The sequence below is a fragment of the Paractinoplanes brasiliensis genome (assembly GCF_004362215.1).
Classification (GTDB): Bacteria; Actinomycetota; Actinomycetes; order Mycobacteriales; family Micromonosporaceae; genus Actinoplanes; species Actinoplanes brasiliensis.
Genome location: NZ_SNWR01000002.1, coordinates 2,343,894 through 2,574,579, shown reverse-complemented (window position 1 = coordinate 2,574,579; position 230,686 = coordinate 2,343,894). Strand labels below are relative to the sequence as shown.

Below are 230,686 nucleotides of genomic sequence, written 5' to 3'. Positions count from 1 at the left end.
ACGGCATGACCGCCCCCAACGGCCCGTCCCAGCAGCGGGTCATCCGCCAAGCCCTCGCCAACGCCGGGCTGACCACCGCTGACATCGACGCGGTGGAGGCACACGGCACCGGCACGAGGCTGGGTGACCCGATCGAGGCGCAGGCGTTGCTGGCGACGTACGGCCAGGGCCGGCCCGAGGACCGGCCGCTGTGGCTGGGTGCCATCAAGTCGAACATCGGTCACACGCAGGCGGCGGCCGGTGTCGCGGGCATCATCAAGATGGTGCTCGCGATGCGCAACGGTGTGCTGCCCAGGACGTTGCATGCGGAGACTCCGTCGTCGCACGTGGACTGGTCGGCGGGTGCCGTGCAACTGCTTGCAGAGTCGCGGCCGTGGGAGGCGGCCGAGCGTCCCCGCCGGGCCGGTGTGTCGTCGTTCGGGATCAGCGGTACCAACGCCCACGTCATCCTCGAGGAGGCGCCGGCTGCCCCGGTGACCGAGGATCCGGTCGGGCCGCCGGTGGTGCCGTGGATGCTGTCGGCGCGTAGTGAACGGGCCCTCGAAGAGCAGGTGACCCGGCTGCGGGAGTTCGCCGCCGGGCGGCCGGATCTGGATCCGGTCCGGGTGGCGCGGGCGCTCGCGTTCGGCCGGGCGCACTTGCCGCATCGCGCGGTGCTGCTGGGTTCGGACATGGTGACCGGGGTGGCGGGTGCCGATTCCCGGGTGGCGTTGATGTTCTCGGGCCAGGGCAGTCAGCGCCCGGGGATGGGTGAAGGGCTTTACGAGGCGTTCCCGGTGTACGCGGCGGCGTTCGACGAGGTGTGTGCGGCACTGGATATGCCGTTGCGTGAGGTGATCGTCGGCGATTCGCTGGATCAGACGTCGTTTACGCAGCCGGCGTTGTTCGCGGTGCAGGTGGCTCTCTATCGGCTGTACGAGTCGTGGGGTGTGACGCCGGCGGCACTCGGCGGTCACTCGATCGGCTTGATCGCGGCGGCCCACGTTGCGGGTGTGCTGGACCTGGCCGACGCGGCGCGGCTGGTCAAGACCCGCGGCCGGTTGATGCAGGACCTCCCCGCCAGTGGGGCGATGGTGGCCCTGGACGCCTCGCAGGCCGAGGCGGAAGCGCTGATTGCCGGGCACACCGATCGGGTTGGTGTGGCGGCGGTGAACGGGCCGAAGTCAACGGTCATCTCGGGCGACGAGGTGCTGGTGGAGGAGCTGGCCGCGCGGTGGCCGGGTCGTTCGCGGCGGCTCAGTGTCAGCCACGCGTTCCACTCGCCGTTGATGGAGCCGATGCTCGCCGACTTCGCAGCGGTCCTGTCGGAGCTGACGTGGCACGCGCCTGAGCTGCCGGTGGTTGGCGGGGAGGTGGACCGGCCGGAGTTCTGGGTGCGGCATGCTCGTGAGGCGGTGCCGTTCCACGACATGGTGACGGAACTCGAAGGCCACGTGTTCATCGAGATCGGGCCGGACGCGACGCTGTCGGCGATGGCGGCCGATGCGGGGGTCTGGCTCCCGGCGTTGCGCCGGGATCGCGACGAGGCGCAAACGGCGGTGGTGGCCCTCGGCGGCGTGTGGGCACACGGCGGCCCGGTCGACTGGACCGCGCTCCTGGGAACCGGCCCCGCTCAACGGCTGGACCTCCCGACCTACGCCTTCCAGCGCGAACGGTATTGGCCGCGCATCCGGGAGTTCACCCCCGCGGTGAACTCGGTCGACGCCCAGTTCTGGCAGGCGGTGCAGCAGGGCGACGGCGCGGCGCTGGCGGGCACTTTGGGGGTCGATGAGCAGGGCGTGACCGCTTTGCTGCCGGCGTTGGCGCGGTGGCGGCAGGGCCGCAAGGACCGCGAAGTCCTGGACGGCTGGCGTTATCAGGTCACGTGGTCGCCGATCACTGTTCCGGCTGCTCGTTTGGAGGGCACGTGGCTGGTTCGCGGTGAGGACGTGGATGGTCGTGTGCGGCGGATGCTGGTCGAGGCGGGCGCCTCTGTTGAGGGTGACGACCCGGTCGGTGTGGTGGTGGTGCCCGGTGAGGACCCGATCGGTGAGCTGATCGCCCTGCTTCAAGAGCCTGGTACGGCCAAGGTGTGGGTGTTGAGCCGGGATGCTGCGGTGTGGGGTTTTGGCCGGGTGGCGGCTTTGGAGTATCCGCAGCGGTGGGGTGGTCTGGTCGAGGTTCCGGACGGCCCGCTCAGCAGCGCGGTGGCGGCGGTGCTGGCCGGTGGTGGTGAGGATCAGGTTTCGGTACGTCCTGAGGGTGTGTTCGCCCGGCGTCTGGTGCACGCCCCGGCGAGCGCGTCGCAACAAGTGTGGCAGCCGCGTGGGACGGTGTTGATCACTGGTGGTACGGGTGGTCTGGGTGGTCATGTGGCGCGCTGGGTTACGGCGGAGCATGTCGTGTTGACGTCGCGGCGTGGGGTGACTTCCGGCGCGTTGGTGGCGGAGTTGGCCGAGTCGGGCAAGCGGGTGACGGTGCTGGCGTGTGATGTCGCCGATCGTCAGGCTTTGAAGGCTGCCCTGGCTCCGCTCGGCCCGATCAACGCTGTCGTGCACGCGGCCGGAGTCTCGCAGGTCACGTCGATCGCGGAGACCACGCCCGAGGTGATCTCGGCCGTGTGGGACGGCAAGGTCGAGGGTTTGCGGGCTCTGCACGAGGTGCTGGTCGAGGGCGGGCATCCGTTGGATGCGGTGGTGTTGTTCTCGTCGATCTCGGCGGTGTGGGGTAGTGCGGGTCAGGGTGTGTATGCGGCGGCCAATGCCTATCTGGATGGTTATGCCGCTGTGCATCCGAACACGGTCAGTGTGGCTTGGGGTCCGTGGGCCGGTGACGGGATGGCTGACGCGGAGACGGTGTCCGAGTTGCGTCGTCGTGGCGTACGGGCTTTGGATTCGCGTCTTGCTCTGCAAGCGCTGGCCGACGCGGTGGGTCGGGGTGTGAGTTCGGTGTGCATCGCCGACGTGGACTGGGCGCGGTTTGCTCCGGTGTTCACGGTGGCCCGGCCGAGTGCTTTGCTGTCGGGTCTGCCGGAGGTGCAGGACGCCCTTGTCGTGGTCGATGGACCCGTTGGGGAGCTTTCCGGGTTGGCGGTTCGGGTGCGGCAGGCTGCCGTCGGTGATCGGGCGGCGATGGTGCTGGCCGTGGTTCGTGGGCAGGCGGCGGCTGTTCTTGGGCATGCTGACGCTGCTGCGGTGGAGGCTGGTACGGCGTTCCGGGAGATGGGGTTCGATTCGCTGACCGCGGTCGAGCTGCGTAACCGGTTGGCTGCCGAGACCGGTCTGACCCTGCCGGCGACCCTGGTGTTCGACTACCCGACGCCGGTGGCGCTGGCCGAGTTCCTGCTCGGTGAGCTGACCGGCGTGGCGACCCAGGCGGCCTCGGCCGTGGCGACCGTCGGGATGACCGACGAACCGATCGCCATCGTGGGCATGAGCTGCCGATTCCCCGGCGCGGACGGCCCGCGGGCCCTGTGGGAACTGCTCGCGGCAGGCGGTGACGGGATCGGCGCGTTCCCCGCGGATCGGGGTTGGGACCTGTCGTTCCTGCCGGACGGGCTCAGCATCCCCGACCAGGGCGGCTTCCTGGCCGACGTGGCCGGGTTCGACGCCGCGTTCTTCGGGATCAGTCCGCGTGAGGCCCTCGCGATGGATCCGCAGCAGCGGCTTCTGTTGGAGTCGGCGTGGCAGGCTCTGGAGGATGCCGGGGTGGATCCGGTGGGGTTGCGGGGTTCGGACACCGGTGTGTATGTGGGCACCAACGGTCAGGACTATCCGGTGCTCCTCGGGTTGGCCGGTTCCGATGGCGAGGGTTTCCTCAGTACGGGTAACGCGGCGAGTGTGATGTCGGGCCGGCTTGCGTACACGCTGGGGTTGGAAGGTCCGGCGGTCTCGGTTGACACCGCCTGTTCGTCGTCGCTGGTTGCCCTGCACATGGCGGGGCAGGCGCTGCGGTCCGGTGAGTGTTCGCTGGCTCTTGCTGGTGGTGTGACGGTGATGGCCACGCCGGGCACGTTTGTGGAGTTCGCCCGCCAGGACGGTCTGGCCACCGACGGCCGGTGTAAGGCGTTCGGTGATGGTGCGGACGGTACTGGTTGGGGCGAGGGCGTTGGTGTTCTGGTTCTGGAGCGGCTGTCCGATGCCCGCCGGAAGGGTCATCGGGTGTTGGCGGTGGTTCGGGGTACGGCGGTCAATCAGGACGGTGCTTCGAACGGTATGACGGCTCCGAATGGTCCGTCGCAGCAGCGGGTGATTCGTCAGGCGCTGGCGAATGCGGGTCTGGACCCGGTCGATGTCGATGCGGTGGAGGCGCACGGTACGGGCACGAGGCTGGGTGATCCGATCGAGGCGCAGGCGTTGTTGGCGACCTATGGTCAGGGGCGGTCTGAGGGTCGGCCGTTGTGGTTGGGTGCGATCAAGTCGAACATCGGTCATACGCAGGCGGCTGCGGGTGTTGCGGGGATCATCAAGATGGTCTTGGCGATGCGAAACGGTGTGCTGCCGAGGACGTTGCATGCGGAGACTCCGTCGTCGCATGTGGACTGGTCGGCGGGTGCCGTGCGGCTGCTCTCGCAATCGCGGCCGTGGGAGGCGGCCGAACGTCCCCGGCGGGCGGGTGTGTCGTCGTTCGGGATCAGTGGCACCAACGCGCACGTGATCCTGGAAGAGGCCGAGCCGTCGCCCGTTTCGGAAGGCCCGGCGCTTCCGGTGGTGCCGTGGCTGGTGTCCGCCCGCAGCGAGAGCGCCTTGCGGGAGCAGGCGTTGCGGCTGCGGCGATTCGTCGAGGAGCGGCCCGGTCTGGACCTTGCGCAGGTCGGCCGGGCGCTGCTGAACGGCCGGGCCCGGTTGCCGCACCGCGCGGTGGTGCTGGGCTCCGATCGTGACACGCTGCTCGACGGCTTGGCCGATCTGGACCGTTCGCCGGCGGCGGTGACCGGTGTCGCGGGTGCGGGCGCGCGGGTGGCGTTGATGTTCTCCGGTCAGGGCAGTCAGCGCCGGGGGATGGGTCTCGGCCTTTACGAGGCGTTTCCCGCGTACGCGGCGGCGTTCGACGAGGTGTCAGCCGCGCTGGACCTGCCCTTGCATGAGGTGATCGACGGCGAGGAACTGGACCGTACGGAGTTCACCCAGCCGGCCCTGTTCGCGGTGCAGGTGGCCTTGTTCCGGCTGTACGAGTCGTGGGGTGTGACGCCGGCGGCCCTCGGTGGTCACTCGATCGGTTTGATCGCGGCGGCCCACGTGGCCGGGGTGCTGGATCTGGCGGATGCGGCCCGGTTGGTCAAAGCGCGCGGCCGTCTGATGCAGCAGCTCCCGACCGGTGGGGCGATGGTGGCCCTGGACGCCTCCCAGGCCGAGGCGGAGGCGTTGATCGCTGGTTACACCGATCGGGTTGGTGTGGCGGCGGTGAACGGCCCGTCCTCCACGGTGATCTCGGGTGACGAGGCTGTGGTTGAGGAGTTGGCGGCGCGGTGGCCGGGCAGGTCGCGTCGGTTGAAGGTGAGCCATGCGTTCCATTCGCCGTTGATGGAGCCGATGCTCGCTGATTTCGCCGCTGTCTTGTCCGAGTTGACCTGGCACGCGCCTGAGTTGCCGGTGGTTGGCGGGGAGGTGGACCGGCCGGAGTTCTGGGTGCGGCATGCTCGTGAGGCGGTGCCGTTCCACGACATGGTGACCGAGCTCGAAGGGCACCTGTTTGTGGAGATCGGCCCGGACGCGACGCTGTCGGCGATGGCGGCCGATGCCGGGACCTGGCTTCCGGTGCTGCGCCGCGACCGCGACGAGCCGCTGACGGCGCTGGCCGCCGCGGCCGGGATCCACGCGCACGGCGGCTCGATGGACTGGACCGCACTGCTCGGCGCCGAACCGGCGACGGCCGAACTGCCGACGTACCCCTTCCAGCACGAGCGGTACTGGCCTCGCCTGACCGGCGCCTGGGCCGGTGACGCCGGAGCGTTCGGCCAGAACGCCGCCAACCATCCCCTGGTCGGTGCCGCGGTCTGGCTGGCCGACGGCGACGGCATGCTGCTGACCGGCCGGCTGTCGCTGGCCGCCCAGCCCTGGCTGGCCGATCACGTCGTGCTCGGCTCGGTGCTGCTGCCTGGCACGGCGTTCGTCGAAATGGTGATGTGGGCCGCCGACCAGGTCGGATGTGCCGTGATCGACGAGCTCACCCTGCAGATGCCGCTGGTGGTCCCGGCCCAGGGCGGCATCCAGGTGCAGGTGTGGGCCGGGGACGCCGACGAGAGCGGCCGCCGCCCGGTGAACGTCTACTCCCGCCCGGAGCAGGGCGAAGGCCCCTGGACGCGGCACGCCACCGGTGTGCTCAGCCCGGAGTCCACGGCCAGCGAGGTGGAACCACCGGCCTGGCCGCCGGCCGGCGCGGAACCGGTCGACGTGGAGGGCGCGTACGAGAACCTGGAACGGGCCGGCTACGGCTACGGCCCGCTGTTCCAGGGCCTGCGAGCGGTGTGGCGTTCCGAGTCGGCGGTGTACGCCGAGGTGGCCCTGCCCGACCCGGGTGACGCCGACCGGTTCGGCCTGCACCCGGCCCTGCTGGACGCCGCCACCCACGCGATCGGGGTGGGCGGGTTGCTCGACGGCGGCCGGGCGCTTTTGCCGTTCGGCTGGAACGGGGTACGGCTGCACGCCGGCGGCGCGAGCACCCTGCGGGTGCGGCTGAGCCGCCACGAGGAGACGGCCGACGCGGTCCGGGTGGCCACGTTCGACGCCGCCGGGCAGCCGGTCCTGACGGCGGAGTCGTTGCTGCTGCGGGCGCCGGCCGCCCCGGTTGAGGCGCCCGACGCCGCCCGGTCGCTGTTCGTGGTGGAGCTGTTCCCGCTGCCGCAAGCCGACGTGTCCGACCCCGTGGGGCGGGCGGAAGACGGTGGTCTTGCCGGCGTGGTGGTGTGGAGCCCGGCTGCGCCGGACGTCGAGGTGGCGCTGCGTCGTGTGCAGGACTGGTTGGCTGATCCGGCGTCGGCGGACAAGCGTCTGATGGTGCTGACCCGGGGCGCCTCGGACGGCATGGATCTGGGTGCGGCCGCGGTGTGGGGTCTGGTGCGGTCGGCGCAGTCCGAGCACCCCGACCGGTTCGTGCTCGTCGACACGGATGACCCGGATCAGCCCTCGGACGAGATTCTGCGGCAGATCGTGGCTTCCGGGGAGCCGGAAGTGGTGCTGGCCGACGGCGTCCCGTATGTCCGCCGGTTGGTACGCGCCGCCCGCGGCAGCCTGGCCGTCGGCGCGGGGCAGCGGATGGGCATGTCGGCGCCGGGTGCGCTCGACAACCTGACCACGCTGGCGTACCCGCGTGCCACGGCTCCGCTGGCAGCCGGTGAGGTGCGGGTGGCGGTGCACGCCCAAGGGTTGAACTTCCGGGACGTGCTGATCGGGCTGGGCATGTACCCGGACCCGGCAGCCATGATGGGTGGCGAGCTGGCCGGCGTGGTGCTGGAGACCGCGCCCGACGTGACCGCTCTGCGCCCGGGGGATCGCGTGTTCGGCCAGGGCGCCGGCCTGGGACCGGTGGTCGTCACCGACGCCCGGCTGGTCACCCGGATGCCGGGGGAGTGGTCGATGACGGATGCGGCGGCCGTGCCGGTGGTGTTCCTGACCGCCTTCTACGCGCTGCGCGATCTCGCCGATGTGCGGCCCGGCCGGCGGATCCTCATCCACGCCGGTGCGGGCGGGGTCGGGATGGCGGCGATCCAGCTCGCCCAGGCGTGGGGTCTTGAGGTGTACGCCACCGCGAGCCCCGCCAAGCAGGAGGTCCTGTACGGCCTCGGCATCCCGCCGGAGCGGGTGGCCTCGTCGCGGGATCTCGAGTTCCGGGAGAAGTTCGCCGGCGGGGTCGACGTGGTGCTCAACGCGCTGACCGGGCCGTTCGTGGACGCCTCGCTGGAACTGCTGGCACCCGGTGGCATCTTCCTGGAAATGGGCAAGGCCGACATCCGCGATCCGCACGCGATGCCGGACGTCACGTACCGCGCGTTCGACCTGATGGAGGCTGGTCCCGACCGGCTGACCGGGATGCTGGCCGAGCTGGTCGGGATGTTCGCGGCCGGAGGGCTGCAGCTGCCGCCGGTCACCGTGTTCGAGGCGGCGCGGGCGGTCGAGGCACTGCGTTACCTGCAGGCGGCCCGGCACGTCGGCAAGGTTGTGCTGCGTTACCCGGCTCCGGACCCGGACGGCACGGTGCTCATCACCGGTGGCACCGGCGCGCTGGGTTCGATGCTGGCCCGGCACCTGGGCGGTGACCTGCTGCTGCTCTCGCGCCGTGGCGTGCACGCGGAAGGCGCGGCCCGGCTGGCGGCGGACTTGGCGGAAGCCGGTTCGCGGGTACGCATCACCGCCTGCGACGCGGCCGACCGGGTGGCCCTGGCGGCGGTGATCGCCGACCGGAAGCTGACCGGGGTGGTGCACACGGCAGGTGTGCTCGACGACGCCACGGTGGAGTCGCTGACCCCGGAACGCCTCGCGACCGTCCTGCGGGCCAAGGCCGACGCCGCCTGGAATCTGCACGGGCTCACGCGCGACGCCGACCTGGCGCTGTTCGTGCTGTACTCGTCGGCGTCGGCCACGTTCGGCGCGGCCGGTCAGGGCAACTACGCGGCGGCCAACGCGTACCTCGACGCCCTGGCCCAGCGGCGGCAGTCGCTCGGCCTGCCGGGTCAGTCGCTGGCCTGGGGTCTGTGGGCCGAACGTTCGGCGATGACAGGGACCCTCGGTGACAACGACCTGGCCCGGATGAACCGCGGCGGCGTCCAGGCCCTCTCCCGCGAGCAGGGCATGGCGCTGTTCGACGCGGCGCTCGCCGACGGTCGCCCGGTGCTGGTGCCGATGCGGCTCGACGTGGCCGGGCTGCGGCGGTCAGGTGTGGTGGCGCCGCTGCTGCGGGCCCTGGCCGGCACCTCACGCCGGGTGGCGGCCGGTGCCGACCTGTCCGGGCGGCTCGCCGCCTCGCTGGCCGGGCTCGGCGCGGCCGAGCAGGAAGGCCTGGTGCTGGAGCTGGTGCGTGCCCAGGCCGCGGTGGTGCTGGGGCACAGCGGCAGCCAGGCGGTGGACGCCGACGCGGTGTTCCGGGATCTCGGCTTCGACTCGCTGACCGCGGTCGAGCTGCGTAACCGGCTGGCGGGCGTGAGCGGTCTGCGGCTGCCGGCCACCCTCGTTTTCGACTACCCGACGCCGCGCGCGCTGGCCGGTTACCTGCTGGCCGAGGTCGCCGGGGCCGACGTGCAGGTCGCCTCGGTGAAGGCCACCGTGTCGGCCACCGACGAGCCGATCGCGATCGTGGGCATGAGCTGCCGCTTCCCGGGCGGCGTGGACTCGCCGCAGCAGTTGTGGCAGATGCTGGCGTCCGGCGGTGACGGGATCGGCGCGTTCCCGGCCGACCGCGGCTGGGACCTCGGCGCCCTGGCCGAGGGTGCCAGCAGCACCGCCCGTGGCGGGTTCCTGACCGACGTGGCGGGTTTCGATGCCGCGTTCTTCGGGATCAGCCCGCGTGAGGCGCTGGCCATGGATCCGCAGCAGCGGCTGCTGCTGGAAACGACGTGGCAGGCGCTGGAGGACGCGGGTGTCGACCCGAGCGGTCTGCGTGGCACCGACACCGGCGTCTACGTCGGCGTTTCCAGCTCCGGGTACGGCCTGGGCGCGGACGTCGGCGAGGGCCACCTGCTGACCGGGTCGACGACCAGCGTGGCGTCCGGCCGGGTGGCGTACACCCTGGGGTTGGAAGGCCCGGCGGTCTCGGTCGACACCGCGTGCTCGTCCTCGCTGGTCGCCTTGCATCTCGCGAGCCAGGCGCTGCGCTCCGGCGAGTGCGGGCTGGCCCTGGCCGGCGGCGTGACCGTGATGGCCACGCCGGGCATCTTCACCGAGTTCTCCCGCCAGGGCGGCCTGTCCCCGGACGGCCGGTGCCGGGCGTTCGCGGACGAGGCGAACGGCACCGGTTGGAGTGAGGGCGTCGGCATCATCGTGTTGGAACGGCTGTCCGACGCTCGCCGTAACGGCCACCGGGTGCTGGCCGTGGTCCGGGGCACGGCGGTCAACCAGGACGGCGCGTCGAACGGCTTGAGCGCCCCCAACGGCCCGTCGCAGCAGCGAGTGATCCGGCAGGCCCTGGCGAACGCCGGGCTGAGCGCCGCTGACATCGACGCTGTGGAGGCGCACGGCACCGGCACCACGCTGGGTGATCCGATCGAGGCGCAGGCTCTGCTGGCGACGTACGGTCAGGACCGTCCCGAGGATCGGCCGTTGTGGCTCGGCTCGATCAAGTCGAACATCGGTCACACCCAGTCGGCCGCCGGTGTCGCGGGCATCATCAAGATGGTTCTGGCGATGCGGCATGGCGTGCTGCCGAAGACGCTGCATGTCGACGCGCCGTCGTCGCACGTGGACTGGGCGTCCGGCGATGTCGAGCTGTTGACCGAGGCCCGCCCGTGGGAGGCGGACGGCCGTAAGCGCCGGGCTGGTGTGTCGTCGTTCGGTATCAGTGGCACCAACGCGCACGTGATCCTGGAAGAGGCGGACGCCGCGCCGGTCACCACGAGCGCGACGCCGCAGGTGGTTCCCTGGGTGCTGTCGGCGCGCAGCGAGCAGGCCCTGCGGGAGCAAGCGGCCCGGCTGCGGCGGTTCGTGGCCGAGGAACCGGAGCTGGACCTCGCCCGGGTCGGCCGGGTGCTGCTGAACGGCCGGGCCCGGCTGCCACACCGCGCGGTGGTCCTCGGCGCCGACCGCGGCCAGCTGCTCGCCTCGCTGGCCGACGTCGACGCGGTTCGCGGACCGGCCAAGACGGGTGGCGCCGGAGCCGTGTTCGTGTTCCCGGGCCAGGGTGCGCAATGGACCGGAATGGGGCTCGGCCTGTGGGAGTCGGATCCGGTTTTCGCGGCGGCGATGGAGCGTTGCGAACAGGCGTTGGCGCCGTTCGTGGACTGGTCGCTGCGGGAGGTGCTCGCCGACCGGGCGACGCTGCGCCGGGTGGACGTGGTGCAGCCGGCGTTGTGGGCGGTGATGGTGTCGCTGGCGGAGTTGTGGCGGCATTGGGGTGTCGAGCCGGCGGCGGTGATCGGCCATTCGCAGGGTGAGATCGCGGCGGCGGTGGTGGCCGGTGGGTTGTCGCTGGTTGACGGCGCGCGGGTGGTGGCGTTGCGCAGTCAGGCGATTGCCGCGATCGCGGGTGGTGGCGGGATGGTGTCGGTGCCCGAGCCGCCGGCCGAGGTCGAGCCGCTGCTGGCGCGTTTCGGCCTTGCGGTGGCGGCGGTCAACGGCCCGTCCCAGGTGGTGGTGGCCGGTCCGGCGGACGCCTGCGAGGAGTTCCTGGAAGTCCATCCCGAACTGAACGCGCGGCGGATCCTGGTCGACTACGCCTCCCACTCGGCCGAGGTCGAGCCGGTGCGCGACCAGCTCGCCGCCGACCTGGCCGGGCTGACGCCGGTCGCGGGCGGGGTGCCGTTCTATTCGACGGTCCACGCGGAGCCGATCGAGACCAGCGTGCTGGACGGCGACTACTGGTACACCAACTTGCGGCAGACCGTGCGTTTCGCCGACACCGTGCAGGCGTTGATCGCGGCCGGTCACCGGACCTTTGTCGAGATGAGCCCGCATCCGGTGCTGACGATGGCGGTCGAGCAGGCGGGCGACGGCCTGGTGGTGACCGGCAGCCTGCGCCGCGACGAGGACACCCTGGCCCGGTTCCTGCGGGCGGCGGCCACCCTGCACACGGCCGGCGTCGAGGTCGACTGGACGCGTGCGCTGGGTGAGCGCCCGGCCGTCCCGCTCAGCCTGCCCACCTACCCGTTCCAGCACGAGCGGTTCTGGCCGCGGGTGGCGGCGGTGTCCGGGGCGGGAGCCGAGCTCTGGCAGGCGATCCAGCGCCAGGACGTGGACTCGCTCGCGGCGGCGCTCGACCTGCCGGAGCCGGACCGGGACTCGCTGCAGCAGCTGATGCCGGCGTTGTCGCGGTGGGCCCGGCAGCAACACGGCGGGTCGCCGCTGGCGCAGTGGTGGTACCGGCTGGACTGGACGGCGCTGCGCGGTGAGCCGGCCGCCCGGCTGCACGGCACCTGGCTGGTGATCGCCCCGGCCGGGTACACGGGCCGGGAACCCGAGATCCTGGCCGCGCACGGCGCCGAGGTCCGGCTGGTCGAGGTTGACCAGGCCACGGCCGTACGGCGCGACGAGCTGGCCGGCCTGCTGCGGGCCGCCGCGGGTGACGAGCCGGTCCGGGCCGTGGTGTCGCTGCTCGCACTGGACGAACCGGCCGGCCCGGCCGGCCCGCTCGTCAGTGCCGGCGCGGCCGCCACGCTCGTGCTGACCCAGGCGCTCGGCGACGCGGGCATCGAGGCCCGGCTGTGGCTGCTGACCCGGGGCGCGGTCGGCGCCGGCGGTGGCGTGCCGGACCGTCCGTTGCAGGCAATGGTGTGGGGCCTCGGCCGGGTGACCGCGCTCGAGTGTCCGGACCGGTTCGGCGGCGTCGTCGACCTGCCGGAACACTGGGACACCCGGTCCGAACGGGCCTGGTGCGCGGTGCTGGCCGGCTGGGACGGCGAGGACCAGGTGGCGATCCGCGAGGACGGCGTTTACGCGGCCCGGCTGGCTCGGCACGAACCGGCGCCGGTCCCGGCCGCCGAGCGCTGGCGGCCGTCCGGCACGGTCCTGGTCACCGGAGGTACCGGCGCCCTCGGCGCCCACCTGGTGCGGTGGCTGACCGCCCTCGGCGCCGCGCACATCGTGGTCACCAGCCGGCGCGGGATCGCCGCGCCGGGGGTCGCCCAGCTGCTGGCCGCGGTGGACGGCGGCCCGGCCCGGGTCGAGGTGATCGCGTGCGACGCGGCCGACGGCCCGGCACTGGCCGGGCTGGTGGACCGGCTGGCCGTCCGCGGCACGCCGGTCCGCACAGTGGTGCACGCCGCGGCCCTGATCGAGCTGAACTCCCTGGACCGCCTGGATCCGGCCGCCCTGGCCGACGTCCTGCGGGCCAAGGTGGTGGGCGCCTGGGAGCTGGGCCGGGTGCTGAACCCCGCCGAGCTGGACGCGATGGTGCTGTTCTCGTCGATCGCCGGGCTGTGGGGCAGTGGCCTGCACGGCGCCTACGCTGCCGCCAACGCGTTCCTCGACGCGTACGCCCAAACGGCTCATTCCCAGGGTTTCCCGGTCGTCTGCGTGGACTGGGGCATCTGGGCCGCGGAGACCGTGAACACCGCGCCTGCGGCCGACCGGGTCGAGGTCACCCCGGAGACCGTGATGGGGCAGGGCCTGCGGTTCATGGACCCGGGCACCGCGCTGGAAGGTCTCCGCCAGGCGCTGGACCTGCGGCTGCCGAACATCGCGATCGCCGACATGGACTGGGAACGGTTCGCGCCGGTCTTCACCGCCCGCCGCCCGAGCCCGCTGATCGGTCACCTTCCCCAGGTACGCGAGATCCTGGGCAGCCAGGACACCGCCGACGGGGACAGCGGGCTCGCCCAGCGGGTGGCCCAGGCCGCCCCGGCCGACCGTGACCGGCTGCTGATCGACCTGGTCGCCCAGCATGCGGGCGTCGTCCTCGGGTACGCGGACGGGCAGACGATCGCGGCCGGCACGGCGTTCCGGGAGATCGGGTTCGACTCGATCACCGCCGTCGAGCTGCGCAACCGCCTGGTCACCGCTACCGGGCTGGCGCTGCCGGCCACGTTGGTGTTCGACCACCCGACCCCGCAGGCCCTGGCCGCGCACCTGCTGACCGAGCTGACCGGCGCCAAGGCCGAGCCGGCCCCGGTCGTCGCCACCGCCGCGGCCACCGACGAACCGGTCGCGATCGTCGGCCTCAGCTGCCGGCTGCCGGGCGGGGTGGAGAGCCCCGACCAGCTGTGGCAGTTGCTTACCGACGGCGGCGACGCGATCAGCGGACTGCCCACGGACCGCGGCTGGGACCTGAGCGCGTTCCCGCCCGAGGTGGTCGCCACCGGGCAGGGCGGGTTCCTGGCCGACGCGGCCGGGTTCGACGCCGCGTTCTTCGGGATCAGCCCGCGCGAGGCGCTGGCCATGGACCCGCAGCAGCGGCTGCTGCTGGAAACGGTCTGGCAGGGCCTGGAGGACGCCGGCATCGACCCGGCCGGGCTGCGCGGTTCCAGCACCGGCGTCTACATCGGCAACACCGGCCAGGACTACTCGACGCTGCTCGCGATGGCCGCCGACGACAACGCCGGCCACGCGGTCACCGGCAACGCGGCAAGCGTGCTGTCCGGCCGGGTCGCGTACGCGCTGGGTCTGGAAGGTCCGGCCGTCTCGGTCGACACCGCGTGCTCGTCGTCGCTGGTCGCGCTGCACATGGCGGGCCAGGCGCTGCGGTCCGGGGAGTGCTCGCTGGCGGTGGCCGGCGGCGTCACCGTGATGGCCACCCCGGCCACCCTGGTCGGCTTCGTCCAGCAGCAGGCGGTGGCCTCCGACGGCCGGTGCAAGGCGTTCTCGGACGCGGCCGACGGGATGGGCATGGCCGAGGGGGTGAGCATTCTGGTGCTGGAACGGCTGTCCGACGCCCGCCGCAACGGCCACCAGGTGCTGGCGGTGATCCGGGGGAGCGCGGTCAACCAGGACGGCGCCTCCAACGGCCTCAGCGCCCCGAACGGCCCCTCGCAGCAGCGGGTCATCCGGCAGGCGCTGGCCAACTCCCGCCTGACCGCCGCCGACGTCGACGTGGTGGAGGCGCACGGCACCGGCACCAGACTCGGCGACCCGATCGAGGCCCAGGCCCTGCTGGCGACGTACGGCCAGAACCGCCCCGCCGACCGGCCGCTGTGGCTCGGCTCGGTCAAGTCGAACATCGGCCACACCCAGGGTGCGGCCGGCGCCGCCGGGGTGATCAAGATGGTCCTGGCGATGCGGCACGGCCTGCTGCCGAGGACGCTGCACGTGGACGCGCCCTCCTCGCACGTGGACTGGTCGGCCGGCGCGATCGAGCTGCTGACCGCGCCGCGGCCCTGGGCGGCGGACGGAAGGCCCCGCCGGGCGGGCGTGTCCTCGTTCGGCATCAGCGGCACGAACGCCCACCTGATCCTCGAGGAGGCCGAACCGGTCGCCGAGCCGGCAGCCGCGCCCCCGCTCGCGATGGTGCCGTGGGTGTTGTCCGCGCGCAGCGAGCAGGCGCTGCGGGAACAGGCGGGCAAGCTCCGGCGGTACGTGACGGCCGGCCCCGAGCTCGACGCGGCCCGGATCGCGCGGGCCCTGACCGGCACCCGCACCACCGGCCTGTCACACCGCGCGGTGGTCGTCGGCGCCGACCGGGACGAGCTCGCCGAGGCCCTGGCCGCCCTGCAGGACACCGGCGTGGTGCACTCCACCGCCCGTACAGCGATGGTCTTCACCGGCCAGGGCAGCCAGTACCTGGACATGGGCCGGCGCCTGTACGCGGCCTACCCGGTCTACGCCGAGGCGTTCGACGAGGTCGCCGCCGAGCTCGACCGGCACCTGCGGCGCCCGCTGCGCGACGTCATCACCGACGAGGACCTCGACCGCACCGAGTACACCCAGCCGGCGCTGTTCGCGGTCCAGGTCGCGCTGTACCGGCTGCTGCGTTCGTGGGGCGTCACCCCGGACCGGCTGGCCGGGCACTCGGTCGGCCTGCTGGCGGCCGCCCACGTGGCGGGCGTGCTCGACCTGCCGGACGCGGCCCGGGTGGTCGCCGTCCGCGGCCGGCTGATGTCGGAGCTGTCGGAACCGGGCGCGATGGCCGCCCTGGACGCCTCGCCGGCTCAGGCGCGGGAACTGATCGCCGGCCACACCGACCGGGTCGGTATAGCCGCCGTGAACGGGCCGTCGTCCACGGTCATCTCGGGCGACGAGGGCTTGGTCGAAGAGCTGGCCGCGCGGTGGCCGGGCCGATCCCGGCGGTTGCGGGTGAGCCACGCTTTCCACTCGCCGTTGATGGAGCCCATGCTGGCCTCGTTCGCTGCCGTCCTGGCCGGTGTCGCGTGGCACGAGCCGCGGATCCCGGTGGTCGGCGGCGCGGTGAGCGACCCGGAGTTCTGGGTCCGGCACGCCCGCGAGGCCGTGCCGTTCCACGACGCGGTGACCGAGCTGCGCAACGACGGCATCAGCGTGTTCGTCGAGGTCGGGCCGGGTGGCTCGCTGACCGCGATGGCCGAGCCGGACGCCGGGACCTGGTTGCCGGTGATGCGCCGCGACCGCGACGAGGCCCGGACCGTGCTGACCGCGCTGGCCGGGGTGCACACCCACGGCGGCGCCGTCGACTGGGCGGCCGTGACCGGGACCGGCGGGCCGCGCCTGACCGGGCTGCCGACCTACCCGTTCCAGCACCAGCGGTACTGGCCGACGGCCGACGCCCACCGGTTCACCCCGGCCCGCGCGGCCGGCGACTGGCGGGTCCAGGAGGCCTGGCGGCCGCTGACCGGCGCCCCGGCGGTCGACGTGACCGGGTCCTGGCTGCTGGTGGCCCCGGCCGGCGCCGCCGCGGAGGTCACGGATGGCCTGGCGGGTCACGGAGCCCGGGTCACTCACATCGCCGCGGACCCGGTTGCCGGCCGCGAGGCGCTGGCCGACCGGATCCGGGCAGCCGTCACCGAACCGCCGCGCGGTGTCATCTGGCTGCCGCCCGCCGCCGACCCGGTGGCGTCGCTGCTGGTGACCGCCCAGGCGCTCGGGGACGCCGGGGTCGAGGCGCCGTTGTGGGTTGTCACCCGGGGTGCCGCCGGAACCGGCCCGGCCGACCCGGTCACGGACCCGGACGCCGCCGCCGTGTGGGGCCTGGGCCGGGTGATCGGCCTCGAACACCCGCGGCGCTGGGGTGGCCTGATCGACCTCCCGCCGACCGGCCGCGTCCGGCCCGAGACGTGGTGTGCGGTGCTCACCGGGTGGGACGGGGAGGACCAGGTCGCCGTACGCCCGAACGGTGTCCACGGCCGCCGCCTGACCCCCGGAGGCCCGCTGAACGGCAGCCCGTGGACGCCGCGCGGCACCGTGCTGATCACCGGCGGCACCGGCGGCCTCGGCGCCCACGTGGCCCGCTGGGCGGCGGCCGGCGGCGCCGAGCACCTGGTGCTCGTGTCCCGCTCCGGGCTCGGCGCCCTGGACCCCGGCCTGCGCGACGAACTGGCCGCCACCGGGGTCGAGGTCACCGTGGCCGCCTGCGACGTGGCCGACCGGGACCAGCTGGCTGCCCTGGTCGAGCGGATCGGCGCCGACCGGATCCGGGCCGTCGTGCACACCGCCGGGCTCGGCCAGGCCACCGCCGTCGCGGACACCACCCTCGACGAGGCGGCCCAGATCATGGCGCCCAAGGTGGACGCCACCCGGCACCTCGCCGAGCTGCTGGATCCGTCCCGGCTCGACGCGTTTCTGGTGTTTTCCTCGATCGCGGCGGTGTGGGGTAGTGGAATGCAAGGGGTTTACGCCGCCGCGAACGCTTACCTGGACGCCTTCGCCCGGATCCAGCGCGCCGCCGGACGGCCGGTGACCAGCGTGGCGTGGGGGCTCTGGGACGGTCCGGGGATGGGCGCCGGGGAGGCCGGGGCGCAGCTGCGCCGCCGGGGCATCGCGCCGATGGCGCCGGCCGCTGCGGTCCCGATGCTGGCAGCGGTGGCCGGCGACGCCGTGCCCTCGGTTGCGGTGGCCAACATGGACTGGGCTCGGTTCGCCCCGGTCTTCACCGCGGCCCGGCCCAGCCCGCTGCTGAGCGAACTACCCGCCGTACGGGACGCGCTGACCACCCCGGTGGCGGCGGAGACCGCCCCGGCCGAGCCCGCCCTGCGGAGCCGGGTGGCCGGCATGAACGACGCCGACCGCGAGCGGACGATCCTGGAGGCCGTCCAGGAGCAGGCGGCCGCCGTCCTGGGCCACGCCGACCCGTCCGGCATCGAACCCGACCAGGCGTTCCGGGACCTCGGTTTCGACTCGCTGACCGCGGTCGAGTTCCGTAACCGGCTGGCCGCCGCCACCGGGCTCACCCTGGCCGCCACGGTGGTCTTCGACTACCCGACGCCGCGGGTGCTCACCGAGCACCTGCGCGGCCTGCTCACCTCCGGCCCGGCCGAGGAACTGCCCCTGCTGGCGGCGCTGGACCGGCTCGAGACGCGGCTGACCGCCCTCGACGCCGACAGCGAGCTGCGCACCACATTGACCGCACGGCTCCAGCTCCTGGCGGCCGGCCTCGACGAGGCGGCCCGTAAGGCCAAGTCCGCCACCACGGTGACCGAGAAGCTCAGCGATGCGAGCCGGGACGAGGTCCTCGACTTCATCAACAACGAGCTCGGCCTGTCGTGACCGGCTACTACGACCTCCCACTCCGTTCGAACAGGGGAAATTGACGTGGCGGATGATGACAAGCTTCTCGAGTATCTGCGGCGGCTCGCGGCGGATCTGCACGAGACGCGCCAGCGACTCCGCCAGGCCGAGGCGGGCGAGCAGGAGCCGGTCGCCATCATCGGCATGGGCCTGCGGCTGCCGGGTGGGATCGACACCCCCGAGGACTACTGGCGTCTGCTGTCAGCGGGTGACGACGCCGTCACGCCGTTCCCCTCCGACCGCGGCTGGCAGATGGACGGGCTGCTCGACGACGGTCCCGGCTTCGCCCAGGTGGGCGGATTCCTGGCCGGGGCCGGCGACTTCGACCCGGCGTTCTTCGGCATCAGCCCCCGCGAGGCCCTGGCCATGGACCCCCAGCAGCGGTTGCTGCTGGAGACGTCGTGGGAGACCATCGAGCGGGCCGGCATCGACCCGGCGTCGCTGAGCGGCGGCGACACCGGCGTCTTCATGGGCACCAACAGCCAGGACTACGGGACGCTGCTGGCCCTGTCGGCGCAGAGCGGCGAAGGCCACGCGCTCACCGGCAACGCGGCGAGCGTCATCTCCGGCCGGATCGCCTACACTTTCGGGTTCGAGGGGCCCGCCGTCTCGGTCGACACCGCCTGCTCCTCGTCGCTGGTGGCCCTGCACCTGGCCGCCCACGCGCTGCGCAAGGGCGAGTGCGAGCTGGCCCTGGCCGGCGGTGTCACGGTGATGTCCACCCCCGGCACGTTCGTCGAGTTCGCGAAGCAGGGCGGCCTGGCCGCCGACGGCCGGTGCAAGTCGTTCGCGGACGCCGCCGACGGCACCGGCTGGGGCGAGGGCGCCGCCGTCCTGCTGCTCACCCGGTTGTCCACCGCCGAGCGGCTCGGCCGGCCCGTCCTGGCCGTGCTGCGGGGCAGCGCGGTCAACCAGGACGGCGCCTCCAACGGCCTCACCGCCCCCAACGGTCCGTCCCAGCAGCGGGTCATCCGCCAGGCCTTGGACAACGCCCGGCTGACCAGCGTGCAGATCGACGCCGTGGAGGGCCACGGCACCGGCACCCGGCTCGGTGACCCGATCGAGGCGCAGGCACTGCTCGCCACGTACGGCCAGGACCGCCCGACCGGCCGCCCCCTGTGGCTCGGCTCGGTGAAGTCGAACATCGGCCACACCCAGTCCGCGTCCGGCGTGGCCGGCGTGATCAAGATGATCCTGGCGATGCGGCACGGTGTCCTGCCCCGGACCCTGCACGTGGACGCCGAGACCTCGCACGTGGACTGGGGAGCGGGTGCCGTCCGGCTGCTGACCGAGGCCCGGCCGTGGGAGTCGGACGGGCCGCGCCGGGCCGGTGTGTCGTCGTTCGGGATGAGCGGCACCAACGCGCACGTGATCATCGAGGAGGCGGCGCCGGCCGTCGAAGCGGCCGTTGTCCCGGCGCCCAATGACGTGGCGCTGCCCCCGCTGCTGCTCTCGGCGCGCAGCGAAGGGGCGCTGGCCGACCAGGTGGCCCGGCTGCGGCAGTTCCTGGCCGACCGGCCCGAGCTCGACCCGGTGCTGGTGGCGCGGGCGCTGCAGGCGACCCGGACGCCGAACCTGCCGTACCGCGCGGTGCTGCTCGGCGCCGGCGGTCCGCAGGTGACCGGGGTGGCGACTGCCGATCCCCGGGTGGCGTTGATGTTCTCGGGCCAGGGCAGTCAGCGTCCGGGAATGGGTCTCGGTCTTTACGAGGCGTTCCCGGCGTACGCGGTGGCGTTCGACGAGGTGTGTGCGGCGTTGGACATGCCGTTGCGGGAGGTGATCTCGGAGGCGTCGCAGTTGGATCAGACGTCGTTCACTCAGCCGGCGTTGTTCGCGGTGCAGGTGGCCTTGTTCCGGCTGTACGAGTCGTGGGGTGTGACGCCGGCGGTGTTGGGTGGTCATTCGATCGGTCTGATCGCGGCGGCTCACGTGGCCGGCGTTCTGGATCTGGCCGACGCGGCGCGGCTGGTGAAGGCGCGCGGCCGTCTGATGCAGGACCTGCCCGCGGGTGGGGCGATGGTGGCCCTGGACGCGTCGCGGGCCGAGGCGGAGGCGTTGATCGCTGGTTACACCGATCGGGTTGGTGTGGCGGCGGTGAACGGGCCGAAGTCCACGGTGATCTCCGGTGACGAGGCCGTTGTCGAGGAGTTGGCGGCGCGGTGGCCGGGTCGTTCGCGGCGGTTGAAGGTGAGCCATGCGTTCCATTCGCCGTTGATGGAGCCGATGCTCGCCGAGTTCGCCGTGGTCCTGTCGGAGCTGACCTGGAACCCGCCGCAGATCCCGGTGGTCGGCGGCGAGGTGGACCAGCCGGAGTTCTGGGTGCGGCATGCGCGTGAGGCGGTGCCGTTCCACGACATGGTCACCGAGTTGAGCGGTCACCTGTTTGTCGAGATCGGCCCCGACGGAACCCTGTCGGCGATGGCTTCCGACGCCGGGACCTGGCTGCCGGTGCTGCGCCGCGACCGTGACGAACCCGAGGCCGCGCTGGCCGCCCTCGCCGGGGTGCACGCCCACGGCGGCGGGGTGGACTGGACGGCGCTGCTCGGGGACGCCCCGGCCCAGCCTCTGCCCGGCTTGCCGACCTACCCCTTCCAGCACGAACGGTTCTGGCCCCGGGTGTCCGGTGTCTGGGCGGGTGACCCCGGCGCGCTGGGCCTCAGCACCGCCGATCACCCCCTGGTCGGCGCCGCGGTCGGCCTGGCCGACGGCGACGGCATGCTGCTGACCGGCCGGTTGTCGCTGGCCGCCCAGCCCTGGCTCGCCGACCACGTCATCCTCGGCTCGGCGCTGCTGGCCGGCACGGCGTTCGTCGACGTCGCGATGTGGGCCGCCGACCAGGTCGGGTGCACCACGGTCGACGAGCTGATGCTGCAGACCCCGCTGGTCATCCCGCCCCAGGGCGGCGTGCAGCTGCAGGTGTGGGTGGGCGACGCCGACGACACCGGCCGCCGCCCGGTCAACGTCTACTCCCGCCCCGAGAACGGCGACGGCCCGTGGACCCGGCACGCCACCGGAGTGCTGAGCCCGGAGACCGCTGTCACGCCGCTCCCGGCCCTCACCTGGCCACCGGCCGGCGCCGAGCCGGTCAGCCTGGACGGTGCGTACGAGCGACTCGCCGCCGGCGGCTACCACTACGGCCCGGCGTTCCAGGGCCTCCAAGGCGTCTGGCGGTCCGAGTCGGCGGTGTACGCCGAAGTGGCGGCGCCCGGCCTCGAGGACGCCGACCGGTTCGGCCTGCACCCGGCGTTGCTGGACGCCGCCATCCAGGCGATCGGCGTCGGCGGCCTGCTCGACGGCGGCCGCACAGTGCTGCCGTTCGCGTGGAACGGCGTCCGCCTGCACGCCGGCGCGGCGGCCACCCTGCGGGTGCGGCTGAGCAGGCACGACACCGCCGACGCGGTGCGGGTGGAGGCGTACGACGTGGCCGGGCAGCCGGTCCTGACCGCCGAGTCGCTGCTGCTGCGCGAACTGACGGCCGGTCCCGTGGCGGAGAACGCCGACGCGGCCCGGTCGTTGTTCGTGGTGGAGCTGTTCCCGCTGCCGGGAGCCGCCGGCCCCGTGCGGGGGGCGGGTTCCCTCGGGGTGACGGTGTGGAGCCCGGCTGCGCCGGAGGTCGAGGCGGCGTTGCGCCGTGTGCAGGAATGGCTGGCTGACCCGGGGTCGGCGGACAAGCGTCTGGTGGTGCTGACCCGGGGCGCCTCGGACGGCACCGATTTGGGTGCTGCGGCGGTGTGGGGTTTGGTGCGGTCGGCGCAGTCCGAGCATCCCGATCGGTTCGTGCTTGTCGACACCGATCGGCCGGATCAGCCGTCGGAGGAGTTGCTGCGGCAGATCGTGGCGTCCGGCGAGCCGGAGGTCGTACTGCGGGACGACGTCGCGCACGTACGCCGTCTGGTCCGGGCCACCCGCGGCGGGTTGTCGCCGGTCGCCGGGCAACGCCTCGACGTGTCCACCCCCGGCACCCTCGACAACCTCACCGCGCTCTCGTACCCGCAGGCCACTGGGCCGTTGGCGGCCGGGCAGGTGCGGGTTGCCGTGCACGCGCAGGGGGTGAACTTCCGGGACGTGCTGATCGGCCTCGGGATGTACCCGGGCAACGCCGTGATGGGCGTCGAACTGGCCGGCGTGGTGCTCGAGGCCGCTCCGGACGTGACCGGTCTGCGCGCCGGGGACCGGGTGTTCGGCCTCGGGGTCGGCCTGGCGCCGGTGGTGGTCACCGACGCGCGGCTGCTGGCCCCGGTTCCGGACGGCTGGTCGTTCACCGAGGCGGCCTCGGTGCCGATCGTCTTCCTCACCGCGTACTACGGCCTGCGGGTGCTCGCCGGTGCCCACGGCGGCCAGCGTGTCCTGGTGCACGCCGGTGCGGGCGGGGTCGGCATGGCGGCGATCCAGCTCGCCCAGGCGTGGGGTCTCGAGGTGTACGCCACCGCGAGCCCCGCCAAGTGGGAGGTCCTGCACGGCCTCGGCATCCCGCCGTCACATGTGGCGTCCTCGCGCGACCTGGACTTCCGGGAGAAGTTCGCCGGCGGGGTCGACGTGGTGCTCAACGCGCTGACCGGGCCGTTCGTGGACGCCTCGCTGGAACTGCTGACCCCCGGCGGGCACTTCCTCGAGATGGGCAAGTCCGACCTGCGCGACCCCGAGCAGCTGGGTGACCTGCACTACCAGGCGTTCGACCTGCTGGACGCCGGCCCCGACCGGCTCGGCGCGATGCTCGCCGAGCTGATGGCGATGTTCGCCGGGGGAGAGCTGAAGCCCCTGCCGGTGACCACTTTCGACGCTTCCCAGGCGGTTTCCGCGCTGCGTCACCTGCAGGCCGCCCGGCACGTCGGCAAGGTGGTCCTGCGTTACCCGGCGCTCGACCCGGCCGGCACTGTCCTGATCACCGGGGGGACCGGCGCGCTCGGCTCGATGCTGGCCCGCCACCTGGCCACCAGCCGCCGTCTGGGCGGGATCCTGGCGCTGTCCCGGCAGGGCGCGCACGCGCCCGGGGCGGCCCGGCTCGCCGCCGATCTGGCCGAAGCGGGCGTACGGGCCGAGGTCGTGGCCTGCGATGCCGCCGAACGGGCGGCCTTGGCCGGGGTGATCACCGGCCGAAGACTGACCGGGGTGGTGCACACCGCCGGCGTGCTGGACGACGCCATGACCGAGTCACTGACCCCGGACCGGCTCTCCACCGTCCTGCGGGCCAAGGCCGATGCCGCCTGGAACCTGCACGAGCTGACCCTCGACCTGCCGCTCGCGTGGTTCGTGCTCTACTCCTCGGCGGCCGCCACCCTCGGCGCACCTGGACAGGGCAACTACGCGGCGGCCAACGCGTACCTCGACGCCCTGGCCCAGCACCGCCAGTCGCTCGGTCTGCCCGGCCAGGCGCTGGCCTGGGGTCTGTGGGCCGAACGCTCGGCGATGACCGGGACCCTGGGCGGCACGGACCTGGCCCGGATCGGCCGGGGCGGCATCGGGGCGCTCTCCCGCGAGCAGGGCATGGCGCTGTTCGACGCGGCGGTCGGCGACGGCCGCCCGGCGCTGGTGCCGATCCGGCTCGACGTGGCCGGGCTGCGGCGGGCGGGTGGCGCCGGAGTGCCGCCGCTGCTGCGGTCCCTGGCCGGGCGGTCCCGGCGTTCGGCGGCCGCCGCCGGGCAGGCCGGCGAGCTGGCGGCCGCGCTGGCCGAGCTGTCGCCGGAGGAACGCGACCGGTCGGTCCTGGAGCTGGTGCGTGCGCAGGCGGCCGTGGTGCTGGGCCACAGCGGCAGCCAGGCGGTGGACGCCGACGCGGTGTTCCGGGACCTCGGCTTCGACTCGCTGACCGCGGTCGAGCTGCGTAACCGGCTGGCGGGCGTGAGCGGTCTGCGGCTGCCGGCCACCCTCGTTTTCGACTACCCGACCCCGCGGGTGCTGGCCGACTTCCTGCTGGCCGAGGTGACCGGGGCCGCCGCCGAGGTCGCCTCGGTGAAGGCCACCGTGTCGGCCACCGACGAGCCGATCGCGATCGTGGGCATGAGCTGCCGCTTCCCGGGCGGCGTGGACTCCCCGCAACAGCTGTGGCAGCTGCTCGCCGAGGGCGGCGAGGGCATCGGCCGATTCCCCACCGATCGCGGCTGGGATCTGGCCACTTTGGCGGACGGCGCCAGCAGCACCGCCCGCGGCGGGTTCCTGACCGACGTAGCGGGTTTCGATGCCGCGTTCTTCGGGATCAGCCCCCGTGAGGCGCTGGCCATGGACCCCCAGCAGCGGCTGCTGCTGGAAACGACCTGGCAGGCGCTCGAGGACGCGGGTGTCGACCCGAGCGGCCTGCGCGGCACCGACACCGGCGTCTACGTCGGCGTGGCGTCCTCCGGGTACGGCATCGGTTCCGACGTCGGCGAGGGCCACGCGCTGACCGGCTCGACCACCAGCGTGGCGTCCGGCCGGGTGGCGTACACCCTGGGGTTGGAAGGCCCGGCGGTCTCGGTCGACACCGCGTGCTCGTCCTCGCTGGTCGCCTTGCATCTCGCGAGCCAGGCGCTGCGCTCCGGCGAGTGCGGGCTGGCCCTGGCCGGCGGCGTGACCGTGATGGCCACGCCGGGCATCTTCACCGAGTTCTCCCGGCAACGCGGCCTCGCGCCCGACGGCCGGTGCAAAGCGTTCGCCGACGCGGCCGACGGCACCGGCTGGAGCGAGGGCGTCGGCATCCTGGTGCTCGAGCGACTCTCGGAGGCTCGTCGTAACGGCCACCGGGTGCTGGCGGTGGTGCGCGGCAGCGCGGTCAACCAGGACGGCGCGTCGAACGGCTTGAGCGCCCCCAACGGCCCGTCGCAGCAGCGGGTCATCCGCCAGGCGCTCGCCAACTCGGGCCTGACCGCCGCTGACATCGACGCGGTCGAGGCGCACGGCACCGGCACCACGCTGGGTGACCCGATCGAGGCGCAGGCTCTGCTGGCGACGTACGGCCAGGACCGTCCCGAGGACCGGCCGTTGTGGCTCGGCTCGATCAAGTCGAACATCGGCCACACCCAGTCGGCCGCCGGTGTCGCCGGCATCATCAAGGTCATCCTGGCCATGCGGCACGGCGTGCTGCCGAAGACGCTGCATGTCGACGCGCCGTCGTCGCACGTGGACTGGGCGTCCGGCGATGTCGAGCTGTTGACCGAGGCCCGCCCGTGGGAGGCGGACGGCCGCAAGCGCCGGGCTGGTGTGTCGTCGTTCGGTATCAGCGGCACCAACGCGCACGTCATCCTGGAAGAGGCGGACACCGCCCCCGCGGTCTCGCCGGCAGCGGAGACCCTGGTTCCCTGGATGTTGTCGGCGCGCAACGAGCAGGCCCTGTACGAGCAGGCCGGCCGGATGCGGCAGTTCCTCGCCGACCAGCCGGAGCTCGACCTCGCCCGGGTCGGCCGGGTGCTGCTGAACGGCCGGGCCCGGCTGTCGCACCGCGCAGTGGTCCTCGGCGCCGACCGGGCCGAACTGATGGACGCCCTGGCCGACCTGGACGCCGTGCGCGGCGTGGCCGCCCCGGCGGCCGGCGGTGTGGTGTTCGTCTTTCCGGGGCAAGGCGCCCAGTGGGTCGGGATGGGGCTCGGCCTGTGGGAGTCGGATCCGGTTTTCGCGGCGGCGATGGAGCGTTGCGAGCAGGCGTTGGCGCCGTTCGTGGACTGGTCGCTGCGGGAGGTGCTCGCCGACCCGGCGGCCCTGGATCGGGTCGACGTGGTGCAGCCCGCGTTGTGGGCGGTGATGGTGTCGCTGGCCGACCTGTGGCGGCACTGGGGTGTCGAGCCGGCGGCGGTGATCGGCCATTCGCAGGGTGAGATCGCTGCGGCGGTGGTGGCCGGTGGGTTGTCGCTGGTTGACGGCGCGCGGGTGGTGGCGTTGCGCAGTCAGGCGATTGCCGCGATCGCGGGTGGCGGCGGGATGGTGTCGGTGCCCGTGCCGGTAGGCGATGTTGAGCCGCTGCTGGAACCGTTCGGTTTGGCGGTGGCGGCGGTCAACGGCCCGTCGCAGGTCGTCGTCGCCGGCCCGGCCGACGGTTGTGACCGGTTCGTCGAGACGTACCCGGAGCTGAACGCGCGGCGGATCGCGGTGGATTATGCGTCGCACACGGCCGGGATGGAACCGCTGCGGGAGCGACTGGCACTTGAGGTGACGCCGGTCGCCGGTGGGGTGCCGTTCTATTCGACCGTGCACGCGGAGCCGATCGAGACCAGCGCGCTGGACGGCGAGTACTGGTACACCAACTTGCGGCAGACCGTGCGTTTCGCCGACACCGTGCAGGCGTTGATCGCGGCCGGTCACCGGGCCTTTGTCGAGATGAGCCCGCATCCGGTGCTCACGATGGCGGTCGAGCAGGCGGGTGACGGCCTGGTGGTGACCGGCAGCCTGCGCCGCGAGGACGACACCCGCAAGCGGTGGCTGCGTTCGGTTGCCGTCCTGCACACAGCGGGAGTCACCGTCGACTGGAGCCGGGTCCTGGGCGCCGGCCCGGTGCGGCCGATGTCGCTGCCGACCTACCCGTTCCAGCGCGAGCGGTTCTGGCCGCCGACCTCCGGCGTGTCCGGCGAGGGCGCCGAATTCTGGCAGGCCATCCAGCGCCAGGACGTGGACACCATCGCGGCCGCCCTCGAACTGCAGGAACCCGGCCGGGAGTCGCTGCAGCAGCTGATGCCGGCGCTGTCGCGGTGGATGCGGCAGCGGCACGGCCGGACGGCGCTGTCGCAGTGGTGGTACCAGCTGGACTGGGTGCCGCTGCGGGGCGAACCGGCCGCCCGGCTGCACGGCCGGTGGCTGCTGGTGGTCCCGAGCGGCTACACCGGCGCCGAGCCCGAGATCCTGGCCCGGCACGGCGCCGACGTCCGGGTCGTCGAGGTCGACCCCGCGGCCGTACGGCGTGACGAGCTGGCCGACCTGCTGAGGCACACCGTCGAGCGCGGCGAGCCGGTCCAGGCGGTGGCCTCGCTGCTCGCCGCGGACGACGGGCCGGATCCGGCCGGCACCGGCGTGACCGGCACGCTGGTGCTGGTCCAGGCGCTGGGCGACGCCGCCGTCGATGCTCCCTTGTGGCTGCTCACCCGGGGCGCGGCCGGCGCCGGCGAGGCGCCGGAACGCCCCGCCCAGGCGATGGTGTGGGGGCTCGGCCGGGTGGCCGGCCTCGAGTACCCGGACCGGTTCGGCGGCCTGATCGACCTGCCGCAGCGGTGGGACACCCGCACCGAACGGGCGTGGTGCGCGGTGCTGGCCGGCTGGGACGGCCAGGACCAGGTGGCGATCCGCGAGGACGGCGTGTACGCGGCCCGGCTGTCCGGCTACGACCCGGTCCCGGTCCCGGCCGCCGACCGGTGGCGGCCGACCGGCACCGTGCTGGTCACCGGCGGCACCGGGGCGCTCGGCGCGCACCTGACCCGCTGGCTGGCCGACGCGGGCGCCACTCACATCGTGGTGACGTCCCGGCGCGGCGCGGCTGCCCCCGGCGCCGGGGACCTGCTCGCCGCCGTGGAAGGCACTCCGGCGCGGGTGGACGTGGTGGCGGTCGACGCCGCCGACGGGCCGGCACTGGCCGGGCTGGTCAGCGGACTGGCCGGGCGGGGCACGCCGATCCGTACCGTCATCCATGCCGCCGCCCTCATCGAACTGGCCGCACTCGACCACCTGGACCCGGCGGCCCTGCTCGACGTGCTGCGCGCCAAGACGGTCGGCGCCTGGCAGCTCGGGCAGGTCTTCGAGCCGGAGCAGCTCGACTCCATGGTGCTGTTCTCCTCGATCGCCGGGGTCTGGGGCAGCGGGGTGCACGGCGCCTACGCCGCGGCGAACGCCTACCTCGACGCGTACGCGCTCTGGCTCCGTGCCCGCGGATACCCGGTCACCTGCGTGGACTGGGGCATCTGGGCCGCCCAGGGCCCGGACGCGGCCGAGACCGCCCCCGACTCGGCCAAGGCCGGTGTGACAGCGGAGTCGGTGATGGGCCAGGGCCTGCGGTTCATGGACCCGGGCACCGCGCTGGAAGGGCTGCAGCATGCCCTCGACCTGCGGATCCCGGCGGTGGCCATCGCCGACGTGGACTGGGAACGGTTCGCGCCGGTCTTCACCGCCCGCCGCCCGAGCCCGCTGCTCGGCCAACTGCCGCAGGTCCGCGAGGTGCTCGGCCGGCAGGTCACCGCGGGCGGCGACAGCGGGCTGGCCCAGCGGCTGGCCCAGACCACCCCGGCCGAGCGGGAACCGCTGCTGATCGGCCTGGTCGCCCAGCACGCCGGCGTCGTTCTCGGCCACCCGGACGGGCAGACCATCGCGGCCGGCACGGCGTTCCGGGACATCGGGTTCGACTCGATCACCGCCGTCGAGCTGCGCAACCGCCTGGTCACCGCGACCGGGCTGGCGCTGCCGGCAACGCTGGTGTTCGACTACCCGACCCCGCAGGCCCTGGCCGCGCACCTCCTGGCCGAACTCACCGGCTCGGCCACCGCGGCTGCCCCGGTCACGGCAGCCGTCACCCTGATCGACGAACCGGTCGCGATCGTCGGCATGAGCTGCCGGCTGCCGGGCGGCGTGGACAACCCGGCCCAGCTGTGGCAGCTGCTGACCGACGGTGGTGACGCCATCACCCCGCTGCCCACCGACCGTGGCTGGGACCTCAGTACGCTCCCGGACGACGCCCTCAGCGCCCACCACGGCGGTTTCCTGGCCGACGTGTCCCGGTTCGACGCCGGGTTCTTCGGGATCAGCCCCCGCGAGGCCGTCGCGATGGACCCGCAGCAGCGGCTCCTGCTCGAATCGGTGTGGCAGGCGCTGGAGGACGCCGCGATCGACCCGGGCGGCCTGCACGGGTCCAGCACCGGCGTCTACATCGGCTGCACCGGCCAGGACTACTCGACGCTGCTGGCGATGGCCGCCGACGACAGTCTCGGGCACGCGGTGACCGGCAACGCCACCAGCGTGCTGTCCGGCCGGATCGCGTACAGCCTCGGTCTCGAAGGCCCGGCGGTGACCGTCGACACCGCCTGTTCCTCCTCGCTGGTCGCGCTGCACCTGGCCGCCCAGGCGCTGCGGTCGGGGGAGTGTGGCCTCGCGGTGGCCGGCGGTGTGTCGGTGATGGCCACCCCCGGCACGCTGATCGGTTTCACCAGGCAGCAGGCGCTGGCCTCCGACGGCCGCTGCAAGGCGTTCGCGGACGCCGCCGACGGCATGGGCCTGGCCGAGGGCGCCGGCATCGTGGTGCTGGAACGGCTCTCCGACGCCCGCCGTAACGGCCACGAGGTGCTGGCCGTGGTGCGGGGTAGTGCGATCAATCAGGATGGTGCTTCGAACGGGTTGAGTGCGCCGAACGGGCCGTCGCAGCAGCGGGTGATCCGGCAGGCGTTGGCCAATGCGGGGCTGACGGCGGCGGATATCGATGCGGTGGAGGCGCACGGTACCGGCACGAGGCTGGGTGACCCGATCGAGGCGCAGGCGTTGATGGCCACCTACGGCCAGGAGCGGCCGGAGGACCGGCCGCTGTGGCTGGGGTCGGTGAAGTCGAACGTCGGCCACACCCAGGGCGCCTCCGGCATCGCCGGCGTGATCAAGATGGTGCTCGCCCTGCGCAACGGTGTGCTGCCCAGGACGTTGCACGTGGACGCGCCGTCATCGCATGTGAACTGGTCGGCCGGCGCGGTTGAGCTGCTGACCGAGGCGCGGGCGTGGGAGGCGGAGGGCCGTCCTCGGCGGGCGGGTGTGTCGTCGTTCGGGATCAGTGGGACCAATGCGCACGTGATTCTGGAGGAGGCTGAGCCGGCTCCTGTCCCGGAGAGCCCGGTGGTTGCGGTGGTGCCGTGGGTGTTGTCGGCTCGTAGCGAGCAGGCGCTCCGGGATCAGGCGGCCGGGTTGCGGGAGTTCGTTGCCGAGCGGCCGGGGCTGGATCTGGTTCGGGTGGGGCGGACGTTGGCGTGGGGCCGGGCGGCGTTGCCGCATCGTGCGGTGGTGTTGGGCACCGGCCGCGACGAGCTGCTCGCCGGGCTGGCCGACCTCGACGGCGTGCGTGGTGTGGTGAGTCCGGCCGCTGGTCGGGTGGTGTTCGTGTTTCCGGGTCAGGGGGCGCAGTGGGTTGGGATGGGCCGCGCTCTGTGGGAGTCGGAGCCGGTGTTCGGCGCGGCGATGCAACGCTGCGAGCAGGCGTTGGCGCCGTTTGTGGATTGGTCGTTGCGGGAGGTCCTGGCCGACCCGGCGGCGTTCGAGCGGGTCGATGTGGTGCAGCCGGCGTCGTGGGCTGTCATGGTGTCGCTGGCCGAGTTGTGGCGGCACTGGGGTGTTGAGCCGGGCGCGGTGGTCGGTCATTCCCAGGGTGAGATCGCTGCGGCGGTGGTTTCCGGTGGGTTGTCGCTAGTTGACGGTGCGCGGGTGGTTGCCCTGCGCAGTCAGGCGATCGCGGCGATTGCGGGCAGCGGTGGGATGGTGTCGGTGCCCGTGCCGGTAGGCGATGTTGAGTCGTTGCTGGAACCGTTTGGTTTGGCGGTGGCGGCGGTGAATGGTCCGTCGCAGGTGGTGGTGGCTGGTCCGGCTGAGGGCTGCGACCGGTTCGTCGAGACGTACCCGGAGTTGAATGCGCGGCGGATTGCGGTGGATTATGCGTCGCACACGGCTGGGATGGAGCCGTTGCGGGAGCGTTTGGCGTTGGATGTGGCGCCGGTCGCTGGTGAGGTGCCGTTCTATTCGACGGTGTATGCGGAGCCGATCGACACCAGCAGGTTGGACGGCGATTACTGGTTCACGAACCTGCGGCAGACGGTTCGGTTCGCGGACACGGTCGAGGCGTTGGTCGAGGCTGGGCATCGGGTGTTCGTGGAGTTGAGTCCGCATCCGGTGTTGACGATGGCGGTGGAGCAGGCCGGTGACGGTCTGGTCGTCACGGGCAGCCTGCGCCGCAATGACGACTCCCGGGCGCGGTGGTTGCGTTCGGTGGCGACGTTGCACACGGCGGGGGTCGAGGTGGATTGGAAGCAGGCCCTCGGTGACGGCGTGGTCCAGCCGCTGAGCCTGCCGACCTATCCGTTCCAGCGCGAGCGTTACTGGCCGCGGATGCGGGAGCTCGTGGCGTCACCCGGCGACGGGTTCGACGCCCAGTTCTGGCAGGCGGTCCAGCGCGGCGACGGCGCGGCACTGGCCAACGCGTTGCGGGTGGAGGAGCAGGGCCTGACCGCGCTGCTCCCGGCCCTCGCACAGTGGCGGCGCACGCGCCAGGACCGCCAGACGATCGACGGCTGGCGCTACCAGGTGAGCTGGTCGGCGATCTCCGGCAGCCCGGACCCGCTGCTGAGCGGCGCCTGGCTGATCGCCGGTGACGACCCGGACGGCCGGGTGCGGCGGATGCTGTCGGCGTACGGCGCGGCCGAGGCCGAACCCGGCGACGACGTGGCTGCCATCGTGGTGCTGCCCGGCGCCGACCCGGTGACCGAGGTACTGGCGCTGGTCAAGTCGGCCGAAGCCCGGATCTGGGTGCTCACCGAGGGTGCGGTGGCGGTTCGGCCCGGGGAACGAGTGACCGACCCGCTGGCCGCCGCAGTGTGGGGCTTCGGCCGGGTGGCGGCCCTGGAACACCCGCAGCAGTGGGGTGGCCTGGTCGACATGCCGGCCGGCCCGTGGAACGACGCGGTGGCCCGCCGGTGCGCGGCGGTGCTTGCCGGATGGAACGACGAGGACCAGGTAGCGGTGCGCCCCGGCGGTGTGTTCGCCAGGCGGCTGGTGCACGCGCCCGCCCCGGAGACCCCTCGGGTGTGGCAGCCGCACGGCACCGTCCTGGTCACCGGCGGCACCGGTGGGGTCGGCCGCAACGTCGCCCGGTGGATCGCGGAGAGCGGCGCCGGCCAGGTGGTGCTGACCTCGCGGCGCGGCCCCCAGGCGGCCGGCTTGGCGCGCTCGGCGGCCGAGCTGGCCGGGTTCGGCGCACGGGTCAGCGTCCTGGCCTGTGACATCGCCGACCGGCGGCAGCTCGCGGCCGTGGTGGCCGCAACCGGCCCGGTGCACGCGGTCGTGCACGCGGCAGGGGTCGCCCAGGCCACGCTGATCGCCGAAACCAGCCCCGAAGTGGTCGCCGACGTCTGGTCGGGCAAAGTCAACGGCCTCCACAGCCTGCACGAGGTGCTGGTCGAGGGCGGCCACCCGCTGGACGCCATGGTGCTGTTCTCGTCGAACTCCGGGGTGTGGGGCAGCGCCTGGCAGGGCGTGTACGCCGCCGCGAACGCTTACCTGGACGCCTACGCCGTCGCCCAGCGGGCCGAGGGCCGCCCGGTCACCAGCGTGGCGTGGGGCCTGTGGGGCGGCGACGGCATGGCGGGGGCGGACGGCGCCGAACACCTCGGGCGGCGTGGCCTGCGACCCATGCAGCCCCGCCTCGCTGTGCAGGCAATGGCCGAGGCGGTCGGCCAGGACGAGACCCTCCTCTCGGTGTCCGACATGGATTGGGAGCGGTTCCTCCCCACGTTCACGATGTCCCGGCCCAGCCCGCTGCTCGGCGACCTGCCCGAGGCGCGGGTCCCCGAGTTTTCGCCGGCCGCCGCCGAGCCACTGGTCGAGTCGGCCCTGGCCGCCCGGCTGCGCCCGCTGTCGGACGCCGACCGCCGCCGGGCGCTGCTGGAGCTGGTCCAGGCACTGGCTGCCGCGGTGCTCGGGCACGCCGGCGCGGGGGCAGTCGAGGCCCGTACGGCGTTCCGGGATCTCGGTTTCGACTCGGTCACCGCGGTCGAGCTGCGCAACCGGCTGGCCACCGCCACCGGTCTGTCACTGCCGGCCACCCTCGTCTTCGACTACCCCAGCGCCGAGGTGCTCTCCGGCCAGCTGTTCGGCCTGCTGTTCGGCGCCGCCGACCCGGTCGCGGAGGCGGCCGAGTTCGCCGCCGCCATGATCGACGAGCCGATCGTGATCGTCGGCATGGGCTGCCGCTACCCGGGAGGCGCCGACGACCCCCAGCAGTTCTGGCAGGTGCTGGTCGACGGAGTGGACACGGTCAGCCCGTTCCCGTCCGACCGCGGCTGGGACATCGGCGGCATGGACGCCGTCCCCGAGCTCGCCGAGACCGGTTACGCCCGGCTCGGCGGCTTCCTTGACGACGTGGCCGGCTTCGACGCGGGCTTCTTCGGCATCAGCCCCCGGGAAGCGGTCGCGATGGACCCCCAGCAGCGGCTGCTGCTGGAAACCGCCTGGCAGGCCCTGGAGGACGCCGGGATCGACCCCGGCGGCCTGCGCGGCTCGGACACCGGCGTGTACATCGGCACCGGCGGCCAGGACTACGCCGCGCTGCTGGCAGGCGTGTCCGGGAGCGAGGGGTACGGCCTGACCGGCAACGCCGCGAGCGTCATCTCCGGCCGGGTGGCCTACACCCTCGGCCTTGAGGGCCCGGCCGTCTCGGTCGACACCGCCTGTTCGTCGTCGCTTGTCGCCCTGCACCTGGCCGGTCAGGCGCTGCGCGGCGGGGAGTGTTCGCTGGCGCTGGCCGGTGGCGTCGCGGTGATGGCCACCCCGGGCGCGTTCGTGGAGTTCGGCCGCCAGCGCGGGCTGGCCGCCGACGGACGCTGCAAGGCGTTCGCGGACGCGGCCGACGGCACCGGCTGGGGCGAGGGAGTCGGCGTCCTGGTCCTGGAACGGCTCTCGGACGCCCGTCGCAACGGCCACCAGGTGCTGGCAGTGGTGCGCGGCAGCGCGGTCAACCAGGACGGCGCCTCGAACGGCCTGAGCGCCCCCAACGGCCCCTCGCAGCAGCGGGTCATCCGCCAGGCGCTGGCCGGTGCGGGCCTGTCGGCGACCGAGGTCGACGTGGTCGAGGCGCACGGCACCGGCACCACGCTGGGTGACCCGATCGAGGCGCAGGCACTCCTGGCCACGTACGGTCGGAACCGGCCCGCCGACCAGCCGCTCTGGCTGGGCTCGGTGAAGTCCAACATCGGCCACACCCAGGCCGCCGCCGGCGTCGCCGGAATCATCAAGATGGTCCTGGCGATGCGGCACGGTGTGCTTCCCCGGACCCTGCACGTGGACGCGCCGTCGGGCCAGGTGGACTGGACGGCCGGCTCGATCGAGCTGCTGACCGAGGCCCGCCCGTGGCAGCCGGGTGAACGTCCTCGCCGGGCGGGCGTTTCGGCCTTCGGCGTCAGCGGCACCAACGCGCACGTCATCATCGAGGAACCGGAGCCGATGCCGGCCGCCGAGCCGGTCGTGCGGCCGGCGCCGGGCGGTGTGGTGCCGCTGCTGGTCTCGGCCCGCAGCGAGCGGGCGCTGGCCGAGCAGACGGCCCGGCTGCGCGAGCTTGCCGTCGCGGATGCGATGACGGTGGGCCGGGCGCTGCTTTTCGGCCGGGCGCAGCTGCCGCACCGCGCGGTGATCCTGGGATCCGAGACGGTGACCGGGGTGGCGGCTCCCGGCACTCGGGTGGCGTTCATGTTCTCCGGGCAGGGGTCGCAGCGCCCGGGTATGGGTCTCGGGTTGTACGAGGCGTTCCCGGTGTACGCCGACGCCTTCGACGAGGTGTCCGCGCATCTCGATCTGCCGCTGCACGAGGTGATCAGTGGCGCGGAGTTGGACCGTACGGAGTTCACCCAGCCGGCCCTGTTCGCGGTGCAGGTGGCCTTGTTCCGGCTGTACGAGTCGTGGGGTGTGACGCCGGCGGCGCTGGGTGGTCATTCGATCGGTCTGATCGCGGCGGCTCACGTGGCCGGCGTTCTCGATCTGGCCGACGCGGCGCGGCTGGTCAAGACCCGCGGCCGGTTGATGCAGGACCTCCCCGCCGGTGGGGCGATGGTGGCCCTGGACGCCTCGCGGGCCGAGGCGGAGGCGTTGATCGCCGGTTACACCGATCGGGTCGGTGTGGCGGCGGTGAACGGGCCGAAGTCCACGGTGATCTCCGGTGACGAGGCCGTTGTCGAGGAGTTGGCGGCGCGGTGGCCGGGTCGTTCGCGGCGGTTGCAGGTGAGCCATGCGTTCCATTCGCCGTTGATGGAGCCGATGCTCGCCGAGTTCGCCGTGGTCCTGTCGGAGCTGACCTGGAACCCGCCGCAGATCCCGGTGGTCGGCGGCGAGGTGGACCAGCCCGAGTTCTGGGTGCGGCACGCGCGTGAGGCGGTGCCGTTCCACGACATGGTCACCGAGTTGAGCGGTCACCTGTTTGTCGAGATCGGCCCCGACGCCACCCTGTCGGCGATGGCCGCCGACGCCGGGACCTGGCTTCCGTCGCTGCGCCGCGACCGCGACGAACCACAGGCGGCGCTGACCGCGCTGGCCGGGATCCACGTGCACGGCGGCCCGGTGGACTGGGCCGCGCTGCTGGGCCGGGGCCCGGCCCGGCCGGTGGGCCTGCCGACGTACCCGTTCCAGCGCGAGCGGTTCTGGCCCGAGGTGGCGGCCGGCGCCGGCGTGGACCGGCTGGCCGGGCTGGAAGCCGAGTTCTGGGACGCGGTGCAGCGGCAGGACGCGGCAGTGGTTCTGCCCGCCCTGGCCTCGCTGCGTGAACGGCAGACCCGCTCGCAGATGGCGGCCTGGCGCTACCAGGTGGGCTGGACACGGCTCACGCTGCCGAGCCGTACCGTCCTGTCCGGAACCTGGGCGGTGGTCTGCGACACCCGCAGCGTCCCGGACCGTCCGGACGCGGGCGCCGGCCTGGCCGGGGTGCTCGCGTCGGCGGGCGTCGAGGTCGTGGTCGTGGACCTGGCCGACGTGGCGGCCGGGCTGACGCCGGACGTGGTGCTTGCTGGTGGGCTGGTGCTGCCGGGCACCGGCCCGGAGGCCGCCGCGCGGCTGCTGACCGTTCTGCAGGCGTGGCCGCAAGCGGGCCGGCTGTGGGTGGTGACCCAGGGCGCCGTCGCGTCCGCCGCCGGTGAGCCGGCGGACGCCTGGCAGGGCTCGTTGTGGGGTCTGGCCCGGGTGTTCGGCACCGAGTCGCCGGACCGCTGGGGCGGCCTGATCGACCTGCCCGCCGCGGGCTGGGATGCCTCGCTGGCCGCCGACACGGTCGCGGTGCTGGCCGGTTGGCGGGGCGAGACGCAGGTCGCGGTACGGGTCGGCGGGGCACTCGGGATGCGGCTGCGTCCCGCCGCCGCGCCGTCCGGGCCGGGCTGGCGTCCGTCCGGGACGGTGCTGGTCACCGGCGGCACGGGGGCCTTGGGCGTACGGGTGGCGCAGTGGGTCGCCGAGCGGGGTGCGCAACAGGTCGTCCTGACGTCCCGGCGGGGGATGACGGCGCCCGGCGCGGCCAACGCGGTCCAGCAGCTTGCCGACGCCGGGATCGCGGTGCACGTGGTGGCCGCCGACGCCGCCGACCGTCCGGCGCTGGACGCGCTCGTCGCCCGGATCCCGGACCTCGACGCCGTGGTGCACACCGCGGGCGTTCTCGACGACGGGATCATCGACTCGCTGACACCGGAACGCCTGGACGTGGTGGCCCGGGCGAAGATCGACGCTGTGGTGGCGCTGGACGAGGCGACCGCCGGGCGCAACCTCTCGGCGTTCGTGCTGTTCTCGTCGATGGCCGCTCTGGCCGGTTCGCCGGGGCAGGGCAACTACGCGGCGGCCAACGCGTTCCTGGACACCTACGCCCAGCAGCGCCGGGCGCAAGGCGTGCCGATGGTGTCGATCGGCTGGGGCGCCTGGGCCGGTGCCGGGCTGGCCGACACGGACCTGGTGCGCGGCCGTACGAACCGGTCCGGGCTGGCCGGCATGGACCCCGCCGTGGCGGTGACCGCGCTGGCCCACGCGCTCGACGGCGACGGCTACCTGACGGTGGCGCAGACCGACTGGGCGCAACTGGCCGCCGGGCTCGGCGTGCCGGCCTGGCTGAGCGAGCTGCCGGACATGCCGGAGGCCGCCGGGCGTACCGGGGAAAGGGTTCCCGCGTTGGCGGCCCAGGTGCGCGAGGCGGCAGCAGCGCAGCGGGAAGCACTGGTGCTGGCGGCCGTCCGGGATCACGCGGCGACCGTTCTCGGGCACCGGGACGCGGGCGTCGTCGAGCAGGGCGTCGCATTCCGGGATCTCGGCTTCGACTCGCTGACCGCGGTCGAGCTGCGCAACCTGCTGGCCGCGGTGACCGGGCTGGCGCTGCCGGCGTCGCTGGTGTTCGACTACCCGACCCCCCTGGCGCTTGCCGAGTTCCTGCTCGGCGAGCTGACCGGATCGGCCTCGGCGGCGGGCCCGGTGACGGCGGCCGTCGCGATGCTCGACGAGCCGATCGCGATCGTGGGCATGAGCTGCCGGTTCCCCGGCGGGGTGGGCAACGCCGAGCAGCTGTGGGAGTTGCTGGCGGCCGGCCGCGACGGCGTCGGCGACTTCCCGGCCGACCGCGGCTGGGACCTGAGCGTGCTGTCCGACGGCGCCACCGTCATCGACCAGGGCGGGTTCCTGGCCGACGTGGCCGGGTTCGACGCCGCGTTCTTCGGGATCAGCCCCCGCGAGGCCCTCGCCATGGACCCCCAGCAGCGGATTCTGCTGGAAACTACGTGGCGGGCCCTGGAGGACGCGGGTATCGACCCCGGCGGCCTCCGAGGCTCGGCGACCGGCGTCTACGTCGGGACCAACGGCCAGGACTATCCGGCGCTGCTGAGCCTGGCCGGGTCCGACGGCGACGGGTTCATCGGCACCGGCAACGCCGCCAGCGTCATCTCCGGCCGGCTGGCTTACACGCTTGGCCTCGAAGGTCCGGCCGTCTCGGTCGACACCGCGTGTTCGTCGTCGCTTGTCGCCCTGCACCTGGCCGGTCAGGCGTTGCGGTCGGGGGAGTGCTCGCTGGCGCTGGCCGGGGGCGTCACGGTGATGGCCACGCCGTCGCTGTTCCTGGAATTCTCCAAGCAGGGTGGCCTGGCGGCCGACGGGCGCTGCAAGGCGTTCTCGGATTCCGCGGACGGTACGGGCTGGGGCGAGGGCGCCGGCGTCCTGGTCCTGGAACGGCTGTCGGACGCCCGCCGCAACGGGCACCAGGTGCTGGCGGTGGTCCGGGGCAGCGCGGTGAACCAGGACGGCGCGTCCAACGGGCTCAGCGCCCCGAACGGCCCCTCGCAGCAACGGGTGATCCGGCAGGCGCTGGCCAACGCGGGACTCGCGGCGACCGACATCGACGCGGTGGAGGCGCACGGCACCGGAACCCGGCTCGGTGACCCGATCGAGGCGCAGGCGCTGCTGGCCACGTACGGGCAGGACCGCTCCTCCGAACGGCCGCTGTGGCTCGGCTCGGTGAAGTCCAACCTCGGGCACACCCAGGCCGCCGCCGGTGTGGCCGGCCTGATCAAGATGGTGCTCGCCATGCGCCACGGCGTCCTGCCGCGGACCCTGCACGCGGATACGCGCTCCTCGCAGGTGGACTGGACGGCCGGCGCCATCGAGCTGCTCACCGAGTCCCGGGATTGGGACGTGGACGGGCGGCCGCGCCGGGCCGGCGTGTCGGCGTTCGGCATCAGCGGCACCAACGCGCACGTGATCCTCGAGGAGGCGGCGCCGGAGCCGGCGGTGCAGAGCCCGGCGGTTTCGGTGGTGCCGTGGCTGCTCTCGGCCCGCAGCGAGCAAGCACTCCGCGAGCAGGCGGCTGAACTGCGGGAGTTTGTTCTCGCCCGGCCGGAGCTGGACCTGGCCCGGGTGGGCCGGACGTTGGCGTGGGGCCGGGCGGCGTTGCCGCATCGTGCGGTGGTTGTGGGCACCGGCCGTGACGAGTTGCTGGCTGCTCTGGCCGACGTGGACAGCGTGCGTGGTGTGGCTGGTTCGGGTGCCGGTGGCGCGGTGTTCGTGTTCCCGGGTCAGGGGGCGCAGTGGGTCGGCATGGGCTTGGCCCTGTGGGACTCGGAACCGGCTTTCGCCGAGACGATGTCCCGCTGCGAGGAGGCCCTGGCGCCGTACACGGGTTGGCTCCTGCACGAGGTGCTGTCGGATTCGGAGGCCCTGGATCGGGTCGACGTGGTGCAGCCGGCGCTGTGGGCTGTCATGGTGTCGCTGGCGGAGTTGTGGCGGTATTGGGGTGTTGAGCCGGGCGCGGTGATCGGCCATTCGCAGGGTGAGATCGCGGCGGCGGTCGTTTCTGGTGGGTTGTCGCTGGCCGACGGTGCGCGGGTGGTGGCGTTGCGCAGTCAGGCGATCGCGGCGATCGCGGGTGGCGGTGGGATGGTGTCGGTGCCCGTGCCGGTAGGCGATGTTGAGTCGTTGCTGGAACCGTTCGGTTTGGCGGTGGCGGCGGTCAACGGCCCGTCGCAGGTGGTGGTGGCTGGTCCGGCTGAGGGTTGTGACCGGTTCGTCGAGACGTACCCGGAGTTGAACGCGCGGCGGATCGCGGTGGATTATGCGTCGCACACGGCCGGGATGGAGCCGTTGCGGGATCGTCTTGATCTGGCGGGTCTGACGCCGGTCGCGGGCAGTGTGCCGTTCTTCTCGACGGTGTATGCGGAGCCGATCGACACGAGCAGGTTGGACGGCGATTACTGGTTCACCAACCTGCGGCAGACGGTCCGGTTCGCGGACACGGTCGAGGCGTTGGTCGAGGCTGGGCACAAGGTGTTCGTCGAGCTCAGCCCGCATCCGGTGCTGACGATGGCGGTGGAGCAGGCCGGTGACGGTCTGGTCGTCACGGGCAGCCTGCGCCGCAATGACGACACCCGGGCGCGGTGGTTGCGTTCGGTGGCCACTCTGCACACGGCTGGGGTCGCGGTCGACTGGACCCGGGTGCTCGGTGAGGGGCCGGCCCGGCCGATGTCGCTGCCGGTGTACCCGTTCCAGCGCGAGCGTTACTGGCCGCGGTTGTCGGGTGCGTGGTCTGGTGACGCGGGGGCGCTGGGGCTCAGCGCGGCGAACCATCCGTTGCTGGGTGCGGCGGTCCGGCTCGCGGACGGTGATGGTGTCCTGCTGACCGGTCGGCTCTCGCTCGTGGCCCAGCCGTGGCTGGCCGACCACATGGTGCTCGGCACAGTGCTGCTGGCCGGCACAGCGTTCGTGGAGGTCGCTGTGTGGGCGGCCGACCAGGTCGGCTGCACGGTGGTCGACGAGTTGACGTTGCAGACGCCGTTGTTGATCCCGGAGCAGGGCGCTGTGCAGGTGCAGGTCTGGGTGGGTGACGCGGACGAGTCCGGTCGCCGCCCGGTCAACGTGTACTCGCGCCCCGAGCAGGACGAGAGCCCGTGGACCCGGCACGCCACCGGCGTCCTGAGCGCCCAGCCCGCCGCCGGCCCGGCCGAACGCCTGACCTGGCCACCGTCCGCCGCCGAACCGATCGGCATCGACGGCGTGTACGAGCGGCTGGCCGCCGACGGCTACGGCTACGGTCCCGCGTTCCAGGGACTGCGCGCCGTCTGGCGGTCCGAGTCCGCGGTGTACGCCGAGGTCACACTCCCGGACCCGGCTGACGCCGACCGGTTCGGTCTGCACCCGGCGTTGCTGGACGCCGCCACGCACGCGATTGGCGTCGGCGGCCTGGTCGACGGCGAGCGCGTGCTGCTGCCGTTCGCGTGGAACGGCGTACGGCTGCACGCGACGGGCGCCGTGACGTTGCGGGTGCGCTTGACCCGTCACGAGGACGCCGCGGATGCGGTTCGGGTGGTGGCGTACGACCTGGCCGGTGAGCCGGTGCTGACCGCCGAGGCGCTGCTGCTGCGCGAGCTGGCGGCGACCACCGCGACCGACGCGACCCGGTCGCTGTACGCGGTGGAGTTGCGGCCGGTGGCGGCGGTGGAGGGTTCCGGGCCGTCGGTGGTGGTGTGGAGCCCGCCGGTCGGGGGTGTGACGGAGACGGTGGTTGCGGCGCTGGCCCGGGTCCAGGAGTGGTTGGCGGATCCGGCGTCGGACGATGCTCGTCTGGTGGTGCTGACTCGTGGTGCCGCTGATGGTGAGGATTTGGCTGCGGCGGCGGTGTGGGGTTTGGTGCGGTCGGCGCAGTCGGAGCATCCGGGCCGGTTCGTGTTGCTTGATGCCGATCAGCCGTCAGAGGAGATCCTGGCTCACGCGGCGGCGGCCGACGAGACGGAACTGATTCTGCGTGACGGAGTCCTGCACGCCCGGCGGTTGGTGCGGGCGGGTGTGAGCCTGTCACCGGTGGCTGGTCAGCATCTGGACATCGTCGAGAAGGGCACGTTGGACAATCTGGCGGTTGTGCCGTGTCCGGAGGCGGTTGCGGGGCTTGCGGTTGGTCAGGTGCGGGTGGGGGTGCACGCGCAGGGTCTGAATTTCCGTGATGTGTTGATGGGTCTGGGGATGTATCCGGATCCCGACGCGGTGATGGGTAGTGAGTTCTCTGGTGTGGTGCTCGAGGTCGGTCCCGGTGTGGCGGGGCTGTCGGTCGGGGATCGGGTGTTCGGCCTGAACGTGGGTCTCGGCCCGGTGGTGGTCACCGATCAGCGCCTGGTCACCCGGGTGCCGCAGGGCTGGTCGTTCACCGATGCGGCTTCGGTGCCGGTGGTGTTCCTGACCGCTTTCTACGCTTTGCGGGACCTTGCCGAGGTGCGGCCCGGGGAGCGGATCCTGATCCATGCGGGTGCGGGCGGGGTCGGTATGGCGGCGATCCAGCTCGCCCAGGCGTGGGGTTTGGAGGTGTACGCCACGGCGAGCCCCGCGAAGCAGGAAGTGCTGCACGGCCTGGGCCTCCCGCTCTCCCATGTGGCGTCCTCGCGCGACCTGGAGTTCCGGGACAAGTTCGCCGGCGGGGTCGATGTTGTCCTGAACGCCTTGACGGGTGAGTTCATCGACGCCTCGCTGGAGCTGCTGGCTCCCGGTGGCCGTTTCGTGGAGATGGGCAAGGCCGACATCCGCGACCCCGAGGGTGTGAACTACCGGGCGTTCGATCTCATGGAGGCCGGTCCGGATCGGCTGGGCGAGATGCTTGCCGAGTTGGTGGAGATGTTCGCCGCCGGGTCGATCCGGCTGCTTCCCGTCACCGTGTTCGAGGTGTCGCGGGCGGTTGACGCGCTGCGCTACCTGCAGGCGGCCCGGCACGTCGGCAAGGTCGTGCTGCGGTATCCGGCGGCGGAGCCGGACGGCACGGTGCTGATCACCGGTGGTACGGGTGCGCTGGGTTCGATGCTGGCCCGGCACCTGGCCGAAACTGCTCGAGCCGGCGAGCAGTTGTTGCTGTCGCGGCAGGGGGCTCATGCTTCCGGCGCGCCGCGTCTGGCCGCAGATCTCGCGGAGGCCGGTACGCGGGTGCGTATCACTGTGTGTGACGCGGCGGATCGGGCGGGGCTGGCGGCGGTGGTGGCCGGTTGCAGGGTGACCGGTGTGGTGCATACGGCTGGGGTTTTGGACGATGCCACGGTGGAGTCGTTGACTCCTGATCGGGTGGCGGCGGTGTTGCGGGTCAAGGCGGATGCTGCCTGGAATCTGCATGAGCTGACCCGTGATCTGCCGTTGGCGTTCTTCGTGCTCTACTCGTCGGCTGCTGCCACTTTGGGCGCGGCTGGGCAGGGTAACTATGCGGCGGCGAATGCGTTTTTGGATGCTTTGGCTCAGCGTCGGCAGGCGCTCGGGTTGCCGGGTCAGTCGTTGGCGTGGGGTATGTGGGAGCAGCGTTCGGCGATGACCGGGCATCTCGCTGATGTTGATCTTGCGCGGATGAGTCGTCTTGGTTTCCTGGCGTTGTCGCGTGATGAGGGCATGGCGTTGTTCGACGCCGCGCTTGCCGATGCCCGGCCGGTGCTGGTGCCGATCCGCCTGGACACGACGGGCCTGCGCCGCACGGGTGCGGTCCCGCCGCTGCTGCGGGCGCTGGCCGGCACCTCGCGCCGGGTGGCGGCGTCGGTCGACGGGGCCGGTGAGCTGGCCACCGCCCTGGCCGGCATGCCGGTGGCCGAACGCGAGCGGGCGGTGCTGGACCTCGTACGGTCCCAGGCCGCCGTGGTGCTTGGGCACGCCGACAGCGGCGCGGTGGACGCCGACGTCGCGTTCCGGGACCTCGGCTTCGACTCGCTGACCGCCGTGGAACTGCGCAACCGCCTCTCGAGCGCGGTCGGCGGGCTACGGCTCCCGGCGACGCTGGTGTTCGACTACCCGACCCCGCGGGTGCTCACCTCGTACCTGCTCGACGAACTTGTGGGCGCGGCCGCGCCGACCCGGGACGTGCCGGCGGTCGCGGCCACCGACGAGCCGATCGCCATCGTGGGCATGAGCTGCCGCTTCCCCGGCGGCGTCGACGACCCCCGGCAGCTGTGGCAGATGCTTGTCGACGGCCGCGACGGGATCACCGGGTTCCCCGACGACCGCGGCTGGGATTTGTCGATGCTGCCGCCGGAGGCCACGCTCACCGACCGGGGCGGGTTCCTGGCCGACGTGGCCGGCTTCGACGCCGGGTTCTTCGGGATCAGTCCGCGTGAGGCCCTCGCGATGGACCCGCAGCAGCGGCTCCTGCTCGAATCGGTGTGGCAGGCCCTGGAGGACGCCGGGATCGACCCGACCGGCATCCGGGGCTCGGCCACCGGCGTCTACATCGGCGGCGCCGGCATGGACTACTCGAACCTGCTGGCCCTGGCGGCCGACGACAACGCCGGGCAGGCGCTTACCGGCAACGCGGCGAGCGTGCTGTCCGGCCGGGTGGCGTACACGCTCGGTCTGGAAGGTCCCGCCGTCTCGGTCGACACTGCCTGCTCGTCCTCGCTTGTCGCCCTGCACCTGGCCGGTCAGGCGCTCCGGTCGGGGGAGTGCACGCTCGCGCTGGCCGGCGGCGTGACCGTGATGGCGACCCCGGGTGAGTTCATCGGGTTCGGCCAGCAGCAGGTGCTCGCCGCCGACGGCCGCTGCAAGGCGTTCGGTGAGGGCGCGGACGGGATGGGCCTGGCCGAGGGCGTCGGCATGCTCGTCCTGGAACGGTTGTCCGACGCCCGCCGCAACGGCCATCAGATCCTTGCGGTCGTCCGCGGCAGCGCCATCAACCAGGACGGCGCCTCCAACGGCCTGACCGCTCCCAACGGCCCCTCCCAGCAGCGGGTCATCCGGCAGGCCCTGGCACACGCCGGGTTGCGGCCGGACGAGGTCGACGCGGTGGAGGCGCACGGCACGGGCACGGCGCTGGGCGACCCGATCGAGGCGCAGGCCCTGATGGCCACCTACGGCCAGGACCGGCCGGAGGACCGGCCGCTGTGGCTGGGCTCGGTCAAGTCCAACATCGGGCACACCCAGTCGGCGGCCGGCGTCGCCGGGATCATCAAGATGGTTCTCGCCCTCCGGCACGGCGTGCTGCCCCGCACACTGCACGCCGACGCCCGATCCACCCACGTGGACTGGACGGCCGGCGCCGTCGAACTGCTCACCGCACCCAGGCCGTGGGAGGTTTCCGGGCGGCCGCGGCGGGCGGGTGTGTCGTCGTTCGGGATCAGCGGGACGAACGCGCATGTGATTTTGGAGGAGGCTGAGCCGGCACCTGTTCCGCAGGGCCCGGTGGTTGCGGTGGTGCCGTGGGTGTTGTCGGCTCGTAGCGAGCAGGCGCTCCGGGATCAGGCGGCCGGGTTGCGGGAGTTCGTTGCCGAGCGGCCGGAGCTGGATCTGGCCCGGGTGGGGCGGACGTTGGCGTGGGGCCGGGCGGCGTTGCCGCATCGTGCGGTGGTGTTGGGCACCGGCCGCGACGAGCTGCTCGCCGGGCTGGCCGACCTCGACGGCGTGCGTGGTGTGGTGAGTCCGGCCGCTGGTCGGGTGGTGTTCGTGTTCCCGGGTCAGGGGGCGCAGTGGGTCGGTATGGGCCGCAGCCTGTGGGAGTCGGAGCCGGTGTTCGCGGCGGCGATGGAACGCTGCCAGGAGGCGTTGGCGCCGTTTGTGGATTGGTCGTTGCGGGAGGTGCTGGCCGACCCGGCGGCGTTTGAGCGGGTTGATGTGGTGCAGCCGGCGTCGTGGGCTGTCATGGTGTCGCTGGCGGAGTTGTGGCGGTATTGGGGTGTCGAGCCGGCGGCGGTGATCGGCCATTCGCAGGGTGAGATCGCGGCGGCGGTCGTTTCTGGTGGGTTGTCGCTGGCCGACGGTGCGCGGGTGGTTGCCCTGCGCAGTCAGGCGATCGCGGCGATCGCGGGCAGCGGTGGGATGGTGTCGGTGCCCGTGCCGGTAGGCGATGTTGAGCCGTTGCTGGAACCGTTTGGTTTGGCGGTGGCGGCGGTCAATGGTCCGTCGCAGGTGGTGGTGGCCGGTCCGGCTGAGGGCTGCGACCGGTTCGTTGCGGCGTATCCGGAGTTGAATGCGCGGCGGATTGCGGTGGATTATGCGTCGCATACGGCTGGGATGGAGCCGTTGCGGGAGCGTTTGGCGTTGGATGTGGCGCCGGTCGTTGGTGAGGTGCCGTTCTATTCGACGGTGTATGCGGAGCCGATCGACACCAGCGCGTTGGACGGTGACTACTGGTTCACCAACCTGCGGCAGACGGTCCGGTTCGCGGACACCGTCCAGGCTCTCATCACGGCCGGGCACAAGGTGTTCGTCGAGCTCAGCCCGCACCCGGTGCTGACGATGGCGGTGGAGCAGGCGGCCGACGGTCTGGTCGTCACGGGCAGCCTGCGCCGCGACGACGACTCGCGGGCACGCTGGCTGCGCTCGGTGGCCACCCTGCACAACGCGGGCGTCGCGGTCGACTGGACCCGGGCGCTCGGTGAGGGACCGGCCCGGCCGATGTCGCTGCCGGTGTACCCGTTCCAGCGCGAGCGTTACTGGCCGCGGTTGTCGGGTGCGTGGTCCGGTGACGCGGGGGCGCTGGGGCTCAGCGCGGCGAACCATCCGTTGCTGGGTGCGGCGGTCCGGCTGGCCGATGGTGATGGTGTCCTGCTGACCGGTCGGCTCTCGCTCGCGGCTCAGCCGTGGCTGGCCGACCACATGCTGTCCGGCACGGTGCTGCTGGCGGGCACGGCGTTTGTGGAAGTGGTGGTCTGGGCGGCCGACCAGGTCGGCTGCACGGTGGTCGACGAGTTGACGTTGCAGACGCCGTTGTTGATCCCGGAGCAGGGCGGCGTGCAGGTGCAGGTCTGGGTCGGTGACGCGGACGAGTCCGGTCGCCGCCCGGTCAACGTGTACTCCCGCGCCGAGCAGGACGAGTCCCCGTGGACCCGGCACGCCACCGGTGTGCTGAGCTCGCAGGCCTTGGCCGCGCCGGTCGGCGGGCTCGCGTGGCCGCCGGTCGAGGCGGAACCGGTCGACCTCGACGGCGCCTACGATCGGCTGGCCGCCGGGGGCTACGAGTACGGCCCGGCGTTCCGCGGCATGCGCGCCGTCTGGCGGTCCGAGTCCGCGGTGTATGCCGAGGTCACGCTTCCGGATTCGGCTGACGCCGACCGGTTCGGTCTGCACCCGGCGTTGCTGGACGCCGCGATCCAGGCGATCGGGGCCGGTGGCCTGGTCGACGGCGGCCGGATGTTGCTGCCGTTCGCGTGGAACGGCGTACGGCTGCACGCGACGGGTGCCGTGACGTTGCGGGTGCGCCTGACCCACCACGAACAGACCGCCGATGCGGTTCGGGTCGACGCGTACGACCTGGCCGGTGAGCCGGTGCTGACCGCCGAGGCGCTGCTGCTGCGCGAACCGGCCGGCGCCCCGGCGATCGCCCTGGCGGCCGACGTGAACCGGTCGCTGTACGCGGTCGAGTTGCGGCCCATACCGGTGGTGGAGGGTTCCGGGGCGCCGGTGGTGGTGTGGAGCCCGCCGGCCGTAGGTGTGACGGAGACGGTGGTCGCCGCGCTGGCCCGGGTCCAGGAATGGCTGGCGGACCCGGCGTCGGACGACGCTCGTCTGGTGGTGCTGACCAGTGGCGCCGCCGACGGTGAGGATTTGGCCGCGGCGGCGGTGTGGGGTTTGGTGCGGTCGGCGCAGTCGGAGCATCCGGGCCGGTTCGTGTTGCTTGATGCCGATCAGCCGTCCGACGAGGTTCTTGCTCAGGCGGCGGCGGCTGATGAGACGGAACTGATCCTGCGTGACGGGGTGTTGCATGCCCGGCGGTTGGTGCGGGCGGGTGCAAGCCTGTCGCCGGTGGCCGGTCAGCGACTGGACATCGTCGACAAGGGCGTGCTGGACAACCTGGCGGCTGTGCCCTGCCCGGAGGCCACCGGGCCGCTGGCGGCAGGGCAGGTGCGGGTGGCGGTGCACGCGCAGGGCTTGAACTTCCGTGACGTGTTGATGGGTCTCGGAATGTATCCGGATCCCGACGCGGTGTTGGGTAGTGAGTTCTCTGGTGTGGTGCTCGAGGTCGGTCCCGGTGTGGCGGGGCTGTCGGTCGGGGATCGGGTGTTCGGCCTGAACGCGGGTCTGGGTCCGGTGGTGGTCACCGATGAGCGGCTGCTGACCCGGGTACCTCGCGAGTGGTCGTTCACCGATGCGGCTTCGGCGCCGGTGGTGTTCCTGACCGCCTACTACGCTTTGCGGGATCTTGCCGAGGTGCGGCCCGGGGAGCGGATCCTGATCCATGCGGGTGCGGGCGGGGTCGGTATGGCGGCGATTCAACTCGCTCAGGCCTGGGGTTTGGAGGTGTACGCCACCGCGAGCCCCGCCAAGCAGGCAATCCTGCACGACCTCGGTATTGCGCCGGAGCGGGTGGCGTCGTCGCGTGACCTGGCGTTCCGGGACAAGTTCGCCGGCGGGGTCGACGTCGTCCTGAACGCGTTGACGGGTGAGTTCATCGACGCCTCGCTGGAGCTGCTGGCTCCCGGCGGAACCTTCCTGGAGATGGGCAAGGCCGACATCCGCGACCCGGAAGGCGTCAACTACCGGGCGTTCGACCTGTTCGAGGCCGGCGCCGACCGGCTGCGCGAGATGCTTGCCGAGCTGGTGGAGATGTTCGCCGCCGGGTCGATCCGGCTGCTTCCCGTCACCGTGTTCGAGGTGTCGAGGACGGTCGACGCGCTGCGCTACCTGCAGGCGGCCCGGCACGTCGGCAAGGTCGTGCTGCGGTATCCGGCGGCGGACCCGGACGGCACGGTGCTGATCACCGGTGGTACGGGTGCGCTGGGTTCGATGCTGGCCCGGCACCTGGCCGGGACAGCCCAGGCCCGAGACGTGCTGCTCCTCTCGCGCCAAGGTGTGCACGCCGAGGGCGCGGCTCGGCTTGCGGCGGACTTGTCGGAGGCGGGTACGCGGGTGCGTATCACTGTGTGTGACGCGGCGGATCGGGCAGGCCTGGCGGCGGTGGTGGCCGGTTGCAGGGTGACCGGTGTGGTGCATACGGCTGGGGTTTTGGACGATGCCACGGTGGAGTCGTTGACTCCTGATCGGGTGGCGGCGGTGTTGCGGGTCAAGGCGGATGCTGCCTGGAATCTGCACGAGTTGACCCGTGATCTGCCGTTGGCGTTCTTCGTGCTCTACTCGTCGGCTGCTGCCACGTTGGGTGCGGCTGGGCAGGGTAACTATGCGGCGGCGAATGCGTTTTTGGATGCTTTGGCTCAGCGTCGGCAGGCGCTCGGGTTGCCGGGTCAGTCGTTGGCGTGGGGTATGTGGGAGCAGCGTTCGGCGATGACCGGGCATCTCGCTGATGTTGATCTGGCGCGGATGAGTCGGCATGGTTTCCTGGCGTTGTCGCGTGATGAGGGCATGGCGTTGTTCGACGCCGCGCTTGCCGATGCCCGGCCGGTGCTGGTGCCGATCCGCCTGGACACGACGGGCCTGCGCCGCACGGGTGCGGTCCCGCCGCTGCTGCGGGCGCTGGCCGGCACCTCGCGGCGTTCGGCGGCAAGTTCCCGGCTGACCGGTGAGCTGACGGCTTCGCTGGCCGTCCTGGCCGTGCCGGAACGCGAACGGGTCGTGCTGGACATGGTCCGCACCCACGCGGCTGCCGTTCTCGGCCACGCCGACAGCCGGGCGGTGGACGCCGACGTGGCATTCCGGGACCTCGGCTTCGACTCGCTGACCGCCGTGGAACTGCGCAACCGGCTTGCGACGGCCTCCGGCGGCCTGCGGCTTCCCGCGACGCTGGTGTTCGACTACCCGACCCCGCGGGTGCTCACCTCGTACCTGCTCGACGAGCTTGTCGGCTCCGCCACGCCCGCCAAGGACGTGGTGACAGTCGCGGCCACCGACGAGCCGATCGCCATCGTGGGCATGAGCTGCCGCTTCCCCGGCGGCGTCGACGACCCCCGGCAGCTGTGGCAGATGCTTGTCGACGGCCGCGACGGGATCACCGCGTTCCCGGCCGACCGCGGCTGGGATTTGTCGATGCTGCCGCCCGAGACGACGGCGAACGTCCGGGGTGGCTTCCTGCACGGCGCGGCCGGCTTCGACGCCGGGTTCTTCGGGATCAGTCCGCGTGAGGCCCTCGCGATGGACCCGCAGCAGCGGCTGCTGCTCGAATCGGTGTGGCAGGCCCTGGAGGATGCCGGGATCGACCCGACCGGCATCCGGGGCTCGGCCACCGGCGTCTACATCGGCGGCGCCGGAGTGGACTACGCGGCCCTGCTGGCGCTTGCGGCCGACGACAGCGCCGGCCACGCGGTGACCGGCAACGCGGCGAGCGTGCTGTCCGGCCGGGTGGCGTACACGCTCGGTCTGGAAGGCCCGGCGATCTCGGTCGACACTGCGTGTTCGTCGTCGCTTGTCGCCCTGCACCTGGCCGGTCAGGCGTTGCGGTCGGGGGAGTGCACCCTCGCGCTGGCCGGTGGTGTCGCGGTGATGGCGACCCCGGGTGAGTTCATCGGGTTCGGCCAGCAGCAGGTGCTCGCCGCCGACGGCCGCTGCAAGGCGTTCGGGGAGGGCGCGGACGGGATGGGCCTTGCTGAGGGCGTCGGCATGCTCGTCCTGGAACGGTTGTCCGACGCGCGCCGCAACGGGCACGAGGTGCTGGCGGTGGTCCGCGGCAGCGCCATCAACCAGGACGGCGCCTCCAACGGCCTCAGCGCGCCGAACGGCCCCGCCCAGCAGCGGGTCATCCGCCAGGCCCTGGCAAGCGCCGGCCTGGAGGCGATCGACATCGACGCGGTGGAGGCGCACGGCACAGGTACGGCGCTGGGCGACCCGATCGAGGCGCAGGCCCTGATGGCCACCTACGGCCAGGACCGGCCGGAGGACCGGCCGCTGTGGCTGGGCTCGGTCAAGTCCAACATCGGGCACACCCAGGCTGCCGCCGGCGTCGCCGGGATCATCAAGATGGTGCTGGCCCTGCGCAACGGCGTGCTGCCCCGCACGCTGCACGCGGAGACCCGGTCCACCCACGTGGACTGGTCGGAGGGCGCGGTCGAGCTGCTCACCGAGGCGCGACCGTGGGAGGCGGACGGCCGTCCCCGGCGGGCGGGTGTGTCGTCGTTCGGCATCAGCGGCACCAACGCCCACCTGATCCTGGAGGAGGCTGCGCCGGTTACCGAGCCGGCGCCGGTGACGCCACCGGCCGAGGTGGTTCCGTGGGTGCTGTCCGCCCGGACAGAGCGGGCGCTCGACGCACAGGTGGAGCGGCTGCGGCAGTTCGCGGCCGAGACGCCCGGAGCGGACCCGGTGCGGGTGGGCCGGGTGCTGCTGTCGGGCCGGGCACAGTTGCGGCACCGCGCCGTGTTCCTCGGTTCGGATCGCACCGAGCTGCTCGACGCGCTGGCCGAGGGCTACGGCGTACGTGGTGTTGCCGGCACCGGTACGGACGGCGTGGTGTTCATGTTCCCCGGCCAGGGCGCGCAGTGGGTCGGCATGGGCCGGACCCTGTGGGACTCCGAGCCGGTGTTCGCGGCGGCGATGGAACGCTGCCAGGAGGCGTTGGCGCCGTTTGTGGACTGGTCGTTGCGGGAGGTGCTGGCCGATCCTGCGGCGTTCGAGCGGGTCGACATCGTGCAGCCGGCGTCGTGGGCGGTGATGGTGTCGCTGGCCGAGCTGTGGCGGCATTGGGGTGTCGAGCCGGCGGCGGTGATCGGCCATTCCCAGGGTGAGATCGCGGCGGCCGTCGTTTCCGGTGGGTTGTCGCTGGTTGACGGCGCGCGGGTGGTTGCCCTGCGCAGTCAGGCGATCGCGGCGATTGCGGGCAGCGGCGGGATGGTGTCGGTGCCCGTACCGGCAAGCGATGTTGAGTCGTTGCTGGAACCCTTTGGTTTGGCGGTGGCGGCGGTCAACGGCCCGTCGCAGGTGGTGGTGGCTGGTCCGGCTGAGGGCTGTGACCGGTTCGTCGAGACGTACCCGGAGTTGAACGCGCGGCGGATCGCGGTGGATTATGCGTCGCACACGGCCGGGATGGAGCCGTTGCGGGATCGTCTTGATCTGGCGGGTCTGACGCCGGTCGCGGGCAGGGTGCCGTTCTTCTCGACCGTGCACGCGGAGCCGATCGACACGAGCAGGTTGGACGGCGATTACTGGTTCACCAACCTGCGGCAGACGGTCCGGTTCGCGGACACCGTCCAGGCTCTCATCACGGCCGGGCACAAGGTGTTCGTCGAGCTCAGCCCGCACCCGGTGCTGACGATGGCGGTGGAGCAGGCGGCCGACGGTCTGGTCGTGACCGGCAGCCTCCGCCGCGACGACGACACCCGGCGGCGGTTCATGCGCGCGGTGGCGACGCTGCACGCCGCCGGTGTCGAACTGGACTGGACCCCCGCACTCGGTGCCGGCCCGGTACGCCCGCTGACCCTGCCGACCTATCCGTTCCAGCGCGACCGGTACTGGCCGGAGCTGGCGGCGCGTACGGCAGTGGACGGGCTCTCCGGCCTGGACGCCGGGTTCTGGGACGCCGTACAGCGGCAGGACGCCTCGACCGTGCTGCCGGCCTTGGCAGCTCTGCGCGACCGTCAGTCGCGCTCGCAGGTGGCGGGCTGGCGGTACCGGGTGGGCTGGTCCCGGCTGACGCCCGCCGACACCCGGCTGTCGGGACGCTGGGCGGTCATCGGCGACGACAGCGGCGAGTGGGCTTCCGCCTTGGCGGCGGCCGGCGCCGAGGTCGTGGATTCCCGTTCCGACCTGACCGGGGGCGTGTTCGTCGCCGGCACGCGACCGGACGGCGCGGCCCGGCTGCTGGAAGTCATGCAGGACTGGCCGGAGTCGGGCCGGCTGTGGGTGGCCACCCGGGGTGCGGTCGCGGTGGAGGACGGCGACCCGGTGGACGCCTGGCAGGGACAACTCTGGGGTCTGGGCCGGGTGTTCGGGTCGGAGTCGCCGGACCGCTGGGGCGGCCTGATCGACGTGGCCGATCCCGCGGACGCCGTACCGGTGCTGGCCGGCGGGAACGGCGAGAATCAGGTCGCGATCCGCTCCGGCGGCGTCTACGGGCTGCGGCTGCGCCCGGCATCGGCGCCGTCGGGTGCGGGCTGGCGCCCGACGGGGACGGTCCTGATCACCGGCGGCACGGGTGCGCTGGGCGTACGGGTGGCGTTGTGGGCGGCCGAGCGCGGTGCCCAGCGGGTCGTGCTGGCGTCCCGCCGCGGGATCTCGGCGCCGGGCGCGGTGGACGCCGTACGGCAGGTGGCCGAGTCCGGGGTCGCGGTGGACGTGGTGGCCGTCGACGTCGCGGACCGGCCGGCGGTGGCCGCGCTGGTGGCCCGTACGGCCGGGCTGGACGCGGTGGTGCACACGGCAGGCGTTCTCGACGACGGCGTGATCACCGCGCTGACGCCGGAGCGGCTGGCCACCGTGGCCCGGGCCAAGGTGGACGCGGTGCTGGCCCTCGACGAGGCCACCGCCGGACTGAACCTGTCCGCCTTCGTGGTGTACTCCTCGCTGGCGGCACTCGTGGGTTCGCCGGGGCAGGGCAACTACGCGGCGGCGAACAGCTTCCTGGACGCCTACGCCCAGCACCGGCGGGCGCAGGGCGCGCCGATGGTCTCGATCGGCTGGGGCGTCTGGGCCGGCAGCGGCCTGGCCGACACCGAGCTGGTCCGCGGGCGTACGAGCCGGTCGGGCGTGGCCGGGATGGACCCCGCGGTGGCGGTCACCGCGCTGGCCCACGCGCTGGACGGCGACGGTTACCTGTCGGTGGCCCACGTCGAGTGGGCTCAACTGCTGGAAGCGGCCGGTGGCATCGTCCCGGCCTGGCTGCGTGAACTGCCCGCGGTCCAGGCGGTCGCCGCCCAGGTCGTCGCGCAGGAACCGGTTCTGGTGGCCCAGGTCCGGCGGGCCGACCCGGGGCAGCGCGAGGCGATCGTGCTGGCCGCCGTCCGGGAGCACGCGGCGGTCGTCCTCGGGCACTCGGGTCCCGGCGCGATCGAACCCGGTGCGCCCTTCCGCGACCTGGGGTTCGACTCGCTGACCGCGGTGGAACTGCGCAACCGGTTGTCGGTGGTGACCGAGTTGTCGTTGCCGGCGACGCTGGTGTTCGACTACCCGACCCCGACGGTGCTGTCCGGCTTCCTGCTGGCGGAGCTGACCGGGTCGGTGACCGAGGTGGCACCGGCCACGGCCGCGGTGGCGATGCTTGACGAGCCGGTCGCGATCGTGGGCATGAGCTGCCGTTTTCCGGGCGGGGCGGATTCTCCGCAACAACTGTGGGAACTGCTCGCGGACGGCGGGGACGGCATCGGCGCGTTCCCGTCCGACCGCGGCTGGGATCTCGGCCTGCTGTCGGACGGATCGAGCGCGACCGACCGGGGCGGATTCCTGTCCGACGTGGCCGGCTTCGACGCCGGGTTCTTCGGGATCAGCCCGCGTGAGGCGCTGGCCATGGACCCGCAGCAGCGGCTGTTGCTGGAGACGGCGTGGCAGGCCCTCGAGGACGCCGGGGTCGACCCGGTCGGGCTGCGTGGTTCGGACACCGGCGTGTACGTCGGCACCAACGGCCAGGACTACGGGGCGATGTTCCTGGTGCCGCAGACCGGTGGCGAGGGGCACCTGATGACCGGCAACGCGGCAAGTGTCATCTCGGGCCGCCTGGCGTACGTGCTCGGCCTTGAGGGCCCGGCCGTCTCGGTCGACACCGCGTGCTCGTCCTCGCTGGTGGCCCTGCACCTCGCGAGCCAGGCGCTGCGTTCCGGCGAATGCGGGCTGGCGCTGGCCGGTGGTGTCTCGGTGATGTCCACACCCGGCATCTTCGTGGAGTTCTCCCAGCAGAACGGTCTCGCCTCGGACGGCCGGTGCAAGTCGTTCGCGGACGCGGCCGACGGCACCGGCTGGGGTGAGGGCGTCGGCGTTCTGGTGCTCGAACGGCTCTCCGACGCGCACCGCAACGGCCACCGGGTGCTGGCGGTGGTGCGCGGCAGCGCGGTCAACCAGGACGGCGCGTCGAACGGCCTGACCGCCCCCAACGGCCCCTCGCAGCAGCGGGTCATCCGCCAGGCCCTGGCCAACGCCGGGCTGACCGCGGCTGACGTGGACGCGGTGGAGGCACACGGCACCGGAACCCGGCTCGGTGACCCGATCGAGGCTCAGGCCCTGCTCGCCACCTACGGCCAGAACCGCCCCGAGGACCGCCCGCTCATGCTCGGGTCGGTCAAGTCGAACATCGGCCACACCCAGGCGGCGGCCGGCGTCGCCGGGATCATCAAGATGGCCCTGGCGATGCGGCACCGTGTGCTGCCCAAGACCCTGCACGTGGACACGCCGTCGGCGCAGGTGGACTGGTCGGCCGGGGCGATCGAGCTGCTGACCTCGGCGCAGGCGTGGGAGCCCGACGGCCGTCCCCGCCGGGCCGGTGTGTCGTCGTTCGGGATCAGCGGTACCAACGCGCACGTCATCATCGAGGAGGCGCCGGCTGCCTCGGTGACCGAGGATCCGGTCGGGCCGCCGGTGGTGCCGTGGATGCTGTCGGCGCGTAGTGAACGGGCCCTCGAAGAGCAGGTGACCCGGCTGCGGGAGTTCGCCGCCGGGCGGCCGGATCTGGATCCGGTCCGGGTGGCGCGGGCGCTCGCGTTCGGCCGGGCGCACTTGCCGCATCGCGCGGTGCTGCTGGGTTCGGACATGGTGACCGGGGTGGCGGGTGCCGATTCCCGGGTGGCGTTGATGTTCTCGGGTCAGGGCAGTCAGCGCCCGGGGATGGGTCTCGGTCTTTACGAGGCGTTCCCGGTGTACGCGGTGGCGTTCGACGAGGTGTGTGCGGCGTTGGACATGCCGTTGCGGGAGGTGATCTCGGAGGCGTCGCAGTTGGATCAGACGTCGTTCACGCAGCCGGCGATGTTCGCGGTGCAGGTGGCCCTGTTCCGGCTCTTGGAGTCGTGGGGTGTCACCCCGGCGGCGCTGGGTGGTCATTCGATCGGTCTGATCGCGGCGGCTCACGTGGCCGGGGTGCTGGATCTGGCCGACGCGGCGCGGCTGGTGAAGGCGCGTGGCCGGTTGATGCAGGACCTGCCGGCGGGTGGGGCGATGGTGGCCCTGGACGCCTCCCAAGCCGAAGCGGAAGCGTTGATCGCCGGGCACACCGACCGGGTTGGTGTGGCGGCGGTGAACGGCCCGTCCTCCACGGTGATCTCAGGTGACGAGGCTGTGGTCGAGGAGCTGGCGGCTCGGTGGCCGGGTCGTTCGCGGCGGCTCAATGTCAGCCATGCGTTCCATTCGCCGTTGATGGAGCCGATGCTGGCCGAGTTCGCAGCGGTCCTGTCGGAGCTGGCGTGGCACGCCCCGCAGTTGCCGGTGGTCGGTGGGGAGGTGGACCAGCCGGAGTTCTGGGTGCGGCATGCTCGTGAGGCGGTGCCGTTCCACGACATGGTGACCGAGCTCGACGGGCACCTGTTTGTGGAGATCGGCCCGGACGCGACCCTGTCGGCGATGGCGGCCGACGCCGGGACCTGGCTGCCGGTGCTGCGCCGCGACCGGGACGAGGCGCGGACCGCTCAGGCCGCCCTCGCCGGGGTGCACGCCCACGGCGGCGCGGTGGACTGGAGGGCCCTGCTCGGCGCGGGCCGGAGCCCGCTGCCGGACCTGCCGACCTATCCGTTCCAGCGCGAGCGCTACTGGCCGCGGTTGTCCGGCGCGGTCACCGGCGACGCCGGCTCGCTCGGCCTTACCTCGTCGAACCACCCGCTGGTCGGGGCGGCGGTCTGGCCGGCCGACGGTGACAGCGTGCTGCTGACCGGCCGGCTGTCGCTGGCCGCCCAGCCGTGGCTGGCCGACCATGTCGTGTTCGGCACGGTGCTGCTGCCCGGCACGGCGTACGTCGAAATGGTGGTGTGGGCCGCCGACCAGGTCGGATGCGCGTTCGTCGAAGAGCTCACGCTGCAGACGCCGATGACGCTGCCGGCCCAGGGCGGGACGCACGTGCAGGTGTGGGTCGGCGACGCCGACGAGGCCGGTCGACGCCCGGTCAACGTCTACTCCCGCGCGGAGCAGGCAGACGGCCCGTGGACCCGGCACGCCACCGGCCTGGTGAGCCCGCAGGCCCCGGCCCGGCGGATCGAGCCGCTGGAATGGCCGCCGCACGGCGCCGAACCGGTGGACATCGCCAGCACGTACGACGGCTCCGGTGGTTTCCAGCACGGCCCGGCGTTCCAGGGTCTGCGCGGCGTCTGGCGGTCGGGTGACGTCGTCTACGCCGAGGTGGCCCTGCCCGACCAGGTCGACCCCGACCGGTTCGGGCTCCACCCGGCGCTGCTCGACGCCACCACCCACGCGATCACCGCGGGCGGCCTGATCGGCGACGACCGGGCGCGACTGCCGTTCGCCTGGAACGGGGTGCGCCTGCACGCCACTGGCGCGCTCACCCTGCGGGTCCGGCTCCGCCGGCACGAACAGCTCGCCGACGCGGTCCGGGTGGAGACCTTCGACTCGGCCGGCGCCCCGGTGCTGACCGCCGAGTCGCTGCTGGTGCGGGAGCTCGCCGCCCCACAGGTCACCGACCCGCTCACCGACCTGGCCCGCTCGCTGTACGCGGTCGAGCTGCGGCCGCTCCCGCCGGTCGACGCGGCCGGTCCGGAACTCCCGGCCGTGCTGTGGAGCGTCCCGGCGGCCGAGAACGCCTCCGCCCTGAACGACCAGGTGTCGGGCGCGGTCCTGGCGGCCCTGGCCCGGGTGCAGGAGTGGCTGGCGGACCCGGAGTCCGGCCACGCCCGCCTGGTGGTGGTGACCCGCGGTGCGGACGACGGCACCGACCCGGCCGCGGCGGCGGTGCGGGGCCTGATCCGTTCGGCGCAGTCCGAGCACCCGGACCGGTTCGTCCTGCTCGACACGGACCAGCCCGACGACCCGTCCGCGGAGATCCTGGCCCAGGTCGGGGCGGCCGGCGAGACCGAGCTGCTGCTCCGTGACGGTGCCTTGTTCGTACGCCGGCTCGACCGGGCCGCCCGCAGCGGCGTCTCGCTGGTCGCCGGTCAGCGGCTGGGCATGCGGGCGGCCGGCGCCCTCGACGACCTGACCGCGCTGCCCTACCCGGAGGCCACCGGGCCGCTGGCGGCAGGGCAGGTGCGGGTGGCCGTCCACGCGCAGGGAGTGAACTTCCGCGACCTGCTGGTCGGGCTGGGCATGTACCCGGACCCGTCCGCGGTGATGGGCGGCGAACTGGCCGGCGTGGTGGTGGAGACCGCGCCCGACGTGACCGGCCTGCGGGCCGGGGACCGGGTGTTCGGCCACGCGATCGGCCTCGGGCCGGTGGCGGTCACCGATCAGCGCCTGGTCACCCGGGTGCCGCAGGGCTGGTCGTTCACCGACGCGGCGTCGGTCCCGATCGTGTTCCTGACCGCCTACTACGCGCTGCGGGACCTTGCCGACGTCCGGCCCGGCCAGCGGATCCTCATCCACGCGGGTGCGGGCGGGGTCGGTATGGCGGCGATCCAGCTCGCCCAGGCGTGGGGTCTTGAGGTGTACGCCACGGCGAGCCCCGCCAAGCAAGAGGTCCTGCACGGCCTGGGCCTCCCGTCCTCTCATGTGGCGTCCTCGCGGGACCTGGGGTTCCGGGACAAGTTCGCCGGCGGGGTCGATGTTGTCCTGAACGCGTTGACGGGTGAGTTCATCGACGCCTCGCTGGAGCTGCTGGCTCCCGGCGGAAGCTTCCTGGAGATGGGCAAGGTCGATCTCCGCGATCCGCAGGGCGTCGACTACCGGGCGTTCGACCTGTTCGAGGCCGGCGCCGACCGGCTGGGCGAGATGCTTGCCGAGCTGGTGGCGATGTTCGCCGCCGGGTCGATCCGGCTGCTGCCGGTCACCGTGTTCGAGGTGTCGCGGGCGGTCGACGCGCTGCGCTACCTGCAGGCGGCCCGGCACGTCGGCAAGGTGGTGCTGCGCTATCCAGCCCCCGGTCCGGACGGCACGGTCCTGATCACCGGCGGCACCGGAGTCCTGGGCTCGATGCTGGCCCGCCACGTCGCCGGCACCCGGGACGTGGGCGAGTTGCTGCTGATGTCACGCCGCGGCGTGCACGCGGAGGGCGCGGCCCGCCTCGCGGCCGACCTGGCCGAAGCCGGCAAGCGGGTACGGGTCACGGTCTGCGACGCGGCCGACCGGGCGGCCCTGGCGGCGGTGCTCGCCGGCCAGAAGCTGACCGGCGTGGTGCACACCGCCGGCGTGCTCGACGACACGGTGATCGAATCGTTGACCCCCGAGCGGGTTGCCACGGTGCTGCGGGCCAAGGTGGACGCGGCCTGGAACCTGCACGAGCTGACCCGGGACGCCGACCTCGCGTGGTTCGTGGCGTACTCGTCGGCCTCGGCCACCCTGGGCTCCCCGGGGCAGGGCAACTACGCGGCCGCCAACGCCTTCCTGGACGCCCTCGCCCAGCACCGCCAGTCCCTCGGGCTGCCCGGTCAGTCCCTGGCGTGGGGCCTGTGGGCGGACCGGTCGGCGATGACCGCCCCCCTCGGCGAGACCGACATGGCCCGGATGAGCCGCGGCGGCATCGGCGAGCTCTCCCAGGAGCAGGGCATGGCCCTGTTCGACGCGGCGATCGGCGACGGCCGTCCGGTGCTGGTCCCGATCGAGCTGGACATCCCGGTCCTGCGTCGTACCGGCGGCGTCGGCCTGCCGCCGTTGCTGCGGGGCCTGGCCGGCGCGTCCCGCCGGGCGGCGGCGACCGCCCGCCGGACCGGCGAGCTGGTGGCCTCGCTGGCCGGCATGACGGTGCCGGAGCGCGAACGTACGGTCCTGGAGGTTGTGCAGTCCCAGGCCGCCGTGGTGCTCGGCCACGCCGACAGCCGGGCGGTGGACGCCGACGCGGTGTTCCGGGACCTCGGCTTCGACTCCCTGACCGCGGTCGAACTGCGTAACCGGCTGGCCGCCGCGAGCGGTCTGCGGCTGCCGGCGACCCTGGTGTTCGACTACCCGTCCCCCCGGGCCCTGACCCACTTCCTGCTCGAGGAACTGCTCGGCGACCGCGCCGGGGACGCGCCGGCGGCGGTTGTCGCGGCCCGCGCGGCCACCGACGAGCCGATCGCGATCGTGGGCATGAGCTGCCGGTTCCCCGGCGGCGTGGAGAGCCCCGAGCAGCTCTGGGAGATGCTCGCGGGCGGCCGCGACGGCATCAGCGACTTCCCCACCGACCGCGGCTGGGTGCTGTCGGAGCAGGACAGCGCCACTGTGCGCGGCGGCTTCCTGTCCGACGTGGCGGGCTTCGACGCCGGGTTCTTCGGGATCAGCCCCCGCGAGGCGCTGGCCATGGACCCCCAGCAGCGGCTGCTGCTGGAATCGGCGTGGGAGGCCCTGGAGGATGCGGGCATCGACCCGACCGGGCTGCGGGGCACCAGCACCGGCACGTACATCGGCGTCGCGACCTCGCTGTACGGGATCGGCGCCGACGTCGGCACGGGCCACGGGCTGACCGGCACCACGACCAGTGTCGCCTCCGGCCGGGTCGCGTACACCCTGGGGTTGGAAGGCCCGGCGGTCTCGGTCGACACCGCCTGCTCCTCGTCGCTGGTGGCCTTGCACCTCGCGAGCCAGGCTCTGCGCTCCGGCGAGTGCGGCCTGGCCCTGGTCGGCGGCGTGACGGTGATGGCCAACCCCGGCGTCTTCGTCGAGTTCTCCCAGCAGGGCGGCCTCTCGGTCGACGGGCGGTGCAAGGCGTTCGCGGACGCGGCCGACGGCACCGGCTGGAGCGAGGGCGTCGGCATCCTGGTTCTCGAACGGCTCTCGGAGGCTCGCCGTAACGGCCACCAGATCCTTGCTGTCGTACGGGGGAGCGCGGTCAACCAGGACGGCGCCTCGAACGGCCTGACCGCCCCCAACGGCCCCTCGCAGCAGCGGGTCATCCGCCAGGCGCTCGCCAACGCGGGTCTGCGGCCCGCCGAGGTCGACGCGGTGGAGGCGCACGGCACCGGAACGAAGCTGGGCGACCCGATCGAGGCGCAGGCGCTGCTGGCCACCTATGGCATGGACCGTCCCGAGGACCAGCCGCTGTGGCTGGGCGCCATCAAGTCGAACATCGGGCACACGCAGGCGGCCTCCGGCGTGGCCGGCATCATCAAGATGGTCCTGGCGATGCGTCACGGTGTGTTGCCGCGGACCTTGCATGTGGATGAGCCGTCGTCGCATGTGGATTGGTCGGCTGGGGCGGTTGAGCTGCTCACGTCGCAGCGGCCGTGGGAGGCCGGCGGTCGGCCGCGTCGGGCGGGTGTGTCGTCGTTCGGGATCAGTGGCACGAATGCGCACGTGATTTTGGAGGAGGCGGGGCCTTCGCCGGTTTCGGAGAGCCGGGTGGTTCCGGTGGTGCCGTGGCTGGTGTCGGCGCGTGGTGAGCGGGCTCTCGAGGAGCAGGTGGCTCGGTTGCGGGAGTTCCCGGTGGCTGATCCGGTGGCGGTGGGGCGGGCGTTGGCGTTCGGCCGGGCGTTGTTGCCGCACCGGGCCGTGCTGGTCGGTTCCGAAGTGGTAACCGGGGTGGCGGCTGCCGACACTCGGGTGGCGTTGATGTTCTCCGGTCAGGGTTCGCAACGCCTCGGCATGGGTCTCGGCCTTTACGAGGCCTTCCCGGTGTACGCGGCGGCGTTCGACGAGGTGTGCGCGGCGTTGGACATGCCGTTGCGTGAGGTTATTGTCGGTGACTCTCTGGATGAGACCTCGAATACGCAGCCGGCGTTGTTCGCGGTGCAGGTGGCTCTCTATCGGCTGTACGAGTCGTGGGGTGTCACTCCGGCGGCGTTGGGTGGTCATTCGATCGGTCTGATCGCGGCGGCCCACGTGGCCGGGGTTCTCGATCTGGCGGATGCGGCCCGGCTGGTGAAGGCGCGTGGCCGCCTGATGCAGGACCTGCCGGCCGGTGGGGCGATGGTGGCCCTGGACGCCTCCCAAGCTGAAGCGGAAGCGTTGATCGCCGGGCACACCGATCGGGTTGGTGTGGCGGCGGTGAACGGCCCGAAGTCCACGGTGATCTCCGGTGACGAAGCGCTTGTTGAGGAGTTGGCCGCGCGGTGGCCGGGTCGTTCGCGGCGGCTCAATGTCAGCCATGCGTTCCATTCGCCGTTGATGGAGCCGATGCTCGCCGAGTTCGCCGACGTTCTGGCCGAGCTGACCTGGCATGCGCCGCAGATCCCGGTGGTCGGTGGGGAGGTGGACCAGCCGGAGTTCTGGGTTCGCCACGCGCGTGAGGCGGTGCCGTTCCACGACATGGTGACCGCGCTGGAAGGTCACCTGTTCGTGGAGATCGGTCCGGACGCGACGCTCTCGGTGATGGCCGCCGACGCAGGTGTCTGGCTGCCGACCCTGCGCCGCGACCGGGACGAGGCCGAAACGGTCGTCGCGGCGCTGGCCGGGGTCCACGTGCGCGGCGCCGGGGTGAACTGGGCCGCGCTGCTCGGCAACGGCCCCGCCTTCCCGGTCGGCCTGCCCACCTACCCGTTCCAGCGCGAGCGGTTCTGGCCCCGGGCGTCCGGCGCGTGGCTGGGCGACGCCGGAGCGCTGGGCCAGCGCGCTGTCGACCACCCGCTGGTCGGCGCGGCGGTGTGGCTGGCCGACGGCGACGGCGTCCTGCTGACCGGCAGGCTCTCGCTGGCCGCTCAGCCCTGGCTGGCCGACCACGCCATCCTCGGCTCGGTGCTGCTGGCCGGCACGGCGTTCGTCGACGTCGTGGTGTGGGCCGCCGATCAGGTCGGATACCCGGTCGTGGACGAGCTGACGCTGCAGACTCCGCTGGTGATCCCGCCCCACGGCGGCGTCCAGGTGCAGGTGTGGGTCGGCGACGCGGACGAGTCCGGCCGCCGCCCGGTGAACGTGTACTCCCGTCCCGAGAACGGTGAGGGCCCGTGGGCCCGGCACGCGACCGGTGTGCTGCGCCGGCACCCGGTTCCGGCCGCGGTCGAACCGCTGGCCTGGCCCCCGGTCGACGCCGAGCCGGTGGACATTGCCGGGACGTACGAGAGGATGGCGGCCGGCGGCTACGAGTACGGCCCCGTCTTCCAGGGCCTGCACGCGGTGTGGCGCTCGGAGACGGCGGTCTGGGCCGAGGTGGTCCTTCCCGAGGCGGTCGACGCCGACCGGTTCGGCCTGCACCCGGCCCTGCTGGACGCCGGCATCCAGGGCCTCGGCGCGAGCGGCCTGTTCGGCGACAACCGGACCCTGGTGCCGTTCGGCTGGCACGGCGTCCAGTTGCACGCCACCGGCGCGCGAACCTTGCGGCTGCGGGTGACCCGTTACGAGGACCGGCCCGACACCGTCCGGCTGGCGGCGTTCGACCTGGCCGGGCAGCCGGTGCTGACCGCCGAGGCGTTCTCGCTGCGCGAGATGGAAGCCGGCCGGGCGCTCGGCCCGGCGGCTGACGCGGCCCGCGCGATGTTCGTGGTGGAGCTGTCCCCGGTGCCGGGAGCCGTCGGACCCGACCCCACGAGTGAGGCGGGGAGTGCTGGGTGGGTGGCTTGGCGCCCGCCTGCCGACGGGGTGACCGAGACCGTGGTGGCGGCGCTGGCCCGGGTGCACGAGTGGCTGGCCGATCCGGCCGCCGACGAGAGCCGCCTGGTCGTGCTGACCCGGGGCGCCGCCGACGGCACCGACCTGGCGGCGGCCGCCGTGTGGGGCCTGCTGCGGTCGGCGCAGTCCGAGCACCCCGACCGGTTCATCCTGCTCGACACCGACCAGCCGGACGTTCCCGGCGACGAGGTTTTCCAGCAGGCGGTGGCCAGCGGCGAGCGGGAGCTGCTGCTGCGCGACGGCGTGCTGCTCACCCGGCGGCTTGTCCGGGCCGATCGGAACCCCGCGCCGCGGGAGACAGGCCCCGAGACGGACGGCACGGTGCTGATCACCGGCGGAACCGGCGCCCTGGGTTCGATGCTGGCCCGGCACCTGGCCACCGCCGGCCGCACCGGACTGCTCCTGCTGTCGCGTCAAGGCGCACACGCCCCGGGCGCGGCCCAGCTGGCGGCCGATCTGGCCGAGACTGGTGCGCGTGCCCAGGTGACGGTCTGCGACGCGGCCGACCGCGAGGCCTTGGCAGCGGTGCTCGCCGACCAGAAGCTGACCGGGGTCGTGCACACCGCCGGCGTGCTCGACGACGGCATGGTGGAATCGCTCACCCCGGAACGGGTGGCGACGGTGCTGCGGGCCAAGGTGGACGCCGCGTGGAACCTGCACGAGCTGACCCGCGAGATGCCGCTGACCTCGTTCGTGTCGTACTCCTCCGCCTCGGCCACGTTCGGCGCGCCGGGGCAGGGCAACTATGCGGCCGCCAACGCCTACCTCGACGCCCTCGCCGAGCACCGCCAGTCCCTCGGGCTGCCGGGTCAGGCGCTGGCCTGGGGTATGTGGGCGCAGCGGTCGGCGATGACCGGGCACCTGGACGACACCGACCGGGCCCGGATGACCCGCGGCGGCATCGGGGCGCTGTCGCAGGAACTGGGCCTGGCCCTGTTCGACGCGGCGGCCGCCGACTCCCGGCCGGTGCTGGTGCCGATCCTGCTTGACGTCGCGGAACTGCGGCGCGCCGGCGGGGCCGGGCTGCCGCCGCTGCTGCGAACCCTGGCGGGGACGACCCGCCGGGCGGCGGCGACCACCCGCCGGACCGGCGAGCTGGCGGCGACGCTGGCCGGGCTGGCCGGGCCGGAACGGGAACGGACGATCCTCGACCTGGTACGCGCGCAGGCGGCGGCGGTGCTCGGCCACGCCGACAGCCGGGCGGTCGAGAGCGACGCGGCGTTCCGGGAGCTCGGCTTCGACTCGCTGACCTCGGTCGACCTGCGCAACCGGCTGTCCGCCGCGAGTGGGCTGCGGCTGCCCGCCACGCTGCTCTTCGACCACCCGAACCCGAGGGTCCTGGCCCGGTTCCTGCTCGACGAGGTGACCGGGTCGGGGGCCGGGGCGGCCACCGTCACCCGTGCGGTCGCCCAGGTCGACGAGCCGATCGCGATCGTGGGCATGGGCTGCCGGTTCCCCGGCGGCGCGAACTCTCCGCAGCAGCTGTGGGAGTTGCTGGCCGAGGGCCGGGACGCGATCAGCGAGTTCCCGTCCGACCGCGGCTGGGACCTGGACGCCGTCTACGACCCGACCGGCGAGCGGCCCGGCACCTCGTACTCCAACCACGGCGGCTTCGTGGACGACGTGGCCGGGTTCGACGCCGGGTTCTTCGGGATCAGCCCCCGCGAGGCGCTGGCCATGGACCCCCAGCAGCGGCTGCTGCTGGAAACCGTGTGGGAGGCCCTGGAGGACGCCGGCATCGACCCGGCCGGGCTGCGCGGCTCGGACACCGGCACGTACGTCGGCATCACCATTTCCGGCTACGGGTTCGGCGCCGACGAGAGCCACGCTTTGATGGGCACCACGACCAGCGTCGCGTCCGGCCGGGTGGCCTACACCCTCGGCCTCGAAGGCCCGGCCGTGTCGCTGGACACCGCGTGTTCGTCCTCGCTGGTGACGCTGCACCTGGCCAGCCAGGCGCTGCGCAACGGTGAGTGCAATCTGGCACTGGCCGGTGGCGTGGCGGTCAACGCCCTGCCGGTTCCTTACACCGAGTTCTCCCGGCAGCGTGGCCTCGCTCGGGACGGCCGCTGCAAGACCTTCTCGGACGCCGCCGACGGCACCAGCTGGGGCGAGGGCGCCGGCATGCTGGTGCTGGAACGGCTCTCCGACGCTCGCCGTAACGGGCACCAGGTGCTGGCCGTGGTGCGGGGTAGTGCGATCAATCAGGATGGTGCTTCGAACGGGTTGAGTGCGCCGAACGGGCCGTCGCAGCAGCGGGTGATCCGGCAGGCGTTGGCCAACGCGGGGCTGACGGCGGCGGATATCGATGCGGTGGAGGCGCACGGTACCGGCACGAGGCTGGGTGATCCGATCGAGGCGCAGGCGGTGTTGTCGACGTACGGTCAGGACCGGCCGGAGGACAAGCCGCTGTGGCTGGGCTCGGTCAAGTCCAACATCGGGCACTGCCAGACAGCCGCCGGGGTGGCCGGGGTCATGAAGATGGTGCTGGCGCTGCGCAACGGTGTGCTGCCCAGGACGTTGCACGTGGACGTGCCGTCGTCGCAGGTCGACTGGTCGGCCGGCGCGGTTGAGCTGCTGACCGAGGCGCGGCTGTGGGAGGCCGACGGTCGTCCTCGGCGGGCGGGTGTGTCGTCGTTCGGGATCAGCGGGACCAACGCCCACGTGATTCTGGAGGAGGCCGCCCCGGCCCCGATCACGCAGAGCCCGGTGGTTCCGGTGGTCCCGTGGCTGCTCTCGGCCCGCAGCGAGCAAGCACTCCGCGACCAGGCGACTGAACTGCGGGAGTTTGTTCTCGCCCGGCCGGAGCTGGACCTGGCCCGGGTGGGCCGGACGTTGGCGTGGGGCCGGGCGGCCTTGCCGCACCGCGCGGTGGTTCTGGGCACCGGCCGTGACGAGTTGCTGGCGGCACTGGCCGACGTGGACAGCGTGCGTGGCGTGGCTGGTTCGGGTGCCGGTGGCGCGGTGTTCGTGTTCCCGGGTCAGGGGGCACAGTGGGTCGGGATGGGCCGCACCCTGTGGGACTCCGAGCCGGTGTTCGGCGCGGCGATGGAACGCTGCGAGCAGGCGTTGGCGCCGTTCGTGGACTGGTCGTTGCGCGAGGTGCTCGCCGACCCGGCGGCCCTGGATCGGGTCGACGTGGTGCAGCCCGCGTTGTGGGCGGTGATGGTGTCGCTGGCCGAGCTGTGGCGGCATTGGGGTGTCGAGCCGGCGGCGGTGATCGGTCACTCGCAGGGTGAGATCGCGGCGGCGGTGGTGGCCGGTGGATTGTCGCTGGCCGACGGCGCCCGAGTGGTGGCGTTGCGCAGCCAGGCGATTGCCGCCATCGCGGGTGGCGGCGGGATGGTGTCGGTGCCCGTGCCGGTAGGCGATGTTGAGTCGTTGCTGGAACCGTTCGGTTTGGCGGTGGCGGCGGTCAACGGCCCGTCGCAGGTGGTGGTGGCTGGTCCGGCTGAGGGTTGTGACCGGTTCGTCGAGACGTACCCGGAGTTGAACGCGCGGCGGATCGCGGTGGATTATGCGTCGCACACGGCCGGGATGGAGCCGTTGCGGGATCGTCTTGATCTGGCGGGTCTGACGCCGGTCGCGGGCAGTGTGCCGTTCTTCTCGACGGTGTATGCGGAGCCGATCGACACGAGCAGGTTGGACGGCGATTACTGGTTCACCAACCTGCGGCAGACGGTCCGGTTCGCGGACACCGTCCAGGCTCTCATCACGGCCGGGCACAAGGTGTTCGTCGAGCTCAGCCCGCACCCGGTGCTGACGATGGCGGTGGAGCAGGCCGGTGACGGTCTGGTCGTGACCGGCAGCCTGCGCCGCGACGACGACACCCGGGCGCGGTGGTTGCGTTCGGTGGCGACGTTGCACACGGCGGGGGTCGAGGTGGATTGGAAGCAGGCCCTCGGTGACGGCGTGGTCCAGCCGCTGAGCCTGCCGACGTACCCGTTCCAGCGCGAGCGTTACTGGCCGAAGATGGCCGAGGAGTGGATCGGCGACGCCGGGGCGTTCGGGCTCAGCGCGGCCGACCACCCGCTGGTGGGTGCGGCGGTCCGGCTGGCTGATGGTGATGGTGTCCTGCTGACCGGCCGGCTCTCGCTCAAGTCCCAGCCGTGGCTGGCCGATCACGTGCTGGCGGGCACCGCGCTGCTGGCGGGCACGGCGTTTGTGGAGGTGGTGGTCTGGGCGGCTGACCAGGTCGGTTGCACGGTGGTCGACGAGTTGACGTTGCAGACGCCGTTGTTGATCCCGGAGCAGGGCGCCGTGCAGATGCAGGTCTGGGTGGGTGACGCGGACGAGTCCGGCCGCCGCCCGGTCAACGTGTACTCGCGCCCCGAAGGGCCGGACGAGGTGCCGTGGACGCGGCACGCGACCGGTGTGCTGAGCGCGCAGGCGGCGCCGGCCCCGGCCGGCCCGCTGGTGTGGCCGCCGTCCGGGGCCGAACCGGTGGACCTCGACGGGGTCTACGAGCGCCTGGCCGCCGGCGGCTACGAGTACGGCCCGGTCTTCCAGGGCATGAGGGCGGTGTGGCGGGCCGAGTCGGCCGTGTACGCCGAGGTGACGTTGCCCGAGCCGGGCGTGGCCGACCGGTTCGGAGTGCACCCGGCCCTGCTGGACGCCGCGATCCAGACGATCGGCGTGGGCGGCCTGATCGACGACGGCCGCATGCTGCTGCCGTTCGGGTGGAACGGCGTACGGCTGCACGCCACCGGAGCGAGCACGCTGCGGGTCCGCCTCACCCGCGACGAGTCGGCCCCCGACGCCGTCCGGGTCGAGACGTTCGACCTCGCCGGAGAGCCGGTGCTGACCGCCGGATCGCTGCTGCTGCGAGCACTGACCCCGGCCGCCGCAGCCGAACCGGCGATGGATGTGACGCGGTCGCTGTTCGCGGTGGAGTTGCGGCCGGTGCCGGCGGTGGAGGGTTCCGGGCCGCCGGTGGTGGTGTGGAGTCCGCCGGTCGGGGGTGTGACGGAGACGGTGGTCGCGGCGCTGGCCCGGATCCAGGAATGGCTGGCGGACCCGGCGTCGGACGACGCTCGTCTGGTGGTGCTGACCAGCGGCGCCGCTGACGGTGAGGACCTGGCCGCTGCGGCGGTGTGGGGCCTGGTGCGGTCGGCGCAGTCCGAGCACCCCGACCGGTTCGTGCTGCTCGACGCCGACCAGCAACCCTCCACGGAAATTCTGGAGCGGGCGGTGACCTGCGGCGAGTCCGAACTGCTGCTGCGGGAGGGCGAGCTGTTCACCCGCCGGCTGGCCCGGGCGGCGGCGAATCAGCCGCAGAACCCGGTCGTGCCGCAGCTGGACCCGGCCGGCACGGTCCTGATCACCGGTGGCACCGGCGCGCTGGGCTCTATGCTGGCCCGGCACCTGGCGGCCACCCGTCCGACCGGCGAGCTGCTGCTTCTCTCACGCCGAGGGGCGCACGCCGAGGGCGCGGCTCAGCTGGCGGCGGAACTGGCGGAGACCGGTACGCGGGTGCGGATCACGGCGTGCGACGCCGCCGATCGCGCGGCCCTGGCGGCGGTGCTCGCCGGCCGGGAGCTGACCGGCGTGGTGCACACGGCGGGCCTGCTGGACGACGCCACGGTGGAATCGCTGACCCCGGAACGGGTCGCCACGGTGCTGCGGGCCAAGGCGGACGCCGCCTGGAACCTGCACGAGCTCACCCAGAACCAGCCGCCCGCGATGTTCGTGATGTACTCGTCGGCCGCCGCCACGCTGGGCGCTCCCGGGCAGGGCAACTACGCCGCGGCCAACGCGTTCCTGGACGCCCTGGCCCAGCACCGGCGGGCGACCGGGCTTGCGGGCCAGTCGCTGGCCTGGGGCCTGTGGGCCGAGCGGTCGGCGATGACCGGGCATCTCGGCGACACCGAGCTGGCCCGGATCAGCCGCAGTGGGTTCGGTGCGCTGTCCCAGGAGCAGGGGATGGCCCTGTTCGACGCGGCGGTCGCCGACGGCCGCCCGGTGCTGGTGCCCATCCGGCTCGACGTGGCAGGACTGCGGCGCACGGGTCGGCCGGTGTCGCCGTTGCTGCGCACCCTTGTCGGTTCCGCCCGCCGGGTGGCGGCGTCCACCGGGGGTTCCGGCGAGCTGGCGACCGCGCTGGCCACGCTGCCGGCGCCGGAACGCGAGCAGATGGTGCTGGAACTGGTGCGCTCCCAGGCGGCGACGGTGCTGGGGCACGCCGACAGCGACGCGGTCGACGCCGACGCGGCGTTCCGTGACCTCGGCTTCGACTCGCTGACGGCGGTCGAGCTGCGCAACCGCCTGGCCTCGGCGGCCGGTGGGCTGCGCCTGCCGGCCACCCTGGTCTTCGACTACCCGAACCCGCGGGTGCTTACCGGGTTCCTCCTCGGCGAGCTGCTCGGCGGCACCACCGCCGGCCGCGAGGTGGTGGTGTCCACGGCCACCGACGAGCCGATCGCGATCGTGGGCATGAGCTGCCGCTTCCCCGGCGGCGTCCAGAGCCCGCAGCAGCTGTGGGAGCTGCTGACCGCGGGGGCCGACGGAACCGGCGGGTTCCCCACCGACCGGGGCTGGGACCTGACGATGCTGCCGCCGGACTCGATCGCCACCGACCGGGGCGGGTTCCTGGCCGACGTGGCCGGGTTCGACGCCGGGTTCTTCGGGATCAGCCCGCGCGAGGCCCTCGCGATGGATCCGCAGCAGCGGCTCCTGCTGGAAACGGTGTGGCAGGGACTGGAGGACGCCGGCATCGCTCCCGGCGGGATCCGAGGCTCGGCGACCGGCGTCTACATCGGCGGCATGGGCACCGACTACCCGGCTCTGCTGGCGGTCGCCGACGACGACAGCCTGGGACACTCGTTCACCGGCAACGCCAGCAGCGTGCTGTCCGGCCGGATCGCGTACACCCTGGGTCTTGAGGGCCCGGCGGTGTCGGTCGACACCGCCTGCTCGTCCTCGCTGGTGGCCCTGCACCTGGCCGGTCAGGCACTGCGGTCGGGGGAGTGCACGCTGGCGGTGGCCGGCGGTGTCACGGTGATGGCGACCCCGACCGAGTTCGTCGGCTTCGGCCGCCAGCAGGTGATGTCGGCCGACGGGCGGTGCAAGGCCTTCGCGGAGGCGGCCGACGGGATGGCGCTGTCGGAGGGGGTCGGCATCCTCGTCCTGGAAAGGTTGTCCGACGCGCGCCGCAACGGCCATCAGATCCTCGCGGTCGTCCGCGGTAGCGCCGTCAACCAGGACGGCGCCACCAACGGGCTGAGCGCCCCCAACGGCCCGTCGCAGCAGCGGGTGATCCGGCAGGCGCTCGCCAACGCCGGGCTGCGGGCGGACGAGGTCGACGCGGTCGAGGCGCACGGCACCGGCACCACGCTGGGCGACCCGATCGAGGCGCAGGCGCTGCTGGCGACGTACGGGCAGGGCCGCCCGGAGGACCGGCCGCTGTGGCTCGGCTCGATCAAGTCGAACATCGGCCACACGCAGGCGGCGGCCGGTGTCGCCGGGGTCATCAAGATGGTCCTGGCGATGCGCAACGGTGTGTTGCCCAAGACCCTGCACGTGGACGCGCCGTCGTCGCACGTGGACTGGGCGGCCGGCGACGTCGAGCTGCTCACCGAGGCCCGCCCGTGGGAGACGGACGGCCAACCGCGCCGGGCCGGCGTCTCCTCGTTCGGCATCAGCGGCACCAACGCCCACGTCCTCCTCGAGGAGCCGGAGCCGGTCGCCGAACCGGCGGTCGCCACCCCAGCAGGAGCGGTGCCGTGGGCGCTGTCGGCCCGCACCGAACGGGCTCTGCGCGAGCAGGCGGCCCAGGTACGCGAGTTCCTGATCGAACGGCCGGACGCCGATCTGGCCCGGGTCGGCCGGGTGCTGCTCGACGGCCGTGCCGCCCTTCCGCACCGGGCAGTGGTGCTCGGCGCCGACCGTGGCGAGCTGCTGGACGCCCTGGCAGACATCGACGCGGTGCGCGGTCACACGGTGGCCGGCGCGAGCGGCGTGGTGTTCGTCTTCCCCGGGCAGGGCGGTCAATGGCCGGGGATGGGCCTCGGGTTGTGGGACGCCGAGCCGGTCTTCGCCGAGGCGATGCAGCGGTGCGCGGCGGTTCTCGAACCTCTGGTGGACTGGTCGTTGCGGGACGTCCTGGGCGATCCGGCGATGCTGGAACGGACCGACGTCGTGCAGCCCGCGCTGTGGGCGGTCATGGTGTCGCTGGCGGAACTGTGGCGGCACTGGGGTGTCGAGCCGGCGGCGGTTGTCGGTCACTCGCAGGGTGAGATCGCCGCGGCGGTCGTCTCCGGTGGCCTGTCGCTGGCCGACGGCGCCCGGGTGGTCGCGTTGCGCAGCCAGGCGACGGCCGCCATCGCGGGCAGCGGCGGGATGATCTCGGTGGCCGTGCCGGCAAGCGAACTTCTGCCGCTGCTGGAACCGTTCGGCCTGGCGGTCGCAGCGGTCAACGGCCCGTCGCAGGTCGTCGTGGCCGGCCCGGCCGAGGGCTGTGACCGGTTCCTCGCGGCGCATCCCTCGCTTGACGCCCGGCGTATCGCGGCCGACTACGCATCGCACACGGACGGGGTGGAACCGGTGCGGGAGGCCCTCGTGTCGGCGCTGGCCGAGGTGGCTCCGATCACCGGGCGGGTGCCGTTCTATTCGACGGTGCACGCCGAACCGATCGACACGGCCGGTCTGGATGCCGGCTACTGGTACGCCAACCTGCGGCAGACCGTGCGGTTCGCCGACACCGTTCAGCTTCTGGCCGGGGCCGGGCACAAGGTGTTCGTGGAGCTCAGCCCCCACCCGGTGCTGACGATGGCGGTCGGGCAGGCCGGCGACGGCCTGGTGGTGACCGGCAGCCTGCGGCGGGACGACGACACCCGGTCGCGGTTCATGCGCGCGGTGGCGACCCTGCACACTGCCGGTGCCACGGTCGACTGGTCGCGCGCCCTGGGCACGGCTCCGCTGCGGCCGCTGTCGCTGCCGACCTACCCGTTCCAGCACGAGCGGTACTGGCCGCGGCTGCGCGAGTTCACGACGACCGGCGGCGACGGATTCGACGCGCAGTTCTGGCAGGCGGTCAGCAGCGGCGACGGCGCCGCCCTGGCCGACACGCTGCAGGTCGACGAGCAGGGCCTGACGTCGCTGCTGCCGGCCCTGGAACAGTGGCGGCGCTCGCGGCAGGACCGGCAGGTCATCGACGGCTGGCGTTACCAGGTGCGGTGGTCGGCCGTGCCGGGCAGCCCCGACCCGGCGCTGCGCGGAACGTGGCTGCTTCTCGGCGACGACCCCGAAGGTCAGGTCCGGGAACTGCTCCTCGGACACGGTGCCGCCGAGGTGGTGACGGCACCGGGCGCGACGCCGGTGGCGGGCGTCGTCTTCGTGCCGGGGCCGGACGCCATCTCCGGCCTGAGCGCGCTGGTGCAGGCGCCCGGGCTGGGTGACGCCCGGATCTGGGTGCTGACGCGGGGAGCCGTGGCGGTCGACCGGGACGACCCGGTGACCGATCCACTGGCGGCCGCGGTGTGGGGCTTCGGCCGGGTCGCGGCCCTGGAGTACCCGCAGCGTTGGGGCGGCCTGCTCGACCTGCCGGCCGGGCCCTGGGACGCCGCGACCTCGCGCCGCACGGCCGCGGTGCTGGCCGGATGGGATGGTCTCGACCAGGTGGCCGTACGGCCCGGCGGGGTCTTCGCCCGGCGGCTGGCGCACGCCCCGGCGGCTGCGGCCCCCAAGGCGTGGCGGCCCCGCGGCACGGTGCTGATCTCCGGTGGCACCGGTGGCCTGGGTGCGCATGTGGCCCGGTGGGTCGCCGGAAACGGCGCCGCCCACGTGGTGCTGACCTCCCGCCGGGGCGCGGGTGCCACCGGGGTCGCCCGGCTCGCCGCCGACCTCGGCCACGCCGGGGTGCGGGTGAGCGTGCTGGCCTGCGACATCACCGACCGGCGGCAGCTGGCCGCCGCGCTGGCCCCGATCGGCCGGATCAGCGGCGTGGTCCACGCGGCAGGCGTCGGGCAGGGCACGGTGATCGCGCAGACCGGCCCGGCAATGGCGGCCGACGTGTGGTCGGGCAAGGTCGACGGGCTCGACAGCCTGCACGAGGTGCTGGTCGAGGGCGGTCACCCGCTGGACGCGATGATCCTGTTCTCCTCGAACGCCGGGGTGTGGGGCGGTGGTGGTCAGGGCGTGTACGCCGCGGCCAACGCCTACCTGGACGCGTACGCCGAAATGGCGCGAGCCGAGGGCCGTCCGGTGACCAGCGTGGCATGGGGTCTGTGGGCCGGCGAGGGCATGGGTGGGGCCGAGGGGTCCGAACACTTCGGCCGCCGGGGCCTGCGGGCGATGGAACCGCGGCTCGCCGTGCGGGCGATGGCCGAGGCGGCCGGGCAGGGCGAGACCACAGTGTCGGTGGCCGACATGGATTGGGCGCGGTTCCTCCCGACCTTCACCATTGCCCGGCCGAGCCCGCTTCTCAGCGACCTGCCGGAGGCGCGCAGGCTGGCCTCGGCGCCGACCAGTTCGCCTGCCCCGGGCGCATCGACGCTTGCCAACCGGCTCCGTGCGCTCACCGACGCGGAACGGTTCCAGACCGTGGCGGACCTGGTGCTCGGCAACGCGCGGGCGGTTCTCGGCCACGACCGGACCGACGCGCTGGCGCTCGAGAACTCGCTGCGGGAGGCGGGCCTCGACTCGGTCACCGCCGTGGAGCTGCGCAACCGGCTGGTCAACGCGACCGGGCTGGCCCTGCCGGCCACGCTGGCGTTCGACCACCCGACCATCGGGTCGCTGGTCGGCTACCTGCTGGCGATGCTGCTGGCCGACGGGACGGGCGCGGTCGTGCCGGCCGGTCCGGCCGCCGTCCGGCTGTCCAACCTGGGCGCCATGTGGGTCCAGGCCCAGCGGGACGGCAAGACCGAGCAGTTCCACCTGCTGATGAAGGACCTCGCCCAGATGCGGGCGATGTTCGCCGCGGACGGGGCCGAGGGGCAGGTGCGGGCGCCCCGGCGGATCTCCACCGGCGGCCAGGGCAAGCCACGGCTGTACATGTTCACCTCGTTCTGGCTGCCGGTCGCCATGCAGTACATGCCGCTGGCGGCCGCCTTCCAAGGCACCCGCGACGTCTTCGTGCTCAACCCGCCCGGCTTCCGGGAGGGCGAGCCGCTCGCGCAGGACCTCGAGGCGCTGGTGGCCGCCTACGCCGACGCGATCCTGCGGATCCACCCGGCCGGCGAGGAGTTCGTCCTCGGCGGCGGCTCGGCCGGCGGCCTGATCGCCCACTGGGTGGCGGCCGAACTGGTCCGCCGCGGCACTGCGCCCGCCGGGATCGTGCTGATGGACTCTCCGGCCTGGGAGGACGTGGCGACGATCATGGACAGCCAGACGGAGATGAGCGAGGCGTCGAACCAGCGGCTGGACGCCATCGGCGACGACGGGGACGGCAGTTGGGTGACGGCCGCCGCCCACTACCTCCGGATGCCCTGGTGGACGATGGAGACCCTGGGAGTTCCGACACTGCAGATCCGGGCGACCGTACGGATGGACGGTGGGCCCGAGGACGACGACGACTGGCTGTTCACCTGGGACGGCTCCTCCGCACTGACACTGGCCGACGTCCCCGGCAACCACCTCGAGATCGCCGAGGCGTACGCGCCGGTCTCGGTCCGGGCGATCAACGACTGGCTGGCCCTGCCGCCGGGCGAGCGGCCGTCCTTCATGGACTACCGCAACCCCCGGTAACCGATCCAAGATGCTCTCCGCCGGCTGGGGAGGAGCCCGTTCAGGGCCCTTTCCGGCCGGCGGGGAGCGGCTCCTCGAAGGTGAACGAGGTCAGCCACGGAGGCGACCCGGTGTACGGCAGGTTTATGCCCGGAGGGGAAGGTGCGTCGCCGAAATGGCGAACATTGCCCAGTGTAAATTCTTCGTCACGGGATACCGCAACACGAAGGAAACAATAATTGTTCTTCAGGCCGGCTGGGCGAATGAGTCGAGGCCCTGAAATACCGCATCGGGCTTCACTACGACGAGGATCGCATCGATCTCGCCGTGGCTGTTGCGGGAGGCAACGCCGGTCAATGTCCCGGAAAAGGAGCGGCCGCGGCCGCTCAGCCCGGAGACATGGTCGGTGAAGTGGCTGCGGTCCGAGCTGGCGAGCGCGGCGAAGCGGCGGCGGACGCGCTCGCGGGCACCCGGGTGCACCAGGTCGAGCAGGCTCTTGCCCCGGCGTTCACCAGGGGTTCCGCCGAACTGCTGGAAGAAGTCCATGTTCGCGGTGACAAGCCGGAGCTGGGGGTCGAGGCGCGCCAGGCAGGCCCCGGTCCACTCGAATATCGATCGCGCGGCGTAAGCGTGGGTGTGCGTCGCCGGGCTCGTCTGCGGGCGCATCGTGAACCCCCATTCTGCCCGTTGTTCGGGCCGTCGTCACCGAGAATTCCACGATTTCGTGGTGCGAGGCCTTATCCAGGAAGTCAGCGCCAGGGTTCCCCGATCCGCAATGGAAGACCTCGGGTGAACACGCGAATCAGCGTATGAAGCGAAAGTTTAAGAGTCAACTAGCCGCCCCTGGGAGCGCGGAGAACTGTGGTGCCGGCGGGCGGCCGCGATCAATGGTGCGGTGTCGGTTCGGTCGGTGGTTCGGGGTCCCACCCCGAGACGGGCGGTAGCCGTTTTCCGGAGTCACGGGGCCGGGCCGCATCAGGTTCGGTCAGCCCGGAAGCGGTGGCCGGGTTTTGCGCACCGGTTAGGGTGTGATCCACACGGGACGGAGTCAGTGTGCGCCGACAGGATTGATACCGGTGGTGGATGCTCGGGCTGCAAAGGACGGCGGGACGGTCGTCGTCGGCCGCGATGCCGAGCTGTCCACCCTCGCAGGACTGCTCACCGAGGCACGCGACGGCAACCCCCGGATCGTCCTGCTCCACGGCCCGGCCGGCGTCGGCAAGACGGCGCTGCTCGATGCGTTCCTGACCGGCCGCACCGGTGACGACCTGACCGTGCGCCGAGCCGTCGCCCGGCCCGCCGGCCCGCCGTACGGCCTGGTCTCCGCCCTTCTCGGCGACGACGGAGGCGACGAGAGCGACCACAGCGACCACAGCGACCGGGGCGACCGGAGCGACCGGAGCGAGAGCGACGATGGGGGGAGTGCCACTTATCGGCGGCTGCTCGCCCTCTCCCGCCGCGCCGCCGGCCTCGCGGCAGACCGCCCCCTGATTCTCGCGATCGACGACGCCCAGCACTGTGACGCCGCCTCCCGGCGCTGGCTGGAATTTCTGGGCCGGCGGCTCGTCCACGACCGCATCCTGGTCGTGCTGGCGGCCCGCCCGGCCATCGAGCGAGCAGCCTGGCCCGACCTCGCCGAGCTGCTGCTCGCCGCTCCCCACCGCCGCATCGACCTCGGGGTGCTCGCCGAGGCCGACGTCGCCGACCTGATCCGGCTCACTCTCGGCCGCGAGCCGGTGCCCGCGTTCGGCGCCGCCTGTTCCCGGCTCTGCGGCGGCAACCCGCTGCTGGTCACCCACCTGCTGGCCGCGATGGAGCAGCAAGGGGTGGGCCCGGACGCGGCCGGCTGCGAGTGGGCCGCCACCGCGGGCCCCGAAATCGTCGCCGCGCCGGTCGCCGAGTTTCTGACCGCCGAGTCGCCCGAGGTACGCGCGGCGGCCACCGGCATCGCTGTCCTCGGCGTGGGCGACCGGCAACTGATCCGGGCGCTGACCGGGGCGAGTGACCGGCTCATCGAGGACGTGCTGAACACCCTGCGGGACCTCACCCTGTACGACCCGGCCGAGGGCACGGTCCACGAGGTCGTCCGCCGGGCCGTCCTCGGGGGTCTCGGCGCGCGCGAACGGGACGAACTGCGGGCGGGGGCCGCCCGGCTGCTGAACGACGCCGGGCGCCCGGCCGCGGACGTCGCCGACCAGATCGTGGCGATGTCGGCGACACCCGAGGCCTGGATGCTGGGAGTGCTGTGGGACGCCGCACGGCGGGCCGAACGGCGCGGCGACTCGGTCGGCGCCGCCTGTTACCTGGAACGGGTGCTGCGCGAGACGCCCGCCGACATCACCGGCCGCCTGGCGCTGGCCCGGGCGCTGAGCACGGCCGACCCGTCGACCGCGATGGAGCACCTCGCGAGGCGTTCGACACCGGGCCCTCCGACGCCCGTACCCGTCTGAGCATCGCCCTCGGCTACGGCCTCGTCGCGCTGATGGCCGGCAACTCGCGGCCCGCGTTCGAGGCTCTGCAGGACGCCGTTCCGGCGCTCGACCGGCTGATCGGCGACGCGCCCGGCCCCGACGACCGCAACCTGCTGCTGGCCGGCCGGTTCGTGCTGGTGCTGACCGGCCTCGACGACGCCACCACCTCGGCCACCGCGATCACCCTGGCCCGCGAGATGGAGGTGCCGCCGGGCGACACCATCGCCGAGCGGCAGCTGCTCGGCATCCAGGCGATGGCCGGCGCGCTGGCCGGGAAGTCGGCCGTCACCGTACGGGAACGAGCGCGCCTGGCCCGCCGGATCCGCTCGGACCCGGCCGGCGAGCTGTCCACCCTGGGCGCCGCCTTCGCGCTGCTGCTCACCGACGACCTGGACGAGTCGCTCGCCGCCCTCGACTGGCTGGTCGACGGCAACCAGCATGAGGACACCGGCTGGACGCTGAGCCTGGCGCTCTCGACCCGGGCGGCGGCCATGTGCGTCGCCGGCGACTTCGACCGGGCGTACGCGGACGCCGGCACCGCGGTGACGATCGCCGCGTCGGCGGCCTGGGACGCGCCGATGGTGCTGCCCCGGGTGATGCTGGCCAAGACGCTGTGCCACCGCGGCGAGCTGCACCGGGCGGAGGCGCTGCTCGAAACCGCCCGGCGGCCCCGCCACGACGAGCTGGTCTGGCAGTATCCGGTCTACCTGATGGTCCGGGCGGTCATCCAGCGGCGGCGGCGCGACCTCGACGGGGCGTTGCGGTGGCTGACGCTCTGCGGCGAGCACCTGGCCCGGTCCGGCGTCGAGAACCCGGTGTTCGCGCCGTGGTGGCTGGAGGCGTCGGAGTTGCTGGCGGCGGCCGGCCGAGCCGACGAGGCGGCGCCGTTCGTGGAGCACGGCATGCGTACGGCGCGGGCCTGGGGAACCCGTCGGGCGTCCGGGCTGAGCCTGCTCGCCCGGGGCCTGACCACGCCCGGCCGGCCCGGCATCCTGCTGCTGGAGGAGGCAGTGGCGACGCTGGAGAGCTCGGTGGCCGGCGACGAACACCGCCGGGCCCTTTACTCGCTCGCCCGGGCCTTGATGGTGGACGGCGATCTGCGGGCGGCCCGCGCCCGGCTGGGCCAGCTGACCGACTTGGCCGACCAGGCCGGTGACCCGATTGTGGGTGGGGCCGCCCACCGGCTGCTGACCGCCGCCCGGGGAAAGCAACCCGGTGCGCCGGGGCTGACCGCCGGGGAGCAGCGGGTGGTGCAGCTGGTGGCCGCCGGCCGCACCAACCGGGAGGTCGCCGCCGAGCTGTTCGTCTCGATCCGCACCGTCGAGGCCCGCCTCACCAGCGTCTACCGCAAGCTCGGAGTGGGCGGCCGGGCCGACCTCGTGACGTTGCGGCAGCAGACCGGCGAGCAGCGATGAGGGGGGCGGCGTGGCCGGCCGCCGGCGAGCTGTACGAGCGGGAGGACGAACTGCGGCTGATCACCGGGGCCCTGGCGGCCGCCGGGGCCGGCCGGGGCTCCTCCCTGGTGGTCGGCGGGCCGATCGGGATAGGCAAGTCCGCCCTGCTGGACGCGGCGGCCGCGGCCGCGACCGGGGCGGGCGCGGTGGTCCTGCGGGCCCGGGCGGCGGCAACCGAGCGGACGTTCCCCTACGGCGTCGTACGGCAGCTCCTGGAACCGCCGCCGCGCGAGCTACCGGACGATGCCGCCCACCACACCGTCATGCAGACGCTCACCGGCGTCCTCGACTCGATCGGCGCGGACCGTCCGGTGGTGGTGCTGGTCGACGACCTGCAGTGGGCCGACCAGCCGTCGCTGCGCTGGCTCGGCTATCTGGCGCGGCGGCTCGACCGGCGCCGGGTGCTGCTGGTGAGCACGATCCCGGACGGCGATCCGCGGCCCGAGCCGGGACTCACCTACGACGTCACCGCGGCCGCCGCCGGGACGCTGCGACCGTCGCCGCTGGGGCGCGACGGCATTGGGGCGATGGCCGGGGCGGCGTTCGGCGGGCCGGTCGACGAGCGGTTCGTCCGGGCCTGTCAGGAGGCCACCGCGGGCAACCCGCTGTTCCTCAGCACGATGCTGCAGTGCATGGTGGCCGACGCGCTGCCGCCGGACGCCGCATACCCGGCCGGGGTGGTGACCTCCGGGCCGTCACCGCTGCGCGAACGGCTGGTCGGGCGGCTCCGCGACCGGCTTGTCGCCAGCCTGCGGTGGCAGCCGGAAGCGGTCCGGGACACCGCCCGGGCGCTGGCGATCCTGGCGGATGAGATGGACACCGAGTTGGTGGGCCAGGTGGCACGGCTCGACCGGGCCGGCTGTGCCGCCGCGATCCGTTCGCTGACCGGGCTCGGACTGCTCGTGCGGGGCGGGCCCGGGGTGCTGAACCCGATCGTGCGGGACGCGGTCGAGGGGTCGATGACACCGGCCGAACGGGAGGCCACCCACCTGCGCGCCGCCCGGCTGATGTTCCGGGCCGAGCAGCCGCCGGAACGGGTCGCCGCCCAGTTGCTGGCGGTGATGTCGCCGCTCGACGCGTGGGCGCTTGTTTCTCTGCGGGCGGCCGCCGCCGGGGCGGCCCAGCGCTACGAGCCGGAAACTGCGGCCCGTTACCTGCGCCGGGCGTTGCTGGACTGCCCGTGGGACAGCGAGCTGCGGGCGCACCTGCTGGTGGATCTGGCCGTGGTGGAGAGCGCGCTGGACCAGTCCTCCTCCGTCCGGCATCTGGCCCAGGCCCTGCCGCTGCTGCCGACCGTGCGGGAACGGGCGGCCGCGGTGGCCCGGATCGCGCCCACGGTGGCCGGGCCGGACATGCTCCTGGACGTCCTCCGGCAGGGCGAGACCGAGCTACGGGGTGACGGTGGCCGGGACACCGACCGGGAGCTGGCGCTGCGGATCGAGGCGCGACTGCGTTACCGGCGGATGCAGGACCCGGCCGCCGCCGTCGACGCCGTGACCCGGCTGGCCGGCCTGGGCGCCGACCCGGCCCTCGACACCCCGGCCGAACGCGAGCTGGTGGCTGTCCTGCTGCAGTCGGCGACCGACGGCGTACGGTTGCCGGCCGCCGAGGTCGCGCGGCAGGCGAACCGGATCCTGGCCGCGCAGCCGCCGTTTCCCGAACACGTTCACACAGCGCTCCCGCTGCTGGTCTCGGCGCTCTTCGCGGCAGACTCGGTGGCCGACGCCGAGTCCTGGCTGGAGGCGTGCGTCGAGCGTTCCGGCGACCAGGGCGGCGACGTCAGCCGCGGGTTCCTGCGCATCGAGCAGGCGGTGGTGGCGCTCGGCCGCGGTGACCTGGGCAGGGCCAAGGCGCTCGCGGTCGAGGCGTACGACCTGGCCGACATCGACGCCGACGAGACCAGCGGGATGTACGTCGCTGCGCTGGCGCTGGTCGCCGTCGAGATCCGCTTCCGGCCGCTCACCGATCGGATCCTGCGGCGGTACCGCTGGGAGCGCACCGACCGGTTCGGGATGTCCTCGGTGCTCGGCATGCTGCGGGCCTCGCTGGCGGTGGCCGACGGCGACCTGCCGGCCGCGCTCAGCCAGCTGGTCGAGACCGGACGCCAGTGGGAGGACGCGGGCTGTCTCAACCCGGCCCTGTACGCCTGGCGTACCTCGGTCGCGCAGCTGCAGCACCGGATGGGCGACACCGCCGCCGCCCACGAGCAGGCCGAGGTGGCGCACGCCGTCGCCGTGGCCTGGGGTGCGCCGGCCACGCTGGGCCGGGCGCTGCGGGTCCGCGGGTTGATCACCGAGGGCCGGGCTGCCATCGGGCTGCTGCGCGAGGCACGCGACGTCCTGACCGGCTCCGGCAACCGGTTGGAGCTGGCCCGCACCCGGCTGCTGCTGGGCCGGCGACTGGAGGCGGCCGGCGACCGGGCCGCCGCCGAGGAGCTGCGCGAAGGCCACCTGCTGGCCCGGGCTTCCGGCGCCTGGTGGCTGACCAGCGAGGCCGGGCCGCAGGCGGACAGTCAGCCGTCGTGGCCGCGCCCGGTCGAGAACGCCGCGCTGACCCGGGCCGAGCGCCGGGTCGCGGAGCTCGCGGCGGACGGCCACACCAACCACGAGATCGCGGCGACGCTGGCGGTGACCAGCCGCGCGGTGGAGAAGCATCTGACCAGTTCGTATCGCAAACTCGGAGTACGGGGACGGGCCGGGCTCGTCAAGGCGTTGCGCCCGTCCACCTGACGCTAGAGCCGCCCGTGGTCGCCGCCTACCCGAGTTGTTTCTTCCAAACCCCTGTTCTTGCCGGGGTGGCGATCATGTTCTTGCGGCTGCCGACGCGGCTCCACAATGCTGAGTTCCATGACGAACGACACCGCACAGGACCTGTGGGTCCGCAGGTATCACCCGGGCGCGGCGGCCCGCCCACAACTGGTCTGCCTGCCGCACGCGGGCGGATCGGCGAGTTTCTACTTCCCGCTCTCCCGGGCCTTGGCGGCCGACGTCGAGGTGCTGACCATCCAGTACCCGGGGCGCCAGGAGCGCCGGTCGGAGCCCTGCATCACCCAGCTGCCGGTGCTGGCCGAGCGGATCTATCAGGTGCTGCGGCCGCTGGCCGCCGAGCGGCCGCTCGCGTTCTTCGGCCACAGCATGGGTGCCACCCTGGCGTTCGAGGTCGCCCGCAAGCTCGAGACCGTGGACGGCGTGGTCGCGCCCTGGCTGTTCGCCTCCGGCCGGCGGGCGCCGTCGCGCCACCGTGACGAGCGGGTGTATCAGCAGGACGACAAGGGCATGCTGGCCGAGCTGCGGAGGCTGAACGGGACCGAGAACAACGTCCTCGACGACGACGAGATGGTGGCGCTGATCATGCCCGCGATCCGGGGCGACTACACGGCAGCCGAGACCTACCGCTACCAGCCGGGTCCGCCGCTGTCCTGCCCGGTGACGGCGTTCGTCGGCGACGCCGACCCCAAGGTGACGCTGGACGAGGCACGCGCCTGGCAGGAGCACACCACCGGCGCCTTCGACATGCACACCTACCCGGGCGGCCACTTCTATCTGACCCGGCACCAGGCCGCCGTCCTGAAGGTCATGGCGGCCAAGCTGGCGACCGCCAAGGTCTGACCAAGGCCGCCGCCGGGCCGCCAGGGCAACGAGGGTCCGGGTCGCATCTGTGGCATTCCGGGGGAGACCACACCGGACGATCAGGCGAGGGGGCGGGTATTCGATCGAATGCCGTCGATTTTAGACGGTGGCGTGAGATGTCCAGGTGAACCGGTTTTGGGAGGGCGTCCGGCGGGAGCAATTTCTACCTACTGATTGGTAAGTCCCGCTATTTCCGGCGTTCACGAGAATTCACACGATCGCTCTACCAGTTTCCACCCGAACGTGCCATTGTTACGGCCGTTAGGGGGTTCAGCGTGGAGTTCCGAATCCTCGGTCCGCTGGAGGTGTCGGCCGACGGCGAGCGAGTTGACGTGTCACCACGAGAACAGATCGTTCTCGCGAGCCTGCTGCTGGAAGCCGGTCGCATCGTGCCGGTCACCCGTCTGACCCACGCCATCTACGGCGACGAGGCCCCGCCCACCGGCCGGGTGCAGGCGCAGATCTGCATCTCCGCTCTGCGCCGGCTGCTGGCGGCGCACGGCCGCACGGCCGCCATCGTGACCCGCTCGCAGGGCTACGTGTTGCAGATCGACGCCGAGTCGCTGGACCTGCACGAGCACGACAAGCTGGTGGCCCGCGCCCGGGGGCACCGCGAAGCCCGGCGCCCGGCGGAGGCCGTGCGGCACTACCGCGCGGCCCTCGCGCTGTGGCGGGGCGACGCGCTCGAAGGAGTCCCCAGCCCGCAGGTGCTCTCCGCGGTCAGCCACCTCGACGAGCGCCGGATGACCGTCCGGGAGGAGTGCATCGAGCTCGAGCTGCAACTTGGCCGGCACCGCGACCTGATCCCCGAGCTGACCGCGCTGGTCGCCGCGTATCCCCTGCACGATCGGCTGCGCGGGCAGTTGATGCTGGCCCTGTACCGCTCCGACCGGCAGGCGGAAGCACTCGAGGTGTTCCGCTCCGGCCGCCGCACGATGATCGACGACCTCGGCCTGGAACCCAACGAGTGGCTCCGGGAACTGCAGCACAGCATCCTGACCGCCGACGCCGCGCTGCGGATGCCGCCGCCGGTCACCACCGACTGGTCCGGTGCCGAACGGGTGCCCGCCGGTCCGCCGGACGCCTCCGCCCCGCCGGCGGGCGCTTCGCCGCCCAAGATGCTGCCCACCGACATCGGTGACTTCACCGGGCGGGCCGAGCAGGTACGGCTGATCGAGCAGCGGTTCGCCGACGACCCCGACCGGGTGGCGGTGCCGGTGGTCGTCGTGGTCGGCAAGCCGGGGGTCGGTAAGACCACCCTCGCCGTGCACGTCGCCCACCGGCTGGCCGGCGCGTACACCGACGGGCAGCTCTTCGCCGACCTGCGCGGGCGGGTGGCCGGGCGGGTGGAGCCGGCCGGCGTCCTGGAGCGGTTCCTGCACGCGCTCGGGGTGTCCTTCGCCGCCATGCCTCAGGGCCTGGACGAGCGCGCGGAGCTCTACCGCGGGTTCCTGTCGCAGCGCCGGACGCTGATTGTGCTGGACAACGTGGAGGACGAGGGCCAGGTGCTCCCGCTGCTGCCCGGCCTGGCCGGTTCGGCGGTGCTGGTCACCAGCCAGGCCCGGCTGTCCGGCATCCCGGGAGCCACCCACGTCGCGCTCGAGGTTTTCGACCCCGACCAGTCGCTGGAACTGCTGGCCCGGATCGACGGACAGGACAGGGTGGACGCCGAACCGGCCGCCGCGGTGGCCCTCACCGAGCTGTGCGGGCGGCTGCCGCTGGCCCTGCGGATCGCCGGGGCCCGGCTGGCTGCCCGTCCCCAGTGGGGGATCGGCTACCTGGTCGACCGGCTCCAGGACGAGGTACGCCGGCTCGACGAGCTCCGGCACGGCGGGATGGAGATCCGGGCCAGCCTGTCGCTGTGCTACGAGGCGGTGGACCCGGCCGCCCGGCGGCTCTTCCGCCTGCTCTCTGCGCTCGACTTTCCGACGTTCTCCGGCTGGATGGCCGCCGCCCTGCTCGACATGCCGCCGCACGAGGCCCAGGACCTGCTCGACGTCCTGGCCGACGCCCAGCTGGTGGAGACGACCGGGACCGCCCTCGGCGTGCACGGCCGCTACCGCTTCCACGACCTCATCGGGGTCTTTGCCCGGGAACGTCTGGCCCAGGAGGAGTCGCCGGCCGAACGCGACGCCGCGATCAGCCGGGTGCTCGGCGCGTTGTCGTTCCTGTCGGCCGAGGCGCACCGGCGGGTGTACGGCGACGCCCACCTGCAGGCGGGCTCCACGCCCGGGCGCTGGCCGCTGCCACGCCGGCTGGTCGAGCAGCTGCTGGACCCACCGCTGGTCTGGTTCGAGTGGGAACACGCCTCGATCGTGGCCGGCGTCCGGCAGGCGGCCCAGGTGGGCCTGGTCGACCTGTGCTGGGACATGGCACTGAGCGCGGTGACGCTGTTCGAGTCGCGGGCCTACCTGGACGACTGGCGGGAGACCCACGACATCGCCCTGGACGCCGCCCGGGTGGCCGGCAACCGGCCGGCACTGGCCGCCATGCTCTACTCGGTCGGCGTTCTCTCCATGGTCGAGCAGCGGTTCCCGGACGCCCGGGAGGAACTCGTCGAGTCGGCCGCCATGTTCCGCTCGATCTCCGACGAGCGGGGTGAGGGTCTGGCCGTACGCACGCTGGCGTTCGTCGATCGGATCACCGGCAATCTGGCGGACGCCGAGCGCCGGTACGAACAGGCCCGGGAGTCCGCGCTGCGGCTCGGCGACCCGGCGGCGCTCGCCCACGTCCTGTACGGCCAGGTCCAGGTCCAGGTGGACGGTGGCCACATGGAAAAGGCGATGGCCACCCTCGGCGAGGCGTTGGAGCTGAGCCGCCGGGCCGGCAGCCGGCGGCTGGAGTCGCAGGTGCTGCACCAGATCGGCCTGATCCACCTGGAGGAGGGCCGGGCCGCCGCCGCGATTGCCTGTTTCGACCGGGTGCTGGACGCTGTCCGCGACCTCGGCGACCCGATCGGCGAGGCGTATGCGTTGCACGGCCTCGGGATGGCCACCCTCGGCACCGCCACGCCCGGCCCGCAGGCCATCGAGCGGGACCCGCCGGCCGGTCGGCCGGTTGGCCGGTCCGCCTGACAAGTGTCGATGGATCCTGGATAAGGCATCGATAACGCACCCCTGCCCGGGTCCTCCACGATGGGGGGAGACTCGGGTGGAGGAGCTTGATGCATGACGTTGGTTGAGCGTGCCGAGGCGCTCGCGGTGCTGCGGGAACTGACGGACCGTGCGGTGGGCGGCCGGGGGCGGGCGGCGGTGATGTCCGGTGCGGCCGGTACGGGGAAGACAGCCCTGCTCGGCGTCCTCGCGGGGCTGGCCACCGAGGCCGGCGCCACCGTGTTGATGGCCGGTGGCGCGCGCGCCGAACAGAACGTCTCGCTCGGGCTGCTCAACCAGCTCTTCCACGACGCACCCCGCGCGGCCGGCCTCCGGTCACGGGCCCCCGGCGAGGCGGCCGACCTGGCCGAGCCGTGCGGGGCTCTGCTCGGCCTGGCCGCCCGCCGCCCGCTGGCGCTGCTGGTCGACGACATCCAGTGGAGCGACCAGGCCTCCGCCGACTGCCTGGCCTACCTCGCCCGGCGGATGCGGCAGGCGCCGATCCTGCTGGTGGTGGCGGGCGGGCAGGCCCCGGCCCACGCCACCGGCCTGTGCGCCGAGCTGTCCCGGCCGCCGCACGGCACACGGCTGCGGCTGTCCTCGCTCTCGGCCGACGGTGTGCGGTACGCGGCGGCGGGCCTGGTCGGCCCCGACGCGGCACGGCGCTGGTCGTCCCGGTGGCACGCGTGGAGCGGCGGTAACCCCCTGCTGCTGAACGGGCTGCTGGAGGACCACGCGGCCGCCGGCTTCGACGAGGAGCCGGCCGACGCGATGGCCGGCGGCACGTACGGCCACGCGGTGGTCACCGTGCTGGACAAGGGTGACCCGCCGGTCGCCGAGGTCGGCCGGGCGCTGGCGATCACCGGCGACCCGAAGGACGTCGCCGAGCTGCTGGGCATCGACGCCGGCGCGGTTGCCCGGGCGGTCCACTTCCTGACCGCCGCCGGTGTCCTGGCGCAGGGTCGATTCCGGCACCCGGCGGCCGCCCGCGCGGTGCTCGCCGTCCCGGACGGCGAGACGCTGGAACGGCTGCACCACCGGGCCGCGGTGCTGGCCTTCCGTGGCGGCGCGGCGCCCGAGAGGGTCGCCGACCACCTTGTCCGGGCTGACACCGCCACCGAGCCGTGGGCCGTGCCACTGCTGGAGAACGCGGCCCGGCTGGCGCTGCGCGACGGCAAGGTCGAGCGGGGTATCGCGTACCTGCGGCTGGCCCGCCGGGTCTGCACCGACGAACGGCGGCCGTCCCTCACCACGTTGCAGCTGGTCGCCGAGTGGCAGGTCAACCCGGCCCGCTGCACCGACCTGATCGCCGAGCTGCTGACCGCCGCCCGCGCCGGGCGGTTGCACCACCACGACGCGCTCACGCTCGCCAAGGCGTTGCTGTGGCTCGGCCGGACCGGGCCGGCCGAGGAGGTCCTCGGCCGGTTGCCTTCCGACGCCGTGGCGGCCGGGCAGGAGTTCTTGGTCGAGCTGCTGGCGAGCCGGCCGTGGATCCGGGCCACCTACCCGGCCTTCGAGAAGCTGCTGGGCAAGCCGTCGCGGCGCAACGGGCTGCCGGCCATGACGGTGCCCGGCGTCCGGCGGGTCGACGCGGCGACCTCACTGGTGCGGGCCCTGGAACGCCGCCCGGTCCACGGCGCCGCCCCGGTGGGGGTCGACATCCTGCGCGGCGCCCACGTCGACGAGTCTTCCCTCGAGACCATCGAGAGCGGGCTGCTGGCGCTGGTCTACACCGACCATGCCGAGGACGCCGCACCGTGGTGCGACCGCTTCCTGGCCGAGGTGACCGGCCGGGAGTCGCCCGGCTGGCACGCCGGCCTGCGCGCGATCCGGGCGGAGATCGCCTTCCGTCTCGGCGACCTGACCGCCGCCGCCGACCACGCGCGGGCGGCGCTGACCCTGATGCCGCCCAGCAGCTGGGGCGTGGCGGTCGGCGGCCCGCTGGCAACCGCCGTGCAGGCCTCGGTGGCGATGGGCGACCTCGACGAGGCCGGACGGTGGCTCGACCAGCCCGTACCGGAAGGGCTGCCCGGCACCCGCAGCGCCGTGCTGTACCTGCAGGCGCGCGGCCGGTACAGCCTGGTCGCCGGCCACCACGAACTCGCCCTGCGCGACTTCACCCGCTGTGGGGAGCTGCTGACCGGGTGGTCGTTCGACGGGGCGGGGATGGTCGCGTGGCGGCTCGACCTCGCCGAGACGCACATCGCAACGGGCAGCCTCGACCTGGCGGTCAAGCACATCGAGGACGAGCTGGCGCGGGCGAACGGCCTGCCCCGGGTGCGCGGGATGGCGACCCGGATGCTGGCCGCCACCAGCGCGCCCGGCCATCGCCCTACGTTGCTGCGTGAGGCCGGGAACCTCCTGCAGCACTGCGGCGACCGGTACGAGCTCGCCCGTACCCTGCAGGCCCTGGCCGAGGCGCACGAGGCGCTGGGCGAGTTCCGCCGGATGGCCACCATCGGCGACCGCGCCCGGAGCCTGGCCGATGCGTGCCGGATACCCCTGGGCGGCGCCCTGCTTACCCCGGCCGAGCCGCTTGCCCCGGCCGGCGAGCGGCCCGAGGAACCGGTGAGCCGGCTCAGCGATGCCGAGCGGCGGGTGGCGGCGCTGGCCGCGCTGGGCCACACCAACCGCGAGATCGCCGACAAGCTCTTCGTCACGCTGAGCACTGTCGAGCAGCATCTGACCAAGATCTACCGGAAGCTCAACGTGAGCCGCCGGGCCGACCTGCCGGCCTCCCTGGTGCTGAGCCGGGCGGCCGCGTGAAGCATGCGCAGTTCCCAAGGTACGGGTGTACGAGGCAAGGAGTGGTGTCGTGACGGCGGTCGGAACGGTCATCCGGTTCGATGACTTCCGGGGGTACGGGTTCATCGCCCCCGCGGACGGCGGGGAGGACGTGTTCTTCCACGCGAACGACTTCGGCGGCAAGCGCCACCTGGCCCAGCCCGGTCTGCGGGTGATGTTCGAGACCGCGCAGAGCGACCGCGGGCTGAAGATCTCCTCGCTGACCGTGCTTGACGAAGATCCGGTGGCCGCGCCGGCCGGCGATGTCACCCAGCCGGGCGGGCCGGAGGACGACACCTGCGACGTGCTGACCGCCGCCGCCTACAGCGCCGAGGTGACCGAGCTGCTCCTGAAACACGTGCCGGCGCTCACCGGCCAGCAGATCGTGCTGGTCCGCGAGCGCCTGGTACGCGCCGCGTTCGACCACGGCTGGATCGAGGGTTGACCGCCGGGGTGCCGATGCCGCGGATCCGGTGAGGAACGGGGATTCAAAACTGAATGACATCGCACCGTAACCGCGGCGAAACCGATGCGAATGTTGGTGCTGCCGTTAAATTGAAGAGACGTTTATCGACGTTGCTTGACATCGACGGCACTCGGTTTGTTAATATGGTTCAGCTGTAATGGCGTAGACGCGGGAATCAGTGGTCAGCGGTTTTCGAGGTCGAGCACCTGGCCGGCGGTGAGGGCCAGTGAATCGGCACTTCTGATCCGAATTCGACAGCGCCCTGGATAGCGCGGCGGACAAGCGGGCAACACCCTTCCGTCCATACACATCTGTGCCCGGGCTGTTTCCTGATCCGCATGTGATTCGACAGAACGAATTCACGTGTCGGCACCTGTCGAAAGGGAGTGCAACTTCCGTGACCGTGACGGCGACAGAAAGCGAGACCGACGTCTCCACGCGCGCTCAGGTGGCGCGGACGCTGTTCGAGTGGTCGAACCTCTGCATCGCGTCGCTCGACGCGAAGCAGCACATCGTCGACACCAGCGCCGAGTTCCTCCGCCGGTTCGGCGGGACCCAGCGCAGCCGGGCCGGGCAGGACTTCAACGAGTTGCTGCACCCTGGCACCCGGGACAAGGTGCGCCGCAAGATCCAGCGGGTGATCGCCGAGAACCGGACCACGTTCGACGACTCCATCGTCGGGCTCGGCCCCCGCGACTCGGTGTTCTCCGGTGGCATGAACGGATTCGTCGCGCGGGGCGCCGGCAGCCAGGTCGACGGCATCGTGGTGATGGTGACCCCCGACAAGCTCGGCGACGGCGGCAACCCCGCCCCCGGGGTGTCCGCCCGCCACCAGGTGCTGACCGAGATCGACGCCCGGATTCTGGAGGGCGTGGCGGCCGGGGCGTCGACCGTGCAGCTCGCGTCCCGCCTGCACCTGAGCCGGCAGGGCGTCGAGTACCGGATCGGTTCGATGTTCCGCAAGCTCAACGTGCCCAACCGGGCGGCGCTGGTGTCCCGGGCGTACGCCATCGGCGCGCTCACCGTCGGCACCTGGCCCCCGCGCATCAAAGAGGACTTCGTCCGCCGATGAGGCTGCACCCACGGGTTGCCCCAGTGCCGCGCCACGGCGGCCACCCACGTACTGCGCCAAGAAGGCCCGATCAGTCCGCAGAGTAGCGGTCCTGGTCGATGGAATAGGGGTATGCGCTCGAAGTCCGACCGAGAAGACTCGATCGTAGATCCCGGAATCCGCTGAGCACCGACGGAGATGATCGCATGAGTTCTCTCGCCGAACAGCCTCACCCTCTCGTCGACGACCGTGAAAAGCTCATCGAAGTCGTTCTGGACGGCGGTCCCGCAGGTCTGCCGGCCGAACTCCGCACCCACCGCATCCCAGCCGGCCAGGAAAAGGTGAAGGTGTCGTACTGCGGGGGCTACGAGCATTTCGAGCGTCCGGAAGCCGAGACCCCGGCCGGCCCTGTCACGTACTACTGGACGGGGCGCACACGCGTCGCGGAATAGCCCCCAGTATTCTGCTCACCGCCCTTTCCGTCGCCCTTTTACGGGGTGCGGAAAGGGCGGTTCGCGTGTGGACCGCACCCCGACCGCGATGCGGGAGGGGACAGGGCCGTCAGATGGTCACCGCCACGGCAGTCAGCACCAAGCCGTCCTTGACCAGGAACCGCCCCCGGAAAACGGTGAGCGCCGGCCGGCCGTCGACACGAGTGCCCGGAACCAGCAGCCGCGCCGTGAACGCACCGGCCTCGAAGCTCAACTCCGCCTCGTCGAACCCCAGCATCCGCCGGGCCAGCGGGAACCAGGCCTTGTAGACGGACTCCTTGGCGCTGAACAGAGCCCTGTCCCAGCAGATCTCCGGATTACGTGCGGCCAACCCGGCCAGATGCCGACGCTCGGACGCCGATGTGACCGCCTCGAGGATGCCGTCGGGGAGCGGGGCGTGCGGCTCGGCGTCGATGCCCAGGGACTCCAGAGCGCCCTGCCGGGCAACGGCCGCGCCACGGTATCCGGCGCAGTGGGTGATGCTGCCGATCACGCCCTCCGGCCAGACGGGTTCCCTCTGTGGGCCGGGCAGGATCGGGCCGGGGGCGACGCCGATGCTGATCAGGGCCTCGCGGGCGCAGCGGCGGGCGGTCACGAACTCGCGGCGGCGGGACGGCACCGACCTGACGACCACGTGGGCCTCGCCGGGGTGGACGGGCTCGGCTTCGTCGTCGGCGAACGCCTCGGAGGCCGCAACCCCATGCGGCAGGAGCTCTTCTATCATCGGGCCGGGCGGACCGCGTCGCCGTTGACCACGAACCCGGTGCGGCCGGCGCAGCCTTGTCCGGGCGGCGCCACCGCCCGGGTGACACAGAACGCGATCAGGGTGTCGGGCGGATCGACCGATTCCATCTGCCCGACGGTAGGGGCGGGTGTCCGGAACCGGCAACCCCTAACGATTCTCGCCGCGAGACCCCCGTCCATAGGGGTGCCGGCCGGTGACGGGCTCGGGGGTCCAGCGGCATCATCGGCTGACGGCCGGCTGCTCCAGCACGGCTTTGAGCGTCGGCGGATTCTCGCCGAACCGGCGCCGCCACTCCCGTGGGTAGCCGAGCGAGACCTCCTCGAAGCGCACGCCGTCGCGTTCGGTGCTGCGCCGGATGTGCAGGTGCCCGTACACGGCGACCTTGGCCCGATAACGCAGGTGCCAGCCGGCCGTCCGGTCGGTGCCGCACCACTGGGCGAACTCCGGGTGCCGCAGGACTTCGGTCGGGTGCCGGTGCAGCGGCCAATGGGTGGCCAGCACGGTCGGCAGTCCGGGGTCTGTGCCGGCCAGACGGCGTTCGGTTTCGGTCACCCGGGCGGCGCACCACGCCTCGCGCGACGGGTACGGGTCGGGGTGCAGCAGCAGTTCGTCGGTGCACACGATGCCGGTCCCCTCGGCGTACGCGAGCGACTCGGCCTTGGTCGACGTGCCCGGGGCACGCCAGGTGTAGTCGTACAGCAGGAAAAGCGGCGCCACGGTCACCGGGCCGCCCGCACCCCGCCAGACCTCGAACGGGTCTTCCGGCGTGATGACCCCGAGCTCGCGGCAGGCCTCGACCAGCGCGCGGTACCGGGCGTCGCCGCGCAACTTCACCGGATCCTGCGGGTGCGTCCACAACTCGTGGTTGCCGGGCGCCCAGATGACCTTGGCGAACCGCTTGCTGAGCCCCCTCAGCGTGCCGACCACCTCGTCGAACAACTCGCCGACGTCCCCCGCGACGATCAGCCAGTCCGCATCGGACGACGGCCGCAGCCCTTCGGCGATCTCGCGGTTCTCCCGGTGCGCCACGTGCAGGTCGCTGACGGCGAAAAGGGTTCCGGCGCTCATCCCTCCACGCTAGCGCCCCGAGCATCCCCTTCATGGCGAGGGCCGCGTGCAACGCCGTATCGACCAGCTTGCCGATCACCTGGGGCCCCGGATCGCCCGTTTCGACGCGGCAACGATGTCACCGGCTCGGCTTTCGTACCTGGAGCGTAGTCCCAGCGGGTGGAGGGGATGCGCCAGCCAGCAACGGCGACGACCGGTCGCGCAGAACCTGGTCGAAGAAAGCCAGTGTGTAGGCGTTGACGACGGCGAACCCCCGATGGCCGCCGATCGGCCCGGTCAGGCCGAGCTGTTTCGACGCGGGGAGCCAGTACGGCAGGTCGGTGAAGTTGACGTGGAAAAGGTTCGGTATCTCCACGTAGTACGCGCCCGCGGTCGCCTTCGAGTAAGCGGCGCGCATCGTGCCGAGCGTCATCGCGATGTCGTGCTCGCTCCATCCCCCTGACCTTCGCCGCTCCAGCCGCATCGTCTCGGCGTCGCGTGTGAGGAACATCGTCGGTTCGTGCGGCCCGGCTGCCACGACGTCGGCCGGCGCCGGGTCGTCCATCACCAGGCAGGCCTTCAGGCGGGCGTCGCACAGGCACGACTCGGCGGCGACTCGGCCACCGAGCGAGACGCCGAAGACACCCGCACGGGCGAGGTCCAGGTGTCCGGTAAGGACGCCGTGCGGGTCTGCGGCGTCGATGTCGCGGAGCCGGTCGAGGGCGAAACGCACGTCCTGGGCGAACAGCGGCACCAGCCCGGCCGGCCATGGTGTCCCGTCGAGGACCGGGGTGGCCGGCTGCGGCTCGATGCTCTGGTCGACGAGCGGGTCGATGACATCGAACGGAAGGTTACGGATCTGCCGGCCGCCGGGGAAGCGGACCGTCGCGACGACACCGGGCTGGTCGAGGCCGACCACGACGTACCCGTGCGAGACCAGCTCCTCGATCTGGAAGGTGTTCACCGACCGGAACCCGTACAGACCGGAGAGGAAGACGAGCACCGGGTACTCACCGGTGGCTTCGGCGACCGGTATACCCGCCACCGCGTTCGTGGTGACGTACCGGAAGTGACTGAACAAGAACGACGGCAGGCCGGTCATGGCGGCGAGCGCGGGGGCCACGGCGTCGGCGTCCGCGATGTACGGCGCCCGTGCGGCGCCCGGATTCGGGGCGGCGGGATACCAGAGCTGCGCCATCAGTTCCCGATGGTCGGCCGGATCGGTGGTGAACGGTTCCGGCCGGGTCGGGTCCACCCAGTGATGGATCGTGGTGCCGATGCCGTACGGCCCGGTCGGCGCCGCGAAGTGGAACACCGGCACCGCCGCGGGTAGCACAACCGAGGCGAGGAAGATGAGCGTGCCCGACATCAGGCCGGCGATCCGCGTGATCACGGCGGTCTGTCGGTACCGGCCGAACCACCTCTTCGCGTTCTGCAGCGGTAGCCAGGCGGACACCAATGCGAGGGTGACCACATACGCGGGTGCCAGCTGCCACCGGAAGCCCTCCACAAGCAGCTGCGCCACGGCCACCAGGATCGGGATCAGCGGCAGCCATTTCAGTGATCGCCGCAGTCGCGTCACCGCGAGAACGAGCAACGCTGCCGCGTTGGCCGCCAGCAGTGCCGTCTCGAACGGTCGCACGCGAACGTCCCCTCGTCGATTCGACTCGCTCCTCTCCACCTTGGGTTGGACGGAAAGAGGTCCGGTAGGGCCGCTCGGCCCGGATGAGTGGCGCCGGCCTGGTCTACTTCGCAGCGCGCCAGGTCGCGGGCCCAAGTACACCGGTCATGGCGTCACAGTAACGAGGCCATTACGCTGGTGGGTGAACGGCAGATGACGGCTGGCGTCGCTCTCGGGTCTGGTCACTGTCCCGCGACCGTGACCTTGATGTGACCAAGTGAATTCTTCCTCGCGTCGGTCGACGCGACGCCGAGGCGGTCGTACCTTTACCGTTCGAGGAAACTTGGGTAACAGAGAGGCGACGCGATGAGCGGCGCGACGGTCGACGTTGAGACCAGTCCGGACGGCACCCTGGTCATCCACCCTCGCGGCGTCCTCGACGCCGACGATGCCGTCGAGTTGCGGCGCACGATCGTGCACGCGGTGCGCCGCGTAAGGCCGCTACGCCTGATCGTCGACCTGGGCAATTTGCGAGATCTCGACGCGATCAACCTCGGCACTCTCGTGGCAGCGTGCCACCTGGGCGACGACCACAAGGTCGCGGTCTTCCTCGACCACTGCTGCCCGATGATCGCCGAGCGACTCGCCGCGGCGGGCGTCCCCAGTCACCGCCTCCGGGACAGCTCCCAAGCAGCATGAGCCCCTTGCAGGTCAGGGGTTTCGAGTTCCTTCCGGGGCCCGTTGTGCAAGGGTTGGCGGCCGGCCGGGTTCTTGAACCAACCTGACGCCGAGCAGGTTGATTCAGGCCTGCGGGGGTCTGATCGGGCAGGTGAGGGTGATCGTGGTGCCGGCGTCGTCGACGCGGGTGGTCATCTGGCAGGAGCGGCGGGCGAGCCACAGACCGCGGCCGGTGGTGGCGGTGATGGCCGGCACGGGCCGGCCGGGGGCGGTCGGCATGCCGGGGCCGTGGTCGCTGATGCGGCAGTGAAGGTGCGCGTCGGCACGCCACATTTCCAGCCGGCCCTGGCCGCCGCCGTGCCGGATGGCGTTGACGGCGATCTCGTGGACGGCGATGACGAACCGATAGAGGGCCACATCGGCCAGGCCGTTGTCTTCGGCGAGGCGGGTCACGGCGTGGCGCAGTTCGACGATGTTCTCGATGGTGAAGTCACGCGCCAGCAGGCCCGCCGGCCGGTGGCTGTGCCCGGTGGTGGGGGTGCGGTGCGGTTCAGGCATGGCCATGACCGTCCTGGCGGGGCTGGGCGGGCCCGGGGAACCGGTGGTGGCGTACGGCGAGGATGCAGGTGTCGTCGTCGGCGTTGGCCCGGCGTAGCCGCGCGAGCAGGTTGGCCAGCGGCTCGTGGCTGCCGGAGGTGGAGATGTCGTTGAGGGCGGCGATGACCTCGGCCAGGCCGGCGTCGGCCGGCCCGTGGCGGCGTTCGATGAGCCCGTCGGTGTAGAACAGCAGCAGATCACCGGGGTGCAAGGGGAGCGTTGCGGTGTCGTAGCGGGCGGTGGGCAATGCCCCGAGCAGTACCCCGCGGGGGCGTTGCAGCCGTGCGGTGGTGCCGGCCCGGGTGTGCAGCGGGGCGGGGTGCCCGGCCTGCGCCCAGCGGATCACCCGGGTGTGCGGCTCGTAGCGGGCCACCACGGCGGTGGCGGTCATGCCGACGCGGTAGAGCAACCGGTTGAGGTGGTCGAGCAGTTCGGCGGGGTCGCTGGTGGCGGTCACGGTGAGCCCGGCGAGCAGATGCCGCAGCTGGGCCATCACGGTGGCGGCGTGGATGCCGTGCCCGGCCACGTCGCCAACGGCCAGCACCACGCTGCCGTCGTCGGTGGTGTCGGCGTGGAACCAGTCCCCGCCGACCCGGCTGGCCTCCTCGGCGGGCAGATAGCGCACCGCGACCCGCAGGTGGGGCAGGTCGAACGGCTCGGCCGGCACGGGCAGCACGATCTGCTGCAGCTGGGCGGTCAGGGCGTGTTCGGCGGCCAGTTCCCGCTGGTGTTCGCGCAGCAGCGCTTCGACCTCGGTGAGCCTGGCGCGGTTGGTCTCCTGCGCGGTCAAATCCTGGGTGATGCCGTAGAACTTGATCGGCCGGCCGTGCACGTCGCGCACCGCATCCAGGACGGTGCGCAGGTGTTTGATCCGTCCGCCGATGCGAATGCGGTAGGTCAGGTCCATGGTCTCGCCGCGGCCGAACGCCTCGGCGGCCTGCCGGCGCACCGGCTCATCTTCGGCGAGGAGCAGGGCGTCCTGCTCCTCGCCGGTCAGCGGGCCCAGCGCCGGATCACGTTCATAGATGCGGTACAGCTCCTGCGACCAGGTGTTGTGCCCACTGACCAGGTCGGCCTCGCCCCAGCCGAGGTTGCCCAGCCGCTCGATCTGCGCGATCCGTTCGGCCAGCCGGGTTTGCTCGTCGTGGCGCACCCAGGTAGCCATCAACCCCGGCCCGACCGGCTGGATCCGGGCACTGATCACCACGTCGGCCGGTGACCGGTCGCCTGCCCCGGTGTAGGGCATCGGACCTACCTCGCGAGGCTGCCCGTCGGCTACTGCCCCGCGCCAGGCCTGCCAGAGCTCGTCCGGCAACGCCGGGTAGGACTGGGTCATCGTCAGCCCGACCATCTGCCCGGCCGCGCGTCCGGAGAAATCCACCGTCTCCGGGCTGACCGCTACGATCCGGAAGTCGACGATCTCGCCGCCGTCATCGTTACGGACCGGCAACATGGCCAGGTGATTGCCCGGCAACCCATCGAAGACCTGTTGCATCATCGCGCCCCAGGCCCCGGCGCCGGCCGCCCCGGTCGACCGCCGCGGGCGTCGCCGAGGAGCCGGCTGCGGATGCGGGCGGACCAGCTCGTCCAGCGCCAGGTCCCCGCCGTGCGATCCACCCGCCCGGCTTTCCACTGTGGCCAGCACCTCACCGGCCACCTCGGCCACAGCCCGGCCCTGCTTGGCGGCGCGGCGCAGCAGATAGGCGTGAGTCTCATCGACTCGGCAACCCACCCGGCCTGCCAACAAAGCAGCCGCCCGCTCCACCAGCATCACCGGATCCAGCCGCGCCCGGGCCACCGCCGCGTCGATTTCGGCCAGCCGCTGCCGGTAGTCCTGCTCCACCCCGGTTCGCCCCCAAAAGGGTCCTGCTCGCCGCCGATCACCCTGGTAGCCGCTTCCGCCGGCCGATCAGGAGCAACGACGAATTCATGTGTATATCTGGACAACAGTGCAAAATCGGCGGACTCCCCGGCCAAGATCGGCCCCGCCGCCTGACACCCGGCCCGCGCAACCGTCGCTACCGGTCCTCACCGACCGCGGGTGCTCGATCGACCGGCTCCTCGACCGGCGTGGAAACCTGAGCTCCTGCCAATCCGAACGCCTCGGTCAACCCGACCCCGTTCAACTGATCGAGAATGGCGGCATCGGGACGTTCCACCTGAAACGACGCCGAGGCGTCCGTCGCCGCCCGCATCGCCGACACCAACACCCCGATCCCCGACGAGTCCAAGAACGTCACCTCGGACAGATCAACCCGCACCCGCGCCGGACGTGCCTGCGCCAGCGCCGCCGCGATCGCCTCGGTCACCGATGCCGCGTTCAGGAAGTCGACCTCCCCATGCAGCGACAGGACCAGCGCCTTACCCTCACGATTGATCGACAACGCCTGCATGAGCTCCTCCAAGGCCCGTCATCATTCCCCACCCGGACACTCGCCTCGCCTTCGAGCGCCACTTTCACCCGATGGACGTGGAACGCCTCGCGATTTCGGTGTGCCACGGCTTTCCGGCTAGAGATTGAGGCAGATCCGTACCAGGGTGCCGCCCGGCAGCGTGATGCTGTGGACCGAGTCGCAGATCCGTTCGACGATGGCGAGTCCCCGGCCCCCGGGGGAGCGGGCCGGCGGCATCGCGCGGCCGAATGTCCGCGGGCCACCGGTGTCGAGTACATCGCAGATCAATTGGGTGTTCTCGGCCCATACGCGGATGTGCCCGCCGCTGTCGGTGTGCATCAAGGTGTTGGTGGTCAGTTCGCTGACCGCGAGCAGCAGCAGTTCGATACGGGCGGCCGGCAAGCCCAATTTCTCAGCTCGGGCGGCGACGAAGGCACGGACCGCGCGCAGGTCGCCTTGCTCGGCGTAGTACATGCCGTCGGGGCCCACTGGTGATTCAGGCATGGGGACGCTCGCGAGGCGGATGCGTGACCGGGGCGCGCAGCAACACGTCCAGCCCGGTCAGTTCCAGGATGACGGCGGTCGAGCCGGCGGCGTTGACCGCGTACAGGTGCCCGCCTCGCGCCTGCGCCGCGCGGTGGGCGGTGACGAGGGCGTGCACACCGCTGGAGTCAAGGAAATCGACCGCGGACAAGTCGACGAACACCGTGGTCGCGCCGCTCACCGCGTCCAGCAGAACCGCGGTGAGCTGATCACGGGCGTCCAGGTCGCAGTCGCCGGCGCACGCGACGGTGATCCGATCCGGCTCTGTGCGGGTCTTGACCTCGAAGACTGCCATCGGCCGTCACCTTCTTCCCAGCCCATCATGGCACCGGGTGGTACGGAAACCGTGAACCGGATCAATCTTCGTCGAAGAGGCATTCTTTCGCGCACCTATGAGCGCCAGGTTGCGGCTTCTGTCAGGGGGACGGGGGTGGGGCGTTCCACTGTCGTGGTCAGGTCGATGCGATGGCCCTCGTCGGCGGCGCGAAGCAGAGACGTCATGATGTCGAGGACGTGCAGGGCCACAGCGCCGCCGGCTCGGGGGGTCGGGGCCGTGAGCATGTCGAGCAGGCCGATGCCGCGGCCGGCGTCGACGTAGCCGGCGGACGGCGGCACCGTCTGCCACTCGGTGCCGCCGAGCGGGAAGAGGCCCACGTCTCCGCTGAAGACGTTGGGGTCGGGGACGGACAGGCTGCCCGTCTCGCCGTGCACCTCGATGGGGGCGGCCGTGGTGCGTACGGCGTCGAAGCTTGTCGTGATCGTGGACAGGGCGCCGCCGGCGTGGTGCAGGACCCCGGTGACGTGCGTGTCGACCAGCACGGGGATCTGTTCGCCGGTTCGCGCGCCGATGCCGATGACGCGGGTTGTGCGCCGGCGGGAGGAGGCGCCCGTGACGGCGGTGACCGGGCCGAGCAGGTGGACGAGGGCGGTCACGTAGTAGGGACCCATGTCGAGCAACGGGCCGCCGCCGGGCTGGTAGTAGAAATCGGGGTTGTGGTGCCAGCGCTCGTGACCGGGGGTCGCCATCACGGCCACCGCGGAGATCGGGCGGCCGATGAGCCCGGCGTCGATCGTGGCGCGGGCGGTCTGCACGCCGGTTCCCAGTACGGTGTCCGGGGCGCACCCGACGGTCAGCCCGGCGGCGGCGGCCTTCTCGACCACGGAACGGGCCGCGGTCAGGTCGGCGGCCAGCGGCTTCTCCCCGTACAGGTGCTTGTTGTTCTCGATGGTGGCCTGGGCGATCGCGGCGTGCGCGGCGGGGACGGTGAGATTGAGGACCGTCTCGATCGAGGGGTCGCTCAGCAGTTCCTCGAGCGGCAGGGCGCGGCAACCGGCCACCCCGGCGGCGAACGACGCGGCCCGCGAGGCATCGAGATCCGCCACCGCCGCCAGCGTGACACCGGGATGGTCACGCAGCGTCTCCAGGTACGCGCCGGAGATCCAGCCGGCTCCTACGACTCCGATGCGGTGCGGGTGGCCCACAACATGCTCCTTTCGATCACCGTACGGACGGTGGGGTGCTGCAGGACGTCGAGGCTGTGGCCGGGGGTGGAGACGACGATCCGGCCCTCGCCCCACTGCCTGGCCCAGATGGCGGGGGAGGTGATCGGCCGCTGCCACGGATGCCACGGCCGTACGGGGTGGGTGGTGGTGGCCAGGACGTCGATGAGGTCGTCGTGCAGCACCCAGTACTGCTCGGTGGTCAGCTCGAAGTCGTCGAGGCCGGCCGTGACGGGATGCTCCCGGCCCAGCGGGGTGAAGTTCACCGCGTACGGCAGGAAGTTGTCGGTCTCGTCCCCGCACAGCCGGCCGGGCTCCTTGCTCGGGTGGGTGGCGAACTGGCCCCCGACCAGCTGCAGGTAGTCCGACGAGGCGCGGAACGAGTCGGCGATGCCGCCGTGCCAGCCGGTGAACCCGGTTCCGGCGGCCACCGCTGACCGCAGTCCGGCGAGCGCTTCCGGCTCGATCGACGACATGGTCACGCACTGCACGATGAGGTCGACTCCGGCCATGAGCGCTGCGTCACCGTAGACGGCCGGCGTCCCGCTGATCCGTACGTCGAAATCGTGGCTCTTCAGAAAGGGCACGAACAGTTCCGTGGCCTCGACCGGCCGGTGTCCTTCCCAGCCTCCGCGGACCACCAGGGCGTCAGGCATGTCCCACCTCCACCAGATCGACAGCCTTCACTCCCGGTTACCGAAACTTCCGGTCGTACTGTTCCCAAGTTTCCTAACCGGGTTCCCTCAGTGATCATGCGCCGAGGTGGCCCGGCTGAACAGAGCCTTAAGTTGTTATGCCGAAACTTACGAAAGTTCTCGTAACTTGTTGACACCGCGACGAGTCTCCATCAGAGTCGGCTATGGACGGAACGAAACACCCGTCTGCCCCGTTTACCGGCCGCTGACCCCCGCGGCCGGCTGATCCCCAAATCGCAGTGCATCACCCGGCGCGAGTTGTGGTCGCCACCGGCCACGCCCAGCTCCGGCGGTCGTGATGCGACACTGCCCGGCCTCCGCAGGAGGAAGTCCTCATGGAACAAGAAGTTCGTCCGAGCCGCCGCAGACGCGGCATCAGAGCAGCATTCGGGGCCGCGTGTGCCGCTGCGATCGCGGTCGTCGGCACGGTGGCTGTCACCGACGCCAACGCCGAGGCCAACCGGACGCTCACCAACAACGAGACCGGCTACCACAACGGCTATTTCTTCTCGTACTGGAAGGACAACGGCAACGTCACCATGACCTTGGGTCAGGGTGGCAACTACTCCGTCAACATCCAGAGCGGCACCAACAACTGGGTCGGTGGCAAGGGCTGGAACCCCGGCGCCCGTCGCGTGGTGAACTACTCCGGAACCTGGAGCACCCAGGGCAACGGTTACCTCGCTCTCTACGGCTGGACCAGGAACCCGCTGGTCGAGTACTACGTGGTGGAGAACTACGGCAACTACAACCCGGCCAGCCAGGCCTCCAGGCTGGGTTCGGTGACCACCGACGGCGGCACGTACGACGTGTACCGCACCCAGCGGGTCAACCAGCCCTCGATCGAGGGCACGCGGACGTTCTACCAGTACTGGAGCGTCCGGCAGCAGAAGCGGACCGGCGGCACCATCACCGTCGGCAACCACTTCGACGCCTGGACCAGGTCGGGTCTGCAGCTCGGCTCGCATGACTACCAGATCATGGCGACCGAGGGCTACCAGAGCACGGTCCAGTCGAACATCACGGTCAGCGAGGGTAGCGGCGGCGGCAACCCGACTACGGGCCCGACGACCAACCCGACCAACCCGCCCGGCGGCGGTGGCTGCACGGCGACGCTGTCGGCCGGCGAGAGCTGGTCGGACCGCTACAACCTCAACGTGAGCGTCAGCGGCTCGAGCAACTGGACCGTCACGATGAACATGGTCGCGCCGCAGACCGTCGGGTCGACCTGGAACACCAGCGCCTCGTGGCCGTCGCAGTACCAGATGGTCGCCAGGCCGAACGGTTCCGGCAACAACTTCGGCGTAACCATCATGAGAAACGGCGGCGGCACCACCTGGCCGTCGGTCTCCTGCTCAGGCTGACGTCGAAACAGCGGTCAAAAGGGCGCGGCAGCTGCGGCTGTCGCGCCCTTCGCCGTCCCATCGGATCGGGCCAGATACAACCCCTTTCTCCGTACGCCTCGTCACCTCCCACAACCGCACCAGCGCCGAACCGGGGGCGCCTCGCGACCTGGTCAGTGGTCGCGCTGCGTAGCGCGGGCTCCGGCCGTGGCGGATGGTTGCGCCCGACGCAGCCCCGCCCGAAGCCCGGCGTCACGGCTCCGGGGAGGCATGCGCTGCTGAGCTGAGGGGGAGGCCGCGACGAGTTCCCTCCGCGGTGTCGGATCTGGTGTGGGGTGTTCGTAGAGCCGATGAGGGCGGACGACCATGGAGGGATGGAAGCGTGGGCAAGCTCAGTTACGTGACGAACGTGTCGCTTGACGGGTACATCGAGGACGAGCAGGGCGACATCAGCTGGTTCCCGCTGGGGGATGAGGTCTTCGCGTTCCACACCGAGTTGCTGCGGCCGGTGGGGACGTTTCTCTACGGGCGGCGCCTCTACGAGGCGATGGCCGTGTGGGAGACCGACGCAGGCTTGGCCGCCCGGTCCGATCTGACGGCCGAGTTCGCGAGCACGTGGCAGAAGGCGAGCAAGATCGTGTACTCCACGACTCTCGACGTGGTGTCCACGGCTGATACCCGGATCGAGCGGCAGTTCGACCCTGCGACGGTGCGGGAACTCAAGGCCACAACCGGCAGCGATCTCACCGTTGGGGGCGCTGAGCTTGCGGCGCAGGCCTTCCGTGCCGGGCTGGTCGACGAGTGCCGGCTGGTTGTTCTGCCCGTGGTGCTGGGCGGGGGAAAACCGGGGCTGCCGAGCGGGCTGCGGCTGGACCTGGAGCTTGTCGACGAGCGCCGGTTCCCGAACGGCGTCGTGTATCTCCGCTACCGCATCGAGGGCGGCGGCCGATAACACCGCGATCCGGCCGCGGACGGGCGGCCGGGCGGGGGGATGGGACAGGTGGCGAAACACAACATCCGGGCGGGGCGGGGTGGCTGGAACCCACCAGCCGGGCAGGGGAGGGGACGGGTGGCTGGGACACAACAGCCGGCCGGACCGGCTCGGTCATCGGGGGGACGATGACCAGCCCCGTTAGCGGTCCGGCCGGCGTGCGGCGGGTCAGCCCTTGACGGCGCCCGTGAGGCCGCCGACGATGCGGCGTTCGAAGAGGCTGAAGAAGATCAGCGCGGGGATCATCGACAACGACGTGAAGGCCAGCACCCGCGCCGTGTCCACCGAGTACTGCGACGCGAAGGCCTGCACACCCAGCGGCAGCGTGAAGGTGTCCTGGTCGTTGAGGATGAACAGCGGCAGCAGGTAGCTGTTCCAGCTGCCGACGAATGCCAGGATCCCGACCGTGATCAGGCCGGGCACCGACAACGGCAGCACCATCCGCCAGAAGAAGCCGAGACGGCTGCAGCGGTCGATCGCGGCGGCCTCCTCGATCTCTTTCGGGATGGCCTGCAGGAACGGCACCAGGATGATGATCGTGATGGGCAGGGCGAAGGCGATCTGCGGCAGGATCACGCCGGGCAGGGTGTTCACCAGGCCCAGGTTCTTGATCAGGATGTAGAGCGGCGTGATGGCGACCGTGGCCGGGAACATGAGTCCGGCGGCGAACAGCGCGTACATCGCCCCGCGGCCGCGGAACTTGTAGCGCGCCAGCACGTAACTGGCCATGACGCCCAGCACGACCACGGCGGCGGTGGTGATGACCGCGACGATCGTCGAGTTGCCGACCTGACGCCAGAAGGTCTCGCTGGCCAGGATGTCGGTGTAGTTCTCGGCGACCCACGGGTTGGGCAGGCCGGCCGGGTCGACGGTGATCTGCGAGTTGGTCCGGAACCCGCCGAGGATGATGTAGATGACCGGTCCCAGCATGAGACCGATCAGCATCAGCGCGGCGAGGTACACGAGCAGGTTGCGCCCGGAGCTCTTGGTCGCGGCCATGGCTAGCGTCCTCCGGTCAGCGCGCCGTCGGTGTCGCGGCGCAGAACGAAGCGCTGGTACACCAACGCGATGATCATGGAGATGATGAAGAGCACGACCGCCACCGCGTTGCCGTAGCCGTAGTTGCCGGCGTTGCGGCCCTCGGTGACCATGTAGGTCGCCATCGTGGACGTGCCGGCGGTCGAGGCGACGTACTGGCCCCAGATGATGTAGACGAGATCGAACAGCTGCAGCGATCCGATGATCGACAGGAACGCCCAGATCCGGATCGTCGGCATGAGCAGCGGCAGGGTGATGTGCCGCTGGGTCTGCCAGAAGGACGCGCCGTCGACCGCGGACGCCTCGCTCAGCTCGTCGGGGATGTTCTGCATGCCGGCCAGGAACAGGATCACCGCGAACCCGACGTACTTCCAGGTCAGGATGAACATCAGCGACCAGATGGCCAGTTTCGGGTTGGCCAGCCAGTCCTGGACGAACGCGTCGAGGCCGAGGCCTCTGAGCACGTCGTTGGCCGCGCCGTTGGTCTGCAGCATCAGGGCCCACGCCGTGCCGGCGATGACCTCGGCGATCACGTACGGGACGAAGATGAGGATCCGGATCGCGGACTGCCCGCGCATCCGCCGGTTTAGCAGCAGGGCCAGCAGGACGGCAACCGGGCCCTGCAGGACGAGCGACAGCACGAGGATCTCGGCGTTGTGCCACAGCGCCTCGTGGAACGCGGTGTCCTGCAGGATGGTGACGTAGTTGTCGAGCCCGACGAAGTTGGTCGGCTTCCCGAAACCTTTCCACCGGTAGAAGCCGTAGTACGCGGCCATCACAACCGGGAAGATCACAAAGCCGACGAACACCAGGATCGCGGGGCCGGACAGCGCCACGATCTCGAGCCGCTGGGCCCAGCCGATGCCGCGCCGGCGGGGGCGCAACGGGGGCGGCGCCTGAACGCCGCTCCCGTCACGCACACGATCGCCCGGCGCCTCGTGAGTGAGCGCCACGCTTTATCAGCCCTTCTTGGCCGCGTCGTTGACGGACTTGATGATTCCGGCGACGTCGCCCTTGCCGGCGAGCAGGTTCACCACGCCGATGTTGAGGGCGTTACCCACGTTCTGGCCGTAGACCGTGTCCAGCCACTGCGACACGTACGGGGCCTTGTTGTAGGCGTCGAGAACGGCCTTCAGGTAGTCCTCGGTCACCGCGCCCTGGGCTTCCTTGCTCACCGGCAGCGCGTTGAAGGCCTTGTAGTAGCCCTCCTGCGCCGGCTTGGTGAGGATGTAGTTGAGGAAGTCGGCGCACTCCTTGGGCGCCTGGGCCGAGCAGGAGAAGCCGTCGGCGCCGCCCATGATCGCGGCCGGGTCGCCCTGGCCGCCGGAGACCGCCGGGAACGGGAAGAACCCGAGGTCGGGCAGTGGCTTCTTGTCCTTGGTCAGACCCGCGATGACGCCCGGGTCCCAGGCGCCCATCAGCTCCATGCCTGCCTTGCCGTTGGCGATCAGGCCGGCCGAGCTGCCCGCGCCCTGCTGGGCCGAGGTGGTCAGGAAGCCGTCGTTGAAGGGCTTGGTGTCGGCGAACGCCTTGAGGTCCTCGCCGGCCTTGGTCCAGCAGGGGTCACTGAAGTTCTTGTCCTTGGCCGCCGCGTCCAGGGAGGCCTGGCTGCAGGCGCGCAGGGCGAAGAAGTAGTACCAGTGGGCGGCCGGCCAGGCGTCCTTGCCGCCGAGCGCGATCGGCGTCCCGTTGGCCTTCAGCTTGGCCGCGACGTCGGTGAGCTCCTCCATCGTGGTCGGCGTGGCGGTCACACCGGCCTTCTGGAAGGTGTTCTTGCTGTACCAGAAGCCGCCGGGGAGGATCGAGACCGGCACGGCGTAGGTCTTGCCGTCGACCTCACCCGTGCCCAGCGCGGCGTCGCCGACGGCCGCCTTGGTCTCGGCGCTGACCTGGTCGCTGATGTCCTTGAGCTGGCCCGCCTCGACCATCGCGGCCATCTTGCCGCCGCCGCGCTGCATGAAGATGTCGGGCGCGGAACCCGAGTTCAGCGAGGTCTGCAGCTTGCCGTCCAGGTCCTCGTTCTGGATCGACTGGATCTTGATGGTGACGTTCGGGTTGGCGGTCTGGAAGTCCGCCACCGTTTTTTCCCAGTAGGCCTTGCCGGGACCCGTCGTGGAGTTGTGCCAGAACGACATCTCGACCTTGCCGCCGGAGCTGGAGTCGCCGCCCTCGTCGTCCCCGCCGCCACAGGCAGTCAGGCTCGCGGCGCTCAGCGCCATCGCGGCCGCTACGGCCAAAAATTTCTTAGGTGCCACAGGTTCACCCCTCGGTACCGAAAGTTTCGGAGTGTTTCCGGAATGTGAAAGCCAAGCTATGAAGTGATCAACCTGCATGTCAAGATATTCGTCACCATGAGGTGGAAGTCGTTGTGGACGTGTAACGCTCGGTGTCGCCCCCGAGAAGCGGTGTGAAACGTTTCGGCGAGAAATGGAAGTTGCGAAAGCCCAGCCCACGGCAGGAGACGCAGTGACAACAACCCCGTTCGACCATCGGCTCGCACAGGTCACGTTCACCCTGATCGATGCCGACGGCCGGCCGCTGCCGGATCACGACGTCGTCGTCGAGCAGCGGTCCCACGCCTTCGGGTTCGGCACCATCGGCTTCGACTTCGTCCCGCCCGGCGACGAGCCCGGGGCGCAGGAGATCCCCCGTACGGCGGATCTGTGGCTCGACGTGTTCAACACGGCCACCCTGCCGTTCTACTGGGGCCTGTTCGAACCGCAGCGCGGCCGCCCCCGCACGCGTCAGTTGCGGCAGGCCGCCCAGTGGTTCACCGAGCACGGCTGCCGCGTGAAGGGCCACCCCCTGGTGTGGCACACGCTGACCGCCGACTGGCTGCGGGACCTGCCCACCGACGAGGTCGAGACGGCCGTCCGCGAGCGGATCCGGCGCGAGGTGACCGGCTTCGCCGACGTGATCCAGGCCTGGGACGTGGTCAACGAGGCGGTGATCATGCCCAAGTTCGTCAACGAGCCGCACCGCAACGCGATCACCCGCCTGGCTGCCGAGCGCGGCCGGATCGCCACGGTGCAGTTCGCCTTCGCCGAGGCGCGCGCGGCCGGCCCCACGGCAACGCTGCTGCTCAACGACTTCGACATGTCCGAGGCGTACGAGCGTCTGATCGAGGGGGTGCTCGGAGCCGGGGTCCAGGTCGACGCGATCGGCCTGCAGAGCCACATGCACCAGGGCTACTGGGGCGAGGAGCGGACGCTGGCAACCGTGGACCGTTTCGCCCGGTTCGGCCTGCCGATCCACATGACGGAGACGACACTGGTCTCCGGTGACCTGATGCCGCCGCACATCGAGGACCTCAACGACTACCAGGTGCCGTCGTGGCCCACCACCGCCGAGGGCGAGCAGCGCCAGGCCGGCGAGATGGTGCGCCACTACCGCGCCCTGCTGTCGCACCCGTCGGTTCAGGCCGTCACGTACTGGGGCTGGCTCGACGAGGGGGCGTGGCTGGGCGCCCCGAGCGGGTTCATCCGCACCGACGGCACCCCCAAACCCGCGTACGAGGCCCTGAGGAATCTGGTGAAGGGCGAGTGCTGGCTGGCGCCGACGAGCCTGCGGACAGACCCGTACGGGCGTCTCGAGGTCCGCGGTTTCCCGGGCGACTACCAGCTGAGCTCCGCCGCCGGCGCGACCTCGTTCACCGTCGGCGCGTCCGCGTCCGACGTCCACCTCCGACTGGAAGGCGCCTGACATGGCCGTCCGAGCAGTGATCAATGTCGACGTCGATGGCCCGCGGATCAACCGCCACCTGTACGGGCACTTCGCCGAGCACCTGGGCCGGTGCGTCTACGGCGGTTTCTACGTCGGCGAGGACTCCGAGATCCCGAACGAGGGCGGCATCCGGCTCGACGTGGTGGAGGCCCTGCGTGCGCTCGACATCCCTAACCTGCGCTGGCCGGGCGGGTGCTTCGCCGACGAGTACCACTGGCGCGACGGCATCGGCCCCAAGGACCGGCGTCCCGTCATGGTCAACACGCACTGGGGCGGGGTCGAGGAGAACAACCACTTCGGCACCCACGAGTTCATGGCCCTGTGCGAGCTGCTCGGCGCCGAGCCGTACATCAGCGGCAACGTGGGCTCCGGCACCGTACGGGAAATGAGCGAGTGGGTCGAGTACCTGACCCGCGACGGCGACTCGCCGATGGCCCGGCTGCGCAAGGCGAACGGCCGCGACGAGCCGTGGCGGGTCAAGTTCTGGGGGCTGGGCAACGAGGCGTGGGGCTGCGGCGGCAACATGACCGCCGAGCACTACGCGCAGGAGGCGCGCCGTTTCGGCACCTACTGCCGCGACTACGGCGACAACCAGCTCTACAAGATCGCCGCGGGGGCCAACGGCACCGACTACGCGTGGACCGAGACTCTGATGAAGCAGGTCGGGCATCTGGGCTGCCGGCACATCCGCAGCACCGGCTTCCACGCGCTCTCGGTGCACCACTACACGCTGACCGGGCCGACCTGGGAGGAGAAGGGCTCGGCCACCGCGTTCGACACCGACGAGTACTACACGACGATGGCGGCGGCGGCCAGGATGGACGAGGTGCTGGCCGGGCACGCGGCCGTCATGGACTGCTACGACCCCGGCAAGAGCGTGGGCCTGGTCCTCGACGAGTGGGGCACCTGGTTCGACGTGGAGCCCGGCACCAACCCCGGTTTCCTCTACCAGCAGAACACGCTGCGGGACGCGCTGGTGGCCGGCGTCCACTTCGACATCTTCCACCGGCACGCCGACCGGCTCGTCATGGCCAACATCGCGCAGACGGTGAACGTGCTGCAGGCCATGATCCTCACCGACCCGGACTCCGGCGCCCTGGTGCTGACCCCGACCTACCACGTGTTCCGCATGAACAAGGGCCACCAGGACGCGACGTCGTTGCGTGTCGACTTCCGGGACGCGCTGCCCGGCCGCCCGGTCGGGGAGGCGAAGCTGGACACGCTCTCGGTCTCGGCCAGCCGCAAGGACGGCGCGGTGCTGGTGTCGCTGTCGAATCTCGACGCCGGCGAGCCGGTCGACGTCGAGATCGACGTACGGGGTGGGGCGCTCGACGGGGCCGAAGCGCTGATCCTGACGTCCGGCGCGCTGCAGGACCACAACACGCCGGAATCGCCGTCCGTGGTGGCTCCCCGCCCGTACGACGGTGTGAAGGTGGCCGGGGGCACGCTGCGGGCGCACCTGCCGGCCCACTCGTTCGTGACGGTCAAGGCCTCGCTGTAGGAAGACGTGGGCCGCTCAAGGACGGCGAGCGGCCCACGTCGAGTCACTCCGCGCGGTAGACGGCCCGGTCGAAGTCGGCGTACCCGCCCTCGGCCCCCAGATCCTGCACCCAGAGCCCCACGAAGGCGCCGGTGAAGCCCCACGCCTCGGGCTCACCGGGGACGATCGTGGCGGCGTACTCGTCGGACAGCGTGGTGGCGTCGAAGGTGCGGCCCAGGTCGTACCAGACCGCCATGTCGCCCGGGTTGGTGGTGTAGGCGAAGGTCAGGGCGGGGCCGTCGAAACGCACGCGCAGACCGACCCGCGGCACGCCGTCGAGCACCGTCTGCAGCCCGGGGGCGATGCTGACCCGCCCGCTGTCGCAGCAGAGCAGGTCGAGCACCGGTGTGCCGTCGTCGTCGGCGGTCAGGTGCAGGTAGTACCAGTTGCGCGAGTTGTAGTACGCCGCGACCCCGGCCAGCTGGCGGCTGTTGCGGGGCTGGAACTCGCACACGGCCTCGAAGGTGGACCGCTGGTTCGTCACCCGGCGGGCGACCAGACTGGGCCGGTGCCGCGCCATCGGCGACTGGCCGCCGTGGATCCGCAGGTGTGAGGGGCGGGCGGACAGGTCGACCCAGTCGGGGGTGGCCGGGCGGCGCAGCGTCGACCAGTTGGGCCCGAGCGCCGGCGCGTCGAAGTCGTCGTCCTCGAACTGCTCGGAGGACGGCGGCTGCGGGGTGACCGTGATGCCGGCCGGGGCCGGGACCTGTTCGGCCGGCACGCCGTCGTGGATGCTGGGCCAGGCGTCGGTGGCCCACTCCACCTTCTGCAGGGCGGCCTCGCGCCCGAGGACGCAGCGCCCGCTCGGCGCGTACGGCCGGGCCACCAGGTGCGCCAGGTACCACTCGCCGGCCGGGGTCTGTACGAGGCTGCCGTGGCCGGCCTTCTGCAGGGCGAGCTCGGGGCGGCCGGTCGAGGTCAGCAGCGGGCCGCCGGGGTCCACCTCGTACGGGCCGAACAGCTCACGGGAGCGGGCCACGGTGACCTGGTGCGCCCAGCTGGTGCCGCCCTCGGCGGTGACCAGGTAGTACCAGCCGTCCTTGCGATAGATGTTGGGCGCCTCGGTCAGGCCCGCGTCGGTGCCCTCGAAGATCAGCCGCGCCGGGCCCACCAGGCGGCGCTCGGCCGGGTCGTACCGCTGGATCTCGATGCCCGCGAAACGGTTGCGGCCGGGCCGCCAGTCGGCGCGCATGGACAGCATCCAGGTGGCGCCGTCCTCGTCGTGGAACAGCGACGAGTCGAACCCGCGCCCGTGCAGCACCACCGGGTCGGACCACGGGCCGGTGATCTCGGGCGCGGTGACCAGATAGTTCTGCGGATCCCAGTAGCCGCCGGCGAACGTCGCCACGTCGGTGTAGAGCAGGTGGAACAGCCCATTCGCGTACGTGAGGTTGGGCGCCCAGACGCCGCACGAGTCGGCCGCCCCGCTCAGGTCGAGGAGCCGTCGCTCGGTCAGCGCGCCGCCGAGCGGCTGCCAGTGAACGAGGTCCGTCGAGTGGTGCACCCGTACGCCGGGATACCACTCGAACGTCGACGTGGCGACGTAGTAGTCGGAGCCGACCCGCACGATCGACGGATCCGGGTGGAAGCCGGGCAGGACCGGGTTCCGGATCACTTGATCAGCGGTTCCGTCATCCCCGACGGGGGACAGGCCGGCCTTGGCAATCGTCATGGAAAACCTTCCGCGGGAGGGGGTGCGGCGGCCCATGGGGGGACGAGGCTGCGCTGAGCACAACCCCAGGCACGACAGCCGCTGCGGGAGAGTCGTGGCGGGCCGACGCTGTCGAGGTCCGTCTCCCGGAATGGTCGTCCGCCATCGTCACCATGTCAACAACTTTCGGAGACACAGCGGAAATATCGGCAGCCTTGCTCGGCGGTCGAAATCGGCCTCCAGGACGGCGGAAAGCCCGGCGAACCCTGCCCCCGGGTGGCAACCGTTCCGCAACTTACGAGATCGGACACAAAGAAGCGGTGCGGGGCGTGTCGCCGCCCCGCACCGCATCGGTACGCCAGGTGTCAGCTCAGGCTGAACCGCTGGTTCGCCTGGCCGTGGCAGTCGTAGAGCTGTACCTGCTGGCCGTTGCCGGTGCCCCACACGTCCAGGCAGCGTCCGGACTGGACACCGCTGATCGTGCCGTTGCTGTTGATGTTCCACTGCTGGTTGGCCTGGCCGTTGCAGGCGTAGATCTGCACGGCCGAGCCGTTTCCGGAGCCGGCGGCGTCCAGGCACCGCGAGCCGTACACGGTCAGCTGCCTGCTCGACGTGAGCGTCCACGACTGGTTGCTCGCGCCGTTGCAGTCGTACAACTGGACCCGCGTGCCGTTGTTCTGCGTCGAGCCCGGCACGTCGATGCAGCGGCCCGACTGCGCGCCGAGGATCCGTCCGCTGCCCGAGGGCGGCGGGGTGGTGGCCGGCGGCGGCGTGGTGGTGCCGGGCGGCGGCGTGGTCGGGTTGGTGGGCCCGGCGGCGTTGAGGGCGTTGAGGACTGAGGTGTAGGCGGCTTTCTTGTTGCCGTTGCCGTCGAACAGCAGGGGGTTCTCGTTGGCGCGCCAGGAGTCGCTGTCGCGTACGCCCCAGACCGTGATGCCGATGCAGCGGGGCACGTTCAGGCATGCCTGGGTCAGCCCGGCGTACTGGGTGGTGGAGGAGTTGGTGACGTCGACCTCGGTCAGCGCCACGTCCACGCCCAGGGCGGCGAAGTTGGACAGGGTGGTCTGGAAGTTGCTGGGCAGTGAGCTGCCACCGGTGAAGTGGGTCTGCAACCCGACGCAGTCGATCGGCACGCCCCGGGACTTGAAGTCGCGGATCATGTTGTAGACGCCTTGGGTTTTGCCGTACGACCAGTTCTCGATGTTGTAGTCGTTGTAGCACAGCTTGACCGCCGGGTCGGCGGCCCGGGCCGTGCGGAACGCCACCTCGATCCAGTCGTTGCCGGTGCCCTGCAGGTTCGACGAGCGGCGGCTGCCGTCCTCGTTGAACGCCTCGTTGACCACGTCCCACGCGCGGATCTTGCCTTGGTAGTGGGCCATCACGCCGTTGATGTGATCGATCATCGCCTGGCGCAGGGCGCTGCCGCTCAGGCTTTGCATCCAGCCGGGCTGCTGCGCGTGCCAGGCCAGGGTGTGGCCGCGTACCTGCAGACCGCGTTGGGTGGCCCAGTTGTAGATCTGGTCACCGGAGCTGAAGTTGAACTGCCCGCGGCTGGGCTGCAACGCGTCCGGTTTCATCTCGTTCTCGGCCGTGATCATGTTGAACTCACGCGCCGCGATCGTCGAGTACTGCGAGTTGCTCAACCGCGACGCCGCGATCGCCGTGCCGAAATACCGGCCCGACTGCGCCGCCGCGGCACCCAACGTGCTTTCGGCCGCGTTCGCGCTCGGCATCACCATGGCCACGCCCGCAGCGGTGACGGCCGCGACCGCCCCACTGAGCAACAGCCGCAGACGCAGCGGCCGACCTCGCGCCGCGCCGGCCGGGGGATTGACTGCCATCAGGTCACCTTTCTTTGTTTCGCGTTCCGGGCATGACGCATCCCGCGCGGGACGGATTGACCGTTGCGCGCCAGGGCCATTCGCGAGCCGGATCGGGAGTGACGGGCTTCGATTCGCGTCATGGTGGCACGAGTAACACCGCCGAAACAACAGCTTCCGGAAGATCGCCGAGAGTTGTTGCTCCGGCCACCGCTGCCGTACCGGCCTCCGATGCGCTCTGAGCTGGTGATACGTGCATGCTCGGAGATCTCATGGCGGCTCTCCCGCTTGGCCGGCGTGATCTCGCGGCAGCCAGGCTCCGGAACTTCCGGTGCGATCGGCAAAAGGGGGCCGCCTCGGATATGGCGACAAAATTAACCACTGAAAAAGTGTTATGCCCGCGGAAGGCGCACGTCGGAACGGTTGCCGTATTTACATTCTTGAAACTATGGGAGCGCTCCCGTAACGTGCCGGGCAATCATTCGAACTGTCAGGCGGAATCGAGGAATTGTGATGCCGTTCCGAAGACTCGCCGGAGCCGCCGCGGCGGCGCTGGTGGCCGTGGCCGCGGCGCTCACGGTCACGACAGCGACGCCGGCCGGCGCGGCCACCACGGCCGGTTGCGGCAAGGCGCCCACGCTCACCAGCGGCACCCGCACGATCAACAGTGGCGGCCAGAACCGCACGTACATCCTGCGCGTCCCCGACAACTACGACCGGAACAAGCCGTACAAGCTGATCTTCGGCTTCCACTGGCTGAACGGGTCGGCCCGCAACGTGGCCGACGCGGGCTACTACGGCCTGCAGGGGCTGTCCGGCAACTCGGCCATCTTCGTCGCGCCGCAGGGCATCGACAACGGCTGGGCCAACACCGGCAACCGCGATCTCACGCTCGTCGACAACCTGACCACGCTGATCCAGAACGACCTGTGCGTCGACACCACTCAGGTGTTCGCGACGGGCTGGAGCTACGGCGGCTCGATGAGCTACGCCGTCGCCTGCGCCCGGCCGAACGTGTTCCGGGCGGTCGCGGTCATCTCCGGGGCCAACCTCAGCGGCTGCAGCCCGGGCACGCAGCCGGTGGCTTACCTCGGCATCCACGGCACCTTCGACAGCGTGCTGAACATCTCGATGGGCCGGTCCATCCGGGACACCTTCGTACGCAACAACGGGTGCGCCGCGCAGAACCCGCCCGAGCCGGCCCGCGGCAGCCTGACCCACATCGTCACCGCGTACTCGGGGTGCCGAGCCGGATACCCGGTGGTGTGGGCCGCCTTCGACGGTGACCACACGCCCGAGCCGGTGGACGGTTCCGGCACACCCAACGGCGCCCGCACCTGGGTCGGCGGCGAGATCTGGAAGTTCTTCAACCAGTTCACCGGCACCCCGCCGACCACCGCGCCGCCGACGACCACCCCGCCCACGACGACCCCGCCCACGACGACCCCGCCGACCACGACGCCCCCTGGCGGGTGCACCGCGGTCTACCGGATCACCGGTCAGTGGCAGGGCGGCTTCCAGGGCGAGGTCACAGTGACAGCCGGCGCCGCGGCGCTGACCGGCTGGCGGGTCAGCTGGACCTTCGCCAACGGCCAGACAATCACCCAGCTCTGGGGCGGTCGCCTCACCACCACGGGCGCTTCCCCGACGGTCGCCAACGAAAGCTGGAACGGCAACCTCGGCGCGGGCGCGTCGACCACCTTCGGGTTCCTCGGCTCCGCCACGGGGACCAACACCGCGCCGGCAGCCACCTGCACGCCGGCCTGACAGAAGCCGCCCGGGGCCCGTCTCTCGGATCACGTGGGAGCGAAGCGAGAGACGAGCCCCGGGCCCCGGCCTTTCCGTTGTCAGATCGTGTCGCAGGCCGCGATGCCCAGGTTGCCGCAGCGCCTGGGCATCGCCCCGCGTGCTGAATCAAGAAAGTCCGGGCGGGGCGGCGACGTTTCGGTTTCCAGCCGCGGGAGATAACAGCACCCGTGGATCGAGGGGAACTGATCGCCGGGCGTTACCGGCTCCGCGAGGAACTGGGCCGGGGCGGCATGTCCGTGGTGTGGCGGGCCGACGACGACGTGCTCGGCCGGGAGGTCGCGGTCAAGGTGCTGTCGCCGGTGCTGGCCGACGATCCGCAGCAGCGGCGCCTCATCCGCGACGAAGCTCGCGCGGCTGCCCGGCTGCGGCACACCAACGTTGTCGCCGTCTACGACTACGGCGACTTCACTGAGCAGGGGCGGACACTCTCGTACGTGGTGATGGAGCTGGCCGACGGCCGCACCCTGGCCCAGATGCTCAGCGGCGGCCGGCTCCCGTGGAAGGTCGCGACGCTGGTCGGTGCGCAGGTGGCGGCGGCCCTCGCGGCGGCCCACGCCGACGGCATCGTGCACCGTGACGTCAAACCGGCCAACGTCATGGTGACCAGCGGGGGAGTGAAGCTGGTCGACTTCGGCATCTCGGCCGCGGTCGGCGAGTTCGAGGGCAAGGACCAGGTCGTGGGCACCCCGGCCTACCTCGCCCCGGAACGCATCAAGGGCGGCCCGGTGCGGCCCGCGACCGACGTGTACGCCCTGGGCCTGCTGATGTATCTGTCGCTGGCCGGAAGGATGCCGTGGCAGGCGTCCACGGTCACCGAGATGGTCAGGGCACATGCGTACGCGAAACCGGCGCCCCTGCCGGCCGTTCCCGGCCTGCCGCCCGTGGTGGTCCGCCTCGTGACCCGCTGCCTGGCGAAACGGCCCGCCGACCGGCCCACCGCGATCGAGGTCTCGGAGGTGCTGGGCGAGGTCGCGGGCCTGCCGAGCGCGTCTCTTCTGCGCAGCGCGGCGGCCCCGACCATCACCTTGCCCCCGGTGCGGGCCCGCCGCCCCGGCCGCGCGCTGCTGGTCGCGGCCGGGACGGTCACCGTGGTGCTGGCCGGAGGGGGTTTGTGGTGGGCGGGCGACGGACCGGCCGAGCCGGCTCGCGCCGAAGCGGTCGTCGTGCCGTCCAGCCCGGCGACGACCCGTGCGGGGTCACCGAAGCCGCGAACCACACCCGAGCGGACGGTCCGGTCGGTCGCCGTGGCTCACGAAGCCGCCCCGCCGCCCGAAGCGAAACCCGCGAAAGCGCGAAAGGGCAAGCCGAAGCACGAGAAGGCGCACGAGCCTCCGCGTCCGGGGAAGAGGCCCCACCGCTGACGGGTCAGACCAGACGCCAGTTGTTGTCGGCGCTGCCGTTGTCGGAGTCCTGCACCACCTGCGTGCCCCACGTGCTCGAGCCGTTGAGGATCGCCAGGACCTTGCCGCTGTTGACGTTGCGGATCCGGTACGTGCCGTTGCCGTTGTCGACCAGGGTCCAGCGGTGGTCGGCCGTGCCGGTGTCCGACCACTGCAGCACCCGCGCGTTGTCGGCCGTCGACATGTTCTCGACGCCCAGCACCTTGCCGCTGTTGACGTTGCGGAACCGTACGGCCGAACCGTCGGTCACCCGCACCCACTGGTGGTCGGCGGTTCCGGTGTCGCCCCACACCACGGCCAGCCCGCCGTCGGCGGTCGACATGTCCTTGATGCCGAGCACCAACCCGGTTCCCGCGTTCACCAGCTTCACCGAGGCGCCCGTGTCGCCGCCGGCGTTCCAGTAGACCGTGTAGTTGTAGCCGTGCGCGTCGTGGAACGGCCCGAGGTTGACCGTCGAGCCGTTGGCGGTGGCGGTGAAGGCGAGGCTCGACGAGCTCGTGCGGGTGATCGACGCGACGTTGAGTGACGGCAGCGCGTTCAGGGCCGTGTTGCCGTAGTTGCCGCAGAGCACCGCCGGCCCGTACGTGATGGCCTGAACACCGGGATTGTCGTTGGCGGCCTGCATGATCACGCGCATCGGGAGCTTGACCGTGAGGGTGTCACCGGCGGCCCACGTACGGGTGATGGTTGCGTAGCTGCCCGGGGTGGCGGTGACGTTCTGCGCCGCGCCGTTGACGCTGAGCACGGGGTTCTGCGTCCAGGCGGGGATGCGGACGCGAATGCTCCAGGAACCGCTCATCGAGCCCGACAGTGTCAGGGTGGTCGTGTCACCGGCCGGGTAGGTGGTGGACTGGGTGACCGTGATGCCGCGCTGGGCCCAGGTCAGCGTCGACGGCACGAACAGGTTCACGGTCAGCGTCGTGCCGGAGTAGAAGTAGATCGAGTCCATCAGCTTCGTGTTGGTCTCGAGCCCGGTGCCCTGGCAGCACCAGAACGAGTTGTAGTCGGTCGACCAGGTGCCGCCGCCCCACGCCGGGCCGACCCCACGCCGGCCGCCCGGGCGCAGCGGCGTGAAGTACGTGATGCCGCCGTGGCTGTCGGCCGGGTTCTGCGCGCCGATCAGGTGGTTGAGCAGCGCCCGCTCGTAGTAGTCGAAGTAGCCGGCGTTGCCCGGGTCCAGCAGCCACAGCTCCCGGGTCAGCTTGAGCATGTTGTGGGTGTTGCAGTGCTCGCAGGTGTCGTTGCTCAGGTAACCCGCGATCGCGTTCGGGGGCCGGAAGTGCTCGGCCTGGCTGTTGCCGCCGATCACGTACGTGTGGGCCCGGGTGGTGAAGTTCCAGGCGTTGGTCGCGATGTCGCGATAGCGGGTCGTGCCGGTCGCCTTGTACTCGCGGGCCGCGCCGATCCACTTCGGCACCTGCGTGTTGGCGTGCAGCCCGTTGAGCTGGTCGGAACCGGCTGCGAGGGGGCTGAACACGGCCGCGTGGTCGAACCGTTGCGCCACCGCCAGCCAGCGCGCGTCACCGGTCTGCTGATAGATGTCGGTCAGCACCTCGTTCATCCCGCCGAACTCGGTGCCCAGCATCGCCTGCATCTGGCTCGAGCTCAACCGGCCCGTACGGGTGTCGACCCACCCGGCCAGCGCCAGCAGCACGGTCCGGGCCTGGGTGTTGCCGGTCAGCCGCCACACGTCGAGCAGGCCGGTCAGCGTCTTGTGGATGCAGTAGTACGGCACGTTGCCGTTGCTCAGCGTGCGCGCCTCCAGGGCGGTGAAGTCCGACTCCGGGAAGCCCGACAGGTAACCCGTGCCGAAGCCGGCGGCCGCGTTGTTGGCCTGGCACTTGGCCAGCTCGGCCACCATCAGGTTCGCCTTGTCCCGGCAGGTGGTGTCGCCCAGCACGGCGTACGCCTGGGCCCACGCGGTCAGGAAGTGGCCCTGCATGTGCGAGCGGAACGGGAAGCTCGGCGCGTCCCAGCCCCCGTTCGCGGTGGCGCCGCCGGTGGAGAGCCGGTGGTTGGCGCGGAACACGTAGAGCAGGCGGTTGACGTCGACGAACCGCAGGTAGTTCAGGGTCCGGTTCTGGTTGTCGAGGAACCGGCCGGTGGTCAGGCGCACCTGGCCGGGCTCGAAGGCGAACGCGGCCGCGCCGATGTCGGGCCGGGCCGGCGGCACGACCGCGGCGGCGGCGGGACGCTGATCGAGAACGGTCGCACCGGCGGCAGTGGCGAGTCCCGCGACTCCGGTGGCTTGCAGGAGGCGGCGCCGGCTGAACGAGGGGGTAGGCATGTCGATCTCCCGGGGGATGTGATCGTTAACAAAATGGGGATGTCGCCGATGTTGCCAGAACGTATCGCGCCATTCAACCCACCGATTGGCTCGGATGGGATCGGTACTGTGAGCGTTAACGTCGGTGTGCGGCCCAGGCGCCGTGATGGAGGGCGAGGCGGCCCGCGGCGAAGTCGGCGCGTGCGTCGTTCACCCACTGCCGGATGCCGGCCGCCGACTGGTCGACGGATCGACCGGTCGTGTCGATGACCCGCACGTTCCAGCGAGGATCCCCGGCCGTCCAGCCGCTCCAGCGGTCCCATCTCATCCGCTCGTCGCCGGCCGCGGTGATGGCCTCGGGCAGATGGCGAGGATCGGCGGCGTGCCCGCGATGCCACCGCGCCCACCCGATGAACTTCCGGGTGGCCTCCGCGTCCCACTTCCCGGGGTCACGCCGTTCGAGCCGCTGCCGTCGTACCTGGTCGTCGACATCCAGCAGGCAGGCCGCGATCGCGTCGAGCTCGACCGCCGACGGGCACGCCAGAACCTCGCCCAGCGGCGACTGCCCGGTCAGGAGCATGTCGAGCCCGTCGGCCTGCAGGCGCAGCGCCCGACGGATCCACTCCTGGAGGCTGCGCTGACGCCAGACCACGTCCGCGCCGGACGGTACGCCGATCTCGTCGAAGTCGTGCACGACCAGCCCGTCGATCTGGGCGCACGCCCGGACCGCGGTGGTCTTCCCCGAACAACTGGATCCGGCGATCGTCAGGAACACGTCCGCAGAATGCCAGTTCCCTGTGCGCGCTGCTGCCCGCCGGTGATGGGCGGCGGGCAGCAGCGGGTGGGGGGTCAGCGTTGGCGGGTGAGCAGGCCGGGCCGGTAGGGCAGCAGGCCGTAGTCGCCGCCGGAGCTGGGTGAGCGGCCTTGGTAGAGCAGTTGGAGGTTGCAGGGGTCGATGGTCATGGTTTGGTCGGCGCTGGTGCGCAGGAGTTCGCCGTGGCTGATGTCGTTGGTCCAGGTGGCGCCGCTGTTGGCCTTGCCCGCGAAGGGGTTGCTGTAGGTCGTCGCGTTCGGGGTCCAGGTGCCGCTCAGGCTGGTCGCCGTGAACGAGCGGAAGTAGCGCTCCCAGGAGCTGGTCCGGGCCTCGACGATCATCAGGTACTGGTTCTGGCCCTGCACCTTGTAGACCTGCGGCGCCTCGAACAGATTCTCCGAGGTGTCGCTCATGATCGTCGTGTAGTTGGAGCCGAAGCTGCCCGGGAAGTTCCCGATCGGCATGATCTGGCGGTAGATCTTGCCGTTGTCGCCGGCGAAGAACAGGTACATGTTCTGGTCGTCGCCGATGATCGTCTGGTCGATCACACCGGTGCTGGAGCCGGTGATCGACGCGGTCGACAGGGGCTGCGGGGCCGACCAGCCGTTGGCGTTGGCCGGGTTGGTCGAGGTGCGGTACGAGAAGGATGTCGGACCCCACTGGTGGGCGAGGATCCAGATGTTCTTCGGCGCGAAGTAGAACAGCGACGGCGCGACGGTGCCTTGGCTCATGGTGTTCTGGCTGGCCGAGCCGAGCTGGTTGAGGTTGTCGACCAGGCCGAAGTTCATCGAACCCCAGCCGCCGGTGGCGCTGCTGCTGTGGGTGGTGGCGTACACCAGCTGTTTGCCCTGGTAGGGCGCGATGGTGAAGTCCTTCAGGGACGCCCAGCCGGACTTCGGCTGCGCCAGCGGACCGGTCGACGACCAGCGATACGACGACGGAAGCGTGCACGTGCCGGGATTTCCGGGGTCCGAGCTACCCACCCGGGCCAGCTGCCATTGCTGGTTGGCGCCGCCCCAGTCGTCGTACTGCACGACGTTGGCGCCGTCGGTGGTTGAGGCGCCTTGCACTTCGACGGCTTTGTTGCTGTGCCGGGCGATGAGGCGGACGTAGCCGCCGTCGGAGTCGGCGAGGCGGAACTGCTGGTTGGTGGAGTTGTTGTCGGTCCACTGGTTGATGGCGGCGCCGTTGGTGGTGGAGGCGCCGGCGACGTCGAGGACCTTGCCGGAGAGCTTGGACTTGATGCGGTAGTAGCCGCCGCCGGAGTCGACGAACTGCCATTGCTGCTGGTTGCCGTCGTTGCGGGCCCATTGGGTGATGCGGGCGCCGTCGGTGGTGGCCAGGTTGTAGACGTCGAGGGCCTTGCCGCTGTTCCGGTTGATCAGCACGTACGAGGCGCTGGTGTCGACGGTCGCGGCCGAGGCAGCCGGAACGTTGACGGCCACGGCGAGCGTGGTGGCCGCGGCGAATACCGCCGCGAGCCATCGTCGTCGGGACATGAGGTGCTCCTTCGAGGGAAAGGGGACGGGAACTAGGGGGTGGTCATGGTGAACCGTTTGACGGTCACCGCTCCGCCGAGCGCCTGGGTGGCGTAGTTGAACATCGCGAAGCGGTAGCCCGGGAAGAACTGCCAGGCGCTGTTGAGCGTGAGGCCCGGCCCGAGCCGGGTGAAGTTCACGCCGTCGGTGCTGTACGAGAAGGTGGCCTGCCGTCCGGAGCCGGGCCGGACGTCGGCCTGGGCGCGCAGCCAGATCCGTCCGCCGGAGACCGCGGCGCTCGCCGCCTCCGAGCCGGTTCCGGTGGTGACCCAGTTGGTGCCCATGGTGAGCCCGTTGGTCATCACGACCCGGGTCTGGCCGTTGTCACGCCGCACGCCGACCCAGGCCGACGTGTCGCGCAGCATCGCCAGGCCGGACCGGTCGCCGTCGCGCATGGTGCTGTAGTCGAGCTCGACGGTGGCGGTCGACGAGGGCCCCTGGATCCGGTGGGTGAGCGTGTTGCGGGCGTTGTACAGGTCGTTGGTGACGGTCGCGGTCTGCAACCGCAGCCCGTTGCTCAGCGACCACCGGGAGTTGTCCGGGTTGTGGTTCCACTCCCAGCGCGGCCCGAGCGTGGATCCGCCGAAGGTCTCGTCCGGCAGCATCGACTGCACGGTCTTCGAGGTCGTGATGTTCGGCTTCGGGTAGGTGGCGCCCCACGCGCCGTTGACGGTCTGCAGCACGGGCCAGCCGTCGGAGCTCCAGCTGATCGGCGCCAGCGCGGGCACCCGTCCGCCCGGGTACGCGTCGACGAAGGACATGTAGTACCAGTCGCCGGCCTGCGTCTGCACCAGACCGCCCTGGTGCGGCACCCCGCCACCCGAGATGGGGCCGGGCAGGTTCAGCAGCACCTGACGCATCTCGTACGGGCCGAACGGGCTGGTCGACCGCAGCACGTACTGACCGTTCGCCGGGCGGGTCAGCCAGATGTAGTAGTAGCCGTTGCGCTTGTAGAACCGGGCGCCCTCGAGAGTGCCGACACTGGACGGGGTCTGGAACACCTGCTGGGCGCGGACCTGGCTCAGACCGTCGGCCGACAGCTGGGCGACGCTGATGCTGGTGTTCCCGTACGCCACGTACATGGTGTCGTTGTCGTCGATGAGCAGCCCGGCGTCGTAGTAGCAGTTGTTGATCCGGGAACGCTTCTGCCACGTGCCGTCGACCGCGGACGCTGTGTAGACGTACGTGCGGTTGTACTCGATGCAGCCGATCCAGTAGTACGTGCTGTTGCTGCGGCGATAGTTCAGCGTCGAGGCGAAGACCCCTTTCACGTACGCCCGTGAGCCGCTGAGGTCGTACGCGGAGGAGTCGAAGTCGAGTCGTGGCACCGAGTGCCCGGCGTACTCCCAGTTGACCAGGTCGTACGAGCGCAGGATGGGCGCGCCGGGGGAGTAGTGCATGTTCGACGCCGAGTAGTAGTACGCGTCCCCGACCCGGATGATGTCGCCGTCGGCGAAGTCCTGCCACACCACGGGGTTGCTGAAGGTCCCGGCCGGCGGTGTGGTCGTGCCGCCGCCGACGCGGACGAGCTGCCATTGCTGGTTGGCGCCGCCCCAGTCGTCGTACTGCACGACGTTGGCGCCGTCGGTGGTTGAGGCGCCTTGCACTTCGACGGCTTTGTTGCTGTGCCGGGCGATGAGGCGGACGTAGCCGCCGTCGGAGTCGGCGAGGCGGAACTGCTGGTTGGTGGAGTTGTTGTCGGTCCACTGGTTGATGGCGGCGCCGTTGGTGGTGGAGGCGCCGGCGACGTCGAGGACCTTGCCGGAGAGCTTGGACTTGATGCGGTAGTAGCCGCCGCCGGAGTCGACGAACTGCCATTGCTGCTGGTTGCCGTCGTTGCGGGCCCATTGGGTGATGCGGGCGCCGTCGGTGGTGGCCAGGTTGTAGACGTCCAGGGCCTTGCCGCTGTTCCGGTTGATCAGCACGTACGAGGCGTTCGTGTCCACCGTGGCCGCCTCGGCGCTCGGGGCGCTGAGCAGCACCGCGGCGCCGGTGATGACGGCCGCGACGAGGGCGGGCAGTCGTAGTCGCATGGGGGATGCTCCTTCAGCGTCCGATGTGATCGTTCACAAACTTGGGCCATCGGAAGAGCGTTGCGGAGAGAAACAGGGGGTGCCGCCGATGTTGCCAGAACGTTTCGCGATGCTCAAGATGTTGACGTATCCGGATGTCGGGGCGGTTTGAAATCGATCGCCGTAACAGTTTTTCAGGCGGCTTTTTCTCGTGTTGCGGAAGTTGCCGAGGGGGAGAGATGATGCTGTGAACGTTCACCGACAGGCCCGTGCGGGGCCGAGGCCGGGAACGCCGGCGGCCGCCGCGACCCCACGATCGCGACGGCCGCCGGTTCTCGGCCTTCGTGCTGCCGGCCGTTCGTCCGGTTGTCAGCCCGCCGTGCAGACCGGGGTGGCCGTCGGGCCGGCGCCGGTGCCCTGGAAGCCGAACTCGGTGTTGCCGCCGGCCGGGATCTGCCGGTTGTAGTCCACGTTGCGGAAGTTCACCGTGCCCGAGCTGCCCGACGCGGTGGCACTCCAGGTGCTGGTGACCGCGCTGCCCGACGGCAGGGTCACGCGGATCGTCCAGCCGTTGAGCGCGGACGAGCCGGCGTTGACCCGTACGTTGGCCACGAAGCCGCCGTTCCAGGAGTTGAGCGTCACCGTGGCGCTGCACGAGCCCGACGGCGGAGGGGTGGTGGGCGTGGACGGCGGCGTCGTCGGAGGCGTCGTCGGCGGCGTGGTTGTGCCGCCCGCGTTGAGGGCGTTCAGAACCGCCGTGTACGCGGCCTTCTTGTTGCCGCTGCCGTCGAAGAGCAGCGGGTTCTCGCCGGTGCGCCACGAGTCGGTGTCGCGGATGCCCCACACGGTGATGCCCGTACAACGGGAAACCGCCAGGCAGGCCCGGGTCACGGCGGCGTAGATGTTGGCCTGGTTGCCGCCCTGCGCGACGTCGAGCTCGGTGATCTGCACGTCCACGCCCAGGTCGGCGAAGCGCTGCAGGTTGGCCTGGTAGGTCGAGTCGATCGTGGTGCCCAGGTGCGACTGGAAGCCGACGCAGTCGATCGGGACCCCGCGGGACTTGAAGTCGCGGACCATGTTGTAAATGCCCGTCGACTTCGCGTTGATGCCGTCGGTGTTGTAGTCGTTGTAGCAGAGCTTGGCGCCCGGGTCGGCGTTGCGCGCGGCGCGGAAGGCGGCCTCGATCCAGTCGTTGCCGGTGCGCTGCAGGTTCGAGTCACGCCGGCCACCGCTGCCGCCGTCGGCGAAGGCCTCGTTCACCACGTCCCAGGAATGGATCTTGCCTTTGTAGTGCGTGGCGACCTGGGTGACGTGGTTGATGGCGGCGTTGCGCAGCGCGCTGCCCTCCATCGACCGGGCCCACTGCGGCTCCTGGTTGTGCCACAGCAGGGCGTGCCCGCGCACCTTCGACCCGTTGGACAGGCCCTCGTTGAGGATGCGGTCACCGTTGGTGTAGTTGAACTGGCCCTGCTGCGGCTCGGTGGCGTCCCACTTCATCTCGTTCTCGGCGGTGACCGAGTTGAACTCGGTGCGAAGGATCCGCGTGTAGGTCGAGTCGCCGAGCCGGCCGCCGGCGATGGCGGCGCCGAAGTAGCGGCCCTTCTCGGCAGCCGACGCGCCCAGGGTTGTGCCCGCGTCTGCGGCGCCGGCGAAGACGAGGCCGGACGCGGTCAACGCCGCGGCGCTGAGCGTGGCCAGCAGGGCAGCCCGGCGTGGCCGGGTCAGGGTGAATCTGGACATGGGGTCTCCCTTTGGGGGGTGGGGGGCGGGGTGGGTGGGGGGCGGCGGGGTCCGCGGGCTGACTGGCGGGCCGTGGTGCTCTTCGACGGGATGTGGCACCTGCGGCGCTGGTCATCGGGCGCCCGCTGTGGGCCACTGGCCACCATGTGCTGGGAGCGCTCCCATCGAGATGGGGCAATATTGCCAGAGTGTTACGCGCGATCTCAAGCAAGAGGACGGCGTTTTCCTGTACGGCATTCTCGGTAGCGCCGCCGTAACAGAAATCCGGCATCTTCTTCGTGCTGATCATGCGATTCCGGACGCCCGTAACGGGGGTTTCCGCGGGTATTGTGACGCGTCCGGGAGGCTTCGTGCCGATCGGTTCCGCGGCGGTTGTGATCGGCTGTCCGCCGCGGGGGCTGCAGGCGGGGAGGCGTGGGTGTCGTTGCACGATGGCGAGGCGGGCACGGGAGGGGCACGACACGGCGACGCCATGACCCACATCGCCGAGGCGGACCTGGTCGAGCTGGTCGACGCGGCCCGGTCCGGCGACCGCCGCGCCGCCGAAACCCTCATCTCGGCGCACCTTCCGCTGCTCTACCGGATCGTCGGCCGGGCGCTGGAGGGCCACGCCGATGTGGACGACGTCGTGCAGGAGACCGTGCTCCGCGCGTACCGGGATCTGCCGACCCTGCGCACTCCGGCCAGCTTCCGGTCGTGGCTGGTCGCGATCGCCACCCACCAGATCGGCACCCGCCTGCGGTCGCGGCAGTTGGAGAACGACCGTACGGCATCGCTTGAGGACGCCGCCCGGATCCCCGATCCGGACGCCGAGTTCGCCGACCTCACCGTCACCCGGGTGGGCCTGTCCGAGCAGCGCCGCCAGGTCGTCGAGGCCACCCGCTGGCTCGACCCCGACGACCGCGAACCTGCCGCCCTGTGGTGGCGCGAGGTGGCCGGCGAGCTCACCCGCGCCGAGGTGGTCGCGGCCCTCGGCCTCAGTCAGGCGCACACCCGCGTGCGCCTGCAACGCATGCGCCACCAGCTCGATCTCAGCCGTTCTGTGGTGGCCGCGTTGCAGGCCGACCCCCGATGCCCCGAGCTTGACGAAATCGCCGCCGGATGGGACGGCAATCCGAGTCCGAGATGGCGTAAACGTTTCGCGCGGCACGTGCGGGACTGCCCCGTCTGCGGCGCCACCCGCACCTCGTTCGTCCCGCTCGAACGCCTCCTTCTCGGCGCTTCGCTGGTACCGCTTCCAGTAGCGGCCTTCACCGGCGGAGCCGCCGCGGGCGCGGGCTGGCTGGGCCAGATCGTCGGCGTCAAGGTGGCCGCCGCGGTCCTGGCCGGCGCCACCGTCACCGGCGGCGTCTACCTCGCGCTGCCCGACGAGCCGGCCCGCCCTCCCCGCAGCATCGCCTCGGCCGCACCCACCCCCACACGCGCCGCGCCCACCCCGGCTCGCTCCTCGCGTTCGCAACCCCCTGCCCAGGCGGCGCCGGCTCCCTCGCCCAGCGCCGTTCCCGCCGGTCGTTTCGTTCTTCACCCGGCCGGCTCCGATGCCGTCATCACGCTCGACGGCGAGCAGCTCGTGGAGGCGTACGGGGTGACCGGGCTCGAACTCACGGCCCATCCCGGCATCGTCGATCCGGAGTGCGTCTCCCTGCGCTCCACCGACGGCAAGTACGTCCGGCACGCGTCTTTCCGCGTCGTGCTCCACACCGAAGAGGACAGTGACCTGTACCGCCAGGACGCCACCTTCTGCCCTGAGCCGGGTCGCGAGGCGGGAACCGTACGCCTGCGCTCCCGCAACTACCCGGATCGCCTGGTGCTGATGGTTGACGGGCGGCTGCGGCTCGAGCCGGAGGAGAACACCGCCGCGTACGTCGAGGCGTCCACTTTCCGGCTCACCCCGGCGTAGCGGATCCGAACGCATCGATCGACGTCACCTTGTTCGCCGGCCGGCAAGGTTTACCGTACGAAAGTGAGGCAAGGTTTCCCGTACGAGAGTGAAACGCCGCCGGGGGCGTGACGCAGGCGTGGAACGCGACCGTGACGCAGGCCGGGTCGGCGGTGACGGCCCGTAACGCGAGTTACAACGGCGCGGTGGGGACCGCGGCGACCGTGTCGTTCGGGTTCGACGGCTCGCCGGGCAGCAGCAACCCGGCGCCGACGGCGTTTGCTCTGAACGGCGTCGTGAACGGGTGGCACGACGCTGCGGACATCACAAGTCGTACGGGTCGGGGGTGAAAATCCTTGCCTCGCCGTGGACGGCGCCCGCCGCGTGGAAGACGAACAACAGCCGGACCAACGGCGGGAAACTGAGGACCGACCACTACGACGACTACGCCGGTCACCTCAATCGGGCATCCCGGCCGCCGAGATCGACCGCACCGTGGCGTTCCAGCGCCGGTGGGGCGGCCTGGTCCTGCCACCGGCCCCGCAATACGACGGAGGCCCCAGATACTTCCAGGCCGACACCCCCGACAGCTCACCCACCGAAGCGGCCGACGGTTCCCCTGTTCCGGGATGGTGGTTCGAAGCCGGCCCGCAGAGGACAGCCGTTCCCTACTCGTTCATGATCGGCCCGACCGACGAGTTCGGCATCCACGATGGCCGACGGTGGGTGCCGCTCCACGCCAGTATCGAAGGCTGGATCGAGTCCCTCGCCCTGGCCCATCACGCCGCGAATTGGGCCAAGCAGATCACGAAGGTGACCGGTCACCCGCACCGCGCTTGTCTACTCAGGGCTGGACAACTGGGGCCTGCACGGAGGCGTGAAGCAGGGGCGAAGACTTACTGATGAACCCGACCACTGATGGCATTCTGCGACCACGCTGCACCATCCGCCCGAGCACCTCCTCAGTCAGGACCGAGTGGCGTCACCGTCGACTTCCCACCCCGGCGACGCCAGTAAGCACAAGGGCTCGACAAAGAGGTCACGCAGCAACATCCGGCTGCAGTGGGAACCAGTAGTTGACCGTGGGGCCTTGCGTGGCCGGGCCACCGCCCATCGACTCGTACAGGGCTCGGGCGGCGGCGTTCGCCTCGCCCGTGGTCATGAACATCCGGGTGGCGCCGGCCCGCACACCGGCCGACATGAACGCCCGCAGCAGGGCCCTGCCTGTTCCTCGCCGTCGACGCTCCGGCGTCACCTCGAGTCGATGGAGGTACAGCATCGAGGACGTGTCCGGCCTGACCAGATGGTAGCCCCAGCACCACCCGAGGATCTCGTCGCCGTCGAAGGCCACGAAGGCCACAGTGTTCGGGCTTTCGAGGAACGTTCGGCCCGCCCGGGAACCGTCCCGAAGGTCACCGCGGCTGAATCGAAGAGCCGTAAGTCGGTTGTCGTCAGTCGAGCGATCACGGCCAGAGGTCGCGAATCCGGTGCGCCTCGTGGGCGGCCTGGGCTCGTCCCGCTTCGGCGGCCGGGCGGCGACGGGCCGGGTCGAGCGGGTTGCGGCCGATCGCCGCGCGGGCCGCCACGTCCGGGGAAACCACCGCGCCACGTACGTCGGGGCCGAGTGCTGCGAGCTGACGGGCCGGGTGTCCGGAACGCCGCACCGACTGGGTTGCGGGGGCGAGCACGACCACCCGGCGGCTGCCCGCGGCCAGGTCGACGTTGGCGACCGAGCGGATGCCGCCGTCGATGTAGCGTACGCCGTCGATCGTCACCGGGGGCCAGACCAGCGGCACGGCGCAGCTGGCGGCCACGGCGTCGACCAGCGGCACCCTGTCTGCGGACGAGAAGACGCGTTCCCGGCCGGACGACGCCTCGACCGCGGTGATCAGCAGACGAGTGGCGGGCCAGCCGGCCTCGCCGATGCGACGGGCGATCACGGCGCGGCGCTCCGCCTCGGGCACCGTACGGGCCCGTAGCGCCTGACGGCCGAGCCAGGCGCGGCCGCGGGCCGGGTTGCCGGGCCAGAGCCCGGCGACCACGTACCGGATCAGGGCGCCCGCGCTCAGCCGTGCCGCGACCTCGCCGCTCGAGTCGGCCACCTGGGCCTCGAAGAGGCTCTCGAGCGGCTTGCCGGAGAGGATCTGGGCGGCCACCGAGGAGCCGGCCGAGGTTCCGACGACCAGGGCGGCGTCGGTCAGGTCGACGCCGTGCTCGGTCAGGCCGTGCAGCAGCCCGATCTCCCAGGCGACCCCGGTGAGCCCGCCCCCGCCGAGCACCAGCGCCGTGCCGTCGGAACCCATGCCTACGCTCGTGCCTTCTCCCACATGACCGTGTACGCCTCGGCGCCGCTCAGCAGGTGGCGTCGGAGCTGAGCCGCGTCGCCGCCGGACTGGTTGACGAGGTCGACGATCCAGTCCGCGTACAGGCCGTACTGTGCCACACCGTCGGTGTTGAGGTCGAACGTGCGGGAACCGTAGACCTGCTTGGCCACCTGCGTGCCGTTGGTCGCCGTGAACGGGTACGTCAGCGGCCGCGAACCCGCGTCCAGGCGAGGCGCTGCCTGGGGGCCGAGGCCGTTCACGTCGCTCCCCACGCCGTACCCGGTGATCTTCGAGCCGTTGGCGAGGGACTTGTTGGCGCGCCACTCGTCGAGGAAGGTGCCGGTGTCCTGACCGTCGTCGGTGGCCGAGAACGCGTAGCCGGCCAGGAAGCCGCCGACGCCCAGCAGCCGGTTGATCAGGGCCGGGTCGGACCAGCTGTGCACGGAGGCGACGCCGGGGTAGTTGTCGCGTTCGGCCAGGTCGAGCACGGCCGAAGCGGTCTTCACGCTCATGTGGTCGATGTGAATGATCATGCCGCGGTCCATCATGCGTTCGATCAGGTAGCGGCCGAGGTCGGTCAGACCCCGTACGTTGCAGATCTTGCCGCTCGGATAGACGGGGAGGATCGCTCCGGCGGGCAGCCCGACGCCGAGCTGCAGCAGGCGGGCGAAGTCGTCGCTGACCAGGGGCTGCTCGTTGTCGGAGGGGCCGGTGCAGGAGGTCGCCTGCCACCAGTGCCCGGTGGAGATCAGGTTGCCGACGTTGACGGCGGCGCCGGTGACGCCCTCGTCGAAGCGGGTGCCGCCGAACGCGTTGTCGAACTTGTGCACGGGATAGAGCCCGCTGACGCCCATGGCTTCCAGTTCGTCGAGGCCGGCGTCGATCTGGGCCTTGGTGCACTGCGGCACGTCGTTGATCTCGCGGCAGCCGAAGATCTCGGAGTTCTCGACGCCGATGGTGACGGCCAGTTTGCCCTGGGCGGCGATCTGGCGCACCTGGGCCGGGGTGGTGGCCAGCCGGAACCAGCCCTTGCCGGGACCGCCGCTGCGGGCGTCCACGTAGTCCTGCATCTTGTGCAGATACTGGGCCTGGGCGCGGATCTGGTCCATCTCGTCGCACGACGTGTGCTCCAGGGTCAGCCCGCAGATCACCCGGTTGGCGACCAGCAGCACGTTGAGCACCCGCTGCCCGGACTGCCAGGCGCGTTGCAGGCTGCGGAAGTACGAGGCCTCGTGCAGCATCGTGTCGTGCTGCGGCCAGTCGCCGAAGGTGGGCCAGCCGTCCTCGGCCGAGTTGATCGGGTCGGTGCCGGCGATGATGGCCTCGAGCAGGGCGCCCCAGCCCAGCGTCGCGTGCGAGGCACAGCCCTTGAGCGCGACCGTCACACCCCCGGGCGCGTACGCGTCCCCGCAGTGCAACGATCCCCCGAAGGCCTCGGCCGCGGTGATGTGCGCGTGCGCGTCGATCCAGCCGGCCAGCTTGCCGTTGGCGTCGACGCCGGGCGCCGGTGTTCCGCTGACGCCGGTGGCGATGTCGGGGATGGCGGCGCACCCGGTGGCCGGGGCCAGCGCGACGGTCGAGTTGCTGTTGCCCGCGCCGAGCCCGCCGAGGTAGACGCCCAGCTGCTGGCCGGTCGCGGTGGAGAGGAAGCGGTATTTGCCGTCGGCCTCGCTCACGGTCCAGTCGGCCCGATCCCCGTACGCGTCACCGGCCCACACCCAGCCGACCACGGTCTGGTACGGGGGTTTGCCGGTGGAGTCGCGCAGCAGGTAACGGCCGAGCTGGGTGGCCTCGAACCGGAACGGCTCGGCGCTCGCCGCGTTGCCGGTGAAGCCGTAGCCGACGCTGGCCCGCTGGACGTATCCGCGGGACGTCGTTCCGTCGAAGACCTGCAGGCTGACGCACTTGCCCTCCAGGTCCTGCGCCGGCGCCCAGCTCGGGGCGGCAGTGGCCGGCGCGGCCAGCCCGCCCGTGATGCCGAGCGCCAGCAAACTTGCGACCAGCCCGCGCAGCCTCTTCATGGCACTCCCTCGCTCGATCACCACAGGCGAGGCGAGTGTAAGCAGGGTCACACCATAGATACAGGTCTAAAGATGAAAATTTCTCAAGCCGAAAGTCCCGACTCCCCGGCCTGGCTGTTCCGGGGCATCAAGCGACCGGGGGCAAGTAGTGACGTATAGATGACATTCGGTCTCTGGTGGGGTGCCGGTTGTCGGTAACCTTTGCGGGCCATGGCTTACGATGCGCTGCCCGATCCGGCCGGGGCCGGCGCCGTCGACGACCTCGTCGAACGGCTGCGGCTGCTGAAGGTGTGGGCGGGCGACCCCTCGTACGGGACGATTCTGAGCCGGGTCAACGAGGCGTGGACAGCGGCGGGCCGCCCGGCGAGTGAGCTGACCCGCCGTTCGACGGTCGCGGATTGTTTCCGGCCGGGCCGGCGGCGGCTCAACACCGATCTCATCATGGCCGTGGTGTCGGCGCTGCATCCGGAACCGGACTACGTGGATCGTTGGCGGCAGGCCCTGCGAACGGTCACCGGCGAGTCCGAAGCGGTCGCCCAGGTTCGCGTACGGGATTCCCTGCCGCAGGATCTGCCCGGGTTCACCGGCCGGGAGGTGGAGCTGGAACGGTTGCGCCGCGAGCCGGTGTGCTTGATCGAGGGGATGGCCGGGGTCGGCAAGACGCAGCTGGCCGTGCACGCGGGGCATCTGCTCGGCCCGTTCGAGCGGGTGTTGTTCGTGAACCTGCGCGGGTTCCATCCCGATCCGGCGCAGCCGCCCGCCGGCCCGGCCGCCGTGCTCGACGGGTTCCTGCGGTTGCTGGGCGTGCCGAGTCAGCGCATCCCGCGCACGCCGGCGGGCCGCGCCGAGCTGTTTCGCGAGCTTCTTTCCGGCGTACGGGGTCTGGTGGTTCTCGACAACGCGGACAGCGAGGAGCAGGTTCGTCCGTTGCTGCCCGGCCCGGACTGCCTGACATTGATCACCAGCCGGCGGCGTCTGCCCGTCGGCACGCCGCTCGAAGTGGACGTCTTCACGCCCGGCGAAGCGGCGACGTTCCTCGCCGCGGCGACCGGTGACGCGCCGGCAGCGCCGGACCCCGAGGCCCTGGGCCGGATAGCCGAGCGCTGCGGCCGTCTGCCCCTGGCGCTGAGCCTGCTGGCCGGTCACATCACGAGCCTGCCGGGCTGGACCCTGGCCGATCACGCCGACCGCCTCGACGACCGGCACCGCGACCGGCGGCTGGACACCGGCGTGGAGCTCGCCCTCGATCTGTCCTACCGTCACCTGCCGCCCGAGCAGCAGCGACTGTTGCGTCTGGCCGCGCTGCATCCCGGTCAGGAGTTCGACGCGTACGCGGTGGCGGCGCTCGCGGGCATCGAGCCGCCGGACGCCCGCCGGATGCTGGAGCAGCTGGGCCGCGATCACCTGTTGCAGCCGGCGGCCGCGGGCCGTTACGTGCTGCACGACCTGGTTCGCGCGTACGCCGTCACCCGGACCCGGGACGAGGACCCGCCACGTGCCCGGCGTGCCGCGCTGACCCGCTTGTTCGACTTCTACGTCGCCACCACGACGGCTGCCACGAACGTCGTCTATCCCGACGAGGCGTACCGCCGCAGGGAACGCGCCACCGCGGGCCCGCCCGGCCCGGATCTGCCCAGCCTCGAATCCGCGGTGGCCTGGCTCGAAGCCGAACGTCACAGCATCCTCGCCGTCGCCGCGCACACCGCGACCCAGGGCTGGCCCGGGCACACCGTGACGCTGGCCGAGGAACTGTACCGCTACCTCGCCGGCGGCCACCCGGGTGACGCCCTGACCCTGTTCACCCACGCCGTCAACGCCGCCCGCGAGCGCGGCGACCCCGCCGAGCAGGCCCTCGTCGTGTTGCACCTGGGCTTCACGCATCTGCTGCTCGGCCACCTGGAGGAGGCCGCCGAGCACTTCCGGCAGTCGCTCGGCCTGATGCGGGAAACCGGCGACGTGGGCGGGCAGGCGCGCGTCCTCTACAACCTGAGCATGGTCGACCAGCGTACGGGGAAGAACGCCGCGGCCGCCGAGCAGCTGAGGCAGGCGCTGGAGCTGTATCGGCGGGCCGGCGACCCGGTCGGTGAGGGAAACGGGTTGTGCGCCCTGAGCATCGCCCTCGACCGGATGGGGCAGTTCGCCGAGGCCGCCGACCTGGCCCGGCAGTCTCTCGAGCAGGCGGTGGCGCGGGGCAGCGTGCACGGGCAGGCGTACGCGCTCATCGTGCTGGGCGACATCGAAACCCGTACCGGCTGCCTGGCCGACGCCGGTGAGCACCTGCGTCAGGCGCTGACCCTGTACGGGCAGCTGGGCAACACGGCATCCGAGGCCAACGTGCTGGACAGCCTCGGTCTGCTGCACACCCGCATGGGCAAGCCCGACGAGGCGGCCGGCTTCCACGAGCAGTCGTTGCGTATCAACCATGAGCTCGGGTCCACGATCGGCGAGATGTGGGCCCTCAACGGCCTCGGCGAAGCGGCCCAGGAGGCCCGCCGACCGGAGGAGGCGCTTGCCCACCATACGGCTGCACTTGGCCTGGCCGACGAGGCGAGCGACTACCTGCAGGAGGCGCGCGCCCACGCCGGTCTGGGCCGCGCCCGGCAGGCCCTGGGGGACGTGGCGCAGGCCCGTGACCACTACGAACGGGCCTTGGCCATCTACACCGAGTGCGATGCTCCGGAGGCCGGCGCGATCCACGCGCTCCTGACCACCGCATGATCCACTTTGGTGTGACGAACGCGGTATTGTCCCCTGTCGACGCAGTGGGGCGCGGAAGGAGCGCGATGGCCGTTCTGGGGGTTCTGTCGCCGTTCCTGGGCGGGTGGTATTTCGGCGGGGTGCTCGAGGGAATAGCGCGCACGGCAGCCGACGCCGACGCCACCGTGGTCGCCGTGCAGACGCTCGACGCGGGCACCGACCAGGTGGAGCTGACCGAGCCGCCGCACCCGCCGTACCCGCTGGCCTGGGACCACGCCGCCGGCTTCGTCGTCATCGTGAACGCGGCGAGCGCCAAGTACCTGCACGAGATCCAGGCCACCGGCCGCCCGGTCGTCGCCGTCAGCCACGACTACCCCGAGCTGGAATGCTCCACCGTGTTCCCGGACAACCGGGTCGGGGTGCGGGCCGCGGTCGAGCATCTGATCCGGCACGGCCACCGCCGGATCGGGTTCGCCGGCTTCCTCAACGCGCTCGACCAGCACGAACGGTACGAGACGTACCGGCAGACGCTGCGCTCGTACGGCATCGAACCGGACCCGGATCTGCTTTTCGCGGCCACCGACAACCAGGAGGCCGGTGGCGCCAGGGCGGCCCACGCGATGCTCGCGGCCGGGATGCCGTCGACCGCCGTCGTGACCGGCACCGACCTGAACGCGATGGGTCTGCTCCGGGTGCTGACCGAGGCCGGTTGCCGGCTGCCCGATGACCAGGCCGTGGTGGGCTTCGACGACCTCTCGGACGCGGCGTTCACGGTGCCGCGCCTGACCACCGTGCGGCAGCCCCTGTTCCAGGTCGGCGCCACCGCGGCGGAGGCGCTGCTGGCGGCGGTCGGCGGCAACGGCGGTTCACCCGTACGGCATGAGGTGGCGACGGAGCTGGTGGTGCGCGAGTCCTGCGGCTGCCCGCCCTCGGTCGGCGTGACGGCGCTGCGGGCCGAGGGCCAGTCGCAGTATCGCGAACGGGTCCGGTTGCAGCACGCGGTCAGCAGCCAGTACGACATGAGTCTCGACCTGTTGCGCAGCCACGAGCAGGATCCCCGGCAGCTGGTCTGGTTGCGCCGTACCCCGGCCCGGGCCGGCTGCCTCGGCCTGTGGACCGCCGGCGACCAGAGCCTGGAGATCGCCGGCCACTTCGACCGTTCCGTTCCCGCGCCCCCGCCGCTGCCACCGGTTTCGGCGAGCGGGTTCCCACCGGCCGAGATCCTGGACGCTGCCCGCGGTGAGCCCGGCACGCTGACCTTCGTCGTGCCGGTCCGGGTGGGTCACCGCGACTGGGGGCTGCTGGCCACGGTCGACCGGGTGGACCTGCGGGCGGCCACCGGGCGGGAACCGATCAACCAGTGGGCGGCGCTGCTGACGGTGGCGCTGGACTATCAGGCCGCGCTGCACACGCTGCGCGAGCAGGAGGAGCAGTTGCGGGCGAGCGCGCTGCACGACCACCTCACCGGCCTGCCCAACCGCGCGTATTTCCTGCAGTTGCTGGCGGCCGCCCTCCAGCGCGGTTCGGACGTGGCCGTGCTCTTCGTGGACCTGAACGGCTTCAAGTACATCAACGACACGTACGGGCACGCCGTCGGCGACGGAATCCTGGTCGAGGTGGCCGACCGGCTGCGGGCCGAACTCGGCGGGCACGGCACCGCGGGCCGTTTCGGCGGTGACGAATTTCTGGTCCTGCTGGACGACAGCCGTTCTCCGGAGGCCACCGCCCGGCGTCTGCTGTCCGCGCTGAACCGTCCCCATCGCCGGGACGGCCGGACGTTGGTGGTCTCGGCGAGCATCGGCGTCGCCCGGGCCCACCGCACACCGCTCTCGGACGCCGACGCGCTGGTCCGGGAGGCGGACGCGGCCATGTACCGGGCGAAGTCCCGCCGCACCGGCGTCGAATCCGAATAGGCTGTTTCCAGCCATTCGCGATAAAGGCCGCCCTGAAAGGTGTTACGGCCCGGTGTCGTCGCCGTGAGCTGGTCTTTTCGGAATTCGACCCGCGAAACGTCGTGGGAGCGCTCCCGTAACATTCATCGGCACCAATCCTCTAGGGAGCGTTTGCCGTGAACAGATCCCGTACGACCGGCGTGGGCCTCGCCGCTGCCGGTGTTCTCGCCCTGGGTTCAGCCGTGGTCCTTCCCGCAAGCGCGGCGGCCGCCGGGTGCTCGGTGCGATATGCGATTTCGTCGCAGTGGCAGGGCGGCTTCAACGCCGACGTGGCAGTCACCAACCTGGGTGATCCGGTGACGTCGTGGACGCTGACGTGGTCGTTCGGCGCGGGTCAGAGCGTGACGCAGGCGTGGAACGCTACGGTGACCCAGAGCGGGTCGGCGGTGACGGCTCGTAATGCGAGTTACAACGGTTCGGTGGGGACCGGGGCGACGGTGTCGTTCGGGTTCAACGGCTCGTCGGGCAGCAGCAACCCGGTTCCGACCGCGTTCGCGCTGAACGGGGTGGCGTGTACGGGTGGCACCACGACGCCGCCCACCACTCCGCCCACCACTCCGCCCACGACGCCGCCTACCACTCCGCCCACCTCGCCGCCGGCTTCCTGCTCGTTGCCGTCGTCGTATCGGTGGTCGTCGACCGGCTCGCTGGCCAACCCCCGCTCGGGCTGGGTGTCGCTCAAAGACTTCACCGTCGCCCCCTACAACGGCCGGCAACTCGTCTACGCCACCACCCACGACACCGGAACCCGCTGGGGATCCATGAACTTCGGCCTGTTCACCAACTACTCCGAAATGGCCTCCGCCAGCCAGAACGCCATGAACAACGCCACCGTCGCCCCCTCGCTGTTCTACTTCGCCCCCAAGAGCATCTGGGTGCTTGCGTACCAGTGGGGACCGACGGCGTTCTCGTACCGGACGTCCACGGATCCGACCAACCCCAACGGCTGGTCCGCGGCGCAGACCCTGTTCACCGGCAGCATCACCGGATCCGGCACCGGACCCATCGACCAGGCGCTGATCGGTGACAGCCAGAACATGTACCTGTTCTTCGCCGGCGACAACGGCAAGATCTACCGCGCCAGCATGCCCATCGGCAACTTCCCCGGCAGCTTCGGCTCCAACTACACCACCATCATGAGCGACACCACCAACAACCTGTTCGAAGCACCCCAGGTCTACAAAATCCAAGGCCAGAACCAATACCTCATGATCGTCGAAGCCATCGGCGCCAACGGCCGCTACTTCCGCTCCTTCACCGCCACCAGCCTCAACGGCACCTGGACCCCCAACGCCGCCACCGAGAGCAACCCGTTCGCCGGCAAAGCCAACAGCGGCGCCACCTGGACCAACGACATCAGCCACGGCGAACTCCTGCGCACCAGCGCCGACCAAACCATGACCATCGACCCCTGCAACCTCCAACTGCTCTACCAAGGCCGCTCACCCAGCTCCGGCGGCGACTACGGCCTGCTGCCCTACCGGCCCGGCCTGCTCACCCGCCAACGCTGACCCCCCACCCGCTGCTGCCCGCCGTCTCGCCCACGGCGGGCAGCAGCGTAGGGGTGCGGTCACGGCTGGGAGCGGAAGCTGATGCGCATCAGCCGGCTGCTGGCCCAGTCCTCGAGCCGGGTCGGCCGGATGGTGCCGGGATCGTGGGGCTGATTGAGGTCCGCGACGATCTCCGCCAGCACGGCCTGGCGTTCGGCCGGGTCGGTGACCGGCGTGGCCCGTGCCGGTAGGTCGGCCCGGATCCCGTTCTTCAGGTGGAAGGTGAAGTCGGGATGGGCGAGAAGGTTCGCGTACCAGCCGGTGGCCGCCCCGCCGGCCCCGCTGCACAGGTAGGTGTTGCCCGCGGCCCGGTAGAAGAAGATCTCGATGCGGCGGGGCCGGCCGCTGCGGCGTCCCGTTGTCGTGATGTCGATGATCCGTTCGCTGGTGCCCGCGGCCGGCGTGATCTCGATGGCGCGCCGGATGTCGTCCCGTACGGGGTTGTTCCCCCAAGTCTTGTCCGGAGTGTTCATGCCGCCTCGCTCTGAAGGGCGGGCCCGAGGAGGAGCCCACCGTCGATGACGTACTCCGAGCCCGTGATGAACGACGCCTCCGCCGACGTCAGGAAAAGCAGAAGCCGGGTGACGTCGGCCGGCTCGCCCAGCCGGGGGATGGCGAACGGCTCGGGCGAGTAGAAGTCGGCGATCGCCACGGTGGCGCCCGCTGCCGGCTCCTGGATGAAGGGGGTCGCGATCACGCCGGGGTGGATGGTGTTCACGCGGATGCGGTCGCGGCCGAGCTCGAGCGCCGCGGTCCGGGTGAGACCCCGTACGGCCCACTTGCTGGCGACATACGGCGCGTAGTGCGCCGTGCCGCCCAGCCCCATCGTCGAGGCGATGTTGACGACGGCTCCGCCTGCCGCGCGGCGCAGGGCGGGGGCGGCGGCTCTGATGCCGAGGAAGGTCCCGGTGAGGTTGACGTCGAGGATGCGCGACCAGGTGGCCTGGTCCGTCTTCTCGATCGGGGCCGGCGGGTTCTGGACGCCCGCGTTGTTGACCAGCACGTTCAGGGCGCCGAAGGCGGTTTCGGCGGCCTGAACGGCGGCGGACCACGAGTTCTCGTCGGTGACGTCGAGGTGGGTGAAGCGGCAGCGGGTCCCGAGCTCGCCGGCGAGGGCGGCGCCGCGGCCGGCGTCGATGCCGGCGATCACCACGTTCGCCCCCTCGGCGTGGAAGGCGCGTACGTGGCTCGAGCCCTGGCCACCGGTCCCGCCGGTCACGAGCACGGTCTGGTCGTCGAAGCGGCGCATCGGAGGGTCCTTCGGTCGGTGGTGAGCCGAGTGACTCACCTCTGCCCGAGACTAGGTCGGCCGCAGTGGTGAGTCAAGCCACTCACCTCGTATGCTCGGGCCATGAACACGGTCGTGACGACGTACCACCAGCGCATCGCCCGGGAGAAACGCGCGCTGATCCTGGCCGCCGCGACCGCGCTCTTCCTTGAGCTGGGCTACGACCGGACGTCGCTGGCGCGCATAGCCGAGCGCTCGGGTGTTTCCCGGGCCACCCTGTTCAAGCAGTTCCCGACCAAGGCGGCCCTGTTCGACGCCATGGTCACCGAGTCCTGGTCGACCGCCGGCGAGGAGGACCCACCGCCGGCGGGCAACATCGTCGACGGGCTCAGCACCATCGGCCGCCGCTACGCCGAGTTGTTGAGGCGCCCCCAGATGACCGACCTGTTCCGCATCGTCATCGCCGAGCTGCCACGATTCCCCGAACTCGCCAACGCCCAGTTCTCGCAGGGAAAAATGCCCTACTTCGAGTCCGTACGGGGCTACCTGCTCGCCGAGCACAAGGCGGGAACGGTAAAGGTCGACGACGTGGAACTCGCGGCCACCCAGTTCCTGGGCATGATCTCCAACTACGTGTTCTGGCCGGCCCTGCTGGTGCCGGGCTGGGAGGTGAGCGCCGAACGCGTCGCTCAGGTGGTCGACGAGGCCGTCCGCACCGTCGTCGCCCGGTACGCCACAACCGGACCGTCGGCCACATAGGAGCGCCCAGAGCCGTTACAGCTCCTCGAGAAGCGACGCTCAGTACGGACGGGTGCAGGTCGTCGTGGTGGTGGCCGAGGGGTTGCTCTCCGAGGTGACGGTTACGGGCGTACGGCGGGTGTTCCTGACCAGGACGTCGACCGTTGACGTCTTGCCGGCGGGGACCCCGATCACCGTACGGGGGAGGGAAGCGCCCGCGGCGGTGACGCGGTAGACGTCGGTGGCGCGGCCGGTGTTGCGTACGGGAATGGCGCACCTGGCCCAGCCGGAGCCGTCGGGGTGGGCGACGGCCGGGAACGCCTTGACGCCCCGGGCGGAAGGGCCGGCGCCGTCGAGGGAGCGCACCGCCACGTCGTACGAGAGAATTCCGCGGTTGTCCCGGTGGCGGTCGAGGACGTAGAAATGCAGGCGGTTCGCCGTGTCGATGTGCTCGAAGAGGCTGCCGGAGCCCGTGCCGGCGTGGAACAGGGCGTCGGAGAGCTGGCGGTAGTCGCCGATCGTCATCATCTGCGGGGTGCCGTCGGGGCGGACGAAGTCGACCTTGTCGATGTCCTGCGGGTTGGCGTCGATGGTCCAGATGAACGGGGCCGCGTCCTGGTTCTTCGTCTTGGCCAGCAGCACGCCCGAGTCGGGGGTGAACGAGTCGAAGCCCATGCGGTCGACGACCTCGAGCGTGTAGTTGTCGTAGCCGCCGCCGTCGCAGAGGGGGTCGGTTGCGGTGTCGCAGGCGGGGGAGTGGTCGCCGCCGTCGAGGGTGATGTTGATGCCGGCCAGGCCGTGGTCGACCGCCCGAGCCGTCACGCGGGTCACGACCACGCCCGAGCGGGCCAGCGCGTCGCGGGACAGCCGCAGGACGTCGCCGGCGATGCCGAGCTTCAGCTTGTTGCGCAGCATGTGCTGGGCGCCCATCGAGGAGCCCGCGGTTCCGGGGATCAGCCAGCGGCTGTGCGGGCCGCCGGGGCCGTTGAACGTGCCGCGGCTCAGCATCTCCCACGGTCCACTGTAGTCACGGCGAGCAGGCACCCCGTACGGGTTGTTGTAGTTGTCGCCGACGCCGAGGATGTGGCTGAACTCGTGCGCGTAGGTCGACATCCCGGAGCTCTCGGCCTGCAACGAGCTGCCCTGGGTCGCGTTGGGCCAGATGCTCGCCGACGCCTGCCACGACGTCCAGTCGACGTACCGGGTGGCGTTCCAGTTGGGCAGCGCCTCGTCCGGCGGGCCGAAGTCGTCGGTCACCTCCTCCTTGGTGGTGAACTTCATCTGGCCGAACTCCTGCCACGTGGCGGACTCGTCCTGGCCCGCGGAGAGGAAGAAGACGAAGTCGTACTTGGCTGCCTCGGCCTCGCCGACCGCCGCGATCCAGGCGGCGCGGGCGTCGGCACGCAGGTTGCGGTTGCACGTGTCACCGGCCGGGCAGCCCTGGCCGCGCTGCATCTGCGCCTCGATGCCGTACTCGTGGCTCTCGGCGGGCATCTGATAGACCCCGTACGCGTTCAGCTCGATGCCGAAACGCCCGTTGGAGTCCTCCATCCAGTACTCGTGGATGGTGTGCCCGCGGTTGAGCCGGCCCGGCTTGTTGAGGAAGTCGCGGTAGAACCCGGGCACGTCGGCTCGTTCGAGGTTCTGTACGCCGGACGGGTTGCCGAAGATCGTGGAGTGCGCGGGCTGCGTCACGACGAACGGCTGGTTCGGGTAGTCGACGAGCACGAGGGCGCCGCTGAAATTGCGCTGTGACCCCCGTACGGCGGGGTCGGCCCAGTTGGTGCCCGGCACCGGCCGGTAGTCGGACCACGTCATCGTGTCGGGCAGTTCGTAGCGCTGCGGGTCGATCGGCTGCGGACCGCGGTTCCCGGCGCCGAAGGTCGCGGCCTCGTCGACCTGCCACGGCTGGGTCCGGGGCCAGTGCCGCATGCGCCAGGGCGTGTCGGGGTCGACGGCGCCGGACGGCGCGGCGAGCTCGGACGGCGCGGCGCCGGACGGTGCGGGGAACTCGGGCGGCGCGGCCGTTGCGGGCGAGGTGACCTCGGGCGGCGCGGCCGTGGCCGGCGAGGCGGTGAGGGCGCCGGCCAGGGCCAGCACCACGACGGACGTTGCCGAGACCAGGCGTCGCGCGCTCGTCATGCCGCCCATCCTGACGCACCGATCGACATAGATCAATGCGAAGGGCTCAAGGGCCGTTTGTCGTGGCGGCGTGATCCGGGACACGGTGAAGGGCGAGAGAGAACGTTCGGTCTTGACGTGACGCCGAGGCCCGGTCTAGCGTCATGCAAGACAGAACGATCGTTCTGCTGAAGCGGAAGCCGAAGCGGATACCGAAGGAGCCAGGACATGCCCACCAAGATCACGCTGGTCATCGACAACCCCGGCGACCCGGACGAGTTCGAGAAGGTCTACGCCGAGGTGAAGGCGGCCGCGGCCACCTTCCCGAACGTCCGCCGGGTCGAGTCGGCCAAGGTCTGGCCCAAGGAGGACGGCACCCCCACCCCGGCCTACCGGACGCTCGACCTCTACTTCGACAGCTACTCCGACGCCTCAGCCGCGGTCGCCACCCCCGCCGCGGGCGCGGTCTTCGGCGGCCTCATCGGGACGAACGTGCCGTTCAAGGGCCTGTTCTCCGACATCGAGGACACCCAGGCCTGACCGGCCGCCACCACCTGAACGAGAGGACCACCCCGTGACCACCCTCGCCGCTCCCGGCATCTCCACCACCGCAGCCGCCCTGCGACGGCTCTACTTCGCCCGGGCCGCCTTCGCCCTGGTCTGGGCCGGCGTGACGTTCGCCGTCGCCGACGAGCTCACCGCGCTCACGACCACGCTGCTCGTCATCTATCCGCTGGTCGACGTGGCCGCCGCGATCATCGACGCCCGCTCGACCCGCTCCTCCGGCTCGCCCGTGCTGCTCTACGTCAACGTCGCGATCAGCCTCGCCGCCGCCGCGGGCCTGGCTGTCGCGGGCTCGTCCGGCATACCGGCGGTGCTGCGGGTGTGGGGCGCCTGGGCCATCGTGGCCGGCCTCATCCAGCTCGTGGTGGGGGTGACCCGCCGCAAGATGGGCGGCCAGTGGCCCATGATCATCAGCGGTGGCCTCTCCGTGCTCGCCGGTTCCTCGTTCCTCGCCGCCGCCTCGGCGACCGACCCCGCGGTGACCAACGCGGTCGGTTACGCCATCCCGGGCGCCATCTTCTTCCTCATCGCCGCCATCCGGCTCGGCCGTGCCGCCAAGGGAAACTGACATGGACACCACTACGTACGACGTCATCGTGATCGGCGCCGGCCCGGTCGGCGAGAACGTGGCCGACCGCCTCGTGCGGGGTGGCCTGACCGCCGCGATCGTGGAGCGGGAGCTCGTCGGCGGCGAGTGCTCCTACTGGGCGTGCATGCCGACCAAGGCCCTGCTGCGCAGCGGGAGCGCGCTGCGAGCGGCCCGCCAGGTGGCCGGGGCTCGCGAGGCGGTGTCCGGCGACCTGGACGCGGCGGCCGTGCTGCGCCGCCGGGACTCGTTCGCCTCGAACTGGAAGGACGACGGGCAGGTGTCCTGGCTCGAGTCGGCCGGGATCGCGCTGCACCGCGGTCAGGGGCGGATCAGCGGGGAGCGGACCGTCGAGGTGACCGCCACCGACGGCACGAAGACCTCGCTCACCGCGCGGCACGCCGTGGTCGTCGCGACCGGCAGCAGCGCGCTCGTGCCCGAGATCGAGGGCCTGCGCGAGTCCGGGCTGTGGACCAGCCGCGAGGCGGCCGCCGCGAAGGAGGTTCCGGGCCGGCTCGTCATCATCGGGGGTGGCGTGGTGGCGTCCGAGATGGCCACCGCGTACGCGGGTCTCGGCTCTGCCGTCACGATGCTGGCCCGCGACGGCCTGCTGCACACGGCCGAGCCGTTCGCCGGCGAACGTGTCACCCAGGCGCTGCGCGAGTCGGGCGTGGACGTGCGGATCGGCGCCGAGGCGGCCTCGGTGACCCGCGACGCGACCGGGACGGTGCACGTCAGGCTGACCGGCGGCGAGCGGATCGCGGCCGACGAGATCCTGGTGGCGATCGGCCGTACGCCCAACACGCAGGACATCGGCCTGGACGCGCTCGGCCTCAAGCCCGGCTCGTGGCTGACCGTCGACGAGGCGTTGCGGGTCGAGGGCGCCGGGGACTGGCTGTACGCCGCAGGCGACGTGAACCGGCGGGCGCTGCTCACCCACCAGGGCAAATACCAGGCCCGCGCGCTGGGCGACGCGATCGTGGCCCGCGCCAAGGGCGAAGAGGCCGAGACCGGGCCGTGGGGCCGGCACGCGGCCACGGCCGACGAGCGCGCTGTTCCCCAGGTCGTGTTCACCGATCCCGAGGTCGCGTCGGCCGGGCTGACCGCGGCGGCGGCCGAGGCGGCCGGGCTGCGCACCCGGGTTGTCGACTACGACCTGGGCGCCGTGTCCGGCTCGGTGCTGCACGCCGACGGCTACCAGGGTCACGCCCGCATGGTCGTCGACGAGGACCGCCGGGTGATCGTCGGGTTCACCCTCGTCGGCCCGGACGTGGCCGAGCTGATCCACGCGGCCACCATCGCCATCGCCGGCGAGGTGCCGATCGACCGGCTCTGGCACGCCGTCCCCGCGTTCCCCACGGTCAGCGAGATCTGGCTGCGACTGCTGGAGACGTACGGGCGCTGAGCCCCACTACCATCCATCGTCACCAGCGCCGAACGCCGGACGGACGATCCGACCTCTCAGTCGGGTCGTCCGTCCGGCGTTCGGCGTATGTGCCTGCCGGACGGAACTCAGCCGGCGGCGGGGGCGGATCGGCCCGTCCGCAACCCGCGGCCGGGCGGTGGATCGACCTGTCCTTCAGCTCGGGGCCGGGCGGCGTTCGCCGTGGATACGGACCAGGCCCTCGACGCCGCGCAGGAACGTCTCGATCACCGGCTCGGCGTCGTGCAGGCAGCCGGCCGTCATCGCGCCGTCGCGCAGCATCGCGAAGTGGCGTGCGGCGGCGTCCGACCGTTGCGGGGCGACCTGCGCCATCAGCGGCGTCAGGGTGTCGAGGAACCACTGGCGGTGGGCCACGATCTGCTGGTGCACCGGGTGGCCGGGCGCGGGGAACTCGGCGGCGGCGTTGAGGAAGGCGCACCCCCGGAAACCCGGCGACCGGATCATACCGGCGATGGCGTCGGCCGCGGCCAGCAGCGAGCCGGCCGCCGTCGTGTGCGCGGCGATGGCCGCCGTGATGGCGTCGCGCTCCATCCGGTGCACTTCCCGCAGGTACGCGAGGACGAGGTCGTCCTTGCTGGGGAAGTGCCGATAGAAGGTGGCCCGGGTGACCTTGGCCTCGGCGATGATGCGGTCGACGCCGACCGAGTGGATGCCGTCGGCGTAGAAGATCTGGGTCGCCGTGCTGAGGAGCCGCTGACGGGCCTCGGAGGGACGGGTCTCGGTGGCGCCACGCTTCATGGCCCCATATTAGCGGCAAGAACGTTCGGTCTGCATCTGACGACGGGTCGTGGCCGGGTGCGAGAGGGCGGCGTCGAGGCCGGCAGGCCGACGCCGCCGGTCATCTCGTGTCGTCCTCCTCGGCGGGCAGCGTGTGCCAGATGTCGAAGGCAACCGACGCCGCCCCCTCGGCGTCTCTCGCCGCCATCATCTCGATCAGCCGGTCGTGCAGTTCGACCGACGCGTGCCCGTCCGTGCTGAAGCGCAGCCGCTCGGCCCGGCGTACCAGGGGATCGAACTGGTCGAGCACCATCATCAGGGCGCGATTGCCCGAGGCGTCGACCGGAACCCGATGGATCGCCTCGTCGGCGTCAAGGGCAGCGGCGACGTCACCGCTGGTGACGGCCTCGGCGAAGCGGCGGTTGGCGGCCCGCATGCGGTCGAGCTCGTCGTCGCTGAGCCGGCCCGCGGTCTGGCGGACGGCCAGCTCGTGCATGGCGGCGATGACGTCACGGGCGTCCCGCACCGACTGGGCGTCGACGAGGCTGACCCGGGTCGACTTGCCGGGCGTGGTGACGACGAGCCCGCCGGCCGCGAGGCGCAACAGGGCTTCCCGTACGGGGGTGCGGCTCACCCCGAGCCACTCGGCGAGCTCGCCGTCCTTGAGCTGCTCGCCGGGCAGGAAGGTGCCGTCGACGATGGCGTCCCGCAGGCGCCGGTAGACGTCGTCACGCAGGAGTGATCGGTCGACGGAGGACTCGCCGCGGGGGATGGGCATGCAACATATTGCACACAATGTTCGTCCTCGCACAAATTGACAACGACCTTGTTGGTCCCTGCGATGTGCAATATATTGCATGCCAGTTGGCCGATGAGAGGACAGAACATGAGCGCCATCCACAATGTTGTGCTGGTCCACGGTGCGTTCGCTGACGGCTCGGGCTGGCGCGGCGTGTACGACAACCTCACCGCCCGGGGCTACCGGGTCTCGATCGTGCAGAACCCGCTGACCTCGCTCGAGGACGACGTCGCGGCCACCATGCGGGTGCTCGACCGGCAGGACGGCCCGGCCGTCCTCGTCGGGCACTCCTGGGGCGGCACGGTCATCACCGAGGCCGGCACGCACGAGAAGGTCGCGGGCCTGGTCTACGTGTCGGCGCTCGCCCCCGACGCCGGCGAGAACACCTCCCAGCAGTACGAGGGGTTCGCCGCCACGCCCGACTTCGTCATCGACGTCGCCGAGGACGGTTTCGGCTTCCTCAACCCCGGCACGTTCAAGGCCGGGTTCGCCGCGGACGCCACCGACGCCGAGGCCGCCTTCCTGCGCGACTCCCAGGTGCCCATCAGCATGTCGGCCTTCGCCACCCCGGTGAAGAACGCCGCCTGGCGCGACAAGCCGAGCTGGGCCGCCATCGCGACCGACGACAAGGCCTTCGACCAGGCGATGCTGCAGCACATGGCCCAGCGCATCGGCGCGCGGATCACCAACATCAAGGCCAGCCACGCCCTCTTCCTCACCCAGGCCGACGCCGTCGCCGACGTCATCGACACCGCCGCGCGGAACGCCTGACCGCAGACCCGTCCCCGGCCGGCTCGCACCCCGTGCGTTCGCGGCCACGTCCGGCGCTGCCACGTTCGTCCTGCTGGTGCGGCTGGGGACACCGGTACCCGTCGCGGGTCTCGTCTGCCTGGGCGTGACCGCGGTCGTGCGGCTGGCCGCCGTCCGCTTCAGCTGGACCTTTCCCGAGCAGCGGGCGGTCGGGCCGAGATGACGGTTCAACTTTCGTCGTAGCGCGCGGCCGCCGCGATCGGTCCAACCCCTGACGATTCCCCCGTCGATTTCCGGGAGCCTTTTCAGCAACAGCTTCTGGGCGACAACGGAGGAAACGCCATGCGGAAAGGCCTGATTGTCATCGCTGTCCTGGGTTTCGTGCTCTGCGGGGGCCTCGGCTTCGGCGTCTGGCGGGTGATCGACCTCGGCAAGGAGATCATCGCGGCGGGCGTCACCAAGCAGGAGTTCGACGCGCAGAAGAAGGGCACCCCCGAAGCCGACGTCCGGGCCGCGCTGCCCGAGCCGCTCAGCGACATCTCCGACAAGGACCTCTACGGCGGCCAGCCGGCCAAGTTCGGCGTGCCGGCGGGGGCGTCCTGCATCTACCACACCATCAAGCCGCTGCCCGACCCCGAGGGCCCCGAGCTCTACCGCTTCTGCTTCGTCGACGGCAAGCTCGCCGAGAAGAACACCGTGACGATCCCCGAAGACGTCGGCTAATGGCGGGCCGGGGCAGGGATCGTGTCAGGCGTCAGGCGGGGGGGCCAGTTGCGCAGGGCGGCGCCGGCCACGCGTTCGAGGTCTTGGCGGCCGGCGCCGGCCGACGCCTGCACGGCCAGGCCGTTCGCGATCGTCATCAGGTAACGGGCGATCAGGTCGGGGTCGGCGTCGGCGGGCAGGTCGCCCTCGCGCACGGCCCGGCGGAAGCGGTCGCGCAGGTGCATCTGACCCACGGCGCGCCACTCGGTCAGGATGTCGTGGGCGACCTGACCGGTCTCGCCCACGGCCAGCGCGCCCTGCACCCCCAGGCAGCCGGCGGGGTAGCCCGGCATCGTGTTGGCCCGGATCGAGCCGGTGAGGAACGCGGTCGCCGTCTCGCGGGCGGTCGGCGCGCTCAACGCCTCGGCGATGTAGGCGGCCGGGCCATCGGTGTAGCGCTGCAGCACCTTGCGGAAGAGCTCCTCCTTGTTGCCGTACGCCGCGTACATGCTCTTGCGGGAAATGCCCATGGCCTCGGTCAGGTCGGCCAGGCTGGCCCCCTCGAAACCCTGCCGCCAGAAGACGAGCATGGCTTGGCCGAGCGCCGCGTCGGCGTCGAACGCCCGCGGCCGGCCCAGTTGCGCCTTCTCCATCCCCGCATCCTATCTCTTGTGCACCGATCGGTGCCGAAGTGCTACGGTCGACTTCTGCACCGATCGGTGTGTAAATCATGGGAGGTAGTCATGCGCAGGCTCGAAGGCAAGACGGCGGTCGTCACCGGGGGCGGCACGCGAGGCATCGGACGGGCCACCGCCGCCCGGTTGGTGGCCGAGGGCGCACACGTGTTCATCACCGGCCGGCGGCAGGCCGAGCTCGAGGAGGCGGCGCAGGTGATCGGCGCGGGGGTCACCGCGGTTCCGGGTGACATCACGAACCCCGGCGATCTCGATCGGCTCTATGCGGCCGTCGCGGACCGGGGGAACGGGTTGGACGTGCTGTTCGCCAACTCGGCCACCGCCGTCCTGGCCACCATCGAGACGATCACCGTGGAGGATCTTGACCGAGTCTTCGCCGTCAACGTCAAGGGCACGATGCTGACGATCCAGAGGGCGCTGCCGGTGCTCAACAAGGGCGCCTCGGTCATCGTCAACGCCTCCACCGCGGCCGATCGCGGCACCCCGGGTTTCGGCGCGTACGCCGCGTCGAAGGCTGCTGTGCGCGCCTTCACCCGGTCGTGGGCCAACGAGCTCCAGGGCCGCGGCATCCGGGTCAACGCCATCTCACCCGGCCCGACCGACACCAGCGGGATCACCGAGCTGGTTGGCGAGGAGAACGCGGCGGCGTTCCGCGAGAGCGAGGCCGCCCGGATCGCCATCGGCCGGATGGCGCACGCGGACGAGATCGCGGCCGCGGTGGCTTTCCTGGCCTCGCCGGACAGCAGTTTCATGCTGGGCGCCAACCTCTACGTCGACGGCGGCGAGAACCAGATCTGACCCCGGGCCGGGGTTCAGGCGGGGGCGAGGCCCGCGTCGGCGAAGATGTGGCGGGCCAGGGCTGAGCTCAGGAACGTCACGAAGGCGTCCGCGCCCACGGTGTTGGCGCCGGTGGTGGGGCGGATGGCCGTGTACTGGCCGGCCAGGCGGGTGGTCTCGTCGGCGTTCGGGTTGCGGGCGACCACGACCGGGGCGTCGCGGTCGTGGGCGGCGGTGACCAGGCCGGTGGCGGCCTCGTCGGCGGAGAGGAACACGTCGACCGGCATGCCGTGCAGGATGTGCTGCGCGTGCTCGACGCCGGCGCCGTACTCGACGGTCACGCGTGTGCCGGGGAACGCCTCCTCGAACTTGGGCACGAGCTGGGTCAGGGTGTCGCGCAGCGGGTCGGCGGCGTGCACGACGATCACGCCGGTGGGTGCGCCCGAGGGGACAGGGCCGGCGCTGTGGTGGTGCTCGGGGGTGGGGGAGGGGACGGGAGCGGCGACCGGGGCAGGCGCTTGCGTGGTGCATGCCGACAGGCCGAGCACCACGGCGGTGACGAGGGTGAGGCGGCGATTCATCGGGCTCCGCTCGGGGGTGGCGCCGTCCGGCCCGGTGGGGGCCGGGCCGGACGGCGGGGCGTACGGGAATCAGCAGGCGCCCTTGTCCTGCCAGGCCCCCCACTCCCCGGTGGTGCCGGGCTCCTCGCCCTGGGTCCAGTAGCGAGCGGTCCAGGCCCGGCCGCGGTGCGAGACGTTCATGCCGCCGGTGTAGACCGCCGACGCGCTCCACGCCGGACCGCAGCTGGTCGGCGGGTTCGTCGGCGGGGTGGTGCCGCCGCCCCCGCCGACGTTGACGTCGACGCAGGCGTAGAAGGCCATCGGCGTGTCGTAGATGTTCCAGACGGCGAGAATCTTGTGCCGTCCGCCGGGCAGGTTGGTCAGCTGGTGGCTGAGCACCTGCGGCGGCTGGGCGTTGCCGTTGGTGAACGTCTGGTGCAGACGTCCGTCCACGTAGTACTGCCAGTTCGCCGTGCGGTGCATGGCGGTGTTGCGCCACGTGAACGCGGTCGAGCTGCCGATCGAGGTGACCCGCCAGCCCTTGTTGTCGTCGTTGAGCACCGCGAACGAGCTGCCGCCGCTGCAGCTCAGCGAACCCTTGGCCGCCTCGACGCTCTGGGGTTCGTACTGGATGGCGCCGCAGTTGGCGACCACGCCGGTGGCGCACTGGTCCTGACGGCTCGGGGGACTGGTGATCCAGCCGTGGGCGCTGGCCGGGCTCGCGGGGACGATGACGGCGATCAGCGGAGCGGTGAGGACGGCCGCGGCGAGCAGGGCGAGTCTTCTTCTCAGGGTCATGTCGCTCCCTTCGGGGGGATGGAGCTTCCTCCCATTAGCGAACGTCAATACAGTTAACTTTGTCAACAGTTACTTCACATGATGCGGACCCTCGTGCCCGCGATCGGTGTGTCTCAATGGCGGACCGCCTGAACTGCACATCCGGGACGACGGCGCGAGCCTGGTCATCGAGGAAGACCGTTCCCTCGTGCGGGGTGGTTCGGAGCGGGTCTTGTGTGAGGGCGCGAACGTTCGCTATGGTGCGGCGGCTTTTTCCTGTAGATCACAAGAACGGACCTCGATATGACTGCCACGACCGCCACCGCGACCGGCCAGAAGTCCTGGATCGTCACGCTGCTGCTGAGCTTCTTCCTCGGCGGCTTCGGTGTGCACCGCTTCTACGTCGGCAAGGTCGGCACCGGCATCCTGATGCTGCTCACCGTCGGTGGGCTCGGCGTGTGGGCGCTGATCGACTTCATCATGATCGCGATCGGCAAGTTCTCGGACAAGCAGGGCCTCGCGCTCGCCCGCTGAGCTAGCGTTCCCTGGTCTCCCGCCGCCACACCGCGGGAGACCAGCGGGCCGGGGTCAGGGCCCACTCCGACGGGGCGAACCCGGCCGGCAGGCCCGCGCGGCGCCACGTGCCCGGGGGATGGCCGGCCGGCAGCCACTCGTGGCGCCAGATGCCCAGGGCGGTGTCCAGGTCGGTCAGGGCCGGGGCGAGCTCGTCGGTCACCGGTGTGCGCAGGTGCTCGGCCCACAGCTTGACCCGCAGATCCCGTACGAGGGAACCGGTCGTGACGAACGTCGACGAGATCTCGCTGTCGGTGCCGACCATCGAGCGGCTGAAGAAGTTCGCCGAGCCGATGCTGGCGAACACGTCGTCGACGAGCATCAGCTTGGTGTGCACGGTCAGGTTGTCGACGCGATACATCACCACGTTGCGCCGGGCGGCCGCGGGCAGCCGGGCCAGCACCCGCCACCGCAGATCATGCGTGACCACCGGGTGGACGGTGCTGTCGCCGCCGTCGGCCGGATCCTTGCGACCCGAACCGATCAGGATGATTCTGACGCCGCGCCGGGCCGCCGCGCGCAGCCGGCCGTACAGCTGGAACCGGGGATCGCCGCCCGGGGCCTCGTGGAAATACTGGTCCTCCAGATAGATGTAGCGTTCCGCGGCGCCGATCGCGGTGGTCATCGAGTGGTAGATCTCCTGGATGCCGGCCCGGACGACGTTGGCCCGGCGAAGACGGCGCAGCCCCCGATGCCGATACAGGCTCCACGGCCGGTAGGAGCGCACCACCTGCACGGCTGTGCCGTCGGCCGGGTGCTCCGGCTGCTCGGGCAGCGGCGGCAGGTCGATCGGCGGCTCCAGCGGGTTGAGCACCGCCCGCTCGCCGATCGACAGGTGGAAGTACTCGGGCGGCAGGTTCTTCGCGATGTACCGCGGCGGCAGGGCGGCGGTGTTCTGCCACCGGAACCGGAACGTCTCCCAGACCCGTACGGCGGCCGGGCCGTGCAGCCGGGCAGCGGCGTCGTGCCAGCCCCACCGGTGAGCGCCCAGCTTCAGGCGGCGGTGCGGCGAATGGTCGAACCGGCTCGGGGACAGGTCAAGACCGCCCACGTACGCGGTGAGGACCCCGTCGTGCCGGAAGACGACCAGCTTCTGGTGGTTGGACCCCAGCACCGGCCCCGACCAGTCGAGCAGCACCCGGTTCTCCAGCGGGGGAGAGGACACCTCGACGGTCGACGGCTTCCACGCCCGGATCACGCGCGCGGCCAGAGTGTTCGCGCGGAACGGCCCGACCGGGAGCCACGGGATGCCCCCGGAGAACTCCGCCGCGCTGAGCACGATGCGTACGTCCGTGCCGCCCGCGGCCTTCTCGGCGAGCACGTCGGTGAAGGGACGGTAGCCCGCCTCGCCCGCGACCCGCCCGGTGAGGTCGAGCTGCGGATCGGCCTGATAGCTCGCGATGTAGACGGCATCGCCGGGGCCGAGGGCCTGCATGCGCTCGGCCAGCTCGGTGAAGTAGGTGACGCCGTCGATGATCGGCTCGAACAGCGAATTCTCGGCGAACGTCGGGCACGCCTCGGTGGCCGGCGGAAGATACCGGCCGATCAGATCAGTCAGCGACGATGCGTCCGGCATGCCGAGAAGTTACACCCCCTCTTGACCCCGGCTCCAGCCCCGGCTAGCTTTTCTTTCAACTCATCGGTTGAAAGGCTCCGGATGATCGTCGATGCGCTCTCCCGCACGTTCGCGGCGCTGGCCGATCCCACGCGCCGCGACATCGTGGCCCGGCTGTCGGGCGGCGACGCCACGGTCAATCAGCTGGCCGAGCCGTACGCGATGAGCCTGCAAGCCGTCTACAAGCACCTGAGAGTGCTGGAGGAGGCGGGCGTGGTGAGCCGGCCGCCGGGGCCGCAGCCGCGTTCGGTGCGTCTCGAAGTGGGGTCGCTGGAGCTGATGGACACGTGGATCGAGCGCTACCGGCGCCAGGCCGAGGAGCGGTACCAGCGCCTCGACCGGGTGCTGGCCGAGATGGACGACGAGGAGCCCGGGACATGACACTGATCGAGGCCGACCCGGACCTGCCGATCATCCGGATCACCCGCGAGTTCCGGGCGTCGCGGGAGAAACTGTTGCGGGCCCACACCGACCCCGAGCTGTTCGTCCGCTGGATCGGCCCGGACAGCACGACGACCCGCATCGAGCACTGGGACGCCCGTACGGGGGGAAGTTTCCGGTATTTCTCGGTGCGCGGCGACCGGGATTGGGCTTTCCGCGGGTGCTTCCACGACGTGCGGCCCGACCGGCTGGTGCAGACGTTCACCTACGAGGGCGATCCCGACGGGGTGGCGCTCAACACGCTGTGGTTCGACGACCTCGGCGACGGCCGGACAAGGCTGCGCACGCAGTCGCTGGTGGAGAGCTTCGAAACCCGCGACGGCTGGTTGCGGAGCGGCATGGAGACCGGTGTCCGGGACGGATACCGCATCCTGGAGAGGATGCTGACCGATGACGCTGGCTGACCTGACCGCCGCGGAACGCCACCGCACGATCGCCGGCACGTTCACGCAACGGGTTCGCGCCACCAAGTCGTGGGGCGCCCCCGCGCCCGTGGCCGGCTGGGCGGCCCGTGACGTCGTACGCCACCTCGTGGAGTGGTTCCCGTCGTTCCTGGCCCACGGCGCCGGCATCGAGCTGCCCCGCGGCCCCGGCGCCGACGACGACCCGGTCGCCGCCTGGCAGACGCACACCGACGGCGTACAGGCTCTGCTGGACGACCCGGCGACCCCCGGGCGGTCGTTCTCCGACCCGCACACCGGCGACCTGCCGCTCGACCGGGCGATCGACACCTTCTACACGTCCGACGTCTTCATGCACACGTGGGACCTGGCCCGCGCAACCGGCCAGGACGACCGGCTCGACCCGGACTTCGCGGCCCTGCTGCTGACCGGCATGGAGCCGATCGAGGAGCTGATGCGTTCCTCCGGCCAGTACGGCCCCCGCGTGCCCGTCCCACCCGACGCCGACGCCCCGACCCGGCTGCTCGGTTTCATCGGCCGCGACCCGTTCTGGACCCCCTGAACGCCCAACCGCCTGTCAGCCCCGGCTGTTCATCCACGCCCAGTTCAGCGGCGAGCCGTTCCCGGCCGCGCGGGCGTCCCCAGCAGCCTCCGGCAAGCGCGACCCTCAGCGCGCCGTTCACTCATCGGCGGCAGATGTGCGCGTTGACAGAAGGTTCGCCGGACCCGGTCGCATCGCCATGCCCCGAGACCCCCGTTGCCCGTGCCGTTCCAGGCGGGCGCGTCGTCAGCGCCGAGCGCACAGTCGTATGCCACGGCACGCACTGTTCGCCGCTGGGCCAGGTCGGACGCGTTCCGAGACACCGTCGCCGCTTCGCCGGCCCCGCCGAGGTCGACAGCCCGCGGCGTCAACCGCCCGGCTCGGCTTCTACGGAATCAACTCCGCCACGGGAAGCGCCTCGTGGAGCCGGCCGGCGGCCAGGTCGTCGTGACGGATCACGAAACTCCCGTCACTTCGGTAATAGAACTCGTTGTCCACCGGGAAGCGGGCGAGCGACACCCACTCGCTCGTCAGCCGGTGCGTCTCCTCCTCGACGTGTGAGTGCCATTTCGCGACCGGGACGACGATCTCGCCGGTCTTCTCCCGCCACGCCAGGGTCTGCTCCGCAAAACTCTGGAGCACCTCGGTGTCGGCATACCCGCCGATGCAGGCGCTGGCGTACCCGCTGTCAGGCGGCCAGAGATCGCCGGCCAGAGCACAGAGCTCCTCCATGTGCGGCAGATCCCGCTCGAGGTCACGGGCCAACTGCTGCTGGAACGGCGACAGGTCGTCCTCGTCCACGTCGTCCTCGTCCGCCCCGAACCAGCTCGGGAACTCCGCGCTCAACGTGGCGCTGACGTCGTACTGCTCGCCGGCCGAAGCATGGCCGGTGGATCCCGCCGCCACCTCGGTGACGGTGCCGGCCGGCACAAACACGACTCGTCCGTACCTGCGCTCCCCGGTGGCAGCGGCCTGCTCGTGGTTCAGGAAGAACAACAGCGAGCCCTCTGCCGGCAGGCCGAAGCCGTCGACTCTCGGCAACGCCGCACAGTCGACCGAGAAGATGAACGGCAACGGACTGACCCCGTCGGACGGCCAGTCCATGCCCACCGGCAGCCGGGGCAACCCACCGAACTGCCCGGCCGGAACACCGCCGGATCCCCCGCTCAACCGGATCGACAAACGGAGGTGCTCGATGAACCGGCCGACCTCGTCGTCCGGGATGCCCAACGCCAGCGCTGCATGACGAAACTGCCCCTGATGATCCATGGCGCAACATAGTGGCACGAGGGCGAGCCCGGCGACCGCGAGGTGTGGTCTCTACCGGCCGGTGCGCGCCGCACCTGGTGTCTCGTCGGGCGGCGCGCAGCCGGGTCAGGCCGTGGGGATGGGGAGAACGTGGAGTTCGGCGGGGGTTTCGTAGGTGGAGTTGTCGGCGGCGATCGCGTACAGGCGGCGGCCGTTGGGGGACCAGGACAGGCCACCCGGCTGCAGGATGTCGTACTGGCCGCCCAGCTCGAACTGGGCCACGGCGGCGCCGTCCACGTCGTGCACGTAGATGTCGGGGTCGTATGCGGCGTTGCGGCCGGCGGCGAGACGGGTGCCGTCACGGGTCAGCTCGATCGCGTTGGGGTAGGGGCCGGTTTCGTACATGCGGCCGGCGGTGGTCAGGTCGGCCATCGAGAACGACTGGGCGTTGTACGGAGAACCGCTCGCGGTGTAAACCGTGGCGCCGGTGGGTTCGAGGGCGGCGTCGGCCAGGTCGGAGCCGACCGAGACGTGGTCGGTCTGGCTCACCTGCGTCAGGGCGCCGCGAGAGCCGACGGTGTAGGAGTAGCCCGTCCACGGGCTCACATCCTGCTCGCCGGCGAAGAGGACCTTGTTGTTGCGCAGGGCGGTGGCCAGGCGGGGCGGGCTGTAGAACCTCGTGCCGGCCAGCCGGGTTGCCACGGTGGCGGGCTGGCGGGCCAGGTCGAGCCGGCCGATCTCACCCGACCAGGTCTCGCAGCCGTAACCGAACCAGAGGTAGCGGCCGCCGAAGGCCAGCTTGGACGGGCAGGTGCCGGCGCCCGTGGAGTACAGCGCGGACTGCACGAGCGAGCCGGTGTCGTACGCGGCGATCGCGTCGGCCTTGGGCAGGGCCACGTAGAGCGTGCGCCGGTCGTTGCTGAGCTGCAGGTCGGCGGGGCCGTCGAGCCCGTCGATCGTGCCGGTGATCGTGCCGGCGGCGTCTGTGACGACGATCCGCGTCTCGTCACGACCGCCGCTGACGAAGACGCGGTCGCCGGACGAGACGACATCGGCCGGGTTGCCGAACGGCAGCGCCGTAACGACAGGGGCGGCCGCGGCGAGGGCGGCGGGCGCGGCGGCGACCGGGGCAGGGGCTGCGGCAGCTGCGGCGGGCCCGGAGATCAGGCCGGTCACGCCGGTGACGAGCGCGGTGAGAAGCACGACTGGTCTGGCGGCTGAGCGCATCGGTTGTCCTCCTTGGATCGACGAGCGAAACGATCGACGAGCGAAGCGGAGGAACGGGCACGGGGCAGCACACCGGGACGGCTTCACCCCCGTGCGCCGATCCAGGTCGATACAGGCAACCACAGAAGCCGCCGCCGCGTGGTCCCGGTAGGTGTCAGATCGAGGATGACCTTCGGAACACGACACGGGGCCGCCGGCAGAACTGCTGCCGACGGCCCCGTCCGTTCGTGCTTACGATCCGTGGTGGACTTCCGACCGGGTGCGCTGGGCCGGCACCGCCACCGGGGCCACGGCGTCGGCGTCGTCGTCGACGGTCGGCAGCTCGGTCGGCTCGGAGTCGTCCGCGACCGGGTGCAGTTCCCGCAGCGGCTCGGTCGTGACGACCGGGACCGCGGTGCCGGCGGGCACGGCCGCGGCGGGCTCGCCCAGGAACACCCGGCGCACGACCCGCTCGGAGGCGTGACCGTCGTCGAGGTAGCAGAAGCGCTTACGGAAGAGCTCGCGGGCGCGCGTCGCCGTCGGGCCGGTGACCTCGCCGGAGGCGAACATCTCGGCCAGCTCGTTCTCGTCGTCGGTCGCGACACCGGGTCCCTCGCTGAAGACGTCGAGGTAGGCGCCGCGGGTGGCCCGGTACTTGTCCCAGTCGGCCGCGTAGATCGCGATCGGCCGGTCGAGCACCGCGTAGTCGAACATCACGGACGAGTAGTCGGTGATCAGCATGTCGGCGGCCAGGTAGACGTCCTCGACCCGGGGGTGGTCGCTCAGGTCGATGATGTTCGGGTGGCCGTCCGGGACGTGGGAACGGTCGAAGTGGTGCACCCGGACCAGCAGCACCGTGCCGGCCGGGAGCCGGTCGGCGAAGCTCTCGACGTTCAGCAGGGCGTCGCTGCCGAACTCGTAGTCGCGGTAGGTCGGCAGGTAGGCCACGGAGACCTGCCCCGGCTTCAGGCCGACCCGCTCGCGGGCCGCGGCCACGTCCTCGGCTGTCGCGTTGACCAGCGCGTCGTTACGCGGGTAACCGGTTTCGAGCGTCTCGTAGTTGCACGGGTAGGCCCGCTCCCAGACCTCGCTGGTGTAGGCGTTGGGGCTGACGCTGTAGGTCCAGCGGTCGCTCCGCCTGAGCAGCGCGTCCATGTCCGTGTTGCCGAGGCCGGCCGGGTATTTGAGCTGGTCCACGCCCATCGCCTTGGCGGGGGTGCCGTGGTTGGTCGACAGGTGCACCGCGCCGGCCCGCTTGACCACCCAGCTGCGGTAGTTGACGTTGGTGACCAGGTACCTCGCCCGCGCCAGCGCCCGGTAGTGCGCCTTCGAACCGATCGTCACCGTCTTGACACCGGCCGGCACGTCTGCCTTCGCGCCCGGCTTGATCTCCCACACGCCGCGGATGTCGGGCGCCAGCTCGGTCATCTTCTCGTAGACCGCCCGCGGGTTGCAGGCGTAACCCTTGCCCCAGTACGCGGAGTACACGGCCAGCTTCTCGTCCATCGGCCGGCGCAGCTGGCGACGGTAGTACAGCATGTTGAGCCGGGTCCGCAGCCGGACCTTGTTGCGCACCTGGATCAGGCGGGGCTTGACCGTCTCGGCCAGCCGCACGGCGAGGCGGTGGGCCTGCCAGGCCGTCCAGGACCCGCGCGCGACGATCTTGTGCTCGGCGCCTTCCCGGCCCTTACGGAACTTGTGGCCGCCGGCCGGCAGGTGCCGGCGGTAGGCCTGGACGATTGCGCGGAAGAACTCCTTGCGGTCGCGCCGGGCGATCCGCTCGGGGTTCTCCAGCACCAGCAGCAACTGGTAGAGCATGCGCTCGAAGACCAGGGGGCGGAACGGCTCCGCGCGTTCACCGATGACGTCGAGCCGCCGGTGCAGGTCGTCCCACTGCTCGAGCACCTCGAAGTGCCGGCGGCCGGGGGTGGACGTGATGGCCCCCCGGCGACGCTGCCGGTAGTAGACGCAGACCCGTTCGAGGATGCTGATGCGGTCGGCCAGCATCAGCACCGGATAGCCGACCGGTACGTCCTCGTAGAGGCCGGTCGGGTAGGTGATGTCGTTCTTGAGCAGGAAGTCCCGGTTGTAGATCTTGTTCCAGGCGACGTGGAAGATCCGGATCGCGGCGGGGTGCTCGGCCAGCGTGAACGTACGCGGGAACTGTTCCTTGGCCACCAGGTTGGAGAGCTTGCTGCGCTTGCTCGTGGTGTCCCACCACACCTTGGCGTAGTCGACCACCAGCACGTCGGGCCGGGCCGTGCGCAGCCGCTCGGCGATCGCGCCGAGCGCACCCGGAGCGATCCAGTCATCGCTGTCGATGAACCAGACGTGCTCGCCGATGGCGTGCCCCAGGCCCGCGTTGCGGGCCTCGCCCAGGCCGACGTTCTGTTCGAGGTGCACCACCTGCACCCGGCTGTCGCGGGCGGCGTACTCGTCGAGGATCGCGCCGCTGTGGTCGGGGGAGCAGTCGTCGACCGCGATCACCTCGAAGTCGGTGAACGTCTGCTCGAGGATCGAGTCGAGGCATTCCCGCAGGTAGGCCTGCACTCGATAGACGGGAAGGACAATACTCAGCAGCGGCATTCGTCAGAACCTCGCGACAAGCGGTCGGGGCGGCAGCCCGGGGGGAACGGCGGCGTGACGCTATCAAGACGACAGCCGCGGGACAGAATCGCGTAATGCCTTGTTCATCTGCGGCCGCCAATTTAACCCTCCCGATACGTTCCCGTGGCCGCACGGGGGAGCGAGGGGTCGTCCGAGCGGTCACCGGGGGGCGACTGAGGCCGGATGGCAACTGAGGCCGCGTACTCAGACGCTTTGAGTAATCGTAGGGAAGCGTCGCCACCAGCGTAATCAATAGCGTCTCCCTCGTGATCTCGACCTTCCGGCAATGGGCGCTCCGCCTCGGCAGCTACGCGCTGAGCGGCATCTACCGCCTCTATCGGACGCACCCCGCGGTGTGGCGGTTCATGGCCCGCCACTACCGGCCGCGGATGGCCCGGTTCGCCCGGCTCAACGCGTGGATGACCTGCCAGTTCGCCGCGCTCGACGTCCCCGCGTACGCCGATTTCCTGCGCCGCCGCGACTGGGAGTTCCGCTGGTTCGACCTCGGCAGCTACCCGCCCACCGACAAGGACGGCTACGTGCGGGCCTACCCGGAGCACGAGCGCTGCCGCAACGGGCGGCTCGAGATCGCCGGCAGCGTCGTCGACGAGTCGTCGGGGTCGTCGGGGCAGCCGTTCAACTGGGTCCGCAGCCGCGCCGAGCTGCGGGCCGTGCATCGCAACCTCGCCGCGTACGCCACCATGATCTTCCCCGCGCAACGGCGGTTCGTGATCAACGCCTACTCGATGGGCGCGTGGGCGACCGGCACGAACACCGGCATCGCGATGTCCCGGATCGCCATGGTCAAGAACACCGGGCCGGACATCCGCAAGATCATCGACACGTTGCGGCACTTCGGACCCGATTTCGAGTACGTCGTGACCGCGTACCCGCCGTTCCTCAAGCGCCTGCTCGACGAGCTCGACGCCGAACGGTTCCCGTGGGACGCGTACCGGATCTCGGGGCTGGTCGGCGGCGAGGGCATGACCGAGGCGCTGCGCGACTACCTGGAGCGGCGGTTCCGCAAGGTCCGCTCGGGTTACGGCGCCAGCGACCTGACCATCGGGATGGCCGGTGAGACCGAGCTCAGCGTGTGGGTCCGCCGCCGGCTGCGCACCGACGCCGAGCTGCGGACCCGGCTGCTCGGGCCGGACGAGCAGCGGCTGCCGATGGTGTTCCAGTACAACCCGCTGGAGACGTACCTGGAAACCACCGACGGCAACGAGATCCTCTGCACGATCAACTCGACCGCCGTGGTCAACCCGAAGGTGCGGTACAACATCGGCGACGAGGGCCGGCTGGCCACGCTGCCCGAGGTGCTGGCGGCGATCGGCGACCCCGGGGTGCGGGCCGAGGCCGAGGCGGCGATGCGGGTCGACGGGATGCGGCTGCCGCTGCTGTTCCTGTTCGGCCGCAAGGACAGCACGATCTCGTACATGGGGGCCAACATCTACCCCCAGGACATCGAGTACGGGCTGTACGACGGGAACCCGTACGCGCATCTGATCGAGGGTTTCTGCCTGGAGCTGGTGGAGGACGAACGGCTGGAGAGCCGTCCCACCATCCACCTTCAACTGCGTTCCCCCGTACGCCTCGACGCCGCGCAACAGGCGCTGCTGACCGACTCCTGCCAAGCGGGCGTGCTGGCGCACCTCACCCGGGCGAGCCGGGACTTCGCCGAGTCGCTGGCCGAGGACCCGTCAGCGGCCGACGTCCGGGTGGTTGTCCACGACCACGGAACCGGCCCGTTCGCCGGCGCCGGCCCCAAGCTCAAGAACGTCTACCTGATCAAGGGACAGCCCGCATGAGGACCACCGACTTCTCCGCCGCCCCGCCGCAGGGGCAGGCGACCGCCATGTTCATCGGCGCCACGCGGTACTCCGGGCCGCTCGCCATGCTGCACACGATCCGCACCTGGGGCCCGATGGTGCGGCAGATGAAGCGCATGCCGGGTTACCGCTGGCACACCGTCTACTACCGGTTCCCGTACACGCTCGGCACGATCGCCTTCTTCGCCGACCAGGACGCGATGCTCAAGTTCGCCCGCGGCCGCCACCACCGCGACCTGATGTGCTGGCTGACCGACGAGGGCGCGAACAACGCCACCGCCGGCTTCATCCGCCTGTTCACCGCGCAGCCGCACGGTTACAGCAACGGCTCGTGGCGCGCCGAGGACGGCAGCATGTCGCACATGCCCACGTGGACCCCGCTGTCCACCGAGACGACCGGCCCCGCGGTGCACCGCTCATGAAGGCCTTCCCCGTACGCACCCACGCCGACCTGCGCGATTTCTGCGAGCTGCCGCTTCGGCTGCACCCGCGCGACCGCTACGTCCCGCTGCCGGTGCCCGTGATCAAAAGACACGGCAAAACCGCTTCCCTGTACGTGGTCCGCGACGCTCGCGGCCGAGCGGTCGGGCGGACGAGCACACACCGCGACGCGACGTTCGGATCGTGCCAGCTCTTCGGGCACACGGAGTTCACCGACGACGACGCTGTGTTCGCGGCGCTGACCGGCGTCGTGGCCGGGGCGGCCGAGGGGCGCCCGCTGTTCGGGCCGGTGGCGTTGCTGCCGAACCAGACCGGCGGCGTCATCACCAGCGGCTTCACCGAGCGCGGCTTCGTCGACTCGGCGTGGAACCCCGCGTACTACCCGGCGATGTACGAACGGCACGGCTTCACCCGCCGCTTCGAGGCCGACACGTGGGCGGTGGACGTGCCCGGCTCGGCCGCGGCGTACGACTTCGACGACAGTCGCCTCGGCGCCGAGCAGCTGGTCGTCCGGCACGGATCCCGGCGCGGCCTGCGCCGCCGGCTGCCGATCCTGCGCGCGATGCTCAACGCGAGCTTCGCCGGGCTGGGCTACTACACCGAGATCTCGGCCGGGCAGCTCGCCGAGCAGACCGACGGGCTGGCGTACCTGCTCGACGAGGGCCTGCTGGTGTGGCTGGAGAAGGCGGGGCGGCCGGTCGCGTTCGTGGTCGCCGTCCCCGACATCTCCGAGTTCCTGATGCGTACGGGCGGACGGCTCGGCCCGGTCGAGCAACTGCGGCTGCTGGCCACCCGCTCGCGGTACCGCCGCGACGCCGTGCTGGTCGTCAAGGGCACAGTTCCCGACGAGCAGGGCCGGGGGTACATGACGCTGCTGAGCCGGGAAGTGCACCGGCACCTCGAGGCGAGCGGTTACCGGACGCTGCGCAGCACCTTCGTGGAACGCGAGAACACCGCCTCGGCCGCCTCGTACCGGCGGGCCGGCGGCAAGCCCCTGCACGGGTACACCTTTTATCAGCGAAGTGCGGCATGACCTGGGTCGCCGAGCTGCGGGAACGCGAGTCGCTGTTCCGGCGGGCGCCGAGCGCGCACAACACCCAGCCGTGGACCGTCGACTACCGCGCCGACGAGATCGTCATCGGCGCCGACCCCGCCCGGTCGCTGCCCGGCTCGGACCCGACGGGCCGGGACCTGGCGCTCGGGCTGGGCGCGTTCGCCGAGACCTGCCTGATCGTGGCGGCCGACGCCGGGCTCCCGGTGGCTGCGACCTCAGCGATCCGGGGCGGGTCCGGCTCGTCACGGCGGCACGGCCGTACGAGACCATCTTCCACTCCGCCGACGTCGACGCACGGCGGGTCGCCCGGGCCCCGTACGCGGAAGGTCTTTTGGACCTGGTGATACTGGCGGCCCTGGAGCCGGGGATCGTGCATGTGCGCAGCCGCGCGCTGGCCGGTGACCTGGAGGTGGCCGACCGCTGGATGTTCGGGACCCCGCCGGTGGCCCGTGAGCTGCGCGACTGGCTGCGGCTGCACCCTCGCGACCCGCGTTATCACCGCGACGGGCTGACCGACCGGGCCCTCGAACTGAGCCGGGCCGAGGCGCGGGTGCTCTCCGGCGCCTTGCGCGCCTATCCGTTGACCCGGCGGCTCGGTCTGCCGGCGCTGCTCGCCGCGAGTGGGCGGAACCTGCTGCGGTACGAGGGAAGCGTGCTCGTGCTTACCGGGGAGGACGGGGACGACGTTCGTGAGGCCGGTCGCCGCCTGCTGCGTACGTGGTTGCTGCTCGGACGGTTCGGGCTGGCCGTGCACCCGCTGAGTCAGCTGCTGGACTGCCCTTTCACCGCGGCCCGCCTGCGTGACCGGGTGGGGGCTGCGCCGCTTGCGGTCTTCCGGGTCGGGCACCCGCTGCGCGAACCGGCCCGCTCGGCCCGCCTCCCGGCTCTCACGCCTGCTCGTTCTGCTCGCTTCCCTTCGGATCCACCGGCTCGTTCCGCTCGCTTCCCTTTGGATCTGCCGGCTCGTTCTGCTCGCTTCCCTTTGGATCTGCTGGGTCGGCGGGGACGCCGAGCGCCATGACGGCGGTGTCGTCCTCGAGGCCGGCTCCGAAGTCGTCGAGCAGGCGGACGAACGCGTCGACCACCTCGGCCGCGCCCGCCGGGGCCAGCTCGGCCGCGAACCCCTCGGTGGCGTCCACCCCGAACCGGTCCCCGGCAGGCTCACCGGCCCTGATCCGGGCCTCGGTGACGCCGTCGGTGTAGAGCAGGAGCGTGTCCCCACGGCGTACGGTCAGCTCGGTGTTCGTATAGACCGAGTCGGGGAACACGCCGACGAGGCGGCCCTTGGTGGCGTGGCGTTCCACGGTTCCATCCGCCCGCAGCAGCAGCGGCTCGGGGTGCCCGCCGCTGGCGATCTGCGCGGTGAAGCCGCCGCCACGCACGGTGAGGATGCCGAACACGAGGGTGCAGTACCGGGCGTCGTCCCGATACTCCTGATAGAGCACCCGGTTCAGGTTGTGCAGCACAGCGGCGGGGTCGGGGTCGTAGACGGCCGCCGCCCGCAGCGTGTACCGGGCGAGCGCGGTCACCGCCGCCGCCCCGATGCCCTTGCCGCTGACGTCACCCAGGAAGAAGCCCCACCGGCCGTCGTCGAGCGGGAACAGGTCGTAGAAGTCGCCGCCGACCTGGTCGGCCGAGGCCATCCGGTAGTGCGCCGCGGCCATCAGCCCCGGCGGGGTGGGCAGCACTGACGGGAGCAGGCTGCGCTGCAGGTCGGCGACCAGGTGCCGCAGGCGCTCACCTTCCCGCTCGGCGGCGCGGCGGGCCTGCAGCAACTCCTGCTCGTACGCGCGGCGCTCGCGGCCGTCGAAGACGATCGTGCGGGTCACCGGCGCCCGGCCGTCGCCGCCCGGCCGCACGATCGAGCTGACCAGGGCCGGGATGCTGCTGCCGTCCCTGGCCCGCAGCTCCAGCGCGACGCCGCTGATCTCGCCCTGCATGGTCAGGAGCGGCGCCAGGTGGGTCTCGAAGAACAGCCGGCCGCCCACGGTGAACAGGTCGCTGAGTCGCTTGCGGCCCACGATTTCGTCCCGCCGGTAGCCGAGCCAGCCGAGGAGCGTGGCGTTGACCTTGACGATCGTGCCGTCCGGCGACGAGGAGATGTTGCCGCAGGGGGCGTGCTCGTACAGGTCGTCGGGGTCGTCGTCGAGCACGGCGGGGCCTTCGCGTCCTTTCCGGCGATCGTCCTGGCGGGCCCTGATCATGCTACGTCAGGCCGGTGGCGCCCCCGGGTCCTGACATCGATGCAACCTGGATCCATACCAGCCGTCCTTCGGCTGCCGCCGGCCCGAAGCCGTCACCACGGTTCCGTCACCGCGCAAGAATCGTCAAGTGGTGGCGGCGGCGGAGGGGTACCGTCCTCACGTGTCGCCGGGAATCAGAGAGTTGCTTCAGCTCCTCGCCGCCGTCAACTCCCGGCTGAGCGGCGATGTCTCGCTGCCGGTGCTGGCGGTGTGGGCGCACCGGTCCCGGTTCGATCTGCACCGCCGGTTCCGGCGGCTGGCGGGCGAAACGCCGAAGGCATACACGACGCGGGTCCGGCTGGCCCGTGCCGCAGCCGACCTGGTGACCACCGGCCGTCAGGTGTCGGCGATCGCCGTCGACCACGGATTCGCCAGCCACGAGGTCTTCACCAGGGCCTTCACCCGCCACCTCGGCCGCAGCCCGGTGCGCTACCGCGCCCGGGGGCTGCACCTCGCCGGCCGGCGTGTCGCCGCGGTGCACGCCTCGGCGGTGAACTCGGCCGCGCCCTGCATCAGCCTGTACCACGTCCGCATCACCGAAAGGAAACCCACTGTGCCGCTGCACATCTCGGTGCGTGACACGCCCTCCGTCCACGCCCTCGTGATACGTCGCCGGGTCACCCGCGACGAGATCGCGGCTGCGCTCGCGGAATGCCTGCCCACGGTGTTCGGCTACGCCCAGCGGCACGGCCTTGCCCTGACCGGGCCGCCGTTCGCCCGTTACCCCGAGGTCGGCATGGGCTCACTCGTCATCGAGGGCGGTGTAACGATCGCCGCACCCCCGTCCACGGCCCTCAGCGACGGAATCGAGGCACTCACCATCCCGGCGGGCCGGGCGGTGGTGGCCGTGCATCGAGGACCCTACGAGAGCCTGCCCGAGTCATACCAGGAGATCGAGAAGTGGATGCGTGACCATCAGCTGTCCGCAGCGGGCCCGCCACGGGAGACATACCTGACCGACCCCGGGGAAAATCCCGACCCGGCAACATGGGAAACCGAAATCGTCCAGCCCGTGCGCAGCGCATAGGGCGCCGGTGGGGGCGCGGCTGTCAGCAGGCGCGGGCGGCGATGGCTGCGTACTTGCGGTCCGGGCGCTCGGGGAACTGGTGCTGCCGGCGCTCCAGCTCGGTGAATCCGGCCCTGGTCAGGCGGGCGGCGAACTCGTCGACCGGCCAGCGGTACGCCGGGTGGACCTTGTGGTCGAACTGGGCCACGCCGTCGTCGCTGTCGAAGAAGCCGATCACCAGCGGGCCGTACGGGGTGAGCAGGCGGCGGAAGGCAGCGAGCGTGTGCTCCAACTCCGGCGGGGGCAGGTGGATGGTCGAATACCAGGAGAGGATGCCGGCTGCCGAGTGGTCGGGGACGTCCAGCTCGGTCATGGAGCCCAGCCGGAACCGTGGGCCGGCGAACGTCGTACGGGCATGGTCGATGAACTCGGGAACCAGGTCCACGCCGGTCACGTCGGCGCCCCGCGCGTGGAGAAAGGCTGTCCAGTGGCCGGGGCCGCAGCCGAGGTCGAGGATCGGGCCGTCCAGCCCGAGGAGGTGACCGCCGATCAGGGTGGTGTCGTCGTCGTGGTGGGCCTGGCCGTGGAACAGGGCGATGTACTGCTCGGACATGGTCGAGTAGGCGTCGCGTACGGGCTGGGGGTTCACCGCGAACACTGTAGACCGCGCGGAAATGCTCATGCGTGGTTGAGTACGGCGGCTCACGCGGGCGGCAAGGGGTCGCTCATAGGTTGACGTGCATGGCTTACGACATCGAACTCGAGCGTCCCGTCCGGCCGTCCGACATGCGGCGGCACCGGGCTCTGCACAGCCGCCGGAGCCGCGTCGGGGCCCTGGCCGACGCGATCGTTGCCGCGATCAACGCGCTCTTCGTCTGAGCCGCGCCGGAGCGCCGCCCCGCTTGACGTGAGCGGCCGGGCGGGTCCGAGCGGCGCCGAGTTTGAGGTGAGCGGCCAGCGGGTCCGAGCGGCGCCGGAAGAGCCGGGCGAGCGTCAGGGGGAGCGGGGGAGGCGGACGGTGACGCGCAGGCCGCCGCCGTCGCGGGGGACCGCGGTGATCGTGCCGTCGTGGGCCTGGACGATGGAGCGGGCGATAGCCAGCCCCAGCCCGCTGCCGCCGCTGTGGTCGATGCGGTCGGTGCTCAGGCGGGTGAAGGGTTCGAACAGCCGGGTCACGTCCTCGGCGGCGACGACCGGGCCGGTGTTCTCGACCGTCAGCGCGGCGCCGACGCTCACGATGACAGCTCCGCCCGGGTGGTTGTACTTGGTTGCGTTGTGTACGAGGTTGCGGACCAGGCGCTCCAGCAGGACACCGTCGCCCGGGACCACGTACGGGTGCAGTTCGCTCTTGACGGTGATGCCGGGGGCTGTGTGCGCGTCGATGACCGCGGCGGCGATGATGTCCAGCCGTTGCGGGGTGCGGATGGCCAGACCCTGGTCGGCCTGGCTGAGCACGAGCAGGCCCTCGATGAGGCGTTCGTTGCGGGCGTTCGTCTCCAGCAGCTGACTGGCGAGCAGCGCCGACTGTTCCGGGGTGAGGGGTTCGGCCATGCCGACCTCGATGAGCGTGCGCTGCAGGGCGAGCGGGGTGCGCAGCTCGTGGGAGGCGTTGGCGGCGAATTTGCGCTGTCCCTCGTAGCCGGCGGCGATGCCGTTCATCATCGTGTCGAGCGCCCGGCCCAGCTGCTTGATCTCGTCGCGGCCGCGGCCGGGGCGGATGCGGTGGCCGAGGTTCTGCGGGCCGACCTGCGAGATGGTCGGCAGCATCCGGCGTACGGGCACCAGCACCCACCACACGAGCAGCGGCAGCAGCAGCGTCGACGTGGCCAGCACGATGCCGTACTGCACGAGGTTGTCGATCGGGATCTTGCGGACGATCCGGCAGGGCATGCCGTCGATGTCGGTGTAGCAGGGGTAGTAGTACGGCCACTGCCACGGCAGCTGCGGATAGATGAACTGGGCGGCGAAGACGAAGGTCACCGTGCCGTACGTCGCGATGGCCAGGCGCGCCCGCAGTCCCATCAGGGCAGTCCCACGCGGTAACCGGCGCGGGGCACGGTCTGCACGACCTGCGGCTCGCCGAGTTTGCGGCGCAGCGTCGACACGGTCACCCGCACCACGTTGCTGAACGGGTCGGCGTTCTCGTCCCAGACCTGTTCCAGCAGGTCCTCGGTGGTGACCGCCTGCCCCTGGGCCCGCATCAGCGCGTGCAGGACACCGAACTCCTTGTGGGTCAGCGCCAGCTCGCGGCCGTCCCGGCTGGCCGTACGCCGCGCCACGTCGAGCACCACCCCGTCGCGTTCGAGCACCGGGGGCAGGGCGGGGGCCGTGCGCCGGGCCAGCGCCTGCACCCGGGCGACGAGCTCGGCGAAGGCGAACGGCTTGGTCAGGTAGTCGTCGGCGCCGAGCCCGAGCCCTTCCACCCGGTCGTAGACGCCGCAGGCCGCGGTGAGCAGCAGCACCCGGGTCGCGAGCCGGCGCTCGCCGATCCAGCGGCACACGTCGTCGCCGGTGCCGTCGGGCATGTCCCGGTCGAGCACCGCCACGTCGTACCGGTTGACCTGGATCTTTTCGATCGCCTGAGCGCCGGTGTAGGCCACGTCGACCGCCATCGCCGCCCGGCGCAGACCCAGGGCGATCGTGTCGGCCAGCAGCCGCTCGTCGTCCGCCACCAGGATTCGCACCCGCGCCATGCTGCCATGATCAAGCAAGGGAGCCCTCATGCTACGAGGAAGGTGCCGGCCATGAAGACCACCAGCAGCACGGCCTGCAGCGCGGCCCCGAAAACGAGCACGGCGCGGTCGACCGTCTGGTTGGCGCCGATGCGGGCCAGCACCAGGAAGATCGCCACCGCCTCCATCGCGTACCGGGCGGCCGACTGCATCGAGCGGCCGCCGACCTCGGTCGACATCAGCATGACCAGGGTGATCCCGGCCTGCACGACCAGGTACCGCTGGTCGGGGCGAAACTTGTACGGGCCTTTGACGCACAGGATCAGCAGCACCACCGCGACCAGGATGGTGCCGGCGTCCACGACGGCGCCGAGGGTCGCCTTGTCCAGCGGCCCGTGCCCGGCGATCTGGGCGATCGAGCTGACCCATGCCCCGCCGGGGAAGGTGTAGCGCCGGCCCCATTCGTCCTGGGCGATGCTGAACTGCACGGGGCTGCCCAGCTCGATCAGGCAGTACAGGCTGTACGCGGCCACACCCAGCGGCACCAGGGCCAGGCTGAGCACGTCGGCCCGGACCCGGCTCACCCGCCAGCCGGTCTGGCGCAGGTACTCCACGGCCAGGGGCAGGATGAGCAGCACGCCGAACAGCCGGGTGGCCGACGAGAACGCGCCCAGCGTGCCGGCCACCCACCAGTGCCCGCGCCGCCCGGCGTACAGGGCGCCCACCATCAGCAGCAGGAACAGCGACTCGTTGTAGCCGATGAGCAGAAAGAAGCCCATCGGGAAGGCGGCCAGGTACCAGGCGGCGCGCTGGGCGACCCGCGGCCCGAACTCGTGGTCGGCCAGCCGGTACAGCAGGGCGAGGGCGCCGAACGCGGCGAGGTGGGCGATCACCAGGGCGCTGACCACCCCGCTGCCCGGCAGCACCGGGTCGAGGACGTGGATCAGCACGGGGTAGAGCGGGAAGAACGCAGGGTAGCCGGGGCCGAGGTGGTAGCCGCTCTCGGCGATCGACACGTAGTGGCCGGCGTCCCAGCCGTTCCAGGCCAGCGCGACCGACCACAGATCGGGGGCGGGACCGTTGCCCTTGTAGGTCAGCCACGCCAGCCCGCTGACCATGACCTGCACGACGACCGAGACCGACCAGACGGCGAGCGCGGCCAGGCCCGCCGCACGCCAGGGACGGTAGAGCGGCGTTTCCGGCAGAAGGTCGAGATCCGGTTCCGGTGCGACGGCGAGCGCGGTCACGACGGCACCCCGGCCGTACGGCGGTTCGGGGTCACGGCGGAGTCGAACGTCACCACGTACGGGGGCCGGCCCTGGATCGTGGTGAAGATGCGCGCGACGTACTCGCCGAGCAGGCCCAGGCACAGCAGCTGCAGGGCGCCGAGGAACACCAGCGCGACGAACATCGACGTCCACCCCGGGACGACGGTGCCGCCCAGGTACGTCGCCAGCACAGCCACCCCGGTCACGAAGCACAGGGCGATCCCCGCGCACCCCAGCCAGGTCGCGACCCGCAGCGGGGCGGCCGAGAACCCGGTGACGCTGTCGAGCGCCAGCCGGATCATCTTGCCGAGCGGGTACTTCGAGCGGCCCGCCGCGCGCCTCTCCCGGGCGTACGGGACCTCACCGCTGGGCAGACCCAGCCACGGCACCAGCAGGCGATAGACCGGCTGCAGCTCGGGCAGCTCGGTCAGGGCGTCCACTGCGGTGCGGCTGAGCAGGCGGAAGTCGCCGGCGTTGTGCGGCACGGCGGAACCGGTCACCCGCCGGATCAGCCGGTAGTACAGCCCGGCGGTCCAGCGCTTGAACGGGCTGTCGGTGGAGCGGTCGGTCCGTACGCCGTGAACGACGTCCAGCTGCTCGCCACGGGCGAGGGCCAGCATGTCGGCGATGACCTCGGGCGGGTCCTGCAGGTCGACGTCGATGCTGACCACGTACCGGCCGCGGGCGCGGTGCAGGCCGGCGGTGAGCGCGTTCTGGTGTCCGGCGTTGCGGCGCAACCGGACGACCCGCAGCTGCGGCCAGGCCGAGCGCATGCGGGCGAGCACCGCGGGGGTGGCGTCGCGGCTGCCGTCGTCGACGGTGAGCACCTCGTACGAGTCGCCGAGCCCGTCGAGCACGGGACGCAGCCGCTCGGCGAACAGCGGCAGCACGTCCTGCTCGTTGAAGACCGGAACGACTACTGACAGTTGCGGCATGACATCCACGCTCATCTGTCCTCCCTCATGAACATTCACGGGGATGACGATGATCGGCCGGAGATAAGGCCGGGATAAAGGCCTTGATCAGGGCGTACGGGGTGGCACGAACCCGGGAGTCAAGCTGCCTTGGTGCAACTCGGCCGGTCACTCAGTGTGTCGACGAGGCGGGTGGCTGCCGGTACGTGCCGCTGATACGCCTCGGGGAAGGCCGAGATCTGCACGGCCTGGGCGGCCTCGGTGACCCGCATCTTCTGCCAGCCGTCGACCCGGAGCAGTTTGTCGTAGAACTTGTTGGTCTGGTACTCCGGATCGGACAGTTGCTTCGGCGTTCCCCAGCCCTGGCTGGGGCGCTGCTGGAACAGGCCGATGGAGTCCCGGTCGCCGCCCTTGAGGTTGCGCAGGCTCGACTCCTGGATGGCGGTGGCGACCGCGATGACCCTGGCCGCGCCGGGCACCCGTCGTTCCTCGCCGACGGCGACGATGAGGCGGGCCATCTCGATCTGCTTGTCGTTCCAGCCCGGGGGCGCCGACGCGGCCGGTACGGGGGTGCATTCCGCATCGGCGTGCAGCAACGGACTGATGACGAAGCCGGCCAGCACGGCGACGGCTATCACGAACAACGCGCGCACGAGGGGGAGAGCCTTCCGGGTGGGGGACCGGCGAAGGCTACAGGCAGCGGTCGTCGTCGATTGATCCGAGCGTCCCTCGCCGGAACGTCGACAAGATCGGGACGGATGGTCGATGCCGCCGGATCGAAGATCGGGTTGCGGGGTATCAGTTGCGGCACCTGCCGTGCGGCAGCGGACCGGACGGTGGCGCCCGCCCGGAGACCGGGAAATCGCACGGCGGCAGCCGCCACCCGGACAAGTCGGGCCGGCGTCAGACCGCGGGCACCGACGAGCGAGCCTGAGCCCCCGCCAGCGTGTCGTACGCGTCGGCGAACCGGGCCCGCCGGTCCGCGTAGTAGGCAGCGTGCGCCGGGTTCGGCTCGTACGTCACCCCGGTCGTCCGAGGCGCGCGGTCCACGTCCGGGGCCAGCACGTCGAGCGCGAGCAACGCCGTTCCCCGCTGGGTGGCGCGCCTCCGGGTCACGTGGGTGACCGGTCGTCCGAGGACATCGGCCAGCACCTGCAGCCACTCCGGCTGGTCGTTGCTGACCCGGCCCGACGCCGCGACCTCCACCACCTGCGGCGCGGCGGGACGCAGCTCGTCCGCGACCCGCGCATACGTCAGTGCCACCCCCTCGACCATCCCGCGGAACAGCGCGTCGGGGCCGCCTTCACCTCCGCGGCGCTGCGGGAGTCCGCGTACGTCGAGGACCTGCTCGACCTCGGCGGTCACCTGCTCGGGGTCGATGACCGAGGCGCCGTCGGGAGCGACAGTGAAGGCGTGCGGCACCTTGTGCTGCAGGCCGCGGATCCGGCGGCCGGACCCGTCGTGCACACCGCCGCGGGTGGCCGTCGAGCCGATGTCCAGCGCCAGCACGAGCGGGTCCAGGGCAGCGTCGAGCGAGACGTCATCGGTCATGCGTCACCGTTACCCACGGTGGTCACATACATACCCGTACGGGGGAGTTTGGGGTGGGGGTGGCACGGGGCACAGTCAGCCTCGTCACCGAGGAGAACAGGAGCTCCACCATGACGGTCGCCACCGCAGCCGCCGGCACCGGCCCGGCCGAGAGGGCCGAGACGGACACCGCGAGCGAGCTGATCACGGCGATGGCCGCCCTGCCGGCCGGGCACCCGTCGCGGGCGGCGCTGCGCGACGACGCGATCGAGGCCTGGCTGCCCCTGGCCCGGCACCTGGCGCAGCGCTACGCCGGCCGCGGGGAACCCGCCGACGACCTCTTCCAGGTCGCGACCATCGGGCTGATCAAGGCGGTCGACCGGTTCGAGGCCGACCGCGGCGTCGACTTCGCCGGGTACGCGATCCCGACGATCGTCGGCGAGATCAAGCGGCACTTCCGCGACCGCACCTGGTCGATCCGGGTCCCGCGCCGCCTGCAGGAGATGCGGCTGGCCATCACCTCGGCCAACGCGGCGCTCAGCCACACGCTGGGCCGGGCGGCCACCGTCGCCGACATCGCCGAGCACCTCGGCGTCACCGAGGAAGAAGTGCTGGAGGGCCTGGAGGGTGCCCGCGCCTACAACGCCACCAGCCTGTCCACCCCGGTCAGCGCCGACGGCACCACCGAACTGGGCGAGACCCTCGGCGGCGAGGACCGCGAGTTCGAGGCGGCCGAGTTCCGGATCGCCCTCGGGCCCGCGCTGGCCACTCTGGACGAGCGCGAACGCCGGATCGTGCACCTGCGCTTCTACGGCAACCTGACGCAGAGCCAGATCGCCGAGCAGATCGGTGTGTCCCAGATGCACGTCTCGCGCTTGCTCACCAAGGCGCTGGCCAAGCTCCGGGCGCAGATGCACGACGGCTGACCCGGCTGCGCTGCTGTCCCGGCTGCCCTGCTGTCCCGGCTGCGCTGCTGTCCCGGCTGCGCTGCTGTCCTGGCTGCGCTGCTGTCCTGGCTGCGCTGCTGTTTCCGGCTGCGCTGCGGACCCGGCTTCGCTCAGCCGGCCCGGCGGAGGCGTTCGGCCAGCCGGGTGAAAGCGCCGGTCAGCTCTGGCGGCCCCACCACCGCCATGTCGGCGTCGAAACGGGCGAAGGCGGCGGCGAGGCTGATCCACGACCACGAGCCGAGGGTCAGCCGGCAACGCTCGGGGCCGGCCTCCTCGACGACACCGTCGCGGGTGTAGCGGGCCACAGTGGCGGCGGGCAGGTCGAGCAGCACGGTCCCGCGGCACGGCCAGTTCCCGTCCGCCGAGCCGCGGAACTTCCCGATCACGTACGCGGCCACGTCGCCCCCGGGCAGCTCACGCGGCGTGAATCGAGGGCCGTTGGGGGTCCGTACGGTGATGCGGTCGGCCCGGAAAACGCGCCAGTCCTCGCGGTCGAGGTCCCAGGCGATCAGATACCAACGGCCGTCCCAGGTGATCACGTGGTGGGGCTCGACCCGGCGCGGCGGCCCCTCCGGCTCGCCGGGACCGTAGTCGAAGCGCAGCACCTCGCGGGCGTGGGCGGCCGCGCTGATCGCCAGCAGCACGTCACCGCCGACAGCCGCGGGCGGGCGGGTGGCGGGACGCTCGACCGTCGTCACCCGCAGGGCCGCGACCCGGTTGCGCAGCCGGGCCGGCATGACCTGGCGGATCGTGTTGAGCGCCCGCGCGGCGGCCTCGTTCCCGCCGGTCGCGGCCACCTGCAGGGCGATGGTGAGCGCCACGGCCTGGTCGTCGTCGAACAGCAGCGGCGGCAGGTCGGCGCCCGCGCCGAGCCGGTAACCGCCGTCGGGACCCTTGACCGCGGCGATGGGGTAGCCGAGCTCGCGCAACCGGTCGACGTCGCGGCGCACCGTGCGCAGGCTGATGTCGAGGCGCTCGGCGAGCAGGGTGCCGGGCCAGTCCCGGCGCGCCTGCAACAGGGAGAGCAGGGCCAGGAGCCGCGCGGAGGTTTTCGGCATGCTCCGATTCTGCCCGGAGTAGGTGACACATCCTGGCACCTACTCCTGTCAGCCTTGGGCCATGACGATCACCACCACCACACACCTCAATTTCCGCGGCGACGCCCGGCAGGCGCTGGAGTTCTACCAGTCGGTCTTCGGCGGCGTCCTGACTGCCGTCGCGTACGCCGACTTCGGCATGCCCAAGGAGCTGCCGGACGCCGACAAGGTCGTGTTCGGCCAGGTCACCGCGGACAACGGGTTCCGGATCATGGCGTACGACGTGCCCAGCCAGGCCACCCCGGCGCCCGCGCCGACCGGCGCCACCCGCGAGAACGGCGTGACGCTGACCGGCGAGCGCTTCTTCGTCGCCGTCGCCGGCGAGACCGCCGACGAGGTCAGCCCGCTCTGGGACAAACTGGCCGACGGCGCCGAAATCATCGAGAAGTTCGGCCCGTCGCCGTTCAGCCCCGGCTTCGGCATGCTCACCGACCGGTTCGGCGTCACCTGGATTCTGCAGGTCAACTGACCCGAGCGTGCATGATTCCGGCTGTCGCGGGGCAGTTGTCCGGCGTGCAGATCTCTGATGTCGTCTTCGCCGTCGTCGGCCTCGGAGCTTTGCTCGCGGGCGTGCTGCCCCGCGTGCTGGAACGCCGGCCGCTCTCCATGCCGATCGCCTTCCTGGCCCTCGGCATGCTGGTGTTCGCCCTGCCGATCGGGCTGCCGGACGCCGACCCGCTGGCCCACCCCAAGGTGACCGAACACCTGACCGAGGTCGGCGTCATCGTCGCGCTCATGGGCGCCGGGCTCAAGATCGACCGTCCGTTCAGCCGCCGCGGCTGGATGTCGACCGGGCGGTTGCTGGTCATCGCGATGCCGGTAACGATCGCGGCAATGGCGCTGCTGGGCTGGTGGTGGGCCGGTCTGGTGCCCGCCACCGCCCTTCTGCTGGGGGCCTCGCTCGCGCCGACCGACCCGGTGCTCGCCTCGGACGTGCAGGTGGGCGAACCCACCGACGAGGAGGACTCCGAGGACGAGGTGCGGTTCGCGCTCACCTCGGAGGCCGGCCTGAACGACGGGCTCGCCTTCCCGTTCGTCTACGCGGCGATCGCCATGGCGGGCACGGCCGGGTGGGGCTGGGTGGGGGAGTGGGCCTGGAAGGACCTGCTGTACCGGCTCGTCGTGGGCGTCGTGGCCGGGCTGCTCTCCGGCAAGCTGCTGGGCTGGTTGTTCTTCCGGGCCCGGCGGGCGTCGCTGCGGCTGGCCAAGCATTCCGAGGGCTTCCTCGCTCTGGCGGCAACCTTCCTGGCGTACGGGGTGGCCGAGCTCGCGCAGGGCTACGGGTTCCTGGCCGTGTTCGTGGCGGCCCGCGCGATCCGGGCGGCCGAACGCTCCCACGACTACCACCAGGTGCTCCACGACTTCGCCGAACAGACCGAACGTCTGCTGACCGTCCTCCTGCTGCTGTTGTTCGGCGGCGCGGTGGTCGGCGGGCTGCTGGCCCCGCTCACCTGGCCGGCGGCGCTGGCCGGGCTCGTCCTCATCTTCGTCATCCGCCCGGTCAGCGGTTTCTTGTCGTTGCGCGGCGCGCCCGGGTGCACCTCGGAGCACTGGGTGATCGCGGCATTCGGCATCCGCGGCATCGGGTCGTTCTACTACCTGTCCTACGCGCTCACCCACGCCGAGTTCCCCGGCGCCGACCTGGTCTGGGCGATGATCGCCTTCGTTGTGCTGGTCTCGGTCGTGCTGCACGGAGTCGCGGCGACCCCGGTCATGCGGCGGATGGACCGGGCCAACCGGCGTACGGGCCTCGGCCGCCCGGTCGCCGAGGCGGTCTGACGCGCGGGGTGGCCGGGGCCGGCGACCCTACCGTCCGCCCAAGCCGTCCCCAAGCCGTCTGCCGCCCAGCCGCTCCGCCTGCCGCCCGAGCTGCCCTTCGCCCGAGCCGTCTGCCCCGGGAGCTGCCCGCCGCCGAGCCGCTTACGGCCCCAGCAGTTCACCGCCCAGCAGTCCACCGCCCAGCAGTCCACCGCCCAGCAGTCCACCGCCCAGCAGTTCACCGCCCAGCAGTTCACCGCCCAGCAGTCCACCGCCCGGTGGCCCGGTAGCCCGGCGGCCCGGTAGCCCGGTAGCCCGGCGGCCCACCACCCGGCGGCCCACCGCCCGGCGGCCCACCGCCCGGCGGCCCACCGCCCGGCAGCCCGGCGGCCCAGCAGCAACATCATTGCATGGGTGCACCTATTGGCGTGCCGCCTCCAGCCGCTGCCACCACTGCGAGTCGGGTAGTTCGCCGCTTGCTTCGACGAGGGCGTTGAGGGTGGCGGCCAGGGCCAGCGGCCGGGTCAGGGACAGCTCGGCGATCATCTCGGAGAGGGTGTCGCGGCGCCGGCGCATCACCGCGCCGACCAGCTCACGGCCGCTGTCGGTCAGCGTGATCCAGGCGGCCCGGCGGTCGTCGGGGCGCTCCTGCCGGGCCACGAGGTGCTTGCGTTCCAGGCGGGCGCACAACCGGGTGGCCGTCGACGAGGTGACGTCGAGCTCGTGGGCCAGGTCGACGACGCGCTGCGGGCCGTACGACACCAGGAAGACCAGCGTCCGGTACTGCTGCAGCGTTACGTCCTCGTCGAGGTCGGCCAGCGAGCGGGCGGCCAGGCCGACGAGTGCCCGGCTGAGCGCGAGCAGGGCGCCCACCACTTCGTCCTCGCCGGGCGAGAGGGCGGGGCCCGCGACAGAGGACGAGGGCTGTACCCACGCGGGCGACAGGGCCGGTTTGGCGGCGGGCGGCGCTGCGGCGCGTGGCTGGGCCGGGTCTGCGGCGGGTGGCGGGGGTGGCGCTGCGGCGCGTGGCTGGGCCGGGTCTGCGGCGGGTGGCGGGGGTGGCGCTGCGGCGCGTGACGGGGCCGGGCTCGCGGCGGGTGGCGGGGATGGCGCTGCGGCGCGTGGCTGGGCCGGGTCTGTGCCGAGTGGCGGGGGTGGCGCGGTGGCTGGTGGCTGGGCCGGGTCCGTGGCGGGTGGCGGGGTCGGTTCTGCGGTGGGGGGCAGGGCCGGGTCCGCTGTCACCCGCACACTGTGGCACGCCGGGTCACGTGCGGGCGCGGACCATCCGGATGACGGTGACCGAGGCCACGCCCAGCATCACAACCAGCACGCCGACCAGGACAGTCGTGCTCACCGGCGGGGTGATGCCCGCGTTGGCCTCGGCGATCCCGAGCGACGAGACGTCCTGCGCCGGCGGCAGGGCGGCTGGGGGAAGCCGCTCGTACTGCACCAGGTTGGTGCTCTCCAGCATCTTCATGTGGTTCATCACGAAGATGTTGGCGTCGTCGGCCAGCTTGCGGACCACCGGGTCGCGGGTCGACGCGCGGACCGCGCCGATCACCGGGAAGATCTTGCCGTGTGCGGCCCGCAGCCGGGTCACGAAGATCTGGTCGAACTGCCGCCCCTTGGCGTTCTGCATCTCGCCGAGCCAGCCCTGCTGCTCGGCGGTCGGGGTGGAGGGGATGGTCGCGCCGAGCTCGTTCGCGGCCTTGACGACGAGCTCGTCCAGCCGCACGTGCTGCTCGGCGATCATCGTCCCGACCTGCTGCACCTTGGGGCTGCCGCGCTGGGCGGCCATCTGACCCGCCGGGATCTCCCACAGGCCGGCCTGACGCACGCCGTTGAGCAGCAACATGTCGGCCGCGTTGAGCTGTGTCGGGAATCCCGGGTCGGCGGCGGCCGTGCCCGGCGCCGCGGCCAGCACCGCCACGAACGCGGCCAGGGCCGTCGCGGCGCGACGGGCGAGGGTCGGGCGAAGCATCGGTACCTCCACGGCGTCGACGGGCGTCGACGTGTTGTACGGACCCGTGGAGAAAAAGGTTCACTACAGCACTAATTTTTGAAACGCCCGGTCTCGGTGAACCACGGCTCGGCCGCCTCCAGCCGTGGCGCCGGCACGCCCAGCCGCCGCGCCTCGGCCAGGGTGTCGCGGCAGACCGCCCGCAGCTCCTCCGGGTTGGCGTGGGCCGTCATCACCCGGCGCGTCGGCGGGAATCGGGTGACCAGCAGGGCCAGGGCGGGTGCGGCCAGCCGGACAGGCGCGGTGAAGGGCAGCAGCTCGCCGCGGTGCCGTCGCAGGTCGACGCCGCGGGCCTCGAGCAGGGGGAACAGTTCGCGGGTGGCGAGGATGGCCTCCCGTACGTCCTGGGTGGTCAGCTTGGACATGTCGCCCAGCCGCAGGGTCTGCGTGTGCAGGCCCGCGTTCTGCACGAAGTGGACCAGCAGCCAGCCGCGGAAGTCGGAGCTCTCCCCGATCCGGAACCCGGCCCCGCGGAACACCTCGCGTGCGGCCCGGCCGCGCTCCGTCTGATGGTTGTAGGCGTCGAGGGTGCCGAAGAAGACGACGGGCAGCAGGGACCCGGTCAGCCTGTCGTCCTGGTCGAAGCCGCCGCCGGCCCCGGGGAAGCCCCAGACCACCTGATCGGCGGGCAGCTGCTCGATCGCGGTGAGCGGCATGTGAGGCCACCGTGACCGACGCCAAGCCCTTGCGCGCCGACGCCCGCCGCAACCGCGACGCCCTGATCGCCAAGGCCCGCGAGCTCTTCGCCGGCGGCTGCTTTGACCTGCGCTTCGACGACTTCGCCAAGCTGGCCGGCGTGGGCACCGGCACGCTCTACCGCCACTTCCCGACCCGCCAGGCCCTGGCCGAGGCGGTCTACCACGAGGAACTCGCCGCGATGTGCGCCCGCGGCCGCGAGCTGCAGGCCCGCCTGCCCGCCGACGAGGCGCTGGAGGCGTTCCTGCGCGGGTTCGTCGCCCACCTGCGCTCCAACGAGGGTCTGGCCCGCACCCTGGCGACGCTCATGGCTGCCGGCGCCGGCACGCCGGCCGAGGGCGCCGAGGCCCTGGGCCGGGTCATCGACGACCTGCTGGCCGCCGCCGTCAGCGCCGGAACCGTCCGCGCCGACGTGGGCAGCGGCGCCGTGATGATGGCCCTGCACGGCATCTGCGCGGCCTACGACCACACGGCCGGTTGGGCCGACGCGGACGGCGTCATGACCCTGGTCCTCGCCGGCCTGCGCGTCCAACCGGCGGCATGATCCCGCTGCTCCTCGCCGGCCTGCCCGTCCGTGTGTTCGCTGGTCCTCGCCGGCCCGGGTGTCCGGCCGGCCGGGTGTCCGCTGGTCCTCGCCGGCCCGGCCGTTCAGCCGGCCGCCGCCGGGAGGTCGAGGCGGAAGGTCGCGCCCGGGCCGGCGTCGGCGTAGGTCAGCTGCCCGCCGTGGGCCTCGGCCAGGCCGCGTGCGATCGGCAGGCCCAGCCCGGCGCCGCCGGTGTGCCGCGAGCGGGAGGCGTCGCCGCGGCCGAAGCGCTCGAAGATCAGCGTGCGTTCCTCCGGGGGCACGCCCGGACCGGTGTCGCTGACCTCGAGCCGCACCCGCGGGCCGTGCCGGCGGACGAGCACCGAGACCGTGCCGCCGCGCGGAGTGGCGTGACGGGCGTTGTCCAGCAGGTTGGTGACGATCTGCCCGAGCCGTACGGGGTCGCCGTCCACGAACAGGCCGGGCTCGCCGGCGACGTCGAAGGTCAGCGCGGGCGACAGCGATCGCGCCCGGTCTGCCTCGGTCCCGGCGAGCACGAGCAGATCGACCCGCTCGGCCACCAGCGGCAGCCCCTGCCCGAGCCGGGCCGTCGTGAGCAGGTCGTCGACCAGCCGGGCGGCCCGCCTCGACTCGCGGACCATCGCCACGGCGATCCGTTCCCGCTGCTCGCGGTCCGGGTTCTCGCGCAGCAGCAGCTCGGCGTTGGCCTGCAGGCCGGCCAGCGGGGTGCGCAACTCGTGCGAAGCGTCGCTGAGGAACGAGCGCATCCGCACCTCGCCCGCCTCCAGCTCGTCGAGCATGGCGTCGAACGCCGCGGCCGTACGCCCCAGCTCAGTGTCGGACCGGGGCGGGTCGAGCCGCTGCCCCCGGTCACCCGCCGCGATCTGGCGGGCCAGCGTGGTCATGTCGTCCAGTGGCCGCAGCGCCGCCCGCGAGATCCGCGCCGAGGCGAAACCGGCCAGCACCAGGGCAAGCACGCCCCCGGCGACCTCGAACACGATCAGCCGCTGGACGGCGTCGGTGATCTGCGTGGTGTCGAGGCTCAGGGTCAGCACCTGATCGCCGGCCAGGTTCTGTCGTACGAAGATCACGCTGCCCGCCGTCTCCACCGGCACGGCGGCGGTTCGGGTCATCGCGGGCCGCCCCGGCCGTGACCCCCAGCGACGGCCGGCCCCCGGCGGCGGCGCGTCGGAGGCGGCGGTGGCGCAGGCGGAACCGTCGGCCGTGCACAGGCGTACGACCACGCCGTCGCCCCGCAGCCGGTCGGCCAGCCGCTGCATGCTCAGCGTGCCCTGCAGCTGCTCGGCCAGGGCCATCCGGTCGGTGAGCCGGGTGCGGGCGTCGGCGTGCAGCCGGGACGACAGGGCCACGTCGACCGCGGTGAACAGCCCGGCCAGGATCAGCGCGAGCAGGACGAGCACACCCAGGGTGACCCGTCCCCGCAGCGACGCCGGCCCTCTCGCGGCCGCACGGATCCGCGCCCGCAGTGAAGCCGGCTTCGTGACGGCCGCGGCCCGTGCTGGTGACGGCCCTGTCATGGCCGCAGGACGTAGCCGAGACCGCGGGCGGTGTGGATCAGGCGCGGTCCGTGCTGTTCGAGCTTGCGGCGCAGGGCGCTGACGTGCACCTCGACCAGGTTGGGGTCGTACTCGTCGTACCCCCAGACCTGGGTCAGCAGCTGCGTCTTGGACAGGATCCGGCCGCGGTGCCCGGTCAGATACGCCAGCAGCTTGAACTCGGTGCCGGTCAGGGGCAGGGGGTGCCCGGCCCGGGTGGCGATCCGCGCACCCTCGTCGACGATCAGGTCGGCGACCTGCACCGTGGACGGCACCCGCCCCAGCCGGCGCAGCACGGCCGCGACCCGGGCCAGCACCTCGGCGGTCGCGAACGGCTTGACCACGTAGTCGTCGGCGCCCGCCCCGAACCCGGCTAGCCGGTCGGCGACGGCGTCGCGGGCGGTCACCATCAGCACGGCGCAGTCGCTGCGGCCGCTCAGCACCCGGGCCAGCTCGAAACCGTCCCGGCCGCCGGGCAGGTGCACGTCGAGCAGCGTCAGGTCGGGCCGGAAGGCGTCGACCACCGCCTCGAAGCCGGCCCCGTCGGCGCATGCCCGGACCTCGTGACCGGCCGCCCGCAACGCCGCCGTGAGCGGGTCGCGGATAGCCTCCTCGTCCTCCACCACCAGCACCCGGGCGACCATCGGCTCAGTCTGACGGCGGCGGCTGTGGCTGCGCCGTCACGAGGCTGAAGAACGGCTGAAGAAGCGGTCCGCTTCAGGTCCTCTTCAGACGGGCGGTTCAGCGTGGTGTCAGGCGCCCCGGCCGCGGTGGCGCCCTGATCGAGGAGAAGCTGACGTTGAAACTGCTGCTGCCTGACTCCGTAACCAGAGCCGGCCGGTTCAGCCGGGTCGCGATCGCCGTCGTCGCCGGGGGCGGGCTCGCCCTGGGTGTTGCCGGCCTGGCCCAGGCCGATCCGTCCCCGTCCGCGTCCGCATCCCCCTCGGCCGGCACCCCGCGTCAGGCGCACCTGTGGGGCACGGTCGAATCAGCCGGCGGCGGCCGCATCCTGATCGTCGACTCCCAGGGCTTCACCCGCCAGATCAACATCGCGACCGTGCCGTCCGACGTCAAGGAGGGCGTCCGGGTGCACGCCGAGGGCACGGTGAACCCCGACGGCGTCTCGCTGGACGCCACCTCGGTCACCGTGGCCCCGGACCGTCCCGAGGGCTGGCGCGGCCCTGGTGGTCACGGTCCCGGCGGTCATGGCCACGGCGGCTTCGGTCCCGGCGGTCACGGGCCGGGCAAATACGGCCGGCCCTGGGGCGGAAGCACTCCGGCCCCCTCGGAAAGCGCTGCGCCTTCGCCGACCTCCTGACGGAGCGCACGGTTCCGTCCGTCAGATATCGGTGCGGCACTGAGCCCGCCGTGGCATCGGCCGGCTGATCCTTCCCCGATTCGCGCAGGACGTTCAACGGTCGGGGCGGGGCTGGTACTGGTCGATCAGGGTGCGGACGTCGTCGACCGGTTCGTCGATGGCGGCCCACTTGGAGCGGATGCGGGTCAGGTACGAGCGTACGGTCGGGATCGTGACGCCCATGCGGCGAGCCGTGGCGGCCAGGGTGCTGCCGGTGCCGTACAGGTAAAGGGCTCGGGCCTCCTGCGGCGACAGCTCGGGCGGATCGTCGTTGATGATGGTCATCAGCTCGGCCGTGAGAGCCGGTTGCCCGTCGTGGACGTTGCGGATGGCCTCGGTCAGCTTGACGGCGTCGTCGTCCTTGACCAGGTAGCCGCCGGCGCCGGCCCGGACGGTGGCGCGGACGTGCCGCCTGTCGCCGTGCACCGAGAGGACCAGCACCCGTACGCCCCGGCGCCGCAGAGCCGCGACGTTGGCCGCCGCCTCGGTGCCGTCCTCGAGGCGCAGGTCGAGCAGGACGACGTCGGCCTCGGGCGCGGCCGCGAGATGCTCGGTCAGGCTGGTGGCGGCGTGCACCACCCGGATGTCCCCGGTTCCGGCGAGCAGAGCGCGCAGACCGGCCGGCACCAGCTTGTCGTTGTCGACGACGGCGACCCGGATCATGCCGGCCATCGCAGGTCGACGCGGGTGCCCTGGCCGGGATGGCTGTCGACGCCGGCCGCCCCGCCGACCTCGTGCATGCGCGCGGTGATGGACTGCCGGATGCCGTAGCCGAGCGGCGTCGACTCCGGATCGAAGCCCTTGCCCTGGTCGACGACGGCGACCGTGATGGTCGGCGTGGGCTGCCGGTCGGACAACGCGGTCAGCCGGACCCGGTCGCTGCCGGCGTGCCGGGCGACGTTGGCCAAGGCCTCACCGGCGGCGTGCCGGAACGCCCGCAGCACCTCGGGCGGGAGCGTGCCGGGCAGGTTGGCGAAGTGGTACTCCACCCGCAGGCCCTGGGTGGCGCTGTCGTTGCCGGCCTCGATGAGCGCGAGCGAGAGCTCGGTGAGGGAGCCGTCCGGGTCGTCCGGGGTGGTGCCGCGCAGCACGTTGGCGCTGATCGCGGCCTGGTTGCGTACCCGGGGGTCGGGATGGCCGGCCGGCCCCTGCCCGGCGATCGCGGTCAGCAGCCGCAACGGGCCGTCGTGCAGAGCCCGGTGCCGCAGCAGCTGCTCCTGGAAGTGGCGCATCCGTTCCTCGTCCTGGCTGCGCCGGGCGGCGACGCGTTCCCGCGCGGCGATGACCCGGTCGGTGGCCGTGTCGACCGCGTCCGCGATCGCCCGCAGCCGGCGCATGAACAGGCAGCAGCAGGCGGCCGTGACCACCTGCCAGCCGACGATGTTGGCCGTGGAAGCCACCTCGAAGTAGTCCGGGGAAGCCAGCATCGCCAGGGAGAACCCGAGCCCGAGCGTGAGGCATCCGGCCGTGGTGGCCCGCCACGACGCGGTGGACAGTGCCACGGCGACCGCGGTCGACACGCCGACCGGCTCGAAGTCGGGCACGGCCACCGTGGAGAACGCCTCTTCGGTCAGCGTCCACGGCAAGAGGGCGGCGGCGGTCGAGGTGATCACGACGTCGACCGCCAGGACCCCGTACGGGATGGGGTCGCGCCTGGCCACGACCGGCACGAAAATCACGCTCCAGAACGCGACGGCAAGGTAGACGGCCGTGGCCCCCGCCTTGTTGGTGTAGCCGTCGACCCGGGCCAGCGCCACGATGCTCAGTCCGACCATGGCCAGCGTGCCGACCCGGGACAGCAGGATCACGCCGGTGGTGATCGCCCGGATCCGCTGGTGCAGGTCGACCGTCCGAAGCAGATCCGGCTCGCCGTCCACGCCCGCAGTCTGGCACGCGCCCGGTGCCCGGTCCATGCCGCACACATGCGGCATGGATAGCTCACCCTCGGCCGCTCACACTCGACCACATGAGTCCCGACCGGCCACAGTCGACGGTTGCCGAAGGAGGCGTTTCTCTTGTACGAAGCCGATGTCCAGCAGAATCCCGAGCCCGCCCGGCCCGTCCTGACCTTCGCCCTGAACGCCGCGCTGCTCCGCTTGCTCAACGACGACGAGGTCCGGTCCTGGTGTGACAGGTAGCGGAGAGCGTTGATGGACGGCTCGGCCCGGGCCCTCCTGCTGTTCGGGGCGCTGGCCGCGCTGCCGTTCGCCTGGCTCGTCGCTGTCCGGCTCTCGCGCTGGGCCCGCAACATCCCGACCGATGCCACACCGGCGCGGACCGATCTCGTCGGCACGATCGGCGTGGTCGTCACCCCGATCTCCGAGCACGGGTACGGCGAGGTCCTGGTGCGGGTGGCCGGTCAGCCGGTCAAGTTGCACGCCCGTGCCGCCCACGCCCTGCCCATGGGCGCCGCGGTCTTCGTGGTCGAGGCGCCCAGTCACGCCGGCGTTGTTGTCGAACCGTTCCCACCGGCCGCAACCACCTGACAAGGAGTCCGAAGTGTCCGTGCTGATCGCCACTGCCGGCGGCGTGCTGGTCCTGATTCTCGTCGTGATGTTCGTACTTTCCCGGATCAAGGTTGCCGGGCCCAACGAGGCCTTCATCATCACCGGCCGCCGGGGCCAGTCGGTCACCGACTCGCAAGGTGGCCGCTTCACCGACCTGTCCGGTCAGAAGGTCGTGATGGGCGCCTCGGTCTTCGTGCTGCCGGTCGTGCAGCGCAAGCAGTCGCTGGACCTGTCCAGCCGGCGGATCTCCGTCGACATCCAGGGCGCCGTCAGCAAGCAGGGCATCCGGGCCAACCTGCACGGCGTGGCGATCGTCAAGGTCGGCGGGACCGAGGACGCGGTGCGCGCGGCCGCCCAGCGCTTCCTGCATCAGCAGCACGAGATCGAGCAGTTCACCCGCGAGGTGCTGGCCGGTTCGCTGCGGGCGATCGTCGGCCGGCTCACCATCGAGGAGATCATCGGTGACCGGGTCGCGTTCGCCAACGCGGTCGCCGAGGAGGCCGAGCACTCGATGACCAACCAGGGCCTGGTCCTGGACACGTTCCAGGTGCAGGACATCCTCACCGAGGGCAGTTACCTGCAGGACCTGGGCCGTCCGGAGGCGGCCCGGATCCTCAAGGACGCGGCGATCGCCGAGGCGATAGCCACCCAGGCCTCCGAGGAGGCCCGGTTGCTGGCCGAGGAAGCGATCGCCACCGCCGAGCGCAACCTGCAGCTCAAGAAGGCGCAGATCCAGGCCGAGGTCGAGGCGGCCCGAGCCCGCTCGGCGGCGGCCGGACCGCTCGCCGAGGCCCAGCAGAAGCAGGGTGTCGTCTCCGAGCGGCAGAAGCTCGCGGAGCGCCGGGCCGAGCTCAAGGAGCGGGAACTCGACATCGAGGTACGGCGGCCGGCCGACGCCGAGCGCTACCGGGTGGAACAGGCGGCCGAGGCGGCCCGCAGCGCGGACGTGCTCGCCGCGGACGCCCGCCGGCAGGCCACCATCGCCGAGGCGCAGGCCGCCGCCGAGCAGTCCCGGCTGATCGGCGAGGGCGAACGGGCCCGCCGTTCGGCCCTGGCCGAGGCGACCGAGCGGGAAGGGCAGGCCGAGGGCGCGGCGACGCTGGCCCGCGGACAGGGCGGCGCCGAGGCGATGCGGCTCAAGGCCGAGGCGTTCGCGCAGTACGGCGAGGCGGCCGTGCTCGACCTGCTGGCCCAGGTCCTGCCCCAGGTGGTGGAGGCGGCGAGCCGGCCCATCGGAGCGATCGACAAGATGACCGTCATCTCCACCGAGGGCGCGTCCGCGCTGACCCGGTCGGTGGCCGGCAACGTCGCTCAGGGGCTGCAGCTCGGGACCGACCTGATCGGCGTCGACCTGGTGGAACTGCTGTCCCGCCGGGCACGCACCAACGACAAGAAGCCGTGAGGTTGCCCCTTCGGGCATCGATTGCCGTTCATGTTTGACGCCGTTGTGCAACACGTCTGAAACTTCTGGCATCAGAGTGCGAAGCCCGAGAAGAAGGGCGTGTCATGACTGTCCGCACCCGTCTCCTGGCCGTCGCGACGGCCGTCGTCGCCGTCGCCGGTTCGGCCACCATCGCCGTTTCCGCCGACGCGGCCCTGCCCCCACCGCCCAGCGGCTGGACCCAGGTCTGGGCCGACGACTTCACCGGCGCCGCGGGCACCCTGCCCAACGGCGCCAACTGGATCATCGACACCGGCACCAGCTATCCCGGCGGCCCGCCGCAGTGGGGCACCGGGGAGATCCAGACGTACACCAACAGCACCAGCAACGTCGCCCACGACGGCGCGGGCAACCTGCGCATCACGCCGCTGCGCAACGGCTCCGGCCAGTGGACGTCGGCGCGTATCGAGACGCAGCGCACTGACTTCAAGGCCCCGGCCGGCGGGGTGCTGCGCCTCGAGGGCCGCATCCAGATGCCCAACGTCACCGGCAACGCGGCGCTCGGGTACTGGCCCGCGTTCTGGGCGCTCGGCGCGCCGTACCGCTCGGACCGCTACAGCTGGCCGGCCATCGGCGAGTTCGACGTCATGGAGAACGTCAACGGCCTCAACTCGGTCTGGGGTGTGCTGCACTGCGGCGTCAACCCGGGCGGGCCGTGCGCCGAGACCAACGGCATCGGGGCCAGCCGGGCCTGCCCCGGTTCGGCCTGTCAGGGCAACTTCCACACGTACGCCTTCGAGTGGGACCGCAGCGTGTCGCCGAACCAGCTGCGGTGGTACGTCGACGGTCAGCAGTACCACTCGGTGAGCCAGAACCAGATCGGCGAGCCGCACTGGACCAACATGACCAGCCACGCCGGCTACCACATCCTGCTCAACGTGGCGATGGGCGGCGGTTTCCCCAACGGTGTCGCCGGTTTCGGCACGCCGACAGCGGCCACCGTGCCCGGCCATCCGATGGTGGTCGACTACGTGGCGGTGTACACCCGCGGCGGGGGCACCACGCCGCCGACCACACCCCCGACGACCCCGCCGGCCGGGGGCGTGCGGGACGCGTACGGGCAGATCCAGGCCGAATCGTTCAACGCGCAGTCCGGCGTGATCGTCGAGAACGCGAGTGAGGGTGGCCAGAACATCGGGGCCGTCCGCAACGGCGACTGGGTGCAGTTCGACAACGTCGAGTTCGGCTCGGGCGGGGTGCGCGACTTCGTGGCCCGGGTGGCGTCGGGCGCCGCGGCAGGCATCAGCGGCCTGGTCGAGGTGCGCATCGACAGCCGGAGCAACGCGCCGATCGGCAGCTTCGCCATCGGTAACACCGGGGGCTGGCAGAGCTGGCGGTCCGTGCCGGGCAACGTCAGCAATGTGTCGGGGCGGCACACGGTGTTCCTGACCTTCACCAGCGGGCAGCCCAACGATTTCGTCAACGTCAACTGGTTCCAGTTCCGCCGCTGACCGACCGGACGGGGCCGGGCGCCGGTGGTGCCCGGCCCCTATGGTGGGCAGATGGTACGAGCTATCCCTTTATTGCTCATCTGTGCTCTCGTGGCCGGTTGTGCCGGGCCGTCCGCGTCCCCGGTCGAGTCGGGTTCGAGTTCGGCTTCGGCCTCGAGCTCACTATCGAGCTCGGCTTCGGCTTCGGTCGAGCCTCAGCGCTTCGGTGAGCTGGAGCGGCGGTTCGGGGCGCGTCTAGGGGTGTACGCGCTGGACACCGGCAACGGCCGTACGGTCACCCACCGCGCCGACGAGCGTTTCGCGCACGCGTCCACGTTCAAGGCGTTGCTGGCGGCCGTCCTGCTGAGGCGTCTCTCCGACGGCGACCTGCGGCGCGTCATCCGGTACACGCGGGCCGACCTGCTCGAGTGGGCGCCGATCACGGAGAAGCACGTGAAGACAGGGATGACGGTCGACGCGCTGATCGCCGCCGCGGTGCAGCACAGCGACAACACCGCGGCCAACCTGTTGCTCCGCCTGACCGGCGGCCCCGAGGGCGTGCAGCGCGAACTGCGGAAGATCAAGGACAACACCACAGACCTGAGCCGGTACGAGCCCACGCTGAACACGGCCGTCCCAGGCGACAAGCGGGACACGAGCACGCCCCGGGCGCTCGGCGCCGACCTGCGCGCCTTCGTTCTCGGCGACGTCCTGCCCGCTCCCCGGCGGCAGAAGCTGACCGACCTGCTGCTCGGCAACACGACCGGCGACACGTACATCCGGGCCGGCGTGCCGTCCGGATGGAAGGTCGGCGACAAGACCGGCAGCGGGGGCTACGGCACCCGCAACGACATCGCGGTCGTCTGGCCGCCCACCGGCAGCCCCGTGATCATCGCGATCCTGTCCGACCGCGGCAGGCCGGACGCCCCGTCGGCCGACGCCCTGATCGCCGAAGCGACCAGGGCCGTCGTCACCGCATTGGGCCGCTGAACACCGCTTGTCCGATCGGTGTACGCGCGTCAGCGGCCGCTTGGGCCGCATGAGGGCGCCACGCCTTGTCGCGCGCGCCCCGCTGCACGGCGTTGCCCGCTGCAGGGTGTTGCCCGCTGCAGGGCGTTGGCCCTGCACGGCGTTGCCCGCAGCATGGTGTCGCCCCGCTGCGGGCGTCAGGCCGACACGCCGGCTGCTGCGGGGGACGCCGTGGTTGCGGGTGCTGGGACCGGGCCGGCGGCCACGACGCGGTCGCGGCCGCCGTTCTTGGCCTCGTACAGGGCCTCGTCGGCCCGGCCGACCAACTGTTCGGGCATCTCGTGGCCGTCCCACACGGCGAGGCCGCCCGAGAACGTCCGGCCGAGCGGGGTCGCGGCTCGCATCCGTTCCAGCATCGCCGGGGCCGCGGCGACGGACTCGCCGACCAGCAGCACGCCGAACTCCTCGCCGCCGTAGCGGGCCAGCAGGTCGCCGGTGCGCAGCTGGTCGCTCCAGGCCGCCGCCGCCTCCTTGAGCAGCCGGTCCCCGGCCGGGTGGCCGTTGGCGTCGTTGAACTGCTTGAAGTGGTCCAGGTCGAGCAGGGCCACCGCGACCGGCTCGCCGGAACGGACCGCCTTGGCCATCTCGCGGCTGAGCTCCAGGTCCCAGGCCCGCCGGTTCGGCACCCCGGTGAGGGCGTCGTTGTGCGCGAGCGCCCGCAGCTGGGCCGCCTGGTCCTGGATCCGCGCGATCAGGCCGGACATGCGCGCCAGCACCAGCAGGAACAGCACGGCCGAGCTGCCCGCGATGGCCGGCCAGTCGATGTCGTCCGGCGTGGTGACGCCCTGCACGATCAGCACCACCGGCGCCAGCAACGCCGCCACGGCCAGCAGGGTCAGGCGGTTACGGGTGAACCGTTCCGCCCGGTCCGGCGCCACCTCGGACAGCGCCCGCATCGAGGGGTGCAGCGCGGACGCGGCCAGCAGCACGTACGCGGCGAGCCAGCCCGCGTCGAAGACCCCGTCGGTGTAGACGGTGAACATGTTGACCACGGCGAAGCCGATGTCGCTGACCAGCTGCGCCGCCAGGGCCGCCACCAGCAGGCGGTAGCTCGCGGTGCGTGCGCCCGGGGTGGTGAGCAGGCGGACGAGCATGATCAGGAGCAGCAGGTCGACGGCGGGGTAGGCGAGGGCCACCAGCCGCTCCAGCACGCTCAGCGATTCGTCGGCGGCGATCGGGCGCATCAGGAACGACCAGGCGAGCAGGGACAGGCTGACCGAGACGATCGCCGCGTCCAGCAGGCCCGCCCGGTCACGACCCGAGATGCGGCCCTTGATCAGCTGGTACGCGCCCAGGGCGTAAAGGGGATAGGCGGCGAGATACGAGATGTCGGCCGGCGCCGGGAAGGTGTCCCAGCCCCACGAGAAGTACTGCAGCTGATAGATGACGTCGCCGCTCGCCGCGAGGGTCACGGCCGCCGCGAACGAGTACCACAGGCCCGGCCGTCGCGGGCGGTTGCGCCGCACGCCGACCACCAGGGCCGCGGCCGACACGAAGCCGATGGCGCTGTACAGCGCCCAGGCCCAGGGGTTCTCGGAGGGCATGGCCAGATAGACCGCGCTGACCATGCCACCCCCGAGCAGCCACCACTGCCACAATCGCCACCGGCGAAGTCTGATCACGAGCACAGTCATCGTCCGGCCGGGCGCGGATCTGACCACGATCCGTGCGTCCTGCGCCACATGTTGTGACGGTGAGCGGCGGGAACGGTTGTCCGAGAGTCAGGCTCCGCGCAGCAGGACAGCGGCGAGGGCGCGGAGCGCGTCGGCCGGGAAGGCGCCGGCGTAGCGGGGAGTTGCACCCGGGTGGTCACCCGGTTCCGGTGCGCCTGTTCGGCCGTGCCCCAGAGGATCAGGGCGTCGACGAGACGGTCGCTGCCCGCGCCGGCCAGGTGCCCGCCGGTCCAGCCGAAACGGGCGCAGGTTGCTGGTGCAGCCGGGCTGGTGCCGAGCCCGAGCAGGAACCTCTTGTTGCGCCGTGATCGAACAATACGACCCCGGGCGGCCAAATCGCTCAGCCGGTCACGGCGGAGTGCCGAACAGCGGAGTATGCGGTTCGCGCACAGTGCGCTCAGCTATTGGCGGTCCGCGGCGTTGCCGTTGCTGGTGTGGGTGCTGGTGGGCGCGGCTGCGACGGGCGGGCTGCTGTGGCAGCAGCACAACAGCCGCCAGGGGGTCGTGCAGCGCTACGAGCTGCGCGTCGGGCTGATGCGCGACTTCGTGACGAGCTACACCGCCGACCTCATCCAGCGGGAAGGGGTGCAGGCCCGCGCGTCGCTGGCCGGCGCCGAGGTCAGGGCCGCCGAGTTCAACCAGGCGGTCGCCGGCTTCGGCTACCCGGCCGCCGTCCTGCTCGATTCGCGCGGGCGGGTGTTGCAGGTGACGCCCTCCGACCCCGCCCTCATCGGGCGGGACCTGACCCTGCAGTACGCCCATCTGCGCACCGCCCTGCGAGACGGGGTGCCGGCCGTGTCGCCGGTGGTGCGGTCGGCGGTCCGGAGCGTGCCGGTCGTCGCCTTCGCTGTGCCGTTCGAGTCGGCGTCGGGCCGGCGGGTGTTCTCGGGCGCGGTGGCCATCCGCGAAAGCCCCCTGTCGGCGTACCTGAGCAGCGCCCTGACGTCGTCCGGCGCGCAGGTGCAGCTGGTCGACTCGACCGGCAGCATCGTCGCCGCCAACCGTCGCCTGAACAACGGCATCTCCACCCTCGCCCGGGAGAACGGGCCCCTGGCCGAGGCCGTGCAGCAGCGCGACCACGGCCGGTACCAGGCGGGCGGGAAGTGGTGGCGGTACTCCTCGGCCCCCATCGAGGGAACACCATGGCGGCTGTCGGCCACCGTCAACGAGGACGTGCTGTACGCGGCGCAAGCCGGCAACGAGCTCGCCGGCCGTGCCGCCCTGGGTGGCGCGGCCGCGGTGGGGCTGCTGGTCGTCGGGGCCATCGCCCGGGCCCGGCGCAGCCTCCAGGACCTGGCAATCAGCGAGCAACGGTTCCGCAAGGTGTTCGACGACTCCGCCATCGGCATGACCCTGATCGACACCCAGGGCCGGTACGTGCGGGTCAACCCGGCCGCGTGCGTGTTGTTCGGGCGTACCGAACGCGACCTGATCGGCCGCCGGTACACCGAGATCACCCACCCCGACGACGCCGGGGTGATCTGGGAGCACGCCCGGGACTGCCTGCGGGAGCGCGTCGACGGCTTCCGCGTGGAGGTCCGCTACCTCCACGCCGACGGGCACGTCATCGAGACCTCGACGACCAACGCGCTGCTGCGGGACCACGACGGCCGGCCCACGTACTTCGCCACCCAGATCGTCGACATGACCGAACGGCACGCGCTGGAGCGCGCCCGCCTGTCCAACGAGGCGGAGCTGGCCCAGCGGGCCCACCAGCTGCAGGAGGCCAACGCGAACCTGGCCGACTTCATCGCCATGCTCAGCCACGACGTCCAGCAGCCGCTGACCAAGATCGTGGGGCTGGGCGAGCTGCTGCTGGAGGACTGGGACGTCGCCCCCGACCAGGACAAGCACGCCGACGTCTCCCGCATCACCTCCGCCGGGCACCGGGCCAGCGACCTGGTCAACGACGTCCTGACCCTGGCCCGTCTGGACGCCGGGGCGATGCGGGCCCGCCCCACCCGCCTCGAGCTGACGCAGCTGGTCCGCGGCGTGGTCGGGTCGCACCAGGCCGGCGAGACCACCCCGATCACCGTGGTCGCCCCGGATCAGACGTACGGGATGGCCGACCGCAAGCTGCTCGAGCTGATCCTGGGCAACCTGCTGGCCAACGCCACCAAGTACGGCGAGCCGCCCATCGTGGTGACCCTGGCCAACCGGCACGACCACGTCGAGATCCGGATCGCCGACCACGGCGAGGGTGTTCCTGAGGCGTTCGTGCCGCGGCTGTTCGACCGGTTCGCCCGCGCCGACAGCGGCGTCGCCACCACCACCTCGGGCACCGGGCTCGGCCTCTATCTGGTGCGGCAGCTCGTCGACGCCAGCGGGCTCGGCATCAGCTACCGGCCGAACGAGCCGCACGGCGCCGTCTTCGCGGTCACCGTCCCGGCCGCCGACGACGCCGCGACGCCCCGCCCGGGTTTCAGCCGGGCCGCTCTGAAGGCGCACGGCCTGGACGCCCCGGAACACGCCCCGAAGGCCGGTCAGACCGCCGCGGGCGCGCGCCAGTCGGTCCACCGCCGGCGGGCGAAGTGACAGCCTGACCAGTCGGCGTAGTCGGCCAGCGAGCGGACCCGGCCCAGTCCGTACCGGCCGTGGTTGGGGTGCCGCAGCAGCGTGTTGACCCGGCGCCGGCTTGCCTTGTCGCGGGCGACCCAGGCGTCGGGGTGGTCGCTCCAGTGCCGGGGGCTGCCCTCGCGGATGTAGTAGTGCCAGGCCAGCGCCTCGGTCGGGTGGAACAGGTCGTAACCCCAGGTGTACGCGCGCAGCGAGACGGTCAGCTCCTCGCCGTGGAAGTACAGGTACGGGTCGTACGGAACCTCGCGCACGAGGCTGCCGGGCGCGAACAGGAACCCGCCGGCGACGAACCGGGCCGGGACCGGGCGGCCGTCGAGCACGGGAAGTTCCCGCTGGCCGAAGACGGGCAGGCCGTCGCCGGACCAGCTGGTGACCACGGTCTCGGTGGGCACGTCACCCCCGGCGAACTCGGCGCCCGGCTCGTACATGGGCGGATAGCAGGTGATGACCGGTTTCGGCGCTCCGGTTCCGGCCGCCAGGGCCAGCACCCGCTCGTCCCAGCCCGGGGCGAAGCGGGTGTGGCTGTCGACCTGCAGGAACCAGTCCTCGCCGGCGTAGTGGCGCATCACCTGGGCACGGGCCCAGCAGGCGCCGAGGCTCTGCCGGGCGTCGAACTCGAGCAGCTCGACCCGCGGGTCGCCGGTCAGCGCCGACACGTCCTCGTCGCCGAGGTGCTGCCAGTTCACCACGATGCGCAGCTCGTCGGGGCGGGTCGCCCGGGCCAGGCAGTCGCGCACGGTGTGCACCAGTTCCGGGTCGCGGTAGGAGGCGACCGACACGAAGATGGTCACTGCGCCACCAGGGCGTGCGAGCCGAACAGCACCGCCAGGGCCCGGTGCTCGCCGGCCGCGTCGACCACCGGCCGTTCCCCGGCGGCGAGCACGTGCGCCAGCAGATCCGGTTCCGGGGCCAGCCCGTACGCCCGCAGGTAGTACCCGACCGACTCGGTCCACAGCCACTGACCGTCGGTGCGGTAGCTCATCGGCACCACCTCGCCCCGGCCAGGCTCGACCACGTCGGGCAGCCGCCCCTCGGTTCCCAGCACCGCCGCCCCCGCCTCCAGGTAACCGGCCACCCGTTCCCGTTCCCCGGCCCCGAGCCGCGGGTGCCCGGCAGCGAACCCGCCGCCGGAGTCGAAAACCCGGGCCACCCGGATCGGCCGTACGGGATGGGCTGTCCACAGAAGCGCGCCCGCGTTGCGCGCCGCCCGGGTGCTCGCGGGCAATGCCTCCCCGGGGGCGTAGACCTCGGCCTCGAAAGCCGGCGGCGCACCGCGGGTCTCCACCACGTACACCCTCTCCGGCGCCGACGCGGGTGACAACCGCCAGCTCCGCCACAGCGCGACCGCACCCGGCTCGGCGGCGACCGCGGCCACGGCGGCCCGGTCCTCGTTGTCGGCGGGGCCGAACCCGGTCAGGTCGAGCAGCGGCGGCACGGCCGAGCCGAACGTGCGGGGATCGGGCAGCGCCGGCACGTACGTGTGCTCCATGCTCAGCGCACACCCACCGGGCCGGCCGCTGCCGGGCGGAACAGGGCCGCGAGCGTACGGTGCTCGGCCACGTCGTCGACGACCGGCGCGCGGAACTCACGGCCGCGAACGTGGGCCAGCAGCTCCGGGTCCGGGGCCAGACCGTGGGTACGCAGGTAGTAGGTGACGGTGTCGGTCCACACCCAGACGCCGTCGGTGCGGTACGACATCGGCACCACCGCGCCCCGGGCCGGTTCGACGACGTCGGCCATCCGCTGCGTCGTCATCAGCACCGGCCGGCCGCCTTCCAGATAACGGCCGACCCGGTCGCGTTCGGCGCCGTCCAGCACGGGATGGCCGGGCGCGAACCACGGCCCGGTCACCGGGTCGACACCGTCGAAGACCCGGGCAATGCCGATCCCGTACGCCTCCTCGTCCGCCCACAGCAGCGCGGCCGCGCCCCGGGCCTGCACCTGATAGGCGGGCAGCTCGTCACCCGGCGCGTAAGCCTCGACCGCGGCGCCCGTCTCGGCCTGCAGCAGCGCCGCCACCACCGGCAGGTCCGCCCCCGGCACGTCGGCGGCGAGCACGAACACCCGTGCGGGGGTGTCCCGCGGGTCGCTCAGCCGCCAGGCCCGCCACAGCGCCCGCGCGCCGGGAACGCGGCTCATCGCCTCGACGGCCCGCTGGTCGGTCTCGTCGGTGACGGCGGCGACGAACTCGTACGGCACAGCGGTCAGGTCGAGCAGTGGCGGCGGGGCCTCGGGGGCGAACAGTCCGGCGTCGGCCGGAGCGGTCGGCTGGAAGTCGACGGCGGGCATCGGCCACTGACCCGGGCGGGTGTCCGACAGGTCCGTGACCGATTCCGGCTCGGCCGCGGCCAGCAGCGCGAACTCCTCGTCGGTGGGGGCGAGCCCGGCCGCTGCGGTGATCGTCCCCACCGCGCGGGCGACATCACCGACGCGGCCCTCGGCCAGCGCCAGCCGGGCCGCGGCCAGCTCGGCGTCGGGCGCGTGCCCGGCCACCCGCTGCAGCAGCCGGTGGAACTCCGCCCCGTAGGTCACCGTTCGGAAGTCAGCCATGGCGCCATTCGACCACGGTCGTCGCGGCGTGATCGACGCCCGCCGGCGCGGTCTGCCCTCAAAGCCTCGCGCTTCCTCCCGCAAGCGCCCGCTGATGCTCCCGCAAGCGCTCGCTGATGCTCCCGCAAGCGCTCCCTGATGGTCCCGCAAGCGCCCGCTGATGGTCCCGCGCGCGCTGACGGCCCCCGGGCGTCCGCTAATGGGCCCCTGGCGCCCGCTGGTGGGACGCAAACGCCTGCTGGTGGGCCGCGATCGCCGCCCACCAGGCCCGCTCGGCGTCGGCCGCGGCGGCGTCGGCCCGTACGGTGTCGGCGCCCCGAGCCCGTACGCCGTCGCGCGCCGCGACCGCCTTCGTCCAGGCAGTCGACGCCTCGGCCACCTTCTCGGCGCTCTCGCGCAGGGCCGCCGGAACGTCGTCAGCGCCGGCCAGCCGCACGATGACGGCGTCGTGCACCCGCAGCTCCGTGCCGCCCGTACGGTGTCCCAGCGGCTCCCGGCGGGTCGGTGCCGAGGTCACCACGAAGCGGAACTCCACCCCGTACGACAGGGTCCGGGTCAGTTTGCCCTTGTCCGTGGCCACCTCGGCCGCCGGCTGCTGCTGGGCCGACGTCTTGCCCGTGGTCACCTCGGTCTTGAGCTGCTGGGCGGCCGCCGAGTCGAACAGGGCCTGTTCGCGCTGCGACGAGCCGGTCATGGCGCCGAACGGACGGCTCTCCGCGGGCTGGGCCACCCCACCGCCTCCCGCGGGCAGCACCGCCGCGACGCCGTACGTGGTTCCGCTGGTCTCCTCGAGGGTCGGCTCGTCGTCGTGCGTCCGGCTGCCCGCCAGCTCGACCCGGGCGTCCACACCGGCCGGCCGCGGATGCGGGACGAGACGGGCGTCCACGTGGAGCGTGCGGTCGCCGCCACCGGGCAGGGGCACCCGGAACCCGCCGTCGAGCATCTCCGCCAGCGCCGTCTTGAGGTTGTCGGCGCTGAGCCCGTCGCGCAGCGCGGCGATCGTGGCGGCGTCCACCGCCCCACCCGAGTCGGTGATCGCGCGGGCCGCCGCCGCCCGCAGGTCGCCCATGTCGGCCGGCACGTGCTCCACCCCGAACCGGCCGGCCTCGGGCAGCCGGGGATGACCCGGGGCCGCACGCCACTGCTCCCGGGCCTCCGGCGTGCGCTGGGCTCGCGGCAGCGCGGCGACCGGGTCGGCAACGCCCAGCCGCGGGTCGCCGGGCACCGGATCGGGCAGCGTGTCGCCGGCCAGCGTGTGCAGGGTGACCTGGCGCACCTGCAGGTCGCGGGCGAGCACCAGCCCACCGGTTTCGCCGTCCCGGTCGTCGAAGCGCTGGCCCCGGCTGATCGTCAGGTCGATCTCGACGTCACTGTCCCAGGTGGCGACCGGGCCCTGGGTGGTGGCGGCGTGCTTGTGGGTCACCTTGCTGGTGTCGACCCGCTTGCGGTCACGGTTGAACAGGTTGGCGGTGGCGCGCAGCCCGGCGGCGAGCGTGCCGGTGGAAGGACCGTGCCCGGGACCGGCCGGATCGCTGCCGCGGAACAGGCCCATGACCCGGGAGGCGCCGGTGACGCCGAAAGCCGTGCGCTGCTTCGTGCGGGTGTCCGTCGTGGTCAGCACGACCTTGCCCGCGGCGCCCAGCTTCTCGACGTGCTCGATGCCGGCGAACCGGGGCGGCCCGGTGAACCGGGCCCGCGCGGTGAGGTAGTACGTGTGGCCGCTGAGCCTGTCCTCGAGGCGCAACGGCTGGCTGCGGCCGCCGTTGAGCGCGCCGGGCAGGTGCCGGTCGAGGTCGGCCAGGAAGTCGTGCACGGTGCCGGAGTTGTCGTGCGGCGTGAGCAGCGGCGAGGACGGCAGCAACCGTTCGGCGGCCGCTTCGCCCAGGGTCTCGGCGAGCCGCCGCCGCAGGTGCGGGATGCGGTCGGTGAGGTCCAGCGGGGTGCTCACCCCGCCCAGCCCGATCGAGGCGCCCGGCGGGGTCAGGGCGACCGGCGCGTGGTTGACGGCCGGCGCGGCGACCGGGCGCTGGGCGGCCAGCTCGAGCAGCTCGCGCCGCTTCCGCTCGGTCAGCGCGTCGATCGCCGCCGCGTGCCGGGTCCGCAGCTCGAGGCGCGCCCGCCCCTGCTCCAGCCGCAGCTCGCGGTATGCCCGTCGCTGCAGGCGCAGCAGGTCGTCGCGGGTCTCCGGGGCGGCGCCGGCCCGATCGAGCACCTGCCGCCGGGCCAGCGCGCTCAGCGCGTCCCGCTGCTCGCGCAGCAGCGCGCGTGTCTCGGCGACCTGGGCCTGCCCGAGCTCGACGTCGCGGTTGACGTGCGCCCGGTCCAGGTCGGCCTCGCGCATCCGGTGCACCTGCGCCTCGGTCATCCACATGATCACCGAACCGGGCCGCCGGGTTCCGACACCGGCCCGGTGCACGCTGTCGTCGGAGAACACGTCGAAACGGTCGATGTTGCCGCGGCGGCGGGTCTCCGCGACCACCTCGACGTCGAGGTCGATCCGGACGGGAACCCGGTGCTCGGGCCGCCCGGTCAGCCGCAGCCGCGCGTTGCCGGTCAGCTCCTGCCCGCGCGCCTTGCCCCAGCGCCGGGCGAACGGCTGGAACTGGGCGATCAGCAGCCCGCCGGGACCCGTGCGCCCGGTCAGCCCCGACAGCGAGCCGACCCCGGTGGCCGTGGCCGAGGCCTCCCACTGGTGCCCCCGGCTCTGCTTGCCGACCACGCCACCCGCCAGGCTGCGCTTCACCTTCTCGTACTCGGCGCCGGTCAGCACCTGCGGGTTCGACGGGCGCAGCCGTACGCCGACCCGGCCGTGCACATCGGACACGCGGCGCGGGTGGGTCAGCCCGTCGAGCACGATCGGGCGGCTGAACAGGCGCGGGTTGCCGCGCAGGTTCTCCGGCGAGAACGTGTCGGCGATCGCGGAGGACAGCACGCCGTCGGTGAACCCGAAGATCGGGTCGCCGGACGCGGTGACCAGCGCCTGCTTGACGGCGGCCTGCACGTCGGCGGCCGCGGTGAACGCCTCGATCCGGTTGCCGTCCAGATCGCGGGAGTAACCACCGGGCAGCCGGCTGATCGGGCCGGGGCGCTCGATCGGCGTGGTCACCGGGGGCGCCGCCGCCGGGGCAGGTGGTGGTGGCGTCGTGGTGACCCGGTGCTCGGGCACCAGCAGGCGCACGTCGACGCGGTGGCTGCGGTCCGGCAGCACGGGCGGTTCCACCGTACGGGGAACGTCGTGGCCCGGCCGGCCCAGGGTGAGCCGCCGCCCGCTGGTGTTGAGCCGGCGGTGCGACGTGCTCGTGGTGTGCAGCGTGAGCGGCGCGAGGAACTCGACCATCCGCTGGTCGGCGACCGCCCCGCCGGCGTCCAGCGTGCCGCCGTGCTCGTGGGTGTGCGAGGCGCTCTGGGTGACGCCGAGCGTGTGCGCCGCCGTGCCGATGCGGGTGATCTTCGGACCGAACGTGAGGGTGCCGAACAGGCTGCTGAGCGCGCCCTGGACCCGGCCCTCGACGCTCACCTCGGCCTTGTCGGTGCGGCTGCGCCCGGCCTGCGTGCCCGTCTTGTTCTTGAGCTTGTCGCCGCCGCCGAACACGCCGGCGGCCACCACGTCGCCGTCGGACAGCGCGCCGACCTCGCCGGTCACCTTCACCACGGTGTGGTAGTCGTGCAGATGACCGTTCTTGACCAGCGGCACCTCCAGGCCGGGGCCCACGATGCGGTCGAGCAGCAGGGCCAGCTGCCGGTCCGACAACGCGTTGCGGGCCTTGGTGTCCCGCGCGATCAGGGCCTGCACCCCGGCGGTCAGGCCGTCGGTCAGCTCCGGGTCGTCGAACTGGCCGAGGAAGGCGTTCGACATGATCTTGTAGTCGCGGCGGCCCGGTACCGTGCGCAACGCCTGCGACACCGCCTCGTACAGCCGGTCGCCGCCGCGGAAGTCGTCGACGATCGTGCCGCCGAACGAGGCGCCCTGCTCGACGTGGGCGGGAGCGAACAGCTTGCGGTCCGGCCCGTGCCTGCCCCGCCAGCCGTCGGCGGCGCCGCGGCCGGGCAGCCCGGACCGGTCGAGGCGGTCCTGCCGGGCCCACTGGAAGCTCTCCACCGTGCCGTTGAGCCGGGTCGCGGGCCGGCCGATCGTGCGCACCTCGAGGTCGTACACGACCTGGTAGCGCCCGGCCGGGCCGGTGACCGTGCTGGTCTCGGCGGACGAGGTGGCCACCGTGTGCTCCTGGCCGTGCTCCACCGTACGGCTGAAACCGGCCCGCGGCCCGACCGCGAACCGCACCGCGCCCGTCTGCATGCCCGCGCCCACACCACCGGACAGCCCCACCGTACGGGTCGCCGTGCTGGTGTCCTTGTCCTCACCGCTGCGGGTCTGCGTGTCGGTGTGGGTGGCCTCGGCGACGGTGTCGGTGATCTGCGCGTACCGGGGGACCAGCCGCATCTGCACGACGCTGTCGCGGGCCCGGTGCAGCCGCCGGCGGCCGTGGCGGGGCGCGTGCAGCAGGGGTTCCGAGGTGACCCAGCCCGCCTCGGGGTGCAGGTCGCCGTCGGACGCGACCATGGCGGGCAGCTGAGCGGCGATGGTGGCGTCGTCGAGGAACTGTTTCAGCGTCTGGCGGCCGGGCGCGTCGATCGCGGTCACCTCGGGGGGCAGCATCGCGGCGACCTGGTCGAAGAAGTCGCGGTGCCCGGCGGGGCGGCCGGTCGCGCTCTCCACCCCGAACCGGGACGGCAGCCCCGATTCGCGCCGGGGCGGGTTGACGGCCGGCCGGGTCAGGCCCTTCGGCACGCGGATGGTGGCGCTCGCGTCGGTGTGCCGCTGGTCGATCGGGCCCTCGGCGTCGCGCAGGATCACCACGAACCGTACGGGGACCTTGGTGTCGATGCCGTTGGCGATGTCCACGGTGGACTTCTGGGTGTATTCGTTCTCGTGCGCGGCCGTACGGGTCTCGGTGGCGCCCGCCGGCAGCTGCGCGGCGACGTCGGCCAGCAGCGGCGGCAGGGCCCCGAAAGCGGCCCGCGGCTCGACCTGGGCGTTGTGCTTGACCGTCGAGGTGCGGATGTCCTTGACGCTGGTCTTCGTCTCGGCCTTTCCGGGGTCGGTCGCCTTCTCGCCCAGGGTCATGCCGTACCAGTCGAGAACCGCGCGTACCACCAGCTCGGCCGGGCGGCCGCCGACGGTCACCGGGACAGGGCGGCCGTCGCCGAGGAACGGGGCCACGCCGCCCTCGGCCAGCCGCTGGATCTGCTCGGTGGTGGCGGCGTCGACGCCGATCTCGGCCAACGGGGTGCGCAGGTCGACGTTCTCGGTGCGGCCCAGCTGCTTGGCCAGGCCGAGGCTGCGGCTCTCGCGCACGTTCGCGGGCAGGTCACGGCGTACGGTGAACGGGGTGTCGACCGCCTCGGCCTCGGCCGCCGCCTCAGCCTCGGCATCCTCGGCGATGGTTTCGAGGACATCCACGCCGCGGGGGGTGGGCGCTACGGGGCTGCTCGGCGCCCGATCCGGCTCTTCCGGCTCGTCGGACTCCTCGGGAATCGTCTCCAGGACGTCGACAGGGCGCGGCCCGGAGGCGACAGCCCGCTCCTCACGGGAGAAGAACTCGTCGAGGCTTTCCAGCTTGGCCATAAGGTCTTCTTCAGAGCCCTCGTCGTCGAAGAAGTCGTCGAGCGACTCGAGCTCGGTCATCAGGTCGGGCGCGAACGCCACCGCCCCGGCCAGGGAATCGTCGGCAGGCACGACGGCGGGCAGCTCGTAGTCGGGCAGCACCCGTGTCACCGGCGGCTGCCCGCCGGTGATCCGCCAGCTCCCGAACTCCCGCAGGTCGGGGGAGGCCGACAGAACCCGCCCGCCCGGGGTGGTCCACGCTGTACGGGTCGGCGCGGTCACCGCCGTGATGCCGGGTTGCCGCGCCAGCCGTACGTCGTAATCCCCGGCCCCCGTGTCGCACGAGATCAGCACGATCCGCTTGCCGTGCGACCGCTTGTCCTCGGCGATCCGGGCGGCCAGTTGCTCGGGCGTGACCAGCTTGTCGCCGAACACGATGCCGTCCGGCGTGCCGTGCGCGAAGACCAGGAACTCGTCCGGCCGGGGCTCGTGCCTGCGGGCCGCCTTCCAGTTCTCGGCCTGATCGGGGTCGAGCAGCGCGATGCCGGACTCCACCTTCGTGACCGGAGGAGGGGTCGCGTGCGTGCCGTGCACGTCGGTGGCCGCCCAGCGGGTGTTCTTCCCCTTCCCGTACGGGTCCTCGGGCCGATGGTCGTGCCACTGCTCGTCCGAGTCGTCGTAGTACCGCCAGCGGCCCGTCGAGGGGTCCAGGTAGAACTGGGTGCCGCGGTCGTTCTCGTACACGGTGGTGCCGTGCTCGTCGGTGTAGATGGGCACTGCGCCCGCCGGCGGTTGCTCGGCCCGCGGCCTGGCCGGGACGCTCCGGGGCGGGGACTGCCTCGACGCCTCGCGATAGGCCACCTCGGCGAAGCTGCTGGTCGCCATCCGGCTCGATTCGGCGATCGGCGGCGCGTCGGGCATCTCCTCGTCGATCGGGCTCGGTTCGCGTTTCACCGCCGCCTCGTTGACCGACCCGTACTTCTTGTCGAGGTGCTGCTGCAGGCTCTTGCGGGCCATGTACAGATAGTCGGCGATGCTCTGGATGTTGTAGCGCCGGCGGGCGGTGTCGAGCGCCTGGTTCAACGCGGGCGGGATGTGCCGGGCCTGCAGCTTTCCGTCCGCCCCCTTCTTGAGGCTCTTCCAGTCGCTGTAGAAGCCGCTGCCCCGCATCGCGTCGCGCAGCGCCTGTTCACCAGCGGAGTCCAGGTCGGGCCGCTTGGTGAACTTGCTGGTGGTCGAGCCCGCCTCGGACTGCCCGCTGCGCGACTGCACCCGCCGCCGTACGGTCTCGCGCCCGTCGCGCTTCTCGTGGCCGTCCTTGTCGTTGATGAGCCGGCCCACGTGGGTGGCGCTGGCCCCGGAGACCTCGCTCAGCTCCGCGTTGCTCACCCCGCGGGCCGAGTGGTACTTGAACAGCGCGGTGGCCGAGGCGGTGTCGCGCGACCGCCACGCCGCGGCCAGCTGGGCCTGCTCGGCCTCGTTGAGCACCCGCTGGGCGGCCCGGGGCGCGAACGGCTTGTCCTTGCCGACGCCCATCGTGCGGAACCGGCTGCCGGTGGCCAGGTCGAGGTTGCGTTTCGTGGTGACGTACGCCCGGCGCTTCTCGACCCACTCGGTCTCCGAGTCCGACGGCGTGACGTAGCCCCGGTTCGGCGCGTCCTCCACCGGGATGACCTTCTCGGGCCCGTTGTTCTCGTACGCGTCGTCCGGCGGCGCCTGCCGGGACAGCGCCGACACGCTCATCATCCGGGTGGCGGCGCCGCGGATGTGGGCGGCCACCGTGCCGGCCAGGTGCGGCATCGTGTCGATCACCGACCGCGCGGACTCGGTGTAGTAGTTGCCGTAGTTGTTGTTGAAGTTGACCGGGAACCCTTCGCCCGCGTACGCGTTGAGGGTGGCCCAGCAGCAGAGGCAGGGCCGGTACTTGCCCATGATGAGGTGGGTGCCCTGGATGTCGTCGGGGTCGAGCCCGGCGCTGAGCACTGCGAGCATCAGCTTCTGCTCAGCGTGCACCGAGTCGTCGCCGCTGGCCGCGTGCCGCAGCACGATCGTCGTGTCCCGATAGTCCGGGTGGGTCAGCAACTGGTGCAGCCGTTGCCGCCCCTCGGCGGTGGCGGGCGCGGCGTCGACGACCCGCAACCGGTCGTTGGCGCGCATGGCCCGCGCGGTGGCGCTGTCCCGCGCGCCGTCGAACGCGGCTTCCAGCTTCCGGCCGCTGCGCCGCATCCGGCCCACGTACTCGTCCGCGTCCTGCGTGGTCAGGTGCGCCCGGCGGCCCGCGTCGCTCTGCTCGATGCTCAGCAGCCGCTGCAGCGGTGTCCCCGGACCCTCCGGAATCCGCGCCCGGCCCAGCAGGTCGACCGTGGCGTTGAAGTTCGTCGCGAACACCAGCCGGCCGTTGATGAGCATGCCCTGAACCTCGAGGTCCTTGGGCAGGTCCTTGCGGCCGGGGCTGGCGTCCCGCAGCGCCCGGAGGGTGTCGTGCAGCTTGAAGCTGAGGTGGCTGAGCGTCTGTGCGGCGCGTTCGGCCCGTTTGTCACGCGCGAACCGCAGACGGAACCGGTCGACGGCCCGGCCGAACTGCCCGCCCCCGTACGACTTGGTGAAGCCCTTGGCGGCGCCGTCGATCTCGGCGAGCATGTCTTTCTTCGTACGCCCGAACGCGACCGCGCCTTGCTTGGAAGTCGGCAACTCCTGGCCGGGCAGGATGGTCGACACCGGTGGGTGTCCGCTGGTGTGCCGCCAGTTGCCTTGCTCGTTCAGGTCGGGGGAGGCGGACAGCACTCGTCCGTTGGGGGTGACCCAGGCCGTACGGGTGGGTGCGGTGACCGCCGTGATGCCGGGTTGTTGTGCCAGGCGTACGTCGTAATCGCTTGCCGCCGTGTCACAGGAGATGAGGACGATCTGTTTGCCGTGGGACCGGGTGTCCTCGTTGATGCGCTGGGCGAGTTGTTCGGGGGTGACGAGTTTGTTGCCGACGACGATGCCCTCGGGGGTGCCGTGCGCGAAGACGACGAACTCGTTCGGCTTCGGCCGGTAATCCCGGGCGGCTTGCCAGTTCTCCTCCTGGCCGGGGTCGAGCAGGGCGATGCCGGCGTCCACCTCGGCGACCGGGGGAGCGGTCTCGTGCGTCCCCCGCACGTCGGTGACCGCCCAGCGGGTGTTCTTCCCTTTCCCGTACGGGTCGTCGGGGCGGTAGTCGTGCCACTCGTTGGTGTGCTCGTCGAAGTACTGCCAGCGCCCGGTCTCGGGATCGAGGTAGAACTGGGTTCCGCGGTCGTTCTCGACGATCGTGTTGCCGTCCTCGCCGGCGTAGATCGGTTCCGTTCCCGCGGGCGCCTCGTCGTACTCCACGTCCATGGGCTCGGGTGACGGGGCCGCGTCCGGCATCTCCTCGTCGATCGGGCTCGGTTGGCGCGTCATGGCCGCGCTCTTGGTGGCCGCCTCGTTCACCGACCCGAAACGCTTGTCCAGGTGCTGCTGCAGGCTCTTGCGGGGGATGTGCAGATAATCCGCGATGCTCTGCATGTTGTAGCGGTGCCGCAGGGTCGACAGCTCCTGGTTGAGCGGGTCCGGCAGATGCCCGGCGCGGAGCGTGCCCTTGAGGAGGATCTGCTTCTCGATCTCCTTCCACGCGGCCTTGAACTTCGTGCCGTCCATGGCGTCGCGGATCGCCTTGCGGCCGTCGGAGTCCAGGTCGGGCCGCTTGGTGAACTTGCTCTTCGACGAGCCGGCCGTCGAGGCGGTGTCGCTGCGGCCGCTTCGGGACTGCACTCGCCGGGTCACCTTGTCACGGCCGTCGCGCTTCTCGTGGCCGTCCTTGTCCTTGATGAGCCGGCCCACATGCGAGGCGCTGGCCCCCGAGGCCTCGCCCAGCTCGGCGTTGCTCACCCCGCGCGCGGAGTGGTACTTGAACAGGGCAGCGGCGTCGCCACTCCGCCACGCGTACGCAAGCTGCGCCCGCTCGTCCTCGGTGAGCACGCGCTGAGCGGCCCGCGGCGCGAACGGCTTGTCCTTGCCGACGCCCAGCGTGCGGACCCGGCTGCCGGTCGCGAAGTCGAGGTTCCGCTTACGGGTGACGTACTGGCGCTGCTTGTCGAAGTACTCCGTCTCACTGTCGGACGGCGTGACGTAACCCCGGTTGGGTGCGTCGTGCGCCGGGATGACCCGCTCCGGCCCGTCGTTCTCGTACGCGTCGTCCGGCGGCGCCTGCCGGGACAGCGCCGACACGCTCATGAGCCCGTCGGCGGCGCCGCGAATGGACTGCGCCACCGGCCCGGCCAGCTGCGGCAGGTGATCGACCACCGAGCGGGCCGACTCGGTGTAGTAGTTGCCGTAGTTGTTGTTGAAGTTGACCGGGAACCCTTCGCCCGCGTACGCGTTGAGGGTGGCCCAGCAGCACAGGCAGGGCCGGTACTTGCCCATGATGAGGTGGGTGCCCTGGATGTCGTCGGGGTCGAGCCCGGCGCTGAGCACGGCCAGCATCAGCTTCTGCTCGGCGTGCACCGAATCGTCGCCCGCGTCGTCCAGGCGCAGCAGGATGACAGCGCCGTCGTAGTCGTCGCCGGTGAGCAGTTCCCGCAACCGTTGCCGGCCCTGCGAGCTGCCGGGGGCGGCGTCGGCGATCCGGAGCACCTCGTTGGCCCGCATGGCCTGGGCGGTGGCGCTGTCCCGGACGCCGTCGAACGCGGCGTCCAGCTTGACCCGGCTGCGGTCCATGCGGCCCACGTACTCGTCGGCGTCCTGCTGCGGCAGGTGCGCCCGGCGGCGGGCATCCGACTGGTCGAGGCTGATCAGCCGGCGCAGTGGCGGGCCGTCGCCGGCGGGAACGGTGGCGCCGGCGAGGAGGTCGACGGTGGCGTTGAAGTTCGTCGCGAACACCAGACGGTTGTTGATCAGCATGCCCTGGACCTCGAGGTCCTTGGGCAGCGACGACTTGTTCGGGCTGGCGTCACGCAGGGCGCGGAACGTGTCGTGCAGCTGGAAGCTGAGGTGGCTGAGCGTCTGTGCGGCGCGTTCGGCCCGTTTGTCCCGCGCGAACCGCAGACGGAACTCGTCGACGGCCCGGCCCGACTGCCCGCCCCCGTACGACTTGGTGAACTTCTTGGCGGCGCCGTCGATGTCGGCGAGCATGTCTTTCTTCGTACGGCCGAAGGCGACCGCGCCTTCCTTGGTGGCGGGCAGGTCCCGGCCGGGCAGGATCGTTGAGACGGGTGGGTGTCCGCTGGTGTGCCGCCAGTTGCCGGCCTCGTTCAGGTCGGGGGAGGCGCTGATGACCCGTCCGTCGGGGGTGACCCAGGCCGTACGGGTGGGTGCGGTGACCGCCGTGATGCCGGGTTGCTGAGACAGCCGTACGTCGAAATCGCCGGCCCCTGTGTCGCAGCTGATCAACACGATCTGCTTGCCGTGCGAGCGGGTGTCCTCGTTGATGCGCTGGGCGAGTTGTTCGGGGGTGACCAGTTTGTTGCCGACGACGATGCCTTCGGGTGTGCCGTGCGCGAACACGACGAACTCGTTCGGGCGTGGCTGGTACCTGCGGGCGGCCTGCCAGTTGTCCTCCTGGTCAGCGTCGAGCAGGGCAATACCGGCGTCGAGTTCGGTGGCCGGGGGAGCGGTCTCGTGGGTGCCGGTGACGTCGGTGACCGCCCAGCGGGTGTTCTTGCCCTTGCCGTACGGGTCGTCGGGCCGGTAGTCGTACCACTGGTTGGTGTGTTCGTCGAAATACTGCCAGCGGCCGGTTTCGCGGTTGAAGTAGAACTGGGTGCCGCGGTCGTTGGTGACGATGGTTTCGCCGTCCTCGCCCGCGTAGATCGGTTCGGTGTTGGCGGGGGCTTCCTGCTCAAGCGCGTCGGCGTCGCCTTCCGCGGGTTCGTCGTCGTACTCCGCAATGCCTTCGTAGTCTTCCGCCGGCGCGTCGTAGTCCTCGGCGGGTGCGTAGTCGTACTCCACGTCCATCGGCTCGAAGGACGGGCCCGCGTCCGGCATCTCCTCGTCGATGGGGCTGGGCTGCCGGGTCAGGGCCGCGTTCTTGGTGGCGGCCTCGTTGACCGAGCCGTACCTCTTGTCGAGGTGCTGCTGCAGACTCTTGCGTTTCATGTGCAGGTAGTCGGCGATGCTCTGAATGTTGTAGAGCCGCCGTGCCTGGTCGAGCGTGTCGTTCAGCGCCGGCGGGATGTGCCGGGCCTGCAGCTCCTTCTTGTCGATGCCCTTCTCGATCCGCTTCCAGCCGCTGTAGAAGTCCGTGTCGCGCATCGCGTCGCGCAGCGCCTTCTGGCCGTTCGAATCGAGCGGAGGCCGCTTGGTGAACTTGCTCGTCGAGGACCCCGCCGTCGAGGCCGTTTCGACGCGGCCGCTGCGCGACTGCACCCGTCGTTTCACCTTGTCGCGGCCGTCGCGCTTCTCGTGGCCGTCCTTGTCGTTGATGAGCCGCCCCACGTGCCCGGCGCTGGCGCCGGAGGCCTCGCTCAGCTCCACGTTGCTGACGCCCCGCGCGGAGTGATACTTGAACAGGGCGGTCGCGTGGGCGGTGTCCCCCGACCTCCACGCCGCTGCCAGCGGGATCCGCTCGTCCTCGGTGAGCACACGCTGGGCGGCCCGCGCCGAGAACGGCTTCGCCTTGCCCACCCCGAGCGTGTGGGAGCGGCTGTTGGTCGCGAAGTCCAGGTTGCGCTTGGTGGTGACGTACTGGCGCTGCTGGTCGAAGTACTCGGTCTCGCTGTCCGACGCCGTGACATAACCCCGGTTGGGCGCGTCATGAGCCGGGATGACCTTCTCGAGCCCGTTGTTCTCGGTCGCGTCCGGCGGCGGCATCTGCCGCGACAACGCGGACACACTCATCAACTGCCCGGCGACGGCGTTGACCATCTCTGCCACCGGCCCGGCCAGGTGCGGCATGTGGTCGACGATCGAGCGGGTCGACTCGGTGTAGTAGTTGCCGTAGTTGTCGTTGAAGTTGACCGGGTAACCCTCGGCCGCGTACGCGTGCAGGGCCGCCCAGCAGCCCAAGCACGGCCGGTACTTGCCCATCACCACGTGGGTGCCGTGGATGTCGTCGGGATCCAGTCCGGCGCTGAGCACCGCCAGCATCAGCTTCTGCTCGGCGTGCACCGAGTTGGCGCCGGCGGTGTCCAGCCGCAGCATGATGGCCGCACCCTGATACTCGGGGTCGGTGAGCAGCTGCCGCAGCTGTTGGCGGCCCACCGCGGTGCTGGGGGCGGCGTCGGCGATCCGCACCAGCCGGTTGGCGCGCATCGCGCCTGCGGTGGCGCTGTCCCGGACGCCGTCGAAAGCGGCGTCCAGCTTGATGTGGCTGCGGTTCATGCGGCCCACGTACTCGTCGGCGTCCTGGTGCGACAGGTGCCGCCGGCGGCCGGCGTCGGACTGGCTGAGGTTGAGCAGCCGCTGCAGCGGCGGGTTGTCGCCGGGCGGAAGGGTGACGCCGGCGATCAGGTCGACGGTGGCGTTGAAGTTCGAGGCGAACACCAGCCGGTTGTTGATCAGCATGCCCTGGACCTCGAGATCCTTGGGCAGGCTCTTCCGGTCCGGGCTGGCGTCCCGCAGCGCGCGGAACGTGTCGTGCAGTTTGAAGCTGAGGTGGCTGAGGGTTTGCGCGGCACGTTCGGCCCGCTTGTCCCGCGCGAACCGCAGCCGGAACCTGTCGACGGCCCGGCCCGACTGCCCACCGCCGTACGACAGGGTGAACTGCTTGACGGGCCCGTCGATGCTGCCGATCAACTCCTTCTTGGTCGGCTTCTTCTCCTTGGGCGGCTGTTTCGGCTCCTTGGGCGGTTGTTTCGGCCCGAAGTCCACAGCCTGAGCCAGATCACCGTCCACGTCCTCGATCGGCCGCATGTCCTTCACCGCCGGCTCGACGCCGACGCTGACCGGCCCGTCGCTTGACGGTCGCTGAGCCTCGGGGGCGAACGGCCGCGCGCCGGTTGTGGACTTTTGCGTGCCGGTTGTGGGCGGTGTGGTGTTTGTCGCCGGGGGCGGCGTGTCGGTTGTGGGCGGTTCGGTGCCGGTCGTGGTTTGTTGCGTGCCGGTTGTGGGCGGCGCTGCGGCGATGCCGGGTGGCGTGATGACGGTCGGGGGAGCTCGGGACCCGATTCGATCGGTTCGGTGGCGGTTGCCGTGAACGTGTTCCAGCGGCCGGGGCTGCTCAGGTCGGGCCGGGGGCGGCCGTCCGCGTCGAACGTCGTGGCGTCGGTGGTCAGCACCCGGCCCGAAGGCGTGACGAACGCCGTACGGTCGGGGGCCGTCACCGACGCGATGCCGTCCTGCCGGGCCAGCTCGGCCGGGAACCCGTCGCGGTCACTGCCGGTGTCGCACGAGATCAGCACGACCTGCTTGCCGCGCGCGCCCTCGTGGTTCTGCAGAATCCGGGCCAGCTGCGGCGCGGTCACCAGCTTGCCCCCGACGACCAGGCCTTTCGGCGTGCCGTGGGCGAACACCAGGAACTGCCCCGGGCGCGGCGCGACGTTGCTGGCGGTCCTGAAATTCAGCGTCTCGGAGTCGTCGAGCAGCGTGATCCCGGACTGGACCTCCCGTGCGGCGGGCGGATCGTCGTGCACCTCGGACGGGATGTCCACAGCCGGCCAGCTCGACGTGCGCGAACCCGCGTCCGAGGCGATGTCGCTGCCCGTGCCGGCCTGCGTGGTGACGATCTCGGCGAAGTGCGGGTACAGGATGTTCCAGTCGTCGGCCGGGGTCAGCATGAGCTGGGTCAGCTCGATCGAGGCCTTCCAGTCGCAGCTGGTGTTGCCGAGCAGGTCGCGCAGCACACTGCCGAGCGAACGGTCCACGTGCTGGCTGCGCAGCCCGTAACGCTCGGGGATGCGTACGTCGTCAAGGGTTTGCGGGTCGTCGATGACACCCCGATCGGTCAGCCATTGGGCGATGAAGTCCGCGTCGACCGGCCGGTTCTGCGCGTTCGCGTCCGCGGTGACCTGAGCCCGTACGGTCGCCGAGTCGGTCACCGTGTCGCTCAGCCACTGCCGCAGCGGCGGGTCGAGCTCGACATCCGGGCCGTTGGTGGTGGAGAAGGTGGGACGCTGCCGCCAGTTGAACACCTTGACCTGCGCCTCGAACTGATCCACGCCGTCGTGGTCCGCGTGGTCCGGGGCCAGGTCGAAGTCGTTGCGGGAGGCGGCCTGCCGCTCCGGGTTCCCACTGCTGACGATCATCCGGGTCGGGGCGTCGCCGTAGAAGGTCGCCACCGCGCTGGCCAGGCCCCGCAGGTCGGCCGGGCTCTCCAGACCCATGCTCGCGGCGAGACGCCGTACGCCGTAGTAGTACACCTCCGGCGACGGTTCGCCCCGCTGTTGCGCCTCGTTGACGAAGTCCTGCACTCCCGCGTCGCGCAGCACGCTGTCGAGCGAGTTCTCCAGGACGCCCACCGGCGAGCGCTCGTTCAGCTCGTACAGCTGATCCAGATGCTCGTCGCGGACGTTACCCAGCCCGATCCGGTCGATGCGGCCGTCCGACTGCAGGTTCGCCAGCACGTCCCAGGCGCGCCGGGTGGCGTCAGGGGTGCCGCCGTCGATGTTGTGGACAAGTACGCTGTCGAGCCGCCCACCGAACTGATCGGCCACGTGGGTCAGGCGCTCGGTCAGCTCCTCGGCGGACTCGTTCTCCCGTACGTCGAACTTGTAGACAACCTCAAGCCCATCTCGCGGCGGCGCCCCCGGCCCGCTGAGCACCTCAGCCGCAGTGTCGGTGTTGCGATAGCTGTCAGCGAGGTCGAACCGGCGAAACCCTGCCTCAAGCGCCGACCGAATCTCACCTCCGGTCCGCCCATCAACCCCGAACGCAGCCCAGGGCCCCTCGACCCCCCGCGCCCGAGCTCCACGCCCATCCGAAAGACCACCCGCCGTCGCGCCCCCGGAGTCCACATCCCCCGAGCCCACGCCCCGCCCGTCAATGTTGCTGCTGTGGACGCCCCGCCCGTCAATGTTGCTGCTGTGGATGCTTCGCCCGTCAATGTTGCTGCTGTGGATGCTTCGCCCGTCAATGTTGCTGGTGTTGACGTCGCGCGCGTCAACGTTGCTGGCGTTGACCTCCCGGCTCTCAACGTTGCTGCTGTCGACGCTCCGCCCGTCAATGTTGCTGGTGTTGACGTCGCGCGCGTCAATGTTGCTGTTGTCGACGTCCCGGCTCTCAACGTTGCTGCTGTCGACGCTCCGCCCGTCAATGTTGCTGGTGTTGACGTCGCGCGCGTCAATGTTGCTGTTGTCGACGTCCCGGCTCTCAACGTTGCTGCTGTCGACGCTCCGCCCGTCAATGTTGCTGGTGTTGACGTGGCGCCCGTCAACGTTGCTGCTGTCGACGCCCTGCCTGTCAATGTTGCTCGTGTTGACGTCCCGGGAATCAATGTTGACGGTATTGATCGCACGGTTGTCCGTATTGCCGGTACGGAACTCGTGCGCTGCGGTCGTGTCCGCGTCCGGGTCTTCGACAACGGCGGCCGGGCTGCTGGGGCCGGTGCTTCTTGTGCCGGGTGGAGACGTATCGATGTCGACCAGGGCGCGGCGTCGGCGTTGGTCCTTCGGACCTGGGCCGGGGGCCGGACGGCGGCCGCGTGAGCCGGTCGCGATGGGGATGTTCCGGGCCGGGCCGCCCTTCTTGTCGAGCTGGTGGCGCAGCGCGTCGCGGACCGCGTCGGCGCGTTGCTCGGCCATTTCGGTGGCGTGCGAGTTCGGCATCGAGTCGGGTAGCAGCCGGACCAGGCCACGGCCGTTCGCGCCGGCCTCGACGCTGATCGCGGGCGGGGCCAGGCCCTGCGCGTGCCGCCAGGCCGCCACCTTGGCAGCGGTCTGCACGAACGAGCGCATCGCCGGGGTGTCCGGGTCGACGTTCAGCTCGCCGGCGGCGAAGTCGACCGACGCCGTACGGGTGGCATGGCCCCCGACGACCACGAGCGTCATCGGATTGACGTACGACGGCGACAGCTGCTGCGACGCGAAGTGCGACTGTTCGGGTGTGTCGCCCCACGCCCGGAAGTGCCACAGGTTCTCGTTGCTGATGACCTCGGGCGAGTCGTTGAGCAGCTGCAACCGTGCGATCGTGGCCGCGCGGGCGAACTCCGCCGGGTTGTCCAGCAGCGGCGCCAGCCTCTCGAACTCGGCCCGGTATCGGTTGTCGGCGCGGCTCGGGTCCTCGGCGAACTGCTGGACGTTGCGGCGCAGGGCCTCCGTCGCCAGATCCTCGACCCGCGAGTTCGGCCGCGAGTTCTCCAGCGTGACGTGCACCCTGGCGTCGGCGCTCTCGGCCACCACGCCGGCGAAGTGATACCCGTACGCGCCCGTGCGGTTCTCCGGCGTGCCGCTGCGCGAATGGTCGACGTCGAACTCGGCGTCCCTCCCGGCCCCGCGATCGCTGATGGACTGGGTCAGGTACCCCTCGCCGACCCGGGCCCGGGCGAACTGGTTGATGCCGATCGCCCGGGACGCCTCCACCATGGCCGGGTTCCCGTTGACGGCCATCCCGTAGTCGCGTCCCGGCCGCGGCGCCCCCGCCATGCGGCCGTGGTTCCGCTTGTCCCGGGCCATGACGTCGCGGGCCTGACCGGTCGTACGGGGGCCGTCGTCGCGGGCCAGCGCCTCGGCCAGGTGGAAGACCCCGGTGACCTCCATGCCGTCGTTGGCCACCACCGGAACCGCGCGCGCCTTCTGACCCTCGGGGCGTAGCACCACGTGGCTGGGGTCGCCGCCGAGTACGTTCGCGGCGAAGTCCCGGCACACCGACGGCATGGCCTTGTCGAAGCGCGGCTGCACCATGACCAGCGTCCGGCCGTCCACGGTGATCGTGTTCTCCGGCGTCGCGGTGAGCGTGACCGCGCTGTTGGCCGCCCGCAGCTGCTGGTTGAGGCCGTCGAGCCGGTCCGCGGTCGTGTAGAACTCGTTCTTGCGCCCGTCCGGCGTGGCGTTGATGGCGAGCGTCCCGTCCGGCGACACCCGGATCGGCGGGTGCGGATCGACGATCGTGGGACGCCGCACGACGTACCGGGGCACGACCTGCGGGCCGCGGTCCACGATCTCCGGTTCGGGAATGGTCCGCGTGAACGGTGGGCCCTTCCCAGCCCGTACGGCGTAATCGGTCGTTACCCGGCCCGCGCCCGCGAACGGCGGCACCTGGGAGGGGAATGCCACCGCCTGTACGAGGTCGTCGGTCGTCTCCGACTCCGGTTCTGCCGTCACCCCCTTGGTGGACACGGTGTTCCACTGCCCCGGAACCACGTGCTGGTTGCCCACCGTCACAGCAGCCGTGATCACCTTGCCCGACTGGGTGACGAACGCGGTGTCGCTGGGCGCGGTGACCGACGTGTCGCCGTTGTAGCCGGGGTCGGCGCTGCGCAGCTTGTCGATCTCGAAGGCCAGGTCGGCCTGGAAACCGCCCGGGTCCCGGCCGGTGTCACACGAGACCAGCACGATCCGTTTGCCCCGTGAACCGGGTTCGTTGTGCACAATCGACGCCAGCTGCGGCGCGGTGACCAGCTTGCCGTCCACAACAACGCCGTCCGGCGTGCCGTGCGCAAAGACGAGGAACTGATCGTCCCGCTGAGGGACCTTGCCCGCCGCCTCCCGCGCGGCACTGTCCCGCTGATCGAGCAGCGCTATGCCGCCGGGCACCTGTTCGTGCGGGGACGCCGTGTCGTGCACGGGCGGCTCGTTCAGGAACTCCAGCTCCTGATCCCACACCGAGTCGGCATCCGAGACGCTGTCCGTGTCGAAGATCGAGTCAACCTCGGACGCGATATCCGAGTCCGCGTCGTCATCCCACTCGAAGTCGCTCTCCCCAGCAACATCCGAATGCTCGATCTGCTGTGTGCGGCTCTCTCCAGCGACGTTCGCCGGGTCGTTCTGTTCGGCGTGCGTGTCTGCGGTGACGTTCGTGGGGTCGTTTTGTTGGGTGTGGGTGTCTGCGGTGACGTTCGTGGGGTCGTTTTGTTGGGTGTGGGTGTCTGCGGTGACGTTCGTAGGGTCGTTTTGTTGGGTGTGGGTGTCTGCGGTGACGTTCGTAGGGTCGTTTCGTTGGGTCTGGATCTCTGCGGCGACGTTCGTGGAGTCTCGATGTTGGGTGTTGCTGTCCCCAACGGCGTTCGTGGGCTCGTTCTCCGTCGTGGGCTCATTGCCCGTCGGCACTTGAGCAACGAGGGCCGTGTCGATCGGCGCTTCAGTGGACAGCCCAGGCGCAACAGCGGGGCCTTCCACGACCGGCACGTCCACCCCGGACGCGACTGTCGGCGGGGTGGCCCCTGGTTCGAGGCTCCCCTTACGGCCGGTCTCGGTAGAGGCCGGCGCTGTCGTGCTAGTGGCTGTTACCTGCGAGTTCGTGGACGTCGGCGTAGTTGACGCGGTGGATATCGGCCTACCCGTGGATGCGGGTCCCGTTGTGGATACAGGTCCGCCTGTGGACAGCGGACCGCTGACGGACGCAGGCCCGGTTGTGGATTGCGGGCCGGTTGTGGATTGCGGGCCGCTTGTGGGGCCGGTTGTGGATTGCGGACCAGTTGTGGACAGCGGCTCGGCTGTGGATACCGGTTCAGCTGTGGACAGCGGTCCGGTTGTGGATGACGGTTTGTTCACGGTCGAGTCGACTGTGGGAGAGCTGGGAGTTGTGGCTACCGGCTGACCGTTCTGGCCGGTGGTGACGGGTGCGGGCGAGTCGAACCCGGGTAGGCCGCCGCTCAGACTCGGAGGTGCCGCCGATACTGGGGAACTGCTCGTAGGCTGTCCGGCCGGGCCCGTCCACGGAGCGGGAGCAGCGACCGGCGGCGACACTACGGCTGGGGGTGGTACGGCGGCCGGGGGCGAGGCAACGGCAGGCGACGATGCGTTCGCGGAGGGTGTGGATCCATTCGCTGGGGATGTGGATGCTGCCGGTGGGCTGCCTGCGCCGGACGTGGGGGCGGGGGCGTTGGTGGCCGGTGACGGTGGATTCGCGCCGATAGCCGGGCTGGTGGTTACGGGCGTTCCGGGATTGATCGGGTGGCTGGCTGGGCCGTTTCCGGTGCTCGTCTCCGCAGGTGAGGGTGTGCCTGAGGCGGGCGTCGGGCCACCTTGCACGGGTGAAGCGCCGCTGGTCTCGCCCGGTGTGTTCTGGGCAGGGGTGCCGGTCCCAACCGTGGCGGGTGCGCCGGATCCGATCGCGGCGGATGTACCCGTTCCTACGTGGGCAGGGTTGGCCCCGGTTGGACCAGGCGCGGTGATGCCGTTGGGGTTGGGCGTGGTGGCGCTGTTCGGGTTGGGTGCGGTGATGCCGTTGGGGTTGGGCGTGGTGGCGCTGTTCGGGTTGGGTGCGGTGATGCCGTTGGGGTTGGGCGTGGTGGCGCTGTTCGGGTTGGGTGCGGTGATGCCGTTGGGGCTGGGCGTGGCTGCACTGTCCGGGGTGGGCGCGGCGGAGCCGTTGGGGCTGGATGTGGTGGAGCCGCTCGGGTTGGTTACCTCAGCGCTGCTCGGAGCAGATGCGCTCCCGCCCGTTGACGCGGGCATGTTCGCGCCGACGGGACTGGGCGCGGGCGTGCCGTTCGGGCTCGGCGTGCCGCTCTCGATCGGGGCTGGCGCTTGCGTTCCGCCCGGCGTCAGGTTCCCCGTGTCACCTTGCCCCGGCCCGGTTGACCCCGGCGTCATCGATTCGGTACCCGTGGGTCCCGCGCCGGCAGGTCCTGTACTGGTTGGTCCGCCGCCGGTCGGTTCTCCGGCGGTTGGTCCGCCGCTAGTGGGTCCTGCGGCGGTGGGTCCTGTGCTGGTCGGTCCTGTGCCGGTTGGTCCGCCGCTAGTGGGTTCTGTGCCGGTGGGTCCTGTGCCGGTTGGTCCGCCGCTAGTGGGTCCTGCGCCGGTGGGTCCTGTGCCGGTGGGTCCCATGCTGGCCGGTCCTGTGCTTGTCGGTCCTGTGCCGGTGGGGCCTGTCCCGGTGGGTCCCGCGCTGGCCGGTCCTGCGGTGGAAGGGCCCCCGGCAACCGGGCCCGCGGTGGCAGGGCCCGCGGTGGATGGGCCACCGCCGACAGGCACGTTGGGGCCCTCGACGGCCGGTGGGTTCGGGTTGTCCGGGCCGCCGGTGACCGTGTTGAGCGTCGGTGGTGGGCGCAGGCTGTTCGGGTCGGGGGTGGGGCCGAACTGGTTTCCGAACTGCTGGGCGTAGTGGTGGGCCATGCCGCCCAGCACCGACGACGAGAACGTGGCGAACGGGTTGAAGCCACCCCCGCCGATCATCATGCTGAAAAGGCCTTCGAAAAGGGTTTCGGCCAGGCCGGACAGGGTTTCGCGGGAGTAGACGTTCTTGTTGATTTTCGGGTAGAACTTGCCGGCGATCATGTGCATGCCGCTGACTCCGGCGCCGATGAAGACACCGCCGAGGAAGGCCATCAGCAGGTCCTTGTAGTCGATCGTCTTGCGGTTGCCCTCGGCGATCTGGGTGAGCTGGGCCGCGGCGCTCTGCCACAGCTCCTCCAGGCCTTCCTGGATGCCCTCCCACGCCAGGCGCAGCAGCTGGTTCTGCAGGCGGGCGCGCAGGAAGCTGATCAGCGCACCGACGATCTCCTGGCCGATTTTGATCAGGGCGGGGACGGCGGCCGCGCCGAAACCGGTCGACATGGCGATCGCGATCTCGACGACCTGGGTGAACGCCGCGATCACGATGTTGTACTGGGTGGACTCGGAGTCCAGGGCGAACTGGTAGGCGGCGTCGCCGAGCGCCGACGAGATCTGGCCGCCGGTGGGCACGTTCTTGGTGATGTCGCCTTGGAACTGCGCGAACGCCGTGGCCGCGGGACCGTTCAGGCTGCCGCCGAGCGCGTTGCCCAGGTTCGCGGTGGCGCCGACCCCGTTGAGCAGCTGGCTCGTGAATCCGTACAGCTCCTCGCCCATGCCGCGCAGGGCGGTCGGGTCGGCTTCCGGGAATTCCTCACCGACCCCGTACAGGATGAGGTCGTAAGCCCACTGCCACTCGGGGTCGTTGGGGATGTGGAAGTCAGGCATCGCCCGGCAGCAGGGGGGTGGGCGTTCCGTCGGGCGTGTAGGTCAGCACCATCTGCTGGTAGCCGGGCGCTGCCGGGTCGGCGGCCGGGTTGTCCTTGACCACGAACAGCTGCCGGCCCTCGGCGTCGATCGGCTTGCCGTCCGCGGTGGTCACCGGCGTGCCGGCGAGCGGCGTGATCGACTCGTACAGGTTGGCGTCGAGGCGGACCGTGCCGTCGGGGAACGGGTTGAACGCCAGCAGCTGGTACCCCTCGGGCAGCGGTTCACCGCCGATCCGGGCGTACGAGAAATCGGGTTTCATCATCATGCTCGAGATCGCGTGTTGCATCGGCATGACGCCGGGATTCACGCTCCGGCTGAAGAGGCGCGGCATCTCGGCACCCTCCTCGGCGGGATCCAGGGGCCTGGCAAGCGCGTGCTGGGGACGCGCGTTCGGCGTCTCGGCACCTGCCTCAACACGATCCGCGGGCCGGGCGAGCGCACGTTGAGATCGCAGAACAGGCGTCTCGGCACCCGCCTCGACCCGATCCAGCGGCCTGGCAAGCGCATGCTGAGTCCGTGCAAGAGGCGCCTCGACCCGATCCAGCGGCCTGGCAAGCGCATGCTGAGTCCGTGCAAGAGGCGCCTCGACACGGTCCAGCGGTCTCGCGAGCAAGTGCTGGGGCTGTGCGACCGGCGTCTCAGCAGTCGCCTCGACGGGAGCCAAGGAACGGGCGCGCGGCGTGAACGACTCCTCGAAGTCGCCCTGCATGCGCCGGCCCACCTCCATCGCGCTCTCGTCGGCTTCCGCGTACGCCTTCCCGAACGAGCGCAACCCCTCCGACGTGTACGCGAGCGTGCCGCGCACCCCGCCGATCAGCTTCTCGAGGTTGTCCAGCCCGTCCAGGAACTTCGTCGAGAACTGCTGCCCCATGTCGTCGTCGCCCCACGCGTTGGCGTAGCGTTCCCGCAACGACACCAGGTTCGCCAGGTACGTGTCGTAGATCTGCACGTGCTCGCCGTAGGCGTCACCGACCGACACCACGCCGTCCGGGTTGACGTAGAGCCGCCCGCGAGGTTGCGTCATCGCGGCTGCCGTCCCAGACCCAGCATTTCCCGTACGCTCGTGGCCATCCTCGGATGGGCCGGCAGGTACGCGTCCGTGCCCGCGGTGCCGTCGACCAGCGCCCGCGCGTCCGTCCCGTCGGGCAGCATCGGGGCCAGCACGGCGGCGGCCTGCGCTGTCACGTCCTCCTTGGCTTCGGCGTACGCGGTGAGGATGACCTCGGCGAGGTCGGCGGGCGTGAGCCTCTTGTGGGCCGACGTCGGGAACTTGATGTCGGTGAGCACACCGTTCTGCCCGACGGTGACGGTGACCTCACGACGCGGCGAGGTGGCGGTGGCCGTGAGGGCCCGCATCTTCTGCTGCATCTCGGTGAGGCTGTTGCGTTGCCGCTGATACTCCTCGAACAGGCTCTCGATGCGTTCGTTGAAGTCCATGACCCACCTCCACGTCGGCGTTCAGTGAAGATCGGGCGTGGCGTGCGCGGAAGTCCCGTCACGGTTTCCGGGGACATTCGTGCAGGCGCGTTTCCCCGGCCGTCCCCGCCCCGGCGCGTAATCGGGCGATCGAGTGCACTCTTGCCCGTCTTTCGGACATACGGGGACCCGTCGTCCTTGCCGGGACCGGGGCGTATCGACGAAAACTTCTCTGCCCGCGGTGGTGGATCCCCGCCGCACCCCGACGTGAGGAGTTTCTGCCGTGACGATGCCACAAGTGCAGACGACCGAAGAGGGCATGCAGCGTGCTGCCCAGGAGTTCTCCGACAAGGCCACCGAGTTCACCAGCTCGCTGCAGGCCGTGAACAGCCAGATGGCCACGCTGCAGACGTCCTGGACCGGGCAGGCCTCGCTCGGCTTCAACCAGGCCATGGACAGCTGGGAGGGCGCCTTCCAGCGGGTCATCAACGAGCTCATCAACATGCTCGACGTGATGGGCGTGACCACCAAGGGCTACGTCCAGGCCGAGGACGACGCGTCGAACACGGCCGCCTCCTTCGGCGCCGCGCTGCCCGGCGTCTGAGGCGAATCACCCCGTACGAAGGAGGACCCCCGATGTCTAATTACACGTTCAACTTCCAGCAGGCCGACGCCGTGCTGTACGACATGAACGCGATCAACCAGCGCATCAAGTCGGCGCTGGGGCAGATGGAGTCGACGGTCGAGGCCAGCCTGGCCGAGTGGACCGGCGCGGCCCAGCAGCAGTACTACGTCTCGAAGGCGGCCTGGAACCAGTCGGCCGACCAGATGACCGTCTACCTGGACCAGGCCCGGGTCACGCTGCTGCAGATCTCCGACAACTACGGCACGACCGAGCAGCGCCACGCGCAGATCTGGAACGACGTCCGCGGCGGCTGATCACTGGCGTACGCCGGCCGCCGACGCTTCCGGCGGCCGGCCTTCCTCCACCTTCGAAGGGAGATCGGCCCGATGGGTATCGACTTCAGCTATGCCAACGCGGAGGCGGTCGACGCGGTCGGCATCCTGCCCGAGTACGACAAGGAACACGGCTTCGAGACCGGCTGGGCCCGCTCGGTCCTCGAACGGTGGCGCAAGGACTACGACCAGCGCATCGACTGGGACGACGACGAGAAGGCGCTGATCGAGTGGTACCGCGAGGACGTCATCGAGTACGACAAGTGGAAAGCGATCGTCGCCAAGCACAACGAGAAGGTCACCGACGAGGACATGGTGACTGTCGACCCGTACGACGAGAACAATCCGCCGTTCGACATGCCGGACAACACGTTCGACCATCCGGACGACACGGAGTACTCCGGCGGCAACAACCCCAACCATGAACTCGCCGTCAGCACCGAGGCGCTGCGCCACGTCGCCAACCAGATCGGCGCGATCGTCGGGCTCGACGACAACGGCACCAACCTGATCCTGCAGGCCCGCACGCAGCTCGGTCAGATCCAGATGCGGCCGGGCGGCTTCGCCAAGGCCGAGATCCTGCGGCAGAAGATCGAGGGCGTCAGCGCCAACGACGCCGGTCTGCGCGGCGACGCCATGGGCCTGCTGCTCGCGTCGCACGAGGCGCTGCTCGCGGTCAAGGAGGGACTCCTCAAGATCGCCGACAGCTACGACAACGCCGAGGACTTCAACAAGATGACCACCAAGCAGCTCACCGACAACATGGGCAACGCCTGGGGCAAGATCGACGGCCTTGCCGACTACGGGCAGGGCAGCGGCACCACCACCGGCGGCAATCAGTAGCGGCCTCCTCTTTCGGCGCGGCCCACCCGGCGCCGTCTTGAGCAACTCCAGCGCGGTCACGAGAGCGGAAACATGGCAGACGACAAGTGGCAGAACTCGGCCGAGAAAGACGCGACCTTCCGTCCTCAGACCGTCGACACCAGCAACCTTCTCGACTACGAGGCGTGGGCCGAGGAGGAGCGCGGCTGGCGTAAATTGCTGGCCTCGGTGAACGGCGGCGCCGCGCTGGCCACCGAGGAGGGCCAGGCCGCGGCGGCCGAGCTGGTCAGCGCGCAGTCCGTCATGGACGCGGCGGTGGCTTTCCAGCGCACGCAGGAGACCCTGACCTATCTCGAGGACTTCGTGCGCCGCCAGTCCGACGCCATCGCCGGGCCGGACCGCGCCTGGCAGGGCCCGGCCGCCGACGCCTTCCTGGCCAAGATGCAGCACTTCGCGGACTGGCTCGGCAACCAGTCCGAGCGCATCGCGGGCGCGGCCGGCACCAACAACATCAACTCGATCCCGAACCAGCTCTACACCAGCGCCAACTACCTGTCGTGGGCGCAGCAGGCGATGAACCACCTGGACTCGTCGTGGGCGAGCATCGCCGCGGCCAACGGCGTGGGCGACGGCAGCGGCAAGATGGTGCCGATCAGCGGCACCCAGTTCGAGAAGCCGATGGCCCGCCAGATGTCGCAGGTGGTCGGCACGGTGGCCGGGCAGTACGACTTCACCTACAGCTCGGTGGTTCCGCCGAACGGCACCGGCACACCCGACCTGACCACGCCCAACCTGACGACGCCGAACTTCACCACCCCGACGTTCACGACGCCCGCCTTCACGACCCCGCCGAACATCTCGATCCCGAACATCAGCACGCCCAACATCTCGACGCCGAACATCAGCACGCCGAACCTGTCGACCCCGAACATCAGCACGCCGAACTTCTCGTCGCCGAACCTGGGCGGCGGCCCGAACATCTCGACACCGTCGGTGAACCCGCCGAACGTGTCCACGCCGAACTTCAACCCCACCGGGGCCAACTTCACCCCGCCCGGTCTGAACGGACCGACACCCGGTTTGTCCCTGCCGGGTGGGGGTTTGCCCGGTGGTGGGCTGCCCGGTCTTGAGGGTCCCGGCGCGAACGGCCCCGGATTCAACAGCCCCGGCGCGAACGGCCCTGGTGGGGGCGGCGCTTTCGTTCCGCCCGTGGTGCCCAACGCCCCCGGCGCCGGCGGTTTCAACGGTGGCAACAACGGTGTCAAGACGCCGGAGGTCAGCACTCCGGCGGGCGGCGGTGCGGTGAAGCCCCCGACGGTGCCCGGCCCGCCGAAGGCCGGCGGTTTCGGCAACGGCGTCGAGGTGCCCGGCCTCAACACGCCCGGCATGCCGATCGGCGGCGGCCCCGGCGCGGGCAACGGCGCCGGCGGGGTCAACCCGCCCGGCATCCCCGACGCCCCCGACTCGAACGGCCTCCTCGAAGGCGATCAGGACGACTGGAAGGGCGGGGCCCCGGTGGTGGGCTCCCCGAACGCCCCCGGCGGCATCGGCGCCGGCGGCGCGGGCCTGGGCGGCGGGATGCCGATGATGCCGGGCATGCCCGGTGGTGGCGGTGGTCTGGGTTCGGGTGGTGGTGGTGTTCCCGAGGCTCCGGACGCGGGTGGCCTGGTGACCGGCGACGTGGACGACTGGAAGTCGTCGCTGCCCGGGGTGGGCGCTCCGGAAGCGCCGTCGGGCACGCTGCCGGGCGGCGCGGGTCTCGGTGGTGGGATGCCGATGATGCCGGGCATGCCCGGTGGTGGCGGTGGTCTGGGTTCGGGTGGTGGTGGTGTTCCCGAGGCTCCGGACGCGGGTGGCCTGGTCACCGGCGACGCGGACGATTGGCAGTCCTCGGTGCCCTCAGTGGGCGGGCCCGAAGCGCCGTCGGGCATGCTGCCGGGCGGCGCGGGTCTCGGTGGCGGGATGCCGATGATGCCGGGCATGCCCGGCGGTGGTGGCCTCGGTGGCGGCCCCGGCTCGGGCCTGCCCGAGGCGCCCGACGCGAAGGGCCTGGTCACCGGCGACGCCGACGACTGGACCGCGCCCGGGGCCGGTGTGGACGGACCGGAGGCCCCGGGCGGCGCGGCGGCGGGCGGTTTCGGCCTGACCGACCCGGAGACGCCGGGTGTTCAGCTTCCAGGGGGAACCGGGCCGGGCGTGGGCCTGCCCGGCCCGGGGATGCCGATGCCCGGCATGCCCGGCACGGGCGGCGGCCCGGCAGGCGGCGGCCCTGGTGCTGGTCTGCCGGAGGTGCCGGATGCCAAGGGCCTGGTCACTGGCGACACTGGCGACTGGGACTCACCGGGCGCGGGCGTGGACGGCCCGGCAGCCCCCGGAGGCGTTGCAGCCGGCGGCGTGGGCTTGACCGGCCCAGAACTGCCAAGCGGCCCGGAGTCCCCCTCGGACGAAACCGCCTCGGGAGAAGTCGTTCCCGGAGCGGCCGCGCCAGGCGCCGGAACCCCGATGCCGGGCATGCCCGGCCCAGGCGGCGGCCCCAATGCTCCGGGAGGCGGCCTGCCCGACGCCCCCGACGCGCAGGGCCTGGTCACTGGTGACGCCGGCACGTGGACACCGTCCACAGGCGGTGTGGATCTGCCCCATGCCCCGTCCGGCACCGAATCCGGCGGTGACGGCCTGGTGGTACCGAACGTCGACATCCCGCCCCCGGCCGCTCCGGAGTGGTCCGGTGAGACGAACCTCGGCGTGACGGATGGCCCGTCGGTGGAGGCGGGCAGCCCCGGCGCCGTGGCTCCGGAGTTGCCGAATGGTCCGTCGGTGGAGGCGAGCGGTCCCGGTCCAGTGATCCCGGAATGGACCGACCCGACAGACCTCGGGGTGACAGACGGCCTGTCGGCGGACGTGGTCGACGAGCCGGAACTTCCGGATGTCCAGACTTCCGCTGCGGACACCGTCGTGCCGCCGGCCGCAGGCGCCGTGCCGATGATGCCCGGCGTGCCCGGTCCGCCCGGCAGCACCGCAGGCCCGGGCGACACGAGCACACCCGACCGCTCCGAGGCGTCCAGCCTGGCCGACGCGGACTCCACAGACTGGAACCCGGCCGGCCCGGCGGGGGAGACGCCGTCAGCCGTCCACGGAGCACCCACCGGCGGGGGCGTTCTCGACAGCCTGCAGTCCGTCTCGGACGGGCCGGACCCCGTCGAGTCCGAGCGGCCGGTGCCCGCTCCGCCGCCCCCGACGCAGAACATCTTCGCGCCGTGGGCTGCCGAAACCGTCGCCCCAGCCGCAGACCCCATCACACCGGATATTTCGGACTCTCCGGTTATGGGGGAGCCGGAGCTGCCTACCACCGAAGCGCCTGCGGGCTCAACCGATCCGACCGCACCCGTGGCGGACCCGGTGGATCCGCCGATCCCGCCGGAATCCCCGGCCACCCAGCCCGAACACACCACGGACTCACCCGGAACCACGCCGGACTCACCCGGAACCACGCCGGACGCAGCGGTGACGACGCCTGAGACGGCTGTGACGACGCCTGAGACGGCTGTGACGACGCCTGAGACGGCCGTGACGAGGCCAGGAACCGTGCCAGACATCGCCGGCATCGCGGCCGACAGAGCCGGGACCGTGCCCGATATGGCGGGCACCGCGCCCGAAACGACCGGTGCCGCACCCGGGACGGCCGAGGCCGCCACGGTGGCCTCGGCCGCGGCCGCAGGGGTGGCCACGGCGGCCGCGGTTGCGCAGAGCGCCGGGAACGGGCCGGCGGCCCCGCCACCAGCCACCGCCGCGCAGAATGCTCCGCCCGCCCCCGGACGTGAGCCCGGCGTGGCGGCCGTGACCAGCGATCAGCGGAGCGGCGGCATGCTCGGCGGCCCCGTCAAGGCCGGCGAGGACGACCGCGAGGAGATGCCCCGTCCCGAGTCGGCGGAGCTGCTCAGTGAGGACGACCGCGCCTGGGACGCCGGCGGCCCGCCGCAGGAGGCGGACGACGAGTACGTGCCGGTGGTGCGGCCGGACGAGGAGGACGACGACATGTCCGGTTGGGACGACGCGGACGCCGCCTGGCTCACCGCGGCGGGTGACCGATGACCGGCCGGGCGGTGTGGCGGCGTACGACCGGGCCTGTCACCGGCGACGGCGAGGGCGAGGTCGTCCTGCGGTGCGGTGGCCGCGAGATGTCGGTCGAGGAGCGCTACGAGCTGATGCGGGAGCGCCGCCTGGCCCGTAAGCGGGAGCAGGAGAAGCCGGAGGACAAGAAACCCGAGCCGGACGACGAGGAGGACGAGCTGAAGGCGGCCGAGCGATTCCGTAACGACCGGTACGCGGTGAAGCTGCTCAAGCAGGACGACGACGCCTGGGGTGGCAGTTCCGGTGACACGGGGGTTCTCGGATGAGCACCGTCACCGTCAAGCGGCCGCCGCGCGCCGCCGGGCCGGAGGCGCCCGAGGGACGCATCGAACTGCAGGAGCCGCCGCTGATGGCGGAGGAGGCCCCGCTCGACTTCCGCTCGTTCGCGATGATCGTGCCGATGGGCCTGGGCATGGGCGCCATGATGGCCATGTTCGGGCTCTACAGCCGGGCCCCGATCATGTACGTCATGGGTGGCGCGATGGCCGCCGGCATGCTGCTCATGGGTGTCATGCAGATCGGCCGCGCCGCCAGCGACCGTAAGCGCAAGATGCGTGGGGAACGGCGCGACTTCCTGCGCTACATCGCCCAGCTGCGCAAGCAGGCCCGCGCCGCGGCCGATCAGCAGCGCCGGCATGTGCTGTGGAACAACCCGCAGCCGAGCTGGCTGTGGTCGCTGGCCATGAGCAGCCGGCTGTGGGAGCGACGGCCCAGCCACGACGACTTCGGCCGGGTCCGCATCGGCCTGGGCCGGCAGAACGCCATGCTCACGTTCAGCCCGCCGTCGACCAAGCCCATCGAGGACCTGGAGCCGCTGGCCTCGATCTCGTTGCGGCGCTTCTCCGAGGCGTACCGCACGGTCAACGGCATCCCGATCTCGGTGGGGCTGCGCAGCTTCACCAGCATCGAGTTCGAGGGCCCGATCGACCCGGCCATCGACCTGGCCCGCGCGATGGTGGCGCAGCTGGTCACCTTCCACGCGCCGGACGAGCTCCGGGTGGTCGTGCTCGCCGAGGAGGTGCACAGCGGCCCGTGGGAGTGGGTGAAGTGGCTGCCGCACAACGCGCACCCGACCGCCTTCGACGCGGCCGGGCCGGTGCGGTTGTTCGCGGGCGCCCACGACGACCTGATGGAGCTGCTCGGCCCCGAGATCAACGACCGCGGCGACCACGACCGTACGGCCCGGCCCTCGGCCACCGAGCCGCTGCTGGTGATCGTGGCGCACCTGGCCGAGCTGCCCGACAGTTCCCGGCTGCTGGGCGCCGGCGTACGGAATGTGGTGTTGCTCGACCTCACCGGTGACATGCCGGGCGGCCCGAAGGTGCTGCGCCTGACGGTGGACGGCGACGAGGTGCGCTTCCCGGCCGGGGACACCACGGGCACTGCCGCCCGGGACGCGCTCGGCCCGGCTCAGTGTGACGCGCTGGCCCGGATCATCGCCCCGAAGCGGACGAGCGGCACCCTCGACGTGGTCGACGAGCCGATGGAGTCCAGTTTCGAGCTGACCGCGCTGCTCGGCATCCGCGACGCGCACACCTTCGACGTGCCCGCGCTGTGGCGCACCCGCCAGCCGCAACGCAACCGGCTGCAGGTGCCGATCGGCGTGACCGAGGACGGCGAGGTGATCGAGCTCGACCTGAAGGAATCGGCGCAGGGCGGCATGGGCCCGCACGGGCTGCTGATCGGGGCCACGGGTTCCGGCAAATCAGAGCTTCTCCGTACGCTGGTGTGCGCGCTCGCCGCCACGCACAGCTCGGAGATCCTGAACCTGGTGCTGGTCGACTTCAAGGGCGGCGCCACGTTCATGGGCATGGACAAGCTGCCGCACACCTCGGCCGTCATCACGAACCTCGCCGACGAGCTGCCGCTGGTCGACCGCATGCAGGACGCGCTGCAGGGCGAGATGACCCGCCGCCAGGAGGTGCTGCGGGCCAGCGGGTACGCGTCGCTGTTCGACTACGAGAAGGCGCGCGCGGCCGGGGCGCACCTGGTCCCGTTCCCGGTGCTGCTGATCATCGTGGACGAGTTCAGCGAGCTGCTGTCGAGCAAGGCCGAGTTCATGGACCTGTTCGTCTCGATCGGCCGGCTGGGCCGCAGCCTCGGCGTGCACCTGCTGCTGGCGTCGCAGCGCCTCGACGAGGGCCGGATCAACCGGGTCGAGGGGCACCTGTCCTACCGGATCGCCCTGCGCACCTTCTCGTCGATGGAGTCGCGGTCGGTGATCGGCGTCGGCAAGGCGTACGAGCTGCCGCCCGAGCCCGGCAACGGCTACCTCAAGCTGGACACGACCAACCTGGTGCGGTTCAAGTCCGCGTACGTGTCGGGGCCGTACTCGGGCGCAGGCCCGGCCGGCGAGCGCCGCGACGACGACGAGCAGTCCGAGCTGGACGTCGTGCCGTTCACGACGCGTCAGGTCGACGTGCGCCGCGACCCGGGCCGCCACAAGCCCGCCGCCGAGCCCGTGCCCGTCGCCGACGAGACCGGTCCGAGCCTGGCCGACGTGCTGCTCGACCGGCTGGCCGCCTCGGGTCCGCCGGCCCGGCAGGTGTGGCTGCCGCCCCTGTCGTCTGCCCCGAGCCTCGATTCGCTGCTGCCCAGCGTGGTTCCGGATCCCGTACGGGGTATGACCGTCGAGGATCCCGACGCCCGTGGCCGCCTGCGCGTGCCGGTCGGGATCGTCGACCGCCCCCAGGAGCAGCTGCGTGAGCTGCTGATGGCCGATCTGGGCAGCGCCGACGGGCACGTCGGGATCGCCGGCGCCCCGCAGAGCGGCAAGTCCACCCTCCTGCGTACGTTGATCCTGGGCCTGGCCTTCGCCAACACGCCGCAGGAGGTGCAGTTCTACGGGCTGGACTTCGGCGGCGGCGGCCTGTCCTCGATCGCCGGGCTGCCGCACATCGGCTCGATCGCCACCCGCATGGAACGCGACCGGGTGGTCCGCACGATCCAGGAGATCGGGCAGGTCATGGAGCGGCGGGAGGCCGAGTTCGCGGCGCGCGGGCTCGACTCGATGCAGGCGTACCTGGCCGCCCGGCGCCGCGGCGAGATCGACGACCCGTTCGGGCACGTGTTCCTGGTGATCGACGGCTTCTACACGATGAAGCAGGACTTCGCCGAGCTCGACACCCGCTTCCAGGAGCTGGTGTCGCGCGGCCTGTCGTTCGGCATCCACGTGATCATCACCGCCACCCGCTGGTCGGAGATGCGCACCTGGCTGCGCGACCTGATCGGCACCAAGCTGGAGCTGCGGCTGGGCGACGCGATGGAGTCGGAGGTGGGCTCGCGCAAGGCGGCCACCGTGCCCAACCAGCCCGGCCGTGGCCTCACCGCCGACGGGCTGCACTTCCTGGGCGCGTTGCCCCGCATGGACGGCAGCTCCGAGGTGGGCGATCTGGCCGAGGCGACCAAGGCGGTCACCGAGGAGATCAGCACCTTCTGGCCCGGCGAGCCGGCTCCCGGCGTACGGCTGCTCCCGACCCGGCTGCCGGTCGAGCAACTGCCCGATCCCGAGCCCGAGTTCCGGGTTGCCCTGGGCCTCGACGAGCAGCGCCTGGCCCCGGTCCGGCACGATTTCATGGCCACGCCGCACCTGCTGGTCTTCGGTGACAACGAGACCGGCAAGTCGAACCTGCTGCGGCTGGTGCTGCGCGCGATCCAGCAGCGGTACACCCCCGAGCAGGCCAAGGTGGTGCTGGGCGACTCGCGGCGCGACCTCGACACCGCGCTGCCGGCCGAATACCAGGTCGGGTTCGGCTTCACCGGCGACAAGCTGTACGAGCTGGCCGGTCAGGCCTCGGTGTCGATGAACCGGCGTGTGCCCGGACCCGAGATCTCGTCGGAACGGATGCGCCGCCGTGACTGGTGGGAGGGTCCGGAGCTGTTCGTCGTGGTCGACGACTACGACCTGATGACCAAGGGCAGTGGCGCCGGCTCGGCCCTGGAACCGCTGCTGCCGCTGCTCGCGCAGGGGCTCACCATCGGCCTGCACGTGATCGTCGCGCGCAGCACCTCGGGCGCGATGCGGGCCATGATGGACCCGGTCATCCGCCGCATGTGGGAGCTGGGCACCCCGGCCGCGCTGCTGTCGTACCCCAAGGAGGAGGGCAAGTTCCTGGGTGAGGCGCCGCCGCGCCGGCTGCCCCCGGGACGCGCCCAGCTGGTGACGCGCCGAGGCGTGTCGCTGATGCAGACCGGCATCGTGGCATGAGAAGAAGAGGACACCGCGGATGACCACCGCCATGGACCGGCAGCTGTGCCGGATCACCGTCATCGGGCCGGACCGCCGGGTCGACCTGGCCGTGCCGTCGGCCACCCCGGTCGCGGGGCTGCTGCCGGTGCTGCTGCAGCACACCTCGTCGGGCCGCCGCCTCGAGAGCGACGAGCCCGAGGGCGCCTGGGTGCTGCAACGCCTGGGCCAGACCCCGTTCGAACTGACCGGCACCCCCGAGAGCCTGGACTGGCTCGAGGGGGAGGAGCTCTACCTGCGGCGGGCCGAGGATCCCCTGCCCGAGCTCGACTTCGACGACGTCGCCGAGGGCATCGCGACCACGGTGAACCGCCGCTCGGACCGCTGGCAGCCGGAGTACCGGCGGGTGCTGTTCCTGGTGCTGTCGGTGGTGGCCATGGGCGTGCTCGCCGCCGTGCTCACCGACCGGGGGCCGGTGCTTCCGCAGGTGATCGCGGCGGGGGTGCTGGCCGCGGCGTTCCTCACGGCCGCCCTGGTGTATGCCCGCAAGGTCGCCGACGGCGCGTTCGCGCTGCTGTTCGGGCTGGGCGCGGCGGCCATGGCGGCCCTGTCGGCGTCCAGCGCGGTCGACGGCGACCCGGCCGGGATCGCGCTGACCGGACCGGCGATGCTGGCCGCCGCCACCGCCGTGACCGGGGTCGCCGTCGTGCTGCTGATCGCCCAGCGCACCGTCACCCCGTACCTGCCGTTCGCGCCGATGCTGGTGGCCGCGGTCACCGGCGCCGTGGTGGCCGGGGTCCTGCTGATGCAGCGAGGCTCCGGTATGACCGCGCAGCGCACCTCCGCCATCGCGGTGGCGGTCGTGCTCGCCGTGATCGTCGTGTCGCCGCGCGCCGCGGTGAAGTTCGCCCGCCTGCGCGGCCCGCAGCTGCCCAAGACCGGCTCCGACATGGCGTACGACGTCGAACCGGCCGACTCCGAGGTGGTTCGCCGGCGCACCGACGACGCCGACACGTACCTCACGGTGGCGATGGTCACCGCGGCGTTCGTGCTGCCGGTGCTGTTCCACTACGCGATCCGCTCACCCGGCTGGGCCGGCTGGACCTTCGTGCTGGTGGTCTCGGGTGCAATCCTGTTGCGCGCACGTACCTTCCTGGGTCTGTGGCAGCGGCTGGCGCTGACCGCCGCCGGTACCGTCGGCCTCCTCATGGTGATCATGCGACTGTCCTCGATGCTGTCCGGCGGCTGGCGCTGGGTGCTGCTGTCGGGGCTGCTCGCGGTGGTGGTCCCGCTGGTGCTGGCGGCGATGCGCCCCTGGCCGCGGCGCATGCTGCCGTTCTGGGAGTACGCCGCGACGTTCCTCGACGTGGCCACCGGTGTCGCCGTGCTGCCGATCCTGGCGCAGATCCTGGGCCTGTACGCGTGGGCCCGCGGGCTGTTCGGGTAGGCAGCCGTGCAGACCCAGCGCGACCACGTCCACGCCCACACCTTCATGATGGGCCGGCTCAGCTCCGCCCTGGTCGAGGGCGACCCCACCGGCGCCGAGATCCCGGGACGCCGCGCCCAGACCGGCCTGCTCGTCGGCCTGATCCTGCTGCTCCTGCTCGTCGGTGGGTTCGCCGTGTACGGCTGGATCGTGCCCGGCGGCAGCAAGGCGTACCGGCAGGCCGGGGCGATCCTCGTCGAGAAGGAGACCGGCAACCGCTACGTCTACCTCGACGGCGCGCTGCACCAGACCCCCGACCTGACCTCGGCCATGCTCATCCAGGGCGCCGCCGGCAAGGTCAAGCTGATCTCCCGGAACTCCATCAAGGACGTGCCCCGCGGCATCCCGCTCGGGGTGGCCGGGGCGCCGCAGCAGATGCCCGCGGCCGACGCGCTGGCCAAAGGTCCCTGGCTGGCCTGCCTGCCCGGCTCGGTCGTGCCCGGCAAACGGGTGAGCGGTCTGGGCGTCAACCTGGAGCCGCAAACCCCGGCCACCCCGCTCGCCGAGGGCGCCTTCCTGGTCGTACGGGATCCCGGCGGTGTCGCCTACCTGCTGGCGAACTATCTCAAGTACCGCATCGACGACGACGCCGTGCTCGTCGCGCTCGGCGCCGCCGCCATCAACCCGCCGACCGCCCCGGCCATATGGCTCGGCTGGCTCGGCGACGGCCCGGCGCTCGCCCCGGCGACGATCCCCGGCGCGGGCTCGGCGGGCCCACGGGTCGGCGGGCGCCCGTACGCGGTGGGAACGCTTTTCCGCCAGGGCGCCGACCAGCATTTCGTGCTCCGCCGCGACGGCCTGGCCCCGATGAGCCGCACCGAATTCCTCATCGCCGACGCCAAAACCCCCGGCCCGCCGGTCACCTTGGACCCGGCCGACGTGGTCGGCGCTCGCCGCTCGGCCGACCGCACCCTGCTGAACCGCCTGCCCGACCTCGCCTCGCTGCGCCTCGCCGACCCGAGCGGCCAAGCCGTCTGCATGCAGCAGCGGCCCATCAGCCCCGAGACGATCAGCAGCATCGTGGTGCTCACGCCGGCCTGGGCCGCCGGTGTCTGGTCCGACGGCCGCACCACCGTGCTGGCCGAACCGGGCAGCGGCATGGCCGTGCTGCCGGTCCCGCTGGAGTCCCGGGTGACCGCCAAGAAGATCACCTTTATCTCCGACGAGGGCGTCACCTACCGGCTGGCCGACCAGACCACGGTCGCCTCGCTCAAGCTGGCGGGCGCCACCCCCGTCCCGTTCCCCAAGGAACTGCTCGCGACCCTGCCGCAGGGTCCCGTGCTGAGCCGTGCAGCCGTCACCAGCCTGGCGAGAGGGTAGAAACGTGGTGTCCATCCGCAGCCTGCTGCGCGGTGACCGGGACAACCCGGGTCACGGCGTCGTCCAGCACACCGTCGGCAACGCGCTCGTCCTGCACGCCGACGAGGCGATCAGCGCCGAAGCCCAGTCGCTGGCCCTGACCGTGGTCGAGGACACCGAGAACGACGTGGTGGTGCTCGACCTCGGCGAGGGCCTGCCGATCACCTCGTGGGAGTCGATGGCCGGGGTGCTGCCCCGGCGCCGGCGCGGCATCCGCCTGATGGCCTGCGGGGAGCAGCGCAACGCGGCCGCGATGGCCGGGCAGTGGTTCGCCGAACGCCTCGGCCGCACCGTCATCGCCCCCGACGGCAACCTGATCCGCGGCGCCGCGGGCGGGCTGTTCGTCCACTCCGGGCCCGGCAGCGGCTGGGTGCGGTTCCGCCCCGGCAAGCCGCCCGCGTGGCACGCCAAGCGCTACCCGACCCCGCTGTGGGACCAGGCCGTGACCGAACGGCGGGCCTCCAGCTCGACCGGCGAGATCGAGCCCCTGCCCGGCGGCGTGTGGATCCACGACGTACGGGAACCGGAAGTTGTCGCCGGGCACCGCGAGCGCCTGGTCGCCGACGTGCCGTGCCAGCCCGAAGTGATGACCGTGCTGCTCGGCTGCCCCGGGACCCCCGCGCTCTCCCTCGACGACGTGGTCCGCTTCTGGCGCGACCTCGACGAGGACAGCCGTGGGCGTGCCCGCTTCGTGCAGTACGGCGACATCCGCCTGCCCGAGGGGGAGGCGTTCGGGCAGGCGCTGGCCGACCTGCTGGCCACGCCGGTGATCTGCTACACCGGGGTGCCGATCGGTTCCCCGGGCAAGTTCGAGATCCGCACCGTACGGGAGGACGGGGTGCTCGGCTGGCCGCCGTTCGCGCTGGAACTCAGCTACCAGCCGCGAGCGCACCCCAACTCGAAGGGCCGCCGCCCGGTGATCCTGAACCACCGCGGGCCGCTGCAATGGGTCGAGCAGGTGGAGAACCGGATCTACTGGTACGCGCCCGACGCCGTCATCGAGGTCGTGCAGGCGGGACTGTGGGTGCGCCCGGCAGAGGAGCCGGCCAACGCCGAACGGGTCCGCGCCACCCGCCTCGACCCCGAGGGCAGCACCCTGATCTTCGACGACTCGGTCGCCGAACGCAGCGGCCGCATGCGGGAGCTGGCCGAGGATCTGGCCGCCCGCGTCGACCCGGCGCTGGGTGAGGAGAGCGCGTTGTTCCCGGCCTCGGTGCTGGTGCCCGGCCAGAAGCCGGCGGGGCGGGCCGACGCTGTGCTGTCGGCTTCCCTGCCGGTCGCTTCCGAGCCGGGTGTTTCTCGATCGGTCGCCTCCGAAGCGGGTGTTTCTCGGTCGGTCGCCTCCGAGCCGGGTGTCTCTCCGTCGAGCGCCTACGAGTCGAGCGTCTCCGTGCCGTGGGTCTACGAGTCGACCGTCTCCGAGCCGGGCGCCTCCGAGTCGACGGTCTCCGAGCGGGGCGCCTACGAGCGGGGCGCCTACGAGTCGACGGTGTCCGGGCCGCTCGCGTCCGATCGAGTAGCCGCTGTGGAGGCGCTGGCCGTCCCACCCGCACTGCCAACGGCTACTGAGGTGCCCGCACTGCCAACGGCCACTGAAGTGCCCGCACTGCCGGTCGGCGTCCCCGTCACCCCGGTGGCCCCGGTGGACCTCACGCCGCCCGTCC

Annotated in this window: 119 protein-coding genes and 3 pseudogenes (2 of these 122 only partly in view); 60 read left to right on the top strand and 62 right to left on the bottom strand. The window is 71.7% G+C overall.

Annotated features, from left to right (window positions below; all coding sequences use genetic code 11):
- Window positions 1-18,230 carry the 3' portion of a type I polyketide synthase gene (locus C8E87_RS46210; protein WP_243755212.1) on the top strand. It extends 3,916 nt beyond the left edge of the window, so the window shows 18,230 of its 22,146 coding nt (coding positions 3,917-22,146); its start codon lies beyond the left edge, outside the window; its stop codon occupies window positions 18,228-18,230.
- 45 nt (window positions 18,231-18,275) lie between these two features.
- Complete coding sequence (locus tag C8E87_RS46205) at window positions 18,276-74,474, top strand: type I polyketide synthase (RefSeq protein WP_279536960.1); 56,199 nt, start codon at window positions 18,276-18,278, stop codon at window positions 74,472-74,474.
- Between the two features lie 225 nt (window positions 74,475-74,699).
- Here the strand turns inward: C8E87_RS46205 and C8E87_RS43140 are convergent, their stop codons facing one another.
- The gene (locus tag C8E87_RS43140; RefSeq protein ID WP_133879076.1) at window positions 74,700-75,119 is read right to left on the bottom strand and encodes a PAS domain-containing protein; all 420 of its coding nucleotides are present in this window, start codon (window positions 75,117-75,119) and stop codon (window positions 74,700-74,702) included.
- A gap of 410 nt (window positions 75,120-75,529) precedes the next feature.
- On the opposite strand from C8E87_RS43140, the gene C8E87_RS43135 reads away from it, so the two are divergent.
- From C8E87_RS43135 to C8E87_RS43095, 9 genes are all read left to right on the top strand, one after another.
- The gene (locus tag C8E87_RS43135; RefSeq protein WP_166661477.1) at window positions 75,530-76,903 is read left to right on the top strand and encodes an AAA family ATPase; all 1,374 of its coding nucleotides are present in this window, start codon (window positions 75,530-75,532) and stop codon (window positions 76,901-76,903) included.
- A 32-nt stretch (window positions 76,904-76,935) separates the two neighbouring features.
- On the top strand, window positions 76,936-78,339 hold the full coding sequence (locus C8E87_RS43130; RefSeq protein ID WP_133879074.1) for a helix-turn-helix transcriptional regulator: 1,404 nt from the start codon (window positions 76,936-76,938) through the stop codon (window positions 78,337-78,339).
- A complete protein-coding gene (locus C8E87_RS43125) occupies window positions 78,336-81,107 on the top strand; it encodes an ATP-binding protein (RefSeq protein ID WP_133879073.1) in 2,772 nt (923 codons plus the stop codon). The genes C8E87_RS43130 and C8E87_RS43125 overlap by 4 nt, the downstream gene beginning before the upstream one ends.
- A 117-nt stretch (window positions 81,108-81,224) precedes the next feature.
- Entirely contained in the window at window positions 81,225-81,986 is a 762-nt protein-coding gene (locus C8E87_RS43120) for a thioesterase II family protein (RefSeq protein WP_133879072.1), read from the top strand.
- Window positions 81,987-82,282: 296 nt separating this feature from the next.
- Entirely contained in the window at window positions 82,283-85,081 is a 2,799-nt protein-coding gene (locus tag C8E87_RS43115; protein WP_133879071.1) for an AfsR/SARP family transcriptional regulator, read from the top strand.
- Window positions 85,082-85,174: 93 nt separating this feature from the next.
- Window positions 85,175-87,865, top strand: coding sequence for a helix-turn-helix transcriptional regulator (locus tag C8E87_RS43110; RefSeq protein ID WP_133879070.1), 2,691 nt, complete (start codon window positions 85,175-85,177; stop codon window positions 87,863-87,865).
- Between the two features lie 49 nt (window positions 87,866-87,914).
- Window positions 87,915-88,328: a cold shock domain-containing protein gene (locus C8E87_RS43105; RefSeq protein WP_133879069.1), complete on the top strand. Its 414-nt coding sequence runs from the start codon at window positions 87,915-87,917 to the stop codon at window positions 88,326-88,328.
- Window positions 88,329-88,752: 424 nt separating this feature from the next.
- Window positions 88,753-89,421: a helix-turn-helix transcriptional regulator gene (locus tag C8E87_RS43100; protein ID WP_133879068.1), complete on the top strand. Its 669-nt coding sequence runs from the start codon at window positions 88,753-88,755 to the stop codon at window positions 89,419-89,421.
- Between the two features lie 185 nt (window positions 89,422-89,606).
- Window positions 89,607-89,852, top strand: coding sequence for a DUF5988 family protein (locus C8E87_RS43095; RefSeq protein WP_133879067.1), 246 nt, complete (start codon window positions 89,607-89,609; stop codon window positions 89,850-89,852).
- A gap of 109 nt (window positions 89,853-89,961) precedes the next feature.
- On the opposite strand, the gene C8E87_RS43090 is transcribed toward C8E87_RS43095, so the two are convergent.
- The 4 genes from C8E87_RS43090 to C8E87_RS43080 form a co-directional block, all read right to left on the bottom strand.
- Window positions 89,962-90,615 (bottom strand): 4'-phosphopantetheinyl transferase family protein, encoded by a 654-nt coding sequence (locus tag C8E87_RS43090; RefSeq protein WP_133879066.1) that lies wholly within the window; start codon window positions 90,613-90,615, stop codon window positions 89,962-89,964.
- Window positions 90,612-90,743, bottom strand: coding sequence for a hypothetical protein (locus tag C8E87_RS46610; RefSeq protein ID WP_275409181.1), 132 nt, complete (start codon window positions 90,741-90,743; stop codon window positions 90,612-90,614). Before C8E87_RS46610 ends, C8E87_RS43090 begins: the two co-directional genes overlap by 4 nt.
- A gap of 112 nt (window positions 90,744-90,855) precedes the next feature.
- Window positions 90,856-91,704, bottom strand: coding sequence for a metallophosphoesterase family protein (locus C8E87_RS43085; RefSeq protein ID WP_133879065.1), 849 nt, complete (start codon window positions 91,702-91,704; stop codon window positions 90,856-90,858).
- A 118-nt stretch (window positions 91,705-91,822) separates the two neighbouring features.
- Entirely contained in the window at window positions 91,823-93,325 is a 1,503-nt protein-coding gene (locus tag C8E87_RS43080) for an alpha/beta hydrolase family protein (RefSeq protein WP_133879064.1), read from the bottom strand.
- 345 nt (window positions 93,326-93,670) lie between these two features.
- Between C8E87_RS43080 and C8E87_RS43075 the strand changes: the two genes are divergently transcribed.
- Window positions 93,671-94,003: an STAS domain-containing protein gene (locus C8E87_RS43075; protein WP_133879063.1), complete on the top strand. Its 333-nt coding sequence runs from the start codon at window positions 93,671-93,673 to the stop codon at window positions 94,001-94,003.
- A 102-nt stretch (window positions 94,004-94,105) separates the two neighbouring features.
- Here the strand turns inward: C8E87_RS43075 and C8E87_RS43070 are convergent, their stop codons facing one another.
- From C8E87_RS43070 to C8E87_RS43040, 7 genes are all read right to left on the bottom strand, one after another.
- Window positions 94,106-94,540, bottom strand: a complete 435-nt coding sequence (locus tag C8E87_RS43070; RefSeq protein WP_166661476.1) for an ATP-binding protein — start codon at window positions 94,538-94,540, stop codon at window positions 94,106-94,108.
- Entirely contained in the window at window positions 94,533-96,422 is a 1,890-nt protein-coding gene (locus C8E87_RS43065) for a PP2C family protein-serine/threonine phosphatase (protein WP_203721017.1), read from the bottom strand. The genes C8E87_RS43070 and C8E87_RS43065 overlap by 8 nt, the downstream gene beginning before the upstream one ends.
- A gap of 175 nt (window positions 96,423-96,597) precedes the next feature.
- Window positions 96,598-96,984: an STAS domain-containing protein gene (locus C8E87_RS43060; RefSeq protein ID WP_133879061.1), complete on the bottom strand. Its 387-nt coding sequence runs from the start codon at window positions 96,982-96,984 to the stop codon at window positions 96,598-96,600.
- A 105-nt stretch (window positions 96,985-97,089) separates the two neighbouring features.
- Entirely contained in the window at window positions 97,090-97,446 is a 357-nt protein-coding gene (locus tag C8E87_RS43055) for an ATP-binding protein (protein ID WP_239080716.1), read from the bottom strand.
- 22 nt (window positions 97,447-97,468) lie between these two features.
- On the bottom strand, window positions 97,469-97,810 hold the full coding sequence (locus C8E87_RS43050; protein WP_133879059.1) for an STAS domain-containing protein: 342 nt from the start codon (window positions 97,808-97,810) through the stop codon (window positions 97,469-97,471).
- Window positions 97,811-97,905: 95 nt separating this feature from the next.
- Complete coding sequence (locus C8E87_RS43045; protein ID WP_133879058.1) at window positions 97,906-98,997, bottom strand: Gfo/Idh/MocA family protein; 1,092 nt, start codon at window positions 98,995-98,997, stop codon at window positions 97,906-97,908.
- Window positions 98,967-99,671: a ThuA domain-containing protein gene (locus tag C8E87_RS43040; protein ID WP_133879057.1), complete on the bottom strand. Its 705-nt coding sequence runs from the start codon at window positions 99,669-99,671 to the stop codon at window positions 98,967-98,969. The genes C8E87_RS43045 and C8E87_RS43040 overlap by 31 nt, the downstream gene beginning before the upstream one ends.
- 374 nt (window positions 99,672-100,045) lie before the next feature.
- On the opposite strand from C8E87_RS43040, the gene C8E87_RS43035 reads away from it, so the two are divergent.
- Together C8E87_RS43035 and C8E87_RS43030 are read left to right on the top strand one after the other, a co-directional pair.
- Window positions 100,046-101,074 (top strand): glycoside hydrolase family 11 protein, encoded by a 1,029-nt coding sequence (locus tag C8E87_RS43035; RefSeq protein WP_133879056.1) that lies wholly within the window; start codon window positions 100,046-100,048, stop codon window positions 101,072-101,074.
- Window positions 101,075-101,435: 361 nt separating this feature from the next.
- A complete protein-coding gene (locus C8E87_RS43030; RefSeq protein WP_133879055.1) occupies window positions 101,436-102,005 on the top strand; it encodes a dihydrofolate reductase family protein in 570 nt (189 codons plus the stop codon).
- A 207-nt stretch (window positions 102,006-102,212) separates the two neighbouring features.
- Here the strand turns inward: C8E87_RS43030 and C8E87_RS43025 are convergent, their stop codons facing one another.
- From C8E87_RS43025 to C8E87_RS43015, 3 genes are all read right to left on the bottom strand, one after another.
- On the bottom strand, window positions 102,213-103,043 hold the full coding sequence (locus C8E87_RS43025; RefSeq protein WP_133879054.1) for a carbohydrate ABC transporter permease: 831 nt from the start codon (window positions 103,041-103,043) through the stop codon (window positions 102,213-102,215).
- A 2-nt stretch (window positions 103,044-103,045) separates the two neighbouring features.
- Window positions 103,046-103,966 carry a carbohydrate ABC transporter permease gene (locus tag C8E87_RS43020; RefSeq protein WP_438866690.1) on the bottom strand — a complete coding sequence of 307 codons (921 nt, stop codon included), beginning with the start codon at window positions 103,964-103,966 and terminating at the stop codon, window positions 103,046-103,048.
- Between the two features lie 75 nt (window positions 103,967-104,041).
- Entirely contained in the window at window positions 104,042-105,337 is a 1,296-nt protein-coding gene (locus C8E87_RS43015) for an ABC transporter substrate-binding protein (protein WP_203721018.1), read from the bottom strand.
- Window positions 105,338-105,548: 211 nt separating this feature from the next.
- On the opposite strand from C8E87_RS43015, the gene C8E87_RS43010 reads away from it, so the two are divergent.
- Complete coding sequence (locus tag C8E87_RS43010; RefSeq protein ID WP_239080717.1) at window positions 105,549-106,784, top strand: endo-1,4-beta-xylanase; 1,236 nt, start codon at window positions 105,549-105,551, stop codon at window positions 106,782-106,784.
- 1 nt (window position 106,785) lies between these two features.
- Window positions 106,786-108,306, top strand: a complete 1,521-nt coding sequence (locus C8E87_RS43005) for an alpha-N-arabinofuranosidase (RefSeq protein ID WP_133879051.1) — start codon at window positions 106,786-106,788, stop codon at window positions 108,304-108,306.
- A 43-nt stretch (window positions 108,307-108,349) separates the two neighbouring features.
- Here the strand turns inward: C8E87_RS43005 and C8E87_RS43000 are convergent, their stop codons facing one another.
- Window positions 108,350-110,017 carry a glycoside hydrolase family 43 protein gene (locus tag C8E87_RS43000; RefSeq protein WP_133879050.1) on the bottom strand — a complete coding sequence of 556 codons (1,668 nt, stop codon included), beginning with the start codon at window positions 110,015-110,017 and terminating at the stop codon, window positions 108,350-108,352.
- A gap of 344 nt (window positions 110,018-110,361) precedes the next feature.
- Window positions 110,362-111,837: an endo-1,4-beta-xylanase gene (locus C8E87_RS42995; protein WP_133879049.1), complete on the bottom strand. Its 1,476-nt coding sequence runs from the start codon at window positions 111,835-111,837 to the stop codon at window positions 110,362-110,364.
- A gap of 492 nt (window positions 111,838-112,329) precedes the next feature.
- Between C8E87_RS42995 and C8E87_RS42990 the strand changes: the two genes are divergently transcribed.
- The gene (locus tag C8E87_RS42990) at window positions 112,330-113,583 is read left to right on the top strand and encodes a CE1 family esterase (protein WP_133879048.1); all 1,254 of its coding nucleotides are present in this window, start codon (window positions 112,330-112,332) and stop codon (window positions 113,581-113,583) included.
- A 209-nt stretch (window positions 113,584-113,792) separates the two neighbouring features.
- Complete coding sequence (locus C8E87_RS42985; RefSeq protein ID WP_203721060.1) at window positions 113,793-114,986, top strand: serine/threonine-protein kinase; 1,194 nt, start codon at window positions 113,793-113,795, stop codon at window positions 114,984-114,986.
- Window positions 114,987-114,990: 4 nt separating this feature from the next.
- Here the strand turns inward: C8E87_RS42985 and C8E87_RS42980 are convergent, their stop codons facing one another.
- The 5 genes from C8E87_RS42980 to C8E87_RS42960 form a co-directional block, all read right to left on the bottom strand.
- Entirely contained in the window at window positions 114,991-117,312 is a 2,322-nt protein-coding gene (locus C8E87_RS42980; RefSeq protein ID WP_133879046.1) for a beta-L-arabinofuranosidase domain-containing protein, read from the bottom strand.
- 115 nt (window positions 117,313-117,427) lie between these two features.
- Window positions 117,428-118,066: a hypothetical protein gene (locus C8E87_RS42975; RefSeq protein WP_133879045.1), complete on the bottom strand. Its 639-nt coding sequence runs from the start codon at window positions 118,064-118,066 to the stop codon at window positions 117,428-117,430.
- A 74-nt stretch (window positions 118,067-118,140) separates the two neighbouring features.
- Window positions 118,141-119,604: a non-reducing end alpha-L-arabinofuranosidase family hydrolase gene (locus tag C8E87_RS42970; RefSeq protein ID WP_133879044.1), complete on the bottom strand. Its 1,464-nt coding sequence runs from the start codon at window positions 119,602-119,604 to the stop codon at window positions 118,141-118,143.
- A gap of 32 nt (window positions 119,605-119,636) precedes the next feature.
- Window positions 119,637-121,676, bottom strand: a complete 2,040-nt coding sequence (locus C8E87_RS42965; RefSeq protein WP_133879043.1) for a family 43 glycosylhydrolase — start codon at window positions 121,674-121,676, stop codon at window positions 119,637-119,639.
- Window positions 121,677-122,024: 348 nt separating this feature from the next.
- Window positions 122,025-123,395, bottom strand: coding sequence for a glycoside hydrolase family 10 protein (locus C8E87_RS42960; RefSeq protein ID WP_133879042.1), 1,371 nt, complete (start codon window positions 123,393-123,395; stop codon window positions 122,025-122,027).
- Between the two features lie 418 nt (window positions 123,396-123,813).
- On the opposite strand from C8E87_RS42960, the gene C8E87_RS46605 reads away from it, so the two are divergent.
- Both C8E87_RS46605 and C8E87_RS42950 read left to right on the top strand, forming a co-directional pair.
- On the top strand, window positions 123,814-125,295 hold the full coding sequence (locus C8E87_RS46605) for a sigma-70 family RNA polymerase sigma factor (protein ID WP_275409183.1): 1,482 nt from the start codon (window positions 123,814-123,816) through the stop codon (window positions 125,293-125,295).
- Window positions 125,296-125,402: 107 nt separating this feature from the next.
- A pseudogene (locus C8E87_RS42950) lies at window positions 125,403-125,570 on the top strand (cellulose binding domain-containing protein); the annotation flags it as partial.
- Between the two features lie 743 nt (window positions 125,571-126,313).
- Here C8E87_RS42950 and C8E87_RS42935 read toward each other — a convergent pair.
- The 3 genes and pseudogenes from C8E87_RS42935 to C8E87_RS42925 all read right to left on the bottom strand — a co-directional run.
- Window positions 126,314-126,646: pseudogene (locus C8E87_RS42935) on the bottom strand (GNAT family N-acetyltransferase); the annotation flags it as partial.
- Between the two features lie 91 nt (window positions 126,647-126,737).
- Entirely contained in the window at window positions 126,738-127,577 is an 840-nt protein-coding gene (locus tag C8E87_RS42930; RefSeq protein WP_133879040.1) for a patatin-like phospholipase family protein, read from the bottom strand.
- Between the two features lie 2 nt (window positions 127,578-127,579).
- Window positions 127,580-129,619 (bottom strand): amidohydrolase family protein, encoded by a 2,040-nt coding sequence (locus C8E87_RS42925; protein WP_133879039.1) that lies wholly within the window; start codon window positions 129,617-129,619, stop codon window positions 127,580-127,582.
- Window positions 129,620-129,829: 210 nt separating this feature from the next.
- On the opposite strand from C8E87_RS42925, the gene C8E87_RS42920 reads away from it, so the two are divergent.
- The 3 genes from C8E87_RS42920 to C8E87_RS42910 all read left to right on the top strand — a co-directional run bounded on the left by C8E87_RS42920 (window position 129,830) and on the right by C8E87_RS42910 (window position 135,779).
- Complete coding sequence (locus tag C8E87_RS42920; RefSeq protein ID WP_133879038.1) at window positions 129,830-132,337, top strand: tetratricopeptide repeat protein; 2,508 nt, start codon at window positions 129,830-129,832, stop codon at window positions 132,335-132,337.
- A 65-nt stretch (window positions 132,338-132,402) separates the two neighbouring features.
- Window positions 132,403-134,229, top strand: a complete 1,827-nt coding sequence (locus C8E87_RS42915; RefSeq protein WP_166661475.1) for a substrate-binding and GGDEF domain-containing protein — start codon at window positions 132,403-132,405, stop codon at window positions 134,227-134,229.
- 155 nt (window positions 134,230-134,384) lie between these two features.
- Window positions 134,385-135,779 (top strand): non-reducing end alpha-L-arabinofuranosidase family hydrolase, encoded by a 1,395-nt coding sequence (locus tag C8E87_RS42910; protein ID WP_133879036.1) that lies wholly within the window; start codon window positions 134,385-134,387, stop codon window positions 135,777-135,779.
- Window positions 135,780-135,838: 59 nt separating this feature from the next.
- On the opposite strand, the gene C8E87_RS42905 is transcribed toward C8E87_RS42910, so the two are convergent.
- Window positions 135,839-136,291, bottom strand: a complete 453-nt coding sequence (locus C8E87_RS42905) for a nitroreductase/quinone reductase family protein (protein ID WP_133879035.1) — start codon at window positions 136,289-136,291, stop codon at window positions 135,839-135,841.
- The gene (locus tag C8E87_RS42900) at window positions 136,288-137,067 is read right to left on the bottom strand and encodes a glucose 1-dehydrogenase (RefSeq protein ID WP_133879034.1); all 780 of its coding nucleotides are present in this window, start codon (window positions 137,065-137,067) and stop codon (window positions 136,288-136,290) included. Before C8E87_RS42900 ends, C8E87_RS42905 begins: the two co-directional genes overlap by 4 nt.
- Before the next feature lie 102 nt (window positions 137,068-137,169).
- On the opposite strand from C8E87_RS42900, the gene C8E87_RS42895 reads away from it, so the two are divergent.
- Window positions 137,170-137,805 carry a TetR/AcrR family transcriptional regulator gene (locus C8E87_RS42895; protein WP_133879033.1) on the top strand — a complete coding sequence of 212 codons (636 nt, stop codon included), beginning with the start codon at window positions 137,170-137,172 and terminating at the stop codon, window positions 137,803-137,805.
- Window positions 137,806-137,844: 39 nt separating this feature from the next.
- Here the strand turns inward: C8E87_RS42895 and C8E87_RS42890 are convergent, their stop codons facing one another.
- Window positions 137,845-139,926, bottom strand: coding sequence for a M6 family metalloprotease domain-containing protein (locus C8E87_RS42890; RefSeq protein WP_133879032.1), 2,082 nt, complete (start codon window positions 139,924-139,926; stop codon window positions 137,845-137,847).
- 207 nt (window positions 139,927-140,133) lie between these two features.
- On the opposite strand from C8E87_RS42890, the gene C8E87_RS42885 reads away from it, so the two are divergent.
- The 3 genes from C8E87_RS42885 to C8E87_RS42875 are packed head-to-tail and all read left to right on the top strand — an operon-like array spanning window position 140,134 to window position 142,460.
- A complete protein-coding gene (locus C8E87_RS42885) occupies window positions 140,134-140,445 on the top strand; it encodes an EthD family reductase (protein ID WP_133879031.1) in 312 nt (103 codons plus the stop codon).
- Window positions 140,446-140,479: 34 nt separating this feature from the next.
- The gene (locus C8E87_RS42880; protein ID WP_133879030.1) at window positions 140,480-141,037 is read left to right on the top strand and encodes a hypothetical protein; all 558 of its coding nucleotides are present in this window, start codon (window positions 140,480-140,482) and stop codon (window positions 141,035-141,037) included.
- A 1-nt stretch (window position 141,038) separates the two neighbouring features.
- Window positions 141,039-142,460: a dihydrolipoyl dehydrogenase family protein gene (locus tag C8E87_RS42875; protein WP_133879029.1), complete on the top strand. Its 1,422-nt coding sequence runs from the start codon at window positions 141,039-141,041 to the stop codon at window positions 142,458-142,460.
- Window positions 142,461-142,634: 174 nt separating this feature from the next.
- Here C8E87_RS42875 and C8E87_RS42870 read toward each other — a convergent pair whose 3' ends face one another.
- Both C8E87_RS42870 and C8E87_RS42865 read right to left on the bottom strand, forming a co-directional pair.
- Window positions 142,635-143,237, bottom strand: a complete 603-nt coding sequence (locus tag C8E87_RS42870; RefSeq protein WP_133879028.1) for a TetR/AcrR family transcriptional regulator — start codon at window positions 143,235-143,237, stop codon at window positions 142,635-142,637.
- Between the two features lie 100 nt (window positions 143,238-143,337).
- Window positions 143,338-143,994 carry a GntR family transcriptional regulator gene (locus C8E87_RS42865; protein ID WP_133879027.1) on the bottom strand — a complete coding sequence of 219 codons (657 nt, stop codon included), beginning with the start codon at window positions 143,992-143,994 and terminating at the stop codon, window positions 143,338-143,340.
- A 108-nt stretch (window positions 143,995-144,102) separates the two neighbouring features.
- Between C8E87_RS42865 and C8E87_RS42860 the strand changes: the two genes are divergently transcribed.
- Together C8E87_RS42860 and C8E87_RS42855 are read left to right on the top strand one after the other, a co-directional pair.
- Entirely contained in the window at window positions 144,103-144,786 is a 684-nt protein-coding gene (locus tag C8E87_RS42860) for an alpha/beta fold hydrolase (RefSeq protein ID WP_133879026.1), read from the top strand.
- Window positions 144,787-145,107: 321 nt separating this feature from the next.
- Window positions 145,108-145,488: a hypothetical protein gene (locus C8E87_RS42855; RefSeq protein ID WP_133879025.1), complete on the top strand. Its 381-nt coding sequence runs from the start codon at window positions 145,108-145,110 to the stop codon at window positions 145,486-145,488.
- Here C8E87_RS42855 and C8E87_RS42850 read toward each other — a convergent pair.
- Entirely contained in the window at window positions 145,485-146,120 is a 636-nt protein-coding gene (locus C8E87_RS42850) for a TetR/AcrR family transcriptional regulator (protein WP_133879024.1), read from the bottom strand. The two genes, C8E87_RS42855 and C8E87_RS42850, sit on opposite strands and share 4 nt — an antisense overlap.
- A 90-nt stretch (window positions 146,121-146,210) precedes the next feature.
- On the opposite strand from C8E87_RS42850, the gene C8E87_RS42845 reads away from it, so the two are divergent.
- Entirely contained in the window at window positions 146,211-146,960 is a 750-nt protein-coding gene (locus C8E87_RS42845; RefSeq protein WP_133879023.1) for an SDR family NAD(P)-dependent oxidoreductase, read from the top strand.
- A 14-nt stretch (window positions 146,961-146,974) separates the two neighbouring features.
- On the opposite strand, the gene C8E87_RS42840 is transcribed toward C8E87_RS42845, so the two are convergent.
- Together C8E87_RS42840 and C8E87_RS42835 are read right to left on the bottom strand one after the other, a co-directional pair.
- Window positions 146,975-147,520: a molybdate ABC transporter substrate-binding protein gene (locus C8E87_RS42840; RefSeq protein ID WP_133879022.1), complete on the bottom strand. Its 546-nt coding sequence runs from the start codon at window positions 147,518-147,520 to the stop codon at window positions 146,975-146,977.
- A 69-nt stretch (window positions 147,521-147,589) separates the two neighbouring features.
- Window positions 147,590-148,297, bottom strand: a complete 708-nt coding sequence (locus C8E87_RS42835; protein ID WP_133879021.1) for a lytic polysaccharide monooxygenase — start codon at window positions 148,295-148,297, stop codon at window positions 147,590-147,592.
- A 282-nt stretch (window positions 148,298-148,579) separates the two neighbouring features.
- Here C8E87_RS42835 and C8E87_RS42830 point away from each other — a divergent pair, with 282 nt between their 5' ends.
- On the top strand, window positions 148,580-148,810 hold the full coding sequence (locus tag C8E87_RS42830; RefSeq protein ID WP_133879020.1) for a TM2 domain-containing protein: 231 nt from the start codon (window positions 148,580-148,582) through the stop codon (window positions 148,808-148,810).
- A 1-nt stretch (window position 148,811) separates the two neighbouring features.
- Here C8E87_RS42830 and C8E87_RS42825 read toward each other — a convergent pair whose 3' ends face one another.
- Window positions 148,812-150,425 (bottom strand): phospholipase D-like domain-containing protein, encoded by a 1,614-nt coding sequence (locus C8E87_RS42825; protein ID WP_133879019.1) that lies wholly within the window; start codon window positions 150,423-150,425, stop codon window positions 148,812-148,814.
- A gap of 81 nt (window positions 150,426-150,506) precedes the next feature.
- Here C8E87_RS42825 and C8E87_RS42820 point away from each other — a divergent pair, with 81 nt between their 5' ends.
- From C8E87_RS42820 to C8E87_RS42810, 3 genes are read left to right on the top strand one after another with little or no spacing between them, the layout of a single operon-like run.
- Window positions 150,507-150,845 (top strand): ArsR/SmtB family transcription factor, encoded by a 339-nt coding sequence (locus C8E87_RS42820; RefSeq protein WP_133879018.1) that lies wholly within the window; start codon window positions 150,507-150,509, stop codon window positions 150,843-150,845.
- Window positions 150,842-151,309, top strand: coding sequence for an SRPBCC family protein (locus C8E87_RS42815; RefSeq protein ID WP_133879017.1), 468 nt, complete (start codon window positions 150,842-150,844; stop codon window positions 151,307-151,309). Before C8E87_RS42820 ends, C8E87_RS42815 begins: the two co-directional genes overlap by 4 nt.
- On the top strand, window positions 151,296-151,868 hold the full coding sequence (locus C8E87_RS42810) for a TIGR03086 family metal-binding protein (RefSeq protein ID WP_133879016.1): 573 nt from the start codon (window positions 151,296-151,298) through the stop codon (window positions 151,866-151,868). Before C8E87_RS42815 ends, C8E87_RS42810 begins: the two co-directional genes overlap by 14 nt.
- 366 nt (window positions 151,869-152,234) lie before the next feature.
- On the opposite strand, the gene C8E87_RS42805 is transcribed toward C8E87_RS42810, so the two are convergent.
- The 3 genes from C8E87_RS42805 to C8E87_RS42790 form a co-directional block, all read right to left on the bottom strand.
- Complete coding sequence (locus C8E87_RS42805; protein ID WP_133879015.1) at window positions 152,235-153,116, bottom strand: DUF1963 domain-containing protein; 882 nt, start codon at window positions 153,114-153,116, stop codon at window positions 152,235-152,237.
- 105 nt (window positions 153,117-153,221) lie between these two features.
- On the bottom strand, window positions 153,222-154,322 hold the full coding sequence (locus C8E87_RS42800; RefSeq protein WP_166661473.1) for a hypothetical protein: 1,101 nt from the start codon (window positions 154,320-154,322) through the stop codon (window positions 153,222-153,224).
- 231 nt (window positions 154,323-154,553) lie between these two features.
- A complete protein-coding gene (locus C8E87_RS42790; protein ID WP_133879012.1) occupies window positions 154,554-156,887 on the bottom strand; it encodes a bifunctional glycosyltransferase/CDP-glycerol:glycerophosphate glycerophosphotransferase in 2,334 nt (777 codons plus the stop codon).
- Window positions 156,888-157,174: 287 nt separating this feature from the next.
- On the opposite strand from C8E87_RS42790, the gene C8E87_RS42785 reads away from it, so the two are divergent.
- From C8E87_RS42785 to C8E87_RS46185, 4 genes are read left to right on the top strand one after another with little or no spacing between them, the layout of a single operon-like run.
- Window positions 157,175-158,716 (top strand): phenylacetate--CoA ligase family protein, encoded by a 1,542-nt coding sequence (locus C8E87_RS42785; RefSeq protein ID WP_133879011.1) that lies wholly within the window; start codon window positions 157,175-157,177, stop codon window positions 158,714-158,716.
- Window positions 158,713-159,159, top strand: coding sequence for a DUF4188 domain-containing protein (locus C8E87_RS42780; RefSeq protein ID WP_133879010.1), 447 nt, complete (start codon window positions 158,713-158,715; stop codon window positions 159,157-159,159). Before C8E87_RS42785 ends, C8E87_RS42780 begins: the two co-directional genes overlap by 4 nt.
- Entirely contained in the window at window positions 159,156-160,211 is a 1,056-nt protein-coding gene (locus C8E87_RS42775; protein WP_133879009.1) for a GNAT family N-acetyltransferase, read from the top strand. Before C8E87_RS42780 ends, C8E87_RS42775 begins: the two co-directional genes overlap by 4 nt.
- Entirely contained in the window at window positions 160,208-160,576 is a 369-nt protein-coding gene (locus C8E87_RS46185; protein ID WP_239080206.1) for a hypothetical protein, read from the top strand. Before C8E87_RS42775 ends, C8E87_RS46185 begins: the two co-directional genes overlap by 4 nt.
- A gap of 543 nt (window positions 160,577-161,119) precedes the next feature.
- Here the strand turns inward: C8E87_RS46185 and C8E87_RS42765 are convergent.
- Window positions 161,120-162,436, bottom strand: a complete 1,317-nt coding sequence (locus C8E87_RS42765; RefSeq protein WP_133879008.1) for a PP2C family protein-serine/threonine phosphatase — start codon at window positions 162,434-162,436, stop codon at window positions 161,120-161,122.
- A gap of 160 nt (window positions 162,437-162,596) precedes the next feature.
- Here C8E87_RS42765 and C8E87_RS42760 point away from each other — a divergent pair, with 160 nt between their 5' ends.
- Window positions 162,597-163,502 carry an AraC family transcriptional regulator gene (locus C8E87_RS42760; RefSeq protein WP_133879007.1) on the top strand — a complete coding sequence of 302 codons (906 nt, stop codon included), beginning with the start codon at window positions 162,597-162,599 and terminating at the stop codon, window positions 163,500-163,502.
- A gap of 22 nt (window positions 163,503-163,524) precedes the next feature.
- Here the strand turns inward: C8E87_RS42760 and C8E87_RS42755 are convergent, their stop codons facing one another.
- Complete coding sequence (locus C8E87_RS42755) at window positions 163,525-164,130, bottom strand: class I SAM-dependent methyltransferase (protein WP_243755204.1); 606 nt, start codon at window positions 164,128-164,130, stop codon at window positions 163,525-163,527.
- Between the two features lie 92 nt (window positions 164,131-164,222).
- Between C8E87_RS42755 and C8E87_RS44160 the strand changes: the two genes are divergently transcribed.
- The gene (locus C8E87_RS44160) at window positions 164,223-164,360 is read left to right on the top strand and encodes a hypothetical protein (RefSeq protein WP_166661472.1); all 138 of its coding nucleotides are present in this window, start codon (window positions 164,223-164,225) and stop codon (window positions 164,358-164,360) included.
- A gap of 114 nt (window positions 164,361-164,474) precedes the next feature.
- Here C8E87_RS44160 and C8E87_RS42750 read toward each other — a convergent pair whose 3' ends face one another.
- From C8E87_RS42750 to C8E87_RS42725, 6 genes are all read right to left on the bottom strand, one after another.
- Window positions 164,475-165,503, bottom strand: a complete 1,029-nt coding sequence (locus C8E87_RS42750) for a sensor histidine kinase (protein ID WP_133879005.1) — start codon at window positions 165,501-165,503, stop codon at window positions 164,475-164,477.
- Entirely contained in the window at window positions 165,503-166,165 is a 663-nt protein-coding gene (locus tag C8E87_RS42745; RefSeq protein ID WP_133879298.1) for a response regulator transcription factor, read from the bottom strand. Before C8E87_RS42745 ends, C8E87_RS42750 begins: the two co-directional genes overlap by 1 nt.
- Window positions 166,166-166,200: 35 nt before the next feature.
- Entirely contained in the window at window positions 166,201-167,400 is a 1,200-nt protein-coding gene (locus tag C8E87_RS42740) for a mannosyltransferase family protein (protein WP_133879004.1), read from the bottom strand.
- Window positions 167,397-168,371: a glycosyltransferase family 2 protein gene (locus tag C8E87_RS42735; protein WP_133879003.1), complete on the bottom strand. Its 975-nt coding sequence runs from the start codon at window positions 168,369-168,371 to the stop codon at window positions 167,397-167,399. Before C8E87_RS42735 ends, C8E87_RS42740 begins: the two co-directional genes overlap by 4 nt.
- 104 nt (window positions 168,372-168,475) lie before the next feature.
- Window positions 168,476-168,988, bottom strand: a complete 513-nt coding sequence (locus C8E87_RS42730; protein ID WP_133879002.1) for a peptidase M23 — start codon at window positions 168,986-168,988, stop codon at window positions 168,476-168,478.
- Window positions 168,989-169,238: 250 nt separating this feature from the next.
- Window positions 169,239-169,886 carry an FGGY-family carbohydrate kinase gene (locus C8E87_RS42725; protein WP_133879001.1) on the bottom strand — a complete coding sequence of 216 codons (648 nt, stop codon included), beginning with the start codon at window positions 169,884-169,886 and terminating at the stop codon, window positions 169,239-169,241.
- Between the two features lie 110 nt (window positions 169,887-169,996).
- Between C8E87_RS42725 and C8E87_RS42720 the strand changes: the two genes are divergently transcribed.
- Complete coding sequence (locus C8E87_RS42720; RefSeq protein WP_133879000.1) at window positions 169,997-170,791, top strand: SigB/SigF/SigG family RNA polymerase sigma factor; 795 nt, start codon at window positions 169,997-169,999, stop codon at window positions 170,789-170,791.
- A gap of 131 nt (window positions 170,792-170,922) precedes the next feature.
- Here the strand turns inward: C8E87_RS42720 and C8E87_RS42715 are convergent, their stop codons facing one another.
- A complete protein-coding gene (locus C8E87_RS42715; protein WP_133878999.1) occupies window positions 170,923-171,870 on the bottom strand; it encodes a helix-turn-helix transcriptional regulator in 948 nt (315 codons plus the stop codon).
- Between the two features lie 61 nt (window positions 171,871-171,931).
- Between C8E87_RS42715 and C8E87_RS42710 the strand changes: the two genes are divergently transcribed.
- Together C8E87_RS42710 and C8E87_RS42705 are read left to right on the top strand one after the other, a co-directional pair.
- Window positions 171,932-172,378 (top strand): VOC family protein, encoded by a 447-nt coding sequence (locus tag C8E87_RS42710; RefSeq protein WP_133878998.1) that lies wholly within the window; start codon window positions 171,932-171,934, stop codon window positions 172,376-172,378.
- Window positions 172,379-172,389: 11 nt separating this feature from the next.
- A complete protein-coding gene (locus C8E87_RS42705; protein WP_239080205.1) occupies window positions 172,390-173,688 on the top strand; it encodes a cation:proton antiporter in 1,299 nt (432 codons plus the stop codon).
- A gap of 141 nt (window positions 173,689-173,829) precedes the next feature.
- Here C8E87_RS42705 and C8E87_RS42700 read toward each other — a convergent pair whose 3' ends face one another.
- From C8E87_RS42700 to C8E87_RS42685, 4 genes are all read right to left on the bottom strand, one after another.
- Window positions 173,830-174,039, bottom strand: coding sequence for a hypothetical protein (locus C8E87_RS42700; protein ID WP_133878997.1), 210 nt, complete (start codon window positions 174,037-174,039; stop codon window positions 173,830-173,832).
- A gap of 48 nt (window positions 174,040-174,087) precedes the next feature.
- Window positions 174,088-174,540, bottom strand: a complete 453-nt coding sequence (locus C8E87_RS42695) for a MarR family winged helix-turn-helix transcriptional regulator (RefSeq protein WP_243755203.1) — start codon at window positions 174,538-174,540, stop codon at window positions 174,088-174,090.
- Between the two features lie 391 nt (window positions 174,541-174,931).
- Window positions 174,932-175,648: a DUF4142 domain-containing protein gene (locus tag C8E87_RS42690; RefSeq protein WP_133878996.1), complete on the bottom strand. Its 717-nt coding sequence runs from the start codon at window positions 175,646-175,648 to the stop codon at window positions 174,932-174,934.
- A gap of 71 nt (window positions 175,649-175,719) precedes the next feature.
- The gene (locus C8E87_RS42685) at window positions 175,720-176,343 is read right to left on the bottom strand and encodes a hypothetical protein (protein ID WP_133878995.1); all 624 of its coding nucleotides are present in this window, start codon (window positions 176,341-176,343) and stop codon (window positions 175,720-175,722) included.
- Window positions 176,344-176,354: 11 nt separating this feature from the next.
- Here C8E87_RS42685 and C8E87_RS42680 point away from each other — a divergent pair, with 11 nt between their 5' ends.
- Window positions 176,355-176,927 carry a TetR/AcrR family transcriptional regulator gene (locus tag C8E87_RS42680; protein WP_133878994.1) on the top strand — a complete coding sequence of 191 codons (573 nt, stop codon included), beginning with the start codon at window positions 176,355-176,357 and terminating at the stop codon, window positions 176,925-176,927.
- A gap of 104 nt (window positions 176,928-177,031) precedes the next feature.
- On the opposite strand, the gene C8E87_RS42675 is transcribed toward C8E87_RS42680, so the two are convergent.
- Together C8E87_RS42675 and C8E87_RS42670 are read right to left on the bottom strand one after the other, a co-directional pair.
- Window positions 177,032-178,465, bottom strand: coding sequence for a sensor histidine kinase (locus C8E87_RS42675; RefSeq protein ID WP_133878993.1), 1,434 nt, complete (start codon window positions 178,463-178,465; stop codon window positions 177,032-177,034).
- Window positions 178,462-179,127: a response regulator transcription factor gene (locus C8E87_RS42670; RefSeq protein ID WP_133878992.1), complete on the bottom strand. Its 666-nt coding sequence runs from the start codon at window positions 179,125-179,127 to the stop codon at window positions 178,462-178,464. The genes C8E87_RS42675 and C8E87_RS42670 overlap by 4 nt, the downstream gene beginning before the upstream one ends.
- Window positions 179,128-179,282: 155 nt before the next feature.
- Here C8E87_RS42670 and C8E87_RS44850 point away from each other — a divergent pair, with 155 nt between their 5' ends.
- Window positions 179,283-179,801, top strand: coding sequence for a hypothetical protein (locus C8E87_RS44850; protein WP_203720651.1), 519 nt, complete (start codon window positions 179,283-179,285; stop codon window positions 179,799-179,801).
- A 93-nt stretch (window positions 179,802-179,894) separates the two neighbouring features.
- Here C8E87_RS44850 and C8E87_RS42660 read toward each other — a convergent pair whose 3' ends face one another.
- Together C8E87_RS42660 and C8E87_RS42655 are read right to left on the bottom strand one after the other, a co-directional pair.
- Window positions 179,895-180,503, bottom strand: a complete 609-nt coding sequence (locus C8E87_RS42660) for a response regulator transcription factor (protein WP_166661471.1) — start codon at window positions 180,501-180,503, stop codon at window positions 179,895-179,897.
- Window positions 180,500-181,717: a sensor histidine kinase gene (locus tag C8E87_RS42655; RefSeq protein WP_166661470.1), complete on the bottom strand. Its 1,218-nt coding sequence runs from the start codon at window positions 181,715-181,717 to the stop codon at window positions 180,500-180,502. Before C8E87_RS42655 ends, C8E87_RS42660 begins: the two co-directional genes overlap by 4 nt.
- A gap of 138 nt (window positions 181,718-181,855) precedes the next feature.
- Here C8E87_RS42655 and C8E87_RS46600 point away from each other — a divergent pair, with 138 nt between their 5' ends.
- From C8E87_RS46600 to bla, 5 genes are all read left to right on the top strand, one after another.
- Window positions 181,856-181,978 carry a hypothetical protein gene (locus C8E87_RS46600; RefSeq protein ID WP_275409064.1) on the top strand — a complete coding sequence of 41 codons (123 nt, stop codon included), beginning with the start codon at window positions 181,856-181,858 and terminating at the stop codon, window positions 181,976-181,978.
- Window positions 181,979-181,990: 12 nt separating this feature from the next.
- Window positions 181,991-182,326 carry an NfeD C-terminal domain-containing protein gene (locus C8E87_RS42650; protein ID WP_133878989.1) on the top strand — a complete coding sequence of 112 codons (336 nt, stop codon included), beginning with the start codon at window positions 181,991-181,993 and terminating at the stop codon, window positions 182,324-182,326.
- 13 nt (window positions 182,327-182,339) lie between these two features.
- Window positions 182,340-183,749: a flotillin family protein gene (locus tag C8E87_RS42645; protein ID WP_133878988.1), complete on the top strand. Its 1,410-nt coding sequence runs from the start codon at window positions 182,340-182,342 to the stop codon at window positions 183,747-183,749.
- A gap of 104 nt (window positions 183,750-183,853) precedes the next feature.
- Entirely contained in the window at window positions 183,854-185,239 is a 1,386-nt protein-coding gene (locus C8E87_RS42640) for a carbohydrate-binding protein (protein ID WP_133878987.1), read from the top strand.
- Window positions 185,240-185,290: 51 nt separating this feature from the next.
- Window positions 185,291-186,208, top strand: coding sequence for a class A beta-lactamase (gene bla, locus C8E87_RS42635; RefSeq protein WP_133878986.1), 918 nt, complete (start codon window positions 185,291-185,293; stop codon window positions 186,206-186,208).
- A 176-nt stretch (window positions 186,209-186,384) separates the two neighbouring features.
- Here the strand turns inward: bla and C8E87_RS42630 are convergent, their stop codons facing one another.
- Window positions 186,385-187,869, bottom strand: a complete 1,485-nt coding sequence (locus tag C8E87_RS42630) for a GGDEF domain-containing protein (RefSeq protein WP_133878985.1) — start codon at window positions 187,867-187,869, stop codon at window positions 186,385-186,387.
- A 426-nt stretch (window positions 187,870-188,295) separates the two neighbouring features.
- Here C8E87_RS42630 and C8E87_RS42625 point away from each other — a divergent pair, with 426 nt between their 5' ends.
- Entirely contained in the window at window positions 188,296-190,455 is a 2,160-nt protein-coding gene (locus tag C8E87_RS42625; RefSeq protein WP_133878984.1) for a sensor histidine kinase, read from the top strand.
- Here the strand turns inward: C8E87_RS42625 and C8E87_RS42620 are convergent.
- From C8E87_RS42620 to C8E87_RS42585, 7 genes and pseudogenes are all read right to left on the bottom strand, one after another.
- Entirely contained in the window at window positions 190,404-191,288 is an 885-nt protein-coding gene (locus C8E87_RS42620; protein ID WP_133878983.1) for a GlcNAc-transferase family protein, read from the bottom strand. The two genes, C8E87_RS42625 and C8E87_RS42620, sit on opposite strands and share 52 nt — an antisense overlap.
- The gene (locus C8E87_RS42615; protein WP_133878982.1) at window positions 191,285-191,986 is read right to left on the bottom strand and encodes a hypothetical protein; all 702 of its coding nucleotides are present in this window, start codon (window positions 191,984-191,986) and stop codon (window positions 191,285-191,287) included. Before C8E87_RS42615 ends, C8E87_RS42620 begins: the two co-directional genes overlap by 4 nt.
- Before the next feature lie 2 nt (window positions 191,987-191,988).
- Entirely contained in the window at window positions 191,989-193,047 is a 1,059-nt protein-coding gene (locus C8E87_RS42610) for a hypothetical protein (RefSeq protein ID WP_133878981.1), read from the bottom strand.
- Between the two features lie 196 nt (window positions 193,048-193,243).
- Window positions 193,244-206,476, bottom strand: a pseudogene (locus C8E87_RS42605) (DUF8616 domain-containing protein); the annotation flags it as partial.
- A 32-nt stretch (window positions 206,477-206,508) separates the two neighbouring features.
- Entirely contained in the window at window positions 206,509-214,626 is an 8,118-nt protein-coding gene (locus C8E87_RS46595; RefSeq protein ID WP_166661469.1) for an aldo/keto reductase, read from the bottom strand.
- Window positions 214,619-215,692 (bottom strand): hypothetical protein, encoded by a 1,074-nt coding sequence (locus C8E87_RS42590; protein ID WP_133878978.1) that lies wholly within the window; start codon window positions 215,690-215,692, stop codon window positions 214,619-214,621. The genes C8E87_RS46595 and C8E87_RS42590 overlap by 8 nt, the downstream gene beginning before the upstream one ends.
- The gene (locus C8E87_RS42585) at window positions 215,689-216,105 is read right to left on the bottom strand and encodes a YbaB/EbfC family nucleoid-associated protein (protein WP_133878977.1); all 417 of its coding nucleotides are present in this window, start codon (window positions 216,103-216,105) and stop codon (window positions 215,689-215,691) included. Before C8E87_RS42585 ends, C8E87_RS42590 begins: the two co-directional genes overlap by 4 nt.
- Before the next feature lie 262 nt (window positions 216,106-216,367).
- Here C8E87_RS42585 and C8E87_RS42580 point away from each other — a divergent pair, with 262 nt between their 5' ends.
- The 9 genes from C8E87_RS42580 to C8E87_RS42540 form a co-directional block, all read left to right on the top strand.
- The gene (locus C8E87_RS42580; protein WP_133878976.1) at window positions 216,368-216,688 is read left to right on the top strand and encodes a WXG100 family type VII secretion target; all 321 of its coding nucleotides are present in this window, start codon (window positions 216,368-216,370) and stop codon (window positions 216,686-216,688) included.
- 32 nt (window positions 216,689-216,720) lie between these two features.
- A complete protein-coding gene (locus C8E87_RS42575; RefSeq protein ID WP_133878975.1) occupies window positions 216,721-217,023 on the top strand; it encodes a WXG100 family type VII secretion target in 303 nt (100 codons plus the stop codon).
- 72 nt (window positions 217,024-217,095) lie between these two features.
- Entirely contained in the window at window positions 217,096-217,884 is a 789-nt protein-coding gene (locus C8E87_RS42570) for a hypothetical protein (protein ID WP_133878974.1), read from the top strand.
- 72 nt (window positions 217,885-217,956) lie between these two features.
- Window positions 217,957-221,952, top strand: a complete 3,996-nt coding sequence (locus C8E87_RS42565; RefSeq protein WP_133878973.1) for a WXG100 family type VII secretion target — start codon at window positions 217,957-217,959, stop codon at window positions 221,950-221,952.
- Complete coding sequence (locus tag C8E87_RS42560; protein WP_133878972.1) at window positions 221,949-222,257, top strand: hypothetical protein; 309 nt, start codon at window positions 221,949-221,951, stop codon at window positions 222,255-222,257. The genes C8E87_RS42565 and C8E87_RS42560 overlap by 4 nt, the downstream gene beginning before the upstream one ends.
- On the top strand, window positions 222,254-226,198 hold the full coding sequence (gene eccCa, locus C8E87_RS42555) for a type VII secretion protein EccCa (RefSeq protein WP_133878971.1): 3,945 nt from the start codon (window positions 222,254-222,256) through the stop codon (window positions 226,196-226,198). The genes C8E87_RS42560 and eccCa overlap by 4 nt, the downstream gene beginning before the upstream one ends.
- A gap of 19 nt (window positions 226,199-226,217) precedes the next feature.
- A complete protein-coding gene (gene eccD, locus C8E87_RS42550) occupies window positions 226,218-227,624 on the top strand; it encodes a type VII secretion integral membrane protein EccD (RefSeq protein WP_133878970.1) in 1,407 nt (468 codons plus the stop codon).
- 6 nt (window positions 227,625-227,630) lie between these two features.
- A complete protein-coding gene (eccB, locus tag C8E87_RS42545) occupies window positions 227,631-228,983 on the top strand; it encodes a type VII secretion protein EccB (RefSeq protein ID WP_133878969.1) in 1,353 nt (450 codons plus the stop codon).
- Window positions 228,984-228,987: 4 nt separating this feature from the next.
- A protein-coding gene (locus C8E87_RS42540) for a hypothetical protein (RefSeq protein WP_133878968.1) crosses the window boundary here: on the top strand, window positions 228,988-230,686 show its beginning. The gene runs 1,844 nt beyond the window's last position; only the first 1,699 of its 3,543 coding nucleotides appear in the window; its start codon is at window positions 228,988-228,990; the stop codon falls past the right edge of the window.

Excerpts from the sequence above, each read along its gene's own strand:
- C8E87_RS43140 (WP_133879076.1), bottom strand. The coding sequence starts at position 75,119 with ATGCGCCCGCAGACGAGCCCGGCGACGCACACCCACGCTTACGCCGCG.
- C8E87_RS43130 (WP_133879074.1), top strand. The coding sequence starts at position 76,936 with ATGGCCGGCAACTCGCGGCCCGCGTTCGAGGCTCTGCAGGACGCCGTT.
- C8E87_RS43125 (WP_133879073.1), top strand. The coding sequence starts at position 78,336 with ATGAGGGGGGCGGCGTGGCCGGCCGCCGGCGAGCTGTACGAGCGGGAG.
- C8E87_RS43120 (WP_133879072.1), top strand. The coding sequence starts at position 81,225 with ATGACGAACGACACCGCACAGGACCTGTGGGTCCGCAGGTATCACCCG.
- C8E87_RS43110 (WP_133879070.1), top strand. The coding sequence starts at position 85,175 with ATGACGTTGGTTGAGCGTGCCGAGGCGCTCGCGGTGCTGCGGGAACTG.
- C8E87_RS43095 (WP_133879067.1), top strand. The coding sequence starts at position 89,607 with ATGAGTTCTCTCGCCGAACAGCCTCACCCTCTCGTCGACGACCGTGAA.
- C8E87_RS43090 (WP_133879066.1), bottom strand. The coding sequence starts at position 90,615 with ATGATAGAAGAGCTCCTGCCGCATGGGGTTGCGGCCTCCGAGGCGTTC.
- C8E87_RS46610 (WP_275409181.1), bottom strand. The coding sequence starts at position 90,743 with ATGGAATCGGTCGATCCGCCCGACACCCTGATCGCGTTCTGTGTCACC.
- C8E87_RS43085 (WP_133879065.1), bottom strand. The coding sequence starts at position 91,704 with ATGAGCGCCGGAACCCTTTTCGCCGTCAGCGACCTGCACGTGGCGCAC.
- C8E87_RS43075 (WP_133879063.1), top strand. The coding sequence starts at position 93,671 with ATGAGCGGCGCGACGGTCGACGTTGAGACCAGTCCGGACGGCACCCTG.
- C8E87_RS43070 (WP_166661476.1), bottom strand. The coding sequence starts at position 94,540 with ATGCCTGAACCGCACCGCACCCCCACCACCGGGCACAGCCACCGGCCG.
- C8E87_RS43055 (WP_239080716.1), bottom strand. The coding sequence starts at position 97,446 with ATGTACTACGCCGAGCAAGGCGACCTGCGCGCGGTCCGTGCCTTCGTC.
- C8E87_RS43050 (WP_133879059.1), bottom strand. The coding sequence starts at position 97,810 with ATGGCAGTCTTCGAGGTCAAGACCCGCACAGAGCCGGATCGGATCACC.
- C8E87_RS43040 (WP_133879057.1), bottom strand. The coding sequence starts at position 99,671 with ATGCCTGACGCCCTGGTGGTCCGCGGAGGCTGGGAAGGACACCGGCCG.
- C8E87_RS43035 (WP_133879056.1), top strand. The coding sequence starts at position 100,046 with ATGGAACAAGAAGTTCGTCCGAGCCGCCGCAGACGCGGCATCAGAGCA.
- C8E87_RS43025 (WP_133879054.1), bottom strand. The coding sequence starts at position 103,043 with ATGGCCGCGACCAAGAGCTCCGGGCGCAACCTGCTCGTGTACCTCGCC.
- C8E87_RS43005 (WP_133879051.1), top strand. The coding sequence starts at position 106,786 with ATGGCCGTCCGAGCAGTGATCAATGTCGACGTCGATGGCCCGCGGATC.
- C8E87_RS43000 (WP_133879050.1), bottom strand. The coding sequence starts at position 110,017 with ATGACGATTGCCAAGGCCGGCCTGTCCCCCGTCGGGGATGACGGAACC.
- C8E87_RS42995 (WP_133879049.1), bottom strand. The coding sequence starts at position 111,837 with ATGGCAGTCAATCCCCCGGCCGGCGCGGCGCGAGGTCGGCCGCTGCGT.
- C8E87_RS42990 (WP_133879048.1), top strand. The coding sequence starts at position 112,330 with ATGCCGTTCCGAAGACTCGCCGGAGCCGCCGCGGCGGCGCTGGTGGCC.
- C8E87_RS42980 (WP_133879046.1), bottom strand. The coding sequence starts at position 117,312 with ATGCCTACCCCCTCGTTCAGCCGGCGCCGCCTCCTGCAAGCCACCGGA.
- C8E87_RS42970 (WP_133879044.1), bottom strand. The coding sequence starts at position 119,604 with ATGTCCCGACGACGATGGCTCGCGGCGGTATTCGCCGCGGCCACCACG.
- C8E87_RS42965 (WP_133879043.1), bottom strand. The coding sequence starts at position 121,676 with ATGCGACTACGACTGCCCGCCCTCGTCGCGGCCGTCATCACCGGCGCC.
- C8E87_RS42960 (WP_133879042.1), bottom strand. The coding sequence starts at position 123,395 with ATGTCCAGATTCACCCTGACCCGGCCACGCCGGGCTGCCCTGCTGGCC.
- C8E87_RS42930 (WP_133879040.1), bottom strand. The coding sequence starts at position 127,577 with ATGGGTTCCGACGGCACGGCGCTGGTGCTCGGCGGGGGCGGGCTCACC.
- C8E87_RS42925 (WP_133879039.1), bottom strand. The coding sequence starts at position 129,619 with ATGAAGAGGCTGCGCGGGCTGGTCGCAAGTTTGCTGGCGCTCGGCATC.
- C8E87_RS42920 (WP_133879038.1), top strand. The coding sequence starts at position 129,830 with ATGGCTTACGATGCGCTGCCCGATCCGGCCGGGGCCGGCGCCGTCGAC.
- C8E87_RS42915 (WP_166661475.1), top strand. The coding sequence starts at position 132,403 with ATGGCCGTTCTGGGGGTTCTGTCGCCGTTCCTGGGCGGGTGGTATTTC.
- C8E87_RS42905 (WP_133879035.1), bottom strand. The coding sequence starts at position 136,291 with ATGAACACTCCGGACAAGACTTGGGGGAACAACCCCGTACGGGACGAC.
- C8E87_RS42900 (WP_133879034.1), bottom strand. The coding sequence starts at position 137,067 with ATGCGCCGCTTCGACGACCAGACCGTGCTCGTGACCGGCGGGACCGGT.
- C8E87_RS42895 (WP_133879033.1), top strand. The coding sequence starts at position 137,170 with ATGAACACGGTCGTGACGACGTACCACCAGCGCATCGCCCGGGAGAAA.
- C8E87_RS42890 (WP_133879032.1), bottom strand. The coding sequence starts at position 139,926 with ATGACGAGCGCGCGACGCCTGGTCTCGGCAACGTCCGTCGTGGTGCTG.
- C8E87_RS42885 (WP_133879031.1), top strand. The coding sequence starts at position 140,134 with ATGCCCACCAAGATCACGCTGGTCATCGACAACCCCGGCGACCCGGAC.
- C8E87_RS42875 (WP_133879029.1), top strand. The coding sequence starts at position 141,039 with ATGGACACCACTACGTACGACGTCATCGTGATCGGCGCCGGCCCGGTC.
- C8E87_RS42870 (WP_133879028.1), bottom strand. The coding sequence starts at position 143,237 with ATGAAGCGTGGCGCCACCGAGACCCGTCCCTCCGAGGCCCGTCAGCGG.
- C8E87_RS42865 (WP_133879027.1), bottom strand. The coding sequence starts at position 143,994 with ATGCCCATCCCCCGCGGCGAGTCCTCCGTCGACCGATCACTCCTGCGT.
- C8E87_RS42860 (WP_133879026.1), top strand. The coding sequence starts at position 144,103 with ATGAGCGCCATCCACAATGTTGTGCTGGTCCACGGTGCGTTCGCTGAC.
- C8E87_RS42855 (WP_133879025.1), top strand. The coding sequence starts at position 145,108 with ATGCGGAAAGGCCTGATTGTCATCGCTGTCCTGGGTTTCGTGCTCTGC.
- C8E87_RS42850 (WP_133879024.1), bottom strand. The coding sequence starts at position 146,120 with ATGGAGAAGGCGCAACTGGGCCGGCCGCGGGCGTTCGACGCCGACGCG.
- C8E87_RS42845 (WP_133879023.1), top strand. The coding sequence starts at position 146,211 with ATGCGCAGGCTCGAAGGCAAGACGGCGGTCGTCACCGGGGGCGGCACG.
- C8E87_RS42840 (WP_133879022.1), bottom strand. The coding sequence starts at position 147,520 with ATGAATCGCCGCCTCACCCTCGTCACCGCCGTGGTGCTCGGCCTGTCG.
- C8E87_RS42835 (WP_133879021.1), bottom strand. The coding sequence starts at position 148,297 with ATGACCCTGAGAAGAAGACTCGCCCTGCTCGCCGCGGCCGTCCTCACC.
- C8E87_RS42830 (WP_133879020.1), top strand. The coding sequence starts at position 148,580 with ATGACTGCCACGACCGCCACCGCGACCGGCCAGAAGTCCTGGATCGTC.
- C8E87_RS42825 (WP_133879019.1), bottom strand. The coding sequence starts at position 150,425 with ATGCCGGACGCATCGTCGCTGACTGATCTGATCGGCCGGTATCTTCCG.
- C8E87_RS42820 (WP_133879018.1), top strand. The coding sequence starts at position 150,507 with ATGATCGTCGATGCGCTCTCCCGCACGTTCGCGGCGCTGGCCGATCCC.
- C8E87_RS42815 (WP_133879017.1), top strand. The coding sequence starts at position 150,842 with ATGACACTGATCGAGGCCGACCCGGACCTGCCGATCATCCGGATCACC.
- C8E87_RS42810 (WP_133879016.1), top strand. The coding sequence starts at position 151,296 with ATGACGCTGGCTGACCTGACCGCCGCGGAACGCCACCGCACGATCGCC.
- C8E87_RS42805 (WP_133879015.1), bottom strand. The coding sequence starts at position 153,116 with ATGGATCATCAGGGGCAGTTTCGTCATGCAGCGCTGGCGTTGGGCATC.
- C8E87_RS42800 (WP_166661473.1), bottom strand. The coding sequence starts at position 154,322 with ATGCGCTCAGCCGCCAGACCAGTCGTGCTTCTCACCGCGCTCGTCACC.
- C8E87_RS42790 (WP_133879012.1), bottom strand. The coding sequence starts at position 156,887 with ATGCCGCTGCTGAGTATTGTCCTTCCCGTCTATCGAGTGCAGGCCTAC.
- C8E87_RS42780 (WP_133879010.1), top strand. The coding sequence starts at position 158,713 with ATGAGGACCACCGACTTCTCCGCCGCCCCGCCGCAGGGGCAGGCGACC.
- C8E87_RS42775 (WP_133879009.1), top strand. The coding sequence starts at position 159,156 with ATGAAGGCCTTCCCCGTACGCACCCACGCCGACCTGCGCGATTTCTGC.
- C8E87_RS46185 (WP_239080206.1), top strand. The coding sequence starts at position 160,208 with ATGACCTGGGTCGCCGAGCTGCGGGAACGCGAGTCGCTGTTCCGGCGG.
- C8E87_RS42765 (WP_133879008.1), bottom strand. The coding sequence starts at position 162,436 with ATGATCAGGGCCCGCCAGGACGATCGCCGGAAAGGACGCGAAGGCCCC.
- C8E87_RS44160 (WP_166661472.1), top strand. The coding sequence starts at position 164,223 with ATGGCTTACGACATCGAACTCGAGCGTCCCGTCCGGCCGTCCGACATG.
- C8E87_RS42750 (WP_133879005.1), bottom strand. The coding sequence starts at position 165,503 with ATGGGACTGCGGGCGCGCCTGGCCATCGCGACGTACGGCACGGTGACC.
- C8E87_RS42735 (WP_133879003.1), bottom strand. The coding sequence starts at position 168,371 with ATGAGCGTGGATGTCATGCCGCAACTGTCAGTAGTCGTTCCGGTCTTC.
- C8E87_RS42725 (WP_133879001.1), bottom strand. The coding sequence starts at position 169,886 with ATGACCGATGACGTCTCGCTCGACGCTGCCCTGGACCCGCTCGTGCTG.
- C8E87_RS42720 (WP_133879000.1), top strand. The coding sequence starts at position 169,997 with ATGACGGTCGCCACCGCAGCCGCCGGCACCGGCCCGGCCGAGAGGGCC.
- C8E87_RS42715 (WP_133878999.1), bottom strand. The coding sequence starts at position 171,870 with ATGCCGAAAACCTCCGCGCGGCTCCTGGCCCTGCTCTCCCTGTTGCAG.
- C8E87_RS42710 (WP_133878998.1), top strand. The coding sequence starts at position 171,932 with ATGACGATCACCACCACCACACACCTCAATTTCCGCGGCGACGCCCGG.
- C8E87_RS42705 (WP_239080205.1), top strand. The coding sequence starts at position 172,390 with ATGATTCCGGCTGTCGCGGGGCAGTTGTCCGGCGTGCAGATCTCTGAT.
- C8E87_RS42690 (WP_133878996.1), bottom strand. The coding sequence starts at position 175,648 with ATGCTTCGCCCGACCCTCGCCCGTCGCGCCGCGACGGCCCTGGCCGCG.
- C8E87_RS42685 (WP_133878995.1), bottom strand. The coding sequence starts at position 176,343 with ATGCCGCTCACCGCGATCGAGCAGCTGCCCGCCGATCAGGTGGTCTGG.
- C8E87_RS42675 (WP_133878993.1), bottom strand. The coding sequence starts at position 178,465 with ATGACAGGGCCGTCACCAGCACGGGCCGCGGCCGTCACGAAGCCGGCT.
- C8E87_RS42670 (WP_133878992.1), bottom strand. The coding sequence starts at position 179,127 with ATGGTCGCCCGGGTGCTGGTGGTGGAGGACGAGGAGGCTATCCGCGAC.
- C8E87_RS42660 (WP_166661471.1), bottom strand. The coding sequence starts at position 180,503 with ATGATCCGGGTCGCCGTCGTCGACAACGACAAGCTGGTGCCGGCCGGT.
- C8E87_RS42650 (WP_133878989.1), top strand. The coding sequence starts at position 181,991 with ATGGACGGCTCGGCCCGGGCCCTCCTGCTGTTCGGGGCGCTGGCCGCG.
- C8E87_RS42640 (WP_133878987.1), top strand. The coding sequence starts at position 183,854 with ATGACTGTCCGCACCCGTCTCCTGGCCGTCGCGACGGCCGTCGTCGCC.
- bla (WP_133878986.1), top strand. The coding sequence starts at position 185,291 with ATGGTACGAGCTATCCCTTTATTGCTCATCTGTGCTCTCGTGGCCGGT.
- C8E87_RS42625 (WP_133878984.1), top strand. The coding sequence starts at position 188,296 with ATGCGGTTCGCGCACAGTGCGCTCAGCTATTGGCGGTCCGCGGCGTTG.
- C8E87_RS42615 (WP_133878982.1), bottom strand. The coding sequence starts at position 191,986 with ATGGAGCACACGTACGTGCCGGCGCTGCCCGATCCCCGCACGTTCGGC.
- C8E87_RS42610 (WP_133878981.1), bottom strand. The coding sequence starts at position 193,047 with ATGGCTGACTTCCGAACGGTGACCTACGGGGCGGAGTTCCACCGGCTG.
- C8E87_RS46595 (WP_166661469.1), bottom strand. The coding sequence starts at position 214,626 with ATGCCTGACTTCCACATCCCCAACGACCCCGAGTGGCAGTGGGCTTAC.
- C8E87_RS42590 (WP_133878978.1), bottom strand. The coding sequence starts at position 215,692 with ATGACGCAACCTCGCGGGCGGCTCTACGTCAACCCGGACGGCGTGGTG.
- C8E87_RS42585 (WP_133878977.1), bottom strand. The coding sequence starts at position 216,105 with ATGGACTTCAACGAACGCATCGAGAGCCTGTTCGAGGAGTATCAGCGG.
- C8E87_RS42575 (WP_133878975.1), top strand. The coding sequence starts at position 216,721 with ATGTCTAATTACACGTTCAACTTCCAGCAGGCCGACGCCGTGCTGTAC.
- C8E87_RS42570 (WP_133878974.1), top strand. The coding sequence starts at position 217,096 with ATGGGTATCGACTTCAGCTATGCCAACGCGGAGGCGGTCGACGCGGTC.
- C8E87_RS42565 (WP_133878973.1), top strand. The coding sequence starts at position 217,957 with ATGGCAGACGACAAGTGGCAGAACTCGGCCGAGAAAGACGCGACCTTC.
- C8E87_RS42560 (WP_133878972.1), top strand. The coding sequence starts at position 221,949 with ATGACCGGCCGGGCGGTGTGGCGGCGTACGACCGGGCCTGTCACCGGC.
- eccCa (WP_133878971.1), top strand. The coding sequence starts at position 222,254 with ATGAGCACCGTCACCGTCAAGCGGCCGCCGCGCGCCGCCGGGCCGGAG.
- eccD (WP_133878970.1), top strand. The coding sequence starts at position 226,218 with ATGACCACCGCCATGGACCGGCAGCTGTGCCGGATCACCGTCATCGGG.